The organism is Pseudomonas sp. AA-38, from assembly GCF_029457475.1.
Classification (GTDB): domain Bacteria; phylum Pseudomonadota; class Gammaproteobacteria; order Pseudomonadales; family Pseudomonadaceae; genus Aquipseudomonas.
In genome coordinates this window covers 973,437-1,201,951 of the sequence record NZ_CP120359.1, presented here as the reverse complement: position 1 = coordinate 1,201,951, position 228,515 = coordinate 973,437, and the positions used below count along the sequence as shown (strand labels likewise).

The 228,515-nt window shown below is 63.3% G+C and carries 206 protein-coding genes, 5 tRNA genes, 1 other RNA gene and 7 pseudogenes (2 of these 219 cut by a window edge); 115 read left to right on the top strand and 104 right to left on the bottom strand.

Annotated features, from left to right (window positions below; genetic code table 11):
- Positions 1-20 carry the 5' end (the start) of an ATP-binding protein gene (locus PVE35_RS05535; protein WP_268181889.1) on the bottom strand. It extends 2,455 nt beyond the left edge of the window, so only the first 20 of its 2,475 coding nucleotides appear in the window; the start codon lies at positions 18-20; its stop codon lies beyond the left edge, outside the window.
- Positions 21-204: 184 nt separating this feature from the next.
- Between PVE35_RS05535 and PVE35_RS05530 the strand changes: the two genes are divergently transcribed.
- Complete coding sequence (locus PVE35_RS05530; RefSeq protein ID WP_277374052.1) at positions 205-1,842, top strand: cation:proton antiporter family protein; 1,638 nt, start codon at positions 205-207, stop codon at positions 1,840-1,842.
- On the opposite strand, the gene PVE35_RS05525 is transcribed toward PVE35_RS05530, so the two are convergent.
- The gene (locus PVE35_RS05525; RefSeq protein ID WP_268181885.1) at positions 1,835-2,146 is read right to left on the bottom strand and encodes a TraR/DksA family transcriptional regulator; all 312 of its coding nucleotides are present in this window, start codon (positions 2,144-2,146) and stop codon (positions 1,835-1,837) included. The two genes, PVE35_RS05530 and PVE35_RS05525, sit on opposite strands and share 8 nt — an antisense overlap.
- A gap of 164 nt (positions 2,147-2,310) precedes the next feature.
- Between PVE35_RS05525 and PVE35_RS05520 the strand changes: the two genes are divergently transcribed.
- On the top strand, positions 2,311-4,143 hold the full coding sequence (locus tag PVE35_RS05520; RefSeq protein ID WP_277374051.1) for a DUF4105 domain-containing protein: 1,833 nt from the start codon (positions 2,311-2,313) through the stop codon (positions 4,141-4,143).
- Between the two features lie 9 nt (positions 4,144-4,152).
- Here PVE35_RS05520 and PVE35_RS05515 read toward each other — a convergent pair whose 3' ends face one another.
- The gene (locus tag PVE35_RS05515) at positions 4,153-7,065 is read right to left on the bottom strand and encodes an ATP-binding protein (protein WP_277374050.1); all 2,913 of its coding nucleotides are present in this window, start codon (positions 7,063-7,065) and stop codon (positions 4,153-4,155) included.
- Between the two features lie 127 nt (positions 7,066-7,192).
- Here PVE35_RS05515 and ssrA point away from each other — a divergent pair.
- Both ssrA and PVE35_RS05505 read left to right on the top strand, forming a co-directional pair.
- Positions 7,193-7,584: a transfer-messenger RNA gene (ssrA, locus tag PVE35_RS05510) on the top strand.
- A 150-nt stretch (positions 7,585-7,734) separates the two neighbouring features.
- On the top strand, positions 7,735-8,310 hold the full coding sequence (locus tag PVE35_RS05505) for a hypothetical protein (RefSeq protein ID WP_268181869.1): 576 nt from the start codon (positions 7,735-7,737) through the stop codon (positions 8,308-8,310).
- Here the strand turns inward: PVE35_RS05505 and PVE35_RS05500 are convergent.
- Positions 8,285-8,953 carry a tyrosine-type recombinase/integrase gene (locus tag PVE35_RS05500; protein WP_268181867.1) on the bottom strand — a complete coding sequence of 223 codons (669 nt, stop codon included), beginning with the start codon at positions 8,951-8,953 and terminating at the stop codon, positions 8,285-8,287. The two genes, PVE35_RS05505 and PVE35_RS05500, sit on opposite strands and share 26 nt — an antisense overlap.
- Positions 8,874-9,923, bottom strand: coding sequence for an AraC family transcriptional regulator (locus PVE35_RS05495; protein WP_277374049.1), 1,050 nt, complete (start codon positions 9,921-9,923; stop codon positions 8,874-8,876). Before PVE35_RS05495 ends, PVE35_RS05500 begins: the two co-directional genes overlap by 80 nt.
- 153 nt (positions 9,924-10,076) lie before the next feature.
- Here PVE35_RS05495 and PVE35_RS05490 point away from each other — a divergent pair, with 153 nt between their 5' ends.
- From PVE35_RS05490 to PVE35_RS05480, 3 genes are all read left to right on the top strand, one after another.
- Entirely contained in the window at positions 10,077-11,465 is a 1,389-nt protein-coding gene (locus PVE35_RS05490; RefSeq protein ID WP_277374048.1) for an NAD(P)-binding domain-containing protein, read from the top strand.
- A gap of 12 nt (positions 11,466-11,477) precedes the next feature.
- Positions 11,478-12,341 carry an SDR family oxidoreductase gene (locus PVE35_RS05485; RefSeq protein ID WP_277374047.1) on the top strand — a complete coding sequence of 288 codons (864 nt, stop codon included), beginning with the start codon at positions 11,478-11,480 and terminating at the stop codon, positions 12,339-12,341.
- Positions 12,342-12,487: 146 nt separating this feature from the next.
- On the top strand, positions 12,488-13,534 hold the full coding sequence (locus PVE35_RS05480) for an AraC family transcriptional regulator (RefSeq protein ID WP_268181861.1): 1,047 nt from the start codon (positions 12,488-12,490) through the stop codon (positions 13,532-13,534).
- A 1-nt stretch (position 13,535) separates the two neighbouring features.
- On the opposite strand, the gene PVE35_RS05475 is transcribed toward PVE35_RS05480, so the two are convergent.
- On the bottom strand, positions 13,536-14,846 hold the full coding sequence (locus tag PVE35_RS05475; protein WP_277374046.1) for an aminotransferase class III-fold pyridoxal phosphate-dependent enzyme: 1,311 nt from the start codon (positions 14,844-14,846) through the stop codon (positions 13,536-13,538).
- Positions 14,847-14,860: 14 nt separating this feature from the next.
- Positions 14,861-15,634 (bottom strand): 3-oxoacyl-ACP reductase FabG, encoded by a 774-nt coding sequence (gene fabG / locus PVE35_RS05470; protein ID WP_277374045.1) that lies wholly within the window; start codon positions 15,632-15,634, stop codon positions 14,861-14,863.
- Positions 15,635-15,847: 213 nt separating this feature from the next.
- On the opposite strand from fabG, the gene PVE35_RS05465 reads away from it, so the two are divergent.
- The gene (locus tag PVE35_RS05465; RefSeq protein ID WP_277374044.1) at positions 15,848-16,825 is read left to right on the top strand and encodes a phosphotransferase; all 978 of its coding nucleotides are present in this window, start codon (positions 15,848-15,850) and stop codon (positions 16,823-16,825) included.
- Here the strand turns inward: PVE35_RS05465 and PVE35_RS05460 are convergent.
- The gene (locus PVE35_RS05460; RefSeq protein ID WP_277374043.1) at positions 16,819-17,700 is read right to left on the bottom strand and encodes a LysR family transcriptional regulator; all 882 of its coding nucleotides are present in this window, start codon (positions 17,698-17,700) and stop codon (positions 16,819-16,821) included. The two genes, PVE35_RS05465 and PVE35_RS05460, sit on opposite strands and share 7 nt — an antisense overlap.
- Before the next feature lie 105 nt (positions 17,701-17,805).
- Here PVE35_RS05460 and PVE35_RS05455 point away from each other — a divergent pair, with 105 nt between their 5' ends.
- The 4 genes from PVE35_RS05455 to PVE35_RS05440 all read left to right on the top strand — a co-directional run bounded on the left by PVE35_RS05455 (position 17,806) and on the right by PVE35_RS05440 (position 22,063).
- Positions 17,806-18,504: a CoA transferase subunit A gene (locus PVE35_RS05455; RefSeq protein ID WP_277374042.1), complete on the top strand. Its 699-nt coding sequence runs from the start codon at positions 17,806-17,808 to the stop codon at positions 18,502-18,504.
- 11 nt (positions 18,505-18,515) lie between these two features.
- Positions 18,516-19,172 (top strand): CoA transferase subunit B, encoded by a 657-nt coding sequence (locus tag PVE35_RS05450; protein WP_277374041.1) that lies wholly within the window; start codon positions 18,516-18,518, stop codon positions 19,170-19,172.
- A 128-nt stretch (positions 19,173-19,300) separates the two neighbouring features.
- Positions 19,301-20,479, top strand: a complete 1,179-nt coding sequence (locus PVE35_RS05445) for an acetyl-CoA C-acetyltransferase (protein ID WP_277374040.1) — start codon at positions 19,301-19,303, stop codon at positions 20,477-20,479.
- A gap of 240 nt (positions 20,480-20,719) precedes the next feature.
- Entirely contained in the window at positions 20,720-22,063 is a 1,344-nt protein-coding gene (locus PVE35_RS05440) for a short-chain fatty acid transporter (RefSeq protein WP_277374039.1), read from the top strand.
- A 96-nt stretch (positions 22,064-22,159) separates the two neighbouring features.
- Here the strand turns inward: PVE35_RS05440 and PVE35_RS05435 are convergent, their stop codons facing one another.
- The 8 genes from PVE35_RS05435 to PVE35_RS05400 all read right to left on the bottom strand — a co-directional run bounded on the left by PVE35_RS05435 (position 22,160) and on the right by PVE35_RS05400 (position 33,002).
- Positions 22,160-24,766, bottom strand: coding sequence for a LuxR C-terminal-related transcriptional regulator (locus tag PVE35_RS05435; RefSeq protein WP_277374038.1), 2,607 nt, complete (start codon positions 24,764-24,766; stop codon positions 22,160-22,162).
- Between the two features lie 170 nt (positions 24,767-24,936).
- Positions 24,937-26,304, bottom strand: a complete 1,368-nt coding sequence (locus tag PVE35_RS05430) for a DUF1329 domain-containing protein (protein ID WP_277374852.1) — start codon at positions 26,302-26,304, stop codon at positions 24,937-24,939.
- A gap of 25 nt (positions 26,305-26,329) precedes the next feature.
- On the bottom strand, positions 26,330-28,123 hold the full coding sequence (locus PVE35_RS05425; protein ID WP_268181846.1) for a DUF1302 domain-containing protein: 1,794 nt from the start codon (positions 28,121-28,123) through the stop codon (positions 26,330-26,332).
- Positions 28,124-28,392: 269 nt separating this feature from the next.
- Entirely contained in the window at positions 28,393-29,541 is a 1,149-nt protein-coding gene (locus PVE35_RS05420) for a phosphatidylserine/phosphatidylglycerophosphate/cardiolipin synthase family protein (protein ID WP_268184204.1), read from the bottom strand.
- A gap of 208 nt (positions 29,542-29,749) precedes the next feature.
- Positions 29,750-30,070 carry an amidase gene (locus PVE35_RS05415; RefSeq protein ID WP_268181844.1) on the bottom strand — a complete coding sequence of 107 codons (321 nt, stop codon included), beginning with the start codon at positions 30,068-30,070 and terminating at the stop codon, positions 29,750-29,752.
- The gene (locus PVE35_RS05410) at positions 30,067-31,185 is read right to left on the bottom strand and encodes a serine hydrolase (protein WP_277374037.1); all 1,119 of its coding nucleotides are present in this window, start codon (positions 31,183-31,185) and stop codon (positions 30,067-30,069) included. Before PVE35_RS05410 ends, PVE35_RS05415 begins: the two co-directional genes overlap by 4 nt.
- Positions 31,186-31,259: 74 nt before the next feature.
- Positions 31,260-32,045: an MBL fold metallo-hydrolase gene (locus tag PVE35_RS05405; protein ID WP_268181842.1), complete on the bottom strand. Its 786-nt coding sequence runs from the start codon at positions 32,043-32,045 to the stop codon at positions 31,260-31,262.
- A 66-nt stretch (positions 32,046-32,111) separates the two neighbouring features.
- Positions 32,112-33,002, bottom strand: a complete 891-nt coding sequence (locus PVE35_RS05400) for an acyl-CoA dehydrogenase family protein (protein WP_277374036.1) — start codon at positions 33,000-33,002, stop codon at positions 32,112-32,114.
- Positions 33,003-33,164: 162 nt separating this feature from the next.
- Here PVE35_RS05400 and olsB point away from each other — a divergent pair, with 162 nt between their 5' ends.
- Together olsB and PVE35_RS05390 are read left to right on the top strand one after the other, a co-directional pair.
- Positions 33,165-33,896, top strand: coding sequence for an L-ornithine N(alpha)-acyltransferase (olsB, locus tag PVE35_RS05395; protein WP_268181839.1), 732 nt, complete (start codon positions 33,165-33,167; stop codon positions 33,894-33,896).
- 82 nt (positions 33,897-33,978) lie between these two features.
- Positions 33,979-34,761, top strand: coding sequence for a lysophospholipid acyltransferase family protein (locus PVE35_RS05390; protein ID WP_277374035.1), 783 nt, complete (start codon positions 33,979-33,981; stop codon positions 34,759-34,761).
- 64 nt (positions 34,762-34,825) lie between these two features.
- Here PVE35_RS05390 and PVE35_RS05385 read toward each other — a convergent pair whose 3' ends face one another.
- Positions 34,826-35,674 carry a universal stress protein gene (locus tag PVE35_RS05385; RefSeq protein WP_268181835.1) on the bottom strand — a complete coding sequence of 283 codons (849 nt, stop codon included), beginning with the start codon at positions 35,672-35,674 and terminating at the stop codon, positions 34,826-34,828.
- Between the two features lie 146 nt (positions 35,675-35,820).
- Between PVE35_RS05385 and PVE35_RS05380 the strand changes: the two genes are divergently transcribed.
- Complete coding sequence (locus PVE35_RS05380) at positions 35,821-38,538, top strand: cation-transporting P-type ATPase (RefSeq protein WP_277374034.1); 2,718 nt, start codon at positions 35,821-35,823, stop codon at positions 38,536-38,538.
- A 188-nt stretch (positions 38,539-38,726) separates the two neighbouring features.
- Here PVE35_RS05380 and PVE35_RS05375 read toward each other — a convergent pair whose 3' ends face one another.
- Complete coding sequence (locus tag PVE35_RS05375; RefSeq protein WP_277374033.1) at positions 38,727-39,314, bottom strand: ACP phosphodiesterase; 588 nt, start codon at positions 39,312-39,314, stop codon at positions 38,727-38,729.
- 126 nt (positions 39,315-39,440) lie between these two features.
- On the opposite strand from PVE35_RS05375, the gene PVE35_RS05370 reads away from it, so the two are divergent.
- Positions 39,441-39,743 (top strand): metalloregulator ArsR/SmtB family transcription factor, encoded by a 303-nt coding sequence (locus PVE35_RS05370; protein WP_268184202.1) that lies wholly within the window; start codon positions 39,441-39,443, stop codon positions 39,741-39,743.
- Between the two features lie 28 nt (positions 39,744-39,771).
- The gene (locus PVE35_RS05365) at positions 39,772-40,821 is read left to right on the top strand and encodes an alkene reductase (protein WP_277374032.1); all 1,050 of its coding nucleotides are present in this window, start codon (positions 39,772-39,774) and stop codon (positions 40,819-40,821) included.
- A 159-nt stretch (positions 40,822-40,980) separates the two neighbouring features.
- Here the strand turns inward: PVE35_RS05365 and PVE35_RS05360 are convergent, their stop codons facing one another.
- Positions 40,981-41,829: an ATPase gene (locus PVE35_RS05360; protein ID WP_277374031.1), complete on the bottom strand. Its 849-nt coding sequence runs from the start codon at positions 41,827-41,829 to the stop codon at positions 40,981-40,983.
- 348 nt (positions 41,830-42,177) lie between these two features.
- On the opposite strand from PVE35_RS05360, the gene PVE35_RS05355 reads away from it, so the two are divergent.
- On the top strand, positions 42,178-42,465 hold the full coding sequence (locus tag PVE35_RS05355; protein ID WP_268184200.1) for a hypothetical protein: 288 nt from the start codon (positions 42,178-42,180) through the stop codon (positions 42,463-42,465).
- Here PVE35_RS05355 and PVE35_RS05350 read toward each other — a convergent pair.
- Positions 42,456-43,454: an NAD-dependent epimerase/dehydratase family protein gene (locus PVE35_RS05350; RefSeq protein ID WP_277374030.1), complete on the bottom strand. Its 999-nt coding sequence runs from the start codon at positions 43,452-43,454 to the stop codon at positions 42,456-42,458. The two genes, PVE35_RS05355 and PVE35_RS05350, sit on opposite strands and share 10 nt — an antisense overlap.
- Before the next feature lie 35 nt (positions 43,455-43,489).
- On the bottom strand, positions 43,490-44,383 hold the full coding sequence (locus tag PVE35_RS05345) for a LysR family transcriptional regulator ArgP (RefSeq protein ID WP_277374029.1): 894 nt from the start codon (positions 44,381-44,383) through the stop codon (positions 43,490-43,492).
- 94 nt (positions 44,384-44,477) lie between these two features.
- On the opposite strand from PVE35_RS05345, the gene PVE35_RS05340 reads away from it, so the two are divergent.
- Positions 44,478-44,891 carry an ACT domain-containing protein gene (locus PVE35_RS05340; protein WP_268181826.1) on the top strand — a complete coding sequence of 138 codons (414 nt, stop codon included), beginning with the start codon at positions 44,478-44,480 and terminating at the stop codon, positions 44,889-44,891.
- Positions 44,891-45,493 (top strand): LysE/ArgO family amino acid transporter, encoded by a 603-nt coding sequence (locus PVE35_RS05335; protein WP_268181824.1) that lies wholly within the window; start codon positions 44,891-44,893, stop codon positions 45,491-45,493. Before PVE35_RS05340 ends, PVE35_RS05335 begins: the two co-directional genes overlap by 1 nt.
- A gap of 9 nt (positions 45,494-45,502) precedes the next feature.
- Here the strand turns inward: PVE35_RS05335 and PVE35_RS05330 are convergent, their stop codons facing one another.
- Positions 45,503-46,066, bottom strand: a complete 564-nt coding sequence (locus PVE35_RS05330; protein ID WP_277374028.1) for a lipocalin-like domain-containing protein — start codon at positions 46,064-46,066, stop codon at positions 45,503-45,505.
- Between the two features lie 96 nt (positions 46,067-46,162).
- Here PVE35_RS05330 and PVE35_RS05325 point away from each other — a divergent pair, with 96 nt between their 5' ends.
- The 10 genes from PVE35_RS05325 (at position 46,163) to PVE35_RS05280 (ending at position 60,613) form a co-directional block, all read left to right on the top strand.
- On the top strand, positions 46,163-47,053 hold the full coding sequence (locus tag PVE35_RS05325) for a LysR family transcriptional regulator (RefSeq protein WP_277374027.1): 891 nt from the start codon (positions 46,163-46,165) through the stop codon (positions 47,051-47,053).
- A gap of 496 nt (positions 47,054-47,549) precedes the next feature.
- On the top strand, positions 47,550-51,485 hold the full coding sequence (putA, locus tag PVE35_RS05320) for a trifunctional transcriptional regulator/proline dehydrogenase/L-glutamate gamma-semialdehyde dehydrogenase (RefSeq protein ID WP_277374026.1): 3,936 nt from the start codon (positions 47,550-47,552) through the stop codon (positions 51,483-51,485).
- Positions 51,486-52,793: 1,308 nt separating this feature from the next.
- Positions 52,794-54,221 (top strand): arginine-ornithine antiporter, encoded by a 1,428-nt coding sequence (gene arcD, locus PVE35_RS05315; RefSeq protein WP_277374025.1) that lies wholly within the window; start codon positions 52,794-52,796, stop codon positions 54,219-54,221.
- A 16-nt stretch (positions 54,222-54,237) separates the two neighbouring features.
- Positions 54,238-55,488, top strand: a complete 1,251-nt coding sequence (gene arcA, locus PVE35_RS05310) for an arginine deiminase (RefSeq protein WP_277374024.1) — start codon at positions 54,238-54,240, stop codon at positions 55,486-55,488.
- A gap of 63 nt (positions 55,489-55,551) precedes the next feature.
- On the top strand, positions 55,552-56,562 hold the full coding sequence (locus PVE35_RS05305) for an ornithine carbamoyltransferase (RefSeq protein WP_277374023.1): 1,011 nt from the start codon (positions 55,552-55,554) through the stop codon (positions 56,560-56,562).
- A 146-nt stretch (positions 56,563-56,708) separates the two neighbouring features.
- Complete coding sequence (arcC, locus tag PVE35_RS05300) at positions 56,709-57,635, top strand: carbamate kinase (RefSeq protein ID WP_268181814.1); 927 nt, start codon at positions 56,709-56,711, stop codon at positions 57,633-57,635.
- A gap of 13 nt (positions 57,636-57,648) precedes the next feature.
- Entirely contained in the window at positions 57,649-58,014 is a 366-nt protein-coding gene (locus PVE35_RS05295) for a DUF5064 family protein (protein WP_268181812.1), read from the top strand.
- A 314-nt stretch (positions 58,015-58,328) separates the two neighbouring features.
- The gene (locus PVE35_RS05290) at positions 58,329-59,135 is read left to right on the top strand and encodes an outer membrane protein OmpK (protein WP_277374022.1); all 807 of its coding nucleotides are present in this window, start codon (positions 58,329-58,331) and stop codon (positions 59,133-59,135) included.
- 106 nt (positions 59,136-59,241) lie between these two features.
- The gene (locus tag PVE35_RS05285; RefSeq protein ID WP_277374021.1) at positions 59,242-60,087 is read left to right on the top strand and encodes a DMT family transporter; all 846 of its coding nucleotides are present in this window, start codon (positions 59,242-59,244) and stop codon (positions 60,085-60,087) included.
- A gap of 52 nt (positions 60,088-60,139) precedes the next feature.
- The gene (locus PVE35_RS05280; protein ID WP_277374020.1) at positions 60,140-60,613 is read left to right on the top strand and encodes an LEA type 2 family protein; all 474 of its coding nucleotides are present in this window, start codon (positions 60,140-60,142) and stop codon (positions 60,611-60,613) included.
- Positions 60,614-60,639: 26 nt separating this feature from the next.
- On the opposite strand, the gene PVE35_RS05275 is transcribed toward PVE35_RS05280, so the two are convergent.
- On the bottom strand, positions 60,640-61,440 hold the full coding sequence (locus tag PVE35_RS05275; protein WP_268181805.1) for a type 1 glutamine amidotransferase: 801 nt from the start codon (positions 61,438-61,440) through the stop codon (positions 60,640-60,642).
- A gap of 445 nt (positions 61,441-61,885) precedes the next feature.
- On the opposite strand from PVE35_RS05275, the gene PVE35_RS05270 reads away from it, so the two are divergent.
- Both PVE35_RS05270 and PVE35_RS05265 read left to right on the top strand, forming a co-directional pair.
- Positions 61,886-62,227, top strand: coding sequence for a zinc ribbon domain-containing protein YjdM (locus PVE35_RS05270; RefSeq protein WP_268181804.1), 342 nt, complete (start codon positions 61,886-61,888; stop codon positions 62,225-62,227).
- A gap of 92 nt (positions 62,228-62,319) precedes the next feature.
- The gene (locus PVE35_RS05265) at positions 62,320-63,045 is read left to right on the top strand and encodes a transporter substrate-binding domain-containing protein (protein ID WP_268181802.1); all 726 of its coding nucleotides are present in this window, start codon (positions 62,320-62,322) and stop codon (positions 63,043-63,045) included.
- A 3-nt stretch (positions 63,046-63,048) separates the two neighbouring features.
- On the opposite strand, the gene PVE35_RS05260 is transcribed toward PVE35_RS05265, so the two are convergent.
- The gene (locus PVE35_RS05260) at positions 63,049-63,750 is read right to left on the bottom strand and encodes a hypothetical protein (RefSeq protein ID WP_277374851.1); all 702 of its coding nucleotides are present in this window, start codon (positions 63,748-63,750) and stop codon (positions 63,049-63,051) included.
- Positions 63,751-64,013: 263 nt separating this feature from the next.
- On the opposite strand from PVE35_RS05260, the gene PVE35_RS05255 reads away from it, so the two are divergent.
- Positions 64,014-64,364: a hypothetical protein gene (locus tag PVE35_RS05255; protein WP_277374019.1), complete on the top strand. Its 351-nt coding sequence runs from the start codon at positions 64,014-64,016 to the stop codon at positions 64,362-64,364.
- Positions 64,365-65,402: 1,038 nt separating this feature from the next.
- Here PVE35_RS05255 and hemH read toward each other — a convergent pair.
- Positions 65,403-66,425, bottom strand: a complete 1,023-nt coding sequence (gene hemH / locus PVE35_RS05250) for a ferrochelatase (RefSeq protein WP_277374018.1) — start codon at positions 66,423-66,425, stop codon at positions 65,403-65,405.
- 21 nt (positions 66,426-66,446) lie between these two features.
- On the bottom strand, positions 66,447-67,346 hold the full coding sequence (locus tag PVE35_RS05245) for a TIGR01777 family oxidoreductase (protein ID WP_277374017.1): 900 nt from the start codon (positions 67,344-67,346) through the stop codon (positions 66,447-66,449).
- Between the two features lie 343 nt (positions 67,347-67,689).
- Between PVE35_RS05245 and PVE35_RS05240 the strand changes: the two genes are divergently transcribed.
- The 11 genes from PVE35_RS05240 to PVE35_RS05190 all read left to right on the top strand — a co-directional run bounded on the left by PVE35_RS05240 (position 67,690) and on the right by PVE35_RS05190 (position 77,495).
- Positions 67,690-68,670 (top strand): NAD(P)/FAD-dependent oxidoreductase, encoded by a 981-nt coding sequence (locus tag PVE35_RS05240; RefSeq protein ID WP_268181794.1) that lies wholly within the window; start codon positions 67,690-67,692, stop codon positions 68,668-68,670.
- On the top strand, positions 68,667-68,897 hold the full coding sequence (locus PVE35_RS05235) for a TIGR02450 family Trp-rich protein (RefSeq protein ID WP_277374016.1): 231 nt from the start codon (positions 68,667-68,669) through the stop codon (positions 68,895-68,897). The genes PVE35_RS05240 and PVE35_RS05235 overlap by 4 nt, the downstream gene beginning before the upstream one ends.
- Positions 68,898-69,163: 266 nt before the next feature.
- Positions 69,164-70,114, top strand: coding sequence for a DUF523 and DUF1722 domain-containing protein (locus tag PVE35_RS05230; protein WP_268181790.1), 951 nt, complete (start codon positions 69,164-69,166; stop codon positions 70,112-70,114).
- 4 nt (positions 70,115-70,118) lie between these two features.
- Positions 70,119-71,075 (top strand): MerR family transcriptional regulator, encoded by a 957-nt coding sequence (locus PVE35_RS05225; protein WP_268181788.1) that lies wholly within the window; start codon positions 70,119-70,121, stop codon positions 71,073-71,075.
- Entirely contained in the window at positions 71,063-72,502 is a 1,440-nt protein-coding gene (gene phrB, locus PVE35_RS05220) for a deoxyribodipyrimidine photo-lyase (protein WP_277374015.1), read from the top strand. Before PVE35_RS05225 ends, phrB begins: the two co-directional genes overlap by 13 nt.
- Positions 72,499-72,921, top strand: coding sequence for a nuclear transport factor 2 family protein (locus tag PVE35_RS05215; RefSeq protein ID WP_268181784.1), 423 nt, complete (start codon positions 72,499-72,501; stop codon positions 72,919-72,921). Before phrB ends, PVE35_RS05215 begins: the two co-directional genes overlap by 4 nt.
- Positions 72,918-73,673 (top strand): SDR family NAD(P)-dependent oxidoreductase, encoded by a 756-nt coding sequence (locus PVE35_RS05210; RefSeq protein ID WP_268181782.1) that lies wholly within the window; start codon positions 72,918-72,920, stop codon positions 73,671-73,673. The genes PVE35_RS05215 and PVE35_RS05210 overlap by 4 nt, the downstream gene beginning before the upstream one ends.
- Entirely contained in the window at positions 73,670-74,917 is a 1,248-nt protein-coding gene (locus PVE35_RS05205) for an FAD-dependent oxidoreductase (RefSeq protein ID WP_277374014.1), read from the top strand. Before PVE35_RS05210 ends, PVE35_RS05205 begins: the two co-directional genes overlap by 4 nt.
- Positions 74,914-75,714, top strand: coding sequence for a DUF1365 domain-containing protein (locus tag PVE35_RS05200; protein WP_277374013.1), 801 nt, complete (start codon positions 74,914-74,916; stop codon positions 75,712-75,714). The genes PVE35_RS05205 and PVE35_RS05200 overlap by 4 nt, the downstream gene beginning before the upstream one ends.
- The gene (locus PVE35_RS05195) at positions 75,701-76,975 is read left to right on the top strand and encodes a cyclopropane-fatty-acyl-phospholipid synthase family protein (protein WP_277374012.1); all 1,275 of its coding nucleotides are present in this window, start codon (positions 75,701-75,703) and stop codon (positions 76,973-76,975) included. Before PVE35_RS05200 ends, PVE35_RS05195 begins: the two co-directional genes overlap by 14 nt.
- Positions 76,968-77,495: a DUF2878 domain-containing protein gene (locus tag PVE35_RS05190; protein ID WP_277374011.1), complete on the top strand. Its 528-nt coding sequence runs from the start codon at positions 76,968-76,970 to the stop codon at positions 77,493-77,495. The genes PVE35_RS05195 and PVE35_RS05190 overlap by 8 nt, the downstream gene beginning before the upstream one ends.
- Positions 77,496-77,499: 4 nt before the next feature.
- Here the strand turns inward: PVE35_RS05190 and PVE35_RS05185 are convergent, their stop codons facing one another.
- Positions 77,500-79,863: a DNA polymerase II gene (locus tag PVE35_RS05185; protein WP_277374010.1), complete on the bottom strand. Its 2,364-nt coding sequence runs from the start codon at positions 79,861-79,863 to the stop codon at positions 77,500-77,502.
- 148 nt (positions 79,864-80,011) lie between these two features.
- On the opposite strand from PVE35_RS05185, the gene PVE35_RS05180 reads away from it, so the two are divergent.
- Genes PVE35_RS05180 through PVE35_RS05170 form a run of 3 tightly spaced genes read left to right on the top strand, consistent with a single transcriptional unit; the run spans position 80,012 to position 81,693 of the window.
- A complete protein-coding gene (locus PVE35_RS05180; protein WP_277374009.1) occupies positions 80,012-80,443 on the top strand; it encodes a group II truncated hemoglobin in 432 nt (143 codons plus the stop codon).
- Positions 80,436-80,774 carry an FKBP-type peptidyl-prolyl cis-trans isomerase gene (locus PVE35_RS05175; RefSeq protein WP_277374008.1) on the top strand — a complete coding sequence of 113 codons (339 nt, stop codon included), beginning with the start codon at positions 80,436-80,438 and terminating at the stop codon, positions 80,772-80,774. Before PVE35_RS05180 ends, PVE35_RS05175 begins: the two co-directional genes overlap by 8 nt.
- Positions 80,767-81,693 carry a class I SAM-dependent methyltransferase gene (locus PVE35_RS05170; RefSeq protein WP_277374007.1) on the top strand — a complete coding sequence of 309 codons (927 nt, stop codon included), beginning with the start codon at positions 80,767-80,769 and terminating at the stop codon, positions 81,691-81,693. Before PVE35_RS05175 ends, PVE35_RS05170 begins: the two co-directional genes overlap by 8 nt.
- A gap of 125 nt (positions 81,694-81,818) precedes the next feature.
- Here the strand turns inward: PVE35_RS05170 and norR are convergent, their stop codons facing one another.
- Entirely contained in the window at positions 81,819-83,369 is a 1,551-nt protein-coding gene (gene norR, locus PVE35_RS05165; RefSeq protein ID WP_277374006.1) for a nitric oxide reductase transcriptional regulator NorR, read from the bottom strand.
- Positions 83,370-83,563: 194 nt separating this feature from the next.
- Between norR and hmpA the strand changes: the two genes are divergently transcribed.
- From hmpA to PVE35_RS05150, 3 genes are read left to right on the top strand one after another with little or no spacing between them, the layout of a single operon-like run.
- Entirely contained in the window at positions 83,564-84,745 is a 1,182-nt protein-coding gene (hmpA, locus tag PVE35_RS05160; RefSeq protein WP_277374005.1) for an NO-inducible flavohemoprotein, read from the top strand.
- 18 nt (positions 84,746-84,763) lie between these two features.
- Entirely contained in the window at positions 84,764-85,015 is a 252-nt protein-coding gene (locus PVE35_RS05155) for a transmembrane sensor/regulator PpyR (RefSeq protein ID WP_277374004.1), read from the top strand.
- On the top strand, positions 85,002-86,177 hold the full coding sequence (locus tag PVE35_RS05150; RefSeq protein ID WP_277374003.1) for an NnrS family protein: 1,176 nt from the start codon (positions 85,002-85,004) through the stop codon (positions 86,175-86,177). The genes PVE35_RS05155 and PVE35_RS05150 overlap by 14 nt, the downstream gene beginning before the upstream one ends.
- A gap of 4 nt (positions 86,178-86,181) precedes the next feature.
- Here the strand turns inward: PVE35_RS05150 and PVE35_RS05145 are convergent, their stop codons facing one another.
- The 9 genes and pseudogenes from PVE35_RS05145 to PVE35_RS05105 all read right to left on the bottom strand — a co-directional run bounded on the left by PVE35_RS05145 (position 86,182) and on the right by PVE35_RS05105 (position 96,822).
- The gene (locus PVE35_RS05145) at positions 86,182-87,426 is read right to left on the bottom strand and encodes an SLC13 family permease (protein WP_268181759.1); all 1,245 of its coding nucleotides are present in this window, start codon (positions 87,424-87,426) and stop codon (positions 86,182-86,184) included.
- A 122-nt stretch (positions 87,427-87,548) separates the two neighbouring features.
- On the bottom strand, positions 87,549-88,091 hold the full coding sequence (locus PVE35_RS05140) for an isochorismatase family protein (RefSeq protein ID WP_277374002.1): 543 nt from the start codon (positions 88,089-88,091) through the stop codon (positions 87,549-87,551).
- Between the two features lie 2 nt (positions 88,092-88,093).
- Positions 88,094-91,528, bottom strand: coding sequence for an AAA family ATPase (locus tag PVE35_RS05135; RefSeq protein WP_277374001.1), 3,435 nt, complete (start codon positions 91,526-91,528; stop codon positions 88,094-88,096).
- 48 nt (positions 91,529-91,576) lie between these two features.
- Positions 91,577-91,945 carry a hypothetical protein gene (locus PVE35_RS05130; protein ID WP_277374000.1) on the bottom strand — a complete coding sequence of 123 codons (369 nt, stop codon included), beginning with the start codon at positions 91,943-91,945 and terminating at the stop codon, positions 91,577-91,579.
- An 80-nt stretch (positions 91,946-92,025) separates the two neighbouring features.
- Positions 92,026-93,108: a GGDEF domain-containing protein gene (locus PVE35_RS05125; RefSeq protein ID WP_277374850.1), complete on the bottom strand. Its 1,083-nt coding sequence runs from the start codon at positions 93,106-93,108 to the stop codon at positions 92,026-92,028.
- A 128-nt stretch (positions 93,109-93,236) separates the two neighbouring features.
- On the bottom strand, positions 93,237-93,845 hold the full coding sequence (locus PVE35_RS05120) for an N-methyl-D-aspartate receptor NMDAR2C subunit (protein ID WP_277373999.1): 609 nt from the start codon (positions 93,843-93,845) through the stop codon (positions 93,237-93,239).
- A gap of 218 nt (positions 93,846-94,063) precedes the next feature.
- The gene (gene istB / locus PVE35_RS05115; RefSeq protein ID WP_230927319.1) at positions 94,064-94,819 is read right to left on the bottom strand and encodes an IS21-like element ISPpu7 family helper ATPase IstB; all 756 of its coding nucleotides are present in this window, start codon (positions 94,817-94,819) and stop codon (positions 94,064-94,066) included.
- A 17-nt stretch (positions 94,820-94,836) separates the two neighbouring features.
- Positions 94,837-96,349: pseudogene (gene istA / locus PVE35_RS05110) on the bottom strand (IS21-like element IS1491 family transposase).
- 167 nt (positions 96,350-96,516) lie between these two features.
- Positions 96,517-96,822 carry a GNAT family protein gene (locus PVE35_RS05105; RefSeq protein ID WP_277373998.1) on the bottom strand — a complete coding sequence of 102 codons (306 nt, stop codon included), beginning with the start codon at positions 96,820-96,822 and terminating at the stop codon, positions 96,517-96,519.
- 142 nt (positions 96,823-96,964) lie between these two features.
- Here PVE35_RS05105 and PVE35_RS05100 point away from each other — a divergent pair, with 142 nt between their 5' ends.
- Positions 96,965-98,158, top strand: a complete 1,194-nt coding sequence (locus tag PVE35_RS05100; protein ID WP_277372347.1) for an IS4 family transposase — start codon at positions 96,965-96,967, stop codon at positions 98,156-98,158.
- On the opposite strand, the gene PVE35_RS05095 is transcribed toward PVE35_RS05100, so the two are convergent.
- The 4 genes from PVE35_RS05095 to PVE35_RS05080 form a co-directional block, all read right to left on the bottom strand.
- Complete coding sequence (locus PVE35_RS05095; RefSeq protein ID WP_277373997.1) at positions 98,086-98,406, bottom strand: GNAT family N-acetyltransferase; 321 nt, start codon at positions 98,404-98,406, stop codon at positions 98,086-98,088. The two genes, PVE35_RS05100 and PVE35_RS05095, sit on opposite strands and share 73 nt — an antisense overlap.
- A 72-nt stretch (positions 98,407-98,478) precedes the next feature.
- On the bottom strand, positions 98,479-99,165 hold the full coding sequence (locus PVE35_RS05090; RefSeq protein ID WP_277373996.1) for a DUF4336 domain-containing protein: 687 nt from the start codon (positions 99,163-99,165) through the stop codon (positions 98,479-98,481).
- A gap of 129 nt (positions 99,166-99,294) precedes the next feature.
- Positions 99,295-99,795: a metal-dependent hydrolase gene (locus tag PVE35_RS05085; protein WP_277373995.1), complete on the bottom strand. Its 501-nt coding sequence runs from the start codon at positions 99,793-99,795 to the stop codon at positions 99,295-99,297.
- Positions 99,796-99,866: 71 nt separating this feature from the next.
- Positions 99,867-100,451 (bottom strand): hypothetical protein, encoded by a 585-nt coding sequence (locus PVE35_RS05080; RefSeq protein ID WP_277373994.1) that lies wholly within the window; start codon positions 100,449-100,451, stop codon positions 99,867-99,869.
- Positions 100,452-100,758: 307 nt separating this feature from the next.
- Here PVE35_RS05080 and istA (PVE35_RS05075) point away from each other — a divergent pair.
- Together istA (PVE35_RS05075) and istB (PVE35_RS05070) are read left to right on the top strand one after the other, a co-directional pair.
- Positions 100,759-102,272 (top strand): annotated as a pseudogene (gene istA, locus PVE35_RS05075) (IS21-like element IS1491 family transposase).
- Between the two features lie 17 nt (positions 102,273-102,289).
- Complete coding sequence (gene istB, locus PVE35_RS05070) at positions 102,290-103,045, top strand: IS21-like element ISPpu7 family helper ATPase IstB (protein WP_230927319.1); 756 nt, start codon at positions 102,290-102,292, stop codon at positions 103,043-103,045.
- 547 nt (positions 103,046-103,592) lie between these two features.
- Here istB (PVE35_RS05070) and PVE35_RS05065 read toward each other — a convergent pair.
- From PVE35_RS05065 to PVE35_RS05025, 9 genes and pseudogenes are all read right to left on the bottom strand, one after another.
- Positions 103,593-104,057 (bottom strand): SPOR domain-containing protein, encoded by a 465-nt coding sequence (locus tag PVE35_RS05065; RefSeq protein WP_277373993.1) that lies wholly within the window; start codon positions 104,055-104,057, stop codon positions 103,593-103,595.
- Positions 104,058-104,181: 124 nt separating this feature from the next.
- Positions 104,182-105,162 carry an IS5 family transposase gene (locus PVE35_RS05060; RefSeq protein WP_277373992.1) on the bottom strand — a complete coding sequence of 327 codons (981 nt, stop codon included), beginning with the start codon at positions 105,160-105,162 and terminating at the stop codon, positions 104,182-104,184.
- Between the two features lie 133 nt (positions 105,163-105,295).
- Positions 105,296-105,910 carry a LysE family translocator gene (locus PVE35_RS05055; protein WP_277373991.1) on the bottom strand — a complete coding sequence of 205 codons (615 nt, stop codon included), beginning with the start codon at positions 105,908-105,910 and terminating at the stop codon, positions 105,296-105,298.
- Between the two features lie 119 nt (positions 105,911-106,029).
- Positions 106,030-106,515 carry a hypothetical protein gene (locus PVE35_RS05050; protein WP_277373990.1) on the bottom strand — a complete coding sequence of 162 codons (486 nt, stop codon included), beginning with the start codon at positions 106,513-106,515 and terminating at the stop codon, positions 106,030-106,032.
- A 124-nt stretch (positions 106,516-106,639) separates the two neighbouring features.
- Positions 106,640-106,825 (bottom strand): annotated as a pseudogene (locus tag PVE35_RS05045) (transposase); the annotation flags it as partial.
- A gap of 148 nt (positions 106,826-106,973) precedes the next feature.
- Positions 106,974-107,953, bottom strand: a pseudogene (locus tag PVE35_RS05040) (IS5 family transposase).
- A gap of 52 nt (positions 107,954-108,005) precedes the next feature.
- Positions 108,006-108,814 (bottom strand): annotated as a pseudogene (locus PVE35_RS05035) (IS5 family transposase); the annotation flags it as partial.
- A gap of 247 nt (positions 108,815-109,061) precedes the next feature.
- Positions 109,062-110,576, bottom strand: a complete 1,515-nt coding sequence (locus PVE35_RS05030; protein ID WP_277373989.1) for an IS1182 family transposase — start codon at positions 110,574-110,576, stop codon at positions 109,062-109,064.
- A 146-nt stretch (positions 110,577-110,722) separates the two neighbouring features.
- Positions 110,723-111,097: a hypothetical protein gene (locus PVE35_RS05025; protein ID WP_277373988.1), complete on the bottom strand. Its 375-nt coding sequence runs from the start codon at positions 111,095-111,097 to the stop codon at positions 110,723-110,725.
- 71 nt (positions 111,098-111,168) lie between these two features.
- On the opposite strand from PVE35_RS05025, the gene PVE35_RS05020 reads away from it, so the two are divergent.
- Positions 111,169-112,149: an IS5 family transposase gene (locus PVE35_RS05020; RefSeq protein WP_277373914.1), complete on the top strand. Its 981-nt coding sequence runs from the start codon at positions 111,169-111,171 to the stop codon at positions 112,147-112,149.
- 984 nt (positions 112,150-113,133) lie between these two features.
- Here the strand turns inward: PVE35_RS05020 and sbcD are convergent.
- Entirely contained in the window at positions 113,134-114,354 is a 1,221-nt protein-coding gene (gene sbcD / locus PVE35_RS05015) for an exonuclease subunit SbcD (protein ID WP_277373987.1), read from the bottom strand.
- Positions 114,351-114,770: an Lrp/AsnC family transcriptional regulator gene (locus PVE35_RS05010; RefSeq protein WP_268181742.1), complete on the bottom strand. Its 420-nt coding sequence runs from the start codon at positions 114,768-114,770 to the stop codon at positions 114,351-114,353. The genes sbcD and PVE35_RS05010 overlap by 4 nt, the downstream gene beginning before the upstream one ends.
- A 125-nt stretch (positions 114,771-114,895) precedes the next feature.
- Here PVE35_RS05010 and yjeH point away from each other — a divergent pair, with 125 nt between their 5' ends.
- The gene (yjeH, locus tag PVE35_RS05005; RefSeq protein ID WP_277373986.1) at positions 114,896-116,149 is read left to right on the top strand and encodes an L-methionine/branched-chain amino acid transporter; all 1,254 of its coding nucleotides are present in this window, start codon (positions 114,896-114,898) and stop codon (positions 116,147-116,149) included.
- Between the two features lie 90 nt (positions 116,150-116,239).
- Positions 116,240-117,565, top strand: coding sequence for a TAXI family TRAP transporter solute-binding subunit (locus PVE35_RS05000; RefSeq protein WP_277373985.1), 1,326 nt, complete (start codon positions 116,240-116,242; stop codon positions 117,563-117,565).
- A gap of 170 nt (positions 117,566-117,735) precedes the next feature.
- Here the strand turns inward: PVE35_RS05000 and PVE35_RS04995 are convergent, their stop codons facing one another.
- The gene (locus PVE35_RS04995) at positions 117,736-119,346 is read right to left on the bottom strand and encodes a M28 family metallopeptidase (RefSeq protein WP_277373984.1); all 1,611 of its coding nucleotides are present in this window, start codon (positions 119,344-119,346) and stop codon (positions 117,736-117,738) included.
- A 337-nt stretch (positions 119,347-119,683) separates the two neighbouring features.
- Here PVE35_RS04995 and yejK point away from each other — a divergent pair, with 337 nt between their 5' ends.
- Genes yejK through PVE35_RS04980 form a run of 3 tightly spaced genes read left to right on the top strand, consistent with a single transcriptional unit; the run spans position 119,684 to position 121,855 of the window.
- Positions 119,684-120,691, top strand: a complete 1,008-nt coding sequence (gene yejK, locus PVE35_RS04990) for a nucleoid-associated protein YejK (RefSeq protein WP_268181735.1) — start codon at positions 119,684-119,686, stop codon at positions 120,689-120,691.
- A 1-nt stretch (position 120,692) separates the two neighbouring features.
- The gene (locus PVE35_RS04985; protein ID WP_268181733.1) at positions 120,693-121,538 is read left to right on the top strand and encodes a hypothetical protein; all 846 of its coding nucleotides are present in this window, start codon (positions 120,693-120,695) and stop codon (positions 121,536-121,538) included.
- The gene (locus tag PVE35_RS04980; protein WP_268181732.1) at positions 121,535-121,855 is read left to right on the top strand and encodes a glutaredoxin family protein; all 321 of its coding nucleotides are present in this window, start codon (positions 121,535-121,537) and stop codon (positions 121,853-121,855) included. Before PVE35_RS04985 ends, PVE35_RS04980 begins: the two co-directional genes overlap by 4 nt.
- Positions 121,856-121,857: 2 nt before the next feature.
- On the opposite strand, the gene PVE35_RS04975 is transcribed toward PVE35_RS04980, so the two are convergent.
- Positions 121,858-122,937: an AraC family transcriptional regulator gene (locus PVE35_RS04975; protein ID WP_277373983.1), complete on the bottom strand. Its 1,080-nt coding sequence runs from the start codon at positions 122,935-122,937 to the stop codon at positions 121,858-121,860.
- Positions 122,938-123,270: 333 nt separating this feature from the next.
- Here PVE35_RS04975 and PVE35_RS04970 point away from each other — a divergent pair, with 333 nt between their 5' ends.
- The 4 genes from PVE35_RS04970 (at position 123,271) to eutC (ending at position 128,740) form a co-directional block, all read left to right on the top strand.
- Positions 123,271-124,791 carry an aldehyde dehydrogenase family protein gene (locus PVE35_RS04970; RefSeq protein ID WP_277373982.1) on the top strand — a complete coding sequence of 507 codons (1,521 nt, stop codon included), beginning with the start codon at positions 123,271-123,273 and terminating at the stop codon, positions 124,789-124,791.
- 63 nt (positions 124,792-124,854) lie between these two features.
- On the top strand, positions 124,855-126,303 hold the full coding sequence (gene eat, locus PVE35_RS04965) for an ethanolamine permease (protein ID WP_268181727.1): 1,449 nt from the start codon (positions 124,855-124,857) through the stop codon (positions 126,301-126,303).
- Positions 126,304-126,520: 217 nt separating this feature from the next.
- Positions 126,521-127,915, top strand: coding sequence for an ethanolamine ammonia-lyase subunit EutB (locus tag PVE35_RS04960; protein ID WP_277373981.1), 1,395 nt, complete (start codon positions 126,521-126,523; stop codon positions 127,913-127,915).
- A 15-nt stretch (positions 127,916-127,930) separates the two neighbouring features.
- Entirely contained in the window at positions 127,931-128,740 is an 810-nt protein-coding gene (gene eutC, locus PVE35_RS04955; RefSeq protein WP_268181724.1) for an ethanolamine ammonia-lyase subunit EutC, read from the top strand.
- Positions 128,741-128,970: 230 nt separating this feature from the next.
- Here the strand turns inward: eutC and PVE35_RS04950 are convergent, their stop codons facing one another.
- The 4 genes from PVE35_RS04950 to PVE35_RS04935 all read right to left on the bottom strand — a co-directional run bounded on the left by PVE35_RS04950 (position 128,971) and on the right by PVE35_RS04935 (position 131,533).
- Positions 128,971-129,903, bottom strand: a complete 933-nt coding sequence (locus PVE35_RS04950) for a glutathione S-transferase family protein (protein WP_268181723.1) — start codon at positions 129,901-129,903, stop codon at positions 128,971-128,973.
- Between the two features lie 62 nt (positions 129,904-129,965).
- Positions 129,966-130,247: a GIY-YIG nuclease family protein gene (locus tag PVE35_RS04945; RefSeq protein WP_268181721.1), complete on the bottom strand. Its 282-nt coding sequence runs from the start codon at positions 130,245-130,247 to the stop codon at positions 129,966-129,968.
- A complete protein-coding gene (gene pcsA / locus PVE35_RS04940; protein ID WP_268181719.1) occupies positions 130,244-130,963 on the bottom strand; it encodes a phosphatidylcholine synthase in 720 nt (239 codons plus the stop codon). Before pcsA ends, PVE35_RS04945 begins: the two co-directional genes overlap by 4 nt.
- 99 nt (positions 130,964-131,062) lie before the next feature.
- Complete coding sequence (locus PVE35_RS04935; protein WP_277373980.1) at positions 131,063-131,533, bottom strand: nuclear transport factor 2 family protein; 471 nt, start codon at positions 131,531-131,533, stop codon at positions 131,063-131,065.
- Positions 131,534-131,663: 130 nt separating this feature from the next.
- Here PVE35_RS04935 and PVE35_RS04930 point away from each other — a divergent pair, with 130 nt between their 5' ends.
- On the top strand, positions 131,664-132,608 hold the full coding sequence (locus PVE35_RS04930; protein ID WP_268181715.1) for a helix-turn-helix domain-containing protein: 945 nt from the start codon (positions 131,664-131,666) through the stop codon (positions 132,606-132,608).
- Between the two features lie 903 nt (positions 132,609-133,511).
- On the opposite strand, the gene PVE35_RS04925 is transcribed toward PVE35_RS04930, so the two are convergent.
- The 4 genes from PVE35_RS04925 to PVE35_RS04910 form a co-directional block, all read right to left on the bottom strand.
- Positions 133,512-134,276 (bottom strand): amino acid ABC transporter ATP-binding protein, encoded by a 765-nt coding sequence (locus PVE35_RS04925; protein WP_268181713.1) that lies wholly within the window; start codon positions 134,274-134,276, stop codon positions 133,512-133,514.
- 9 nt (positions 134,277-134,285) lie between these two features.
- The gene (locus PVE35_RS04920) at positions 134,286-135,386 is read right to left on the bottom strand and encodes an amino acid ABC transporter permease (protein ID WP_277373979.1); all 1,101 of its coding nucleotides are present in this window, start codon (positions 135,384-135,386) and stop codon (positions 134,286-134,288) included.
- Between the two features lie 10 nt (positions 135,387-135,396).
- Positions 135,397-136,575, bottom strand: coding sequence for an amino acid ABC transporter permease (locus tag PVE35_RS04915; RefSeq protein ID WP_277373978.1), 1,179 nt, complete (start codon positions 136,573-136,575; stop codon positions 135,397-135,399).
- Positions 136,576-136,642: 67 nt separating this feature from the next.
- Complete coding sequence (locus tag PVE35_RS04910; RefSeq protein WP_268181709.1) at positions 136,643-137,671, bottom strand: amino acid ABC transporter substrate-binding protein; 1,029 nt, start codon at positions 137,669-137,671, stop codon at positions 136,643-136,645.
- A gap of 469 nt (positions 137,672-138,140) precedes the next feature.
- Between PVE35_RS04910 and PVE35_RS04905 the strand changes: the two genes are divergently transcribed.
- From PVE35_RS04905 to rhlB, 3 genes are all read left to right on the top strand, one after another.
- The gene (locus PVE35_RS04905; protein WP_268181707.1) at positions 138,141-138,800 is read left to right on the top strand and encodes an alpha/beta hydrolase; all 660 of its coding nucleotides are present in this window, start codon (positions 138,141-138,143) and stop codon (positions 138,798-138,800) included.
- A gap of 231 nt (positions 138,801-139,031) precedes the next feature.
- Entirely contained in the window at positions 139,032-139,970 is a 939-nt protein-coding gene (locus tag PVE35_RS04900; RefSeq protein ID WP_268181705.1) for a GGDEF domain-containing protein, read from the top strand.
- 126 nt (positions 139,971-140,096) lie between these two features.
- Positions 140,097-141,530: an ATP-dependent RNA helicase RhlB gene (gene rhlB, locus PVE35_RS04895; protein WP_277373977.1), complete on the top strand. Its 1,434-nt coding sequence runs from the start codon at positions 140,097-140,099 to the stop codon at positions 141,528-141,530.
- A 71-nt stretch (positions 141,531-141,601) separates the two neighbouring features.
- Here the strand turns inward: rhlB and PVE35_RS04890 are convergent, their stop codons facing one another.
- On the bottom strand, positions 141,602-142,297 hold the full coding sequence (locus PVE35_RS04890; RefSeq protein ID WP_277373976.1) for an MOSC domain-containing protein: 696 nt from the start codon (positions 142,295-142,297) through the stop codon (positions 141,602-141,604).
- Positions 142,294-142,860, bottom strand: coding sequence for a MarR family winged helix-turn-helix transcriptional regulator (locus PVE35_RS04885; protein ID WP_277373975.1), 567 nt, complete (start codon positions 142,858-142,860; stop codon positions 142,294-142,296). The genes PVE35_RS04890 and PVE35_RS04885 overlap by 4 nt, the downstream gene beginning before the upstream one ends.
- Positions 142,861-142,975: 115 nt before the next feature.
- Between PVE35_RS04885 and PVE35_RS04880 the strand changes: the two genes are divergently transcribed.
- The 5 genes from PVE35_RS04880 to PVE35_RS04860 all read left to right on the top strand — a co-directional run bounded on the left by PVE35_RS04880 (position 142,976) and on the right by PVE35_RS04860 (position 144,627).
- The gene (locus tag PVE35_RS04880; protein WP_277373974.1) at positions 142,976-143,206 is read left to right on the top strand and encodes a glutaredoxin domain-containing protein; all 231 of its coding nucleotides are present in this window, start codon (positions 142,976-142,978) and stop codon (positions 143,204-143,206) included.
- Positions 143,207-143,261: 55 nt separating this feature from the next.
- Positions 143,262-143,516 (top strand): DUF2024 family protein, encoded by a 255-nt coding sequence (locus tag PVE35_RS04875; protein ID WP_277373973.1) that lies wholly within the window; start codon positions 143,262-143,264, stop codon positions 143,514-143,516.
- A 10-nt stretch (positions 143,517-143,526) separates the two neighbouring features.
- Positions 143,527-143,805, top strand: a complete 279-nt coding sequence (locus PVE35_RS04870; RefSeq protein WP_277373972.1) for a Rho-binding antiterminator — start codon at positions 143,527-143,529, stop codon at positions 143,803-143,805.
- Between the two features lie 51 nt (positions 143,806-143,856).
- On the top strand, positions 143,857-144,111 hold the full coding sequence (locus tag PVE35_RS04865) for a cytoplasmic protein (RefSeq protein WP_277373971.1): 255 nt from the start codon (positions 143,857-143,859) through the stop codon (positions 144,109-144,111).
- Between the two features lie 78 nt (positions 144,112-144,189).
- The gene (locus PVE35_RS04860; RefSeq protein WP_277373970.1) at positions 144,190-144,627 is read left to right on the top strand and encodes a hypothetical protein; all 438 of its coding nucleotides are present in this window, start codon (positions 144,190-144,192) and stop codon (positions 144,625-144,627) included.
- A gap of 27 nt (positions 144,628-144,654) precedes the next feature.
- Here PVE35_RS04860 and PVE35_RS04855 read toward each other — a convergent pair whose 3' ends face one another.
- From PVE35_RS04855 to hemA, 8 genes are all read right to left on the bottom strand, one after another.
- Positions 144,655-144,954, bottom strand: a complete 300-nt coding sequence (locus PVE35_RS04855) for a hypothetical protein (protein ID WP_277373969.1) — start codon at positions 144,952-144,954, stop codon at positions 144,655-144,657.
- A 32-nt stretch (positions 144,955-144,986) separates the two neighbouring features.
- The gene (locus PVE35_RS04850) at positions 144,987-145,979 is read right to left on the bottom strand and encodes a TerC family protein (protein WP_268181701.1); all 993 of its coding nucleotides are present in this window, start codon (positions 145,977-145,979) and stop codon (positions 144,987-144,989) included.
- 236 nt (positions 145,980-146,215) lie between these two features.
- Positions 146,216-146,731 carry an acyloxyacyl hydrolase gene (locus PVE35_RS04845; RefSeq protein ID WP_268181699.1) on the bottom strand — a complete coding sequence of 172 codons (516 nt, stop codon included), beginning with the start codon at positions 146,729-146,731 and terminating at the stop codon, positions 146,216-146,218.
- 94 nt (positions 146,732-146,825) lie between these two features.
- A complete protein-coding gene (gene murI / locus PVE35_RS04840; protein WP_268181697.1) occupies positions 146,826-147,614 on the bottom strand; it encodes a glutamate racemase in 789 nt (262 codons plus the stop codon).
- Entirely contained in the window at positions 147,604-148,356 is a 753-nt protein-coding gene (locus PVE35_RS04835; RefSeq protein WP_268184196.1) for a molybdopterin-synthase adenylyltransferase MoeB, read from the bottom strand. Before PVE35_RS04835 ends, murI begins: the two co-directional genes overlap by 11 nt.
- Positions 148,357-148,360: 4 nt before the next feature.
- On the bottom strand, positions 148,361-149,194 hold the full coding sequence (gene prmC / locus PVE35_RS04830; protein ID WP_277373968.1) for a peptide chain release factor N(5)-glutamine methyltransferase: 834 nt from the start codon (positions 149,192-149,194) through the stop codon (positions 148,361-148,363).
- A gap of 244 nt (positions 149,195-149,438) precedes the next feature.
- Positions 149,439-150,521, bottom strand: a complete 1,083-nt coding sequence (gene prfA / locus PVE35_RS04825) for a peptide chain release factor 1 (RefSeq protein WP_277373967.1) — start codon at positions 150,519-150,521, stop codon at positions 149,439-149,441.
- The gene (gene hemA, locus PVE35_RS04820; protein ID WP_268181692.1) at positions 150,518-151,798 is read right to left on the bottom strand and encodes a glutamyl-tRNA reductase; all 1,281 of its coding nucleotides are present in this window, start codon (positions 151,796-151,798) and stop codon (positions 150,518-150,520) included. The genes prfA and hemA overlap by 4 nt, the downstream gene beginning before the upstream one ends.
- A 228-nt stretch (positions 151,799-152,026) precedes the next feature.
- Here hemA and PVE35_RS04815 point away from each other — a divergent pair, with 228 nt between their 5' ends.
- The 16 genes from PVE35_RS04815 to PVE35_RS04740 all read left to right on the top strand — a co-directional run bounded on the left by PVE35_RS04815 (position 152,027) and on the right by PVE35_RS04740 (position 166,392).
- Positions 152,027-153,754, top strand: a complete 1,728-nt coding sequence (locus PVE35_RS04815; RefSeq protein WP_277373966.1) for a tetratricopeptide repeat protein — start codon at positions 152,027-152,029, stop codon at positions 153,752-153,754.
- On the top strand, positions 153,751-154,368 hold the full coding sequence (gene lolB / locus PVE35_RS04810; protein ID WP_268184194.1) for a lipoprotein insertase outer membrane protein LolB: 618 nt from the start codon (positions 153,751-153,753) through the stop codon (positions 154,366-154,368). Before PVE35_RS04815 ends, lolB begins: the two co-directional genes overlap by 4 nt.
- Positions 154,369-155,305: 937 nt before the next feature.
- Positions 155,306-156,178, top strand: a complete 873-nt coding sequence (ispE, locus tag PVE35_RS04805) for a 4-(cytidine 5'-diphospho)-2-C-methyl-D-erythritol kinase (RefSeq protein WP_277373965.1) — start codon at positions 155,306-155,308, stop codon at positions 156,176-156,178.
- 26 nt (positions 156,179-156,204) lie between these two features.
- Positions 156,205-156,279 (top strand) — tRNA-Gln (locus PVE35_RS04800).
- A 56-nt stretch (positions 156,280-156,335) separates the two neighbouring features.
- Positions 156,336-156,410: transfer RNA gene (locus tag PVE35_RS04795), tRNA-Gln, on the top strand.
- A 46-nt stretch (positions 156,411-156,456) separates the two neighbouring features.
- Positions 156,457-157,398, top strand: coding sequence for a ribose-phosphate pyrophosphokinase (locus tag PVE35_RS04790; protein WP_268181687.1), 942 nt, complete (start codon positions 156,457-156,459; stop codon positions 157,396-157,398).
- Between the two features lie 105 nt (positions 157,399-157,503).
- A complete protein-coding gene (locus tag PVE35_RS04785; RefSeq protein ID WP_277373964.1) occupies positions 157,504-158,121 on the top strand; it encodes a 50S ribosomal protein L25/general stress protein Ctc in 618 nt (205 codons plus the stop codon).
- 60 nt (positions 158,122-158,181) lie between these two features.
- Positions 158,182-158,772, top strand: coding sequence for an aminoacyl-tRNA hydrolase (pth, locus tag PVE35_RS04780; protein ID WP_277373963.1), 591 nt, complete (start codon positions 158,182-158,184; stop codon positions 158,770-158,772).
- A 24-nt stretch (positions 158,773-158,796) separates the two neighbouring features.
- On the top strand, positions 158,797-159,897 hold the full coding sequence (gene ychF / locus PVE35_RS04775; protein ID WP_277373962.1) for a redox-regulated ATPase YchF: 1,101 nt from the start codon (positions 158,797-158,799) through the stop codon (positions 159,895-159,897).
- 477 nt (positions 159,898-160,374) lie between these two features.
- Positions 160,375-161,397, top strand: a complete 1,023-nt coding sequence (locus tag PVE35_RS04770) for a hypothetical protein (RefSeq protein WP_277373961.1) — start codon at positions 160,375-160,377, stop codon at positions 161,395-161,397.
- A 1-nt stretch (position 161,398) separates the two neighbouring features.
- Positions 161,399-162,010, top strand: a complete 612-nt coding sequence (locus PVE35_RS04765) for a hypothetical protein (RefSeq protein WP_277373960.1) — start codon at positions 161,399-161,401, stop codon at positions 162,008-162,010.
- A 385-nt stretch (positions 162,011-162,395) separates the two neighbouring features.
- A complete protein-coding gene (locus tag PVE35_RS04760; RefSeq protein ID WP_277373959.1) occupies positions 162,396-162,536 on the top strand; it encodes a hypothetical protein in 141 nt (46 codons plus the stop codon).
- A 686-nt stretch (positions 162,537-163,222) separates the two neighbouring features.
- The gene (locus PVE35_RS04755) at positions 163,223-165,385 is read left to right on the top strand and encodes a methyl-accepting chemotaxis protein (RefSeq protein ID WP_277373958.1); all 2,163 of its coding nucleotides are present in this window, start codon (positions 163,223-163,225) and stop codon (positions 165,383-165,385) included.
- Between the two features lie 166 nt (positions 165,386-165,551).
- A complete protein-coding gene (locus PVE35_RS04750) occupies positions 165,552-165,854 on the top strand; it encodes a type II toxin-antitoxin system HigB family toxin (protein WP_277373957.1) in 303 nt (100 codons plus the stop codon).
- Positions 165,854-166,213 carry a transcriptional regulator gene (locus PVE35_RS04745; protein WP_268181669.1) on the top strand — a complete coding sequence of 120 codons (360 nt, stop codon included), beginning with the start codon at positions 165,854-165,856 and terminating at the stop codon, positions 166,211-166,213. Before PVE35_RS04750 ends, PVE35_RS04745 begins: the two co-directional genes overlap by 1 nt.
- Positions 166,214-166,266: 53 nt before the next feature.
- Entirely contained in the window at positions 166,267-166,392 is a 126-nt protein-coding gene (locus PVE35_RS04740) for a YhfG family protein (RefSeq protein WP_346772061.1), read from the top strand.
- A 60-nt stretch (positions 166,393-166,452) separates the two neighbouring features.
- Here PVE35_RS04740 and PVE35_RS04735 read toward each other — a convergent pair.
- Positions 166,453-166,529: transfer RNA gene (locus PVE35_RS04735), tRNA-Met, on the bottom strand.
- 220 nt (positions 166,530-166,749) lie between these two features.
- Here PVE35_RS04735 and PVE35_RS04730 point away from each other — a divergent pair.
- From PVE35_RS04730 to PVE35_RS04720, 3 genes are all read left to right on the top strand, one after another.
- On the top strand, positions 166,750-166,959 hold the full coding sequence (locus tag PVE35_RS04730; protein ID WP_277374946.1) for a hypothetical protein: 210 nt from the start codon (positions 166,750-166,752) through the stop codon (positions 166,957-166,959).
- A gap of 126 nt (positions 166,960-167,085) precedes the next feature.
- Positions 167,086-167,262, top strand: coding sequence for a hypothetical protein (locus PVE35_RS04725; RefSeq protein WP_277373956.1), 177 nt, complete (start codon positions 167,086-167,088; stop codon positions 167,260-167,262).
- Between the two features lie 10 nt (positions 167,263-167,272).
- Positions 167,273-167,719, top strand: coding sequence for a hypothetical protein (locus tag PVE35_RS04720; protein ID WP_277373955.1), 447 nt, complete (start codon positions 167,273-167,275; stop codon positions 167,717-167,719).
- A 78-nt stretch (positions 167,720-167,797) separates the two neighbouring features.
- Here the strand turns inward: PVE35_RS04720 and PVE35_RS04715 are convergent, their stop codons facing one another.
- The 3 genes from PVE35_RS04715 to PVE35_RS04705 all read right to left on the bottom strand — a co-directional run bounded on the left by PVE35_RS04715 (position 167,798) and on the right by PVE35_RS04705 (position 170,705).
- Positions 167,798-168,712, bottom strand: a complete 915-nt coding sequence (locus PVE35_RS04715) for a DMT family transporter (RefSeq protein ID WP_277373954.1) — start codon at positions 168,710-168,712, stop codon at positions 167,798-167,800.
- A gap of 114 nt (positions 168,713-168,826) precedes the next feature.
- Positions 168,827-169,534 carry a DNA/RNA nuclease SfsA gene (sfsA, locus tag PVE35_RS04710; protein ID WP_277373953.1) on the bottom strand — a complete coding sequence of 236 codons (708 nt, stop codon included), beginning with the start codon at positions 169,532-169,534 and terminating at the stop codon, positions 168,827-168,829.
- Positions 169,524-170,705 carry a pyridoxal phosphate-dependent aminotransferase gene (locus PVE35_RS04705; RefSeq protein WP_277373952.1) on the bottom strand — a complete coding sequence of 394 codons (1,182 nt, stop codon included), beginning with the start codon at positions 170,703-170,705 and terminating at the stop codon, positions 169,524-169,526. The genes sfsA and PVE35_RS04705 overlap by 11 nt, the downstream gene beginning before the upstream one ends.
- A gap of 281 nt (positions 170,706-170,986) precedes the next feature.
- Between PVE35_RS04705 and dksA the strand changes: the two genes are divergently transcribed.
- The 20 genes and pseudogenes from dksA (at position 170,987) to istB (PVE35_RS04605) (ending at position 195,690) form a co-directional block, all read left to right on the top strand.
- Complete coding sequence (dksA, locus tag PVE35_RS04700) at positions 170,987-171,433, top strand: RNA polymerase-binding protein DksA (RefSeq protein ID WP_268181659.1); 447 nt, start codon at positions 170,987-170,989, stop codon at positions 171,431-171,433.
- 59 nt (positions 171,434-171,492) lie between these two features.
- Complete coding sequence (gene gluQRS / locus PVE35_RS04695) at positions 171,493-172,380, top strand: tRNA glutamyl-Q(34) synthetase GluQRS (RefSeq protein ID WP_277373951.1); 888 nt, start codon at positions 171,493-171,495, stop codon at positions 172,378-172,380.
- Between the two features lie 142 nt (positions 172,381-172,522).
- On the top strand, positions 172,523-172,699 hold the full coding sequence (locus PVE35_RS04690; RefSeq protein WP_003244646.1) for a hypothetical protein: 177 nt from the start codon (positions 172,523-172,525) through the stop codon (positions 172,697-172,699).
- Positions 172,683-175,637, top strand: coding sequence for a sensor histidine kinase (locus PVE35_RS04685; RefSeq protein WP_277373949.1), 2,955 nt, complete (start codon positions 172,683-172,685; stop codon positions 175,635-175,637). The genes PVE35_RS04690 and PVE35_RS04685 overlap by 17 nt, the downstream gene beginning before the upstream one ends.
- 59 nt (positions 175,638-175,696) lie before the next feature.
- Positions 175,697-177,130 carry a sigma-54 dependent transcriptional regulator gene (locus tag PVE35_RS04680; RefSeq protein ID WP_268181653.1) on the top strand — a complete coding sequence of 478 codons (1,434 nt, stop codon included), beginning with the start codon at positions 175,697-175,699 and terminating at the stop codon, positions 177,128-177,130.
- 682 nt (positions 177,131-177,812) lie between these two features.
- Positions 177,813-179,210, top strand: a complete 1,398-nt coding sequence (locus PVE35_RS04675; RefSeq protein ID WP_277373948.1) for a polynucleotide adenylyltransferase PcnB — start codon at positions 177,813-177,815, stop codon at positions 179,208-179,210.
- The gene (gene folK, locus PVE35_RS04670; RefSeq protein WP_268181649.1) at positions 179,210-179,695 is read left to right on the top strand and encodes a 2-amino-4-hydroxy-6-hydroxymethyldihydropteridine diphosphokinase; all 486 of its coding nucleotides are present in this window, start codon (positions 179,210-179,212) and stop codon (positions 179,693-179,695) included. The genes PVE35_RS04675 and folK overlap by 1 nt, the downstream gene beginning before the upstream one ends.
- A gap of 375 nt (positions 179,696-180,070) precedes the next feature.
- Complete coding sequence (gene panB, locus PVE35_RS04665) at positions 180,071-180,871, top strand: 3-methyl-2-oxobutanoate hydroxymethyltransferase (protein ID WP_277373947.1); 801 nt, start codon at positions 180,071-180,073, stop codon at positions 180,869-180,871.
- A complete protein-coding gene (gene panC / locus PVE35_RS04660) occupies positions 180,868-181,725 on the top strand; it encodes a pantoate--beta-alanine ligase (RefSeq protein ID WP_277373946.1) in 858 nt (285 codons plus the stop codon). Before panB ends, panC begins: the two co-directional genes overlap by 4 nt.
- A gap of 81 nt (positions 181,726-181,806) precedes the next feature.
- Positions 181,807-183,471 (top strand): glucose-6-phosphate isomerase, encoded by a 1,665-nt coding sequence (gene pgi, locus PVE35_RS04655; protein ID WP_277373945.1) that lies wholly within the window; start codon positions 181,807-181,809, stop codon positions 183,469-183,471.
- 114 nt (positions 183,472-183,585) lie between these two features.
- Positions 183,586-185,523, top strand: a complete 1,938-nt coding sequence (acs, locus tag PVE35_RS04650; protein WP_277373944.1) for an acetate--CoA ligase — start codon at positions 183,586-183,588, stop codon at positions 185,521-185,523.
- An 81-nt stretch (positions 185,524-185,604) separates the two neighbouring features.
- Positions 185,605-186,147, top strand: a complete 543-nt coding sequence (locus PVE35_RS04645) for a hypothetical protein (RefSeq protein WP_277373943.1) — start codon at positions 185,605-185,607, stop codon at positions 186,145-186,147.
- Between the two features lie 39 nt (positions 186,148-186,186).
- A complete protein-coding gene (locus PVE35_RS04640) occupies positions 186,187-187,053 on the top strand; it encodes an oxygenase MpaB family protein (RefSeq protein ID WP_277373942.1) in 867 nt (288 codons plus the stop codon).
- A gap of 85 nt (positions 187,054-187,138) precedes the next feature.
- Positions 187,139-188,317, top strand: coding sequence for an acetyl-CoA C-acetyltransferase (locus PVE35_RS04635; RefSeq protein ID WP_277373941.1), 1,179 nt, complete (start codon positions 187,139-187,141; stop codon positions 188,315-188,317).
- A 167-nt stretch (positions 188,318-188,484) separates the two neighbouring features.
- On the top strand, positions 188,485-189,501 hold the full coding sequence (locus PVE35_RS04630) for a class I SAM-dependent methyltransferase (RefSeq protein WP_277373940.1): 1,017 nt from the start codon (positions 188,485-188,487) through the stop codon (positions 189,499-189,501).
- Positions 189,502-189,585: 84 nt separating this feature from the next.
- Entirely contained in the window at positions 189,586-192,459 is a 2,874-nt protein-coding gene (locus tag PVE35_RS04625) for a DUF748 domain-containing protein (RefSeq protein WP_277373939.1), read from the top strand.
- Positions 192,456-192,758, top strand: coding sequence for a DUF2845 domain-containing protein (locus PVE35_RS04620; RefSeq protein ID WP_268181631.1), 303 nt, complete (start codon positions 192,456-192,458; stop codon positions 192,756-192,758). Before PVE35_RS04625 ends, PVE35_RS04620 begins: the two co-directional genes overlap by 4 nt.
- 12 nt (positions 192,759-192,770) lie before the next feature.
- The gene (locus tag PVE35_RS04615; protein WP_277373938.1) at positions 192,771-193,073 is read left to right on the top strand and encodes a DUF2845 domain-containing protein; all 303 of its coding nucleotides are present in this window, start codon (positions 192,771-192,773) and stop codon (positions 193,071-193,073) included.
- A 330-nt stretch (positions 193,074-193,403) separates the two neighbouring features.
- A pseudogene (istA, locus tag PVE35_RS04610) lies at positions 193,404-194,917 on the top strand (IS21-like element IS1491 family transposase).
- A gap of 17 nt (positions 194,918-194,934) precedes the next feature.
- Positions 194,935-195,690, top strand: a complete 756-nt coding sequence (gene istB / locus PVE35_RS04605) for an IS21-like element ISPpu7 family helper ATPase IstB (RefSeq protein ID WP_230927319.1) — start codon at positions 194,935-194,937, stop codon at positions 195,688-195,690.
- A 127-nt stretch (positions 195,691-195,817) separates the two neighbouring features.
- On the opposite strand, the pseudogene PVE35_RS04600 reads toward istB (PVE35_RS04605), so the two are convergent.
- The 18 genes and pseudogenes from PVE35_RS04600 to rlmE all read right to left on the bottom strand — a co-directional run.
- A pseudogene (locus tag PVE35_RS04600) lies at positions 195,818-195,967 on the bottom strand (CsbD family protein); the annotation flags it as partial.
- 49 nt (positions 195,968-196,016) lie between these two features.
- A complete protein-coding gene (locus PVE35_RS04595; protein ID WP_268181626.1) occupies positions 196,017-196,367 on the bottom strand; it encodes a BON domain-containing protein in 351 nt (116 codons plus the stop codon).
- Positions 196,368-196,473: 106 nt separating this feature from the next.
- Complete coding sequence (locus tag PVE35_RS04590) at positions 196,474-196,884, bottom strand: hypothetical protein (protein ID WP_277373937.1); 411 nt, start codon at positions 196,882-196,884, stop codon at positions 196,474-196,476.
- Positions 196,885-197,561: 677 nt separating this feature from the next.
- Entirely contained in the window at positions 197,562-199,670 is a 2,109-nt protein-coding gene (pnp, locus tag PVE35_RS04585; protein ID WP_277373936.1) for a polyribonucleotide nucleotidyltransferase, read from the bottom strand.
- Between the two features lie 171 nt (positions 199,671-199,841).
- Positions 199,842-200,111, bottom strand: a complete 270-nt coding sequence (rpsO, locus tag PVE35_RS04580; protein ID WP_187670332.1) for a 30S ribosomal protein S15 — start codon at positions 200,109-200,111, stop codon at positions 199,842-199,844.
- 168 nt (positions 200,112-200,279) lie between these two features.
- A complete protein-coding gene (gene truB, locus PVE35_RS04575; RefSeq protein WP_268181620.1) occupies positions 200,280-201,200 on the bottom strand; it encodes a tRNA pseudouridine(55) synthase TruB in 921 nt (306 codons plus the stop codon).
- A gap of 2 nt (positions 201,201-201,202) precedes the next feature.
- The gene (rbfA, locus tag PVE35_RS04570) at positions 201,203-201,592 is read right to left on the bottom strand and encodes a 30S ribosome-binding factor RbfA (protein WP_268181617.1); all 390 of its coding nucleotides are present in this window, start codon (positions 201,590-201,592) and stop codon (positions 201,203-201,205) included.
- 124 nt (positions 201,593-201,716) lie between these two features.
- Positions 201,717-204,215, bottom strand: coding sequence for a translation initiation factor IF-2 (gene infB, locus PVE35_RS04565; protein WP_268181615.1), 2,499 nt, complete (start codon positions 204,213-204,215; stop codon positions 201,717-201,719).
- Positions 204,216-204,242: 27 nt separating this feature from the next.
- Positions 204,243-205,724, bottom strand: a complete 1,482-nt coding sequence (nusA, locus tag PVE35_RS04560) for a transcription termination factor NusA (protein ID WP_268181613.1) — start codon at positions 205,722-205,724, stop codon at positions 204,243-204,245.
- Positions 205,725-205,908: 184 nt separating this feature from the next.
- The gene (gene rimP / locus PVE35_RS04555) at positions 205,909-206,367 is read right to left on the bottom strand and encodes a ribosome maturation factor RimP (protein WP_268181611.1); all 459 of its coding nucleotides are present in this window, start codon (positions 206,365-206,367) and stop codon (positions 205,909-205,911) included.
- 129 nt (positions 206,368-206,496) lie between these two features.
- A tRNA-Met gene (locus PVE35_RS04550) sits at positions 206,497-206,573 on the bottom strand.
- 97 nt (positions 206,574-206,670) lie between these two features.
- Positions 206,671-206,756, bottom strand: a tRNA-Leu gene (locus PVE35_RS04545).
- Between the two features lie 7 nt (positions 206,757-206,763).
- On the bottom strand, positions 206,764-207,144 hold the full coding sequence (gene secG / locus PVE35_RS04540) for a preprotein translocase subunit SecG (RefSeq protein WP_268181609.1): 381 nt from the start codon (positions 207,142-207,144) through the stop codon (positions 206,764-206,766).
- Between the two features lie 3 nt (positions 207,145-207,147).
- Positions 207,148-207,903 carry a triose-phosphate isomerase gene (tpiA, locus tag PVE35_RS04535; RefSeq protein ID WP_277373935.1) on the bottom strand — a complete coding sequence of 252 codons (756 nt, stop codon included), beginning with the start codon at positions 207,901-207,903 and terminating at the stop codon, positions 207,148-207,150.
- Positions 207,904-207,968: 65 nt separating this feature from the next.
- Positions 207,969-209,306 carry a phosphoglucosamine mutase gene (gene glmM, locus PVE35_RS04530; protein WP_277373934.1) on the bottom strand — a complete coding sequence of 446 codons (1,338 nt, stop codon included), beginning with the start codon at positions 209,304-209,306 and terminating at the stop codon, positions 207,969-207,971.
- A gap of 20 nt (positions 209,307-209,326) precedes the next feature.
- The gene (folP, locus tag PVE35_RS04525) at positions 209,327-210,178 is read right to left on the bottom strand and encodes a dihydropteroate synthase (protein WP_268181605.1); all 852 of its coding nucleotides are present in this window, start codon (positions 210,176-210,178) and stop codon (positions 209,327-209,329) included.
- Between the two features lie 9 nt (positions 210,179-210,187).
- Positions 210,188-212,098, bottom strand: a complete 1,911-nt coding sequence (gene ftsH / locus PVE35_RS04520) for an ATP-dependent zinc metalloprotease FtsH (protein ID WP_268181604.1) — start codon at positions 212,096-212,098, stop codon at positions 210,188-210,190.
- A gap of 172 nt (positions 212,099-212,270) precedes the next feature.
- Positions 212,271-212,894, bottom strand: coding sequence for a 23S rRNA (uridine(2552)-2'-O)-methyltransferase RlmE (rlmE, locus tag PVE35_RS04515; RefSeq protein WP_277373933.1), 624 nt, complete (start codon positions 212,892-212,894; stop codon positions 212,271-212,273).
- 91 nt (positions 212,895-212,985) lie between these two features.
- Here rlmE and yhbY point away from each other — a divergent pair, with 91 nt between their 5' ends.
- Positions 212,986-213,297, top strand: coding sequence for a ribosome assembly RNA-binding protein YhbY (gene yhbY / locus PVE35_RS04510; protein ID WP_268181602.1), 312 nt, complete (start codon positions 212,986-212,988; stop codon positions 213,295-213,297).
- Positions 213,298-213,447: 150 nt separating this feature from the next.
- Here yhbY and PVE35_RS04505 read toward each other — a convergent pair whose 3' ends face one another.
- Genes PVE35_RS04505 through carA form a run of 4 tightly spaced genes read right to left on the bottom strand, consistent with a single transcriptional unit; the run spans position 213,448 to position 218,733 of the window.
- A complete protein-coding gene (locus PVE35_RS04505) occupies positions 213,448-213,882 on the bottom strand; it encodes a DUF4149 domain-containing protein (RefSeq protein WP_277373932.1) in 435 nt (144 codons plus the stop codon).
- On the bottom strand, positions 213,860-214,336 hold the full coding sequence (gene greA, locus PVE35_RS04500; protein ID WP_024309422.1) for a transcription elongation factor GreA: 477 nt from the start codon (positions 214,334-214,336) through the stop codon (positions 213,860-213,862). The genes PVE35_RS04505 and greA overlap by 23 nt, the downstream gene beginning before the upstream one ends.
- Entirely contained in the window at positions 214,333-217,554 is a 3,222-nt protein-coding gene (gene carB, locus PVE35_RS04495; protein ID WP_277373931.1) for a carbamoyl-phosphate synthase large subunit, read from the bottom strand. Before carB ends, greA begins: the two co-directional genes overlap by 4 nt.
- A gap of 30 nt (positions 217,555-217,584) precedes the next feature.
- Positions 217,585-218,733 (bottom strand): glutamine-hydrolyzing carbamoyl-phosphate synthase small subunit, encoded by a 1,149-nt coding sequence (gene carA, locus PVE35_RS04490; protein WP_277373930.1) that lies wholly within the window; start codon positions 218,731-218,733, stop codon positions 217,585-217,587.
- A 278-nt stretch (positions 218,734-219,011) separates the two neighbouring features.
- Here carA and PVE35_RS04485 point away from each other — a divergent pair, with 278 nt between their 5' ends.
- Positions 219,012-220,424, top strand: coding sequence for a DNA cytosine methyltransferase (locus PVE35_RS04485; RefSeq protein WP_277373929.1), 1,413 nt, complete (start codon positions 219,012-219,014; stop codon positions 220,422-220,424).
- A gap of 4 nt (positions 220,425-220,428) precedes the next feature.
- Here the strand turns inward: PVE35_RS04485 and PVE35_RS04480 are convergent, their stop codons facing one another.
- The 5 genes from PVE35_RS04480 to grpE all read right to left on the bottom strand — a co-directional run bounded on the left by PVE35_RS04480 (position 220,429) and on the right by grpE (position 225,955).
- Complete coding sequence (locus PVE35_RS04480; protein ID WP_277373928.1) at positions 220,429-221,160, bottom strand: PmeII family type II restriction endonuclease; 732 nt, start codon at positions 221,158-221,160, stop codon at positions 220,429-220,431.
- A 63-nt stretch (positions 221,161-221,223) separates the two neighbouring features.
- Positions 221,224-222,027 carry a 4-hydroxy-tetrahydrodipicolinate reductase gene (gene dapB / locus PVE35_RS04475; RefSeq protein WP_277373927.1) on the bottom strand — a complete coding sequence of 268 codons (804 nt, stop codon included), beginning with the start codon at positions 222,025-222,027 and terminating at the stop codon, positions 221,224-221,226.
- Between the two features lie 84 nt (positions 222,028-222,111).
- Positions 222,112-223,239: a molecular chaperone DnaJ gene (dnaJ, locus tag PVE35_RS04470; RefSeq protein WP_277373926.1), complete on the bottom strand. Its 1,128-nt coding sequence runs from the start codon at positions 223,237-223,239 to the stop codon at positions 222,112-222,114.
- Positions 223,240-223,369: 130 nt separating this feature from the next.
- A complete protein-coding gene (gene dnaK, locus PVE35_RS04465) occupies positions 223,370-225,286 on the bottom strand; it encodes a molecular chaperone DnaK (protein ID WP_277373925.1) in 1,917 nt (638 codons plus the stop codon).
- Positions 225,287-225,385: 99 nt separating this feature from the next.
- Positions 225,386-225,955 (bottom strand): nucleotide exchange factor GrpE, encoded by a 570-nt coding sequence (gene grpE, locus PVE35_RS04460; RefSeq protein WP_277373924.1) that lies wholly within the window; start codon positions 225,953-225,955, stop codon positions 225,386-225,388.
- 158 nt (positions 225,956-226,113) lie between these two features.
- Between grpE and recN the strand changes: the two genes are divergently transcribed.
- Positions 226,114-227,790 carry a DNA repair protein RecN gene (gene recN, locus PVE35_RS04455; protein ID WP_277373923.1) on the top strand — a complete coding sequence of 559 codons (1,677 nt, stop codon included), beginning with the start codon at positions 226,114-226,116 and terminating at the stop codon, positions 227,788-227,790.
- Positions 227,791-227,873: 83 nt separating this feature from the next.
- Here the strand turns inward: recN and fur are convergent, their stop codons facing one another.
- Complete coding sequence (fur, locus tag PVE35_RS04450) at positions 227,874-228,278, bottom strand: ferric iron uptake transcriptional regulator (protein ID WP_268181587.1); 405 nt, start codon at positions 228,276-228,278, stop codon at positions 227,874-227,876.
- Between the two features lie 95 nt (positions 228,279-228,373).
- On the opposite strand from fur, the gene PVE35_RS04445 reads away from it, so the two are divergent.
- Positions 228,374-228,515: the start of an outer membrane protein assembly factor BamE gene (locus tag PVE35_RS04445; RefSeq protein WP_268181585.1), read on the top strand. 371 nt of this gene lie beyond the right edge of the window; only the first 142 of its 513 coding nucleotides appear in the window; its start codon is at positions 228,374-228,376; its stop codon lies beyond the right edge, outside the window.

Genomic DNA, 228,515 nt, shown 5'->3' with positions numbered 1-228,515 from the left:
TCGAGGCTACGCTTGGACATTGGCGATCCTTACTAGCGGGCGGAGTGTTCCGCAAAACATGGGCTGATTCTGGGCCTGGGTCGCCGACAGGATCAAGGCTTGATTCACGGCAATGCACAAAATCGGGGCTGGGATAATCTGCCAGGCGATCCGCCATCGAGCCTGCACCCATCACAGGCAGCCCCAGCGCCAGGAGACCTGCCCATGAGTGCCTTCCAGGAAATTGCCGCCCTGCTCAGCCTGTCCGCCGTGCTGGGCATGCTCGCCGTGAGGTTGCGCCAACCCCTGATCATCGCCTACATCCTGGTGGGCATCCTCGCCGGGCCGGCAGTGATGAATCTGTCGGGCGATCACAGCTCGATCAGCCTGCTGGCGGAAATCGGCATCACCGTGCTGCTGTTCGTCGTCGGCCTCAAGCTGGACATGCAGTTGGTGCGCACCCTGGGCAGCGTCGCCCTGGCCACTGGCTTGGGGCAACTGAGCTTCACCATACTGTTCGGCCTGCTGCTGTGCCGCCTGCTCGGCCTGGACTGGATGAGCGCCGGCTACGTGGCCGTCGCGCTGACCTTCTCCAGCACCATCATCGTCGTCAAGCTGCTCTCGGACAAAGGCGAGATCGACTCCCTGCACGGGCGCATCGCCATGGGTTTTCTCATCGTGCAGGACATCGCCGTGGTGCTGGCCATGCTGGTGATCAGCCTGTACCAGCCGGCCAATGGCAAGCCTGGGCTGTCACCACTGACGCTGATCGGCGCCTTGCTGGCCAGCTTGCTGCTGCTCTACCTGTTGGTGCGCTTCGCCCTGCCGCGTCTGCTGGCCTCCATGGCCCGCTCGCCGGAGTTGCTGATGCTGGTGGCGGTGGCCTGGGGCACGCTGCTGGCCGGTGGTGCCGAGGCGCTGGGCCTGTCCAAGGAGCTGGGGGCCTTCATCGCTGGTTTCTGCCTGGCCTCCACGCCCCTACGCGAGGCCATCGCCAGCCGTCTGAGCAGCCTGCGCGACTTTCTCCTGCTGTTCTTCTTCCTGCACCTGGGCATTCAACTGGACTTTTCCTACCTGCACCAACAGATCGGCAGCGCCGTGGTGCTGTCGCTTTTCGTGCTGATCGGCAACCCGCTGATCGTCATGGCCATCATGGGCGCAATGGGTTATCGCAAGCGCACCGGCTTCATGGCCGGGCTGACGGTGGCGCAGATCAGCGAGTTCTCCATCATCTTCGTCGCCATGGGCATCAGCCTGGGCCACGTCGGCGGTGCGGTACTGGGGCTGACGACCCTGGTAGGCATCATCACCATCACCCTGTCCACCTACCTGATTCTCTACTCGCAGCCGCTGTTCGAGCGCCTTTCGCCCTGGCTCGGCATCTTCGAGCGGCGCGTCGCCCACCGCGAGAATGCCGAAGACAACGCCCCCAGCCAGACGCAGCCGGAAGTCATCGTCTACGGCCTGGGGCGCTACGGCCGGCAATTGGCGCTGCGTCTGCAGGAGGGTGGCCTGCGCGTGCTGGGCGTGGACTTCGACCCACAGGCCCTGGCCAGCGCCCGCCAGGCCGGGCTGGGCGTGTGCTACGGCGACGCCGAGGACGCCGACTTCATCGCCCACCTGCCGCTGCAACAGGCCCGCGCGCTGGTCAGCACCATCCCCCAGCGCGAGGTCAACGCCCTGCTGCTGCGCGCCGCGCGCCACGCCGGCTTTCGTGGCAGCGTAACCCTCAGCGCCTTTCGCGAGGGGGATCTGGAAGCCTTCAACCGCGCGGGGGCTGCCAGCGTCCTGCAACCTTACATCGATGCCGCCGACTCGGCTGCCCGGCGCCTGCTGCAGGAGGTCACGCAGCCGCTCAGTTGAACTGCGCGCAGCTCAGGCAATATTGCGCGACCGGCATGGCCGCCAGACGCGCCGCCTCGATCGGCTCGCCGCAGCACAGGCACTGCCCGTAGCGCCCATCGGCCAGGCGCTGCTGCGCCTGCTGCACCAGCAGCAGGCCATGTTCGGCCTCGGCCAGCAGGGCTTCGAGCACCTCGTCGTTTTGCCGCTGCTGCGCCTGTTCGGCGAAATCCGCCGAATGGCTGCGCGCCAGGTCGCGGCGAATCGCCTCGGCGCGGGTGGCATAGTCACGGAACAGCGCATCCAACACATCACGGTGAGCCATGAGCGATCTCCTTGGATAAACGGGTACCCAGTGTGCTGCGCCGCGCAAGGTGCATGACTGACGCCGATCAGTACTTGCAGAAAATCCCCCGCTGCACTGCCTTGACACCCGGCACGCCACTGGCCAAAGCTCGCCCATCGCCACAAGACAGAAGAACAGCGACCTTGAAACGGATAGTCACCGTCCTCGCCCTGAGCCTCAGCCTTCCCCTGCACGCCGCCACGCTGGAACAACTCGCCGACGACCCCTACTGGATCGCCCTCGGCCACTATGAAACCGGCAAGCTCGGCGGCTGGCGCAGCTATGTCGACGACGATGATTTCTTTCTCGCCGAAGACGGTGCCCATGACCCGGCCGCCGAACTCCAGGCCACGCTGAAGGCGCTGTACCAACCCGCCGACCTGGGTGACCGCCACCCGCAGTGCATCTACCCGGCGCGTACCCGTTGGCTCAAGGCGCAACTGCAGCTCAATGACCTGCCGATCCCGGATTGCGCCGAATACCGCCGCTGGATCACCGACATCAACCCGCACAGCACGGTGCTGGTATTCCCGGCCGCCTACCTGAACAGCCCCTCGTCTATGTTCGGCCATACCCTGCTGCGCATCGACCAGCCCGATATCGACAGCCACAACACCGCGCTACTGAGCTACGCGCTGAACTTCGGCGCCTTTATCGAAGGCAACGACAACAGCCTCCTCTACGCCTGGCGTGGCCTGATGGGTGGCTACCCGGGCCTGTTCGCCCTGGTGCCCTACCATGACAAGCTCAGCGAATACAGCCGCCTGGAAAACCGCGACCTGTGGGAATACCGCCTGAACCTGACGCCGGAAGAGACGGCACGCATGGTCGAGCACGTATGGGAGCTCAAGCAGATCCGCTTCGACTACTTCTTCTTCGACGAGAACTGCTCCTACCGCCTACTGGAGCTGCTGGAGATCGCCCGCCCCGGCATCGAGCTGACCGAGCACTTCCCACTCACCGCCATCCCCACCGATACCGTGCGCGCGGTGAAGGATGCTGGGCTGATCGAGCGCATCGACTACCGCCCCTCGCGCGAGCGTGAACTAATGGCCCGCGCCGAGCCGCTGGATGCCGACGAGCAGGCCTGGGTATTGCGCCTGAGCGAAGACCCGGCGCAGTTGCACGATGCCGCGTTCACCGCCCTGCCCAGCGAGCGCCGCGCGCTGATCCAGGACGCCGCCTTCCGCCTGGTGCGCTACCACGCCAACGACAACGAACGCAGCGTCACCGCAAAGCGCAGCTTCCAGTTGCTCGGCGCGATCAGCCGCAACCCGCCGCCAGCACTGGACATCGAGCGCCCGCCACTGCCCGAGGAAGGCCACCAGTCGCGCACCTGGCAACTGGCCGGCGGCAGCCGCGACGACCGCGCCTTCGCCGAGTACGGCCTGCGCATGGCCTACCACGACCTCAACGACAACCTCGACGGCTTCCCCCTCGGCGCGCAGATCGAGATCCTCCAGCTCAAGCTGCGCCAGTACGAGAACAACCACTGGCAACTGCAACGCCTGGATCTGGCCAACATCCGCTCGCTGACGCCGCGCAACACCCTGCTGCAGCCGCTATCCTGGCAGGTGGGCGGAGGGCTGGAACGGGTGCTCGGCAAGGATGGCGAAACACCACTGGTGGCGCACATCAGCGGCGGTGCCGGGGCCAGTTGGCAACTCAGCGACCACCTGCTCGGTTTCACCCTCGGCACCGCACGGCTGGAATACAACGAGGATTTCGCCGCCGTCGTATCCCCCGCCCTGGGCTTCAACGGTGGCCTGCTGTGGCGCAACCCGCTGGGCAACATGACACTGGAAGCGGCTGGCGACTACTTCCACAACGGCGAAGTACGCCGGCGCCTGTCGCTCAACCAGCAATGGGAAGTGTCACGCAACCTCGGCCTGCGCCTGAGCGCCCAGCGCGAATTCAGCCAACTGGCCAGCCCGGTCAACGAAGTGAAGCTGGAGCTGCGCTGGTATCACTACTGACGCAGCGGCTCAATAGCCGCTGTAGATCAGCCCCAGGGCTGCCTGGCGCACGGCCTGCAGATCCACGGGTTTGCTCAGGCAGAGCGAAGCGCCACGTGCCATCGCGTCCTCGAACAGCCGAGTATCGGCCACCGCGCTGATCACCATGACCGGCACCTCGCGCAGGCGCGGTTCGGCGCGCATCGCGTCGAGCACCTCCAGCCCGCTGCCATCGGGCAGATCGATGTCCAGCAGCACCAGTGCCGGCACGCTGCCCTGCAGCTCAGCCAGAGCACTCTGCCGCGAGCTCACGCCACGCACTTCGGCGAACTCGCGCAATGCCTCCTGCAATATGCGCTGACAGGCCGGGTGATCTTCGACGCAGAGCACCTGCACCAAGCTGGGCGCAAAGCGTGCCGGCTGCAGTTTCTCTCCCAGCATGGGTTCATCGGGCCGCGCCGCGCTGGGTAGATCGAGCCAGAAGCGACTGCCTATCCCCACCTCACTCTGCACACCGACTTCACCCTGCATCAGGCTGGCCAGCTCACGGCAGAGCACCAGGCCGATGCCACTACCGGGGATGTTCGAGCTTTCCCGGCCAAGACGCTGAAAGGGCTGGAACAGTTGCTCCAGTTGCTCGTCGGACAAGCCCGGCCCGGTGTCCTCGACCCACAGACGCACGCATGCGGCACGCACCTCGTAGCCCATACGGATCATGCCTTGCGGGCTGTTGTACTTGATGGCGTTGGACAGCAGGTTAAGCAGGATCTGCCGCACTCGACGCGGATCACCCTGCACGTAGAGCGAAGGCTCGTCCGGCGCCATCACCTGGAGCTGTAACTGCCTCTGCTGCACCTCCGGCTGCACCAGCTCGGCACAGCCATTGAGCAAGGTGGTGATCTCGATGGGCTGCAACTGCAGTTGCTGACGCCGACTCTCGATGCTGGAGAGATCGAGGATGTCGTCCACCAGCGAGGTCAGGTGGCGGCTGGCATTGACGATCTCGTGGGCATAATCGGCCTCCTGCGCTGCATCGGGTTTGTCCTGTGTCTCGATCTCGATCAACTGGGCGAAACCATGAATGGCGTTGAGTGGCGTACGCAGCTCATGGCTCATGCTCGACAGGAATCGGCTCTTGGCCTGGCTGGCGGAATGAGCCTCGAGGCTGGCCCGGCGTAGTTCTTCCTGCACCTGCTTGAGGCGGGTGATATCCACATGGGTGCCGGCAATGCGCTGCGGCCAGCCACTTTCGTTGCGCGCCAGCAATCGCCCACGGCTGAGTAGCCAGGCGTACTCGCCGTGGCGGTCGAGGTAGCGGTACTCGGCATCGAAGTACTCCTCGCCCTGCTCGGCGAACAGCAAGCGTAAATGGCGCAGGCGCTCGAGATCGTCCGGGTGTACCCGGCGGTTGAACTCGCTCAGGGTCAGTTGACGAGCCCCGAGGCCAAAACGCTCGACGAAACGCTCGCTCAGCTCGATGGTCTGGCTGCACACGTCGATCTGCCAGAGGCTTTCGGTGGTGCTGTCGATCACCAGTTGCAGCAGCTCGTGGGTCTCCTGGCGCTTGCGCTCGCTGGCCTGCAGTTGCAGACCGGCACGCTGCATCGCCGCTGCCAGACGGCTGACCTCGCGTATCGGGGTTTGCGGTACCGTCGGCTGGTAGTCGCCCTGACCGAGGCTGCCGGCCATCTCGACGACTCCATCGATCGGACGCGCCAGTTGAGCACTGAGCTGGCGCGAACGCAGCCACATACCCGCGAAGAACAACAGGTAGAAGAACAAGAGCCCGGCAATCAGCAGATAACCGATCTGCAGATAATGCTCGGCCAGCAGATTGGTTTCCTCGAAGATCTGCGCTTCGTCAACCACCAGCATCAAACGCCAGCCGGTTTGCGGAATCTCGCTCCAGGCCACCAGTTGCTGACGCCCACCGAGCACGACCTCCTGCACATCGTTGGTGGACACCTGCATGGCTGCTATCAAAGGCGCCATGCCGTTGTGCTTGCTCAGGTTGAAGTCCTCGGGTTTGAGCACTTCGCGGCGCACCGCCTCGTCGTAGGAGTAGTGGGTCAGCTCACGCAGAGCGAAATCCTGCTCACCCGCCCTGGGCAGCGCCATGATGCGATTGTCCGGGCTGACCAGCATGGCATAGCCATGCCAAGGCACGTTCAGCTCCTCGATCTCGCCCAGCATCTGGTCGATGGTGATGTCGAAGCCGACCACGCCTTCGAGGAAATCGTCACGGTAGACCGGCGCGATGGCCGAAATCATCCAGCCCTGACCTGCCGGGTCGAGGTAGACCTCGGTCCAGACCACCTCGCGCAGCGGATTGTGCTGAGCATCGGCCAGGTAATAGAAGTTGTAATCCGGTATCACCATGTCATGGGGATACTGGGCGGGTGTGTCGAACCAGGGGTAGATGCGGTTGTAGCTGTCCCAACTGTTGAAGTAGAGCCCCGCCACCATGGGGTTGGCCTGGTGGATCGAACGCATCAGCGGATCGACCTGCGACAGGCGCAACGCCTTGTCATGATCCTGCTGGGCCAGGGGCGTGCTGTTGGCATAGAAGGAAGCGGCGCGGCCATCGTCGCTACGGGTATAGAACACACCACTGGACGTCACTGCATGACGCTGGCGCTCGGTGTCGTCGGGCTTGAACCCCTTGTCGAGCAAAGCCCGCAGCACAGCGTCGCGGAACACCGGTACCTGCACCTCCACCGAACGCAGGCGAGCATCGATGACCTGTGCCTCGCGCTGCGCCGCGGAGGTCAGGTCACGTACCGCTGCTTCTTGCAGATGGGCGATCTGCTCGTCACGAATCGCCTGGTTGCTCAGCAGATAGACCGCGATCAACACCGACTCCACCAGAATCAGCGGAATCAGCGCGCTCTGCACGAACGCCCGCCAGATCCATCGACGCAGAGGGTAACCGCTACTCGGCATGAGACAATTCCTCGATTGGCCCACTTGGGGCACAGAGGGCCATCATAGCCGGCCTGAACCGAATACGCAGTCGACGCGATGGAACCTTTGCCGTACACTCTCGTCACATCTGTAACCGCAAAGCTTTGGGGCCGATTAGGATTCGACGCCGGTAGCGAAGCTCGAGGTGCATGCCGACTTGGTAACAGAAGTCGTAAATCAACTGTTGCAACTTTCTATAGTTGCCAATGACGAAAACTACGAGGGCTACGCTCTCGCTGCGTAAGCGGCGCGACTAGTCCTTCTGGTAGCTTCGGCTCCAGCGATCACTAGGGGATGCCTGTAAACCCGAAGTGATTGTCATGCAGAACAGGATCGCCGCGTAGTACGTTGTGGACGAAGTGGCTAAAACTTACACAACTCGCCCAATGCACCCTGCCCGTCGGGCGGCTGAGGGTTAACTCAATAGACACGGCTAAGCATGTAGTACCAACAGTGGAGAACTGGCGGACGGGGGTTCAAATCCCCCCGGCTCCACCAATTAAAGAAAGCATAAGCCCCTGATTTTCCTAGAGAATTTCAGGGGTTTTGTTTTTTCAGGGGCAGCGAATGTCCCGAAAGTGTCACAAGAGCCACAATTCCTGCTCAATGCACAGGAACATCACACCCAGGACTCAAAAGGACTTGTTCATGACTCTCCAACTCAGCCAACTGGCGCCTCACGTGAAGACAGCTCTCGTTGTGATCAGCGGGATAGCGGCAGCGATCACATTCTACTGGCAGTTCCACCCATGGCTGACAGAGAAAACGAACAACCCCGCATTCTATGGGCGCTGGTTGAGCGAATACGAATACCCCAATGGTCCAGGCAGAGTGAACATTCGTGGGGTAATGGAGTACCTAGAAAACGGCACGTTTCGGTACAGCGGGCTAATGACTGTGAAGCTGCCTGACGTGAAAAGCCAGGTCATCTACAGAATCTCAAGCGCTGGAGAATGGGACGGGAACGATGAGCGAGTAATCATCAAGCTGAGCGATTCAAAAAGCGCTCTGGAGATGGTTGAGACTGACAAACTAAAGGTCAGCGGCGCCCAGTACACCAAGCTGATGGGAGAACCGCCGAAGTTCGCAGAAATCCCCCAGGGCACGCCTGAGCACTTCCAAGTGCACTTGATCGAACCCAATCGGATAACGTTGAGCGTGAGCGATCTGGATGGCAACCCAGTAACCTTCGATATGCTCAGGACTCCAAAGCGTATCCTCTGACAGAAGCCAACGGATTCAGCCTCACCGCCTCGGCCAAATGCTCCGGTGCAAGGTGAGCATAACGCATGGTTATAGCCAAGCTGGAGTGGCCCAGGATTTTCTGTAGCGTGAGGATGTTCCCACCCTTCTGCATGAAGTGGCTGGCGAAAGTGTGGCGGAGGGCGTGGGAGGCCTGGCCTTTTGGTAGGCGGATGGTCGTCCTGGCCAGAGCGCGGCGGATCGGGATGATGGCCGAGTTTGGCTGGCCGTGTTGCTTCCAGTGCTTGACGATCTTGGCTTCAAGCTCTGCAGTGATCGGCACCGAACGAACCTTACCGTTCTTGGTTCCGCTGAAGGTGATCACGCCATTGCGCAGGCCGGTCGGTTTCAGCTTCTCCGCCTCTGACCATCGAGCATCGGTGGCCAGACAGGTCAGGGCGATTATCTCGACGTATGGGTTGCCACAGCCGCGCCAGATTTCTTCCAGCAGCTCGACAATCTGTTCGGTGGTCAGCCAGGACAGCTCACGCTCCTGAACCTTGAGCGCACTGCCACCAACTGCTTTGCAGCTATATCCGAAAGCCCTACCCCATCTCCCCCAATTGCTGCAGCAAGCCCTTGCGCGCCTCGCGTGGGGCCAGGCCGGTCCAGCGTTTGAAGGCACGGCGGAAGTTGCGTACGTCGCTGAAGCCGGTCTGCACCGCCACTTCGGCGAGGGACAGATCATCACGCCCGAGCAGAACCAGAGCACGGGCGCGGCGGCTTTCGTCGATGATGCCCTGGTAGCTCAAACCCGCCGACTCGATGCGCCGACGCAAGGTGCGTTCGCTGATGTTGAGCTGGCGCGCCAGTTGCGCCAAGGAAGGCGGCGCGTCCAGTTGCTTGCGCACTTCGCGTTGCAGCCCTTCGATCAGTTCCGAGCGTTCCTGATCAAGCCAGCGCGCTTGCTTGAGCAGCTCGACCACCTCGGCCGCCACGGCGTCGTCCCGCGTCGCCAGCGGCATGTCCAGCCAGGCGGAATCGAACTCGATGGCGTTGATCTGCTCACCAAAGCGCACCGGGCACTCGAACAGCGCCTCGTATAGATCAGCATGAGCAGGACGCGGGTAGTCCAGGCATAGCAGGCGTGGCCTCAGCCGCGCAACGCTGAGGTGGCGCACGATGCTGAGCGAGCTGGAGAAGGCTTCCTCCATGTAGAAGGCCTGCACGTCCGGCTCGTAGAACAACGGGGTCAGCAGCAAGCGTGCGCTGTCGCCCTGGATCTCCAGATCATGGCCGAGCATCGCTCCGGCATGCCGTTGGAACTGCAGGCCCAGCTCCAGCGCCTCGCCAAGGGTCGCGCAGGCCTGCATGCCAAGGCCGACCAGACCGAGGGATACCGCGCTCTGCCGCCCACCGACGAGCAGGCCCAGGCCCTTATCGCCGACCTGCTCGATCACCCGCCGCACCAGCAGGTAGCTCTGCCGATGCGACAAACGAAAGCCAGGCCTGGCCAGGTCGGTCGGGGTGAAGCCCAGCCCCAGGCAGACGCGCTCGGCATTGCCCTGACGCTCGGCCACGACGCGCAGCAAGGCGCGCGAGACATGAGCGGGCGCCGAGGCGTTGGAAAAGCGCGGATCGGCGATATCTTTCATGGCGATGTGTTCCTCGTGACGTCGAGCGACTGGCCGATGATAAACGACAATCAGGCTGTCCGTTCTGGCCCCCTTTTCTGTCCGTCAGCGACCTGATCAAGGCGGCTGGCTGGGGATAACGTGAGCGCCACGATTCCAATAACGGAGGCGATCATGCCTAACGACGTGCCTTATGTGGATTGCGGCGACAGCGTCTGCATCATCGGCGGCGGCCCCGGTGGCCTGTGCATGGCCCGCGCCCTGAAGCGCCAGGGCCTGGATTACCAGCAGTTCGAGCGCCACAGCGATTTCGGCGGTGTATGGGACCTGGAAAACCCCGGCACGCCGATGTACGAGTCCGCGCATTTCATCTCCTCGCGCGACCTCTCCGGCTTTCTCGACTACCCCATGCCCAAGCACTTCCCGGACTACCCGAGTAACCGGCAGATCCTCGAATACCTGCGCTCCTTCGCCCTGGCCTTCGGTCTCTACGACAAGGTGCGTTTCAACACTGCAGTGGAGCGCGTGGACAAGGATGAGGACGGCCGCTGGATCGTCACCCTGAGCAATGGCGAACGCCGTCGCTACCGCGCGCTGGTGTGCGCCACCGGCTGCAACTGGGATCCGAACATGCCGGAAATCAAGGGCCATTTCAGCGGCGAGATTCGCCACTCGGTGACTTACCGCCGCCCCGAGGAATTCAAGGGCAAGCGGGTCATGATCATCGGCGCGGGCAACTCCGGGGCCGACATCGCCTGCGACGCCGCCGCCAACGCCGACAAGGCCTTGATCAGCCTGCGCCGGGGCTACCACTTCATTCCCAAACATATCTTCGGGCTGCCGGCAGACGAAGTCGGCGAGAAAGGCCCACAGTTGCCGATGTGGCTGACGCGCCTGCTGTTCGGCGGCATCCTGCGCCTGGTCAACGGCAACCTCACCCGCTTCGGCCTGCCCAAGCCGGATCACAAGCTGTTCGAGAGCCACCCGCTGCTCAACAGCCAGTTGCTGCATCATCTGCAGCATGGCGATATCCAGGTGCGCCCGGACGTCTCCCACTACGAAGGCGACCAGGTGGTGTTCAAGGATGGCAGCCGCGAAACCCTCGATCTGGTGCTCTACGCCACCGGCTACAAGTGGAGTTGCCGCTACGCCACCGACTACTTCGAGTGGAAAGGCGGGCGCCCGCAGATGTACCTCTCCATCTTCAGCCGCCAGCACCACAACCTGTTCGGCATCGGTTATCTGGAAACCAACTCCAGCGCCTACAAGCTGTTCGACAACGAGGCCCATCTGATCGCCTGCTACCTGGCCGATCAGCTCCAGCGCCCGCTCATGGCCAGGGAGTTCGAGGGGCTGATCCAGCATGACGAGCCCGATCTGTCCGGCGGCATCCAGTTCGTCAAATCGCAGCGCCACGAGGTGTACCTGGAGGTGCACGCGCTGAAGAAGCATATGCAGCGGCTGCGCCACCGCATGGGCTGGAGCGACCTGAGCGAAGGCTATTTCGCCCCCGTGCGCCAGCAACCTGGCTACGTCGCTGTCCCCCTGTCACGAGCCTCCTGAGCGAGAATCCCCATGAGCGAAGTCATTCTCATCACCGGCGCGGCAGGTGGCATCGGCCAGTGCCTGTGCCGGCAACTTATCCAGCGCGACGTGCAGTTGATCCTCGCTGATCGCGACGCTGTGCGCCTGCAAACGCTGTGCGCCAGCCTGGGCGAACGGGCCACGCCCTTCCCCCTCGACCTCACCGACGAGCAGCAGATCGAGGCGCTGATCAGCTTCATCGGCGAGCGTTTCGGCCGCCTCGATGCCCTGATCAACAACGCCGCCATCGTCCATGTCGAGCCCTTCGCCACGCGCAGTCATGCCAGCATCCGCCGCGAACTGGAGATCAACCTGCTGGCTCCGTTGCTGCTGACGCGCCAGGCGGTCGGCCTGCTGGAAGCCTCACGCAATGCGCGGGTGGTCAGCACCGTGTCGATCGCGGGTATCTTCCCCACCGCCGAAAGTCCCATCTACAGTGCCAGCAAGTTCGGCCTGCGTGGCGCCATGCTGTCGTTGGCCCTGGAGCTGGCGCCGCGTGGCATCAAGGTGTGCTGCGTGCTGCCCTCGGCCACCGACACGCCCATGCTGCGCCAGGAAGCCATCGATGGTGGCAATGCCCTGCAGTTCATGGATCCGCCGCAAGCGCCGCAAGCGGTGGCCAGCAACATCCTGCGCATGCTCGACAAGCCGAGCCTGGAGAGTGCGCCGAAACGCAGCGAACTGTGGCTGACCAAGCTGGTGATGCTCTTCCCCAACCTGCTGCCGCGCCTGCTGCCGTTGTTTCAGAGCCGTGGCGAGCGTGGTCTGCAGCGCTATCTGCAAGGCCTGGAGGCGCGCGGCCTGGCAGAGCGCAAGGACGGCAAGTGGCAGCTTATCGGCGAGGCCATCGACTGACGCCTGGGTTTTGCCAGGGATGGTGTTTACCTGCTTCGGCCTCTACAGCCCGCTGTCGGCCAGTCGAAGACGCCGCAACGCGCTGGCTGGTGCGTGGAACGCTTCTTGAATGCCGTGAAAGACCTGCGTTCCAACGGAGCATCAAGGTGCCCTACACAGCAACGGACAGGTCTTACCGAGTCGGCGTTCTGGCCTCGGCAGCCACGGGCCTGGTGGCGTTCATCCAGCAATCCGGGGGTGACCCGGATCGTATTCTCGGGCGCGCCGGCATCGACCCCGAATGCCTCAGCCAGCCGACCCTGAGCCTCGATCTGCACCAGTATTGCGCAGTGTTCGAGGAGGCCGCACGGCAGACGCACGACGCGCACTTCGGCCTGCGCTATGGGCGCCAGTTCAAGCCCGATGCCCTCGGCCTGCTCGGCTACATCGGCATGAGTTCGGCCACCCTCGGCGACGCCCTGCGCAACGTGGTACGGGCCTTTCCCTACCACCAGCAGGGCAGCCTGCTCAGGCTCGACGAGCAAGGCCCGCTGTGCCGGCTGGACTATCAGGTGCAGCACGGCAGCATCCTGCACAAACGCCAGGATGCCGAGCTGTCGCTGGGCATGTTCTTCAACCTGATGCGCCACGCCCTCGGCACGCGCTGGGCACCGGAGCAGGTGCACTTCGAGCACGCCCGCCCGGAGGCCTGGTACGAGCACTGCAAGGCCTTCGATGCACCGGCCTTCTTCGATCAACCGAGCAATGCCCTGGTGTTCCAGCGCAGCGTGCTGGAGCAGCCGATGCCGGGGCGCGACGCCCGCCTGCTGGCGCTGATGTTCGACAACCTGCGCCAACTTGCCAGCAGTACGGTCGAAGGCGCACCCCGTCACGGCCTGATGGACGAGGCCAGGCGGCAGATTCGTCTGTTGCTGGAAAGCGGCGAACCCAGCCTGGAGAAACTGGCCGACGGCCTGCGCCTGCCTAGCTGGACGCTGCAACGTCGCCTCAACGATGAAGGCCTGAACTTCTCGACCCTGCTCGACCAGACCCGCCGCGAGCTGGCCAGCCTGCACCTAGAACAGGGTGTCGCCCTGGCCGAGATCACCGCCCTGCTCGGCTATTCCGAGCTGAGCGCCTTTTCCCGCGCCTTTCGCCGCTGGCATGGGCTCAGCCCACGGCAGTGGCAGCAGGCGCGCCATTCAGGACACTGAGCTAACTTCGGGCTAGAACGGCGTCCAGTGCTTCCAGGAAACGTTCGCCCTGAGCGGCGCTCAGGCACAGTGGCGGGCGGATCTTGAGCACGTTGCTGGCGGGCCCGGAAGCGCCGATCAGCACGCCTTCGTCACGCAGGGCGTTGACCAGCCGCCGCGCGCCACGAGTATCGGCGCGCCCCTCGTCATCGAGCACATCGACACCGATGAACAGACCAGCGCCGCGCACCTCGCCGAGCTGCGGATAACGCGCGGCGAGGCTGCCAAGCCCGGCCTGGAGCAACGCCCCGACCCGCGCCGCATTGGCCTGCAAGCCTTCCGCCTCGATCACCTCCAGCACCGCCAGGCCCACCGCCGCCGCCACCGGGTTGCCACCGAAGGTATTGAAGTAGGCCGCACACTGGCCGAAGCGCTCGACCAGATGCGGCTGGCAGATCACCCCGGCCAGCGGGTGACCGTTGCCCATCGGCTTGCCCAGGGTCACCAGATCCGGCACCAGGCCATGCCGCTGAAAGCCCCAGAAGTGGCTGCCGGTGCGGCCGAAGCCGGGCTGCACTTCATCGGCGATAAACAGCCCGCCCGCCTCGCGCACAGCGGCCGCCGCCTCGGCGAGAAAGCCCGGCGGATCGGCAAACACGCCGTCGCTGGTGAACAGGGTATCGACCAGCAGAGCCGCCGGGCGAATGCCGTGCCGGCGCATGTCCGCCAGTGCCGCGCGCACCTGCGCGGCGAACTGCGCGCCCACCTGTTCTGGCCGCTGTGGCCGGTGCAGCGGCGCATCGACCAGGCGCGCATCGCCGGCCACCGGCACGTACTCGCCCATCGACGGCGACAGCTCGGCAATGGCCATGGTGATGCCGTGATAGGCGTAGCGGGTGACGATCACCCCCGTGCCGCCGCTATGGTCGCGAGCGATGCGCAGTGCCAGGTCGTTGGCCTCGCTGCCGGTGCAGGTGAACATCACGTGGGCGGGCATCTCCGGCAGGGTCGCCAGCAAGCGCTCGGCATAGTCGAGAATGCCCTCGTGCAGATAGCGGGTATGGATGTTCAGTTCGCCCGCCTGGCTGGCCATGGCTGCCACCACGTGCGGATGGCAATGCCCCACCGAGGGCACGTTGTTGTACAGATCCAGGTAGGCGCGCCCCACGCTGTCGAACACCTCGGCGCCCCGCCCGCGCACCAGATGCAGCGGCTGATCGTAGAACAACTGGTAAGCCGGCCCCAGCAGGCGTTGTCGCCGCTCCACCAGGCGCTGACGCGCAGCATCCAGAGTGGCGATCTGTTCACTCTCGAAGGCATTGACCTTGAGCATCCTGCGCCTCCGTCTCAGCCTAGCGCCTGCAACGACTCGGGCAGGATCTGCCCGCCGTCGATGATCAGGCTCTGCCCGGTGATGTAGCCCGCCTCGCGCGAGGCGAAGAACAGCGCACCGGCGGCGATGTCATCGACGCTGCCGAGGCGCCGCAGCGGCACCGAGGCGGCCATGCTCGCCACATAGTCCGCGCCCATCTCCTGCAACCCTTCGGTGAGCACGTTGCCGGGCAGCAGCGCGTTGATGGTGATGCCGTCACGCGCCAGTTCGATCGCCGCCGTGCGCATGAAGCCCAGTTGCGCCGCCTTGCTCGCGCCGTAATGGGCCCAGCCGGGGAAGCCGGTGACCGGCCCGGTGATCGACGAGGTGAGGATCACCCGCCCGTACTCGGCCTGGCGCAGATAAGGCAGCGCCGCCTGCACGCAGAGGAAGGAGCCCTTGGCATTGGTCGCCAGCACCTGATCCCAGTCCGCCTCGCTCAGCTCGTCGAGGCTGCCGGAGGGGAAGATCCCAGCATTGCAGCACAGCACATCGAGGCCGCCGAAGGCCTGCGCCACCTCATCGACCAGGTTGCGCACCGACGCCGCAACAGCCACGTCGGCGACGAAGCCCTGCACATCCAGCCCTTCTGCGCGCAAGGCCGCGACGCAGGCGGCGAGCCGTTCGCCATTGCGCGCGCTGAGCGCCACGCGCGCACCTTCACGGGCGAAGCCGCGGACGATACCCAGGCCAATGCCGGCGCTGCCGCCGGTAACCAGTACACGCTTGCCTTGCAGGGAAGTGAACATGGAGGGCTCCTCATCGAATGGATGACGCCATCCTCGCCCTGCCCCGCGCCGAACACTTGACCGCAGAGCACAAGTTGCGTGGCGAGCGATCAAATCCACCCCTGCCGGGGCGCTGTCTGTGCCGAGCGGTCAAGTTTTCGCCAGGCACGGTCAAGCCGCCAGAGCGAGCCATGGCGATGCTGGCCTCATCGTCAGTCATCAGGAGCGCCCGCCATGCTTCAGGCCGCCACCGTCGATCAGCTAGCCCAGGCCATGCTCGCGCGTTACCCCGCGTCATGCCGGGGCCGTCTGCAGTTGCTCTGCCTGTCGGAGAACGCCACCTACGCCGTGCACGGCGTAGGCGTGCGCCATGTGCTGCGCCTGCACCGCCCGGCCTACCACAGCGCTCAGGCGATCCGCAGCGAACTGCACTGGCTCGACGCCCTGCGCGCCTCAGGCGTGGAAGTGCCCAAGGCCCTGCCCGGCCTGGATGGCGACTGCCTGCAACAGCTCGAACTGGCCGGTGAGACCCGCCATGCCGTGCTCTTCGAGTGGATCGACGGTACGGAGCCTGATCCCCGGCAGAATCTGCTGGCCTCGTTCGAGCGCCTGGGTGCGATCAACGCCCGCCTGCATCGCCAGGCGCGCGACTGGCCTTTGCCAGCAGGCTTCGAGCGCCTGCACTGGGATCACGCCAGCATGCTCGGCGCCGATGGCCACTGGGGCGACTGGCGCCAGGCACCCAATCTGAGCGCGGCGCAGCAGCCACTGATCGAGGCCACGCTATTGCGCCTGGCTGAGGAGCTGGCCGCCTATGGCCAGGGCAGCGAACGCTTCGGCCTGATCCACGCCGACCTGCGCCTGGCCAACCTGCTGGTGCAGGGCGAGCGCACGCGGGTGATCGACTTCGACGACTGCGGCTTCGGTTGGTACTTGCACGACCTCGCCTCAGCGCTGAGCTTTCATGAGGATCATCCAGACGTGCCGCGCTGGGTCAGCCACTGGCTGCAGGGCTACACCCGCGAGCATGGCCTGAGCGACGCCGAGCTGGCGATGATTCCCGCCTTCGTCGTGCAACGCCGCCTGCAACTGCTGGCCTGGACCGGCACCCACGCCGAAACCCTCACCGTGCAGGAGCTAGGGCCGGACTGGGCCAGCCGCTGCCTGCCGCTGTGCGAGGCCTATCTGGAGGGGCGGCTGCGCCTCTACTGAGCCGGGCGCAACAGCACCTCGCTCAAGGCCTGCGCGGCGCTGGATAGCTGGCGCCCGGCCAGGTGCAGCAGGCCGACGCGGCGCGACACCTGCGGCTCGCTCAGCGGCAGGCAGCGCGCGCCGAGGTCTTCCATCTGCTGCCGGCACAGTTGCGGCACGGCGCTGACGCCCAGGCCTTCGGCGACCATGCGCCCGACCGTGACCAACTGATGGCTCTCGAAGGCCACCGGCAGCTTGCCGTGACGGGCGATCACGCTGTCTTCCAGCAGCAGGCGCACCGCCGATGGCCGCTGCAGGGTGATGAAGGGCTGCTCCAGCAACTGCGCCCAGGTCAGCGCTTCGTGGTCGGCCAGATGGCTGGCTGCCGGCACCACGGCGACGAAACGATCCTCGTACAGCGGCGTAAATTGCAGGCCATCGAGGGTCGCCGGCTCGAAGGCGATGCCCAGCTCGACGCGGCCGTCGCGCACCATCTCCATCACCTGTTCGTTGATCACGTCGTGCACCGCCACGTTGACCCGTGGATAGGCGTCGCGAAACGCGCGTAGCACCGCCGGCAGGCGGTTACCGGCGAACGACGGCATGGCCGCCACCGCCACCTTGCCCATCTGCAGGGTGAAGTGCTGGCGCAGCAGATCCTCGGCGTTGTCCCAGTCGGCCAGCAGGCGCACGGCAATCGGCAGCAGCGTCTCGCCTTCGGGGGTCAGCGCCACGCTGCGGGTAGTGCGCACCAGCAACTGGCCGCCGAGCGCTTGCTCCAGATTCTTGATCGCCAGGCTCAGCGCCGGCTGCGACAGATGCAGACGCTCGCAAGCCTGGGCAAAGCTCAGGCTCTGCGCCACGGCGAGAAAGGCGCGTAGCTGCTTGACGGTCATTGATTTATTTACCTGATCAATCAAGAGGAAAAACAAACTTAACAAATAAGCTCACAGCGCAGAAGCTTGGCCTCACACCCGATAACAACAAAGAGGCAGCCTCGAATGAGCGGACTCGACAAACGCGTCGGCAGCTACGCAGAAGCCCTGCACGGCCTGCAGGACGGCATGACCGTACTGGCCGGCGGTTTCGGCCTGTGCGGCATCCCCGAGAACCTGATCGCCGAGATCCGCCGCCGTGGCGTGCGCGATCTCACCGTGGTGTCCAACAATTGCGGTGTCGACGGTTTCGGCCTCGGCGTGCTGCTGGAAGACCGGCAGATCCGCAAGATGATCGCCTCCTACGTCGGCGAGAACGCCCTGTTCGAGCAGCAACTGCTCTCCGGCGAACTGGAAGTCGAACTCACCCCGCAAGGCACCCTGGCCGAGAAGCTGCGCGCGGGCGGTGCCGGCATCCCCGCCTTCTTCACCGCCACCGGCTACGGCACCCCGGTCGCCGAAGGCAAAGAGGCGCGCGAGATCAATGGCCGCCACTACATCCTCGAACCGGCCATCACCGGCGACTTCGCCATCGTCAAGGGCTGGAAGGCCGACCACTTCGGCAACGTGGTCTACCGCCACACCGCGCAGAACTTCAACCCGGTGGTCGCTACTGCCGGGCGCATCACCGTGGTCGAGGTCGAAGAGATCGTCGAGCCCGGTGAACTCGACCCGACGCAGATTCACACCCCCGGCATCTACGTCGACCGGCTGATCTGCGGCAGCTTCGAGAAACGCATCGAAAAACGCACCCTGCGCGCCTAGGAGAAACCGGAATGGCTCTTACCCGTGAACAAATGGCCCAGCGCGTGGCCCGCGAACTGCAGGACGGCTTCTACGTCAACCTCGGTATCGGCATCCCCACCCTGGTGGCCAACTACGTACCCGAGGGCATGCAGGTGATGCTGCAGTCGGAGAACGGCCTGCTCGGCATGGGCGCCTTCCCCACTGAAGAGGAAGTGGACGCCGACATGATCAACGCCGGCAAGCAGACCGTCACCGCTGTGAAAGGCGCGGCGATCTTCGACTCGGCGCAATCCTTCGCCATGATCCGTGGCGGCCACGTCGACCTGACCGTGCTCGGCGCCTTCGAGGTGGACGTACGCGGCAACATCGCCTCCTGGATGATTCCCGGCAAGCTGGTCAAGGGCATGGGCGGCGCCATGGACTTGGTGGCCGGTGCCGACAACATCATCGTCACCATGACCCACGCCTCGAAAGATGGCGAATCCAAGCTGCTGGAACACTGCAGCCTGCCGCTGACCGGCTGCGGCTGCATCCGCAAGGTGCTGACCGATCTGGCCTATCTGGAGATCGAGAACAACGCCTTCGTTCTGCGCGAACGCGCACCAGGCGTGAGCGTCGAGGAAATCGTGGCCAAGACCGCCGGCAAGCTGATCGTCCCCGAGCACGTACCGGAAATGAGCTTCTAAGTTGCCTACCACCCCGCAAACGCCACCACGCCTGGCGTCTTGCGGGGTGCTTTTATATCGGTCACTTGCCCTGTAGGAGCGAATTTATTCGCGATGCTTTTCCGCCTTTCGAGCCAAGAGGATTCCCCATGCAAGACGTCGTTATCGTCGCCGCCACCCGCACCGCCATCGGCAGCTTCCAGGGCAGCCTGGCGGAGATTCCTGCGCCCGAACTCGGCGCCATCGTCATCAAGCGCCTGCTGGAGCAGACCAACCTCGACGCCGCCCAGGTCGATGAAGTCATCCTCGGCCAGGTGCTCACCGCAGGCAGTGGCCAGAACCCCGCACGCCAGGCCGCCATCCGCGCCGGCCTGCCCCATGCCGTACCGGCCATGACCCTGAACAAGGTCTGCGGCTCGGGCCTCAAGGCCCTGCACCTGGCTACCCAGGCCATTCGCTGCGGCGATGCCGAGGTGATCATCGCCGGCGGCATGGAGAACATGAGCCTGGCGCCCTACGTGCTGCCGAAAGCGCGTACCGGCCTGCGCATGGGCCACGCACAGATGCTCGACAGCATGATCGTCGACGGCCTGTGGGACGCCTTCAACGACTACCACATGGGCATCACTGCCGAAAATCTGGTAGAGAAATACGGCATCAGCCGTGAAGCCCAGGATGCCTTCGCCGCCGAATCGCAGCGCAAAGCCGTGGCGGCCATCGAGGCCGGGCGTTTCGAGGCCGAGATCACGCCAGTGATGATCCCGCAGCGCAAGGGCGACCCCATCGCCTTCGCCCGTGACGAGCAGCCGCGCGCCGGCACCAGTGCCGAGTCCCTGGCCAAGCTCAAGCCGGCGTTCAAGAAGGACGGCAGCGTCACCGCCGGCAATGCCTCCAGCCTCAACGACGGCGCCGCTGCCGTGCTGCTGATGAGCGCAGCCAAGGCGCAAGCGCTAGGCCTGCCGGTGCTGGCCAGGATTGCCGGCTACGCCAATGCCGGCGTCGCCCCGGCGATCATGGGCATCGGCCCCGTCTCGGCCACCCGTCGCTGCCTGGACAAGGCTGGCTGGAGCCTAGATGAACTGGATCTGATCGAAGCCAACGAAGCCTTCGCCGCCCAGGCACTGGCAGTGGGTCAGGAACTGGGCTGGGATGCCGACAAGGTCAACGTCAACGGCGGCGCCATCGCCTTGGGCCATCCCATCGGCGCCTCGGGCTGCCGCGTGCTGGTGAGCCTGCTGCACGAGATGATCCGCCGCGACGCCAGGAAGGGTCTGGCCACCCTGTGCATCGGCGGTGGCCAAGGCGTGGCGCTGGCCATCGAGCGTTGACCGTAGGGTGGATCGCGCTTCATCGTTCCACCGCTTGGGTGGATGTAAACAGCGACATCCACCCTACTGCCGTAGCCTGGATGCAATCCGGGGAAACCTGGCAAGGAATTCCCGGATTGCATCCGGGCTACGTCGAACCGCTCGGCCTGGTGCCGGGCGTTGTCATTTCAACCAGCCAGGCGCAGCCAACCTAGAATGCCTGGTCAAAGCCACACAACCATAAGAAAGAGGCGTCCCCCCATGTTCAACACCCTCACCCGCATGAGCGTGAGCCTGGTACAGAAGTACCTGCCCTCGCCCTTCGTTTTCTCCGCCTTGCTCACCCTGGGCGTGCTGCTCGCCGGTATCTTCTCTACCGGCCAGTCGCTGCCGGCCATGGTGCAGCACTGGAGCGGCGGTTTCTGGACCCTGCTCGGCTTCGCCATGCAGATGGCGCTGATCTTCGTCACCGGCCACGCCCTGGCCAGCGCACCGATCATCAACCGTCAACTCGACCGTCTGGCCAGCCTGGCGCGCACACCGGGCCAGGCGATCATCATGGTCACCCTGGTAGCGCTGGTCGGTTGCTGGGTCAACTGGGGCTTCGGCCTGGTGATCGGCGCCGTATTCGCCCGCGCCCTGGCGCGCAAGGTCGATGGGGTCGACTACCCGCTGCTGGTAGCCTCGGCCTACTCCGGTTTTCTGGTCTGGCATGGCGGCCTGGCGGGTTCGATCCCATTGTCGATGGCCACTGGCGGCCCGGATCTGGCACGCATCACCGCAGGCGTGCTGACCGATCCGGTGAGCATCAGCGAAACCCTGTTCAGCCCGCTCAACCTGACCATCGTCGCCCTGCTGTTCATCGGCCTGCCGCTGCTCAACCGCGCCATGCACCCACGGCAGCACGCCAAGGTGGCCGATGCCGCCAAACTGGTGGAATCACGCGCCGAACTGCCGGCCCGTGAAACCCCGGCGCAACGCCTGGACGACAGCCGCATCCTCGGTCTGGCACTGGTGGCCATGGCCGGCATTTACCTGTTCAACCACTTCGCCAGCAAGGGCTTCGTCCTCGGACTGGATGTGGTCATCGCCATCTTCCTGTTCAGCGGCCTGCTGATGCACGGCACCCCGGAGCGCTACATGCGCGCGGTGAACGAGAGCGTGCGCGGCATCGGCGGCATCGTCCTGCTGTTCCCCTTCTATGCCGGGATCATGGGCATGATGATGGGCGCCAACGCCGACGGCATTTCCCTCGGTCGGCAGATCACCGAGGCGTTCATTTCCTGGTCGTCGGCCGACACCTTCCCGCTGCTGGCCTTCCTCAGCGCCGGCGTGGTCAACGTGTTCGTGCCGTCCGGTGGCGGCCAGTGGGCCGTGCAAGGCCCGATCATGCTGCCGGCTGCTCAGGCACTGGGCGTCTCGCCCACCGTCACCGCCATGGCGATTGCCTGGGGCGACGCCTGGACCAACATGATCCAGCCATTCTGGGCGCTGCCACTGCTCGGCATCGTCGGCCTCGGCGCCCGCGACATCATGGGCTACTGCCTGATCATGCTGCTGTACTCGGGCGTGGTGATCTGCGGCGCGTTCTACTTGCTCGGCTGAATCCCCGCTCGTGATCAACGCACCGGGAGGGCTCGCGAGCGAGAGCGATACGAGCCTGCTTCTAACGCAGCAGCGCCGACGCGCAGCAGGCCGAACTCAGCCCCCCATCAGCCCCTGCGCCTTGGCCATGGCCACCGCCTGGGTGCGCCGCTGCACACCGAGCTTGACGTTGATCCGCCGTGCATGGGTCTTCACCGTGTGCAGCGAAATGAACAGGCGATCGGCAATCTCCTGATTGGAGCAGCCCTGGGCGATCAACTGCAGCACCACCAGCTCCCGCGAGCTGAGCAGCGCCGTCCCGGCACTGGCCGGCTCATCCAGCGCCGGCGCCGGCTGCAACAGGCGTCGATGCAAATCATGCGCAGCCTCGCCCGGCAGCAGGCGCTCGAGCCAGTGCTCCTGGCGTTGCCGCAGCTCTTCCACGGGGCGCAGCAAGCGCAGTTGCCGCGCCTCGCCCAGGGCCTGCTGCAGCAAGGCATCGGCCTGCTCCTGTCGCCCCTGCAGCAACAACCCCTCGGCCAGCGCGAAGCGGCACTCGCACGCCATGCTGCGATGCCCGGCGAGCTGGCACTCCTCCAGCAACAATTGCAGCGCATGCTCGCCCGCCGCGTGGTGACCGAGCAGCAGATCGCTGCTCGCCAGATAACGGCGCAGCCGCGGCAGCAGGTCGTAGAACTCCGAAGGCGCCAGTTGCTGGCGCTGTTGCAGTTGCTGCAGGGTCTGGGCGAACAGCTCGCGCGCCCGTTCGTTCTGCCCCTGGCGCAGCAGCAGACGCCCGGCATGCAGTTGCAGCACGCCGCGGTAACGCACCTCCGGCACGTGCGACCACTGCATGACCCGCTCGGCCTTCTGCAGCCACTGGTGGGCCTCGTCGAGATCGCCGCGTACCTCGGCCAGTTCCAGCAGGCCCAGGTAGCCGGAAATGATGTAGGCGTCCTCGCAACGTTCGGCTTCCTGCAGGCCTTGGCGATAGGCCTGCTGCGCCGCCTCGTCCAGCCCCTGGCGGGCGAGCAGGCTGGCTCGCAGCAGGAGCAGACGGCCGAGCACCGGGCTGTGGTTGCAGTGCTCGCGGAGAAAGGCCAGGGACTGCTCGGCCAGCTCGGCGGCTCGCTCGGTCTCGCCAAGCATCTGCAGCAGCAGGCAATGATCGGTGTTGAGCAATGCCTCGAAAATCAGGCTGCCATGACGGCGCGCCAGATGCAGCCCCTGATCCAGCGCCTGCTTGGCCTGGCTCAAAGCCTGCTCGGCCATGTGCTGCTGCGCCAGGGCCTGGTAGCAGAGCACACGCTGCGACCAACTGCTCTCGTCCAGCATTGGCAACGCCTCCTGGCAATGCAGCCGTGCATCGCGACGTCCGCACTGGCGCGCCAGCACCCCCATCAAGGCCTGCCAGTGGGCGATCAGCTTGCGCTGGCGGCGGGCATCGGGTTGCGGCATGAAGTGCGCCAGCCCCTGCATGCAGGTGCGAGCCTCGTCGAAACGGGCACAGATGATCAGCGCCCAGGCCTGCAACACGATCAGCCGTGGCGAACTGCCGAACAGCCAGGCCGGCAGTTCTTCGCGCCATTGCAGCAGTTGCGCGACCGAATGCCCCTGCAGCAGTTGCTCCTGATCGAAACGCTGCAGGTAGTTGACCGCGACTTCCACCTGCCCGGCCTGCAGGGCATGTTCGACGGCCTCACGAATATCGCCCCGCTGGGCGAACCACTGGCAGGCGCGCACATGGATCGCAGCGGGCAGCGGCGCCCCCGGCAAGCGCCGCAGCACCTCGGCCAGCGGCCGCCACAGACGGAACCAGGTACCGCTGCTGTCGAGGCTGCGCACGAACAACTGGCGTCGTTGCAACTTGGCCAGCAAGTCATTGCCGCTTCCTTCCAACAGATGTTCGCAGAGCGCCGCGGAGAAACGTGGTAGCAAGGCCAGGGCGTGCAGGTGGCTACGCAGTTCGTCGTCCAGCTCGGCCAGCACTTCGTGCTGCACGTAGTCACGCAGCAACGGACAACCGTCCTGCAGACGCTGGCGCAGTGCTGCCTCGTCGGCATCGAGCAACAGCAGGCGAATAGCTGCCAGCCAGCCCTCGCTGCGCTGCAGCAGCAGTTGTCGACAGTCATCGGCCAGCTCGATGTGCAACTCGGCCAGCAGTTCGCTCAATGTGTCTGCGTCCAACGCCAGTTCCCCGCCCTCGATCTCCAGCAGATCGCCCTGCAACAACAGGCGCGGCAGATTCCAGGCGGGTGTGCGGCGGCTGGCGACCCACCAGGTGACACTTGCCGGCGCAGCGGCGAACAGCCGGTCGAAGCAGGCATCGAGTGCGTCATCGGCCTGGCGCGGGTAGTCGTCGATGAAAATCCACAGGCGCCCCGTGCGCTCATGCAGCCGCTCCAGCAGCGTCGTTTCGTCGGTGTCGTCCAACGACACCTGCAGCGCCTTGGCCAGTCGCTTGCAGAATTGCACCGGCGTCAGGCTACGCCCGCCGAGGTCGAGCCAGACCCGCTCGATGGCCGTGGGCGTCTGCCGGGCGCACTGACCGAGCAACACACTCTTGCCGGTACCGGCCGGCGCACAGAGCAAACGCAGGCGCGACTCGCTGCAGAGCAGGCGCTGTAGCAAGCCGGAACGGGAAACGACGCACGGCGGCAACCGTGGCAGGTCGGCAGGTTGCACCTGCTGCGCACTCGGGCGAGCGATGGCAAGGGTCGGCATGGCAGCGGTTCTCTCTGCTTGTCATTGTTGAACCACCTGGCGATGGTACCCCGCTCACCTCGCACCACCACCCCTTGGTGCTTATGGTGTGAGATTCACGTGGCCGAGGCGCGCACAAAAAAGCCGGCGACGCACAGGGCGGTACCGGCTTGCTTTAAGCTGTTGAGTGGTCAGCGCACGCCCGCGTTCCGCAGGGCCGCTGGCGTGAAGTCCTTGGCCGAGGCCTCTGTGCCGTACTGAATCGCGCTGCGCTCCTCGTTGGCCATGCCGATGGCCAGATAACGCCCGGCAATGATGTCGTAGAGCGCCTCCAGGGCGTATACCGGCACCTCTTTGTCGTACTGCTGGAACAACATGGCCTCACCGACTCGCCATAGCTGACCACGCCCGTCGTAGTGCTCGGACAGGGCGATCTGCCAGGAGTCCTCGTCGACGAAGAAGCGACGCTTGGCGTAGATGTTGCGCTCGCCCTCCTTGAGCGTGGCCTCCACCTCCCAGACCCGGTGCAGTTCGTAGCGTGCCAGATCCTGGTTGATGTGGCCGGCCTTGAGGATGTCGCTGTACTTCACCTGCGGCGAGGCCAGGCGGAAGTTGTTGTAGGGAATGAAGGCCTCGCGCTTGCCCACCAGCTTCCAGTCATAACGATCCGGGGCGCCGTTGAACATGTCGAAGTTGTCCGAAGTGCGCAGGCCGTCGGCGGCGGTGCCTGGGCCATCGTAGGCCACCTGCGGAGCACGACGCACACGACGCTGGCCGGCGTTGTAGAGCCAGGCCATGCGCGGCTCCTTGACCTGGTCGAGCGAGTCGTGCACCAGCAGCACGTTGCCGGCCAGACGCGACGGCGCGGTGACCCGCTGCTTGAACAGCAGCAGGGTGTTCTCGGCCTTGGCCGGGTCGAGATCCGGCACGTTGTCAGGGAAGGCCACTTCGTCCTCGAAATGCACCAGGGTATAGGCACCGTTGGTCTGCGGCGAGGCCTGCACGATGCTGCGCTTGAGGTTGCCGCCGCGATAGCGGGTGATGTGGTTCCATACCACTTCCAGGCCGTTGTGCGGGATCGGGAAGGCGTAGTAGCGGCTTTCGGTGAAATCGGTCAGGCCGTTGCCACCGTCGCGCAAGCCGGTCTTCAGGGCGCTGGTCTTGGCCGCTGCGTAGATCGCGTCCGGCACCGCTGTGCTGCGGTGAGTCGGGTAGATCGCCATGCGGTAGCTGTCCGGGTAGCGCTTGAACATGGCCAGTTGCCCGGCGGTGAGGTGCTCGCGGTATTGCTCCAGGTTCTGCGCGGTAATGGTGAACAGCGGCTGTTCGTTGGCGTAGGGGTCGGCCAGGAAGCCGCGCTCGTCCACGGCGCCGGCGTCGACCGGCAGGCCGCCGGTCCAGGCCGGGATGCTGCCATCGGCATTACCGGCCATCTGCGCGCCCAGCGGGGTCAGGCTGGTGCCGAGCTTGGCCGCCTCCTCGGGGCTCACCGCGGCCTGCACGCTCAGGGCCAGCAGGCCGAGGGAAAGCGCGCCGATCATTTTCAGGGTGGTGTTCATCTGCATGCCTCTGATCCTGTACGTCTTAGAAGCTCACGCCGAAGCTGAGCGCGAGGAAGTCGCGGTCGACCGCGGTGTTGTAGTCGCCACCGAAGAAATCGGTGTAAGACAGACTGGCTGTGTAGGTATTGCGGTAGTCGGCATCGATGCCGAAGCTCACGGCCTTGGTGCCTTCGTTGAACAGGCCGTTGGGGCCGTAGCCGTCGACGTCGTGCGACCAGGAGAGGTTCGGCTTGAGGTTCACCCCGGCGAACACGTTGCTGTACTCCCAGATGCCGCGCACGCGGTAACCCCAGGAGGTGCTGGTAACGAAGCCGTGGGTGTCGCCACGGAAACCGTAGGCACCGAACAACGAGTCACGGCCGTAACGCAGATCCTCGCGGCTCTCCAGCCCGCCGACATGGGCCATGCCGATCTCGCCCACCAGGGTGAAGCGCCCGGCCCCCATCACCTGGTCGAAGAAGTGGGTGAAGGTGGTCTGCACCTGGGTGACTTCCTTGCGCCGGTAACCGACGTTGTCCTGCCCTGGCCCTGCCGAGACCGGCGCGGTGCCGGGAGCGATGGGGTTGAGCAGGCTCAGGGTCATGTCGGTGGTGTTGATCTGCAACGGCAGGTTCGGTCGATAGCTGATCTCCCCCGCCCAGGCAGTGCCGGTGGGCAGCGTGGTGGAAAAGCTCAGGCCGTAGAGGCGGATGTCTTCGGGGTAATCCAGGTAGTAGCGGCCGTTGCCGAGCATCACACTCTGCGCCAGGCCGGCGCCGCTACCCGGGGCGATGCCATTGGCCGTGCCGATGATTCCCGGCAGCGCGGCCAGGGTCGCCAGGCCGGCGTTGCGCGTACTGACGATGGGCGTGCGGCTGTGATAGTTCATGAAGTACGCACCGTACTCGGTTTCGTCCCCCAGCCAGCGCAGGGCCAGGCCCCACTGGCCGCTGTCACGGGCATCGCGATCACCGCCACGCGGCAGGATCACCCCTTCGCGGTCGACCCGGAAGCCCTGGCCGAATGCGGCAGCGACCGGCTGCAGCGGCGCGATGGCCGGCGAGCCGATGTGATAGCCGTCGTCACAGCCGTCAGCGGCCACATCGGCAGTGGAGAAGAAGGTGCCGCAGTTGTCGAGGATGGTCTGATCCCACTCCAGTTGGTAGAAGGCCTCCATGCTCAGACGGTCGCTGAGGCTCTGCGACAGGTAGAGCATGTTCACCGGAATCAGGCCCTCCTTGATCTCCGCACCGGGGCGACGGAAGGCAGCCACGTCGATGGGATTGATGGAGTTGATGCTGTTGCCGATGAAGGTGCTCTCGCCCCAGCTCACCACCTGCTTGCCGACCCGCACCGTACCGGGCAGATCGCCGATGGCGTAATTGTGGTAGACGAAGGCATCGAGGATCTCCCCTCCCGATGACTTGGCGCCCTCCTTGCGATTGTGGTCATCGATATCCTTGAAGCGGCGGCCTTCGTCCTTGAGCTCGAAGTCGTACCAGTACTTGCCGCGCACGAAGACGCCGGTATCGCGGTAGCGCAGCTCCAAGTCGTGGATGCCTTTGAAGATCTTCGAGAAGGTCTCGCCCTTCTTGAAGTTCAGGCGGCCGTCGTCACCAGTCTGCGCCTGGCCCTGACCACCGTTGTTGGGGCCGATCAGGTCGCGATCCGGGCTGCGCGTCGACCAACTGGCGCCGACCGACAGCGAGCTGTCGAACTGCCCTTCGAGCTCGCCGATGTTGAAGGTGACGGCCTGCGCCGGCGCGGCGCAACCGACGGTGACGGCCAAAGCCAAGGTGCGTGGCTGGAATAGTCCGGGCCCTGTTGTTCTTGTCATGCGGGTCTCCTAGGTGTTGGGTACGGCAACGCCAACCCTAGGCGGGCAGAAGACGACGGATAAGCGCACCAAGGAGGGATTTCGCCTGTCGCCCGAAAGGATGAATGGCGCCCTGACACGGGCGCAAACGGGCCGACCTCAGCTTGCTGAATGATGGGTCATCAAGGCCGCGGGGAGCTATCGGAGCACAGGCAGTAGGGGGCGCGGATCACCGTGCGGATCACCGCCCGGCCATGCCGCAATCCGGCGTAGCGAAACGGCGACGGTTCCTAGCGCCAGCGATCCAGCAGATTCACCGCCAAACGATCCAGCCAGCCCCAGAGTCTTTGCTGCACGCGGCGCCACCAGGGGCGCTGGCGCCAGTCGTCGAGGGTGATCTCGCGGCTGGCGGTGAAGTCGGCGATGAAGCTGCTCGCCACCGCCTGGGTGAACGCGGGGTCGAGTGCCTCGACGTTGGCGTCGAGGTTGAAGCGCAGGTTCCAGTGGTCGAAGTTGCACGAGCCGACGCTGACCCAGTCGTCCACCAGCACCATCTTCAGGTGCAGAAAGCGCGGTTGATACTCGAAGATGCGCACCCCGGCCTTGAGCAGGCGGGGGTAATAGCGCTGGCCGGCGAAGCGTACCGGCGGATGATCGGTATGGCGCCCGGCCAGCAGCAGGCGCACTTCCACGCCACGGGCGGCGGCACGGCGCAGGGCGCGGCGGACCTTCCAGGTGGGCAAGAAATAAGGCGTGGCCAGCCAGACACGCTGCTTGGCGCCACGCAGGGCGCGCAACAGCGACAGCAGGATGTCACGGTGCTGCGCCGCATCGGCATAGGCCACCCGCCCCAGACCAAGCCCGGCCGCCGGGCGCTCCGGCAAACGCAGAGGCTCGGGCGTGTGGTTCGGTCGCCAGGAGAAGCGCGTGCGCCACTGGTGCTCGAACAGTTGCTGCCAGTCGTCCACCAGCGGCCCTTCGATTTCCACCATGGCCTCGTGCCAGGCGCTCTGCGGCGCATCCGGCAGCCAGAATTCGTCGGTGGAACCGGTGCCGCCGACATAGGCCAGGCGCCGGTCCACCAGCAGCAGCTTGCGGTGATCGCGATGGAAGTTGCGCATACCCCGACGCCAGCGCACCGGGTTGTACCAACGCAGTTGCACGCCCGCCACCAGTAGCCGCTGGCGCAAGGCAGCGCCCAGACCGGCTGCGCCATAGGCATCGAACAACCCACGCACGCTCACCCCGCGTGCAGCGGCACGGCACAGGGCCTGCACCAGACGTTCGCTGCAGCGGCCGTCCTCGATCAGGTACAACTCCAGCTCCACCTGGTGCTGCGCCGCCTCGATGGCCGCCAGCATGCGCGGAAAGAATACCGGCCCATCGAGCAGCAGCTCGAAGCGGTTGCCACCGCGCCAGGGGAAGATGCTGCCGCGCACGGCCATGCTCAACACGCCATCACGATGGGCAAGGCGGCAGTCAGCAGCGGTGCGAAAGGCGAAGGATGCATAAGGGCTCGGCGAACGACCTGTCCAGCCGGCAACGATAGCCGCCAAGCCCGGCCTTGCAAAGCCTGGCAGGCGCTCCCGGAAAGAAGTAACCCGGATGCAATCCGGGAGCGTTTTACCAAGCAGCCACGGATTCGCGCTATTCGTTGGGCAACAACTGACAGCCCTGGCGCTCGCCCAACCAGGCCGCGCTGTGGGTGCGGCCCAGGCCACTGGCAGTCACGCGCTTGCTGCTCTCGTCGTCGATCAGGCTGCTGATCGGCACGTACTGCTTCACGTAGCCGGCGCAATAGGGCGCAGGATTACCGCTGACGTAACGGCAGGAGCAATACTCCTTGGCCGTGTAGGCGCCGATGATGTCGGGGAAGGCCTGCAGGTAGACACGATTCGGCCACGCCCAGGCCAGCAGCACAACGAGCAGCACCACCAGCACGCTGAGAATCGGATGACGGCGGATCATGGCTGCACCTCCTGGGCGAAGGCCGCCTGCACGCGCTTGAGCAGTTCGTTGTGCTGGAAGCTGCCGTCGCGGTCATCGGCGTAACGCACCACCACCAGTTTCTCCTTCGGCATCACATACAGGCCCTGGCCCCAGTGGCCCAACGCGGCGATGGTGTCGGCCGGGGCATCCGGCCAGGGCCGCGAACTGCCGGGCAGTTCGGCATTGAGCCACCACTGCCCGCCTGGAACCGCATCGCCCGGCTTGGCGGTCTGCGGCTGATAGGCGGCGAAGGGTGTGGAGACGAAGTCGACCCAGGCGGTCGGCAGCAACTGCCGCTCGCCCCAGCGCCCGCCGCGCTGCATCAGCAGGCCGACACGGGCCAGATCGCGCGCGCTGAGGTAGGCGTAGGACGAGGCGATGAAGGTGCCGCTGGCGTCACGCTCCCACACCGCGCTGTGGATGCCCAGCGGCTCGAACAGCGCCGTCCAGGGGTAGTCGGCGTAGGCCTGCTCGCCGACCATGCCACGCAGCGCGGCCGCCAGCAGGTTGCTGTCGCCGCTGGAATAGCGAAAGCGCGTGCCCGGCGCGGCATCGGCCGGGTGTGCGGCGGTAAAGGCGGCCATGTCGCCCCGGCCACGGGTGTAGAGCATGGCGATCACCGAGGATTTCAGCGGGGCGTATTCGTAGTCCTCCTGCCAGTCCAGGCCCGATGCCCAGTTGAGCAGGTGGCCCATCTTGATCTGCGGGTGCTCGGCCATCGCCGGGTAGTACTGCGCCACCGGTGCATCGAGCTTGAAGCGCCCTTCGCCATAGGCCACGCCAAGCACGCTGGCGAATAGGCTCTTGGCCATCGACCAGGTCAGGTGCGGCGTCTGCGCCGTGGTCGGCGCGGCATAGCGCTCGTAGACGATCTGCCCATCGCGCACCACCAGCAGCGCGTCGGTGCGCACGCCCTTGCGCTCGGCATCGTCGCGCGGGGCGAAGGCATAAGCCTCCAGCTCGGCGATGGCGGCGGACGGTGGCGCAGCCTGGCTCTGCCAGTCAGGTTGCGGCCAATTTTCTGCCTGAACGGCCCCGGCCAGCAGGCAGAGGCCGAGCGTCAGGCTCAGACGACGAAGGGAGAAGGTGGGCATGGGCGGCCTCGATGGGGAATCGAGGCGCACCCTAGCATGCCGAGGATGACGACTTGAAGCGCCGGCCGCGACACTCATTTGGGCAGGCAGTAATCCTCGGGGCCCATCAGGTCGAGACCGCACTCGAGGTTCTCGATCCAGTGCAGGAAGGCGCTGATCATCTCGCCGCCGACGAAAGGCCGGCCATGCTGCGGCACGATCATCGCCACGTCCATCTGCCGCACCATCGCCGCCCACAGGCGACAGGCCTTGTTGCCGGCCATGTAACGGCGATGGAAGCCCTCCATGTTCGGCACATGGTTGACGAAGTCGCGCACCGGCGTGGCGTCATCGACCATGGACGCGCCCATGTCGCCGGAGAAGAGGATCTTGCTCACCGGGTCATAGAGCTGGAAGTTGCCCACCGAATGCAGGAAATGCGCCGGCACCGCCTTGAGGTTGCACTTGCCCAGCGGCACGCTCTGGCCGCGATCCGGCAGGGCGATGATGCGGTCGAAGGTGTTGATGCCCCGGCTCAGGGCCAGGTAATTGGCGGTCAGGTGCGGCAGAAAGCGCGCCCATAATTTGGAACAGATCACCCGCGCGCGGGTGTGCAGCAGCCATTTGTCCAGCGAGGCGATGATGTCCGGATCCTGGTGCGAGGCGAAGATGTAGGTCAGATCCTGCACCGGGATGTGCTTGGACAGCTCCAGCGACAGCGGCGTATAGGTCAGGTCACCACCTGGATCGAGCAGCAGGTACTGCTCGTTGTCGGTGATCAGGAACTGGTTGGATTGCACGCCCTCGCCGCTGACCAGGTCATCGAACATCAGGCATTGGTGGCTGCCGTTATCGAACAGCACGATGGGCTCGCGGCGCATGGAAACCTCACAGGTGAATCGCCAGGTCACCTTATGTGCACGAGGGCCAGCCAGTACTGATATGGGTCAACGCGCGGCGACAATCTGCCGCGCTTTCTCCAGGCGTTTGCCGCGCGCCGCCTCGGCAATGCGTAGCAGGCCCTGATCGCGCTGCCACAATTCGGCCCAATGCGCCGGCCCCGCAGCCATGGCGGCCTCCAGCTCGTCGGCCAGGGCCTGCTGCTGGGCGAACAGCCCAGCCAGCAACAGGTGGGTGGTGGGCGCATTGGGCGCCTGCCGCGCCACCTCGGCGCAACCGGCGAGTAGCCCCTGCAGGCGCAGCAGCAGGGACTCCGGCCAGCCGCTTTCGCGGCCGATACCGAACAACCAGGCACAGACCGCTGTGAGCACGTGCACGTCTTCCAGGGTGCGGAAGGGTTTGACGTAGTCGTCCCAGCCGTCACCGGCCAGACGCTCGCTCTGCGCCTGTTCCAGATGCAGGCGGGCATGGCCAATATCCGGCATCAAGGGCAGTGCCGGCAGCGGCTCGATGCAAACGCCTGGCGCCCCCTGGCGCACCACCCCCAGGGCCAGCCGCAGCGCTTCGTCGGCCTGCTCCTCGCGCGCCGCCACCAGCAGCCAGTCGGCGCATTCGGCGGCGGTGACGAAATCCTTGCGACCGCTGATGTACAAGCCGTAGATGCGCGTGCTCATGTCCGCCGGACGGGTGCTGCGGTTTTCCGTCACGCACAGGGCACCGGCCGTCCAAGGCGCCGCCGGCCACAACATGCGCAAAGCGGCCTGGTAACCAGCGAGGAAGGCCAGCCCCGGCGTCGCGGCCTGTAAACCGCCCGCCAGCGCCAGCTCGAAAGGCGGCGGTGTGCCGCCCAGATGCGCCAGCAGGCGGGCGTACCAGTCTTCCAGGCCGTGCTCGGCCGACAGGCGTTCGCTGGGCTGATACAGGCTCGACCAGGGCATCGCAGACCTCCTCACCTAGATTTTTCAGAGGTGCCCATCCGGGCCACCGTCATATAAGCATCAAATAATCGTCACAGTGATGACATTGCCTCGACCTAGCCTGAGCTTGCCCAACAAGATCGACCGGCTGCAAGTATCCAGCCGGCACACGGAGGATCCGGCATGACTCAAACCGCTCGTAGACTGCAGGCCGAACGCTTGCACGGCCCCGCTGCCCTGCAGGAAGCCCAGGCATTGCGCTATCGCGTATTCAGCGCGGAGTTCGACGCCAAGCTCAACGGCGCCGAACTGGGTCTGGACATGGACGATTACGACATTCACTGCAGCCATATCGGTGTGCGCGACATGAACAGCGGCGTGCTGGTCGCCACCACTCGCCTGCTCGACCACCAGGCCGCTGCCGGCCTCGGCCGCTATTACAGCGAAGAGGAATTCGCTCTGCATGGCCTGGCCAAGCTGGAAGGGCCGGTACTGGAAATCGGCCGCACCTGCGTCGACCCCGCCTACCGCAATGGCGCCACCATCGCCGTGCTCTGGGGCGAACTGGCCGAGGTGCTCAACGAAGGCGGTTACCGCTACCTGATGGGCTGCGCCAGCATCTCCATGCAGGACGGCGGCATCCAGGCCCAGGCCATCATGCAGCGCCTGCGCGAACGCTACCTGTGCACCGAACACCTGCGCGCCGAGCCCAAGCACCCGCTGCCCAAGCTCGATGTGCCGGGCAACGTCATCGCCGAGATGCCGCCGCTGCTCAAGGCCTACATGCGCCTGGGCGCGAAGATCTGCGGCGAGCCCTGCTGGGACAAGGATTTCCAGGTAGCCGACGTGTTCATCCTGCTCAAGCGCGACGAACTCTGCCCGCGCTATGCCCGCCACTTCAAGGCCGCAGTCTGAGACCAGACGGCATATTCCCGATAATGGCCAAACGACGCTATCCATGGATAATGCCGTCACTCATCCTCAAGCGGAGACCTCGATGGCCAAACTGCGCCTTTCCCTGCGCCTCGCCCACCTGGCCCTGGTGATCCTCTTCGGCACGCTGCTGGCTGGCATCGTCAGCCTCTGCGAACGTGTCGTCCGGCACGATCTGATGCCCTTGCGTCAGCGTCTCACGCGCTGGTTCCTGGCCCGCCTGGGTGGCGCCCTGCCGTTTCGCGTGCGAGTCGAAGGCGAACTGCCCGAGCGGCCGATGCTGTGGGTCGCCAATCACGTGTCCTGGACGGACATCCCACTGCTCGGAGCCCTGCAGCCGATTTCCTTCCTGTCCAAGGCCGAGGTGCGTACCTGGCCGGTGGCCGGCTGGCTGGCGCACAAGGCCGGCACCCTGTTCATCCGCCGTGGTTCGGGCGACAGCAACCTGGTCGGTCAGCAGCTCACCCGTCATCTGCAGCAAGGCCGCCACCTGCTGATCTTCCCCGAAGGCACCACCACCGACGGCCGCGCCCTGCGCACCTTCCATGGCCGCCTGCTGAGCAGCGCCATCGACAGCAACGTGCCCCTGCAGCCGGTGGCCATTCGTTATCTGCGCGACGGCCAGCTCTGCCCGATATCACCCTTCATCGGCGACGACGACATGCTCTCGCACCTGCTGCGCCTGCTTTCCAGCCCGGCCTGCGAGGTGGAGATCCGCCTGCTGCAACCGGTTCCCTGTGAGGCACGCAGCCGTAACGAACTGGCCCGTCACAGCCAGGCCATGATCGCCCGCGCCCTGCAGCTCGAAACGCCAGTAGTGGTTGTGCCCGAAGCCGAAGCCGCCTGATCCACAGCGTACGGGGGCTTGCCAGGGCTCCCTGGATAGCCTCCAGTCTATAGCTCGTAGCCGTTCAGTCAGCTGGCGGCACGATCAGCGCATCGACCTCCACCGACGCCAGCAGGCGGATGGCCACGCTGCCCAGCACGAAGCGCGACAACCCCTCGCGGGCATGGGTGCCGAGCACCAGCAAGTCGGCATTGAAGCGTTGCAGGGCATCACCGACCACTGCCTCCGGCGACCCCACCCGCACCCACAGGCGCTCAGGCGTCAACTGCACGCCCACCTCGGCGAAGCGCTCGGTCAACTGCTTGCTCAGCAGCTCGCACTGGTTCTCCAGCACCTCGGCGCTGATCCCCGCATCCATCACCATGCCACTGGCCAGCGGCTCGACGGCGCTGGCCAAGGCGCAACGCTGCTCGTCCAGCAAGCCCAGGTCACGGGCCTGGGCCCAGGCCTGTTGCGACGTGCGCGACAGGTCGGCAGCCAGCAGCGCTTCACGGTACTCATGAGTGACCGGCCCATTGACCCGCAGCACCGGCAGATGGCTGCTGCGCACCACCCGCTCGAGCGTGGTACCGACGAAGAAATCACGCAGCGCGGATTTGCGGTGCGCGCCCACCACCAGCAGATCGGCGCCCATGCCCTGGGCGGCCTCGACCACCATGGACGGTACCTCGCCAGTATTGACCAGCACGCGCGGACGGCTACCAGCCTGCTCGGCCAGGCGCTCGGCCTGGGCCTGCAACAGCGTCTCGGCCTGCTGCACCTGGCGCTGCACATGTTCGGTAGGGGCGTCATCATCGATCACGTGCAGCAAGCACCACTCGCCACCACCCTGGCGCCGGATCAATTGCACGGCGCGCTGCACGGCGTGCGCTGAGCGCTCGGACAGATCGGTCGCCACCAGAATCTTGATCATCTCGTTTCCTCCATAGGATTCACACCGAGTTACATTCAAGCCCCTCCTGCCGGTTCACTCCTTGATGCAGGTCAGGCACAGCGTCGCAAAGCGCTCTAGGGTTGTCGGGAAATCCCGTGCCCCGGCTCGCCGAAGGAGATGCGTCCATGCCCGGTTCACCCTCTGTACATAGTGACCACACCTGGCACGGATTGACTGCACGACAGGCACTCGATGCCCAGCACAGTGACGCGAGCGGCCTCGGTGACGACGAGGCCGAGAACCGCCTGCACCGGCACGGTCGCAACCGCCTGCCAGCGCCACCCCGTCGCGGCCCGCTGCTGCGCCTGCTCTACCAGTTCCACAACGTGCTGCTGTACCTGATGCTGGCGGCTGCCATGATCACTGCGCTGCTCGGCCATTGGGTCGACACCTCGGTGATCCTCGCCGCCGTACTGATCAACGTGATCATCGGCTTCGTCCAGGAAGGCAAGGCGGAAAACGCGCTCGACGCCATCCGTGATCTGCTCTCGCCCCACGCCATGGTGCTGCGCGGCGGCGAGCGTCGCGAAATCGATGCCGAACGGCTGGTGCCCGGCGACGTGGTGCTGCTGGTGTCCGGCGACAAGGTGCCGGCCGACCTGCGTCTGCTCAGCGTGAAGAACCTGCTGATCGAAGAAGCGGCGCTGACCGGCGAATCGCTGCCGGTGGAAAAATCCGTAGCCCACTGTCAGCCCGACGCGGCGCTCGGCGACCGCCGCTGCATGGCCTACTCCGGCACCCTGGTCAGCAGCGGCCAGGCCACCGGCCTGGTGGTGGCCACCGGCGCGAACACCGAACTGGGTCGCATCGGCGCCATGCTGCAGCAGGTGCAGGCGCTGTCCACGCCGCTACTGCGGCAGATCGAACAGTTCAGCCGCTGGTTGGCGGTGATCATCCTGATCCTGGCGCTGGCCACCTTCGTCCTCGGCATCCTCTGGCACGGCCAGGATCCGGCCGAGATGTTCATGATGGTGGTGGCGCTGACCGCCTCGGCCATTCCCGAAGGGTTGCCGGCGATCATGACGGTGATTCTCGCCCTCGGCGTGCGCCGCATGGCTGGCCAGAACGCCATCGTGCGGCGCCTGCCCGCAGTGGAAACCCTAGGCTCGGTGACGGTGATCTGCTCGGACAAGACCGGCACCCTGACCCGTAACGAAATGACCGTGCAGCGCGTGGTTAGCGCCAGCCGCATCCTCGATGTCTCGGGCGTTGGCTACGCCCCCGAAGGCGCCTTCCACGAGAATGGCCAGTTGCGCGAACCTGATGCCGAACTGCTGGAGATCGCCCGCGCCGCGCAACTGTGCAACGACGCTCGCCTGCAACAGGACGACGCCGGCCACTGGCTGCTGCATGGCGACCCGACCGAAGGCGCACTGCTGACCCTGGCGCTGAAAAGTGGTGTCGATATCCAATCCCTGCAGGCCCAGTTGCCGCGCAGCGACGCGATTCCGTTCGAGTCCGAACATCGTTTCATGGCCACCCTGCACCACGACCACGCCGGGCACGGCCTGATTCTGCTCAAGGGCGCGCCCGAGCGGGTGCTGGAGATGTGCACCAGCCAGCGCAGCGCCGATGGCGGCAGCACGGCGCTGGATGCCGATTACTGGCGGCGCCAGAGCACCGACCTGGCTGCCCGAGGCCTGCGTCTGCTGGCCCTGGCAAGCAAACCGGCAGCAGCCGAGCAACGCAACCTCAACTTCGCTGACGTGGAAAGCGGCCTGACCCTGCTGGCACTGGTCGGCATCATCGATCCGCCACGTGCAGAGGCCATCGCCGCCGTGGCCGAATGCCAGCGTGCCGGCATCCGGGTGAAGATGATCACCGGCGACCATGCCGAAACCGCCCGCGCCATCGGTGCGCAACTGGGCATCGGCATCGACCTGCCGGCGCTGACCGGCGCCGAACTGGAGCTGCTAGACGACCGCCGTCTGCGCGAAGTACTGCCCGGCGTCGAGGTATTCGCCCGCGCCAGCCCCGAACACAAGTTGCGCCTGGTACAGGCCATGCAGTGCAGCGGCGAGGTAGTGGCGATGACTGGCGACGGGGTCAACGACGCGCCAGCGTTGAAGCGCGCCGACGTCGGCGTGGCCATGGGCCTGAAGGGCACCGAGGCGGCCAAGGAAGCCGCCGAAGTGGTGCTGGCCGACGACAACTTCGCCACCATCACCGGCGCCGTGCGCGAAGGTCGGGCGATCTACGACAACCTGAAGAAATTCATCCTTTTCGCCCTGCCTACCAACGGCGGCCAGGCGTTGATCGTGATCTTCGCCATCCTGTTTCAAGTGGTGCTGCCGCTGACCCCAGCGCAGGTGCTGTGGATCAATATGGTCACCTCCAGCACCCTGGGCCTGGCGCTGGCCTTCGAGCCCAGCGAACGCGGGTTGATGAAGCGCGCCCCGCGGGCGCCGAGCGAGCCCTTGCTGTCGGCCTTCTTCGTCTGGCGCATCGCGATGGTTTCGGTGCTGATCGCCGGCGCCGGTATCGGCCTGTTTCTCTGGGAACTGCAGCACGGCAACAGCCTGGAAAGCGCCCGTACCATCGCGGTCAACGCCGTGGTGATGTGCGAAATCTTCTTCCTGTTCAACAGCCGCAGCCTGTTCGCTTCGGTAATCAGCCGCGACGGCCTGCTGGGCAATCGCGCCGTGCTGCTGACCATCGTCATCTGCATGCTGCTGCAACTGTTGTTCACCTATGCGGCGCCGTTGCAGCGCGTGTTCGGCTCGGTTGGCATGACGCTGGAAGAATGGCTACGGGTGTTGCTGGCAGGCCTGGTGATGTTCTGCACGATAGAACTGGAGAAATGGCTGGTACGGCGTTATCGATTACATCCGCAGGCGGCCTGAAACAGGGGTGGGAAGGCTGCAGCGGTGGTCGTCGCAGCTAAAGCCCCTCCCACGGTGCCCGCCCCCCTGTGGGAGGCACTTCAGCGGCGATATTCCTGGTGCGCACAGCGCACCCTACGGATGCAGGGAAACACCCGTAGGGTGCGCCACGCGCACCACCACTCAGGCATTCCCGGATTGCATCCGGGCTACGGCTTCATACCAGCTAGCTGGGCCTCGGCGAAGGCCATCAGTTCAGGATAGAAGGCGCGGAAATCCTCGCTGAGCGGCGCGTACAAGCGCTCCAGCTCGGCCAGGCTGCCGTCGAGCAGGTGCGGCCGCGACAGGCGCCGCTGCATGCCGGCTATCACCTGTTCCAGCACCGCGAATTCGCGATAACTGCCCAGCCAATCCTGCGCTGCCATGCGTGGCGCCATCAGCGCCAGGCGCCCCGGCAAGGCCGGCTCGGCGGCCAGCACCCGGTACACCCGATCGGTGAAATGCTCCAGCGGCTGCGCGGCATAGGCGGCCCAGTCGCGGGCCAGGCAATGGTCGAAGAACAGATCCAGCAACATGCCGGCCATGCGCCGCCGTTCCAGAGGGAAGCGTGCCCGCGCACGGGCCTGCAAGGGATGACTGTCGGTAAAGGCATCGATACGCCGATGCAGGCGGATGGCCGCTTCGATGTCCGTCGGCCAGCGCCCGTCCAGCGGCCCCTTGACGAAATCGCCATACAGGCTGCCAAGCAGTTGTGCCGGGGCGTCACCGCCCAGGTGCAGATGAGCCAGATAGTTCATGCCATGAGCTTACCCGCAGCAGGGCTGGAATCGAAATCGTTGATGGCGAGTATCGGAACAAACGATCTGCATATCGCTCAGAGACGATATATGGTTCGCCCCATGACGAAACACGACCAACGCACCATGGATATCGATCTCGACGCCATCATCAAGGCACTCGCCCACCCGGTACGCCGCGACATCCTCGACTGGTTGAAGGAGCCCGAGCGCAACTTCCCCGAGCAGGATCATCCGCTGGAGATCGGCGTGTGCGCCGGCAAGATCTACCAGCGCACCGGGCTGTCGCAGTCCACCGTTTCCGCCCATTTGACGACTCTGCAACGCGCCGGCCTGGTGACCAGCCGCAAGGTCGGTCAGTGGCACTTCTTCAAACGCAACGACGACTTGATCCAGGCCTTCGTCGAGCGTCTCGGCCAGCAACTCTGAACCTGAAGCTACAACCGGAGGATTCACCATGCCTACCCTGTTCGACCCTATTCAGATCGGCGATCTGCAACTGAACAACCGCATCATCATGGCGCCGCTGACCCGCTGCCGCGCCGACGAAGGCCGCGTGCCCAACGCGCTGATGGCCGAGTACTACGTGCAGCGCGCCTCGGCCGGCCTGATCATCAGCGAGGCCACCGCCGTCACGCCGATGGGCGTCGGCTACCCGAACACCCCCGGCATCTGGTCGGACGAGCAGATCCGTGGCTGGAGCAACGTCACCCAGGCCGTGCATGCCAATGGCGGCAAGATCGTCCTGCAGCTCTGGCACGTGGGTCGCATTTCCGACCCCATCTACCTCAACGGTGAACTGCCGGTGGCGCCGAGCGCCATCCAGCCAGCCGGCCACGTCAGCCTGGTGCGCCCGATGAAGGAATTCGTCACCCCGCGCGCGCTGGAAACCGAAGAGATCGCCGAGATCGTCGAGGCCTACCGCCAGGGCGCCGAGAACGCCAAGGCTGCCGGTTTCGACGGCGTGGAAATCCACGGCGCCAACGGCTACCTGCTCGACCAGTTCCTGCAGAGCAGCACCAACCAGCGCACCGACCAATATGGTGGCAGCGTCGAGAACCGCGCTCGTCTGCTGCTGGAGGTCACCGATGCGGCCATCTCGGTCTGGGGTGCCGGCCGCGTCGGCGTGCACCTGGCGCCACGCGCCGATGCCCATGACATGGGCGATGCCAACCGCGCCGAGACCTTCGGCTACGTGGCTCGCGAACTGGGCAAGCGTGGCATCGCCTTCATCTGCGCCCGCGAGAAGGCCGGCGACGACAGCCTGGCACCGCAACTGAAGAAGGAGTTCGGTGGCGTGTTCATCGCCAACGAGCGCTTCACCAAGGATCAGGCCAATGCCTGGCTGGCCGAGGGCAAGGCCGATGCCGTGGCCTTCGGCATCCCCTTCATCGCCAACCCGGATCTGCCGACACGCCTGGAGCAGGACGCTGCGCTGAACGAGCCGCACCCGGAAACCTTCTATGGTTCCGGCCCGGTCGGCTATATCGACTACCCGCGCCTGTGATGGAACTGACGTAGGGTGCGCTGCGCGCACCAACCGGGCGAGACGAGCAATGTCGGTGCGCACAGCGCCCCCTACGCCTCAGCCTGTGGAAGGGACTTTAGCCGCGCCCCATAAAAGAACGCCCCGCAATGCGGGGCGTTCGTTCATCCGACGTCTGGCTCAGCGCGCGTCGATCTGTTGCTGCAGATTCCGCACCTGGCTCTGCAGGGTGTTGATGTTGCGCGTGACCTGCGCGCGGAAGGCATCGAACTCGGCGGTGTCCGGGCCTGCGCTGGCAGCCGGGCGGTTGTCCAGTTCGCTGCGCAGCACCAGCAGATCCTGCTCCAGGCTGCGAATGGCCTGGCTCTGATCGCCCTGCTTCTTCAGCTTCTCGATATCACCACTGAGGCTCTTGATGCGCGTATCGAGCTTGGCCAGCTCGGCCTGGGTCGCCTTGGCGTCGCTCTGCGCGGCCTTGAGCGCCGCCTGCTCGCTACTCAGGGCCTGCAAGCGCTTGTCCAGTTCGGCGCTGGCACCGACACCGCTCTTGAGTTCCGCGCCCAGTTGCTCGACGCGCTTGTCCAGCGCAGCCTGGGCCGTGGCGCCCTGTTGCTGCTGCTTGTTCAGCTCGGCCAGTTGCCCCTGCAGTTGCTTGACCTGCAGCTTGAGCGCCTCGCTGTCACTGGTGACGTTCGACTCGGTGGCCACCACCTTGCCGGAGATGTCCTGAATACGCCCAGCAGCCTCTTCGCTGATGCGCGCGAAGCTCTCCTGAGTGGCCACCAGACGCTGCTCCATCAGGGTGATCTGTTGCAGGCTCCACCAGCCCAGACCGGCCAGGGCGATGCTCAGCGCGCCAACCAGAGCCCACAGCGGGCCAGTGCTGGCCCCTTTGGCCACCGGAGCCTTGCCGCTGGCGGCACGCAGCGGGCGCGGTGCAGGTTCGTCCACGGGTTCGGCGAATTCCTCACGGCGCTCAGGTGTCAGGCTGGGCAGGTTGTCGAGCTCATCGTTGGCATCGTTGCGCATGGTTGAACCTATGGTTGGAACGGGTAAGGAAATGCCGCGCAGTATACCGATTCGCCATCATGCCTTCAGCGTCGCGCCAAGCAGGTGCGCAACGCACCGACGAAGGGCGCGACACGGCCATCGACCCTGGCTGCAGGCCAGCAGTTCCGCAAAATTTGAACTGGTACGCACTTTGCTTTTTGAGTTGTCGTGAACGCGCCATGGGCGCGTCGCAAACAGCCAGCAGACGGCACGAGAGTTCTGCATTGCACACAGATGCATTCCCAGCCGCTGGACGCCAGGCTGGTTCGGTTACGGAAGGCGACGGACGCCTGCCCCGTGACCCTTCAAGCAAAGGGGGTAGTGGTAATGGAACTGAACAAGGAAATTCTCGACTGCATGAAAACCCTGCGTCGCCGCTTGCGCGAGGAGCAGGCCATCGATATCCGCCTGAGCCAGGTCGATGCGATCAACGCCCTGCTCGACGGCAGCTTGAAATCCACCGACGAAGAAATCCGCAGCCTGGGCCAACGCCTGGCGCAACTCTCCGATCAGCCACAGTACCTGGCGCCCAAGCCCGAACAGGTAGTGCAACTCGTAGCCGACAGCCCCAGCGGTTCGGTACGCATCTATCGCGGCCAGCGTATCTACGCCTGAGCCCGCGTTTGCGCTTGCCACCAGGCGCAGAACTCATCCAGGGCCTGCCACAGGCTCACCTGCGGCTGGTAGTCGAGGTACTCGCGAGCGCGGCCGATGTCGAGGGAAAAATCCCTCGCCATCACCGCCACGCCCAGGCGAAACAGGCTCGGTTCCGGCCTACCGGGTAGCACGCGACAGATACTTTCGTTGATTGCCGCCACGCCGTAAGCCAGGCCGAATGGCAGGTGCCGGGTGACCGGCGACAGCTCGAGCCGACGCAGCACGTAATTGACCACGTCCCACAGCGGCACCGGCTCGCCGTTGCTGATGTTGTAGGGTTTGCCCAGCGCGGCGCCCTCGACCCTGAGCGCGCTGAGCAGCGCGGCGTTGAGGTTGTGCACGCTGGTGAAGTCGACCTTGTTCAGGCCATTGCCGATGATTGCCAGGCGCCCCTTGCGCTGCATGGCGATCAGCCGTGGAAAGATGCTGGTGTCCCCTGCCCCGGTGACGAAGCGCGGACGCAGGGCGATCACCTCCAGCCCCTCGCGCTGGGCGGCGAACACCCGTTGCTCGGCCAGGTACTTGGTGCGCCCGTAATGATCGGAGAATTGCCGTGGCAGTTGCTCCTCCCGCACACCGACATGGGCACGCCCGTCGAAATAGATCGACGGCGACGACAGATGCACCAGGCGCCGCACCTTCTGTTTCAGGCAGGCATCGACCACATGCTCGGTGAGCGTGACGTTGCCCCGGTGAAAATACGCGTAGTCGCCCCACACCCCGACTGCGCCGGCGCAATGCACCACGGCCTCGACACCCTCGCACAGGTGCTGCACCAGCTCGGCATCGGCCAGATCGCCCTGGATGAACTCGGCACCCCGGCTGAGCAGATGCTGCACACCCTCGGCACGGCGCCCGTTGACGCGCACCGCGAAGCCCTGCTCCAGAGCGAAGCGAGCGAAACGCCCGCCGATGAAGCCGCTCGCGCCGGTGACCAGAATCTTCATCCGTCCCCCTGTATCTCGTTGTGCCCCTGCCATGCTCAGGCTACCGGCACCAGTGCGCCAGCGCTCGCTCGGCGCAGATGCTCGGTCAAGCCGGCCAGCAACTCACCGCCGTTACGCCAGTGATGCCAGTACAGCGGCACGTCGATGATGTGTCCAGGCAGCAGCTCCACCAGCGCACCGCCGGTCAGCTCCGCCGCCACCTGCAACTGCGGCACCAGCCCCCAGCCCAGGCCGCTTTCGGTCAGGCGCACGAAGCCTTCCGAAGACGGGCACAGGTGGTGGACGAAGCTGCCCGTCACCCCCAGGCTGGCCAGGTAGCGGTGCTGCAACTGATCGTCCGGGCCATAGACGATGGCCGGCGCGCGCGCCAGAGCCTCAGCCGTGACACCGCCTGCAAAGTGCCGAGCGATGAAGGCCGGGCTGGCCACGGCCAGGTAGCGCATCGCCCCCAGTGGCAGGCTGCGCGCCCCCGCCACCGGACGCTCAGCGGCGCACACGCAACCGGCCACCTCGCCAGCACGCATGCGCTTGAGGCCGACTTCCTGATCCTCCACCACCAGCTCCAGCAGCAAACGTTGCTCGGCGCAGAATCCGGCGACCGCCGCTGCCCACCAGGTGGCCAGGCTGTCGGCGTTGAGGGCGATGCGCAAGCGCTCGGGTGCAGCCTGCTCGTCCAGCCCCGGCACCTGCCCCTGCAGGTCGCGTTCGAGCAAGCGCACCTGCTGCACATGGTTGAGCAGGCGCCGGCCTATGTCGGTAGGTGCAGGCGGCGTGGCGCGCACCAGCACCGGCTGGCCGACCCGCGCCTCGAGCAGCTTGATGCGCTGCGACACCGCCGACTGTGACAGCCCCAGCACCTGTGCCGCCCGCTCGAAGCCAGCCTGCTCCACCACCGCCGCCAGCGCGGCCAGAAGCTTGTAGTCGAACAATCGTTTTTCCTAATGAGTCATCAGCAATATTGTTTTTTCTTATACATCCACAGGCAGCAGACTCGCCAGCATTCCGCCTCATCAGGAGCCCGCCATGTCCGGCGAAACCCATCTCGCACGACTGCTGCAAAACATGACGCCGCAGCTCAACCCCGGCCAGTACGTATTCTGCTGCGTCACCGCCGAGCAGGACTGCAGTGCCCTGCAACCCATCGCCAGCCTGCGTGAAGGCGAAGGTCTGAGCCTGGTGCTGGCGCGTGAAGTCGCCGATGCCCATGGCCTGAGTTACGACTACATCGCCGCCTGGATCACCCTGCAGGTGCATTCGTCGCTGGCCGCCGTGGGCCTGACGGCCTCCTTCTCCGCCGCCCTGGCGCAGGCCGGCGTCAGTTGCAATGTGGTTGCCGGCTTCCATCACGACCATATTTTCGTGCCCATCGAGCGCGCCGAACGGGCACTGTCCACCCTGCGCGCCCTATCGGCAGCGTCCATGCCGGAGCCTGTGTGATGTGGCAGAGCTACAGCAACGGCCTGCTGGTGGCCATCGGCCTGATCATGGCCATTGGCGCGCAGAACGCCTTCGTTCTGGCGCAGAGCCTGCGCCGCGAACATCATCTGCCGGTGGCGGCGCTGTGCATTCTCTGCGATGCACTACTGGTGGGCGCGGGCGTGTTCGGCCTGGCCAACCTGCTGGCGCAGAGCCCTACCCTGCTGGCCATCGCCCGATGGGGCGGCGCCGCTTTTCTGCTCTGGTACGGCAGCCAGGCGCTGCTGCGCGCCACACGCCCGCAAGCCTTGCAGGCAACCGAAAGCCAGCCACGCTCGCGGCGCGCGGTGCTGCTCGCGGCCCTAGCGGTGACCCTGCTCAACCCGCATGTGTATCTGGATACGGTGCTGCTGATCGGCTCGCTCGGCGCCCAGCAACCAGAGCCCGGCGCCTATGCCGCAGGTGCCGCCAGCGCCTCGTTGCTCTGGTTCAGCGCCCTGGCGCTCGGTGCCGCGTGGCTTGCGCCCTGGCTGGCCCGGCCGCTGACCTGGCGGCTGATCGATCTGGGGGTAGCGGTGATGATGTTCGCCGTGGCAGCGCAGTTGATCTTCGCTGCAGACTAGCCCCTAGCCTTACCTGACCCGCACGAACTCGGCACTGAAGCGCCCACCATCCGGACGGGTAAAGGTCTCGTACATCCGCTCGCCTTCGACTCTGAGCTGCAGCTCCTTCGTCGTGCGTATGCCGCCGATCCAATTGGGGAAGGTGGCGCCCTCAACACGGTTACCGGCAAACCGCCCCTGCTCGTCGACGCTGTAAGTGCCGAAGAAGCCGATGCTCGAAGCCATGGCGCGACGGTTCTCCTCGTCACTACCACCGCCGCGTACATCAGATCGAAAGCGCGGCGTATCACCATCGGTCAACACTTCGACGAAATGCATATCGGGGGTGAATACCAGCATGCCCTGGGGGTTTTCGCCGTATGGGCGCTCGACCCTGCCATTTTCCTTCAGGGTCGCGGAAACCATACGCCACGTGCCCAGCACCTGATTGCCTGCATCGGCCGCACGTTCGCTGGCCGTGGCCGTCAGAGAAAGGATCAGCAAGCCGGCCACCCATGCCGTCCGTGACAGCATGCTGGATCTGTGAATCAGGCCGGGCCTGGATGAGGTTCGTGCGTTCGGCTCAATCTTCATCGGCAATCTCCTGTGTAGGTCATGCCGAGGGTAAGAGACGGTTGGAGCTATGATAAGACGCACCAATACGAATGACCTCGTGAAGAATATTCACCAATGAGCCACGCCAACCTCTCCGATCTCAAGGCTTTCACCCTGGTCGCCCAGCAGCGCAGCTTCCAGAAGGCCGCCGACTCCCTGGGCATCTCGCGCTCCTCCGTCAGCCATGCGCTCAAGGGGCTAGAGCGACGCCTGGGGGTACGCCTGTTGCACCGCACCACCCGCAGCGTGGCCTTGACGCAAGCCGGGGAGCAGTTGCTACAACACCTGACGCCCCTGCTTCGCGATCTGGACGCAGCACTGGACGCAGTCAGCCATGGCCCCGAGGAACTCGCCGGTACGCTGCGCATCAACGCCAACAAGGGCGGCGCACGCTGGTTGCTCGAACATGTGGTGCCGACCTTCCTGCAGCGCCATCGACATGTGGAGCTCGACCTGGTCAGCGAGGGCAGGCTGGTGGATATCGTCGCCGAGGGCTTCGATGCCGGCGTGCGCCTGGCCGAGTCGGTGCCCAAGGACATGGTGGCCGTGCCCTTCGGCGGTGACGTGCGCTTCGTCACCGTGGCCTCGCCGGCTTACATCGCCACCTTCGGCCGGCCCGCTACGCCTGACGATCTGCGCGCCCACCGTTGCATACGCCAGCGCCTGCCCAGCGGCAAGCGCTATCGCTGGGAGTTCCAGCGAGGCACGCAACAGCTCGCGCTCGACGTACCGGGTGCACTGAGCCTGGACGATAACGACCTGTTGGTCGAAGCGGCCTGCTCCGCTCTGGGGATCGCCTACGTTCCGCAGGCATTTGCCAGCAAGGCACTGAAAGCCGGCAAGCTGACCCTGCTGCTGGAAGACTGGACGCCACCCTCGGCAGGTCTGTGCCTCTACTACTCCTGCTATCGCCATGTTCCCGCGCCTCTGCAGGCCTTCATTGCCGTCATCCGTGAAAACACCTAATCCCGGCGGATGAAGACCCAGGCCTGCTCACTGGCCCGGTCTATTCTGCAAAAGTACGCCGCAATCGCACCAACGCTCGGCACGGGGCACGCCGCTTAGGGTCTGTTGTCGTTTCGCGCATGGTCGCGTCGAAACGACAGGCCTAGTGCAGCCCAACGCGCCTGGGTTGCACCATGCTGTCGCAGCCTGGCGCTGCAGCGGATGGCGCGAAAGTGCCTACTTCACCCAAGGGCAAACGACCGGACATGACTAATGCCTTGCCACTCCTCTGCAACCGGCGCTATCAGGCCAACAGAGCGGATCAGCCGGACATCCGTCGGGGCGCAGAAAATATTGGTTGCACCTGGTTGCACCTTGCGTATTCTCGGGTTTACTCTCCCGCAGCTTTTGCTGCCGGCCATCCAAGCCGGCAGCCCTTCGGGCCGTCGCAAGCGACATAAAAATTGCCCAGGCAATTTTTACCGTGCATAACCTGACAATAAGTAGGACTCACCCCATGGCTACCACCACTCTTGGCGTAAAGCTCGACGATGCCACCCGCGAGCGTTTGAAGAAGGCCGCTGCACAGATCGACCGCACGCCGCACTGGATGATCAAGCAGGCGATCTTCAATTATCTGGAGCAAGTCGAGAGTGGCCTGACGCCCGCCGAGCATGCCGGCCTGGCCGCAGCCGCCGGTGAGGAAGCCCTGGAATCGCTGACCGAACAGGGTCTGCAGGTGTTCCTCGACTTCGCCGAGAGCATCCTCCCGCAGTCGGTGCTGCGCGCCGCCATCACCAGCGCCTACCGCCGCCCGGAAACCGAAGTGGTGCCGATGCTGCTGGAGCAGGCGCGCCTGAGCCCGGAGCAGGCCGAAGCCTCGCAAAAGCTGGCCCTGGGCATTGCCGAGAAGCTGCGCAAGCAGAAGAACGCCAGCGGCCGTCAGGGCCTGGTGCAGGGCCTGCTGCAGGAATTCTCGCTGTCATCGCAGGAAGGCGTGGCGCTGATGTGCCTGGCAGAAGCCCTGCTGCGCATCCCTGACAAGGCCACCCGCGACGCGCTGATCCGTGACAAGATCGCCAACGGCAACTGGAGCCAGCACCTCGGCCAGAGCCCGTCGATGTTCGTCAACGCGGCGAGCTGGGGCCTGCTGATCACCGGCAAGCTGGTGTCCACCCACACCGAGGCCGGCATGACCTCTGCGCTCAACCGCATCATCGGCAAGAGCGGCGAGCCGGTGATCCGCAAGGGCGTGGACATGGCCATGCGCTTGATGGGTGAGCAGTTCGTCACCGGCGAAACCATCGCCGAAGCCCTGGCCAACGCCGCCACCCTGGAAAGCAAAGGCTTCCGCTATTCCTACGACATGCTCGGCGAGGCCGCACTGACCGAGGAAGACGCCAAGCGCTACCTGGCTTCCTACCAGCAGGCCATCCATGCCATCGGCAAGGCCTCCCATGGCCGCGGCATCTACGAAGGCCCGGGCATCTCCATCAAGCTCTCCGCCCTGCACCCGCGCTACAGCCGCGCCCAGTACGAGCGGGTGATGGACGAGCTGTACCCGACTCTGCTGAGCCTGACCCAACTGGCCAAGCAGTACGACATCGGCATCAACATCGACGCCGAGGAAGCCGACCGCCTGGAGCTGTCGCTGGATCTGCTCGAGCGGCTGTGCTTCGAGCCATCGCTGGCCGGCTGGAACGGCATCGGCTTCGTCATCCAGGCCTACCAGAAGCGTTGCCCCTACGTGATCGACTACGTCATCGACCTGGCCAAGCGCAGCCGCCACCGCCTGATGATCCGTCTGGTCAAGGGCGCCTACTGGGACAGCGAGATCAAGCTGGCCCAGGTGAACGGCTTGGAAGGCTACCCGGTGTACACCCGCAAGCCGTACACCGACGTGGCCTACATCGCCTGCGCGCGCAAGCTGCTGGCCGCGCCGGAAGCCATCTACCCACAGTTCGCCACCCACAACGCCCATTCGCTGTCGGCCATTTACCACCTGGCCGGGCAGAACTACTACCCGGGTCAGTACGAGTTCCAGTGCCTGCACGGCATGGGCGAACCGCTGTACGAGCAGGTGGTGGGCTCGCTCAAGGATGGCAAGCTGAACCGTCCGTGCCGCATCTACGCGCCGGTGGGCAGCCACGAAACCCTGCTGGCCTACCTGGTACGCCGCCTGCTGGAGAATGGCGCCAACACCAGCTTCGTCAACCGCATCGCCGACCACAGCATCTCTCTCAAGGATCTGGTGCTCGACCCGGTCGTGCAGGTCGAGCAGATGGCTGCGCTGGAGGGCGCCATCGGCCTGCCGCATCCGCGCATCCCGCTGCCGCGCGACCTTTATGGTCAGGAGCGGGTCAACTCTTCCGGTCTGGATCTGGCCAACGAACATCGCCTCGGCTCGCTGTCCTCGGCGTTGCTGTCGAGCGTCAACCAGAGCTACCTGGCCGAGCCGATGCTCGGTTGCGAGGGTGCCAATCCGGGCGAGCCGGAGCCGGTGCGCAACCCGGCCGATCACCGCGACCTGGTCGGCCATGTGCGCGAAGCCAGCATTGCCGACGTCGACAGCGCCATCCTCTGCGCCCTGGCCAGCGGGCAGATCTGGCAATCCACCCTGCCGGCCGAGCGCGCCGCCGTGCTGGAACGCGCTGCCGACCTGATGGAAGCCGAGCTGCAACAACTGATGGGCCTCTTGGTACGCGAATCCGGCAAGACCTTCGCCAATGCCATCGCCGAAGTGCGCGAGGCGGTGGACTTCCTCCGCTATTACGCGATCCAGGCGCGCAGCTTCGGCAACGACAGCCACCGCCCGCTGGGCCCGGTGGTGTGCATCAGCCCGTGGAACTTCCCCCTGGCGATCTTCACCGGCCAGGTCGCCGCCGCACTGGCCGCTGGCAACACCGTGCTGGCCAAGCCGGCCGAGCAGACCCCGCTGATCGCCGCGCAAGGCGTGCGCATCCTCCTCGAAGCCGGCGTTCCCGCTGGCGCCGTGCAACTGCTGCCGGGCCGTGGCGAAACCGTCGGCGCACGCCTGGTGGGTGACGAGCGCGTGCGTGGCGTGATGTTCACCGGTTCCACCGAAGTGGCCGGCATCCTCCAACGCAACATCGCCGGCCGCCTCGACGCCCAGGGCCGCACCATTCCGCTGATCGCCGAAACCGGCGGCCTCAACGCCATGATCGTCGACTCCTCGGCGCTGACCGAGCAAGTGGTGATGGACGTGGTCGCCTCCGCCTTCGACAGCGCCGGCCAGCGTTGCTCGGCGTTGCGCGTGCTGTGCGTGCAGGACGACGTGGCTGACCGCGTGCTGACCATGCTCAAGGGCGCCATGGCCGAATACACCCTCGGCAACCCGGAGCGCCTGAATACCGACATCGGCCCGGTGATCGACGCCGAAGCCAAGGCCGGTATCGAAACCCATATCGCCAAGCTGCGCGAAAAAGGCCGCAAGGTCACCCAACTGGCGCGCGTCAACGCTGACGACATCAAGCGCGGCACCTTCGTCGTACCGACTTTGATCGAGCTGGACAGCTTCGACGAGATGAAGCGCGAGATCTTCGGCCCAGTGCTGCACGTGGTGCGCTACCAGCGCGCGAATCTGGGCAAGTTGCTGCAACAGATCAACGACAGCGGCTACGGCCTGACCCTCGGCGTGCACACCCGTATCGACGAGACCATCGCCCAGGTGGTTGGCACCGCCAAGGTCGGCAACCTGTATGTGAACCGCAACATGGTCGGCGCCGTGGTCGGCGTGCAGCCCTTCGGTGGTGAAGGCCTGTCCGGCACCGGCCCGAAAGCCGGTGGCCCGCTGTACCTCTATCGCCTGCTGTCGACCCGCCCGCAGGAAGCCGTTGCTCAACACCTGCAACAGGCCGAGGTGCAGGCCCTGCCGGTACCGAGCGAGCTGGACAAGGTGCGCAGCGCCTTCGCCGAGTGGGCGAGCAAGCAGGAGCCGGCCATCGCCGCGCTGTTCGAGCAGTACCGCGCGCTGTCGCAGAGCTACAGCAGCCACAGCCTCACCGGCCCCACTGGCGAGCGCAACAGCTACACCCTGCTGCCGCGCGAGCACGTACTGAACCTGGCCGACGAACGCAGCGACCTGCTGGCGCAACTGGCCGCCACCCTGGCCGTCGGCAGCCAGGCGATCTGGCTGGAAAGCCAGCGCGCGCTGTACAGCGAGCTGCCGAAAGAGGTGCAGAAGCACGTCAAGCTGGTGGCCGACTGGAAGGGCGTCGACGTGGAGCTGGACGCCATCCTGCACCACGGCGATTCCGACCAGTTGCGCGCGGTCAGCGAGCAGGCGGCGCAACGCAAGGGCGCCATCGTCGGCGTGCACGGGCTGAACAAGGGCGAGACCGATATCCCGCTGGAGCGCCTGCTGGTCGAGCATGCCCTGAGCGTCAATACCGCAGCCGCTGGTGGTAACGCCAGTTTGATGACCATTGGTTAAGCGCCAGAGCCATCAACAAGGACAGTCCGTTTAAAAAGGGGGAATGTTTGGTTGATACCGGACTGGCAAGTTTGTGTGATCTTGTCGTCTTGCGTTGGTGTTCTGGGCGCCGCTTTGGGTGTTTCAGATATTCCGGGTTTCGCCCCCTCGGGCGACTCACTTTTCTTTGAATTGCGCAAAGAAAAGTAAGCAAAAGAAACGCACCCCCGCCATCCGGGTCTCGCTTCGCGAGACTCCCCTCACTCCGGCACCGCTCCGGGGTCGGCGTACATGGGCCATCCCTGGCCCATTACGCCTCTCGCGGCATCCATGCCGCTCGCCCCCTGCGCAATGCCTACGTTCGGCCTCCTGAAGGGGGCATTCGCGCGCCTGAACGAACAGGCATGCCATGGCTTGCTCGGCGTGTTCTAGTGGCCGTGAAATCTCGAGTGAAACCAAAACTTTCATCCGCTCAGTTCATGCGTTGAACAGCTTGCCGGCTTTTAGCCGGCATTCTGGTCAGCCCTAAGGCTGACCTCATGTGCAACCACTCCGTGCTACTTCTGGATTACCGCAGGTTCAGGCGCGTGCAGAGCCCGCCCAGGAGGGCGAACGGAATCGTCGTGGAAGAGGTTGAGCGACATGGATGTCGCGAAAGCCGCGATGGGCCAGGGATGGCCCACCGTGGCGGGCCTCTGGAGCGGCGATGGAGTGAGCGAACCCTGGCGAAGCCAGGGCCGGATGACCGGGCGGAGGGTTTTGGTTACTTTTGCCCGTCAAAAGTGACTCGCCCGGGAGGGCGAAACCAGAGACATCAACAAAAACGCGGCAATTCGGAACAGGCACAAGAACAACTCACACCGTATTGCCAGTCCGGTATCAAGACTGACTTTCCCGAGATTCCGCGCAGAACCTTTTTAAAGGGACTGTCATGCCGCGGAAAGCTGGCTGAAAGCTTCCCACGGCATGCTGTACCCACATGACGCAACTGCCTGCAGGGGTTACCCGCCCGGCGTCGTGCTCCTTCCTTTGACCTTCGGGTCTGCGCCAGCCTACCCGGCCAGCGCGTCGAGCGGGGCCAACCGCCCCGCCCGCTCCCGCCCCATCGCAAAAAGCCACCATTGCATCCCGGAAATTCAGGGCTATGGTATTGGCACTGACGTACCATATGCCAGCCAGAGCAGCAGTCCTGATGCTTCTCAGGTGCTCGACAACGCCTGCAACCTGGATGTGCGTTGACGAAACCTGACCATTGATTCAAGTCAGGATGCAGTGCTCGCCAAACGCGCTCAATACCCATGTCCCCCTGGTGACACAGAGGTAATTGAGATGTCTGACTCGACGCAAAAACTCCACCTCGGCGCGCTCGTCGCGCTGGTCGTCGGCTCCATGGTCGGCGGCGGTATCTTCTCCCTTCCGCAGAACATCGCGGCCAGCGCCAGCGCCGGAGCCACCTTGATCGGCTGGCTGATCACCGGCGTCGGCATGCTGACCCTGGCCTTCGTGTTCCAGACCCTGGCCAACCGCAAACCCGAACTCGACGGCGGGGTGTACGCCTATGCCAAGGCCGGTTTCGGCGATTACATGGGCTTTTCCTCGGCCTGGGGTTACTGGATCAGCGCCTGGATCGGCAACGTCAGTTATATGGTGCTGCTGTTCTCCACCCTGGGTTATTTCTTCCCGGTATTCGGCGAAGGCAATACCCTGCCAGCGGTGATCGGCGCCTCGATCCTGCTGTGGCTGCTGCACTTTCTGGTACTGCGCGGGATCAAGGAGGCGGCCTTTATCAACACGGTGACCACGGTGGCTAAGATGCTGCCGCTGGCGCTGTTCATCGTCATCGCCGCCATCGCCTTCAAGCTCGACGTGTTCACCCGCGACTTCTGGGGCGCTGGCAACCCCGAACTGGGCAGCGTGCTGGATCAGGTGCGCAACATGATGCTGGTCACCGTCTGGGTGTTCATCGGCATCGAGGGGGCGAGCATCTTCTCCGCTCGCGCCGAGAAACGCAGCGACGTCGGCAAGGCCACGGTGATCGGTTTCGTCGGCGTGCTCCTGCTGCTGGTACTGGTCAACGTGCTCAGCCAGGGCATCCTCGCCCAGGCCGAACTGGCCGGGTTGAAGAACCCTTCCATGGCCGGTGTGCTGGAGCAGGTGGTCGGCCCCTGGGGCGCGCAGCTCATCTCCATCGGCCTGATCGTCTCGCTGGCCGGCGCCTTGCTGTCGTGGACGCTGCTGTGCGCCGAGATTCTCTTCGCCAGCGCCCGCGACCACACCATGCCGGAGTTCCTGCGCAAGGAGAACGCCAATCACGTTCCAGCCAACGCGCTGTGGCTGTCCAATGGGCTGATCCAGCTATTTCTGATCATCACCCTGTTCAACGCCTCCACTTACCTGAGCCTGCTGTACCTGGCCACCTCGATGATCCTGGTGCCGTACTTCTGGTCCAGCGCCTATGCGGTGCTGCTGGCCGCGCGCGGCGAGACCTACGAGAACGCCGCCGGCGAGCGCAACAAGGATCTGCTGATCGCCCTGGTTTCCACCCTCTACGCGGTCTGGCTGGTCTATGCCGCCGGCATCCAGTACCTGCTGCTCTCCGCGCTGCTCTATGCCCCTGGCGCGATCCTCTTCGCCAAGGCCAAGCACGAGCTGGGGCAACCCATTTTCACCGGCATCGAAAAACTGATTTTCGCGGCCGTGCTGATAGGCGCCGCCATCGCGGCCTACGGGCTGTATGACGGTTTCCTGAGTCTCTAGGAGAAGGAGTTCTTTCATGAGCAAGAAAGCCCTCGGCGTTCATTCCGAAGCCGGCAAACTGCACAAGGTAATGGTCTGCTCGCCGGGCCTGGCGCACCTGCGCCTGACCCCCGCCAACTGCGACGAACTGCTGTTCGACGACGTGATCTGGGTGTCGCAGGCCAAACGCGACCACTTCGACTTCATGACCAAGATGCGCGAGCGCGGCATCGAGGTGGTGGAGATGCATAACCTGCTCGAAGAAACGGTGCGCGATCCGCAAGCCCTCAAGTGGATCCTCGACCGCAAGATCACCGCCAACAGCGTCGGCCTCGGCCTGCTGACGGAGGTGCGCGATTTCGTCGAGGGACTGGAGCCCCGGCGCATCGCCGAGTTTCTCATCGGTGGTGTGTCCGGCGCCGACCTGGCGCGGCACAAGGACTCCGAGGCGGCAAAGATGTTCAACGCCTACCTGGGCGAAGCCAGCTTCATCTTCCCGCCGCTGCCCAACACCCAGTTCACCCGCGACACCACCTGCTGGATCTACGGCGGCGTCACCTTGAACCCTATGTATTGGCCGGCACGCCGCCAGGAAACCCTGCTGGCCAGCGCCATTTACAAGTTCCACCCGGACTTCGCCAATGAGCCCTTCGAGATCTGGTACGGCGACCCGGACAAGGATCACGGCGCGGCCACCCTGGAGGGTGGCGACGTCATGCCCATCGGCAACGGCACCGTGCTGATCGGTATGGGCGAACGCACCTCGCACCAGGCCATCGGCCAGGTGGCGCGCGCGCTGTTCGCCAAGGGCGCGGCGGAGAAGATCATAGTCGCCGGTCTCGGTCGTTCTCGCGCGGCCATGCACCTGGACACGGTGTTCAGCTTCTGCGACCGCGACCTGGTGACCATCTTCCCGGAAGTGGCCAACTCCATCGTGCCCTTCACCCTGCGCCCGGACGAGAGCCGCCCCGGCGGCATCGACGTGCGCCAGGAAAACAAACCCTTCGTCGACGTGGTCGCCGAAGCGCTCGGCCTGCCGAAGCTGCGCGTGGTGGAAACCGGCGGCGACGCCTACGAGGCCGAGCGCGAGCAGTGGGACGACGGCAACAACGTGGTCTGCCTGGAGCCGGGCGTGGTGATCGGTTACGACCGCAATACCTATACCAATACCCTGCTGCGCAAGGCCGGCGTCGAGGTCGTCACCATCAGCGCCAGCGAACTGGGGCGCGGCCGTGGCGGCGGTCACTGCATGACCTGCCCGATCATCCGCGACCCCATCGACTACTGATTCAGCCAGCCCCGTCGGCCACCCGCCGTCGGGGTGTTTCACTGCCCACGAGGAGAGAGAACCATGGCCTTCAACATGCACAACCGCAACCTGCTCAGCCTGATGCACCACAGCACCCGCGAGCTGCGTTACCTGCTCGACCTGTCGCGCGACCTCAAACGCGCCAAGTACACCGGCACCGAGCAACAGCACCTCAAGCGCAAGAACATCGCGCTGATCTTCGAGAAGACCTCCACCCGCACCCGCTGCGCCTTCGAGGTGGCGGCCTACGACCAGGGCGCCAACGTCACCTACATCGACCCCAACTCGTCGCAGATCGGCCACAAGGAATCGATGAAGGACACCGCCCGCGTGCTCGGGCGCATGTACGACGCCATCGAATACCGTGGCTTCAAGCAGGAAATCGTCGAGGAACTGGCCACCTACGCCGGCGTGCCGGTGTTCAACGGCCTGACCGACGAATACCACCCGACGCAGATGCTCGCCGACGTGCTGACCATGCGCGAGCACAGCGACAAGCCGTTGCATGACATCGCCTATGCCTACCTGGGTGACGCGCGCAACAACATGGGCAATTCGCTGCTGCTGATCGGCGCCAAGCTAGGCATGGACGTGCGCATCGCCGCGCCCAAGGCGCTGTGGCCCAGCGAGGAACACATCACCGCCTGCAAACAATTCGCCGAGGAAAGTGGCGCGCGCATCACCCTCACCGAAGACGCCAAGGAAGCGGTCAAAGGAGTCGACTTTGTCCATACCGACGTCTGGGTGTCCATGGGCGAGCCGGTGGAAGCCTGGAGCGAACGCATCCAGGAACTGCTGCCCTACCAGGTCAACGCCGAGATCATGCGGGCCGCCGGCAACCCAAGGGTGAAGTTCATGCATTGCCTGCCAGCCTTCCACAACAGCGAAACCAAGGTGGGCAAGCAGATCGCCGAGCAGTATCCACAGTTGGCCAACGGCATCGAAGTCACCGAAGAGGTATTCGAGTCGCCGTGGAACATCGCCTTCGAGCAGGCGGAAAACCGCATGCACACGATCAAGGCGATTTTGGTTTCGACCCTGGCGGATATCTAGGTTCACGTAGCCCGGATGTCATCCGGGGATGGGCTTGTCTCCCCTCTCCCATTCATGGGAGAGGGGCCGGGGGAGAGGGTCTGGCCGGCGACGCCGAGCCCCAAACCACAGCCCCCGGATTCAATCCGAACGCCAAGGAGAACACCATGCGACTCGTCATCGCCCTGGGCGGCAACGCCCTGCTTCGTCGCGGCGAAGCCATGACCGCGGAAAACCAGCGTGACAACGTGCGTATCGCCTGCCAGCAGATCGCCAAGGTGGCGCCCGGCAACGAGCTGGTGATCGCTCATGGCAATGGCCCGCAGGTCGGCCTGCTGGCCCTGCAGGGCAACGCCTATGATGCCGCCAACCCCTACCCGCTGGACGTGCTCGGCGCCGAGACCGAAGGCATGATCGGCTACATGATCGAGCAGGAGCTGGGCAACCTGCTGCCCTTCGAGGTGCCCTTCGCCACCATCCTCACTCAGGTGGAAGTGGATGGCGCCGACCCGGCCTTCAAGCACCCCAGCAAGCCCATCGGCCCGGTCTATACAAAGGAAGAGGCCGAACGCCTGGCCACCGAAAAAGGCTGGAGCATCGCTGCCGACGGCGACAAGTTCCGCCGCGTGGTGGCCAGTCCGCGCCCACAGCGCATCTTCGAGATCCGCCCGATCAAGTGGCTACTGGAAAAGGGCAGCGTGGTGATCTGCGCCGGTGGCGGTGGCATCCCGACCATGTACGACGGCAAGCAGTTGAAAGGCGTCGAGGCAGTGATCGACAAGGATCTGTGCTCGGCGCTGCTGGCCGAGCAGCTCAACGCCGACCTGCTGGTGATCGCCACCGATGTCGAGGCCGCCTATGTGGATTGGGGCCAGCCGACCCAGAAGAGCATCGCCGAAGCCCACCCCGACGCGATCGAAGCGCTCGGCTTCGCCGCTGGCTCCATGGGGCCCAAGGTGCAGGCTGCCTGCGAGTTCGCGCGCAATACCGGCAATACCGCGGTGATCGGTTCGCTGGAGAACATCGAGGCCATCGTCCAGGGCCGTTCCGGCACACGCATCAGCCTGGGAAGCAACGGCATCGTCTATCGCTGAGAGGGCAACATTCATGTTCACCCCCGGTCATCTGCACCGTGACAACCTCGGCCGTCCCGAGGGCATGCGCCGCGCACCGCCCTACTCGGTCGACTTCTACTACGAGGTGCGCCAGGATCCCGCGCACGGCGCCATGCTGCACATGCGCCTGGCCGGTGAGGTGAACGGCAGGCCCTTCGCGGAAGAGTTCGAGCTGCACCGCGATGTCGCCTACAACTTCGCCAGCGTGGCCACCCGCGTGGCCGCACGCCATGGTCTGCCCGTCAGCGCCAGCCCGGTGATGCGCGGGCACGACGAGTACGACAGGGTCTTCGCCGATATCCGCGCCAAGCTGCATGCCAAACCGGGGGAGCCGGTCAATCTCGATCACGTGCTCTGACTTGGCTCGAATGCAATCCGGGGGCGCTTTCCCCGGATTGCATCCGGGCTACATGGCTTACGAAGAGTCCTGATCCGTAGGGTGCGCCGCGCGCCCCAGGCGGCAGCGCACCAACTTACGGCCAACCTTGTCCTTTTGGTCAGAAAACAGTGCAAAACATTCCTCCTGAAAAACCCTAAACGGCAGCTATCCAATTGATTTGCCACGGATAAGCACAATCACGAGAATTGGCGCCGTTTTTGCTATGGCAGCAGCAGCCTGACCACTCGGACAGGTTCATAACCATAACGACACGACACCATTCAGGAGCCTCCATGAATCGCACCCTTTCTTCGCTGGTGCTCGCCAGCGGCCTGCTGGCAGGCGGCCAGGCCGTTGCCGGCGATCTGCTGCAGTGGCAGAACAACAGCCTCACCTACCTCTATGGCCACGACTTCAAGGTCGACCCGGAAATCCAGCAGACCATCACCTTCGAGCACGCCAGCGGCTGGAGCTTCGGTGACCTGTTCTTCTTCACCGACCTGATCAAGTACAACGGCGAGGCGCAGAACGGCAACGGTGACGGCCACACCTACTACGGCGAGTTCAGCCCACGCCTGTCGTTCGGCAAGATCAGCGGTACCGACCTGTCCTTCGGCCCGATCAAGGACGTGCTGCTGGCCTTCACCTACGAGTTCGGCGAGAAGGACGTCGACGCCTTCCTGCTCGGCCCGGCGGTCGACCTGGACATCCCAGGCTTCGACTACTTCCAGCTCAACACCTATCTGCGCAAACCCAACAGCAGCCGCCCCGGCAAGAACGTCTGGCAGATCACCCCGGTATGGAGCTACACCCTTCCCGTGGGTGATTCGGACATCCTCATTGACGGTTTCATGGACTGGGTGGTGGACAACGACGAGAACCACCGTGGCGACTACCACGCCAACCTGCACTTCAACCCGCAGATCAAGTACGACCTGGGCAAGGCCATGAAGTGGGGCGAGAAGCAGCTCTACGTGGGCATCGAGTACGACTACTGGAAGCACAAGTACGGCATCAGGGATGGTGGTTTCGTCAGCGACAACTTCGTCGGCCCCACCAACCAGAACACCGCCAGCCTGCTGGTCAAGGTGCACTTCTGAGGTCAACGAACCAGGGTCGCAGGGATTTGCGACCTTCTGCCAATGCCCTCGCCCAGCCTGACGTGCTTAGCTGCCGGACATCACCAGATTTCATCAAGGATGGACGATGTCAGCGCGCACCCTGCTGCTCACCGCTCTCGCCATGCTGGCCTTTGCCGGCAACTCGCTGCTGTGCCGCCTGGCGCTGCGGGAAACCGAAATCGACGCGGCCAGCTTCACCTTCATACGCCTGCTCAGCGGCGCCCTCAGCCTGTGGGTACTGTTGCAACTGCGGCACACCCGGCAGCCCATGGCCGGCAACTGGCCGGGGGCATTGGCGCTGTTCCTCTACGCCGCCGCCTTCTCCTTCGCCTATCTGCAACTGGACGCCGGTGTCGGTGCCCTGCTGCTGTTCGGCGCCGTGCAACTGAGCATGCTGCTCTGGGGCCTGCTGCGCGGTGAGCGCCTTAGCCCCCTCGCCACGCTCGGCACCCTGCTGGCCAGCGCCGGCCTGCTGGCCTTGCTGTTGCCGGGCGCCAGCGCGCCACCATTCTCCGCCGCGCTGCTGATGCTGATCGCCGGCATCGCCTGGGGCGCCTATTCGTTACTGGGGCGCGGCCAAGGGGATCCGCTCGCGGTAACGGCCGGCAACTTTCTGCGTGCCACGCCGCTGGCGGTGCTGCTCGCCGTGGCGCTATCGAACCAGTTGCAATGGGATGGGCCTGGCCTGCTCTATGCGTTGCTTTCCGGCGCACTGACCTCGGGCATCGGCTATGCCATCTGGTACAGCGCTTTGCCCGGTCTGCGCGCCAGCCAGGCCGCCACCGTGCAACTCAGCGTGCCAATCCTCGCGGCACTGGGCGGCAGTCTGCTGCTTGGCGAAGCCCTGAGCCTGCGCTTGCTGCTCAGCGCCGCGGCGGTCCTCGGCGGAATCGCTCTGGTATTGGGCAGTCGACAACGCGCCGGGAGCTAATGGCCCTGGCAGCGGTCTTCTACATGAGCCCACAACGCCTGGGGAAATCGCCATGCCTCGCCTGCTTCGCCTCTGCCTGCTCACGCTGCTTGCGGCCAGCCTCGCCGCCTGTGCCAGCCTGAGCAATCGCGATCCGCTACGGGTCGACCTGGTTGGCCTGGAGCCATTGCCCAGCCAGGGCCTGGAAGTGCGCTTCGCCGCCAAGCTGCGGGTGCAGAACCCCAATGACAGTGCGGTGAGCTTCAATGGCATGGCGCTGGATCTGGATGTCAACGGGCAGCCGCTGGCCAGTGGCGTGAGCGACCAGCATGGCGACGTGCCACGCTTCGGCGAGACGCTGGTCAGCGTGCCGCTGAGCATTTCTGCATTTTCGATGGTGCGCCAGGCCTGGGGCGCCGCCGGTTATCACCCCGGCCAGGAACTGTCTTATGAGCTGCGCGGCAAGCTGGCCGACGGCCTGTTCGGCACGCGCCGCTTCAGCGACAGCGGCACCCTAAGCTGGCCGCAGCCGCCAAACCCCTACTGAAGCAGGAACTGGCGGCCGGTTCTGCCTCAGGCTGCGCAGGCCGGCTGGCCACGACGCCTCGCCACCTGCTGGCGGCAGGCCTCACCAAAGGCCTGGAAGATCTTCACCGAGTCCGGATTCTGCGCTGCCTGCCATTCCGGATGCCATTGCACGGCGAACAGGAAGGGCGACAGGCTCGGCCCATGGATCGCCTCTATCAGGCCATCCTCGGCGGTGGCCAGCACTTCCAGCCCCTTGCCCAGGGTACGGATGGCCTGGCCGTGCAGGGAGTTGACGCGAATCTCTTCCTGCCCCATCAACTTGGCGAACCAGCTACCGGCCACCGGCTTCACGCCGTGGCTCGGCGCGTACTGCACATCGACCGGATCCTCGGGGTTCTCGCGGTGATCGTTGAAGCCGGGCTCGGCATAGACCTTCTGGTAGATGTCGCCACCCAACGCCACGTTGATTTCCTGCATGCCACGACAGATGCCGAAGATCGGCAGGCCACGGGCGATGGCTGCCTTGATCAGCGGCAGGTCGAACAGGTCGCGATCGCGATCCTGGGTCTTTTCCGGGGTCTGGTTTTCCTGGCCGTAGAGCGCCGGGTCGATGTTGCTGCCGGCCCCGGTCAGGTACACACCATCGGCCATGTCCAGATACTGTTCGATATCGTCGCTGCCACAGCAGGTGGGCACCAACAGCGGCACGCAGCCAGAGAACTCGACCAGGGGCTGAATGTACTTGTGGGTCATGACCTGATAGGCGTGGCCCTTGCGCTCCTGAGCGCCCATGGACATCAACACGACGGGTTTGCGCGGGGTATTGCGGATCTTGTTGTCGGACATACGTCACCTTGGGACAGGCCGGGCCTGTCGTTGCTGTACAGGCCCGGCGAAATGCTCGCGACCTGGTTGGCTAACTCCGCACGCAACCGAGCGTCCTGCACGCTGGCCACCTTCCGACGGCGACATGACCCAGGCCTTTTCGCTCCATGAAAAGGATTGCCCAATGCGGCAACCGATACCCGAACCAGTAGCGGAATCTGCCGCCAGTGTGCCCGAGCCGTAAAATATGTCAAACATCTAACCGATCTATTTTCTTGCCGCCACATCAGGCGATTGACCTATAGCGGAGAAAAACAGGCTGCTCAGGACATCAGGGAAGCCTTCAGGCGTCATGTTGGAAGTCCAATATTTTTGACATACTGTGTCATCGCGGCCTTACCAGGCGGGCATCGGGCGCTAATTCCCTATACACTATGCGGTTTATAACCACCTCCGAGGACACCCCTTGAGCACCCTGCCGCCCTGCCCCAAATGCAACTCCGAATACACCTACGAAGACGGTGAGCAACTGGTCTGCCCCGAGTGCGCCCATGAGTGGAAAGCTGGCGAAACCAGCGCCAGCGAGGACGACGCGCGGGTGATCAAGGACTCGGTGGGCAACCTGCTGCAGGACGGCGACACCATCACCGTGATCAAGGATCTCAAGGTCAAGGGCTCGTCGCTGGTGGTCAAGGTCGGCACCAAGGTGAAGAACATCCGTCTGGTCGACGGCGATCACGACATCGACTGCAAGATCGACGGCATCGGCGCGATGAAACTCAAGTCCGAGTTCGTGCGCAAGGTCTGACGCCGCGTCTTCGACGCTGTGACCTTCTGCCCAGCAGGCGGCACCAGCAGGTGCTAGCCTCAAGGGCAGAACAGTCTCGGAATTACCGCTCCATGCGCCACCTGCTGCCACTTCTGCTGGCTCTGCTCAGCCCCGTGCTGCATGCGCAAACCTGGCGCGTGGTGGGCGACGAGCAATTCGCCCCCTACAGCTTCATCACTGGCGAAAGCGATACGCCACTTGGCCTGGACGTGGAACTGGTCGACGCCGTGTTGCAGGAAGCCAAGGTGAGCTACGCCATCCGTCTGTATCCCTGGGAACGGGTCAAGCGCATGCTCGACCGCGGCGAAGCACACATGGCCTTCCAGTTCGCCGGAACCGCGCAGCGTCAGGCGCAATACCAACTGGTCGGGCCACTGCGCAGTGGCACCACCGTCTTCATGACCCGAACCACGACGGCCATCGACGACTGGCAGACGCTGGAGGATCTGAGCCCCTACGTGATCGGCCAGGTGCGTGGTTATGCCTACGAGGAAGACTTCGATCAGGCCGCTCTGATGCGCGACCTCTCTGCGCAGAATCCGCGTCAACTGGTGTCGATGCTGCTGGCCGGGCGCATCGACCTCATCGTTGGCGACCGCACTCAGCTACTGTATTTCGTGCGTGAACAGCATGCTCTGGAGCGTGTGCGCATTCTGCCCAGGCCGCTGGTGCGGATGCCACGCTTCGTCGCCTTCGCCAAAGGCGATATCGAGCACGCCCGGCAGTTCTCTCAGGCGCTGGTGAAATTGCGAGAAAATGGCACGCTGCAGCGCATCGAGCAGCGCTGGACACAGTGACACTTACTGCACGGGCAGGAAGTTCAACAGGAACAGGCTCTGTGCATAGTTGGCGCCCATGCGTCGGTAGCGTTCTTCCAGCACGTGCGTCAACAGATCGAGGCGCGCCACCATCTTGCCGAACTCCACGGCGAAGCTGAGGTTGCTGCCCTGCGCGGACACCTCGTTGGACAACAGCAAGGGGCGACCACTGGCATCACGGCGCTGGCCCAGCATCCAGGCGGCCTTCTCCAGGTTGCGCGCGGCGTTGTAGATGAACTGCGCATTGAAGCTGTCGGTCAGGTAGAACTCGGTGCGCCCACCGTGCGCGGTGACCAGCATGCTGCCGATGGCATAGGTGAAAGCAGCCACCCGGTCGCCCTGGAACGCCGGACTCAAGGCGTAATCCAGGGCCGCCACATCACGCAGACCACCCAGGCTTGGCCAGTCCTGATTGTACTCGATGGCGTACTGGATCTGCCGCTCCATGCTCGCACTGTCAGGCATGGCATTCTTGCGCCATTCTCGCGGGTTGCGCTGGTAGAGCTTGTGCATCAGCCGGTACAGGCTGTTGAGGTTGTTGCGCATGGCCAGGGTCGCCATGCGGTCGACGTCGGTTTGCAACAGCTCGGCGGGCTTGACCGGGCTACGCTTGTGAATGATCGAGTCGTTGTCCAGACGCCCGCTGCAACCACCGAGCAATGCCAGGCACAGCAGTGTCGGCAGCACTCGCCGCCAGCTTGCAGGTACCCGTCTCTGGTCTCGTTCCGAACGCATCGCGCCGCCCCCAGCAGCCTCGATCCCGCCAACAGGCGGCACCGTTCAGATATCCAGTAAAGCGTAAAATTCCCTCGTCCGGGTCTTGCCGCTGCGATTCGCCGAACGCGTCACCTTTACCCAAGCCTTACACAAGCCCGAACAACGAAGCCGAACGGCGACAGTCTGATTCATTGCGCGAAGACACTGCGCATTCTCAGGAGGTCGCCACCATGCAAGCTCGTGTCCCACTCATCGCCGCCATCGCTGCCAGCCTGACGCTGGCCGGCCTGGGCAATGCCCAGGCGTCGAACCGCAGTGACGCTGCCATCGCCGGTGTGGTGGCGGGTGCGGTCATCGGCGGCGTGATCGCGTCCAGCCGCCCCGCCCCGATTCATCGCCCGCCACCGCCACGGGTCTATTACTACCCGGCGCAGCCGGTGCATTACGCACCACGGGCCTACTATGCACCGCCTCCGGGTTACTACTACCCGCCGACGCGGGTGGTCGTCGTGCCAGCTTACCGGCCGTACCCACCGCCCCCTTATCGTGAACCCTACTGGCGGCGCGACAGGCGCTGGTAGTACGCATGCGAAAGGCCCGTATCGTGGATACGGGTCTTTCTTGGGTTTTTCGTGGAATCTCGGGAAATCTGTCTTGATGCCGGACTGGCAAGCTTGTGTGGATTGTTCTTATGCCTGTTCCGAATTGCCGCGTTTTTGCTGATGTTTTTGGTTTCGCCCTCCCGGGCGAGTCACTTTTGCCCCGGATGGCCGGCCCGACAAAAGTAACCAAAACCCTCCGCCCGATCATCCGGCCCTGGCTTCGCCAGGGTTCGCTCACTCCATCGCCGCTCCAGAGGCCCGCCACGGTGGGCCATCCCTGGCCCATCGTGGCTCTCGGCTTTGGCATCCTGCGTCGCTCTACCTCCTGCATCCATGCAGTCGTCGCGACATCCATGTCGCTCAACCTCTTCCACGACGATTCCGTTCGCCCTCCTGGGCGGGCTCTGCACGCGCCTGAACCCGAGGTAACCCAGAGCAGCGCGGAGTGCTTGATGGGGGCAGCCGTAGGGCGGACTCAGGAGCCTAAGCGAACAGTCCGCCGGGCCATGCCCAGTTCGGCACCACAACCTACGTTCAATACTCCCACCAACGGCGTACTGCTTCTCGAGTACGCCCTACGCGAATGAAAGTATTGGTTTAATCCGACGGCCACATTGCGACTTCACAGCCCTCAGAGCACGCAGGACTAACCTGGCATACCTGTTCGTTCAGGCGCGCGAATGGCCCCTTCAGGAGGGTGAGTGGAATCGTTGCGCAGAGGGGCGAGCGGCATGGATGCCGCGAGAGGCTTAAAGGGCCAGGGACGGCCCTTGTAAGCCGACCCTCGGAGCAGCGATGGAGCGAACGAACCCCGGCGAAGCCGGGGCCGGATGGCGGGGCCAAGCCTTTTTGCCTTCTTTTGTGGCGTTTGACAAAAGAAGGTCGCCGGGGGCGAAATAGGAGATATCAGCTAAACGCCGATAAGCAGCTTGAACACCGAAAACAACCGAAACCAACACACAAACTTGCCAGTCCGGTCTCACCCAAGCATTCCCGCCCCCCCTGCAGCCAAAACCCTCACACAGCCAGCGGAGCCCGCTCGCACAGGATCTGCAGCGCCGCGGCCCACTGCGGATGATCGTTCAGACAAGGCACCAGTTGCAGGCTTTCACCGCCGGCCTCGACGAACTGCTCGCGGCCACGATCGCCGATTTCCTCCAGCGTCTCGATGCAGTCGGCGACGAAGGCCGGGCACATCACCAAGAGTTTCTTCACCCCCTGCGCGGCCAGTTCGTCGAGGCGGTTCTCGGTGTAGGGCTCGATCCACTTGTCACGCCCCAGACGCGACTGGAAGCTCACCGACCACTGCCCCGGCGCCAACCCCATGCGCTCGGCGAACAACTCGGCGCTGCGCATGCATTGCGCGCGATAACACTTGGCTAACACTTCGGGCGAAGCCGTGCGGCAGCAGTCCGCTCCCTTCAAGCAGTGGCCGCTGGGGTCGAGCTTGCGCAGGTGGCGCTCCGGCAGACCATGGAAGCTCAGCAGCAGATGGTCGAAGCCCTGATCCAGATAGGGTTTGGCGCTGGCCACCAGGGCGTCGAGGTACTCGGGTTGCTCGAAGAATGGCGGCAGGATGGAGAAACGCATCTTCAGGCCATGCTCACGCACCACCCGCTTGGCTTCCTCGATCACCGTGGTGGTGGTGCTGTCGGCGAACTGCGGGTAGAGCGGCGCCAGGGTGACCTCAGTAATTCCCTGCTCGGCCAGGCGCAGCAGGGTCGACTCGATGGACGGCTGGCCATAACGCATGGCCAGCTCCACCGGGCCGCGCGTCCAGTGTGCCTTCATCGATTCCTGCAAACGGCGGCTGAGCACGATCAGCGGCGAGCCCTCCTCCCACCAGATCGACGCATAGGCGTGCGCCGAGGCGGCCGGGCGCTTGATCAGAATCAGCGACACCAGCAACCGGCGCAGCGGCCAGGGCAGGTCGACCACATAAGGATCCATGAGGAACTGGTTGAGATAACGGCGCACATCGGCCACCTCGGTGGACGCCGGCGAACCCAGATTAACCAGCAGCAATGCGTGATCGGTCATGCGAAATCCTAGTGATAAAGGTCAATGGCCCAGCACATCCGTCAGGGCGACATCCAGATGGGTGAAACGAAAACTGAAACCGTCATCGAGCAAGCGACTCGGCAAGGCACGCTGACCGCCGAGCAACAGCTCGGCCATCTCACCCAGGCCGGCACGCAGGGCGAAGGCCGGTACCGGCACCCAGGTCGGCCGGCTCAGTGCCTGCCCCAGCGCCTGGGTGAATTCGGCATTGCGCACCGGCAGCGGCGCGCAGGCATTATAAGGACCCTGCGCCTCGGGCCGCTGCAAGAGAAAATCGATCAGCTCGATTTGATCGGCAATATGAATCCACGGCATCCACTGCCGCCCATCGCCGAGACGACCGCCCAGGCCCAGACGAAACGGCAGGCGCAGCCGCGCCAGCAGGCCGCCATCGCGCGCCAGCACCAGCCCCGTGCGCAGCAGCACCACCCGCATGCCCAGGCTCTGTGCACGCAGCGCGGCCTGCTCCCAGGCGCCACAGAGCTGCGCGGCGAAGTCATCGCCCAGCGGCTGCATGTCCTCGCGCAGTTCCTGATCCCCGCCGTCGCCGTACCAGCCCACGGCGGAGCCGGAGAGCAGCACCGCCGGACGTTGTTCACGGCGCTCCAGCCAGGTCACCAACTGCTCGGTGAGGTCGATGCGGCTGGCCCACAGCAACGCCTTGCGCTTGCGGCTCCAGGGCCGGTCGGCAATGGGCGCGCCAGCCAGATTGACCACCGCATCGAGCGGTTCGCCGTCGAGTTCTTCGAGCGCAGCGATACCCCGTACCGCCTCGCCACACAGGCGCGCAACCTTGGCTGGATCACGGCTCCAGACAGTGAGACGATGGCCCTGCTCGTGCCAATACGCACAGAGACTGCGGCCAATCAGGCCGGTGCCGCCGGTCAATAGGATATGCATGGTCTGCTCCTCGCTGGGCAAAACTCGAGTGTGCCGCTAGCACCTGCCCAGACAAAGCGACAGGTGCCTTTATTCATTGCCAGGTTTGTCCTAAACCTAGAATAGGAGCAAAGTACGAGGCCATGTACATGAAAACATCCCTGTATAGCTTTTGTCCAAGTCTTAGCCTGTAAAGGGCACCTCTAAAAACGTAGGCGAGGCAGCCAGCGCAAGGCAAAAACAGGCGAAAAAGCGCAGTTTACGTGCTGTAAATGAGCATTTTGAGACTGTTTTTAACGACGCGATGGCAACGCAGGTAGTTTTTAGAGGTGCCCTAAAGCATTCAGCGCTGAAGAGGTAAATTATGACCATCGCCATCATTGGCACCGGCCTCGCCGGATTGTCCGCCGCCCAGACACTGCATGCAGCCGGCCACGACGTGGAGCTGTTCGACAAGAGCCGTGGCAGCGGTGGGCGCATGGCCAGCAAGCGCAGCGACGTCGGCAGCCTGGATCTGGGTGCCCAGTACTTCACCGCACGAGATCGCCGCTTCGTCGAGGTGGTACAGCAGTGGCAAGCCCGTGGCTGGGTCGCGCAGTGGCTGCCAAGCCTCTACAACAGCCAGTCCGGGCAACTCAGCCCATCGCCGGACGAACAGGTGCGCTGGGTCGGCACGCCACGCATGAGCGCCATCACCCGCGCCTTGCTCGGCGCCCTGCCGGTGCATTTCTCCTGCCGCGTCACCGAGGTCTTCCGTGGTGATCAGAACTGGACGCTGCTCGATGCCGAAGGCACCAGCCATGGCCCCTTCAGCCAGGTCATCGTCGCCACGCCCGCGCCCCAGGCCAGTGCCCTGCTGGCCGCCGCCCCGAAGCTGGCCGGCACTGCGGCCAGCGTGGTGATGGAGCCGACCTGGGCCGTCGCCCTGGCTTTCGACACCCCGCTCGACACGCGCCTCGAAGGTTGCTTCGTGCAGGACAGCCCCCTCGACTGGCTGGCCCGTAACCGCAGCAAGCCGGGTCGCGAGCAGCAGCCCGACACCTGGGTGCTGCATGCCAGCAGTGCCTGGAGTCGGCAGCATGTGGATCTGCCCAAGGACGCGGTGATCGAGCACCTGCATGGTGCCTTCGCCGAGCTGATCGGCTGCGCCGTGCCGGCGCCCAGCTTCACCCTCGCCCACCGCTGGCTCTACGCACGCCCGGCCCAGGCCCACCAGTGGGGCGCCCTGGCCGATGCCGACCTGGGCCTGTATGCCTGTGGCGACTGGTGCCTGTCCGGCCGCGTCGAAGGGGCCTGGCTCAGCGGTCAGGACGCCGCGCGCCGCCTGCTCGAACACCTGGCATGAACGCACCGCCCAAGCGTCGGCTGAATCCCGCCAAGCTGCTGCTCTCGAAGTGGACGGCCAGCCGTCCACAGAATCGCGAGCGGCATTTCCTGGTCACCGAACTGCTGCGTGACGAGCAGGAGCGGGTCGTCGCCGTGGAGCTGCAGGCCGTGCTCACGGGGCGCAGCGAACACATCGACTGGCAGCAATTGCTGGATACGGAGCGCTGGCAACAAGGCTGGCGCTAACAGGCCGTTGAAAAACTACCTGCGTTGGCAATACTGCGTTAAAAACAGCCTCAAAATGCTCATTTACAACACGTAAACTGCGCTTTTTCGGCTGTTTTTGCCTTGCCTTGCCTGCCTCGCCTACGTTTTTCAACGGCCTGCTAAGACCCTCACAAAAAGCAATACAGAAGCTGTACAAAAACATTGTGCACGTACAATTCTGTGCCTATGATTCCCCCTAAGTTGTACATGGCAATAGCCATGTACAAGATCAGAGGGGAATATCGATGCAAGCGAGCAGACCCAAGCTGGGTATCAGCGCCTGCCTCATGGGCGACGAAGTGCGCTACAACGGTGGGCACAAGCTTTCGCAACTGTGCAGCCGCGAACTGAATCGGCATTTCGACTTCATCAAGACCTGCCCGGAAGTGGGCATCGGCATGAGCGTGCCGCGCGAACCCATTCGCCTGGTGGGTGATCCGCAAGCGCCACGCGCGGTCGGCACGGTAGACCCTTCGCGGGACGTCACCGACGCACTGGCCGCCTACGGCGAGCGCATGGCCGACGAGCTGAACGACATCGATGGCTTCATCTTCATGCAGCAGTCCCCGTCTTGCGGGCTGCATCGGGTCAAGGTGTATCAACAAGGCGGTCGCCCCAGCGAACCGGGACGCGGCATCTTCGCCGCCCACTTCTGCGCCCGTCACCCCGATCTGCCGGTGGAAGAAGCCGGCCGGCTGATGGATCCGGTGCTGCGCGAAAACTTCATCACCCGCGTCTATGCCCATGCCGAATGGCGACGACTGCTGCGTGAGGGGCTCAGCCGTGGCGCGCTGATCGCCTTCCACTCGCGCTACAAGTACCTGCTGATGGCCACCGACCCGCTGCGCTACAAATCCCTTGGCCGCCTGCTCGGTAACCTCGCCCAGCACGAGCTCGACAGCCTGGCGCCGCAATACTTCAGCGAACTGATGAAGGCGTTGCAAAAGTGCGCCACCCGCGGCACCCACAGCAACGTACTGCAACATCTGAGCGGCTACCTCAAACGCGCCCTGAGCGCCGACGAGAAACAGGAAATGCAGCAACTGATCGGCCAGTACCGCGACGGTATCGTGCCGCTGGTGGTGCCGCTGACCCTGCTCAAGCACCACTTCCGCCGCCATCCGGATCGCTACATCGCGGAGCAGGCCTACCTGCAACCGCACCCGGAACCCCTCAGCCTGCGCAATGCGTTGTGACCCGATGAATACCGATACCCTGGTCGATCACGAAACCGGCAACGACTATCGTCAGGCCCTCGACGAGGGCTACCTGCCGATTCGCGAAGTGGCACGCAGCACCGGCGTCAATGCCGTGACCCTGCGTGCCTGGGAACGCCGCTATGGCCTGATCGTGCCCTACCGCACCCCCAAGGGCCACCGCCTCTACTCACCCGCCAACGTCACGCGCATCCAGGCCATCCTCGCCTGGCTGGCCAGAGGCGTGGCCGTGGGCCAGGTCAAGTCGCTGCTCGACCACGAGCAGGTGCCGCAACCGACGAACACCGACAACTGGTCGCGCCTGCGCAACGAACTGCTGACCTGCATCGTCCAGTTCAACGAACGCCGCCTGGACGAGCGCTTCAATGCCAGCCTGGCGTTATACCCGGCGGCCACCCTGGCCGCGCAGTTGCTCTGGCCCCTGTTGGGGGATTTGCGCCTGCGTTGGCAGGGCCAGTTCGGCAACCGCGCCGAACAGGTGTTCTTCTTCTCCTGGCTGCGCAGCAAGCTGGCTACCCGCGTCTACCACAGCAACCGGCAGGCCAACGGAGCGCCGCTGCTGCTGGTCAACATCGGCGACGCACCGATGGAGCCCGGGCTCTGGCTCAGCGCCTGGCTGATCAGCGCCAGCGATTGCCCGGTGGAAGTCTTCGACTGGCCGGTGCCGCCCAACGAGCTGCTCGGCGTGCTGGAGCAGATGGTTCCACGCGCCCTGCTGCTGTATGCCGAACAGGCGCTCGACGGCAGCCTGGTGCACCGTCAGTTGCCACGTCTGGCCGAGCAATCTCCAGTACCGCTGCTGATTGCCGGCCCCGCTACCCATATCCATCGCGATGCCCTGGTCGCGCTGAATTCGGCCAGCGACCCGCTGGCGGCCCACGCCTGGCTTTGCAGCAGTGGCCTGCTAGGCCCTCAGGAGGTTCCGTCATGCGCCGACTGATCTGGTTTCGCAGCGACCTGCGCGTGCAGGACAACAGCGCCCTGAACCAGGCCATGGGCGCCGGGCCGAGCATCGCCTTATACCTGATCACCCCTGGGCAATGGCAGCGCCATGACGACGCCCCGTGCAAGGTGGATTTCTGGCTGCGCAACCTGGCCCAGCTAAGCCAGGCACTGGCGGCCCTCGGCGTGCCACTGCTGATACGCCGCTGCGACGACTGGCAGGCAGCCCCGGCGGTAATCGCCGAGCTGTGCCATGCGCACGAGGTCTGCGCCGTGCACGTCAACGAGGAATATGGCGTCAACGAAAGCCAGCGTGATCGAACCGTCGCGGCCTATCTCGCCCAGCAGGCCATCGACTGGTACAGCCACCTCGACCAGATCTTCTTCCGCCCCGGTAGCGTGCTGACCCGCTCGGGTGGCTACTTCCAGGTCTATAGCCAGTTCCGCCGGGTCTGCTACGAGCACCTGCATGCGAGCCTCCCAGCCGTGCAGCCCACGCCCAGGCCGCAGGCGCCCCTGCCGCTGCCGGCCGACCCGGTGCCCACTGCCGTGGAAGGTTTCGCCACGCCCAGTGATCTGCTACGCAGCCTCTGGCCAGCCGGCGAACAGGTCGCCCAGCAACGCCTGGCGCGCTTCGCCGACGAGCAGGTCGCCTACTACCAGGACGAGCGCGATTTTCCCGCCAAGCCCGGCACCAGCCAGCTATCTCCCTACCTGGCCGCTGGCGTGCTATCGCCACGCCAGTGTCTGCATGCGGCGCTGGCGGCCAATAAAGGCGAATTCGACAGCGGCAACCCCGGCGTCGTCACCTGGATCAACGAGCTGCTCTGGCGCGAGTTCTACAAGCACATCCTGGTGGGCTACCCGCGCGTGTCGATGCATCGTGCCTTCCGCCTGGAGACCGAAGCCGTGCCCTGGCGTCAGGCGCCCGAGGAACTGGCGGCCTGGCAGGAAGGGCGCACCGGCCTGCCGATCATCGACGCGGCCATGCGCCAGTTGCGCGAAACCGGCTGGATGCACAACCGCCTGCGCATGATCGTCGCCATGTTCCTGACCAAGAACCTGCTGATCGACTGGCGCGAAGGCGAACGCTTCTTCATGCGCCAGCTGATCGACGGCGACCTGGCGGCGAACAATGGCGGCTGGCAGTGGAGCGCCTCCACCGGCACCGACGCCGCGCCCTACTTCCGCATCTTCAACCCCATCAGCCAGTCGCAGAAATTCGACCCGGACGGTCACTTCATCCGCCAATGGGTGCCGGAACTGGCAGGCCTGAACAAGCGCGACATCCATGACCCGTCCGCACTCGGCGGCCTGTTCGCTCCGGCCGGCTACCCGCGTCCGATAGTCGACCTGGCCCGCTCACGGCAACGCGCCCTGGCGGCCTTCAAGAACCTGGCCGGCAGCGAAGAGGCCCTGGCATGAGCGACTTTCTCCGCCAGTTCGGCCAGCGCTTCGCTACGCTGAACAAGGACAACCTCGACCTGCTCGGCGAGCTGTACAGCGATGACGTGTCGTTTCGCGACCCACTGCATGAGGTGCATGGGCTGAGCGCCGTGCGCCGCTACTTCGCCGAGCTGTACGCCAATGTCGAGGCCCTGCAGTTCGAGTTCCACGGCTTCGATCAGGTCGCCGAAGGCGAGGGCTACCTGCGCTGGACCATGCGCTACCGCCATCCGCGCCTGCGCGGCGGTGCCGAGATCGCCGTGGAGGGCTGCTCGCACCTGCGCTGGCGCGACAAGGTCTACCAGCACCGCGACTACTTCGACGCCGGTGCCCTGCTCTACGAACACCTGCCCCTGATGGGCAGGGTCATCGCCTGGCTGAAGCGGAGGTTGGCATGAAACGCATCTGGCTCACCGGCGCCAGCAGTGGCATCGGCGCGGCGCTGGCGGAAGAACTGCTGCGCGCCGGCCACCGAGTCGCACTCAGCGCGCGCAGCGTCGGCCCGCTGCAGGCCCTGGCCGCACGCTATGGCGAGCAGGTTCTGGTGGCACCGGGGGATCTCACCGACGCCGAGCAGGTGCGCGCCATCGGCCAGCGCATCGCCCAGGCCTGGGGTGCGCTGGACTGCGCCATCCTCAACGCCGGCACCTGCGAATACGTCGAGGTGCGCCAGTTCGAGGCAGCGATGATCGAGCGTGTGGTCAGCGCCAACCTGTTCTCCGCCAGCCATTGCATCGAGGCGGCACTGCCCCTGTTGCGTGAGGGGCAACGTCCGCATCTGGTCGGTGTTGGCAGCTCGGTGACCTACCTGCCGTTGCCGCGCTCCGAAGCCTATGGCGCCTCCAAGGCGGCCATGCGCTACCTGCTGCAGAGCCTGCGCATAGACCTGGCCGCCGAAGGCATCGACGTTACCCTGGTCAGCCCTGGTTTCGTCGACACGCCGCTGACGCAGAAGAACGACTTCCCCATGCCCATGCGCTGGCCGGTGGAGCGCGCCGCGCGCTACATCGCCGAACGCCTGGACAAGCGCCCGCACGAAATCGCCTTCCCCACCCCCTTCATCGCCGTGCTGAAACTGCTCGGCAGCCTGCCCAGCCGCCTGCAACTGGCCATCGGCCGGCGCCTGGCGCGTAACGAGGACGCTCAATGAAAATCGCCATCGTCGGCAGCGGCATCGCCGGCCTGACCTGCGCCTACCTGCTCCAGCGCAACCATGACATTCAGGTGTTCGAGACCAGTGACTGGATCGGAGGCCACACCCATACCGTGGATGTGGAGGTGAATGGCCGCGCCTACGCCATCGACACCGGCTTCATCGTCTTCAATGACTGGACCTACCCCAACTTCATCCGCCTGCTGAACGAGCTGGGCGTGGCCTTCAAGCCCACCGAGATGAGTTTCTCGGTCAGCGACCCAGTGACCGGCACGGAATACAACGGCCACGACCTCAATACCCTCTTCGCCCAACGCAGCAACCTGCTATCGCCGGCCTTCTGGGGCATGGTGCGTGACATCCTGCGCTTCAACCGCAAGGCCCTGGACGACCTCGACCAGGGCCGCATCGCCGCCGACATGACCCTGGGTGACTACCTAACCCGCAACGGTTACGGCCGGCGCTTCATCGAGCACTACATCGTGCCCATGGGTGCGGCGATCTGGTCGATGTCGCTGGTGGACATGCTGGCCTTCCCGCTGCAGTTCTTCGTGCGCTTCTTCAAGAACCACGGCCTGCTGTCGGTGAGCGATCGCCCGCAATGGCACGTGATAGAAGGGGGCTCGCGCAGCTACGTGGCACCGCTGACCGCCAGCTTCGCCGAGCGTATCCGCCTCAACTGCCCGGTGCTGCGCGTCGAGCGCGACGCCGACGGTGTGACCCTGCACAGCGCCGCCGGTAGCGAACGCTTCGACAAGGTGGTGTTCGCCTGCCACAGCGACCAGGCCCTGGCCCTGCTGGCCCAGCCCAGCCAGGCCGAACGGGACATCCTCGGCGCCCTGCCCTATGCCAACAACGACGTGGTGCTGCACACCGACACCCGCCTGTTACCCAAACGCCCCCTGGCCTGGGCCAGCTGGAACTATCGCCTCGGCGGCCCCAGCGAACATCCAGCCGCCGTCACCTACGACATGAACATCCTGCAGGGCATCGACAGCGAAACCACCTTCTGCGTCAGCCTCAACCAGACCGCCACCATCGACCCGCGCCAGATCCTCGGCCGCTTCCAGTACGCCCACCCGCAGTACAGCCTGGCCGGCATCGCCGCGCAGGCACGCTGGCAGGAACTGGCCGGTGCGCAGCACAGCTACTTCTGCGGCGCCTACTGGGCCAATGGCTTCCACGAGGATGGCGTGGTCAGCGCCCTGCGCGTGGCCCGCGAGCTGGGGGAAAGCTGGTGATCAGCGCCCTGTACAACGGCTGGGTGCAGCACCGTCGCTTCGCCCCGCGCAAGCATGCCTTCCGCTATCGCATGGGCCTGCTGTATCTGGATCTGAGCGAACAGGCGCAACTGTTCGCCCTGTCGCGTCTGGCCGGCGCCGGTCGCTGGGCGCCCTTCGCCTTCCGCGAAAGCGACTATCTGCCCGAGGCCACACGCCAGGGCACGCCTTTGCACGAGGCGGTGCGCGACCGCGTGCAAGCGGCCCTCGGCATCCGCCCGCAGGGGCGCATCTGCGTGCTGACGCAGCCGCGTAGCTGGGGCCTGGCCTTCAACCCGGTGAGCCTCTTCTATTGCCACGACGCCGAACAACGGCTGATGGCGGTGCTCTGCGAAGTCAGCAACACGCCCTGGCGCGAGCGTTATCACTACGTGCTGCCGGCCAGTGGCGAAGGGCGCCAGCGCTTCAGCGTGGACAAGGCCTTTCACGTCTCGCCCTTCCTGCCGCGCGAGCTGCAGTACCGCATGAGCCTCAGCCCAGTGGGCGAGCGCCTGGGCGTGCACATGGCCGACTGGCAGGGCGACACCAAGGTGTTCGACGCCAGCCTGGCCTTGCAGCGTCAACCCCTGACCCGCGCCAGCCTGCATCGCTATCTGCTGAGTTTTCCCTGGATGGCCGGCAAGACCCTGCTGGCCATCTATTGGCAGGCCCTGCGCCTGCTGCTCAAGCGCATCCCGATTTTTGACCACCGGCCCGCAGAAGGCAGCTTCCGCGTCGCCCGCCCACAAGCGAAGGACATGCCCCATGAAAAGCTCTAGCCTGAACTCCGCGAAGAACCTGGTGCGCAGCGGCAACGGCATCGGTGCCAGCCTGCTGCGCCGCGCCGTACTGCGCCAGTTGCAGAATCTGCGCCACGGCCTGCTGATCATCCACGAAGCCGGCGACAGCCTGCACTTCGGTGACCCGCAGGCGCGTCTGCGCGCCGAGATCGAAGTGCACGACCCGGCCGTCTGGGGTCTGGTGGCCGGCAACGGCTCGATCGGCTCGGGCGAGGCCTATATTCACGGCTACTGGAGCACCCCGGATCTGACCGCGGTGATCCGCATCTTCGTCGCCAACCTCGACGTGCTCGATGCCATGGAGGGCGGTCTGGCGCGCCTGGGGCGCCCGCTGATCCAGGGCCTGCACTGGCTCAACCGCAATACCCGCAGCGGCTCGCGGCGCAACATCGCCGCGCACTACGACCTGGGCAACGAGCTGTTCGAGCAGTTCCTCGACCCCACCATGATGTACTCGGCAGCGATGTTCCGCAGCGACGACGAGAGTCTGCTACAGGCCCAGCTGAACAAGCTCGAACGCATCTGCCAGAAGCTCGATCTCAAGCGCAGCGACCACCTGCTGGAGATCGGCACCGGCTGGGGCAGCATGGCCATCCACGCCGCGACCCGCTACGGCTGCCGGGTGACCACCACCACCCTGTCACGCGAACAGTACGCCCATACCCAGCAGCGCATTCGCGAGCTAGGCCTGGAAGATCGCATCACCCTGCTGCTGGAGGACTACCGCGACCTGAGCGGCCAGTACGACAAACTGGTGTCCATCGAAATGATCGAAGCCGTCGGCCATCACTTCCTGCCCACCTACTTCGCCCAGTGCGCGCGCTTGCTCAAGCCCGATGGGCTGATGCTGCTGCAGGCCATCACCATCCGCGACCAGCGCTACGAACAGGCGCGGCGCAGCGTCGACTTCATCCAGCGCTACATCTTCCCCGGCGGCGCGCTGCCGTCGATGCACAAGATGCTCGACGTGGTCAGCCGGCATACCGACCTCAACCTGCACCACATGGAAGACTTCGGCCTGCACTACGCGCGCACCCTGCGTATCTGGCACGACAACCTGCGCCAGGCGCGGCATCGCCTCGAGCAACTGGGTTACGACGATTATTTCTACCGGCTGTGGGAGTTCTACCTGTGCTATTGCGAAGGGGGCTTCCTCGAACGCACCATTGGCACCGCCCAACTGCTGCTGGCCAAACCCTCGGCGCGGCCTGCTCCCCTTCTAGGAAACCTCGATGCCTAAACTGATCGCCAACGCCCTTCTCTTCCAGCTTGGCTGGCTCGCCTGCGTGCTGGGCGGTGACGGCCTCTGGCTGCTGGTGGTGGCCGGGGTGTTGGCGGTGCACCTGCTGTGGGTAAGTAGCTGGGCGGCGGAAGGCAAGCTGCTGCTCAGCGTGTTCCTCGCCGGCAGCGCGCTGGACAGCTTTCTGCTCAACCTCGGGGTATTCGACTTCGGTGAGCCACGCCAGTTGATTCCGCTGTGGCTGGCCCTGCTCTGGCTGCTGCTGGCGACCACCCTCAACCACTGCCTGGCCTGGACGGCGCAACCCTGGTGGCGCGGCAGCCTGCTCGGCGCCCTCGGTGCGCCGCTGTCCTACTACGGCGGCGCGCAGCTCGCCGACGTCAGCCTGCCCCTGGGCACCTGGCCGACCCTGGCCCTGCTGGCGGTGATCTGGGCGGCGGTGATGCCGGTGCTACATGGTTTTGCCAGGTTGTATCGGGCGCAGTACGAAGACCAGTTGCGCCGCCAGCGCCTGAGCTGAAGGTTCAGAACAACCCCAACTGCCCATCCAGCAAACGCTCGAAATCCCCCCCGACGAAGGGCAGGATGGCATCGGCCACCGGCTTGAGCTGCCGGCCGATGTAGTGCTCGTAGTCCACGCGCGACAGCAGGCGCTCCAGCGGTTGCGGCCCGGCCGTGGTGATCAGGTAGCTGATCCAGCCGCCGCGCTGGTATTGCAGCGGCCGGCCCAGACGCTGGTTGTGCTCGTCGGCCAGGCGCGCGGCGCGCACATGCGGCGGCACATTGCGTTGGTAGTCGTCGAGGCGCCGGCGCAAACGCTTGCGGTACACCAGCAGTTCGTCCAGCTCGCCGGCCAGGGTGCGCTTCACGTAGTCGCGCACATAGTCCTCGTAGGGCTGGCCGGCAAATACCAGGCGGTACAGCTCCTGCTGGAAGCGCTGCGCCAGTGGCGACCAGTCGGTGCGTACCGTCTCCAGGCCCTTGAACACCATGCGCTCGCTGCCATCGACGGTGCGTACCAGGCCGGCATAGCGCTTCTTGCTGCCCTCCTCGGTGCCGCGAATGGTGGGCATGAGAAAGCGCCGGTAGTGAGTCTCGAACTGCAGTTCCAGGGCGCTGTTCAGGCCGTACTCACTTTGCAGATGCTCGCGCCACCAGGCGTTCACACGGGCTACCAGCGCACGACCGATGCGCGTCGCCTCCTCCTCGTCATGGGCGCGGCCAAGCCAGACGAAGGTGGAATCGGTATCGCCATAGATCACCGCATGGCCTTCGGCCTCGATCAGCTCGCGGGTGCGCTTCATGATCTGGTGCCCGCGCAGGGTGATGGACGAGGCCAGGCGCGGGTCGAAGAAGCGGCAGCCGCTGGAGCCGAGCACGCCGTAGAAGGCGTTCATGATGATTTTCAACGCCTGCGAAAGCGGCTGGTTGCCTTCACGCTTGGCCGCCTCGCGCCCCTGCCAGACGCGCTCGACGATGGCCGGCAGGCAATGCCGGGTGCGGGAGAAGCGTGCGCCGCGAAAACCTTCCACCGAGTGTTCATCATCTGGCTGGTGCAAGCCTTCCACCAGCCCTACTGGGTCGATCAGAAAGCTGCGGATGATCGAGGGGTACAGGCTCTTGTAGTCCAGCACCAGCACCGAGTCGTAGAGGCCAGGGCGCGAATCCATGACGAAGCCGCCGGGGCTGTTCTCGCCACGAATGTCGCCAAGATTGGGCGCGACGAAGCCCAGGCGGTGCATGGGCGGCAGGTACAGGTGGGTGAAAGCCGCCACCGAGCCGCCGCTGCGGTCGGCGGCCAGGCCGGTGACGCTGGAGCGCTCCAGGAGGAAGGCGAGTAGATCGGTGTGGGCGAAGATGCGCGTGACCAGCTCGCAGTCCTTGAGGTTGTAGCGGGCCAGCGCCGGCTTGTCCTCATCGAACATGCGCTGGATCTCGTCCATCCGTGCATAGGGCGTGTCGATGGCCTTGCCCTCGCCGAGCAGGGTCTGCGCTACCGATTCGAGGCTGAACGAGGAGAAACTCCAGGTGGCCGAACGCAGCGCCTCGATGCCGTCGATGATCAGCCGCCCGGCTGCCTCGGCGAAGTAGTGCTGGCTGCTGTTGTGCTGGCGCCAGCCCATCACGTCGCCGCCCCGCCCCAGCAGCAGCGGCACCTTGAACTGCTCGGCATGATCGCGCAGCACGCGCAGGTCGAACTGCACCAGGTTCCAGCCGATGACGGCATCGGGATCATACTGAGCCAGCCAGGCATTCAGGCGCTCCAGCAGCGCCTTGCGGCTGTCGCAGTACTCCAGGTCGAAGTCGACGCCGCTGGCGTCACCATTGGCCGGGCCGAGCATGTACACCTGGCGCTGGCCGCAGCCTTCCAGGGCGATGGAATACAGCTCGCCACGGGCGCTGGTCTCGATATCCAGCGACACCAGGCGCAGCACCGGGCGGTAATCGGCGGCAGGTTTGAGCGACTTGCATGACAGGCTGCCGTCCTGCTGTTCGACGCCCTCGAAGGCCACCGTTGCGGTGATGAAACGCTCCATCAGGTAGCGATCCGGCGGGCGGATATCGGCCTCAAAGACGTCGACGCCGACCTGGCGCAGCTTCTTCTCCAACTGCAGCAACTGACGGTACTGGCGGCAGTAAAGGCCCAGCACCGGGCGGCGCTTGAAGTCGCGCAACCCAAGCTCGCGCAGCTCGACACCCTTCTCATTACGCAGCAACGGTTCGGCCCAGGCGCGCTGCTCGGCGGGGATAAAGGCCACCGACTCCTGAGGCGGCAGGCGCACCTGGCGCGGGCCGGCATCGGTGGCCAGCCAGAAGGCCACCTCGGTGCCCTCCGGCGTATCCCGCCAATGGCGGCTGAGCACGAAGCCTTGTTGGGGTTGCGTCATCATCGTTTCAGACACGCACGGCCTACCCCCTCTCCCATTCATGGGAGAGGGAAGAAACGGCCTCTGCAGTTGCCCATTACCTCGAACCAAACTAGTCGGCCATTCTACGCCAGCGGTTACAATGGCGCCTTTTCCGGACGATGGTTCGATGAGCAACACACCTCCCTACGGCACCCTCGATGCCTCCTACCAGGCCGCTGGCGGCATCGATGGCCTGCGCCGCCTGGTCGATGACTTCTACCGGCTGATGGACGAGCGCCCCGAGGCCGCCGCTCTGCGCGCGCTGCACCCGGCCGACCTGAGCGCCGCCCGCGACAAGCTGGCGTGCTTCTTGAGCGGCTGGTTGGGCGGGCCGCGCCTGTTCGCCGAGAAGTACGGCAGCATCAGCATCCCCGCCTTCCATGCCCAGTGGCCGGTGGACGCCGCCCTCGCCCAAGCCTGGCTGGACTGCATGGCCGGCGCCATCGCCCTGCAAGACTATGACCCGGCCTTCGCCGACTACCTGCTGACCCAGTTGCGCGTGCCTGCGCAGCGCATCCTCCAGGCTGCCCATAACCGACACGGAACCCGACATGACTGACCAACTGATCATCGAAGACCTGCAACCGGGCGACGGCAAGGCCGTAGTCAAGGGTGCCCTGATCACCACCCAGTACCGTGGCTGGCTGGCCGACGGCACGGAGTTCGACTCGTCCTTCTCGCGTGGTAAACCCTTCCAGTGCGTGATCGGCACCGGCCGGGTGATCAAGGGTTGGGATCAGGGCCTGATGGGCATGCAAGTGGGCGGCAAGCGCAAGCTGCAGGTGCCGGCGCACCTCGGTTATGGCGAACGCAGCGTGGGCTCGATTCCACCCAATTCCGACCTGACCTTCGAGATCGAGCTTTTGGAAGTACTGACCCGCGATGACTGACGCCGCCCTCATCACCCTGCGCGAGCACCTGCTACAAGCGCTGGAAAACCACCCTGGCAGCGAGACGCGCCGCCTGTTTCATGGCCGTGGTCGCTGCTGGCCGGCTCTGGAGCAGATCACCGTCGACTGGCTGTCCGGCATCGTTCTGGTGATGCTGTTTCGCGAGCCGTCGCCAGCGCTGCGACCGCTGCTGATGGAACTACTGCAGACGCCGCAATGGCAGGCCAGCGGCGCCCGTGGCCTGCTGCTGCAGCACCGTTATGTGCAGGGTAGCGAAAGCGAATGGCTGGCCGGCGAGGCGCAGACGCAATGGCCGATCATCGAGGACGGCCTGCACTACCTGCTCGACCTGGGCAGCAAGCAGAACAGCGGTCTGTTCCTCGACATGCGCCTGGGCCGCCAGTGGGTGCGCCAGCAGGCCGCCGGCAAAAGCGTACTCAACCTGTTCGCCTACACCTGCGGTTTCTCCGTGGCGGCCATCGCTGGCGGTGCCGAGCGGGTGGTCAATCTGGATATGGCCCGCGCCGCACTGTCGCGCGGGCGTGAGAACCATCGCCTGAACGGCCATGACCTCTCCCGTGTGGAGTTTCTCGGCCACGAGCTGTTCAAGTCCTGGGGTAAGGTGCGCAAGAGTGGGCCTTATGACCTGGTGATCATCGACCCGCCAAGCTTCCAGAAAGGCAGCTTCGCCCTCACCCAGGACTACGCCAAGATTCTCCGGCGCCTGCCCGAGCTGCTCAGCGAGCACGGCACGGTGCTGGCCTGCGTCAATGACCCGGATATCGGCCCGGGCTTTCTTGTCGACGGCATGGCCGCCGAGGCGCCGCAGTTGCGCTTCGTCGAGCGCCTGGACAACCCGCCGGAGTTCCCCGACATCTCGCCCGAGAGCGGCCTCAAGGCGCTGGTGTTCCAGTTGTAGCCCGGATGAAATCCGGGAATTGCGGGCCCCGGATTGCATCCGGGCTACGCACCTGGTGTTCCCGCGTAGGGTGCGCTGCGCGCACCACCTGCCAACGCCGATAGATCCGGTGCGCACGGCGCACCCTACCGAACGCCCAGGCGCTTGGCCAAGCGGCTGAGGTTGGCGCGATCGACCCCCAGCTCGCGCGCGGCGTCGGCCCATTTGCCCTGGTGGCGCGCCAGGCACTGCTCGATCAAGCGGCGCTGGAAGGCATCCACCGCCGGGCGTAGCTCCATGCCAGCCGGCACGGGCTCGTCGGAATCCAAAACCGCCTCGACAGCAGTGCTCGCCTCGCCAGCCGGCAAGTCCAGATCCTGCACATCGAGGCTGAGAATGCGCGGACGCTCGTCATGGCGCGCCAATGCCTTGATCGCCGCGCGGCCGATCAGGTGCTCCAACTCGCGCACGTTGCCCGGCCAGTCGTGGCCCAGCAGCGCCTTCTGCGCCTCCGCACTCAGGCGCAGGCTGCGCAGCCCGAGCCTTGCGCGATTCTCTTCGAGGAAATACCCCGCCAGCAGCAGCACATCGCGCCCCCGTTCGCGCAATGGCGGCACCGGCAACGGGTAGACGCTGAGGCGGTGATAGAGGTCGGCACGGAAGCGCCCGGCGCGCACCTCGGCTGCCAGGTCGCGGTTGGTGGCGGCGATCACCCGTACATCGACGCGGTGCTCGCGATCCGAGCCGACCCGCTGCAACTGGCCGCTCTGCAGCACGCGCAACAGCTTGGCCTGCACCGCCAGCGGCAGCTCGCCCACCTCGTCGAGGAACAGGCTGCCGCCGTCGGCCAGCTCGAACTTGCCGCTGCGCTCGCTCATGGCCCCAGAAAAGGCGCCACGCACATGGCCGAACAGCTCGCTCTCCACCAGGGCATCCGGCAGCGCCGCGCAGTTGAGGCTGACCAGCGGCCGCTGCGCACGCGGCGAGGCAGCGTGAATCGCCTCGGCCACCAGTTCCTTGCCCACGCCGGTCTCGCCAGTGATCAGCACGGTCAGCGGGCTGTCGCCAACCAGACGGATTTCGCCCTGCAGCTTGCGCAGCGCCGCGCTCTGTCCCACCAGCTCGCGCGGTTGCTGGCGGGTCTGCTGGTACAGCGCATTGAGCTGGCGCTCGGCCTCCACCCGCCGCGCCAGACCACTGATACGCTCGCTCACCTTGACCGTGGCAGCGGCCAGGCTGGCGAAGGCCTCCAGCCCATCCAGATCGACCTGGCCGAAGCGCGCCGGGTCGAGCGAATCCAGGGTCAGCAGGCCCCAGAGCTGCTCGTCCAGATACAGCGGGCAACCCAGGCAATCGTGCACCTCCAGATGGCCATGCAGCCCCTCGACCAGGCCGTCGTAGGGGTCGGGCAGCCCGCAGTCGGCGGCGAAGCGAGTCGGCCCGGCATGCTCCAGCAGCGCCGCCAGACGTGGATGCTCGCTGACCCTGAAGCGGCGTCCCAGGGTGTCGGCGCTCAGCCCCTCGACCGCCAAGGGCACCAGCATCTCGCCATCGAGGCGCAGCAGGGCCACGGCATCGCAAGGGAACAACTGGCGCAAAGCGGCAAGCAGGCGCCGATAGCGCTCACCATCGTCCAGCTCACGGGACAGATCAGCCACCAGAGGGATCAGGGTCTGCAACAACGGATTAGCGGTCATTTCGACTACTCATTGTCTTTATGACCCAGAATCAAGACGAGTCATTAATACAACAAAACAAGCAAGCCATTGATATTTAAGGACTAATTAAATGGCACGCTTACTGATAGGTATCTCGCGCTAACGCTAGCACGCCACAACTGGCCAGACGAGCCACCCCGGCGCCTTTTATTTTGCCTTGCGGAGAAACCCAAATGCTGACCGACGCTCAACGCGACCTGATCAAAGCCACCGTCCCCCTGCTGGAAAGCGGCGGCGAAGCGCTGACCACCCATTTCTATCGCATCATGCTCAGCGAGTACCCCGAGGTACGCCCGCTGTTCAACCAGGCGCACCAGGCCAGTGGTGACCAGCCGCGCGCGCTGGCTAACGGCGTGCTGATGTATGCCAGGCATATCGACCGCCTCGAGGCCCTCGGCCCGCTGGTGGCGCAGATCGTCAACAAGCACGTATCGCTGCAGATTCTTCCCGAACATTACCCCATTGTCGGCGCCTGCCTGCTGCGGGCGATTCGCGAAGTGCTGGGTGCCGAGATCGCCACCGACGCGGTGATCGATGCCTGGGCCGTGGCCTATCAGCAACTGGCCGATATCCTCATCGGCGCCGAAGAGCGCCAGTATGCCGAGAATGCTGCCGCGCCCGGTGGTTGGCGCGGCGCCCGGGCCTTCCGGGTGGCGCGCAAGGTGAGCGAAAGCGCCGAGATTCTGTCCCTGTACCTGCAGCCGGTGGACGGTGGCGCACTGCTCGCCCATCAGCCCGGCCAGTACATCGGCCTGCGCCTGCTGCTGGATGGCGAGGAGGTGCGCCGCAACTATTCGCTGTCGGCCCTGGCCAACGGCCGCGAATACCGTATCAGCGTCAAGCGCGAGCCCGGTGGCCGGGTGTCCAATCACTTGCATGACGAGGTGCAGGTCGGTGACGAGCTGGAGCTGTTCCCGCCGGCTGGCGAATTCACCCTGAGCGAATCGAACAAGCCACTGGCGTTGATCAGCGCTGGCGTCGGCATCACCCCGGCACTGGCCATGCTCGACGCGGCGCGACACAGCGGCCGACCGATCCACTTCATCCACTGCGCACGCAATGCCCAGGTGCATGCTTTCCGCGATTGGGTCGCGGCCCAGGCCGCCGCGCACCCGCAGATTCGTCATTACGTCTGCTACAGCGAACCGCACGAGGCCGATCAGGCCGATGCCACGGGCCTGCTCAGCCGCGATCTGCTGGAACGCTGGCTGCCGGCCGAGCGCGACCTGGACGCCTACTTCCTCGGCCCGAAACCCTTCATGGCCCAGGTCAAGCGTCACCTGCAGGCGCTGGGCGTGCCCGCCGAACAAAGCCGCTACGAGTTCTTCGGCCCGGCCTCGGCTCTGGATAGCTGAACGATCAGGAGGTGAACCATGTACCCACTGAATCTTCCACCGCTGCAGATTCTGCACTTGTCCAGCCAGTTGCTGTGGGGCGGCCTGATCCTGCTGCTGGCGGGACTGGTCGCGGCCTATGGCCTGGAGAAGCAGTTGAACGTGCCGACGCTGGTACTGGCGCACAGTCTGACGCTGCTCGGCCCCAGCATCTTGAAGATCGGCTATGTGCTGCGCCTGGTCGCGCAGCAATGCCTGAAAGACGAGGCATGCGCGCATGCAATTGCTTGATCGCAAACGGGTACTGGCCATCCCCCCGCTCTGGCGCCTGGGCTTTCGCCCGTTCTTCCTCGCCGGCGCCCTGTTCGCCGGGCTCGCCGTCGCCCTCTGGGCGGCGGTGCTGCAGGGGCTGGCGAGCCCAGCGGTGCCCGGTGGCATGCTGGCCTGGCACCGCCACGAGATGCCCTTCGGCTTCGGTCTGGCGATCATCGCTGGCTTCCTGCTCACCGCCGTGCAGAACTGGACGGGCCGTCCGGGCCTGAGCGGGCGCCCCTTGATGCTGCTCTGCGGGCTGTGGCTGGCGGCGCGCCTGGCCTGGTTCGTCCCCGTACCGCTGGCCCTGCTGATCGTCCTGCAACTGGCCTTTGTCGGCCTGTTCATCGTGCAGATGGCGCGCCAGTTGATCGCTGCGCGACAATGCAACAACTACCCCATCCTGCTGGTGCTGAGCCTGCTCGCCCTGTGCCAGACGCTCACTCTCACCGGTCTGGCGCAGGGCGACGACAGCCTGCAACGCAGGGGCGCCCTGGCCGCGTTGTGGCTGATCGGCGTGCTGCTGAGCCTGATCGGCGGGCGGGTGATCCCCTTCTTCACCCAGCGCGGCCTGGGCAGGGTCGAAGCCTTCGCCACCCATCCCTGGCTGGATCGTCTGCTGCTGGTCTGTGGTGTGCTGGTCGCAGCGGCGTTCGCCAGCGGGCACAACCTGCAACCCCGACCCTGGCTGGCCATCCCCTTCATGCTGCTGGCGGTGCTGCACGGCCTGCGCCTGTGGCGCTGGCACCTGCCCGGCATCTGGCGCGTGCCGCTGCTGTGGTCGCTGCATCTGGCCTATGCCTGGCTGCTGCTCGCTGCACTGGGCATGGCCGCCTGGCACCTGGGCTGGCTGGCGCAATCCAGCCTGGCCAGCCATGCCTTGGCGGTGGGCGCGATGGGCGGGCTGATCCTGGCGATGATGGCGCGGGTCAGCCTCGGCCATACCGGGCGCGCCCTGCAGCCGCCCAGGGCCATGGCCTGGGGCTTCGCCCTGGTCAACCTGGGCGCGCTGATTCGGGTCGTAGCAGGTGGCGGCTGGTTATGGCTGGCGGCGCTCTGCTGGGGCCTGGCCTTCGCCCTGTTCGCCATGCGCTATGCGCCGATGCTGTGCCAGGCGCGGGTGGACGGGCATCCCGGGTGAACGCCTACCAGGCTAGCCAGCCACCCAGCCCGAGCCACAGCCCGGCCAGCGCCATGCTCAGCAAAGTCACTGGCACGCCACTGCGCGCATAGTCGACGAAGCCCAGGCTGACACCGTGGCGCTTGGCCCCCTCGGCGACGATCAGGTTGACCACGCTGCCGATCAGCAGCAGGTTGCCCGCCAGGGTGGACATCACGGCCAGGCCGATCAGCACCGAATGCGACAGCTCCGGCATCAACCCCAGCAGCAACACCACGAACGGCACGTTGCCGATCAGGTTGCTCGCCACCAACGAAGCACTGGCCAGCGACCACACGCCCTGCGGCAACAGGCCATGTTCGGCCAGCCACGCCGCCCCCTGGGCAAGCTGCGGCAGTTGCAGCGCCGCGCCACTGACCAGGAACAGGCCGACGAACAACAGCAGCAGGTTCCAGTCCACCTTGTGCACGTAGTCACGGCTGTCCACTCGGCGTGACACCATCACCAGCACCGCCACCAGCAATGCCGACAACTCGCGCGGCATGCTGGTGGCGAACAGGGCCAGCAGGGCCAGGCTGGCCAGCAGCGGCTTGAGGTAACTGTGCGCGCCATAGACCTGCTCCACCGGCATGTCGCTCGCCGTCAGGGGCTTGGCTTGCCCCCAGCGCCGCCGCCACTGCAGCCAGATCACCCCATGGACGATGACCATGGCGGCCAGCGCGGGCGGGCCGGCCACGGCCACGTAGCCCCAGAAATCCAGGCCGCCGGCCTGACCGATAAGGATGTTCTGCGGGTTGCCGATCAGGCTGGCGGCGGAGCCGGCATTGCACGACAAGGCCAGCGCCAGCAGGAAGGGCCGCGGCTCCAACCCACGTTGCTGCAGGCTGCGGCAGAGCAGCGGGGTCAGGGCGAAGGCGACGATATCGTTGACCAGAATCGCCGAGAGCAGACCGCCTAGCAGCACCACGCCGGCCAGCAACAGGGTCGGGCGCGTGGCGTGCCGGGTGAGGTAGCGATTGAGCCAGGCATAGACGCCGGAGAAATCGAACTGCGCGGACACCAGCATCAGCGCCAGCAGCAGCAACAGCGCGCCGGGGTCGAGGTGCTGCGCAGCCTCCGGCATGCTCAGCGCGCCGCTGACCAGCAGCAGCACGGCGGCACTGCAGGCGATCCAGCTACGGTCGACACGCAAGCCACGGATGCCTCCGGCAGCCATGCCGAGATAGGTGAGCACGAACAGGCCGAGGGTCAGCCAGGCAGCGAAGGTCATGGGGGAAATATCCACAAGCATGGGAGGGCAGCACTCTAGCGCTAGTTCCAGCACTGAGGAATCAGGTGTTCGTCATCGCGTTTGCTGGGGTATACCCGGATTTCATCCGGGCTACGTCCGGCTCAGCGGATAAAGGCCCGACTGACCTCGCGAAACGTCTCGGTGCCGGCCTGCTCCAGCCACTCGAAGGCGACCATCTCACGCGACACGATCACTGCCCCGGCGCGCTCCATGCGCGCCAGGCCCAGAGCCTTGTCGCGCGGGCGGCGCGAGCCCACGGCCTCGTCCACCACGAACACCTCGCGCCCCGCCGCCAGCAGACCAAGCACTGTCTGCAGCACGCAGACGTGGGTTTCCGTGCCGCAAACGATGAACTGCTGGCGCTCGCCGCCAGGCAGGTCGAACACCCCAGCGCCTGCGGTGGCGGCAAAATGAATCTTCTCGCGCAGCCCCACGTCCGGCAGCAGCGCGCGCAGTTCCGCTGCGGTGGTGCCCAGTCCCTTGGGGTACTGCTCGGTGGCGATCACCGACACGTCGAGCCGCTGCGCCACCTGCACCAGCCAGGCGGCCTGCTCGACCACCGCCGCGCCGCCGTCGATGGCCGGCAGCAGACGCTCCTGCAGATCGATCAGCAGCAGGGTGGAATCCTTCGCTCGCATCAGCATGATCATGCTCCTTCCTTCACCGCAAAACGCGCATCGAGCCGGCTGTAGCCGAGGCCGACGCCCTTGTGCACCCGCAACTGTACGGGAATACGTTCCTTCATCGCCTCGACGTGGCTGATCACGCCGATGGTCTTGCCACTGGCATTGAGGTTGTCCAGGGCATCCAGCGCCACCTCCAGCGTTTCGCCATCGAGGGTGCCGAAACCTTCGTCGAGAAACAGCGAATCGATGCTGGTCTTGTGGCTGACCAGATCCGACAGCGCCAGGGCCAGCGCCAGGCTGACCAGAAAGCTCTCGCCACCGGACAGCGTGCGGCAGTCGCGCGCCACGTCGGCCTGCCAGGTGTCGCGTACCTCCAGCTCCAGCTCGCCGCTGCCCTTGCGCGCCAACTGGTAGCGCCCATGCAGGCGCGTCAGTTGGCGGTTGGCCAGGTGGATCAGGTGGTCGAGGGTCAGGCCCTGGGCGAACTTGCGGAACTTGGCGCCATCGGCCGAACCGATCAATCCGTTGAGCTGCTGCCACAGGGCATGTTCGTCGGCCTGCGCATCGATCTCGGCGAACAGCGCCTGCTGGCTGCTGCGCCGCGCATCGTCGGCCTGCAACTGCGCGCGCAGCTCGCCCTGGCGTTCGCTCAGGCTGCGCAAACGCGCCTGCAAGGCCTCAATCTGCTCGGTCAGCTCGGCCAGGCTCAAGGGGGTCTGCGGTTCGGCCTGCAAGCGCTGCACCTCGGCCTGAGCTGCGGCCAGCAAGGTCGTGGCCTGGGTGTGGGCGCGCTCCAGTTCGGCCTTGAACGCCGTCAGCCGCTGGCGTTCGTCTTCGCTCAGCACGGCAGCCTCGAACGCCGCCTGATCGGCGAAGGGACTGCTCGTCAACGCCTGCTGCCAGGCCTGCCGGCACTCGTCCTGGCGTAGCTGCAGACGTTCCAGTAGCGCCACCTGGGCCTGCTCACTGCCAGCCAGGCCGTCGCGTTCACGCTGGCTGGCTGCCAGCCGATCGGCTGCCTCGCCCAGGGCCTGCTGTGGGTTGGCCGTCGCTGCGGGTTCCTCCTGGCTCGGTGCGCCTGCGTCCTGCCAGCGGTGCTGCCATTGCTCGGCCTGAGTCAGGGCTTCGTCCAGTTGCCGCTGCGCCTCACGCTCGAGTTCGTGCAACTGCTGCTGGCGCGCCTGCGCCTCCTGCCAGGCCAGCCAGTTGGCTTTCTGCTGCGCCAACCAGCCTTCGCCATCGGCGGGCAGCTCGCTGGCGAAGCCCTCCAGGCTGGCCAGCAGCGCTTGGGCCTGCTGCGCCTGCTCGGCCTGGAGCTGGCCGAGGTGCGCCTGCTGCTCGGTCAGGCGCGCCTGGGTGTTGTCGATATCGCGATCGAGCAACGCCTGCTGCTGTTGCGCCTCGGCCTGCTGGCGCTCGGCCCTCTGGCGCTGCTCGCCCAGGCGCTGCAGCTCAGCCTGCTGCGCCTGCACGGCCTCCAGGCGTGTTTGCAGGGCGGCCAGTTGCTGCTCGTGCTGCTGTTGCAGCGGGCTCAGCTCGGCGGCATTTTGCAGCGGGATGTGATGCTCGCGCAGTTGCTGCTGCCACTGCTGATCCAGCGGCTGCAACTGCGCCTGGGCCTGAGCCTGTTGCTGCTGCACCTGTTCGATCTGCGCGGCCAGGCGGGTCAGCTCATCACGCAGGTTGGCGCCCTGGTTCTCCAGCTCGCTCAGTTCGCTGCGGCATTGCGCCAGGGCCTGTTCGGTGGCGGAGACGTTCAGCGCCTGGTATTGACTGATCGCCGGATGCTCGTGCGAGCCACACAGCGGGCAGGCGTCGCCCGGTTGCAGGCGGGCGCGATAGGCCTCCAGATCCTGGATGCGCTGTTCCTGTTCCAGCAGCTTTTCCTTGTCAGCGATCTGCTGTTTGAGTGCCTTGTAGCGCTCACGCAGGGCGTTGATCTCGATGTTCTTATCCGCCTGCTGGCGCTGCAACTCGGCCAGGCGCGGCGGCAGCTCGGCCAATTGGGCGTTCAGGGCCTCACGGCTCTGCGCCAGTTGCTGCAGGCGGTCGAATACCCGGCTACGCGCTTGCAGGCGCTGCCAGTCCTGGCGCAGGCCAGCCTCTCCCGCTTCGCCCAGCAGGCCCTGCACGCTGGCCTGCTGCTGCGCCTCGGCATCGCGCGCCTGCTGCACCTGCTGCTGGGCCTGCGCCAGGCGCGCGCCCTGCTCCTCACGCTGGCGTTGCAAGGTGGCGAGCTGCGCGCCGGATTCGTTCAGTCGCGCTTGCGCAGTCTGCAGTGCCTGCTCAGCCTTGGCCCGTTGCGTGAAGCGCTCGTCCCAACCACTGAGCAGCTCCCCCAGCCGCGCATGCTGGCTGCGTTCGCTCAGCCATGCCTGCACCTCGGCGTGTTGACGCTGCACCTGAGTCAGCGCCACCTGGCGCTGCTCACGCCAGTGCGCCGCATGATGGCTGGCCTGCCACAGCGCGCGGCATTCACGCTCGGTGCACGCCTGCATCTGCTGGCGCAGGTCAAGCAAAGCTCGCTCGGCCTGCTGGCACTCATGCTGCGCCTGCTGCCAGGCCTGGTGCAGCGGCAGCAGGCGCGCAGCGGGTTCGCTGGCAGCCAGGCGCTGCAGGTCATCGGCGGCGGCGGCCTGGCGCTGCTGGGCCTGCTCCAGCCCTTGTGCGGCCTCAGCGGCCTGCTGCTCGGCACGCTGCAGCGCCTCACGCCAGCGCTGCTGCCCCTGCAACGCCTGTTGCTCGGCCAGCAGCGGCGCCTGCTCCTGCGTCAGGCGTTCGGCCTCGGCCTGTAGTTCGGCGCGCTGCGCCTCGTCCAGCAGCTCCATGCCCTGGGCGCGGCTTTTCAACAGGCATAGCGCCTGTTCGGCGGCCTTGGTGCGCTCATAAACCTGCTGAGAAATCTGCCCATAGACCTCGGTGCCGGTCAGTTCTTCCAGCAGCTCGGCGCGCTGGTTGGCGTTGGCTTCGAGAAAGGCGGCGAAACCACCCTGGGCCAGCAGCATGGATTTGGTGAAACGCTCGAAGTCCAGGCCGGTCAGCTCGGCAGTCAGGCTTTCCTTCTCGCGGATCTTGTCGGTAAGGATTTCGCCATCGGCGATACGCGCCAGCTCCACCTTGGGCGCCTGCAGCGCGCCATCGATCTTGTCCCGCGCGCGGCGCTGGCTCCAGAAGGCGCGGTAGCCCTGCCCCTTGACCTCGAACTCCACCTCCGCCAGGCAGTCGGCGGTGTGTCGGGTCATCAGCTCGTTGCCACTGGCCGACAGCGTGCTCATGCGCGGCGTGCGGTGATACAGGGCCAGGCAGATGGCGTCGAGCAAGGTGGTCTTGCCCGCGCCGGTCGGCCCGGTGATGGCGAACAAACCGCTACCGGCGAAAGGCTCGGCGGCGAAGTCGATCTTCCATTCGCCCTTGAGGGAATTGAGGTTCTTGAGGCGCAGGCTGAGGATTTTCATGCACAGGTCGTAAGCCGTTGAAGGCGGTCATTCTGGCATATCGAGGATTCAGTCGCGGCAATAGCCCTCGCCGCTGCGCACGGTCAGGCAGTTGTGCTTGTCCAGCAGCCATTTCATGCCGGTGGCTTCGCCATCGCTGGCAGTGAGGCTCTCCACCACGCCGTCACGCACGAAAACGATCTTCGCCCCCTGCGCACGCCCGACGAAACGCCGTGGGCCGTCGAGGTTGGCAATGGTCAAGCGGTAGTCATCGGGGGTACCGGTGATCTCCAGGTAAGTGCCTTCAGGCCCATTCCAACGGCCCAGCCATCCGTCCGTGACAGCACCTGCCGTCGTTCGCTCAGGCGTGCTGCTGCATGCGGCGCAGGCCATCAGCACAGCCAGGGAAATGGTGATCTTGAGTGAAGGTATGTGCATGGCAGCCTCTTTCCAACAATGCTCCGTATGCCTGTTCGAGGGCAGCCAGGCCCCCGGGTTCTATCGCTCTGCGCAGGATTTCACAGCACCTCGATGCAGTCACGGCCTGCCGCCTTGGCGCGGTACAAGGCCTGATCGGCGCGCAGCATGAGGCTATCGGCGCTTTCACCCGCTCGATACTCGGCGATGCCGAAGCTGGCCGTCTTGCTCTGCACGGTATCGAACTCGAAACCATTGATACGCCGCTGCAACGCCTTGACCGCCAATTGTGCCTGACGCGCACCGATCTCCGGCAAGAGGATGAGGAACTCCTCGCCACCCAGCCGCCCGACCCTGTCCACCACCCGCACGCTGTCACGCAGCAAGGCGGCGAACTGGCACAGCACCTTGTCGCCCACGGCATGCCCATGGGTATCGTTGACCTGCTTGAAGTGATCGATATCGATCAACACCACGGAAAACCGGGTGCCATAGCGATTGGCGCGCTCCACTTCATCGGCCAGAAATCGCTGCGTACAGGAACGGTTCCACAAGCCGGTCAGGCTGTCGAGGTTGGCACTCCGCTCCAAGCTGCCCTGATGCAGGAACATCAGCTTGTGTGCCCGCTCCAGCATGATAGCGCTGAGCAGGCCGAAGGAGAACGACGCCAGTATCCAGATCAGGTGCAACCGCTGTGGGCCAGGCGCGAGCGAGTCCTCGAGGGTGACCAGCAGAATCGCTGCCAGCGACACCAGCGAGGTGCCCATGGCCCGCTTCAGCGCCAAACCCGAGATGGCGAAGGTCCACATCAGGTTCAGATAGATTTCCGGCGCATAGAGGGCAAAGCGCGGCGTACCGAAGTTGAAGTAGAGATTGGCCACCACCGACACGATCGGAGCCACCGTCAGCAGGCCCAGCATCCAGGACTGCCGCCTGGGGTAAAAGCTCAGCAAGCCGATGGCCAGCAGCGCACCGGGCACCAGCAGTGCATGGATGAGCAATCGCGCAAACGGCTGATCGCTCTCCACGTTCTGCTCGATGCCGGCGTAGATCAGGTACAGCACCATGGTCAGGAAAGCGACGTAACGAATCTGCGCAATCTTGGCCTGCCGATACCACTCCTCGAACGCCTGTCGTGTCGCCTCAGGTACACCCAGCAACGGATCCAGCGAGCGCGCCAACATATTGATCACGGCACTTTCGCTCCCCAATCAGAAAGCCCTCGATCACAGCATAGAACGCCTGGAGCGAGAGCTGTCAGCCTTTATAAGCCATGCTGCACATGGAGTAGCCTGCTCAGTGTCGGTAGCGCTTAGCCGATAGCACCTGCCAGGTTGATTCGCGCCTGTGCCTCATAGCGCTGCCTGAAATGCTGCGTGTTGTATAGCCGAGGGCGCGCCAGAAAGCCCTTGAGCACGCTGCGCCGCTTCATGCGGTACACCCAGCCCGGCACCCAGGCGTACTCGGCGCGCACCTGGGCGTCGTATTCGGCAAACCGCTCCGGCGCGGCCCCGAGAATGGCCAGGTCGATATCCACCAGCAACTGCTCATCCGCGGCGCTTGGTGTTGCGTCATGCCGGGTGGCCATGATCAGTTGCTCGACCCGCGCGAGCGTCGCCTGATCGGCCTGGGCAGCCGCCAGCGTCTCGATGGCCCAGTCCGCGCTACGCCGCTCATTGTCCTTGCCACGCACATCGTAGATGGCATCGTGAAACCAGAGCGCGATAGCCACCTCGCCCGGCTGCTGCGCCAGATGCCGTGCCTGCTCGAAGTGCCCAAGGCACTCGGATAGGTGCTGCAGGGAGTGGTAATGACGCTGGGGTTCCTCGTAGGCACGGACGAGCTGCTCGAACAGACCTGGCGGTGGCTGCAGGCCGAGATCTGACCAGGCGTGGGCCCAGGATGAGGTTAGAAGATTCATTGGGGTTACCCGAGGCTGCAATCACGCGCCTGTAACGCGCTTTGCCTAACCATGCCGCGATGGATGATCACTTAGCAGTCGCCCATAGATTGCGGATTCCACGCCATCCGGCCACCCAGTCCGCTCTCATCTGGCCAGGCATTCCAGGGCCATCTGGCCACCTGTTCCACGGCCATCCGGCCGGGCAGTCGGAGCGCAGCGACGCAGGGGTGGCATTGTTAGTCTGGGTTGGCTGGCGTCGTCAATTTCTGCGTCCGTTTGCGCATTGATTCACCCTTCAGATTGATCCGATAAGCGTTGTGCACCAGGCGGTCGAGGATGGCATCGGCCAGGGTTGGATCGCCGATCAGTTCGTGCCAGTTGTCCACGGGCATTTGGCTGGTCACGAGGGTCGAGCGCTGGCCGTAGCGGTCGTCCAGTAGCTCCAGCATGTCGCGGCGCTGTTCGGCGGTGAACGGCGCCAGGCCCCAGTCGTCGAGGATCAGCAGGTCGGTCTTGGCGTAGCTGCTCATCAGCTTGGCGAAGCGCCCGTCGCCATGGGCCAAGCCCAACTCTTCCAGTAGGCGCGGCAGACGCAGGTAGCGCACGCTGTAGCCGTCCCGGCAGGCCTGGTGGGCCAGGGCGCAGGCCAGCCAGGTTTTGCCCACGCCGGTGGGGCCGCCGATGATCAGGTTGAGGCCGTCGCGTAGCCACTGGCCGCCGCTCAGTTGCAGGATCAGCGCCTTATCCAGCCCGCGCGGGCTGCGGTAGTCGATGTCTTCGAGGCAGGCGTTGTGCTTGAGCCGGGCCTGGCGCAGGCGGCTGCTCAGGCGCTTATCGTCGCGTTCAGTCAGCTCGCGGTCGACCAGCAGGCCGAGGCGTTCCTCGAAGCTCAGGCTGTCGATGTCCGGGGTTTTCAGTTGTTCGTTCAGCGCCTTGAGCATGCCGTGCAGGCGCAGGGTTTGCAGCTTGTCCAGGGTCGGATGGGGCAGCATGGTGAGTTTCCTTGGGTTCAGTGGTAGTAGCCGGGGCCGCGCAGGTTGGCGTGGTCGTCCGGCAGCAGCGGCAGGTTGGCTTGAGCCAGCGGCAGGCTTTCCAGGCCCTGGCACAGGATCGATTCGAGGCTCTTGTAGCTGCACGCGCCGAGGCTGAGGGCGCGTCGGCAGGCCAGCTCCAAGCGCACTTCGCCATGAGTCTTGCCCAGGCGCAGGATGCCCAGGCAGGCCCGGTAGCCCTGCTGCGGATGGATGCGCCGTTCGAGGATGTGCCGGATCACGCCGGCGGTGTTCGGCCCGGTCTGCTCGGCCCAGCGGATCAGCCGCTGCGGCGTCCACTCGGCATGCTCGCGATGGCTCTTGGGCATGTGCTCGGCCTGCGTGCTGTGCCTGCCCTTGTGCATTGAGCGCAGGTGGCTGGCCACTCGCTGGTTGGCGTGGAAACACTCGACGGTGCGCGCCGTCAGGCGCACCTCCAGTCTTCTTCACCAGTTGATACGGCACCGAGTAGTAATGCCCATCGACCTCGACGTGGTAGTCGATGTGCACCCGCGCCTTCTTCCACTCGGCGTAGACGTAGGGTTGCACCGGCAGGGGGCGCAGCGCCGGACGATCCAGGCTGTCGAAGGCCGTCTGGCGCGAGCCCGGCAGCTTCTTGAACGGGCGTTGGTTGAGCCGCTCCAGCAACACGGAGATGGCGCTGTTGAGTTCGTCCAAGGAGAAGAACTGACGGTTGCGCAGGGCCGCGAGGATCCAACGCTCGACCACCTGCACGCCGACTTCGGCCTTGGCCTTGTCGCGCGGTTTGCGTGCCCGCGCCGGCACCACCGCCACTCCGTAGTGCTCGGCCAGGTCGCGGTAGCTGGGGTTGATGTCCGGCTCGTAACGATGGGCCTTGCTTACCGCGCTGCGCAGGTTGTCCGGCACCACGATCTCCGGCACGCCGCCGAGGAAGGCAAAGCAGCGGGCATGGGAGCCTAGCCAGTCCGGCAGCTGCTGCGACCAGGTGGCTTCGGCGAAGGTGTAGCTGGACGCGCCGAGCACTGCGATGAACACCTGCGCCTGGCGGATCTCGCCGCTGTGGCGATCGATAACCGGCACCGTCTGGCCGGCATAGTCGACGAACAGCTTCTCGCCGACGCGGTGCTCCTGACGCATCACCACGTCCAACTTGCCCTGCCAGGCTCGGTAATGCTCACAGAACCAGCTGTACTGAAAGCCCTGCGGCTGGCTCAGGCGGTACTCCTGCCAGAGCAGCGCCAGGGTCACCCCGGGGCGGCGCAGTTCGGCATGCACCCATGCCCAATCGGGTAAAGGCCGCTTCTCGCTGGCAACCGCCGGGGCCGGCGGGAACAGTTGCTGCTCCAACTCGGCATCGGACAACGAACAGGGCCAACTGAGACCACTGGCGGCAAAACGATTGAGGTAGTCGCCGACGGTGACACGACCGACCTGCACGCTGACCGCAATCTGGCGAGCTGATAGTCCGACCTCGAACTTGAGACGTAGTACTTCGCGAATCTTACGCATGGATAAACGCTCCACGACGACCTCTCTGCTTCGAAAAAGAGGTCGATGGTAGTGAAGAAATCCTGCGTAGCTGCCTGCCCGGTTGAGTGGCCGGATGGCCGTGGAATCAGTGGCCGGATGCGCGTGGAATGGGTGGCCGGATCAGCGTGGAATCGGTGGTCAGATGTTCATGGAATGGGTGGCCAGATGACCGTGGAATCCGCATAGATTGCAGAGTCAGAGACGACGCCATTGACCTCCCAACGCAGCCTCAACAGGCCCTCGTGGGAAAAGCCGAGTTTCTCCAGCGCTTTTGCCGAAGCCTGGTTCGCCGGGTCGATCTCTGCCTCGATACGGCGAAGCCCCAGTGAATCGAAGCCATACTGAATCAACGCCTCTCCGGCCTCGCTGATATAGCCTTGCCCCCAACAAGAACGTGCCAACCCGAAACCTATCTCAGCACGTCTGGAGGCCTTATCGTAGCTGAACAACATGCATTTCCCTGCCAGTTCATCGGTAGACCTCAGCCCTGAGGAATCCCCACAAAAATCCCATTTTTATCAATGGGATAGCTTGAAGAAGCCTGCATGAGTCGGGCAGTTTGGTAGTCGCCAAACAAACCAACCCCCGAGACTCATGCAGGCAGTACGATTCTTACACAAGGCATTTTCCCAAGCACTCCCCACGATCCACAGCAAGCGGCTGAACGCCTTGATGAGCAGCGTCAGTGCCTTGCTGCATGGGCATCGCCTGACCCTGACCGACCTTGGCAGGGCCATGCCCAGCGAGGCTTACACCAAGCATTCGATCAAGCGCGTGGATCGCCTGCTTGGCAACGCTCACCTGCAATACGAACGCACGCTGTTCTACTGGAAAATGCTGACTGCGCTGATTGGCTCCCTGCGTCATCCATTGATCCTGGTGGATTGGTCGCCGATCAATGCGGCCTCTGACCTTTACTTGCTGCGAGCTTCAATCCCGCTGGCTGGTCGAGCGTTTCCTGTGTACGAGAGCGTGCATGACCGTGAAGGCTGCCCTCAGCGTCAGAGACAACTGCTCGATGCACTGGAAGCCATGCTTCCCAACCAATGCGTGCCGATCTTGGTAACGGATGCCGGATTTCGCCGCCCCTGGTTCCAGGCTGTCGAAGCCAAGGGGTGGTATTACGTGGGACGCGTCCGCAATCGTGATCTTTATCGCGACGAGCAAGGTCAATGGCAGCCGATCAAGCAGCTCTACCAGCAGACGACATCTCGTGCGCGGTCACTCGGCCAAGTCGAGATGACGCGCAGTGCACCGCACAAAGTTGCGTTGTACGGCATTCACCAACCGCCCAAGGGCAGAAAACATCGACGCGTGACGGGCAGCATCGCACGCAGCAAGCTCAGCCGGCAGAATGCGCGTCGTGAACAGGAGCCCTGGCTGCTCGCCAGCAACCTGCCACAAGCCAACTGGACGGCACGTCAAGTCGTGGGTATCTACCGAAAACGGATGCAGATTGAGGAAGGTTTTCGGGATGTGAAAAGCCTACGTTTCGGCTTTGCTTTCGACCTACACCGGACGCGCTGCCCACGGCGTATCGAGATCCTACTGCTGATCGCAGCACTGGCGTGTTACGTGCTGTACTTGGCTGGCCTCCAGGCTCACATGACAGGCAAGTCGCGCCGCTTTCAGAGCAACAGCGTCAGGCATAAAACCGTACTGTCGCTCTGGCGTATCGGTCTTGAATACCTCAGGCGCTCGGCCAGCGATTTATCCTACTCGGCACTCACAAAGATGGAGCTATTGCTGCGTGACGAGGTGCACCGGCAAGCTCGGGCGCTGGAGTAGATTTGTGGGGATTCCTCAGACCTCAGCCATATTCCAAGCACAAGTGACTGTTGACCTCGCATTGACTCATTACTCTTCTCGATGAATGCGATGGCCTCCTGAACATCGGCCCAGGGGGCCGTATTCCAATAACGCATGACCTGCGCATCGGAGAAAATCGCCAACAGCGCTGGGGCGTCAGATGGCAGCAAGGGTTTGAGTATCAAACGCTCGGTTTCCAGTCGTGGGAAAAACACGTCCTGTGACATCGACGACTCCTTTGCAGTTGTAAAGATTGCTCGAACGCGGAAAACCGCCAACCGGGTGTGATGCCGGGCTGCTCACGCCAGCCATTTGAATGACCGAGCCAAGAAGTCGCTGGCTCCATCCCTGATGATTTCACCATGCGCCATGATCAGTGCTCGTGGTTTCCATGCCACTATCCGCTCGAAATGCTGACGCGCCTCAGCCTTGGCAAAGATGAAGCTCAAGCGCCAATCCAGAGGCATTTTGCCGTTGGGCGCCAGGATACCCGCGCACCTGGCAGCGAACCGCTGACAACAGTTGAAGTCCTTGCCGGAAAAGTTCTCGACCAGATCCGCAACGATCAAGGTGGCCGAAGCGCAATGGAAAAATACGCACTCCTGCATGAATGGAGAGCCAGAAAAGATGCGCTGTTCGATCTCATCCTGCCACGCCCAGGTACCCGGATCATTCAGTGAGCCATGAAACGCTATATCAGCCCGCTTCTTGATCACCTCGTCCGTGCCGTAAACCTTGGCTTGAGGATAAGCCTCGACCCACTGCGCCAGAAACAGATGGTGCAAATGGCTCGGCGCGACCAGATACCTCACCGGCCCGAGCCTCTCGAGCTGCATTTTGATTGCTGCCGATAATCTGATGGGGCTGTGAACCCAGAGATCGCCGTCGGCAAGGCGTACAACGGTCATGCGCGTTGAATATGGCAGGCTCATAAAGCGAACCGGCTCGCCCTCGAATATCCATAGGCCAGTCGCCAGCTCTTCCATACACACCTCAACCGTATAAATCTTGACATAGCAGGGATACTGACTCGCTTCTCAGGCGAACCACTAAGCCCCCTAAAAACCAGAAACTCAAATCTATAACGTAAGCGCAGCGAAAGCCCTGAATCACCCTTACAGCTTCGTCGGCTTGGAGCGCCACAAGTAAACAGCCCAAGCCAACACCAGAATCTCAAGCAAAAACGACCAGTGCAAAATAAAATTCAGCCACCAAGGCTTATAGACCGCTTCCACAGTGAACATGGCGTAGGGCTTATCTATGAATGGCGCAAACCACCATATATCGCCCACTATCGAGTCCAGCAGCATATGAATGAATCCACCAATCGAAAAGATCAGCATGAGCGCAGCACCTGATTTATTAGCTGCGAATTTGAACCACGCATACGACACGGCAAGAAGCCCCAGCCAAAGCAACGGATAATGCGGCCAGTAGGTATGGTGGTGACTTTGCCTATTGTCGACGAAATAAAAATAGAACATATCGAAATCCGGCGCGATTCCGCCGAGCACTCCCGCCAATATAAAAAGCCTTGCGGAAACTCCGGTATTTGCGAATCGCTTGAGCAGCAACTTTGCGGAAATATACCCAGCTGGCAGATGGCCAATGAACATACAAGCACTAACCTGAGGTTAAGGGACGGAATTCAGCCCGTCCCAGTGAGAGGAGCGAACAATTTGAACCGCTACTGATACAACTCGCGCCCGCTATTAGCTGGACGCCCGTCGCTCGGTATTCTTGTCCTGATAAATCCAGATATTAGCCTCTTGAATTCGGACAGGCTATAACCTGTATCAACGAAAGAAATTTCATATATCCTACATTTGACCGCACCAATAAAAATGTAGCTTTTTTGTTCCTGGGAAGTGCTTTCGTACAGACGCGACGGACTAATCAGCCAGTCTGTATCCCTTAATACAAACTCACTTCCCGCAACTTTCTCTACGTAATTTATATAATTCCTTTTCCCACCCCAAAAATAACCAGAAACAAAGCTTTCGTGAAGGCACTCAGTAGTATTTGAAATTATTAACGGACTGCTTGCCCTTGCAGTTTCATATATATAGCGCGTATCACCCGAGCTATAGGATATTTCTTCCGCGTAAAACAATAGCGCACCCCTATCAACACTTACCCCGACATCCTCCAGATTCTCATGCGTGTAGAGATACTTATACTTATCAACAGGCAGCGGTCTTGTTTCAACTATTTTAGAGCCACTGCAGGCTGTTAGCAGCAAAACAAATATAAGCACTCCAACTTCTTTCATACATACCTCGATGTATGTAACGTTTGGTTAAGGGGTGGGCTTTAGCCCGTCCAGTGAGCGAAGCGCACAGTTTGAAGCACTAGTTAGATTTCACGCTGTGGCCTGCGGATTCCACGGTCATCTGGCCACCCATTCCATGAACATCTGACCACCGATTCCACGCTGATCCGGCCACCCATTCCACGCGCATCCGGCCACTGATTCCACGGCCATCCGGCCACTCAACCGGGCAGGCAGCTACGCAGGATTTCTTCACTACCATCGACCTCTTTTTCGAAGCAGAGAGGTCGTCGTGGAGCGTTTATCCATGCGTAAGATTCGCGAAGTACTACGTCTCAAGTTCGAGGTCGGACTATCAGCTCGCCAGATTGCGGTCAGCGTGCAGGTCGGTCGTGTCACCGTCGGCGACTACCTCAATCGTTTTGCCGCCAGTGGTCTCAGTTGGCCCTGTTCGTTGTCCGATGCCGAGTTGGAGCAGCAACTGTTCCCGCCGGCCCCGGCGGTTGCCAGCGAGAAGCGGCCTTTACCCGATTGGGCATGGGTGCATGCCGAACTGCGCCGCCCCGGGGTGACCCTGGCGCTGCTCTGGCAGGAGTACCGCCTGAGCCAGCCGCAGGGCTTTCAGTACAGCTGGTTCTGTGAGCATTACCGAGCCTGGCAGGGCAAGTTGGACGTGGTGATGCGTCAGGAGCACCGCGTCGGCGAGAAGCTGTTCGTCGACTATGCCGGCCAGACGGTGCCGGTTATCGATCGCCACAGCGGCGAGATCCGCCAGGCGCAGGTGTTCATCGCAGTGCTCGGCGCGTCCAGCTACACCTTCGCCGAAGCCACCTGGTCGCAGCAGCTGCCGGACTGGCTAGGCTCCCATGCCCGCTGCTTTGCCTTCCTCGGCGGCGTGCCGGAGATCGTGGTGCCGGACAACCTGCGCAGCGCGGTAAGCAAGGCCCATCGTTACGAGCCGGACATCAACCCCAGCTACCGCGACCTGGCCGAGCACTACGGAGTGGCGGTGGTGCCGGCGCGGGCACGCAAACCGCGCGACAAGGCCAAGGCCGAAGTCGGCGTGCAGGTGGTCGAGCGTTGGATCCTCGCGGCCCTGCGCAACCGTCAGTTCTTCTCCTTGGACGAACTCAACAGCGCCATCTCCGTGTTGCTGGAGCGGCTCAACCAACGCCCGTTCAAGAAGCTGCCGGGCTCGCGCCAGACGGCCTTCGACAGCCTGGATCGTCCGGCGCTGCGCCCCCTGCCGGTGCAACCCTACGTCTACGCCGAGTGGAAGAAGGCGCGGGTGCACATCGACTACCACGTCGAGGTCGATGGGCATTACTACTCGGTGCCGTATCAACTGGTGAAGAAGCAGTGGAGGTGCGCCTGACGGCGCGCACCGTCGAGTGTTTCCACGCCAACCAGCGAGTGGCCAGCCACCTGCGCTCAATGCACAAGGGCAGGCACAGCACGCAGGCCGAGCACATGCCCAAGAGCCATCGCGAGCATGCCGAGTGGACGCCGCAGCGGCTGATCCGCTGGGCCGAGCAGACCGGGCCGAACACCGCCGGCGTGATCCGGCACATCCTCGAACGGCGCATCCATCCGCAGCAGGGCTACCGGGCCTGCCTGGGCATCCTGCGCCTGGGCAAGACTCATGGCGAAGTGCGCTTGGAGCTGGCCTGCCGACGCGCCCTCAGCCTCGGCGCGTGCAGCTACAAGAGCCTCGAATCGATCCTGTGCCAGGGCCTGGAAAGCCTGCCGCTGGCTCAAGCCAACCTGCCGCTGCTGCCGGACGACCACGCCAACCTGCGCGGCCCCGGCTACTACCACTGAACCCAAGGAAACTCACCATGCTGCCCCATCCGACCCTGGACAAGCTGCAAACCCTGCGCCTGCACGGCATGCTCAAGGCGCTGAACGAACAACTGAAAACCCCGGACATCGACAGCCTGAGCTTCGAGGAACGCCTCGGCCTGCTGGTCGACCGCGAGCTGACTGAACGCGACGATAAGCGCCTGAGCAGCCGCCTGCGCCAGGCCCGGCTCAAGCACAACGCCTGCCTCGAAGACATCGACTACCGCAGCCCGCGCGGGCTGGATAAGGCGCTGATCCTGCAACTGAGCGGCGGCCAGTGGCTACGCGACGGCCTCAACCTGATCATCGGCGGCCCCACCGGCGTGGGCAAAACCTGGCTGGCCTGCGCCCTGGCCCACCAGGCCTGCCGGGACGGCTACAGCGTGCGCTACCTGCGTCTGCCGCGCCTACTGGAAGAGTTGGGCTTGGCCCATGGCGACGGGCGCTTCGCCAAGCTGATGAGCAGCTACGCCAAGACCGACCTGCTGATCCTCGACGACTGGGGCCTGGCGCCGTTCACCGCCGAACAGCGCCGCGACATGCTGGAGCTACTGGACGACCGCTACGGCCAGCGCTCGACCCTCGTGACCAGCCAAATGCCCGTGGACAACTGGCACGAACTGATCGGCGATCCAACCCTGGCCGATGCCATCCTCGACCGCCTGGTGCACAACGCTTATCGGATCAATCTGAAGGGTGAATCAATGCGCAAACGGACGCAGAAATTGACGACGCCAGCCAACCCAGACTAACAATGCCACCCCTGCGTCGCTGCGCTCCGACTGCCCGGCCGGATGGCCGTGGAACAGGTGGCCAGATGGCCCTGGAATGCCTGGCCAGATGAGAGCGGACTGGGTGGCCGGATGGCGTGGAATCCGCACTGTGGCCTGGTGGATAGTAGTCCACGTAACTGACAGCTTCAACTTCACACTCGGGATAAATCCAAGCTTGCCAATTTTTCTTTAGCCAAGCTACTGACACTGCACCAGTTTCATGTTTCGCTTCGACTGGAAATACCAACTCAGTTTGTCCGGCATGATGACCAGATGAACATATCAACTTATAAAAGATTGGTGAATCATGTTCTTCGACAATCATGAAGTCGACGATTTTCTCAAATGGAGCTTTTGCCGGAAAACGGAATACCACGCCTCTTCCAAAAGATTTTTTCTTGCAGTTTGCAAGTGGGCGCCAATTCATCGTGTGACCTAACGTTTGACGAGAGGGGCGGCCGGAGCCGCGAAGAGGAGGAGGGTATTTGCAAGCGCAGCTTGCAAACCGTTCCTCTCGACGGGATTGTTAGGCATAGGTAACGGTTGGTTCACCTAAAACCTCTATGACTCTAAAGATTGCTTTTCCTACAACAAAGACTCTATACCTCGGATCGTCTCGGTGCTTGTATGCGGGAATGTCATTGCGTATTGCCTCAATACCGATAGACTTTAGCTTTTCTTCCAGCTGTTTTGCATCATTCTCATTCTTGAAGAAACCAACGATGTGCCAGTGCTGTTGATTCATTACGAGCGTGTAAAAGAATTCGCAAGCATCATCCTCTGAAACGGATGTGTATTCAGGCGGATAGTCTTCACCTCGCTCTGAGTAGTAGACAACCCACTCATTGCCGCGCTTCACGAGGCAAAAAGCATCATGCTCACTGCGGTGAATTGAGAAGTGCGATTTGTTGCAACCTTCAGCGAGCAATTTTTCGAAAACTTCCGAAGCAGTCATGATAATGCCTAAGGATGGTCTGAAATAGACCGACATTTCAGACCTGCTTCGGTCGCTACCGATTTTGAAAGAGGGCCATCTGATCAAAAAACGCTCAGATTGCCCGCTTATTTCTCCATTTCTGACCTCCGCAAGCTGCCTGCGGAGGCTATTTCCCACATTACAGACGCACCTCTCCTGCGCCCCCCAACAAATATCGGCGTGCCATCCACAGATTCGACAGAGCAAATAACGTCACCATCTGTACCGTGTTCTTCACCAAGCCACGAAACCGCACCTTGGTGTAACCAAACTGGCGCTTGATCACCCGGAACGGGTGCTCGACCTTCGAGCGTGTCTGCGCCTTAGCTTTCTCGAGGCGGCGGTATGCCTTGTACAGTGCGCTTTTCTTGCCGTGCTTTTCGTACGTGATGCGCCGAGCCGCGATCTGCCAGATTACCTGGCGCCCCTTATGCTCCTCGCGCTTCTCGACGCCCGTATAACCAGCGTCAGCCGCCACCATGTTCTCTTCGCCATGCAGCAGCTTGTCCACCTGGGTAACGTCCGCAACATTGGCGGCTGTGACATGGACGTGGTGCACCAACCCCGACTCCACATCGACCCCAATATGCGCCTTGGCACCGAAGTAGTACTGGTTGCCTTTCTTGGTCTGGTGCATTTCGGGGTCGCGTTTGCCTTCCCTGTTCTTGGTCGAACTGGGCGCATGGATCAGCGTGGCATCAACGATGGTGCCCTGGCGCAAGGACAGGCCTCGGTCGCCCAGGTAGCCATTGATGACACTGAGAATGCCGGCAGCCAGGTCATGCTTCTCCAGCAGTCGACGGAAATTGAGGATGGTCGTTTCGTCCGGTATACGCTCTAGGCTCAAGCTTGCGAATTGGCGCAGGATGGTCGTTTCATACAGCGCCTCCTCCATGGCTGGATCGCTGTAGCCGAACCAGTTTTGCATCAGGTGTACCCGCAGCATGGCCATCAACGGGTAGGCTGGCCGACCGCCTTCACCTTTGGGATAGTGTGGCTCGATCAGCGCTACCAGCCCCTTCCAGGGCACAACCTGATCCATCTCGATCAGGAACAGCTCCTTGCGGGTCTGCTTACGTTTACCGGCGTATTCGGCGTCAGCGAAGGTCATTTGCTTCATTGAGAAACTCGGGCAACGGGATTGGCCTATTTCACCAGAAACGGGAAGTCTTCTTCAGACTTTCCCTAACGTTTGACATGAGAGGCATGACCCGGCTTGCCGGGGCATGTCCTCTCGATGGAAGGGTTGGGCGTCACTTCTCGCTGGCAGCCAGCTTGGCCCCTAGCCCAGCAAACGCAGCCGTGAAGCCATAGCGCAGCCAGCGCTGCACCGAGGAAGACTCGACGACATGGCGACGAAACGCATGCGCCACGAAGCCGTAAAGCACGAAGACAGCGAATGTCATGGCCATAAACACCGCGCTGAGCGTGAGAAGCTGAAGCAGTGGCTGTGAAGCCCCAGGCTCAACAAACTGAGGCAAGAAAGCCAGGAAGAAGATGGTCAGTTTCGGGTTGAGGATATTCAGAAGGAATGCCTTGATCACGATGCTTGATTTGTCAGCCGGCTTGGCAGTGCCATCGACAGAGAAAGCCGACTTGTCTCGCCAAGTGGCATAGGCGACATAGAAGAGGTAGGCCACGCCCGCGTACTTGAGCACCTGGAAGGCCAAAGCGCTCGTATGCATGACGGCGGCCAAGCCAAGGATCGTGGCCGCCAGGTGCGGGACGATTCCGGCAGTGCAACCAAGGCTTGCATAGATGCTGGCCGCCCGGCCTTGAACGATGCCCGTGGAGACGGTGTAGATGACCCCGGTGCCGGGAATCAGTACAACGATCAGCAACGTGATGAGGAACTCAAGATTGATCATGCGGGCTCCTATGGTGTGGTGACCTGAAACTCTACAGTGACGCCCAACGTTTGGTTAAAGGGCGGGCTTTAGCCCGTCCCAGTGAGCGAAGCGAACGGTTTGAACCAGTTGTTAGAGGCCTACCCAAAGAATTCATGTTCAATTTTAAGTGATGAGCCAGATACTTTTAAAATAAAAGCTTTAACTATGCTTGCACTGCTGTTTGGTCTTTTGTAGTTCGCTTTGAAGATAAATAGTGAATTCTCATCATCACCATTCTGCAGTACTTCAATGTCGCAAAGGTATGCCCAAACATGCCTGGGCTCACTGCTAGATGAGCAGGGTCGATAATATGCGGACGGATTAGACCAATACTTGTCATGTATAGATCGTTTTTGGTCAAGGAATGGACTTAGATCATCGGAGCCGTAATCTTCGCGCTCCATGATTGCAGATTCTTTTTTCTCAACATTGAGCATCTCCTCAAAGTAGCTGTGTATGACTGAGCATACCGCCATTTCAATTTTATTATACATTTCTGGGAGGTTTTCGATTCGATGAATGAGGTTTAAAGCGTCACGAATTTCCATAAAAGCCTCTAAGGATGGTCTGAAATAGACCGACATTTCAGACCTGCTTCGGTCGCTACCGATTTTGAAAGAGGGCCATCTGATCAAAAAACGCTCAGATTGCCCGCTTATTTCTCCATTTCTGACCTCCGCAAGCTGCCTGCGGAGGCTATTTCCCACATTACAGACGCACCTCTCCTGCGCCCCCCAACAAATATCGGCGTGCCATCCACAGATTCGACAGAGCAAATAACGTCACCATCTGTACCGTGTTCTTCACCAAGCCACGAAACCGCACCTTGGTGTAACCAAACTGGCGCTTGATCACCCGGAACGGGTGCTCGACCTTCGAGCGTGTCTGCGCCTTAGGGAAGGTCTGAAATAGGCCGCTATTTCTGGCCGACTTCAGCCACTGCCGATTTTGAAAGAGTCCATCTGATCAGAAAATGCTCAGTTTGCCCGCTTGTTTCTCCGTTTCTGACCTCCGCACGCCGCCTGCGAGGCCATTTTCCACATTACAGACGCACCTCTCCTGCACCCACCAACAAATATCGGCGTGCCATCCACAGATTCGACAGAGCAAATAACGTCACCATCTGTACCGTGTTCTTCACCAAGCCACGAAACCGCACCTTGGTGTAACCAAACTGGCGCTTGATCACCCGGAACGGGTGCTCGACCTTCGAGCGTGTCTGCGCCTTAGCTTTCTCGAGGCGGCGGTATGCCTTGTACAGTGCGCTTTTCTTGCCGTGCTTTTCGTACGTGCTACGCCGAGCCGCGATCTGCCAGATTACCTGGCGCCCCTTATGCTCCTCGCGCTTCTCGACGCCCGTATAGCCAGCGTCAGCCGCCACCATGTTCTCTTCGCCATGCAGCAGCTTGTCCACCTGGGTGACGTCCGCAACATTGGCGGCTGTGACATGGACGTGGTGCACCAACCCCGACTCCACATCGACCCCAATATGCGCCTTGGCACCGAAGTAGTACTGGTTGCCTTTCTTGGTCTGGTGCATTTCGGGGTCGCGTTTGCCTTCCTGTTCTTGGTCGAACTGGGCGCATGGATCAGCGTGGCATCGACGATGGTGCCTTGACGCAAGGACAGGCCACGGTCGCCCAGGTAGCCATTGATGACACCGAGAATGCCGGCAGCCAGGTCATGCTTCTCCAGCAGTCGACGGAAATTGAGGATGGTCGTTTCGTCCGGGATACGCTCCAGGCTCAAGCTTGCGAATTGGCGCAGGATGGTCGTTTCATACAGGGCCTCTTCCATTGCAGGATCGCTGTAGCCAAACCAGTTCTGCATCAGGTGTACCCGCAGCATGGCCATCAAAGGGTAGGCCGGCCGACCGCCTTCACCTTTGGGATAATGCGGCTCGATCAGTGCCACCAACCCCTTCCAGGGCACAACCTGATCCATCTCGATCAGGAACAGCTCCTTGCGGGTCTGCTTACGTTTACCGGCGTATTCGGCGTCAGCGAAGGTCATCTGCTTCATTGAGAAACTCGGGCAACGGGATTGGCCTATTTCACCAGAAACGGGAAGTCTTCTTCAGACTTTCCTTAGCTTTCTCGAGGCGGCGGTATGCCTTGTACAGTGCGCTTTTCTTGCCGTGCTTTTCGTACGTGATGCGCCGAGCCGCGATCTGCCAGATTACCTGGCGCCCCTTATGCTCCTCGCGCTTCTCGACGCCCGTATAACCAGCGTCAGCCGCCACCATGTTCTCTTCGCCATGCAGCAGCTTGTCCACCTGGGTAACGTCCGCAACATTGGCGGCTGTGACATGGACGTGGTGCACCAACCCCGACTCCACATCGACCCCAATATGCGCCTTGGCACCGAAGTAGTACTGGTTGCCTTTCTTGGTCTGGTGCATTTCGGGGTCGCGTTTGCCTTCCTGTTCTTGGTCGAACTGGGCGCATGGATCAGCGTGGCATCAACGATGGTGCCCTGGCGCAAGGACAGGCCTCGGTCGCCCAGGTAGCCATTGATGACACTGAGAATGCCGGCAGCCAGGTCATGCTTCTCCAGCAGTCGACGGAAATTGAGGATGGTCGTTTCGTCCGGTATACGCTCTAGGCTCAAGCTTGCGAATTGGCGCAGGATGGTCGTTTCATACAGCGCCTCCTCCATGGCTGGATCGCTGTAGCCGAACCAGTTTTGCATCAGGTGTACCCGCAGCATGGCCATCAACGGGTAGGCTGGCCGACCGCCTTCACCTTTGGGATAGTGTGGCTCGATCAGCGCTACCAGCCCCTTCCAGGGCACAACCTGATCCATCTCGATCAGGAACAGCTCCTTGCGGGTCTGCTTACGTTTACCGGCGTATTCGGCGTCAGCGAAGGTCATTTGCTTCATTGAGAAACTCGGGCAACGGGATTGGCCTATTTCACCAGAAACGGGAAGTCTTCTTCAGACTTTCCCTAACGAAGCTGTAGAAAAACCCAGGAAACACCAACCGCGTCAAGCCCCGTGCAGCCTTTTTGAAAGGGCCAGTCGAGTATCGAAAGAGGTGTGCTCCGGAGCTGTTTAGGTTGTTTGTTCCGGCTCATGGCCGCTATCGAGCGACTGTATCGCCCTACGGCTGGTCTATGAGTGCGCGGGTTCATGCCCAGACTCCGCGATTGGCCAGCTTTTCGATGTTATGGGTCATGCAGTAGAGCTTCCACTGACCATCGACCCGCTCGCGTCCGCGCAGACTAAAACGATTCAGGCGTTTGTTGTGGCGCAAGTTGCCGAATACCGGCTCCACGGTGGCAAAGCGGCGGGTGATCATCTCGCGTCCGATGTCGCTGTCGATGCGTTGGCGCATTCGCGTCAGACCGTTCTCCTGCTCCTTTTTCGGCAGAAAGAACGCGACCTGGCGTGCCGCAGTTTTCTCCGGCGTGCGCAGACACTGCTTGCGTTGCTGGCAACTCAGGCAATCGCGCAGGGCACCCTTGAACTTGATCATCGCCTGGCCCTTGATCAGACAATGACTGCCGTTGCCATATAGCTGCTTGCCCGCCGGGCAGATACAGATCCTCTGTTGCGGATCGAAGTGGAAGTCGGCCGGTGTGTAGCAGTGGCTGCTGATGCGTTTCGGCCCCTTGTCCCAGAGCGGGTCGGGCTTGGCAGTATGGTGCTGCTGCCCGGCATAGCGCTCATCCCGTTTGCGATAACCGTTATCGGGGATATAAGCAGATATGCCTGCCATTTCCAGGCTCTCGAGTGCCTGGCGACTGTGATAGCCGGCGTCGGCGGTGTAGTGAGTATCGGCACCGCGCAGCGAGCATGTGGCTTCGATGACAGGTTCGAGTAGCGCCTGTTCCGAACCGGTGCCGTGGGCCTGGGCATCGACGATGATCTGCGCCTTTTCGTCCACTGCAGCGACTCCGGTATAGCCCTGGATCACCCCCTTGCTGGTGGCCATCTTGGCCGACTCGTTGTCGGTGCGGTTGGAGAGGTTTACTCGCCCTTTGGCTCCCTTGCGATCTTCGGGGTTTTCATTGAGCCATGCACGCAACTGACGGGCATCAGCCTGCAGACGCTCGAGCCTGCGGGCAGCGCGCTGCGCCTCGTCTTCGGGCTGCTTGTCGCACTGACGCTGGCGCTCAATCATCGTCTGCGCCGCCTTCTCCATCTTCTCGGCCTGGCGGATAAAATCGGCGCGGGTGCCGCTGCGGGACTTGCTGGCATTGCTCGGCAGCTTGACCCCATCGATGGCAAACATCTCTCGCCCGATCAGCCCCTGCTTGTCACAGACAGCGAGCACCTGGGCAAACAGCTTGGCGGCCAGATCACCCATGCTGGAAACGAAATGGGCCAGGGTGGTGAAGTGCGGCTGGCTGTCGCCGGAGATGGCCATGAACAGAACATGATCACGGCACGCCGCTTCCATCTGACGGCTGCTGATAATGCCGCGGCTGTAGGCCAACAGAACGATCTTGAGCAGCACCGCCGGATCATAGGCGGGGGCACCTTCGACACTGTTGCGGTAGCGGGCGTGGAAGTCGGAGAGGTCGAGTTCGTGATCGACCAGATAGCAAAGCGCATGCTCGAAAGTACCGGGCAGCAGTTGCTTGTCGAAATCGATGGGTAGGAGCTTGAGCCCCTTGTGTACGTCCTTGAACCGCGGCATCGCCCGCGTCTCCCTGCAATTGAATGAGTTGGAGATTATCAGCCTGTGGACTGGGCGGCAGCAGGTTTTTCTACAGCCTCAACGTTTGGTTAAGGGGCGGGCTTTAGCCCGTCCCAGTGAGCGAAGCGAGCGATTTTAACCACTTGTTAGGGTTTCCCACCATTTTCGTGAGGAAAGGCTGATGCTGGTTTGGTACTCAGCGCCATAAGCCGCTTGAATAGCTTTTCTTCGGCATCAAGCCCTGCTTGCATTTGCTGCTTTTCAAAGAAGGCAGCTAAGTAACCACATCCGGCGTAAAGAACTGCAATGAGGATTTCCTCTAACTGCCGAACCGTCCCAACGATGAAGGCCTCTGTGGTGTGTTCTCCTTTGAGGTGGGCTGAATAAAAGAAGCTCGCGCCAAAGGGTGAGCCATGAATGACCTCTGACGAGAGTGAATAGATCAGCCCATATGCCGCGAGTAGCCGCGATCCAGCCTTGCGCCCTGCAAGTTCACCTACCCGCCTGATACGACTTGGCATATCTAGGGAAAGTCTGAAGAAGACCTCCCGTTTCTGGTGAAATAGGCCAATCCCGTTGCCCGAGTTTCTCAATGAAGCAAATGACTTTCGCCGACGCCGAATACGCCGGTAAACGTAAGCAGACCCGCAAGGAGCTGTTCCTGATCGAGATGGATCAGGTTGTGCCCTGGAAGGGGTTGGTGGCACTGATCGAGCCGCATTATCCCAAAGGTGAAGGCGGTCGGCCGGCCTACCCGTTGATGGCTATGCTGCGGGTACACCTGATGCAGAACTGGTTCGGCTACAGCGATCCTGCAATGGAAGAGGCCCTGTATGAAACGACCATTCTGCGCCAATTCGCAGGCTTGAGCCTGGAGCGTATCCCGGACGAAACGACCATCCTCAATTTCCGTCGACTGCTGGAGAAGCATGACCTGGCTGTCGGCATTCTCGGTGTCATCAATGGCTACCTGGGCGACCGTGGCCTGTCCTTGCGTCAAGGCACCATCGTCGATGCCACGCTGATTCATGCACCCAGTTCGACCAAGAACAAGGAAGGCAAACGCGATCCCGACATGCACCAGACCAAGAAAGGCAACCAGTACTACTTCGGTGCCAAGGCACATATCGGGGTCGATGTGGAGTCGGGGTTGGTGCACCACATCCATGTCACAGCCGCCAATGTTGCGGACGTCACCCAGGTGGACAAGCTGCTGCATGGCGAAGAGAACATGGTGGCGGCTGACGCCGGTTATACGGGCGTCGAGAAGCGCGAGGAGCATGAGGGGCGCCAGGTCATCTGGCAGATCGCGGCTCGGCGCAGCACGTACGAAAAGCACGGCAAGAAAAGTGCACTGTACAAGGCATACCGCAGCCTCGAGAAAGCCAAAGCGCAGACCCGCTCGAAGGTTGAGCACCCGTTCCGGGTGATCAAACGCCAGTTTGGTTACACCAAGGTGCGGTTTCGTGGCTTGGCGAAGAACACCGTCCAGATGGTGACGTTATTCGCTCTGTCGAACCTGTGGATGGCACGCCGATATTTGTTGGTGGGTGCAGGAGAGGTGCGTCTGTAATGTGGAAAATGGCCTCCGCAGGTTGATTGCGGAGGTCAGAAACGGAGAAACAAGCGGGTTATCTGAGCATTTTCGATCAGATGGACTCTTTCAAAATCGGCAGTGGCCGAAGTCGGCCAGAAATAGCGGCCTATTTCAGACCTTCCCTAGGTTAGTCCAGCTTCCGTTTCCTTTGCCTGTAAACTCGGGAAATTTAGATGCAAGTGTTGATACTGGGTCAGGGTCTGTGCGGACTTCAATCGAGTATTCGCCACTTCCGAATTTCCGATTGTGTTGCCGCCATGCGGCGAATTCGATGTACCTAACAGCTCGGTCTGCAACCGCATTTGACTCCGCTAGGAGGTAGCTTGCATTTACGAAAGACTCGACTGCTGATCGTGCGATTGGATAGGCGTCGCGAACAGGAATTCCGCGTTGTTTGGCAATGTGTAAAAGGGACTCGACAGACTGTCCTGCCCCCATTGCTAGTAATGTGCTTGTGCGTCGTTGTGCGTCCGGGAGGCTACAAGTCAGGGTTTCGCCTTCATATGTGGTGGAGCCTTGGGATGCGACGAAGAGTGCAAGGCGCAAGAACTCTTGCTGATGCATTGCCAAGCCTCGCAAAGCATCCAGCAGTGGTAACTCCTCGTCTGCGGACATAAGTTGTTTTCCCTAACAGTGATTAGATGGAAGGCGGTATTAACGCGATAGTAGAGCCTTCCATCTAACTCCGCACCATCGTCATGTCTGCCCTAGAAAAAATACTTTCAAATCATGGGATTACCAGCCAGCCTCTGAAGCCTGGACGTATTCGCTTGACTTCCTCTTTTTGCTCCACCATTACAACTGTACAAAAACACAGCCATGGAACACTCCAACAAACCTCGCTTGCAAGAGCAGCACCGTAGGATGGGTAGAGCAACGCGAAACCCATCGAATCTCCCCTGGGTTTCGCTGCGCTCTACCCAGGCTACGGGCTTTGGCCATAAGCGCTCGTCCTCGTCGTTATTGCCCCTGCACAGCCTCCAACACCTGCCGATACAACCCCTGCAAACGCTGAGCATCCTCTGCCTCCAGTGCCTCCTGCTGCAGGCGACGGGCGAAGACGTCTTCCACGCTCAGCTCATCCAGCGTTTCCCGTGCTTCGCTGGCCAGGCTGGCTGCCGCGTTGCCGCGCTCGCGGCGGATGCGTAGCACTTCGACGGGGTGCCCTTCGCACAGGGCGTTGATGTGGCTTTGCAGGTCGCTCAGGTAATCGTCGCTGCTCACTTGCACTTCCAGCCACACAGGCCGTTCGGGCGTGCCCTGTTTGGCGACCTCGACGATGGCATCGGTCAGTTCCTTGAGCGAGCCGCGCAGGCTGGCCATGGGTTGGAACACCGGTACGGGCAGTGGCGTGATCGATTGCAAGGCAGCAGTGCCGAACTCCAGCAGCAGCACTTCCTTCTGCTGGCGTGCTTCATCGAAGGACAGGGCAATGGGTGAGCCGCTGTAGCGGATATACTCCAGGCCGCCGACCTTCTGCGGGCGGTGGATATGCCCGAGGGCAATGTAGTCGGCTGGGGGGAAGGCGCTGGTGGGGAAGGCCTCCAGGCTGCCGACGTAGATTTCCCGTACCGATTCGCTGGCGCTGGCGCCGACGGTGGTGAGGTGGCCGGTGGCGATGATCGGCAGCGCCTGGCCCAGTTCCTCGCGCTTGCGCAGCGCCAGCTCGTGCAGCGCCCGGTAGTGCTCGGCAATGGCCTGCTGCAGCGATTGCTGTTTGTCCTGCGCGCTCTGCCCGGCCTGGCTTGCCAGCACGTCACGTGGGCGGATAAAGGGAATGGCGCAGAGGATGGCACCCGGCTGGCCGGCGCGGTCACTCAGCACCAGCACCTGTTCGCCCAGATTGATGCCCACGCCCGGCACCACTCGGGTGCCCAGTTGTGCCAGCAGGCTGCGGCTCTCGCCGAGCATAGCCGGTGAATCGTGGTTGCCGCCGAGCACCACCAGAGCACAGCCGGCGTCGCGCAGCTCGACGACCAGACGGTAATACTGCTCTCGGGCGTAGCTGGGCGGCGCGCCGGTGTCGAATACGTCGCCAGCGATCAGCAGCACGTCCACTTCATGTACCCGTACCTGTTCCAGCAACCAGGCGCAAAAGGCCTGGTGCTCGGCCTGGCGGGTCTTGCCCATGAAGTGCTGGCCCAGGTGCCAGTCGGAGCTGTGCAGGACGCGCAGGGTCATAGCGGCCACTCCTGCACGACGATATGGGTCTTGACCCGCTGCATCTGCGGGAAGGCTTCGATGGCCGCGCGTACTTCGCTCAGGCGCGCCATACTTGGCGCCTCCACCAGCACCAGCATGTCGGTCTCGCCGCTGATGCCGCTGCAGTGGCGGATTTCCGGGTATTCGCGCATGCGCTCAACGTAATCCTGGCAACGGGCGTTCTGGTAGAAAAGCTCGAGGAAGGCCTTGACCCCGCCCTCGCCCGGCACTGCGACCTGGGCGTGATAACCACGAATCACTCCGCTCTGCTCCAGGTGGCGAATGCGCTCGCTGACCGCCGAGCGGGAAAGGTTGACCTCACGGGCGATCTGGCTGACGGAGGTGCGCGCGTCGCTGCGCAGCAGGGCGAGGATCTGGCGATCGAACTTGTCCACGGAGGTGTTTCTCGGGCGGCAATCAGGTTGACGGGAAGAACCGCCATTTCGTCGGTGAAAGGCGACGGCCTGCACTCGGGCGGCGCCTTACCATAGCGGCTTCTGCAAAGGCGAGAGCATACCCCATGAGTCGACTGAACAAGGAATTGGGCCTGCTGCAGGGCGTCGCCCTGCTCAGCACCTCGCTGCTCGGCACTGGCATCTTCGTGGTGCCGGCCCTGGCGGCCACGGCGGCAGGCGAGGCGTCGCTATGGGCCTGGATGATCCTCATTGCTCTGGTGCTGCCGGTGGCCTTCACCTTCGCCCAGTTGGGCAGGCGCTTCCCCCATGCCGGTGGCGCACCGCACCTGATCGGCCGCGCCTTTGGTCTGCGCATGGAGGGCGTCAGCGCCCTGCTGTTCCTTGCCGTGCTGCCCGTCGGTCTGCCCGCTGCGCTGCATATCGCCAGTGGCTTCTGGCTGGCGCTGTTCGACCTCGACCGTGTCGGGCTGCTGGCCATCGAACTGGCCACCTTGGCCGCGATCCTCCTGCTCGGCCAGCGCCCGCCGAAGGCCTCTGGCCTGCTGCAGGGGCTGATCGCCGTGGCCATCGTCGCCAGCGTGGCGCTGATCTGGTGGATGGGTGATCTGCCCCATGCCGACCAACCGCTATTGCCCGCCATGGACGGCCAGTGGCATGTGCTGCCAGCGGCGCTGGGGGTGATGTTCTGGTGCTTCGTCGGCATCGAGGCCTTCACTCACCTGGGCGAGGAATTCAAACACCCGGAACGGGACTTCCCTCTGGCACTGTTGCTCGGCGTGCTGCTGGCCGGCCTGGTGTACTGGGCCTGTTCGGTGGCGGTGCTGAGTTTTGCCACCTACGGTGACGTGCACAGCGACACCACCGCCCTGCCGCGTCTGTTCGAGCAACTGCTGGGCGAGCAGGCGCGCGTGCTGGTGACGGTGCTGGGCTACCTGGCCTGTTTCGCTTCGATGAACGTGTATATCCAGGGCTTCGCCCGGCTGATCTGGAGCCTGGCCGATGAAGGTCGCCTGCCCGCCACGCTGGCCGTGCGCAACCGCCAGGGCGTGCCCGGCAAGGCGCTGCGGCTGGTGGTGGTCAGTTGCGCGCTGTGCGCCGTGCTCTCGGCCACCTTGCAGTTGTCGGTGGATGACCTGATCCGCTACGCCAACGGCAACTTCGTGCTGATCTATTTGCTCAGCATGGCCGCCGGCTGGGTGTTGTTGCGCGGCATCTGGCGCCTGCTGGCCGGGCTCAGTGCGCTGCTCTGTGCAGCGGTGCTGGCGATGCTTGGCAGCGATGCGCTGTACGCCGTGGGCCTGCTAGGCGCCTTGCTGCTGATCGACCATCTGCGCGCCAGGCACAAGGCGCTGGCGTAGGGTGGATCACGCTTCACCGATCCACCGTGCGGATGACCTCGGGGCGCATGGGGTTCTATCCTTAGGCTGAATTCGCCGAAAGGAAGCCTCATGCGCCGCGTACTCAATGACCTGAAAATCATGATCCTGGCCAACCTGTGGATAGTCCCGGTGGTGGCCGGCCTGGTCTGGGCGCTGTTCCAGTTCGTCGCGCCGCCACCGCCGATGAGCGCCAGCATGGCCACCGGCGCCCAGGGCGGCGCCTATCAGCAGTTCGCCGAGCGCCTCAAGGAAGAACTGGCCAAGGAAGGCTTCGAGCTGAAGCTGGTGCCCACCTCCGGCTCGCGTGACAACCTGCAACGCCTGCTGGCCAAGGATCCCGAGGTGCAGATCGCCCTGGTACAGAGCGGCCTGGAGCGTCAGTTGGCGCCCGACGCGCAGCACCAGTTGCAGAGCCTGGGAGCGATCTATCAGGAGCCCTTGTGGTTGTTCTACCGCCGCGCTGTCAGCCTGGATCGTATCGCCGATCTGCTGCCGCTGCGCCTCGGCCTGGGTGGCGCAGGCAGCGGCACCCGTGCGGCTAGCGACGCCATTCTCGGCGCCAACGCCATCCTTCCCGAGCAATATCCCGACACCTGGCAGAGCCTCGGCGGCGGCAAGGCCGCTCGTGCGCTGATGGCCGGCGAGCTGGACGCCGCCTTCTTCGTCGGCCCGGCGGAAAACGCCCTGGTGCAGCAACTGGCAGCCAACCCGGATATTGCCCTGGCGCACTTTCGCCGCGCCGCCGCCTACGAGGCGCGCCTGCCCTTCTTCAATCAGGTGAAGGTCGGCGAAGGCCTGCTCGACCTGGCCAGCAATGCGCCGGATCGCGATATCGTCACCCTGGCCCCGGTGGCCACCCTGGTGGTCAACGACGACTTCAACCCCGGCCTGGTGCCGCTGTTTCTCGATGCCAGCCGCGAGGTGATGAAGAACGGCACCCTGCTCGACGCCGCCGGCACCTTCCCCAGCGCCGAGCCACGTACCTTCGAGCTGCACAAGGATGCCGAGCATTACTACACCAAGGGCCTGCCGATCCTGCAGCGCTACCTGCCGTTTCGCATCGCCTCGCTGGCCGACCGCTACATCATCCTGTTGATCCCGCTGATCGTGGTGATGATCCCGCTGTTCAAGGCCGTCGGGCCGATCTACCAGTGGCGCATCCGCGCACGCATCTACCGCTGGTACAAGTACCTGCGCGAGATCGACCGCAAGCTGCACGCCGGCTCCCTGCCGGACGAACTGGACAGCGAGATCGAACGCCTGGAGCAGATGGAGGACGAGCTGGCCACGGTGGATGTACCGCTGTCGTACTCCAACCAGCTCTACGAGCTGCACTTGCACGTGCGCTACGTGATCGAGCGGCTGCGGGTGTTGCAGAAACGTCGGCAGCCGTAGGGTGGACATCGCTTTTCATGTCCACCGATGGGCAGGTTCTGATGCCGAAGCGGTGGATGAAAAAAGCGTCATCCACCCTACGGCACTGACCGCAGCTAGTTTCGGGCAAGCGACCATGAAAAAGCCCGCGAATCGATCGCGGGCTTTCTTTCCCAGCACGGCAAACGACGCTATTTGACCCAGTGCTTGCCCCAATGGGTGATGTCGTAGGCCTGGACGCTACGCTTGAGCATGCGCGAGTCCTGGGCAGCGGCGATCTCGTCATCGACGATCTTGGTGGACAGCGCCAGCCAACTGGCGACGAATGCCATGGCATCGCCGTTGACCTCCAGCGCACGCAGATCGAGGTTGTTCAGGTTATCGCAGGCTTCGTGATAGCACGGATCGAAGGCCTCGCCCGCAGTGCCGCCATAACGGCTGGCCTGCGCTTCGGACTTGACCACCTCGGCCCCGGTGAACAGCCCGCCGAAGGCGATGCCATCGGTAAAGAACTGCGCATAGTCGGAACGGAAGCTGATCTCGTCGCCCTCGAACGGCAGACCGCGCAGGCGGTAATACTCGCCGAACAGACGCTCGATCGCCGCCGAGCCGGGCGGGCCCTGCAGACCGAAGTCCGAACCGTCGCCGTCATAGACGAAATAGGCGAAGTTCGGTGAGGCGATCATGTCGAAGTTCAGATACGCCTTGATCTTCGCCTTTTCCTCATCGGGCAACTGGTTGACATAGTAGGTCGAACCCACCAACCCCGACTCCTCGGCGCCCCACCAGGCGAAACGCAGCTTGTTCTTCGGCTTGGCCTTGGCCATCTGCACGGCCAGCTCCAGCAGCGCAGCGCTGCCCGAGCCGTTGTCGTTGATGCCGGCCCCCTCGGCCACCGAATCCAGATGCGCGCCCAGCATCACCACGTTGCCCGCGTTGCCGCGCTTGCTCTCGGCCACCAGGTTGTAGGTCTGGGTTCGCTCGCGCAACACGTTGGTGACCATGCGCACCTGCTGCTCGGCCGTCTGCGCCAGGCTCACGCCCACGTCATAGGTGCTGAACAGCACCGGAATGCCGCCGGAATAGGCGTCACCCAGGGTGGCGCTGAGCAGACCCTTGCGCTCCTCGTTGTCGCCCTGGTTGAAAATCACCACGCCAACGGCACCGGCGGCGGCGGCGTTCTCGGCCTTGATCTGGAAGTTGCAGGTACCGCGCTGCAGCAGGGCGATGGAGCCAGCCGGGAAGCCGGCGAAATCCTCTGCCTCGCAGCCACTGCTGGACTGGTTGCCCTCGCCCAGGGCGATGTCCACCGCCACCACGGGTGCGCTGACGTCGCCGGCATCGGTCTGCGACAGGTAGGTGAAGTCCACCTCCCACTCGAACTGCGCCGGGGTCGGCGCCAGGCTCTGCAGCACGCCGGGGCCCTGGGGGTAGAACGCGCTGAATGGGAAGGCCTGGCGGCTGACCTGGTAGCCGGCGCTTTCCAGCGTCGCCTGCACATAGTCGAGCGAGCGCTGGTAACCGGGCAGGCCAGCAGCACGGTTGCCGCCGTTGGCCAGGGCGATGTCATTGAACATCTGCAGGTGGGTCATGCTGTTGGCCGCCTGCATGCAGCGCGGCAACAACAGCGGCGTTGCACTGAGCACACCCGAGCGACACTCCGCCGCCCCGGGCCGGGTCGGGCTCCAGAACTGATCGAACAGCTCGGTGACATCGGGCCCCTTGGCCGCAGTGGCCTGCCCGGAAATTGCCGCCAGCAAGGCGGCACCCAGTAGACGGCGATTATGGGTCTTGTTGCGCATGTAATCCTCCAATCCATATCTGGAGATCGAGAAAGGCGGCAACGCTTGTGGCGCCACCGCGGTGCGTCCCTTTACTGCGTCGCGTGGACGTGAAAGACGCTAGCCCGAGTTACGCCATCACGCGAATCCAAAACCGTATTTTTTGCAGAAAATAGAGATCTATCACTGCAGATGACGGCAATTAGCCAGCAAAGATTCACCCAGCCCTAGCGCCCCCCGGCATCTCGTGCCGATGTCAGGTAGACTTCGCCCATACCGCTGCAGCCGCGGCGCGAGCACTCACTCGCCCGGCCATGCCGCCAACCCCATCGCGAACCCGCCAAAGACCGAAGACCCCATGCCGATCCGTCACTGCATCGTCCACCTGATCGACAAGAAGCCCGACGGCAGCCCTGCCGTGCTGCACGCCCGCGACAGCGAGCTGGCCACCTCGCAAGCCATGGAAAACCTGCTGGCCGATCTCAACGAGAGCTACAACGCCAAGCAGGGCAAGGCCTGGGGTCTGTTCCACGAGGAGTCCGGCGCCTACCCCTTCAGCGGCTGGCTCAAGGCCTACCTCGATAACGAGCAGGACTTCACCGCCTTCAGCCGCCAGGCCGTGGAACACCTGCAAAAGCTGATGGAAGAATCCAACCTGTCCACCGGCGGCCATGTGCTCTTCGCCCACTACCAGCAGGGCATGACCGACTACCTGGCCATCGCCCTGCTGCACCACAGCGAGGGCGTGGCGGTGACCGACGCGCTGGACGTGACTCCGGCCAAGCATCTCGACCTCGGCCAACTGCACCTGGCCGCACGCATCAACATCAGCGAGTGGCAGAACAACAAGCAGTCCAAGCAGTACATCTCCTTCATCAAGGGCAAGAACGGCAAGAAGGTCTCGGACTACTTCCGCGACTTCATCGGCTGCCAGGAAGGGGTCGACGGCCCGGGCGAGACCCGTACTCTGCTCAAGGCCTTCAGCGATTTCGTGGAGAGCGAGGATCTACCCGAGGAGCAGGCCCGCGAGAAGACCAAGACCCTGGTCGGCTACGCCAGTAGCCAGGCCAAGATGGGCGAACCCATCACCCTGGAAGAACTCTCCGGGCTGATCGACGAGGAACGCCCCAAGGCCTTCTACGAACACATCCGCAACAAGGATTACGGCATGGCCCCGGAATTTCCGGCGGACAAACGTACCCTGAGCCAGTTCCAGCGCTTCACCGGTCGCGCCGAAGGTCTGTCGATCAGTTTCGAGGCGCACCTGCTGGGCTCGAAGATCGAGTACGACGAGGGCCGCGACATGCTGATCATTCGCCAGTTGCCGACCCAGTTGAAGGATCAGCTCAAGCGTCGTCAGGACTGACATGGATACGCGCCTGGCGGACGAGTGGCTCGATGCTTGCCTCTGCCAGCCAGATGCCCCGCTGGCCGGCGACCCCGCGCGTACCTTCGGCCTCGACAAGCATGCAGCCAAGGCGCGCCTGGCGCGGCTCAAACCCTGGCTGCAGGAGCAACAGCGGCGCCTCTGGGCCAACCGGCGCCAGGCCCTGTTGCTGGTGCTACAGGGGCCGGATTGCAGTGGCAAGGACAGTGTCATCAGCCATGTGGTCAGCGCCTTCGATCCACAGGGCGTCGCGGTGCACGGTTTTCAGGCCCCCACGGCCCAGGAACGCCAGCAGCATTTCCTGCAGCGCTATCGCCAGCGCCTGCCGGCAGCAGGCATGCTCGGCGTGTTCAACCGCAGCCACTACGAGGCGCTGATCTGCGATCCGCTCGATGGTCTGTGCAGTGAGGAAGAACTGCCGGCGCGCCTGGCCGAATTGAGAGCATTCGAGGATCAGTTGCCTGCCCGTTCCATCGTCATGCTCAAGTGCTATCTGCAGATCGACCGGGCCGAACAATACCGGCGCCTGGTCGAGCGTCTGGAGCAGCCGGAAAAGCGCTGGAAGCTCAAGATCAGCGACCTGCGCACCCATCGCCAGTTCGACGAACGCAAGCTACGCTGGAGCAGGCTATTGAGTGCCAGCCATAAGGCCGACGCCCCCTGGTATGTAATCCCCGCGCACAAGCGCTGGCTACGCGATCTGCTGGTCGCCAGCCTGCTGGCACGTGAACTGGAAAGACTCCACCTGAACTGGCCGGATCGCCCGGCCCCCTTCAGCCTGGCCGAACTGCAAGCCGCTTCGGCGCACAAGGATCCCATACGATGAAGAAGATTCTGCTGATCCTCGCCGCCCTGGCCCTGTGGCAGAACTGGGGCAAGCTCGACCGCTGGCTGAACCCGCCGCAGGCCGGCAATGCCAGTGGCGAGATCGTGCTCTATGCCACCAGTTGGTGCGGCTACTGCGCCAAGACTCGCGAGCTGCTGCAGGGTGACGGCATCGCCTACCGCGAGGTGGACATCGAGAAGGACGCCATCGGCCGGCGGCAGTACGATGCCATCGGCGGCCGCGGCATTCCGGTGCTCGACATGCGCGGCCAGATCATTCAGGGCTACGACCCGACGGCCATTCGCGCCGCCTACTGATCTCAGTTCAGCGAGCCACCCTCGCGCCGCCACTGCCGTGGGCTGACGCCGAACCAGCGGCGGAAGGCGCGCGAGAAGGCACTGGTTTCCGAATAGCCGAGCAGCGGCGCCAGGTGCGAGATGGGCAATTGCGGTTGACGCAAGTAACGGTTGGCCAGTTCGCGGCGCACGTTGTCCACCAGTTGCGAGAAGCTCAGACCCTGCTCGCGCAGGCGCCGCTGCAGCGACCAACTGGCCATGCCCAGCATTTCCGCAACGTCCTCCAGCGCTGGCTCGCCATACAGCAGGCGCTGGCGGATCTGCTCGCGCACGTCGTTGACCATGTCGCGTTCACCGCGCCCGCACAGAGCGCTGATCTGGTTCAGCGAGTCCTGCATCACCATCAACAGCACCGGGTCGCTGTCCGGCATGGCGCGGTCGAGGCCGCGCTTGGGAATCAGCAGGGAATTGCACGGCTGCTCGAAGTACACCGGCGCATCGAACACCTTACAGTGCTCGTGCCAGTGTTCCGGACGTGGGTGCTCGAAGTGCACCGCACGCGGCGCCCACTGCGAACCGAGTACATGGCGCACCAGATTGAGGGCCATGCCCAGGGTCAACTCGGCGTCCTGGCGACGGCTGAGGATGGCACCGTGGCGCACCTGATAGTCGAAGCGGTAGCACTCGCCCTCGTCGACCAGGCGGATCAGGCTGTTGCGCTGGTGCAACGGGAAGGCGCGGGAGAAGTTGATCAGCGCCTGCTCCAGGGTCGCCGAGCACAAGCCGATATAGCCCAGCAGGCCGAGCGCCTGGGGCTTGAACTGCTGGCCATAGTACAAACCGAAATTGTCGCAGCCGGACTGGTGCGCGGCCTCTTCCAGCACCTGACAGTAATTGGGCAGCGCCAGGCTCAGGGTCGGGTGGCGCAGGCACTCGGGGTCAATGCCGGATATGCCGAGGATACGATCCGGATCACCACCATGCTTCTCGATGAAACCGCACAGGCCGCTCGCCGCCGCGGCCAGCACCCCCGCATTGGCCGGAGCGCCGGACAGAAGCGAGGCACCGAGCGCACCCCCGGCCTGAGAGAGAAAGGAACTCATCAGGTCCTCCTTCGTGACAGTGCGTTTGCGAAAGCAAGAAACACGCCCGCACAGTCATGCAGCGCGCAGTCCACTCTCCGGGGCCTCTGCGCTCCAGCAGCGAGCACCGCCGTCAACGAGTGAGTCATTTTGAAACATGCGCACCAGAACGATGCGAGCGACTTGACCCATTACGACACAACCGACGCACGGCTCCAGCAAGTTGACTTTGCACGACAGCGTGTCGCTCCCTCGGTCAAGTTGCGCTGATGAAATCGGCTCATGATCGACCCAGGCTGAACGTCAGCTCACCTGCTACGTACAACTACAACAACATCGTTTCGGAGAACGCTCATGATTTACGCCAAACCCGGTACCCCAGGTGCCGTCGTCACCCTCAAGCCGCGCTACGGCAACTACATCGGCGGCGAGTTCGTGGCCCCGCTCAGCGGCCAGTACTTCACCAATACCAGCCCGGTCGACGCTTCGGTGATCGGTGAATTCCCCCGTTCCAATGCCGCCGACGTCGACAAGGCACTGGACGCCGCCCATGCCGCCGCCGATGCCTGGGGCCGTACCAGCGTGCAGGAGCGTTCGCACATCCTGCTGAAGATCGCCGACCGCATCGAAGCCAACCTCGAACTGCTGGCCGTGGCCGAAACCTGGGACAACGGCAAGGCCGTGCGCGAAACCCTCAATGCCGACGTGCCACTGGCTGCCGATCACTTCCGTTACTTCGCCGGCTGCATCCGCGCTCAGGAAGGCAGCACCGCCGAGATCAACGACGGCACCGTGGCCTATCATTTCCACGAGCCGCTGGGCGTGGTCGGGCAGATCATCCCGTGGAACTTCCCGCTGCTGATGGCCGCCTGGAAACTCGCGCCGGCCCTGGCCGCCGGCAACGCCATCGTGCTCAAGCCGGCCGAGCAGACGCCGCTGTCCATCACCCTGCTGGTGGAAATCATCGGCGACCTGCTGCCGCCGGGCGTGCTCAATATCGTCCAGGGCTTCGGCCGCGAGGCCGGTGAAGCGCTGGCCACCAGCAAGCGCATCGCCAAGATCGCCTTCACCGGCTCCACCCCGGTGGGCTCGCACATCATGAAATGCGCGGCCGAGAACATCATCCCGTCCACTGTCGAGCTGGGCGGCAAATCGCCAAACATCTTCTTCGCCGACATCATGAACGCCGAGCCGGCCTTCATCGAGAAAGCCGCCGAAGGTCTGGTGCTGGGCTTCTTCAACCAGGGCGAGGTGTGCACCTGCCCGTCGCGCGCCCTGGTGCAGGAGTCGATCTATGACGCCTTCATGGTCGAGGTGATGAAGAAGGTCAAGCAGATCAAGCGTGGCAACCCGCTGGACACCGAGACCATGGTCGGCGCCCAGGCTTCGCAGCAGCAGTTCGACAAGATCCTCAGCTACCTGGAGATCGCCCAGCAGGAAGGCGCGCAGGTGCTGACCGGCGGCGCGGCGGAAAAACTCGAAGGCGACCTGGCCAGCGGTTATTACATCCAGCCCACACTGCTCAAGGGCACCAACCAGATGCGCGTGTTCCAGGAAGAGATCTTCGGCCCGGTGATCGGCGTGACCACCTTCAAGGACGAAGCCGAAGCCCTGGCGATTGCCAACGACACCGAGTTCGGCCTGGGTGCCGGCGTATGGAGCCGCGACATGAACGTCACCTACCGCATGGGCCGTGCGATCAAGGCTGGCCGTGTGTGGACCAACTGCTACCACCTGTACCCGGCGCATGCTGCCTTCGGCGGCTACAAGAAGTCCGGGGTCGGGCGTGAAACCCACAAGATGATGCTCGACCACTACCAGCAGACCAAGAACCTGCTGGTCAGCTACGACATCAACCCGCTGGGGTTCTTCTGATCTGCCATTCCCCTGACAACAGCACCTCGCGGCCTGGCCGCGAGGTGTGAAGGAGTTTTCCCCATGAGCAAAGACACCCTCGCCACGCACGCTTCGGCAGGCGGCGTGGAAACGGAAACGGTGAGCGCCGAGTACTTCGCCAACCGCCAGTTGAAGCAGGGCGCCGCCGGCTGGATCCTGCTGATCGGCCTCGGCGTGGCCTACGTGATTTCCGGCGACTACGCCGGCTGGAACTTCGGCCTGGCCCAGGGCGGCTGGGGCGGCATGTTCATCGCCACCCTGCTAATGGCCACCATGTACCTGTGCATGTGCTTTTCACTGGCCGAGTTGTCCTCGATGATCCCCACCGCTGGCGGTGGCTACGGTTTCACTCGCACCGCCTTCGGCCCCTGGGGTGGTTTTCTCACCGGCACGGCGATCCTCATCGAATACGCCATCGCCCCGGCCGCCATCGCCTGCTTCATCGGTGCCTACTGCGAGTCGCTGTTCGGCATCGGTGGCTGGGTCATCTACCTGATCTTCTACGTGGTGTTCATCAGCATCCACATCCTCGGTGCTGGCGAGGCGCTGAAGCTGATGTTCGTCATCACCGCCGTGGCGGCCATCGCCCTGGGCGTGTTCATCGTCGCCATGGTGCCGCACTTCAATGTGGCCAACCTGTTCGACATTCCCGCCACCGACGCAACCGGCGCCAGCGCCTTCCTGCCATTCGGCTACCTGGGTATCTGGGCCGCCCTGCCCTACGCCATCTGGTTCTTCCTCGCGGTCGAGGGTGTGCCGCTGGCCGCTGAAGAAACCAAGAATCCCAAGCGTGACCTGCCGCGCGGCCTGATCGGTGCCATGCTGGTGCTGCTGGCCTTCGCCGGCCTGATCCTGCTGGTCGGCCCAGGTGGCGCCGGTGCGCAGGCGCTGATGGCCTCGGGCAACCCGCTGGTCGAGGCGCTGGACAAGGTCTACGGCGGCTCCACCTGGATGAGCCAGTTCGTCAACCTGGTCGGCCTGGCCGGGCTGATCGCCAGCTTCTTCTCGATCATCTACGCCTACTCGCGGCAGATTTTCGCCCTGTCGCGCGCCGGCTACCTGCCACGCAGCCTGTCGCTGACCAACCGTAACAAAGCCCCGGTGTTGGCACTGATCGTGCCTGGGATTATCGGCTTTGGCTTGTCCTTGAGCGGCCAGGGCGACCTGCTGATCCTGGTGGCGGTGTTCGGTGCGACCATTTCCTATGTGCTGATGATGGCTGCCCACGTGACCCTGCGCATCCGCCGCCCGGACATGCCGCGTCCGTACCGGACTCCGGGTGGTGTGCTGACCTCCTCGGTGGCCCTGGTGCTGGCAGCGGTGGCGCTGGTCGCCGGCTTCCTGGTCGACCCACGGGTCGTGATCGGTGCGGCGGTCATCTACGCTCTGTTCATCGCCTATTTCGCCTTGTACAGCCGTCACCACCTGGTGTCCGGCACACCGGAGGAAGAGTTCGCCGCCATCCAGGCCGCCGAACGCTCCCTGCGCTGAAAGGCCCACGACAATGAGGGCGCCTTTAAAAACGTAGGCGAGGCAGTCAGCGCAAGGCGAAAACAGCCGAAGATGCGCAGTTTACGAGCTGTAAATGAGCATTCTGAGGTTGTTTTCAACGCGGCGATGACAACGCACGACTGCATGGATGCAGGAGGTAGAGCGACGCAGGAAGCCAAAGCCGAGGTAGTTTTTAGAGGTGCCCGGGAGGATTGATATGGCTAGCTTCACCCATACTATCGGCAACCTGAACTGGCGCTTCGACAGCCTGCGCGAGTTGATGGCCAAGGCTACGCCGGCGCGCTCCGGCGACTACTTGGCCGAGGTCGCCGCCAGCAGCGACGCCGAGCGCGCCGCCGCGCAGATGGCGTTGGCCGAGGTGCCGCTCAAGCACTTCCTGCAGGAGGCACTGATCCCCTATGAGAGCGACGAAGTCACCCGCCTGATCATCGACACTCATAACGCCCAGGCCTTCGCCCCGGTCAGCCACCTCACGGTAGGCGGGTTTCGCGACTGGCTGCTCAGCGATGCCGCCGATGAGGCCAGCCTCAAAGCGCTGGCCCCCGGCCTGACGCCGGAGATGGTCGCGGCGGTGTCGAAGATCATGCGCATTCAGGATCTGGTGCTGGTGGCGCAAAAGACCCGCGTGGTCACCCGTTTTCGCAATACCCAGGGCCTGCGCGGACGCATGTCCACCCGCCTGCAGCCCAATCACCCCACCGACGACCCGGCTGGCATCGCCGCCAGCGTAGTCGACGGCCTGCTCTACGGCAACGGCGATGCCATGATCGGCATCAACCCGGCCACCGACAGCATGAGCGCGGTATGCACCCTGCTGGAGATGCTCGATGCAGTGATCCAGCGCTACGAGATTCCCACCCAGTCCTGCGTGCTCACTCACGTCACCAGCTCCATCGCCGCCATCGAGCGTGGCGCGCCGCTGGATCTGGTGTTCCAGTCCATCGCCGGCACCGAGGCGGCCAACGCCAGCTTCGGCGTCAGCCTCAAGGTGCTGCAGGAAGGCTACGAAGCCGGCCTTAGCCTCAAGCGCGGCCCCCTGGGCAACAACCTGATGTACTTCGAGACCGGCCAGGGCAGCGCGCTGTCGGCCAACGCCAACCATGGCGTCGACCAGCAGACCTGCGAAACCCGCGCCTATGCAGTGGCCCGCCACTTCAACCCATTCCTGGTCAACACCGTGGTCGGCTTCATCGGCCCGGAATACCTGTACAACGGCAAGCAGATCATCCGCGCCGGGCTGGAGGATCACTTCTGCGGCAAGCTGCTCGGCGTGCCCATGGGCTGCGACATCTGCTACACCAACCACGCCGAGGCCGATCAGGACGACATGGATACCCTGCTGACCCTGCTCGGCACCGCCGGCATCAACTTCATCATGGGCATCCCAGGCTCGGATGACGTGATGCTCAACTACCAGACCACCTCCTTCCATGACGCCTTGTATGCACGCAAGGTGCTCGGCCTGCACGCTGCGCCGGAATTCGAGGCCTGGCTGGCGCGCATGGGGATCTTCCAGCAACAGGGCGGGCAACTGCGCATGGGCGAGGAACTGCCGCCGGCATTTCGCCAGGCCCTGGCCCAGTTGTCCTGATCAGTCGAGGCCGTCATGAGCGAAAAGTCCCCCGCTACCGCAAATCCCTGGCAGCACCTGCGCCAACTGACGCCGGCACGCATTGCCCTGGGCCGCGCCGGCACCAGCCTGCCGACCGCTGCGCAACTGGACTTCCAGTTCGCCCACGCCCAGGCGCGTGACGCCGTGCATTTGCCGTTCGACCACACCGCGCTGCGCGAAGCGCTGCATGACCGCCAGATACCGACACTGCTACTGCACAGCGCCGCCGCCGACCGCCACACCTACCTGCAACGTCCGGATCTGGGGCGGCGCCTGCACGAAGATGCCGCACAACTGCTTGATGACTACGCCGCAGAGCACGGCCGCGGCTACGATCTGGCCATCGTCATCGCCGACGGTTTGTCATCCCTGGCCGTACAAAAGCACAGCCTGCCCTTTCTCGAACGCTTGCTGGAGCAGGTGCAGGCAGAGGGTTGGTCGCTGGCGCCCATCACCCTGGTGGAACAGGGCCGAGTGGCGGTGGCGGACGAAGTGGGGCAGCGCCTGGGCGCGAAGATGACGGTGATCCTGATTGGCGAACGCCCTGGCCTCAGCTCGCCGGACAGCCTGGGCCTGTACTTCACCTATGGGCCGAAGGTTGGCCTCAACGACGCCTACCGCAACTGCATCTCCAACGTGCGCCTGGAAGGCCTGAGCTATGGCATGGCCACCTTCCGCCTGATGTACCTGATGCGCGAAGCCTGCCGTCGCCAGCTCTCGGGGGTCGAGCTCAAGGACGAAGCCGAAGTGCCGACGCTGGACAACGCCGGGCCGGGTAATTTCCTGTTGCCGGACAAGCGTTGAGACGGTTGGTCAGCGCATAGGGTGAACACCGTGTGTGGATGAAAAGAGCGTCATCCACGCACTGACCACCCACGTAGCCCGGATGTAATCCGGGAGGCCCTGGCACGCCGCCCCGGATTGCATCCGGGCTACGGACAACGCGCCTCGATACGGAAGGTAGGGTGAACGACGCTTCATCCGTCCACCAAGCGACGAGGACAGCGGTGGATGGAAAAAGCGTCCTCCAGGCATCAACGCGCCTCGATACGGAAGCCCAAACGCGGGAAATGCACATGCAGGGTGCCGGCGCGCTCATCTTCGCGACGCAGGATCAGTTCCTCGCGCCCGGCGAACAGCAGCTCGCCCTCCACCGGGTCGACGCCGTAATCCACGGCGGCAATGCTCACCGCCTGGCCAGGCTGGAAGCCATTGGGGTCGATAAACGCCTCGTCCGGCAAGGCTGCCGGCGTCGCTTCGCGCGCCACGGCGATGGCCTGCTCGCCGCTCATCTCGCTCAACGAGCCGTGACCGAAGTCCAGTACCCGTGCCAGCCAGGCCGCCACTTCCGGGTAATCGTCCACCAGCGGCGCGGTCACCGGGGTGCCACGCAGGAACCACAATGGATGCGCCAGGGCGATGTCGGCGATGCTCGCCTCGCCGAACAGGAAGTCACCACCGCTGCGCAACTGCTGCTGCAGACGCCCCATGATCACCGGCCACTGATGCCGCGCCTGCTCCAACGGCAGGCGGCTGGCACTACCACCGGCGAATAGCGCGCCACGGTCGGCCAGGAAGGCCTTGACGAACTCCGGCGGCAACTTGGCGAAGCGCACGGCGAGGGATTCGGGGGCAAAGACCAGCGCCACCGCATGCTGGAACACCACCGAATCGGCCCATTGGGCGAAGGTGGCCACATTGAACGCCTGCGCCTCGGGATACAGCGCCGGGGTGGCCTTCTCGGCCTCCAGGCGGCGGGCGATCAGCGCGGTGTCGCAGTAGATGTCGGCCCCCACCTGCAGCACCGGCGTCTTGCGGTAACCGCCGGTGAGGGCGGTGAGGTCGGGCTTGGGCATCACCGGCGGGATCATCACCGAGCGCCAGGACAATTGCTTGAAGCCCAGCAGCAGGCGGGCCTTCTCGGCGAATGGCGAGGTCGGGTAGTGGTGCAGGATCAGCTCGTGCATGGCGCGCTCCAGGGCAGATTGAGCGTTCAGCTTAACCGCAGCGGCGGCAGGCGCACACCGCCTCAGGCTGATGCTCCTCCATCAACGGCCAGAATGAGCGCTTCCTTGGCCATCTTGCTCAGACGCTTGATCGCCCGCTCGCGGCGCAGGGCATCGCCCTTTCCGGCACAGGCTTCGACGTAGGCCAGCGCCAGCGCCGGGCTGGTATGGAAGAAACGCGCGCCCTTGCCTGCCTGGTGCTGGGCGAAGCGCCGCTGCGGATCGTCGCTGATGCCGCAGTAAAGGGCGCCATTGGCGGCGCGAACCAGGTAGACGAACCAGGGTTTGTCCGTTGCCGCCGTCATCCGCGTGCTGGGAACCACTCACGCGCCGAGCGCCACAGGCACATGCCGACGAAATAGGCCGAAGCGGCGAACCACAGCCCCAGTTGCCACACGGAATTGTGCGGGTACTTGAGGATCAGCAGCGCACTGGAAAGCATCCAGACGAAGGTCACGACGATGTTCAGCGGCATGAACTGACGTACGCGGAAGGGGTGCAGGAACTTCATCTTGGTCAGAGTCAGGCCGGCCAGCAGCACGATCATGCCCAGGGTGATCCAGGGGTGGATATCGAGGATGTAGAAGTACAGCACCACCACGTTCCAGGCTGCCGGGAAGCCGACGAAGTAGTTGTCCTGGCTCTTCATGTTCAGGTTGCAGAAGCAGAACAGCGAAGACAGCAGGATCAACCCCACGGCGAACAAGGGGGTGTAATCCGGCAGCGGAATGAAGCGGTAGAGGAAGATCGCCGGGATGAACACGTAGGTGAGGTAATCGATGACCAAATCCAGAGTCGAGCCGTCGAAATGCGGCAACACGCCCTTGACGTCGTAGCGTCGCGCCAGCGAACCGTCCAGGCCATCGACCAGCAGGGCCAGGCCGAGCCAGAGCAGGCATTGCTTGGGTTGGCCGTCTAGGACGGCAAGCAAAGCCAGCAGCGCGAGGATCACACCACTGGCGGTAACGGCATGAACGCCCCAGGCCTTGGCCTGTTTTACGGCTACGATGAGTTGGGTCACGGCAGGTCTCGATTGGCAGTGGAGTTACGGCACCCCATGTGCGCACTCTTCATTGAAAGCTGAGACCGGCTAGCCTACCACTGCGTTCATTCGTCCGCCTCAGCGCGACGCACGAAACTGCGCCAAACCCCGTGCCGCCTGTCGACGAATGGCGTTCTGCACGGGGGGCAGCCAGCCCAGCAGCACACCCTTGGCCCCCAGCGCCTGCCGCGTCCAGCTCCACAGGTCGAAGTGATCGCGGTGTTCGACGATCAGGCCGTCGCGAAAGACGAAGCGCGCCTGGATATGGTTGACCACCTGACGGCCAGTCGCGTTGAACCGGTAGGTCGCCACCCAGCGGGCGCTACCGGCGTGATCGTCGGCATGCACTGCATCGAAGGTCAGGGAAAAATCCTGCGCACGGCTGCACAGCATGCGCCACATGTCCCCGGCCTCGGCGCCATGCAGATCGGTGAAGACGGGGTCGGAGAAGCGCACGTTCTCGGCGTAGCAAGCCGCCATGGCCTCGGCATCACGATTCTGGAAAGCCGTGTAGAAACGGGTGATCAAGTCGGCATTGGGGTGGCTCATGCATGGCTCCTGGTGATGGCAGGCGGTGATGATCGATGTCGACCAGTCTGCCCCCGAGCGCAGAGGCTGGCGACTGGCGACATGGACAACTTTATGTCAATAATCGCCAATCTATATCACAGGTGCCGTCATGCTACGCATCGCCCTCTACGTCTGCCCACAAACCGTCTGCTCCAGCCTGAGCATGGCCCAGGACACCTTCGGCCTGGCCAACCACCTGGCCGGCGCGCCGCGCTTTCAGCTCCAGCGCTTCAGCCTCGATGGCCAGCCGGTACGCCTGGATTTCGCGCAGATCATGGTCGATGGTGGCATGGAACTGGCCGAGCAGGCCGACCTGCTGATCCTGCCGGCCACCGGCAGCGCCGTGGCCCGCACGCTAGAGGCCAACGCCGCGCTGCTGCCCTGGTTGGCGCAGCGGCGCCAGCAGCAGGTCGCCAGCCTGTGCAGCAGCGCCTTCCTGCTCGCTGCCGCCGGCCTGCTCGAAGGGCGCCGTGCTACCACCCACTGGGCCCTGGCCGATGCCTTCGCCCGACGTTTCCCAGGCGTGCACCTGCACAGCGAACGCCTGCTCACCGAGGATGGCCCGCTGTTCTGTTCCGGTGGCGCCCAGGCCGGGCTCGACCTGTGCCTGCATCTGGTGGCCCGGCATGCCGGCGAGGAGCTGGCGCAGCAGGTGGCCGCCGCCCTGGTGGTGGAACGTCAGCGCGGCCTGCAGACGCGCTTCGCCCCGCTGCTGCCGACGCTCGGTGACAGTGCGCTGGCGCCCTTGCTGCAGTGGCTGGAAGAGCATCATGGCGAGGCCATCGACCTCGAGCGCCTAGCGCAACAGGCCCATTGCTCGCCCCGAACCCTGCTGCGCCGCTTCAAGGCGGCCACCGGCCTGACGCCCAACGACTACCTGCAGCGTCTGCGCATCAGCCGCGCCCAGCAGGCCCTGGCAGACTCGCGGCAGTCAGTGGAACGCATCGCCAGCGCAGTGGGCTTCGCCGATCGCGCCACCTTCGCCAAGCGTTTCAAGCAGCTCTGTGGGGAGACACCGGGGGCCTTTCGCAAGCGTATGCAGCGTAGCGGTTGAAAATGGTTCATTACGGATTGGAGGGGAAGTCGGTCGTGAGACCGGACTGGCAAGTTTGTTTGATCTTGTCGTCTTGCGTTGGTGTTCTGGACGCCGCTTTGGGTGTTTTCAGATATTCCGGGTTTCGCCCCCTCGGGCGACTCACTTTTCTTTGAGCTGCGCAAAGAAAAGTAAGCAAAAGAAACGCACCCCCGCCATCCGGGTCTCGCTGCGCTCGACTTCCCTCACTCCGGCATCGCTCCGGGGTCGGCGTACATGGGCCGTCCCTGGCCCATTACGCCTCTCGCGGCATCCATGCCGCTCGCCCCCTGCGCAATGCCTACGTTCGGCCTCCTGAAGGGGGAGTTAGCGCGCCTGAACGTACATCGGTTCCGGGCATGCCCGGCGTGCTCTGGTAGCTGTGGAGCCATGACGTGGCCGCCGGGTTAAACCAAAACTTTCATTCGCATAGTTTCATGCGTTTAACAGCTTGCCGGCTTTCAGGTCAGCCCTAAGGCTGACCCATGTACAAGCACTCACTACTTCTGGGTTACCTAGGGTTCAGGCGCGTGCAGAGCCCGCCCAGGAGGGCGAACGCAATCGTCGTGGAAGAGGTTGAGCGACATGGATGTCGCGAGAGCCGCGATGGGCCAGGGATGGCCCACCGCGGCGGGCCTCTGGAACGGCGATGGAGTGAGCGAACCCTGGCGCAGCCAGGGCCGGATGACCGGGCGGAGGGTTTTGGTTACTTTTGCCCTGCAAAAGTGACTCGCCCGGGAGGGCGAAACCAAAAACATCAGCAAGACCGCGGCAATTCGGAACAAGCCTCCGAAACACCGTATTGCCAATCCAGTCTCAATCAAAAAGTTCCCAACACAATGAAAAAAGGGAGCCCGCAGGCTCCCCTTTTCACAACAGACAGAATCAATGAAGGATCTGGCTGAGGAACAGCTTGGTGCGCTCGTTCTGCGGATTGGTGAAGAAGCTCTCGGGGTCGGCCTGCTCGACGATCTCGCCCTTGTCCATGAAGATCACCCGGTTGGCCACGGTACGGGCGAAGCCCATCTCGTGGGTCACGCAGAGCATGGTCATGCCGTCTTCGGCCAGGCCGATCATGGTGTCGAGCACTTCCTTGACCATCTCCGGGTCGAGCGCCGAGGTCGGCTCGTCGAACAGCATGATCTTGGGTTTCATGCACAGCGCCCGGGCAATCGCCACGCGCTGTTGCTGACCGCCGGAGAGCTGACCCGGATACTTGTGCGCCTGCTCGGGGATGCGCACGCGTTCGAGGAAATGCATGGCGATTTCCTCGGCCTGGCGCTTGGGCATCTTGCGTACCCACATCGGCGCCAGGGTGCAGTTCTGCAGCACGGTCAGGTGCGGGAACAGGTTGAAGTGCTGGAACACCATGCCCACTTCGCGGCGCACGGTTTCGATGTTCTTCAGGTCACGGGTCAACTCGGTACCATCGACCACGATGCGCCCTTCCTGATGCTCCTCCAGGCGGTTGATGCAACGGATGGTGGTGGACTTGCCCGAGCCCGACGGCCCACAGAGCACGATACGCTCGCCCTGGGTGACGTTCAGGTTGATGTCCTTGAGCACGTGGAACTGACCGTACCATTTGTTCACACCGGTAAGCTGGATGATGCCTTCAGCCGCGCCGGGGGCTTTGCTTGCTTCTTTCATGTTGGGTCCTCAACGCTTGTGGCCGGTATCCAGCTTGCGCTCCAGGTGCATGGAGTAGCGGGACATGCCGAAACAGAAAATCCAGAAGATCAGGGCCGCGAAGGCGTACCCCTCGGTCGCCATGCCCAGCCATGCCGGGTCGGCGGCGGCCTGCTTGACGCTGTTGAGCAGGTCGAACAGGCCGATGATGATCACCAGGCTGGTGTCCTTGAACAGGGCGATGAAGGTGTTGACGATGCCCGGAATCACCAGCTTGAGCGCCTGCGGCAGGATCACCAGGCCCATCATCCGCCAGTAGCCCAGGCCCATGGCGGCAGCGGCCTCGTACTGGCCCTTGGGAATGGCCTGCAGGCCACCGCGCACCACCTCGGCGATATAGGCCGACTGGAACAGGATCACCCCGATCAACGCGCGCATCAGCTTGTCGAAGCTCATGCCTTCGGGCAGGAACAACGGCAGCATCACCGAGGACATGAACAGCACGGTGATCAAGGGCACGCCACGCCAGAACTCGATGAAGGTCACGCAGACCACCTTCACCGCCGGCATGTTGGAGCGCCGCCCCAGTGCCAGCAGGATGCCCAACGGCAGTGCGCCGGCGATGCCGACGGCGGCGATCACCAGGGTCAGCATCAGGCCACCCCAGCGGCTGGTCGGCACGTTCTGCAGGCCGAAGAAACCACCGTGCAGCAGCCAGTAGGCCACCAGCGGGTAGATCAGCAGGAAGGCGATGCCATAGTGCGCCTTGCGCGGAAAGCGGCTGATGAACAGCGGCGCGGCACCGATGATGGCCAGGAAGGCGGTCAGATCGACCCGCCAGCGCAGCTCGCTGGGGTAGAAGCCGTACATGAACTGGCTGAAGCGCGACTGGATGAACACCCAGCAGGCGCCCTCTTTGGTGCAGTCGGCGCGGGTCGTACCGACCCAGTTGGCATCGATGAACGCCCATTGCAGAACTGGCGGAATAGTCAGCCAGATCAGGTACAGGGCGAAGAAGGTCAGCAGGGTGTTCAGCCAGTTGGAGAACAGATTTGCCCGCATCCACGCCACAGGGCCGACACTGGTGCTCGGCGGTGGCAGATCCGGTTTGAACGTATGCGTAGTGCTCATGCGCAGGCCCTCACCGCTCGATCAGCGCAATGCGCTTGTTGTACCAGTTCATCAGCAGGGAAATGCTGATGCTGATGGCCAGGTAGACGCTCATGGTAATGGCGATGACTTCGATGGCCTGGCCGGTCTGGTTGAGCACCGTACCGGCGAACAGCGACACCATGTCCGGGTAACCGATACCGGCAGCCAGCGACGAGTTCTTCGTCAGGTTCAGGTACTGGCTGGTCAGCGGCGGAATGATCACACGCATCGACTGCGGAATGATCACCTTGCGCAGGGTGACGCTGGTGTTCAACCCCAGCGAGCGCGCCGCCTCGGTCTGGCCATGGCTGACGGCCTTGATCCCGGAGCGCACGTTCTCGGCGATGAAGGCCGCGGTATAGACCGTCAGGGCAATGGTCAGCGCCAGCAACTCGGGGATCAGTACCCAGCCACCGACATAGTTGAAGCCCTTGAGCTCGGGCAGCGCCCAGTGCAGCGGGCTGCCGAACACCAGGGCAACCAGGGTGGGAATGCCCAGGATCATGGCCAGGCCAACCCAGAACTTGTGGAAAGGCACGCCGGTGGCCTCGAAGCGCCGATTGGCCCAGCGCACCATCAGCACGATGGCCACCAGGGTCAACGCCAGGCCGATCACGAACGGCCAGAAGCCTTCGGCGGCGACGGCCGCGGGCATGTTCAGGCCACGGTTGCTGAGAAAGAACGCGTCGTTGACGCTGATGCTGTTGCGCGGCCCCGGCAACGGCAGAAGCACGGCGAAGTACCAGAAGAGGATCTGCAGCAGCGGCGGAATGTTGCGGAAGATCTCGATGTAGACGGTAGCCAGCTTGCTCAGCATCCAGTTCGGCGAAAGCCGCGCGATACCGATGAGAAAGCCCAGCACGGTGGCCAGGACGATGCCGATGAAGGACACCAGCAGCGTGTTGAGCAGGCCGATGACGAAGACCCGCGCGTAGCTGTCTGCCTCGGTGTAGCTGATCAGGTGCTGGGCGATGCCGAAGCCGGCACTGCGTTCGAGAAAGTCGAAACCGGAGGTGATGCCACGGTTCTGCAAGTTGGTCTGGGTGTTGTGGAACAGGAACCAGCCCAGCGCGACCACGGCCGCGACGGTGATGATCTGGAATAGCCAGGCACGCACACGTGGATCGCTAAGGGAGAACCCTTGCGGTGCGCCAATGTTTTTCTGCATGGGAATGCCCCAGGTATATCGGAACGAAAATCGCCCGGCAGAGGCTGCCGGGCGACAAGTCGGTCAATCAGCGCACGGGCGGTGCGTAATGCAGACCACCTTTGTTCCACAGAGCGTTGAGGCCACGCTCGATCTTCAGCTCGCTGCCGGCCCCGACGTTGCGGTCGAAGACCTCACCGTAGTTACCGACCTGCTTGACCACCTTGACCAGCCAGTCGTTGGGCAGCTTGAGATCCTTGCCGTATTCACCGTCGGCACCCAGCATACGGGCGATGTCCGGGTTCTTGGTTTCCTTGGCCATGGCCTCGACGTTCTTCGAGGTCACGCCCAGCTCTTCGGCATTGAGCATACCGAACAGGGTCCACTTGACGATGGTGAACCACTCCTCGTCACCACGGCGAACCACCGGGCCCAGGGGCTCCTTGGAGATCACTTCCGGCAGCACCACCCACTCATCCGGCGCGGCCAGCTTGATGCGCTGGGCATAGAGCTGCGACTGGTCGGAGGTCAGCACGTCGCAACGACCGGCTTCCAACGACTTGGCGCTCTCGTCGGAGGTATCGAAGGTGATGGGGGTGTACTTCAGGCCGTTGGCACGGAAGTAGTCGGAAACGTTCAGCTCGGTGGTGGTACCGGCCTGGATGCAGATGGTGGCGCCATCGAGCTCCTTGGCACTGGCGACGCCCAGCTTCTTGTTGACCAGAAAGCCGATGCCGTCGTAGTAGGTCACGCCGGTGAACATCAGGCCCATGCCGCCATCGCGGGAGCTGGTCCAGGTGGTGTTGCGCGAGAGCATGTCGACTTCGCCGGACTGAATGGCCGTGAAGCGCTCCTTGGCGGTCAGTGGGCTGTACTTGACCTTGCTCGCATCACCGAACACGGCAGCCGCTACGGCGCGGCAGACATCCACATCGATCCCCTGATAGTTACCCTTGGCATCCGGTACCGAGAACCCCGGCAAACCGTCGCTGACACCACATTGCACGAAGCCTTTCTTCTTGACTGCGTCCAGCGTGGCGCCTGCATGGGCAAAACCGCTGACACCGAGTACGACTGCGGTGGTCACGGCAGCCAGGGTGGATTTCACCATCTTCATCAAAACCTCCAGTGCTCTTGTTGTGTTGGCGTCTCCATCCTGCCTCTGAACCCTTATGGGGCATGCGATTCGCTGCAAGCAGCGAGATCGACGAGAGGCGCGAACGTCGGGCGAATCCAGTCGGCAATCCCTCTATTGGCCAACCCACTCCACCCTGCCCATTGGTTGAACGGGCCAAAGACGCATTCTTATACCGCTGGGGCGACCGCCCTTCACGGTTGGAAAGGAACCCCACACCGCGGATTCCTGCCTGTTGCGCGACACTAATGGCACAGTGTTACCGTTACCGCACCCTGCGCTCAGTCCGAGTCAGCTTTAGCAAGCCTCGTACCAGCACTGGACATTGGCCCGGACAAATCAGGGTCAAGAGCAAAATTTGCACCCGTGCGACAACTTGTTCACAGATTAGACGTCCTTTGAAAAAGGCGACGCCCCAATTTCGAGCGTGCGCACCACACTGGAGCTACCAATGACCCCACCCATGATTCTGCAGCCACCGCAAACCCCAGATGCCACCGTCATCTGGCTGCATGGCCTGGGCGCCGACCGCTACGATTTCCTGCCGGTGGCGGAAATGCTGCAGGAGCGTCTGCCCAGCACCCGCTTCATCCTGCCGCAGGCTCCCACCCGCCCGGTCACCATCAATGGCGGCTGGAGCATGCCGAGCTGGTACGACATCCTCGCCATGAGCCCGGCGCGGGCCATCGACCAGGCGCAGATGGAGGAGTCCGCCGCCCAGGTGATCGCCCTGATCGAAGCCGAGCTCGACAGCGGTATCGCCGCCGAACGCATCGTGCTGGCGGGTTTCTCCCAGGGCGGAGCGGTGGTGCTGCACAGCGCCTTCCTGCGCTACGACGGCCCACTTGGCGGTGTCCTGGCGCTTTCCACCTATGCCCCGACCTTCAGCGCTGACATGCGCCTGACAGCGACCCAGCAGCGCCTGCCGGTGCTGTGCCTGCACGGTCGCTTCGATGACGTAGTGACACCCGACATGGGCCGCGCCGCCTTCGAGCGCCTGCAGGCCTGCCAGGTGCCGGTCGAGTGGCGCGATTACCCGATGAGCCACGAGGTGGTGCCGGAAGAGATCGGCGACATCGCCCAGTGGCTGATGCAGCGTCTCGCTGCCTGAAATGCACCGCAGAAGGCAACTGGCCGCAGGCCTTACAACATGAAAAATTGCAATGACGCGCACTGCTTAACAGTCTTGAAATAATCTTCAACCGCTGGTCGGGCCAGGTTTCGCCCAGCATTGTCAGGGGTGCGCCCCGAGCATACTGTCGAGTCATCAAGAAACCAGAAGAACAGGGAGCGTTCGCCCGGCTCTACAGCCGTGCGCTCCCGCCAGCCCCAAGAAGCCTCGATGAAACTGGCACACTGGCAGGTCGACCTGCAGCAGATCAAACATCTGCAACTCTTCAACAAGGTTGCGTTGGACAGCCTCGATCTGTTGCTGCAGGAATTCTGTGCCTACGATCTGGATGCCGGTGAAGTGCTGCTATCGCCCTTCAACCGCAATCAGCACCTGTACCTGGTGGTCAAGGGACGTCTGCGCGTCTACCTCGGCTCGCTGGACAACCAGGCGGTGAGCAGCCTGGAAGTAGGCGATTGCGCCGGCGAGATCAGCTTCATCGACAACGACCACCCGAGCGCCTACGTGGTGGCGGAACAGCCCACCACGGTGCTGCGCCTGCACCGCGAGTCGCTGATCACCCTGTTCCAGCAGTCACCGCAGATGATGCAGAACCTGCTGGAGCTGCTGTGCAAACGGGTACGCCAGGGCAACCGGCTGATTCTCGACAGCGAACAGAATGCCAACGTCGACACCCTCACCGGCTGCTTCAACCGGCGTTGGCTGGAGCATGTATTCGAGCGCGAAAGCACCCGATGCGCCTTCAATGAAGCGCCCCTGGCGCTGATGATGCTCGACGTCGATCACTTCAAGGCCTACAACGACCAGCACGGCCATCTGGCCGGCGACTATGCCTTGTGCCTGGTAGCCCAGACTCTGCGCAAGCAACTGCGCCCAAAGGACAGCATGGTGCGTTTCGGTGGCGAAGAGTTCGTCATCCTCCTGCCGGAACTCACCGCCGAGGACGCCCGCAGCATCGGCGAACGTCTGCGCGTGAGCCTGGAACAGGTCGACGATTTCTATTCTCCCCTTGGCGCGTTGCCAGGCGTGACGGTATCCATTGGCCTGGCTCTGATGAACCCGAAAGACAGCTTGCAGAGCCTGATCGCCCGTGCCGACGACGCCTTGTATCAGGCCAAGCAGCAGGGGCGTAACTGCCTGGTCGGCTGACGGCCATCCCCCGCTCGAGCGCCGCACCGAGCGCCCCTTGACAGGCACACGCGAAGCACTTCGCCACGCTCGCGTCTTGCATTACACTGGCGGGCGTTCACTCCTTAACCAGTCGATGAGAAGCCCGTGCTCAAAGCACTCAAGAAAATGTTCGGCAAAGCCGAAGACGAGCGGCCACAACCGGCGCCGTCCACCACCGCAGCACCCGCCCCGCTACCCAACGCCGGTGACGACGCGCCCCGCAAGAACAAACCCGCACGCGATGCCAGCGAAACTGCCGGCGACAAACCGCGCCCGACCAAGGCGGACAAGCCGCGCCGCGAACGCCCGGCCAAGCCGGTGGACACCTGGAAGCTGGAAGACTTCGTGGTCGAGCCGGCCGAAGGCAAGATGCGTTTCCACGATTTCAAGCTTGCCCCCGAGCTGATGCATGCCATCCACGACCTCGGCTTCCCCTACTGCACGCCGATCCAGGCCGGCGTGCTGGGCTACACCCTCAAGGGCCAGGACGCCATCGGCCGGGCCCAGACCGGCACCGGCAAGACCGCCGCCTTCCTCATCTCGATCATCACTCAGTTGCTGCAGACCCCGCCGCCGAAAGAGCGCTACATGGGCGAGCCGCGTGCGCTGATCATCGCGCCGACCCGCGAGCTGGTGGTGCAGATCGCCAAGGATGCCGCCGAGCTGACCAAATACACCAAGCTCAACGTCATGAGCTTTGTCGGCGGCATGGACTTCGACAAGCAGCTCAAGCAACTGGAATCGCGCTTCTGCGACATCCTCGTGGCCACCCCAGGGCGCCTGCTGGACTTCAACCAGCGCGGTGAAGTGCACCTGGACATGGTCGAGGTGATGGTGCTCGACGAAGCCGACCGCATGCTCGATATGGGCTTCATCCCCCAGGTGCGCCAGATCATCCGTCAGACGCCGATGAAGGGTGACCGCCAGACCCTGCTGTTCTCTGCCACCTTCACCGAAGACGTGATGAACCTGGCCAAGCAATGGACGGTCAACCCGGCCATCGTCGAGATCGAACCGGAGAACGTGGCCAGCGACACCGTCGAACAGCACGTCTACGCCGTGGCCTCCAGCGACAAGTACAAGCTGCTGTACAACCTGATCACGCAGAACGCCTGGGATCGGGTGATGGTCTTTGCCAACCGCAAGGACGAAGTACGGCGCATCGAGGAACGCCTGACCCGCGACGGCGTCAGCGCCGCGCAGATGTCCGGTGACGTGCCGCAGCACAAGCGCATCAAGGTGCTCGAAGGCTTCCGCGCCGGGCATATCCGCGTGCTGGTGGCCACCGACGTGGCCGGCCGCGGCATCCATGTCGACGGCATCAGCCACGTGATCAACTTCACCCTGCCGGAAGACCCGGACGACTACGTGCATCGCATCGGCCGTACCGGCCGCGCCGGCACCAGCGGCACCTCGATCAGCTTCGCCGGCGAGGACGACGCCTTCGCCCTGCCGCCGATCGAAGCGCTGATCGGCCGCAAGATCCAGTGCGAGATGCCACCGGACGAACTGCTCAAGCCGGTGCCGCGCAGGCACTGAGCCGGCAGGAAGCAAAAAGGCGAAGCCCGTGGCTTCGCCTTTTTCATTTGTAGCAATGCGTCAGGGATTCGCTACGCTCGGCTCGCCTGCCCCTCCAGCCGCGGCGCCCAGTCCTCGACCTCGGCTTTCTCCAAACGCCGCTCCAGGGTTCTGCGCCAGGACGGTACCAGTGGTAGAGCCAGACATTCACGCAACAGCTCCGGCTCCACCCGCCTGTCGAACAGCACAGCCGAAAGGCGGCTCAGTGGCCAGTCAGCATGCGCGCGCTCCACCAGTTGCAGAGGCTCACCAGCCCGAACCATGCCCTCCTCGATAACCCGGTAGTACCAGCCCGTGCGCCCGGACTCCTGCACCCGCAGCGCCAGATCGGCAATGCCGAAGCGGTCGCTCAGTTTCCAGCATGGCATGCGCCCCTGGGAAACCTGCAACAAGACGCTGCCGGCCCTTATGACATCCCCCAGACAAACGTCGCCCTCGGTCCAGCCCGTGGTGCTGAAGTTCTCGCCGAAGGCACCAGGCTGTTCCAGAAGGGGATGTTCGCCAAGCTCGCGACGCCAGGCGGCGTAGTGTTCGCGTGGGTAGTGATGGATGGCCTTTTCCACGCCGCCGTGCACCCGCAGGTCGCCCTGCTCGTCGCCAGCCAGCCCCAGTACGGTCACCGCCAGGGGCTCCTGGCGTGGCGCCTTGGCGATGCCGCTGCGTGAGCCGGGCCGGGTGAAGGGTTGGGCGTACCCCGTCAGCAGGGCATCGAGTAACAGTTCGTTCATGCGGCCTCCGGGGGCTGGTGCTCGCGGCATATCAGGCTGGCATCGCTCGGTTGCAGCGGCTCCCGGGTCAGAGCGCAAAACGGCTGGCCATCGACCTGCTGATGAAAACGGCAACTGCCGCACAGGCCGAAACCAGGCACATCGGTGCCGCGCTGTATTTCCCGCAGAAGGTCGGTCAGCAGGGCTTTGAGCTGCTCGCCTCGTGCCCCCAGGCGAGCTTCGCCAGCGGCAAGAAAATCCGGTGGCAGCAGGACCTCGAGCAGCTTCCGGGCCGGCTCGGTCAGCGCCAGGTGCACGCTGCGCTTGTCGCGCGGATCCTGCGCCTTGACGATCAGCCCCTTGCCTTCCAGCGCCTTGAGCGACTGCGACACCGTGCCCTTGGTCAGGCCAAGGTATTCGGTCACCCCCAGCGGCGTATTTGAATAACGGTTGCAGCGCGCCAGGTACATCAGCGCACTTAGCTGGATGGGCTGCAGCTCGGCCAGCAGCGGGTGCTGGCGAAACCAGATGCGGGTCAGGCTGGACAGCCGTTCGAGCAGATCGAAGAGAGTCGTGTCGGTCATGTATCACTCCTGTCGAAATATAGTATCGACTAAATACTATATTGACAAAGGCCAATTTGAGCGTAGCCTGCAAATCAGTATCGAATCGATACTAAACCCCAACAGGAGATTGACCATGACTCAAGCACGCTTCTATCACGCCGGTTGCCCCGTCTGCGTATCAGCCGAACAGACCCTGCTGAACCTGCTGGCTCCGGAGGTCAAGGTGGAGATCGTTCACCTTGGCGACCAAGCCACGCGCGTAGCGGAAGCCGAACAGGCCGGGGTCAAGTCGGTTCCCGCACTGGTGGTTGAAGGCCAGGTGCTGCACCTGAACTTCGGCGCGTCCATCGACGACCTGAAGTAATCCCAGAACATGCGAGACGCCCAACGGCGTCTCGCTAACCGCCTAGGAGAAAAACATGAAAGTGAATGTTTTCGACACCCACGTGCGCACACATGACGGCCGCTATCTGCACTTCGATGTACTGATCGAAGGCAACGACCAGGAGCGCGCCAGCCGGTTCGCCAGAGACTGGATGGCCGAGCGCGGGCTGCACGGCGACTCCATCGAGCAGAGCCGCTGCCAGTTCTGCCACAGCCAGCCCGCGCACCCGGAAGTCGCGGCAGCCATCGGCAGCAAGGGCTACTTCATCATTCCTCTGGAAGGCTGCTAGGAGACAGGACATGAGCGCGTACCAGCCTCTGAACTGCGATTTGCATGACTATCTGGAAATCGCCTGTATGCACGGCTACCGCCTGCACATCGAACGGCTCGACGGCTCGAACTTCGAGGCCAGGGCACTGACCACGCGCACGGCCGCCAGCAAGGAGGAGTTTCTGCTGGTGCAAGGCGACGCGAGCCAGCAGGAGCTGCGCCTGGATCAGCTAAAAGCCATCACCCCGCTCAATGCCGATGCCAGCTTTGGCCGGGTCGAGCTGGCGGGCAATTACTGCACCTTCTGAGCTGATCGCCTGCGTGAACCCCGTTTGTGACGCCATCAAGGAGAACCACTCATGCCCACCTTCCGACTCACCATTAGCCAGGGCGATCAGTTGCTGGGCCACTTCGAGTCCGATGTTCCTGGTGCACAGGAGGTCATCAGGAAAATCTCGGCCATCCTCAGCCAGTCAGGGTACAGTCTCGCCCTGCTGGTGGCGCACAGCGAACGGCGCCTGCTGGACAGTGGCCCGGATGGCGTAAGGCTGATCAGCCGTGAGCCACTGTTCCAACCGGAGCCACTCACGCAGTACCTGAGCCGCAAAACCTGAAGATCGATGGATGAAACGCAGCATGCAACAGTGCGATCACCTGGCCCTCGACTCCGGCATTGCCGCCCGGCTATCGACATGCTGAACGCGCGGCTCAGGCTGCTGCAGGCCTCGCTCCTGCTCCCCACTACCGCGCTGTTCATCGGTCTGCTGACCTACCGCTTACAGGAGAGAGGCCTGGGGCTGGCCTGGCCGCTGCCGGTAGAGCCGGACGGGCACGTCGCCATGGAGCTGGCACTGGCCTGCCTGCCGGCATTCGTGCTGTTTCTGCTGGCCGGCGCTGGCGGCCTGCTGCGCCGTCATGGCTCGCTCGTCATGCTGCTGTTCGGCCTGTGCGCAACCTTCGCCGCCTACTGCGCGGTCAATCTGCTCGCCAGTGCCTATGGCAACACCTGGACAACAGGCGAAATCGTTCGCGGGCTGTTTCTCACTCAGCTACCGCTGCTTTGCCTGGCTTCGTTACCGGGACTGGCGGTAGCGGCATTGCTGGAGCGATTCGACCGCCTGCGCCGTTGAAAGATGAGCGCCCATCCCGGCGTGGCATCAAGTCTCGGCGCCCTGCTCCAGCGATCTCTCGACTTTGTCCTGCGCAGCTTCGGCCTCCTCGTTCTGCTCGGTCTTGCCCAGCGCTCGGTTGGTGGACTCCTGCAAGGAGTCCACCTGGCGGTTGACCTCGTCCACCACCTCACCCACCGACTCCTCGATCAGCGCCTGCGCCTCCTTCTTCGCCTCTTCGGCCAGCTTCTGCGCGGACTGCTCGGCGGCGTCGCAGCCGACCAGGGTGATCAGCGCCATGCCCAGCGCGGCAAGCGCCAGGCGGTTTTTCCCGTGTGCGTGCATCATGCGTCTCCGCTTTCGATGATGGAAAAGGTCGTTCAAGATCCGATCTGGCTGGGCTGCTGGCCGCGGGTCTTGTACAGCGACAGCAGCACGCCGCCGACCAGCAGCCCCAGGGTCACGCTTAGCGACACCACGGCCGGAATCTTGCCGATGATGCCGACCAGGAAGATCTTCGCGCCGATGAACACCAGCACCAGTGCCAGCGCGTACTTGAGGTAGGCGAAGCGGTGGATCAACGCGGCCAGGGCGAAGTACAGGGCACGCAGGCCGAGGATGGCGAAGATGTTCGAGGTGTAGACGATGAACGGATCCTGGGTGATGGCGAAGATCGCCGGCACGCTGTCGATGGCGAACATCAGATCGGCGCACTCGATCAGGATCAGCGCCAGGAACAGCGGCGTCACCCACAGCACGCTGCGCCCCTGGTCGTCGTTCTGGCGGACGAAGAAACGCTCGCCATGCAGCTCATCGGTGACGCGCAAGTGCTTGCGCAGAAACTTCACCAGCATGTTGTTCTGCAGATCCGGCGCATCGTCCAGCTTGGAGAACAGCATCTTCACGCCGGTGAAGAACAGGAAGGCGCCGAATACGTAGAGGATCCAGGCGAATTCGTGGATCAACGCCGCGCCCAGGCCGATCATGATCGCCCGCAGCACCAGCACGCCCATGATCCCCCAGAACAGCACCTTGTGCTGGTACTGCCGTGGGATGGCGAGGAAGCTGAAAATCATGGCCATGAGAAACACGTTGTCCATCGACAGCGATTTCTCGATCAGAAAGCCGGTGACGTAATCCATGCTGGCGTCGCCGCCTTTCTGGAAGAACACCCAGACACCGAACAGCAGACCCGCACTGATGTAGCCGGCCGACAGCAACAGACTCTCGCGCACGCCGATTTCGCGATTGTCGCGATGCAGCACGCCAAGGTCGAAGGCCAGCAGGGAGATGACGACAGCGATGAAGACCAGCCACAACCAGGTGGCCGTGCCGAGGAAGTCGGCGAAGAGAAACGGTTCTAGGGCAGTCATGGAGCCCCTCCTACAGTCAGATTGAACAGACTGTGATTCCGACATCGCGGTGTTAACCGCCAGAGGGGCCCGGCATCACGGGCGCAACGATAGGCAGGCTACCGGCGCCGTTCAACAGGGCGAGTTTTGCAAATCATTTCCGCGGCAGCGAAAGGCGCTATACGGCTGGTTCGGGGAAGAAAAACGCCGCGACTCCCTGTTGGGGAGCGCGGCGCTATGGCTTGCCGATCGGCTGCTTAGAAGCTCGTGCGGTAATGCACGGTATAGGCCTCGGTGCCATCGTTGGGCTGCTTGAGGCCGGCGTTGGAGTAGTGGATGGCACGCAGGCCGATCTCCTGCCCGGCGAAACGCAGACCGAAGCCCAGACGATCCTCGAACTGGAAGGACGAGCCCAGGTCATTGCTCTCCAGCTCGGTGCTGGAGAACGCTGCCACGCCGATACCGGCCTCGATGTACGGCCGCACGTTCTGCCCGGCGAACTCGTAGACGAACACCGGCGCGAAGGAAAGGCTGTGATTGCTCGCCGTTTCGTCGCCATCCCAGTAGGTGTAACCCAGATCCCAATAGCCGGTCAGACGGCCATAGCTGCTCTCGAGCCAGCTATGGTTCCAGTCCCACTGCGCCCCCAGGCGGTAGACCATGGTGGAGTCGCCACTCTGGCCGATGGCAGCGGTCACATCCGCCGCCTGCGCAGCCCCCATGGTTCCGAACGCAAGGGCTGTAGCTGCAGCAAAGGCATACAACGTCTTCATGAGTAATTCCTTTTCTGTGAGAGGGTTTCATCAAGCTCTTAAAAACATATAGAAGTATCCGATATCAAAGAAAACCTTATCGGAAAAAAATTCACTATATCGCAAGTACTTCTGCCTGTTCATGCAGCAAAACCGGCAAAACTCGGCAAAGTTGCGCGATCTCACCACTGCTCCAGTAACGCGTCGGCAGCGCTGGGCCAGCGGCCAGCAGCTCGCGCTGTTCGAGCACGGTTCGCAAATGCCGTGCCACGGCAGCACCGGTATCGATCAGGGTCACCGACGGCGGCACCAGTTCCTGCAACAGCGGACGCAGGAACGGATAGTGGGTGCACCCCAGAATCAGGGTATCGCAGCCCTCGGCCAGCAACGGCGCCACGTAGCCCTGCAACAATTCGCGCGTGGCCGGCGCCTGCAGCGCTCCTGCCTCGATACATTCCACCAGCCCCGGACAAGGCTGGGTGAGCACCCGCACATCGCTGGCGAAGCGGTCGAGCAAGGCAGCGAACCTGGCGCTCTTCAGCGTGCCGGTGGTAGCCAGTACCCCGACCACGCCGCTGCGTGTGGCTGCCGCCGCCGGTTTCACCGCCGGCTCCATGCCGACGATAGGCACCTGTGGATAACGCTCGCGCAACTCGGCAGCGGCGGCGGCGGTGGCCGTATTGCAGGCCAGCACCAGCGCCTTGGCGCCCTGCGCCAGCAGGTGTTCGGTGATCAGCACGCAGCGTTCGAGGATGTATTGCGGGCTCTTCTCGCCATAAGGCACATGACCACTGTCGGCGACGTAGAGCAGCGACTCGCTCGGCAGCAGTTGGCGAATCTCGCGCAATACCGACAGCCCCCCGACCCCCGAGTCGAACACGCCAACCGGCGCCTCACTGGCCATTGCCGCACACCTCGCAGGCCGGGTCGCGCTTGACCCGTAGCTCACGGAAACGACTGCCCAGCGCGTCGATCAGCAGCAGGCGCCCCACCAGCGGCTCGCCGAAACCGGCCAGCAGCTTGAGCGCTTCCAGTGCTTGCAGGCTGCCCACCAGCCCCACCAGCGGGCCGACCACACCAGCCTCGCTGCAGGTCAGCTCGGCCTCGCTGCCGTGGCCATAGAGGCAGTGGTAGCAGGGACTGGCAACATCACGTGGGTCGAACACCGATAGCTGGCCTTCCAGGCGGATCGCCGCGCCGGACACCAGCGGCTTGCCTGCCTTGAAACAAGCAGCGTTGACCGCTTCGCGGGTGGTGAAATTGTCCGAGCAGTCCAGCACCAGGTCGACGCCACTGACAGCGGCAGCCAGCGAATCGGCATCCAGGGCCTGACGCTGCGGCACCAGCGTTATGTGCGGGTTGAGTGCCGCCAGCCGCGCCATGGCCGAATCCACCTTGGTCTGGCCGACGCTGCTGCTGTCGTGGGCGATCTGCCGCTGCAGGTTGGTCAGATCCACCGTATCGAAGTCGGCCAGGTGCAGTTCGCCGACACCGGCAGCCGCCAGGTACAGCGCCACGGGCGAGCCCAGCCCTCCCAGGCCGACGATCAGCACACGGGCCTGTTTCAGACGCAGTTGCCCCTCGATATCGATCTGCTTCAGCAGGATCTGTCGGCTATAGCGCAGCAGTTCGTCATCGTTCAGCATTGCTTCACTCATGGTCGAAACGCCCCAGACTGATACGTTCATGGCCTCCCAGGTCACGCCGACTGTGCACCTCGACGAAACCAGCGGCGGCCAGCAATTCGCGCACGGCCTCGGCCTGGTCGAAGCCGTGCTCCAGCAGCAGCCAGCCGCCCGACAGCAAGTGCGCCGGCGCAGCCTGGATGATCGCGCGGATATCGTCCAGCCCATCACGGCCGGCCACCAGCGCGCTGCTCGGCTCGAAGCGCACGTCGCCCTGCTCGAGGTGCTGGTCATCGGCGCGGATATAGGGCGGATTGCTCAGGATCAGGCCGTAGCGTTGCCCAGCCAGAGCCGAGAACCAATGGCTGTGCACGAACGCTGCGTTATCCAGTTGCAGCCGCTGGCGATTGCGCTCGGCCAAGGCCACGGCGTCCGCCACTCGATCCACGCCCGTCACCTGCCAGGCCGGGCGTTCGCTGGCCAGGGCCAGGGCAATGGCGCCCGTGCCGGTACCCAGATCCAGCGCCGCCAGGGGCGTGGCCGGCAGCAGCGCGAGGGCGGTTTCCACCAGCAGTTCGGTGTCCGGACGCGGGATCAGGGTGTGCGGCGCCACTTCCAGTTCCAGGCTCCAGAAGCCTTGCTGGCCGAGGATATAGGCCACCGGCTCGCCCTGGCGGCGGCGCTGCAGATGCGCCTGGAACTGCGCCAGTTGATCCGCCTCCAGCTCGCGCTCTGGCCAGGTGCGCAGGTAGCTGCGCGGCTTGCCCAGAGCGGCGGCCAGCAGCAGCTCGGCGTCCAGGCGTGGCGTGGGCGAGTCGGGCAGGTCGGCGGTGGCGAGCAGGGTTGCGATGGTGGACATGCGTTAAAGCCTCAAGCGGCAAGCTTCAAGCGACAAGTTGGCCCGTATTCGGTTGCGGCTTGTAGCTTATGGTTCTCTCACGGGGAGGGTCGGGGCTACGGTAATGGTGCGCACAGCGCACCCTACGAGGCTGCTGCCCCCTCTCCCTAACCCTCTCCCCGAGGGGAGAGGGGACTGTTCGGCGTTCCAGGATTGGCCCGGCACACTCAGCTTGCGGCTTGAAGCTTGTAGCTTGCCGCTGCCCCTAATCTCCCAACGCCGCCAACTGGTCGGCCTGGTATTCGGCCAGCAGCGGTTCGATCACCGCGTCCACGCCGCCGGCGATCACTTCGTTCAGCGAATACAGGGTCAGGTTGATGCGGTGGTCAGTCACTCGGCCCTGCGGGAAGTTGTAGGTGCGGATGCGCTCGGAGCGATCGCCGGAGCCCACCAGCAGCTTGCGCGTCTCGGAGATTTCCTTGTGCGCTGCCGCTTCCTGCTGATCCTGCAGCTTGGCCGCCAGCCAGGCCATGGCCTTGGCGCGGTTCTTGTGCTGCGAGCGCTCTTCCTGGCATTCCACCACGGTGCCGGTGGGAATGTGGGTAATGCGGATGGCCGAGTCGGTGGTGTTGACGTGCTGACCACCGGCGCCGGAGCTGCGGTAGGTATCGACACGCAGGTCGGCCGGGTTGATCTCGATGGCTGCCTGTTCGTCCGGCTCCGGCAACACCGCCACGGTGCAGGCGGAGGTGTGGATACGGCCCTGGGATTCGGTCTCCGGCACGCGCTGCACACGGTGGGCGCCAGACTCGAACTTGAGCTTGGCGTAAACGTTGTCGCCCTCGACGCGGGCAATCACTTCCTTGAAGCCGCCATGCTCGCCTTCGTTGGCCGACAGCACCTCGACGCGCCAGCCCTGCTTCTCGGCATAGCGCGAATACATGCGGAACAGGTCGCCGGAGAAGATCGCCGCCTCGTCGCCGCCGGTGCCGGCGCGAATCTCCAGGTAGACGTTGCGCCCGTCGTTGGGATCCTTGGGCAGCAGCATGCGTTGCAGCTTGTCTTCCAGAATGACCAAGGCATCGCGGGCCTCGGCCACTTCCTGCTCGGCCATCTCGCGCATGTCGGCATCGCTGTCCTTGAGCAGCGCCTGCGCGCCTTCGAGGTCGCTCTGTACCTTGCGCAGCTCGCGGAAGGTGGCGATCACCGGCTCGATCTCGGCGTATTCCTTGGAATAGGCGCGGAACTGGCTCTGCTTGGCGATCACCTCGGCGTCGCCGAGCAGCGCCGTCAGTTCCTCGAAGCGGTCGCTGAGGTTGTCCAGCTTGTTCAACAGTGAAGCTTTCATTGCAGACCTTTGTCCTGCGGCGCGCCCTCGTCGAGGGCGAACAATTCCTGAGCCAGGCTGAGCGCATCGACGCGCCCCTCGGCGGTGAGTTTCTTCATGCGCACGCTGGGTGCGTGCAGCAGCTTGTTGGTCAGGCCACGGGCCAGTTGCGCCAGCACGTCTTCGGGGTTGGCGCCGTTGACCAGCATGCGCTGGGCCTTGGCCAGCTCCTCGTCGCGCAGGCGCTCGGCTTGCTGACGGTAGGCCTTGAGCACATCCACCGCAGCCAGCTCGCGCAGGCGCTGCATGAAATCGTCGGTGCCGGCGGCCACCAGCTCCTCGGCGGCCTGCGCCGCGCCCTGGCGGCTCTTGAGGTTTTCCTCGATGACCTCGTGCAGGTCATCGACGGTATAGAGGTAGACGTCGTCCAGCTCGCCCACCTGCGGTTCGATATCGCGCGGCACGGCGATGTCGACCATGAAGATCGGCTTGTGCTTGCGCTTCTTCAGCGCACTTTCCACCGCACCCTTGCCGAGAATCGGCAACTGGCTGGCGGTGGAGCTGATGACGATGTCACTGTGCGCCAGCTCGTCGGGAATGTCCGACAGCAGCACCGCATGGGCACCGAACTGCTCGGCCAACTGGCTGGCGCGCTCCAGCGTGCGGTTGGCGACGACGATGCGCTTGATGCCCTGATCATGCAGGTGGCGCGCCACCAGGCTGATGGTCTCGCCAGCGCCGATCAGCAGCGCCTGGCTGCGGTGCAGGTCGGCGAAGATCTGCTTGGCCAGGCTCACTGCGGCGAAGGCCACCGACACCGGGTTCTCGCCGATGGCAGTGTCGGTGCGCACGGTCTTGGCAGTGCTGAAGGTGGCCTGGAACAGGCGCCCCAGCAGCGGCCCGATGGTGCCGGCCTCACGCGCCACGGCATAGGCGGACTTGAGCTGGCCGAGGATCTGCGGCTCACCCAGCACCATCGAATCCAGCCCGCAGGCCACGCGCATCATGTGCCGCACCGCGTCATTGTCGCTGTGCACGTAGGCGCAGGCGCGCAGCTCGTCCAGGCTCAGGCGATGGTAGTCGGCCAACCACCTGAGCACCTCATCGGCCTGGAAATGCTCCTGCTCCAGATACAGCTCGCTGCGATTGCAGGTGGAGAGGATCGCCGCCTCGCGGCTGGACGTCAGCTGGCACAACTGGCGCAGCGCCTCGACCAGTTGCTCCGGGGTGAAGGCCACGCGCTCGCGCACCTCTACCGAGGCGGTCTTGTGGTTGATACCGAGGGCGATGAAGGCCATGCAGAGTCGCTGAGGGGCAATACGGAAGCCGGCAATTGTCCTACTTCGCCTCGGCGAGAACAACTCCCACAACCTATTGTCCCAATAGACGGCCCGCGACATCACGGATCGATCACGCGCCCCATGGGCTTGCCCCGAGGCTTGTGTCATGATGCCGCGACAGTCGCCAGGGCAGGGCCGCATCGACGAAGCAGCGCCCGCGCCCGCCATCAAGCACGACAAGGCACTATGAACAGACCCCTCGCGTTACTTACCGCATTCGCCCTACTCAGCGGCTGCCAGGCCTTCGCGCCGCAGGAGCCGGACGGCACCCCGCCGGTGCAGGAAGCCGATCAGGCAGCCAAACCTGCTCCGGACGAGTACGGCTCGTTCAGCGAAGAGACCCTCTTCTCACTGCTCGCCGCCGAGCTGGCCGGGCAGCGCAACCGCTTCGACATTGCTCTCGGCAACTACGTGCAGCAGGCCGAGACCACCCGCGACCCCGGTGTGGCCGAACGCGCCTTCCGCATCGCCGAATACCTCGGCGCTGACGAGGCCGCGCTGGAAACCGCGCTGATCTGGGCCGATGCCGCACCGAACGACATCGACGCGCAGCGCGCCGCCGCCGTACAACTGGCGCGCGCCGGTCGTTACGACGAATCCATGACCTTCATGGAGCAGGTGCTGCAACGCCAGGGCAACACCCACTTCGACTTCCTCGCCCTGTCCGCCGCAGAAACCGACCCGGATACCCGCGCCGGCCTGCTGCAGGGCTTCGACCGCCTGCTGGCCAAGCACCCGGACAACAGCCAGTTACTGTTCGGTAAGGCCATTCTGCTGCAAGAGGACGGCCGTTCCGAAGAGGCCCTAAGCCTGCTCGAAGAGCAGCCCGCCAGCTCCCGTGAGGTGTCTCCGCTGCTGCTGCGCGCACGCCTGCTGCAGAGCCTCGGCCGTGGCGAGGAAGCCCTGCCGCTGCTGGAAAAGGGCATCCGTCAGAACCCCGAGGACAAGCGCCTGCGCCTGACCTACGCGCGCCTGCTGGTGGAACACGACCGCCTGGACGACGCCAAGGGCGAGTTCTCCAAGCTAGTGCAGGAAAACCCCAACGACGATGACCTGCGCTTTTCTCTGGCCCTGGTCTGCCTGGAAGCCGAGGCCTGGGAAGAAGCCATCGTCTATCTGGACGAGCTGGTCGAGCGCAGCAGCCATGTCGATGCCGCCCACTACAACCTGGGCCGCGCCTACGAGGAACTGAAGGACAACGACAGCGCCCTGCTCGAATACGCCCAGGTCGGCGCTGGCAACGAGTTCCTCCCGGCGCAGCAACGCCAGGCCGAGATTCTGGTCAGCGCTGGCCGCTACGACGAAGCCTCCCGACGCCTGGCCAAAGCCCGCGATGCCCAGCCCGACTACGCCATCCAGCTCTACCTGCTGGAGGCCGAGACCTTGAGTAACGCCAACCAGGTCGAAGCCGCCTGGACGGTGATCAACCAGGGCCTGGACCAGTTCCCCGACGAACTCAACCTGCTTTACACCCGCGCCATGCTGGCGGAGAAACGCGATGACCTGGCGCGACTGGAAACCGACCTGCGCTTCATCATCGAGCGTGAGCCGGAACACGCCATGGCCCTCAACGCCCTGGGTTACACCCTGGCCGACCGTACCACGCGCTACGACGAAGCCCGCGCGCTGATCGAAAGGGCCCACCAACTCAACCCGGACGACCCGGCCATCCTCGACAGCCTCGGCTGGGTCAACTACCGCCTGGGCAATCTGGCCGAAGCCGAGCGTCTGTTGCGCCAGGCCCTGAAGAAATTCCCCGACCACGAAGTCGCCGCCCACCTGGGTGAGGTGCTCTGGGCTCAAGGCAAGCAAGACGAAGCCCGGCGCGTCTGGCGCGAAGCCCTCAAGAGCACCCCCGACAGCTCAATCCTGCGCAGCACCCTGCTGCGCCTGACAGGTTCCGAGACTCCCTGATGTTGCGCCACCTTCTTACCTTCAGCCTTATCGCCCTGCTCGCCGGCTGCGCCGGCCTGACCTCCCAAGAGACCGTGGAGGGCCAGGGCAATCGCGAGCAATGGCAAGCCCACAAGCAGCAGATCACCCAGCTCGATGGCTGGCAGATCAGCGGCAAGATCGGCATTCGTGCCCCGCGCGACTCTGGCAGCGCCACGCTGTTCTGGCTGCAACGCCAGGACTACTACGACATCCGCCTGTCCGGCCCGCTCGGTGGCGGCGCGGCGCGCCTGACCGGCCGCCCGGGCGACATCGTGCTGGAAGTGGCCAACCGTGGCCGCTACCAGGCCGAGTCACCGGAAGCCCTGCTGCGTGAGCAGTTGCGCCTGGATCTGCCGGTATCCAACCTGCTCTGGTGGATCCGCGGCCTGCCGGCGCCCGGCAGCAAGAGCCACATCACCCTCGACGGCGCCAGCCACCTGGCCCGCCTGGAGCAGGACGGCTGGCAGGTCGAATACCTCAGCTACACCGAACAGAACGGCTACGCCCTGCCCGAGCGCCTGAAACTCCACGGGCAGGATCTGGACATCACCCTGGTAATCAAGGACTGGCAACCGCGTCAGCTTGGTCAGTAGTAGAGCCTTGGCGGCAGGATACAACACGCCCTCTCCCCCAGCCCCCGCCCTGCGCCCCGGCCCTTCGCAAAGCTCAGGGCGCTTCAGCGGGCGAAGCAGTGCTTCGCTATTTCCGCTTACGCCCCGCAAGCGGGAGAGGGGAGCCAAAGCCAACCGGCGTATACCCAAACCTCCGCCACTCCGAACCAATCCCCTCGCCCCTCGGGGAGAGGGTTAGGGAGAGGGGGCCAGACGCCGAAGCAGGCTCAGCCTCGTAGGGTGCGCTGCGCGCACCATTGCCGTAGCCCGGATGAAATCCGGGAAATCCGGCGCCCCCAATCCCCGGATTGCATCCGGGCTACAACACAACACGCCCTCTCCCCCAGCCCCTCTCCCGCATGCGGGAGAGGGGAGCCAAGGGCAACCGGCGTACACCCAAAGCCCCCAGCCACACCGAACCATCCCCTCTCCCCTCGGGGAGAGGGCTAGGGAGAGGGGGCCAAACGCGGCAGCAGGCTAAGCCTCGTAGGGTGCGCTGCGCGCACCATTGCCGTAGCCCGGATGAAATCCGGGAAATCCGGCGCTCCCAATCCCCGGATTGCATCCGGGCTACAACACGCCCTCTCCCCCAGCCCCCGCCCTGCGCCCCGGCCCTTCGCAAAGCTCAGGGCGCTTCAGCGGGCGAAGCAGTGCTTCGCTATTTCCGCTTACGCCCCGCAAGCGGGAGAGGGGAGCCAAGGGCAACCGGCGTACACCCAAAGCCCCCAGCCACACCGAACCAATCCCCTCTCCCCTCGGGGAGAGGGCTAGGGAGAGGGGGCCAAACCCGCACGCGACTACCAAATCACACTCCCACAAACCACCCAAAGGTGCTAAAAGCCGTAGCCCGGATGCAATCCGGGGACGCTCTCCACCATGCCCAAAATTCCGGGCTATATCTGCCGCCGCCGAAATACTCATGACCACCGCCATCCCCGCCCACGCCGAACTGATCCTGCCCGCCCCCGCCAAGCTCAACCTGATGCTGCATATCCTCGGCCGCCGCGCCGACGGCTATCACGAGCTGCAGACCCTGTTCCAGTTCCTCGACCACGGCGATGAACTCGGCTTCAGCCTGCGCCAGGACGGCGAGATCCGCCTGCACACGCCCATCGAAGGCGTACCGCACGACAGCAACCTGATCGTGCGTGCGGCCAAAAGACTGCAGGAAGCCTCCGGCACCACCCTCGGCGCCGATATCTGGCTGGACAAGCGCCTGCCCATGGGCGGCGGTATCGGCGGCGGCAGCTCGGATGCCGCCACCACCCTGCTCGGCCTCGACCACCTGTGGCACACCCAACTGGGCGAGGATCGCCTGGCCGAACTGGGCCTGGCCCTGGGCGCCGACGTGCCGGTATTCGTGCGCGGCCACGCGGCCTTCGCCGAGGGCGTTGGCGAGCGCCTGACCCCGGTGGAACTGAGCGAACCCTGGTTCCTCGTCGCCGTGCCGCAAGTCTTTGTAAGCACAGCAGAAGTTTTCAGCGCACCCGAGTTGACACGGGATACGCCGCCCATTAAAGTTCGCAGCCTTCTTGCGGGGGGTGGTCGTAACGACTGCCAGCCGGTCGTCGAGAAGCGTTACCCAGCAGTTCGTAACGCTTTGATCTTGCTGAACAAATTCGTTCCAGCTAGATTGACCGGCACTGGAGCTTGCGTATTTGGGAGCTTCCCAAATCGGGACGATGCTGATAAAGTCGCCCGCCAACTTCCAGGCACTCTGCCGAGCTTTGTCGCTCAAGGTCGCAACATCTCGATGCTGCACCGCAAGCTCCAAGCATTGGCCAAGAAGTGAATGTTCGACATTCGGTTATACGATACAGGGGCGTCGCCAAGCGGTAAGGCAGCAGGTTTTGATCCTGCCATGCGTTGGTTCGAATCCAGCCGCCCCTGCCATAACCTCCCTCGGGAGGCATCGACAACCGGATCGCACGACATTCGACACAGAATATAGGGGCGTCGCCAAGCGGTAAGGCAGCAGGTTTTGATCCTGCCATGCGTTGGTTCGAATCCAGCCGCCCCTGCCATTTTCCATACCCATCCAGGTATACCCTCAGCCGGCAGGTACTGCGCGTGTCCAAGATGATGGTCTTCACGGGGAACGCCAACCCCGATCTGGCGCGACGGATCGTTCGTCAGCTGCACATTCCCCTCGGCGACGCTTCGGTCGGTCGGTTCTCCGACGGCGAAGTCATGATCGAAATCAACGAGAACGTCCGCGGCAAGGACGTCTTCCTGATCCAGCCGACCTGTGCACCCACCAACGACAACCTGATGGAACTGGTAGTGATGGCCGACGCCTTCCGCCGTTCCTCGGCCACTCGTATCACTGCAGTCATCCCCTACTTCGGTTACGCCCGCCAGGATCGCCGTCCGCGTTCCGCGCGTGTGGCGATCAGCGCCAAAGTGGTTGCCGACATGCTCACCGTGGTCGGCATCGACCGCGTGCTCACCGTCGACCTGCACGCTGACCAGATCCAGGGCTTCTTCGACATTCCGGTGGACAACATCTACGGCTCCCCGGTACTGGTCGACGACATCGAAGACCAGCGTTTCGAGAACCTGATGATCGTCTCCCCCGACATCGGCGGCGTGGTACGCGCCCGTGCCGTGGCCAAGAGCCTCGGCGTCGACCTGGCGATCATCGACAAGCGTCGCGAGAAGGCCAACCAGTCCGAAGTCATGCACATCATCGGTGACGTCGAAGGCCGTACCTGCATCCTGGTCGACGACATGGTCGACACCGCCGGCACCCTGTGCCACGCGGCCAAGGCCCTGAAGGATCGCGGCGCCGCCAAGGTGTACGCCTACTGCACCCACCCGGTGCTGTCCGGCCGCGCCATCGAGAACATCGAGAATTCCTCGCTGGACGAGCTGGTGGTGACCAACACCATCCCGCTGTCCGCTGCGGCACAGTCCTGCTCGCGCATTCGCCAGCTCGACATCGCCCCGGTCGTCGCCGAAGCGGTTCGCCGCATCAGCAACGAAGAATCGATCAGCGCGATGTTCCGTTAAGGAACCCGCTGACGTTAAGCGCCCCGCCTCGTGCGGGGCTTTTTGCCCTACCGCCCAAGGCTGGTCGCAAGCCTGTAGGCGGTTTGGTTATTTTGGAGAAGTGAAATGACTGTTGAATTTGCCCTGAATGCCGAAGTGCGTTCCGACCTGGGGAAAGGTGCGAGCCGCCGCCTGCGTCGTAACGTGTCCATGGTGCCTGCCGTGATCTACGGCGGCGAAAAAGCCCCGCAATCGATCAGCCTGCTGGCCAAAGACCTGGCCAAGCTGCTGGAAAACGAAGCGGCCTTCAGCCACGTTCTGACCCTGGACGTTGCCGGCACCAAGGAAAGCGTCCTGATCAAGGCCCTGCAACGCCACCCGGCCAAAGGCTTCGTGCTGCACGCTGACTTCCAGCGCGTCATCGCCGGCCAGAAGCTGACCGCCCACGTACCGCTGCACTTCCTCAACGAAGCCAGCGCCGTTGGCGTCAAGAAAGGCGGCGGCGAAATCCTCCACGCCCTGAACGAAGTCGAAGTGTCCTGCCTGCCGAAAGACCTGCCGGAATTCATCGAAGTCGACATGGCCGACGTTGCTGTTGACCAGACCGTTCACCTGTCCGACATCAAACTGCCGAAAGGCGTCGAGCTGGTTGCTCTGGCCCACGGCAGCGACCTGCCGGTAGCCAGCATCCACCTGCCGCGCGTTCGTGAAGAAGCGGCCGGTGAAGAAGGCGCTGCCGAGTAATCGTCAGTAGCAGGCCCGGCATGCGATCACGCCGGGCCATGTTCTCGAAAGGGCTCCTGTATGACTGCCGTAAAACTGATCGTTGGCCTGGGTAACCCCGGCCCCGAATACGACCAGACCCGGCACAATGCAGGGGCCCTTTTCGTTGAGCGCGTGGCAGCCAGCCAGCGCGTCAACCTTGCTGTGGATCGCAAATATTTCGGCCTGGTGGGCAAATTCGACCACCAGGGGCGCGAAGTTCGTCTGCTCATCCCCACCACCTACATGAACCGCAGCGGCCAGGCCGTGGCGGCCTTGGCCAATTTCTTCAAGCTCAAGCCTGAAGAGATCCTGGTGGCCCACGACGAACTCGACATGCCACCCGGCGTCGCCAAGCTCAAACAGGGCGGCGGCCACGGCGGGCACAACGGCCTGCGCGACATCATCGCCCAGCTCGGCAACCAGAATAACTTCCATCGCCTGCGGCTCGGCATCGGCCACCCAGGGCACGCCAGCCTGGTTTCCGGCTATGTGCTCGGGCGTGCCCCACGCGGCGAACAGGAACTGCTCGACAAGAGCATCGACTTCGCCTTGGACGTCCTGCCGGAAATACTCGCCGGCGACTGGACCGTGGCCATGCGCAAACTGCATAGCCAGAAGGCAACCCTGTAACCACCTTTCACCGAGGGTCACCCCATGGGATTCAACTGCGGCATCGTCGGCCTGCCCAACGTCGGCAAGTCCACCCTGTTCAACGCCCTCACCAAATCCGGCATCGCGGCGGAGAACTTCCCCTTCTGCACCATCGAGCCGAACAGCGGCATCGTGCCCATGCCCGACGCCCGCCTGGACGCCCTGGCCGAGATCGTCAAACCCGAGCGCGTCATCCCCACCACCATGGAATTCGTCGACATCGCCGGCCTGGTAGCGGGCGCGTCCAAGGGTGAAGGCCTGGGCAACAAGTTCCTCGCCAACATCCGCGAAACCGACGCCATCGCCCACGTCGTGCGCTGCTTCGAGGACGAGAACGTCATCCACGTCGCCAACAGCGTCGACCCCAAGCGCGACATCGAGATCATCGACCTCGAACTGATCATGGCCGACCTCGATAGCTGCGAGAAGCAACTGCAGCGCGTCGCTCGCACCGCCAAGGGTGGCGACAAGGAAGCCGTGGCGCAAAAGGCCCTGCTGGAAAGGTTCATCCCTCACCTCACCGAAGGCAAGCCGGCGCGCAGCCTGCTGAAGAACCTGGGTGACGAAGAGAAGCGCCTGGCCAGGAGCTTCCACCTGCTTACCACCAAGCCGGTGATGTACATCGCCAACGTGGCCGAAGACGGCTTCGAGAACAACCCGCACCTCGATGTGGTGAAAGCCATCGCCGAAGAAGAAGGCGCCATCGTCGTGCCGGTGTGCAACAAGATCGAGGCCGAGATCGCCGAACTGGACGATCTGGAAGAGATGCAGATGTTCCTCGAAACCATGGGCATGGAAGAGCCGGGCCTGAACCGCGTGATCCGCGCCGGTTACTCGCTGCTCAACCTGCAGACCTACTTCACCGCAGGCGTGAAGGAAGTGCGTGCCTGGACCGTCCGCGTCGGCGCCACCGCCCCGCAGGCTGCTGCCGTGATCCACACCGACTTCGAGAAAGGCTTTATCCGCGCCGAAGTGGTCGCCTACGACGACTTTATCGCCTACAAGGGCGAAGCCGGTGCCAAGGAAGCCGGCAAATGGCGCCTGGAAGGCAAGGACTATATCGTCAAGGACGGCGACGTGATGCACTTCCGCTTTAACGTTTGATCGTTGTAGGCAGTGCATAAACGGAACCCCGCCTTGGCGGGGTTTTGTTGTTTTTGGGGTGGGGAATTGCTGGGTTGAGGTTGGTTATGAATCCGCTACAAACCGCACCACTGCCTCAGAAAGCCCCATAAAACGGGGCTTCTAGCCCTCCCCCATGCCGGCTAGAACAGTCCTTTCCAGAAAATTCGACCAATGTAGTCCCCCTCCCCTCTTTACCTTCCATCTCTACCGAGATAACTTTCTCTAATAGCAATGTGCCGCTCAAGGACTATTTAGAGGTAAGGATGGCCCACCGCAGTGATGCCTCATTTTTTGAAAATCTCATCTTTATCACTAGCCACCCTCCATGGTGGGTGAGCCTGCTGATCTCTTTAGTGGCAGGTTTTCTTTTCACCCTCCATCTACAAGTCCGGCACCTATAGTCGCCAATACCGGCAACTGGATGAATATTACAAAACCATTCTTATGGAGTAACCCATGCCTGAATTCTCCAAACGCTTTGAGTTTGGCAACTACACACTAAACTTTGGCGACCAAAAAGTTCTTTTAGACTTACTTGAGGAAATTGTCGCACCTTCGTTTCACGAAATGAAGCACATCAGGACAATAAAGAATCGGGGGCAATATTTTTTTATTGACACAAAAGTAGTCAGGCTTGGAGAAGAGAAAGAAGGCCCAATACTAGGCATTGCGGGCCGCATCGTAAAAAACACAAAACTAAAGCGCGATCAAATTTTTCGCAACGGAATAGTGGAGGACAAGAGCGAACTTGAGACAGCACCAAGCTCTACATTCCTCCTCATACTAAATAACCATAGATTAATTTTCTGCAGAGAAGTTCCTGGCGCACCAACGCTGCAGAACTTCCAGAGCACTAGTCATTTCTGCTTGAGACAGGAACACAAAGCATATATTGAGCGGCAATTTAATGAAAATGAAGCAGCCAGAGATGAAAATCCCGAGTTAAAAAAAATTTCCAAACGAGCTTTGCTAGAGAAAACTCCATATCCTACATTGAGAATAACCCCCCTCTCGGACAGCCAGGGACTTAGGGACTTTGTCAATAGATTTTCACAAATCGATAAACTATCTATAAAACTACTTCCAACAAACAAAGAAGAAATTGACAACGACGAATTTTGGGCTGACTTTGGACGTCGACGTGAGTCAATGAACAGTAATGCCGCTAGAGTCGAATTCAGTAACCCGCAAGAAGGTTTGGACAGAAGGTCTGTTTACACCCAGGCCCAAGCCGCATCGAATCTCGGGAATTCAGAGGTTGACTTTAAAGGCCACGATGTCCATGGCGATACGATCAAAGGTAACAACGAAGACTTTAGCTTATCCATCGAAGTAGAGGATATCCCAAAAAATCCAGAAAAGGCGGCTATTATAAAATACAAAGAATTCCAGCGACTAGTAAAAGAAGGCATAATAGCGCTACCCAAGCTTCACAAAGAGACATGGGCAAAAATCAAAGCACTAACTAAGAGGCTATAAAATGCCTTACTCTTTCAAAGAGTCCGATTTAACCAGCGAGAAGTCCTTATGGGATGTCTATCGACTCTCCAGCAGAATTCGATCATCCAAGCTTCAAAAATTGATCATTTTTGCAACAGCCGCACTCCTATCGATCAATTCATTTTACCTTGAACAGAACACATCAACCCTTCTGAAAGATGCTAGAGAGTGGGCATCTTTCGGCTTCACATTTTCCATTACAACTTTAGGCTTCCTGATAGCAGGCTTCACCATCTTTGCAACTTTATCAAAACCCAAGATGATGCTTGCAATGATGGACCATATAAATAAAGAAACCAAACTCCCAACACTAAAGTACAACTTTTTTGCATTCATGAAGGTATTTATTGCCTACATTGCACTAGCATTTATTTATACATGCGTTGTATTATTCGGACAAAAAGACGGCTTCATATCCAACATCATCGATTTAACACCCCACTCATTGTGCACAAAAATAATCACAATAAAAATCTCATACATCTTTCTAGGCTCTAGCCTAATTTACCTACTGCTACTTCTAAAAACATTTATTTTTAACATATATGCAATCGTCATGAACTCACTTCGCTGGGAGTATCATCAGCCATAGAGAAACAATAGGGTGACAGACCACAATTAATTGTATGCGCCACCAAGCAACCACCATTCAAGCTACTAATCCCTGACCCAAAAAGGGGACAGATTCTGAGGAATCCCCACAAAAATCCCATTTTTATCAATGGGATAGCTTGAAGAAGCCTGCATGAGTCGGGCAGTTTGGTAGTCGCCAAACAAACCAACCCCCGAGACTCATGCAGGCAGCAAAACAATAGGGGACAGACCACGATTAATTGTATGCGCCACCAAGCAACCACCACTCAAGCTACTAATCCCTCACCCGTTTTCTACGCGCTGATACCGCTCCGGCGGTCGCAAAGATAGCTGTGCACGCGCCGATCAGTAGCTTGTGGCCTAGCTGAGGCACGTTGATGGTCATGAACCAAGCCACCGCAGCCACAGCGCTCGACCAGCCCCAAGACCAACACGCACTCACCACTCAGCGCGTCAGCCTGCCGGATTGGCAAGGCGGCCCGTGGATCGCCCTGCGCGATATCCCCGCTTCCGCAGCGCCCTAACCCGGCAAGCGCTCGCTGCGCGCCCTGTTCCACCGCTGGCGGCCAACCCATGATGCATCCCCAACCCGGTGGCAGGTGAAAAAGTTGAGCATGAGGTTCATGCCTTTGCGTGCTGTCGGTTAAGTAAAAAGGCAAACCTTTCCAGCACAAAAGACTGCGCAAACGGTTTGAACCCTGCAGTTCAAACCCTGCCATCCTGCTAAAACGAAATACTTCTCACAGCCCTTACCCTTCAGTTTTTCTCATCAACGCCCTGCTGCGACCAAAGTTGTTCTTCTTTAGATCGAAAGTCTTATCTTTCAGCACTACCCCCTCCCTTAACCTAATGGCACTTTGACCTACGTCAATCTCAGATAGCCCTTGCATGCTATGAATTAATACAAGACCTCCATGATTGAATCTGAGGTCACCTGTACTCGCTATTGATTCTGTTTTTGGGAGCAACAATAAAGAACGCGTCCACGGGCAGTGCTTTGTCTGTACCCATCGCTGACCTTGTTATGGCAGGCGCTCAGGCGCTGTCAAAATAAGCAGCGTTGATCTTCGGATAACTTATTGCAGCCATCGTGAGGATTATCCGTCCTTGACGCAGGGTAACCGTGGACATCTTTTGGGATGTGGAAGTTTTATGCAAAGGAGCCGAATGCCGCCATCTTTTATGCAGGCTTAGAAAGTCCGAGGCTATTATGAAATTCAAATCGCTACAGGTACGTATATGTGCCACCGCCGGTGTGTGCCTGTTCCTCTCATCCGCCAGTCTGGTTGGGTATGGTCTCGTGAGTGGGCGAGCCAATGAGGCTTATGTCTCGGAAGAAGTTTCCAAGCTGATCGAGAAATCGACGTTCAGAGAACTCCAGAACCTCGCCGAATCCCGCGCCAACGCCATTCAAGCCAAGTTGCAGAACGCGCTGGATGCGGCGCGCACCATGGCCAATACCTTTGCTGCCAGCAAGTCAGCGCAAAGCCCGCTGGCGATGGGTCGCGAGCAGATCAATACGGTACTGCTCAGCGTTTTGAAAGATAACCCGGAATTCAACGGCACTTATTCCTGCTGGGAGCCGGATGCGCTGGATGGTATGGATCAGGCATTCCGCAATGATCGGGACGGTAACAACCCGGTAACCGGGCGCTTTACGCCGTACTGGACGCGTAGCGCCGATGGCAAGATCGCGGTGCAGCCGCTGGTGGAATATGACTCGGCGGACAAGCACCCCAACGGCGTGCTGAAAGGTGGCTGGTACAGCGGCCCGCGTGACACCGGCAAGGAAAGCGTGCTGGATCCGCTGCCCTACGTGGTGCAAGGCAAGAATGTGTGGCTGACCACCCTGTCGGTGCCCATTGTCGCCGATGGCAAGTTCCATGGCGTGGTAGGGGCGGACTTCGACATTGCCTTTATCCAGAAGCTCAGCGAGCAGATGTCCGCCGAGCTTTACGGTGGCAAAGGCAGTGTGTCGATTCTCAGCCATCAAGGCCTGATCGTGGCCGACAGCCAACGCAGCGATCTGATCGGGCAAGCCCTCAAGACCTTGCTGCCCGAGTCCTGGGACAAGGTATTGAAGAACATCCAGGCGGGTAATGCAGAAAGCCTGCTCAACCCGGCCAGCGAAAACTTCGAGGTGCAGGTGCCGATTCAGCTAGGCCGCACCGGCAAGCCCTGGGCCTTGTTGATTCGCTTGCCCAAAGCAGTGGTCATGAGCCAGGCCATTGCCCTGGAGCAGGAACTGCAGGCACGCAGTATCGACAACAGCATCTGGCAGATCGTCGTGGGCCTGGGCATTTCCCTGCTGGCTCTGGTCGCGCTGTGGCTGACAGCCGCCAGAATCGTCGGGCCGATCCGCGAGGCGGCGGTACTGGCAGGCAATATCAGCCTGGGTGACTTCTCTCAGCGCCTGGTGCAGAAGACCGAGGATGAAGTGGGGCAACTCGCCTATGCCCTCAACGATATGTCGGACAGCCTGCAACGGCAGGTGCGGGTCGCCGAGCGCATCTCCGAAGGGGATCTGGATCTGCAGGTGCAACTGTCCTCGCCCAAGGACACCCTGGGTATGTCCCTGGAGAAGATGGTCGCCAACTTGAATGGCCTGATTTCCGAGGTGCAGCGCAGTGCGACGCAGATTGCCGGTAGCTCCGCTCAGGTCAGCGAGCTGAGCCAGTCGTTGTCCGACGGTGCCTCCAACTCGGCTTCATCGATTACCGAGATCAGCGCGGTGATGACGCAAATGGCCGCGCAGACCACCGAAAATGCCGGCAATGCCAAGAAAGCCGATGATCAATCACAGCTCTCATGTGCCGATGCCGGTGAAAGCGACAAGCTGATGAGCGAGCTGATCGACGCCATGACGGAAATCGACAAGTCGGGCAAGGACATCACGGCGATCATCACCACCATCGACAACATTGCGGCCCAGACCAACCTGCTGGCACTCAATGCCGCCATCGAGGCAGCCCGCGCCGGTGAACTGGGCCGTGGTTTTGCCGTGGTCGCCGACGAGGTTCGCAGCCTGGCTGCACGCAGCGCCGAAGCCGCGCAGCAGACCTCGGCCTTGATTGCCGATTCCTCGGTCAAGACCCAGCGCGGCATGGTCATCGCCGGCCGCACCGCCGAGTCGCTCAGGGGCATCGTCACCGGCACCACGGCGGTCTCCAGCCTGGTTTCGCAGATCTACCAGGCCTCCAGCGAACAGGCCTCGGGGCTGCAGCAGGCGAGTGTCGGGCTCGAGCAAATCGACGAAGTGACGCAGAAGAATCAGTCCAACTCTCAGGCCTGCGCGGTCGCCGCGAAGGAACTGTCCGAGCGCGCCTCGGTGCTGCAACGTGAGTTGAGCCGGTTCAAGATCAAGAGGGCGTAACAGGAGCGACGAACACAAGGGGTCGATGGTAGAGGCAGTGCGGCAAATGTTGCGTGAAGCGCTCATGAATCAGTCGCCCCCCTGCCCCGCCCCTTATCACTGGCGTCACCGAGCCTTGCCCTTACGGTTCGGACAACCTAGAATCTCCCAAAACGGGAGAAATCCAGTGCATGTTATTTCGAGAGGGACGCTCAGAACATTCTGGGAGAGCAGCCCTGCTTATGCCGATGCTCAGTTACCCATGGTGGAGTGGTACAGGCATATGGAGAAGGCGACATACCTTACACCACAGGAGCTGAAGGCCGAGTTGCGCACAGCCAGCATTCTCAAGGGAGGTCGAGTGGTGTTCAACATCGCGGGAAACAAGTACCGGATAATTCTTGCCATCGACTATCAACGACAATTGGCCAAGGTGCGCTTCGTTGGCACTCATGCCCAATACGACCAAATTGACGCGGAGACTGTGTGATGAACATCAAGCCCATTCGCACCGAGCAGGACTACGTGGCCGCGATGGCGCGCATTGACGAGCTGTGGGGCGCAGAAATTGGTACGCCTGAAGGTGATGAACTCGAAGTGCTGGCTCTGCTTGTGGGTAAATACGAAGACGAGCACGCTCCCATGCCACCATCCGACCCTATCGAAGCCATCAAATTTCGCATGGATCAGCAAGGCCTGACGCCGCGCGACCTTGAGCCATTCATTGGCTCCAGTGGCCGGGTCTCCGAAGTGCTGAACCGCAAGCGAAAATTGAGCCTGGCGATGATCAGACGCCTGCATGACGGCCTACGTATCCCCTATGAAAGTTTGCTGGCGGACGTGGCCTGACGGCTAGGGGAGAAGGGCTTTTATCAGATCGTTCACAAGCCTACTTCGCCAGGGTGCGTCGTTCCAACTACATCGCCAGTCTGCACTTGGCGGGTTTTCAGGTCACGCCTACCGATGCGGAACGCCTATTACCTTCACACGAAGCGATATTCAGCCAGCTTCGCTCTAAGTGCGGCTGAAAGAGACAAAAAGCGGAGCAAATAAAAAGGGGCTAGCTTGCGCTAACCCCTTGAAATTTATGGTGGCTACACCGGGACTTGAACCTGGGACATCAGCATTATGAATGCTGCGCTCTAACCGACTGAGCTATGTAGCCAACGGCGCGCATTGTCCGCGTCTCGCCTACCGCTGTCAACCCCAGATCATCGATAAATTTACGTTTTATCAAGCGGTTAGGTCGTGGCATCTGGATGAGGGGCATCGGCCCCGTGCCGAACGATTTTCGGCCTGTCGCGACGCTTGTGTGGCGCTCGGGCCATGCCAGAAAATAGCGCCCCGCCCTACCCCATTCAGGCCGTTCGGCCCTGGAGTCTATCGTGAGAGACAGAGATGATTTCGACGACCTGCGCGCCGAGCGCGATATGCCGATGCGCCATCGGCATGAGGCGAACCGCTTCACCGGGCTGTGGAAGCAAATCGCGCTCGGCATCGTCGTCGGTTATGGCGTGCTTGGCCTGATCAGCGCCATTATCTGGGCCGTCATGGCACACCTTGCACTGGGCACGCTGGCAATCACATTGCCCTGATGAAATACACCGAGGCGGCGCGATAACCGCTCGGAGCAAACCGAGCACCAGAGTTGCGCACTGGTGCACTTGTCATCCCTTGCTGGTCTCTTCATCCTCGTCCATCGTTTATTCGAGTGCCCAGTCATGACGCCCATCCAGCATATCGGCCTGGCCCTGTTCGTGTTGTTGTCCGTCGGACTCGCTATCGGCCACCGAACCGAGTGCGCCGATGGTCGCGTGGTGGAAACCTATCTGGCCAAGGGGCTGGCCTCGCAATTGCTTGGCCATGACCTGTGCAGCCCTGAACCTCCCCCTCATTAAGGAAGATGCAATGAAGAAGCTCGCTCTGTTCGCCAGCGCCACCCTGCTCTCGGCCTGTGCGGGCCTGGGTACGCAGCCGCCCATGCCGATCAGTTCGCCAGCGGTGCAGGCCTTTCGCGATATCTGCCTGAAAACCGCACCAAGCTTCGCCGAGGCGCACAGCGTGGCGCGCCAGCATGGGATCGAGGATCTGACCGACATGGGCTTCGCCACCGTCGGCTTCAATGCCGACAAGAGCCTGGGTTTGCAGGTGAAAGCCAGCCACGAGTGCGTGATCACCACCGACAGCCAGCAGGACGACAGCCTGACCCGGCAACTGCTCAGCGCCGCTGCCGAAAGCGCCGGCACCGAGGTGCCGCGCCGTGTGCCGGCGAAGCTGATGATCGCCGGCCAGCCGTTCATCATCATGCATGACCGCAAGGGCGGCGAAGCCTTCGTGATACTCAGGCCGGAGTGATAGCCGTAGGGTGGATGACGCTTTTTTCATCCACCGCACGGGCCAGGTGGATCGGTGAAGCGTCATCCAGCCTACGAGCTAGAGGCTCCTGCGCGGCCTGGTGGCCAATAGCAGACCACCGAAGATCATCGCCGCGCCGATCCAGTGATAGGCCTGCAGGCTCTCGCCCAGCAGCACCCAGCCCAAGAGCGCGGTGAATACTGGCATCAGGTAGTTGGTCAGCGCTGCCCTGGCCGCGCCCACTACCCGGATGCCATGGTTCCAGCCCAGGTAGGCCACCAGCGAGGCGAACACGGCGGTGTAGGCGATGGCCGAAAGGTTGGCGACGTTCAGCGCCAGGTGTGCGCCCTGGCTCAGTTCATAAAGGTACAGCGGCAAGATCAGCGGCACGCCGAGCAGGATGAACACGCCCAGCAGCGCCAGCGGTGGAATGGGTTGCAGATAGGCCGACCAGCGCCGCAACAACAGCGAGTAGAGCGACCAGTCCACCACCGCCAGCAGCATGATCATGTCGCCCTGGTTGAAGGCCAGGCCTGCCAGGCGGCTCCACTGGCCCTGGCCGATCAGTACCGCCAGGCCCAGCACGGCCACGGCCATGCCCCACCAGGCACGGCGCGCCGGCCACTCGCCGAGCAGCAGCCCGGCGCCAATGAAGGTCACCAGTGGCAGGCAGGTGTTGACCAGGGAGATGTTGATGGCCGCCGTGGTCTGCGCCGCGCTGTAGAGCAAGGTGTTGTAGCCGGTGATGCCCAGGGCACCGAGCACCAGCAGGCGCCAGCCGGCATGGCGCAACGCGGCGCGGTGGCGCCACAGCGGCAAGGCAACGAAGGGCAGCAGCAGCGCCAAAGCCAAGCACCAGCGCCAGAACGACAGGGTGAAGGGCGTGATCTCACCGGCGAAGGCGCGCGCCACCAGGGCATTGCCGGACCAGCACAGGTTGGCCAGTATCAGGCCGCCGAAGGCCAGTGGGCGGGAATGATTGAGGGCAGTCATAGGTCGGCAACAAGGCGCGCGTCTGGGCAGAGCGGCGCATTCATTAGGTGGCTTCCGAATCAGGCGATTTTGCACCATACGGAGGCATGCCGGGCTTGGCAAGGCAGCGGATGGTCAGAGCTGTACGTCCAGCCGCCGCACCAGGGCGATGCCCTCAGGGCTGAGTTCGGCGCCGTAGGCCAGCACCTGCACTCCGGCGGCCTTGGCCTCGCGCAGACCGGCGGCGTAGGCCGGGTCGATCTCCTCGGCGGCGCGCACGGCGCGGATGCCGGAGAGGTTCACGCAATACAGTTGCACGGCGCGCACCCCGACCCGCGCCAGCGCCGCCAGTTCGCGCAGGTGCTTGGCACCGCGCAGGGTCACGGCATCGGGGAAGGCGGCAATGTCGCTGCCGTCGAAGCCCAGGGTGACGCTCTTCACCTCCACGAAGACGGGCCCCTCGGCGTAGTCCAGGCGAAAGTCGGCACGACTGTTCTCCACGCCATAGGGCACTTCACGCTTGAGCGCGGTGAAACCGGCCAGCTCGCTGATCAGCCCGGCGCGCAACGCTTCTTCCACCAGGGCGTTGGCCCGCGCGGTGTTGATGCAGGCCAGGCGCCCTTGCGGGGTTTCGCTGATCTCCCAACTGCCCGGCAGCTTGCGCTTGGGGTCGTTGCTGCGGCTGAACCACACCCGACAACCTTCGCTCATGCAGTTGAGCATCGAGCCGGTGTTGGCGCAGTGAATGGTCATCTGCTCGCCGCTGGCCGTCTCGATATCGGCGAGAAAGCGCTTGTAGCGGCGCAGCAGGCGCCCTTCTTCCAGCGGCGGATCAAAGCGCATCGGGCTGCCAGCTTTTCAGGCCACGGGCGATACGTTCGACGGCCTGCTGTAGGCGCTCGATGTTCTGCGTGTAAGCGAAGCGTACGTGGTGCCCGGCCTGGTAACGGCCGAAATCCAGGCCCGGGGTGAAGGCCACATGCTCGGTTTCGATGAAGTGGCGGCAGAAGGCGAAGGCGTCGCCGCCGAAGGCGCTGATGTCGGCATATAAATAGAAGGCGCCTTCCGGTTCCACGGCGATGCCGAAGCCCAGCTCGCGCAATGCCGGCAGCAGGTAGTCGCGGCGACGCTGGAATTCGTGGCGGCGCTCTTCGAGTATCGCCAGGGTGGCCGGCTCGAAACAGGCCAGCGCAGCATGCTGGGCCATGCTCGGCGCGCTGATGTAGAGGTTCTGCGCCAGCTTTTCCAACTCAGGCACCGCCGCCTCGGGCGCCACCAGCCAGCCCAGGCGCCAGCCGGTCATGCCGAAATATTTGGAGAAACTATTGAGCACGAAGGCATCGTCGTCGACTTCCAGCACGCTGGGCGCATCGCAGCCATAGGTCAGGCCGTGGTAGATCTCGTCCACCACCAGATGGCCACCGCGCTGCTTGAGGCAGGTCGACAACGCCGCCAACTCGTCCTTGTGCAGCAAGGTGCCGGTGGGGTTGGCCGGCGAGGCGACCAGGGCGCCAACGCTGCTGCTATCCCAGTGGCGCTCCACTAGCTGGGGAGTGAGCTGGTAACGCACTTCCGGGCCGACCGGCACCAGTTGCGCAGCACCTTCGACCAGGCGCAGGAAGTGGCGATTGCAGGGGTAGCCGGGATCGGCCAGCAGCCAGTGCTTGCCGGGATCCACCAGCAGGCTGGCAGCCAGCAACAGCGCTCCGGAGCCGCCTGGCGTCACCAGAATGCGTTGTGGGTCTATGCTCAACCGATAACGCTCGGCGTAGAAGCCGGCGATGGCCTCGCGCAGTTGCGGCAAGCCACGCGCAGCGGTGTAGCGCGTGTGCCCGGCGGCCAGGGCGGCCTGGCCGGCGCGGATGATGGGCTCGGCGGTGGTGAAATCCGGCTCGCCGATCTCCAGGTGAATGACGTCATGCCCGGCAGCCTGCAACTCGTTGGCGCGCGCCAGCAAGGCCATCACGTGGAAGGGTTCGATGGCGCGACTGCGCGCGCTGTAGAGCTGGGCCATGGGTCTGTCTTCAAGATTGCGAGCGGCGGATTCTAGCAGGGCGTGCAGGCCGGGCGGCAAGCGCAACGACTGCACCTTTCAACCCCGCCGAAGCCTGCCGTTACGCCTGCAGCGCGTGCCCATGCAGCTTTCGTTCACAACCCGCCACCGCATGGACAACCGGGAGTAGCGCGCCCTGATTCGATCTGGTAAGTTCGCCCGCTTGCAGACGCAGGGCTGATATTCGCTTGGCCATGGAACAAACCTGCGTAATGGATTCGAGAGAGTGAGAGGCGTCATCCATGCCGACAAAAGATAAAGCACAAAGCGCCAGCCAGCTGATTCGTGGTTTCGAGCCCTATCAAGAGAAGAAGGGCGAGGAATACATGAGCGACTCGATGCGCGCTCACTTCACCAGCATCCTCAACAAGTGGAAGCTGGAACTGATGCAGGAAGTCGACCGCACCGTGCACCACATGCAGGACGAAGCCGCCAACTTCCCCGATCCGGCCGACCGTGCCAGCCAGGAAGAGGAATTCAGCCTGGAACTGCGCGCCCGTGACCGCGAGCGCAAGCTGATCAAGAAGATCGACGAGACCCTGCAGTTGATCGAAGACAACGACTACGGCTGGTGCGAGTCGTGCGGTGTCGAGATCGGCATTCGCCGTTTGGAAGCCCGCCCCACCGCCACGCTGTGCATCGATTGCAAGACGTTGGCGGAAATCAAGGAAAAACAGATCGGTTCCTGATCTGTCGACGGGGCGCTCAGGCGCCCCGTTGTGTTTCTGGCTTCCGTTACTGACGCGCCATGACGAACACTGCCTATATCGGGCGTTTCGCCCCCACGCCCAGCGGTTATCTGCACTTCGGCTCGCTGGTCGCCGCCCTCGCCTCCTACCTCGATGCCCGCGCCGTCGGTGGCCGCTGGCTGCTGCGCATGGAAGACCTCGACCCGCCAAGGGAAATGCCCGGTGCCCAGGATGCCATCCTGCGTACCCTGGAGACCTATGGCTTCGAGTGGGATGGCACGCTGGTACGCCAGAGCGAGCGCCACGCCGAATACGCTGCGGTGATCGCCCGCCTGTTCGCCCAGGGCCTGGCCTACGCCTGCGTCTGCTCGCGCAAGCAACTGGAAGGTTATGCCGGCATCTACCCCGGTTTCTGCCGCAACGCCTGCCATGCCGATGAGGATGCGGCCATCCGCCTGCGTGTGCCGGAGCTGGAGTACCGCTTCAACGACCGCGTGCAGGGTGAGTTCGGCCAGCATCTGGGGCGCGAGGTGGGGGATTTCGTGATTCGCCGCCGTGATGGCCTGTTCGCCTATCAGCTCGCCGTGGTGCTGGACGATGCCTGGCAGGGGGTGACCGATGTGGTGCGCGGCGCCGACCTGCTCGACTCCACTCCACGCCAACTCTACCTGCAGGAGCTGCTCGGCCTGCCGCAACCACGTTACCTGCACGTGCCGCTGATCATCCAGCCGGACGGGCACAAGCTGGGCAAGAGCTACCGCTCCCCGCCCCTGGCCGCCGACGAAGCCGGGCCGCTGCTGCTGCGCGCCCTGCGTGCGCTGGGGCAGCAACCACCGGCCGAACTGCAAGGCGCCGCCCCTGCCGAGCTGCTGGCCTGGGGCAGCGCTCATTGGGACGCCAGCCGCATCCCGCGCAGCCGCACCCTGGCCGAGGCGCAATTGAGGTAGGGTGCGCTGCGCGCACCGATGACCGCCAAGCGAACCGTGTACGGTCTCGGTGCGCACAGCGCACCCTAGGGTAAGCCTCAAGTTTGTGGCTTGAAGCGCGCCGCTTCCTTTACCATCGGGGCATCTTCCGACGAGTTGCCACATGTATATCTACCGACTGGTTCTGATCCTGGTGGTGGGGATCTATCTGTTCTCCCCGGCCATCATGGACTGGTGGATCGACCCCAACGGTGCCTGGTACCGGCCCTATCTGCTGTGGCTGATCCTCATCGTCGTCACCTTCATCCTGCAGAGCCAACGTGATGCCGATGAGCTTTAGTCTGAGCGAACTGGTGCTGATCAGCGCCGGCTACCTGCTGGCGCTGTTCGGCGTGGCCTGGGTCAGCGAGCACGGCCTGATCCCCCGCGCGATCATCCGCCACCCCCTGACCTACACCCTGTCGCTGGGCGTCTACGCCAGTGCCTGGGCCTTCTATGGCACGGTGGGCCTGGCCTATCAGTATGGCTATGGCTTTCTCGCCAGTTACCTGGGGGTGTCCGGGGCCTTCCTGCTGGCGCCGGTGTTGCTCTACCCCATCCTGCGCATCACCCGCACCTACCAGTTGTCCTCGCTGGCCGACCTGTTCGCCTTCCGCTTTCGCAGCACCTGGGCCGGGGCGCTGACTACCCTGTTCATGCTGATTGGCGTACTGCCGCTGCTGGCCCTGCAGATCCAGGCGGTGGCCGATTCGGTGGGCATCCTCAGCCGCGAGCCGCTGCAGGAGAAGGTGGCGCTGAGCTACTGCGCGCTGATCATCCTGTTCACCATCCTCTTCGGCGCCCGCCATATCGCCACCCGCGAGAAGCACGAGGGGCTGGTGTTCGCCATCGCCTTCGAGTCGCTGGTCAAGCTGGGGGCGCTGGGGATCATCGGTTTCTACGCCCTGTACCATGTGTTCGGTGGCCCGCGCGAGCTGGAGATCTGGCTGGTGCAGAACCAGGCGGCACTCTCCACCCTGCACACGCCGCTGCAGGAAGGCCCCTGGCGCACGCTGCTGCTGGTGTTCTTCGCCTCGGCCATCGTCATGCCGCACATGTACCACATGACCTTTACCGAGAACCTCAACCCACGCGCCATGGTCAGCGCCAGTTGGGGCCTGCCGCTGTTCCTGCTGCTGATGAGCCTGGCGGTGCCGCTGATCCTCTGGGCCGGCCTCAAGCTCGGCGCCACCACCAACCCGGAATACTTCACCCTCGGCCTGGGCATCGCGGTGGACAGCCCAACCCTGGCACTGCTCGCCTACGTTGGCGGGCTGTCGGCCTCCAGCGGCCTGATCATCGTCAGCACGCTGGCGCTGTCGGGCATGGCGCTCAACCATCTGGTGCTGCCGCTGTACCAGCCGCCGGCCGAAGGCAATATCTACCGCTGGCTGAAATGGACGCGCCGCGCCCTGATCATCGCCATCATCATGGCCGGCTACGGTTTCTACCTACTACTCGGCGCACAACAGGATCTGGCCAATCTGGGCATCGTCGCCTTCGTCGCCACCCTGCAGTTCCTCCCGGGCGTGCTCTCGGTGCTGTATTGGCAGACGGCCAACCGCCGCGGCTTCCTCGCCGGCCTGCTGGCGGGCATCAGCGTCTGGGCGGTGACCATGCTGCTGCCGTTGCTGGGCAATCTGGAAGGCTTCTATCTGCCGCTGTTCGATGTCATCTACGTGCTCGACGACGCCAGTTGGCACCTGGCGGCCATCGCCTCGCTGGCCGCCAACGTGCTGGCCTTCACCCTGGTGTCGCTGTTCACCGAAGCCAGCCCCGAGGAAAAGAGCGCCGCCGAAGCCTGTGCGGTGGACAACGTGCGCCGCCCGCAACGCCGCGAGCTGCTCGCCGTTACCCCGCAGGAGTTCGCCGCGCAACTGGCCAAACCGCTCGGCGCCAAGACCGCCCAGCGCGAAGTGCAACAGGCACTGCGCGACCTGCACCTGCCGTTCGACGAAAGCCGTCCCTATGCCCTGCGCCGTCTGCGTGATCGCATCGAGGCCAACCTCTCCGGCCTGATGGGGCCGAGCGTGGCGCAGGACATCGTCGAGACCTTCCTGCCCTACAAGTCCGGCTCCGAGGGTTACGTCACCGAGGACATTCACTTCATCGAAAGCCGCCTGGAGGATTATCAGTCGCGCCTCACTGGCCTGGCCGCCGAACTCGACGCCCTGCGCCGCTACCACCGCCAGACCCTGCAGGAGTTGCCCATGGGCGTCTGCTCGCTGGCCAAGGATCAGGAGATCCTGATGTGGAATCGGGCCATGGAAGAGCTCACCGAGATTCCCGCCCAGCGTATCGTCGGTTCGCGCTTGAGCGCCCTGGCAGAGCCCTGGCAGAGCCTGCTGCAGAACTTCATCGAACGCCCCGACCAGCACCTGCACAAGCAGCACCTGGCGCTGGACGGCCAGACCCGCTGGCTGAACCTGCACAAGGCGGCGATCAACGAGCCCCTGGCCCCCGGCAACAGTGGCCTGGTGCTGCTGGTGGAGGATCAGACCGAAACCCAGATGCTCGGTGACAAACTGGTGCACTCCGAGCGCCTGGCCAGCATCGGCCGCCTGGCCGCCGGTGTGGCCCACGAGATCGGCAACCCCATCACCGGCATCGCCTGCCTGGCGCAGAACCTGCGCGAAGAACGCGAGGCCGATGCCGAGCTGACCGAGATCAGCGGGCAGATCCTCGAGCAGACCAAGCGCGTGTCGCGTATCGTCCAGTCGCTGATGAGCTTCGCCCACTCCGGCAGCCACCAGCGCAACGACGAGCCGGTGTGCCTGGCCGACGTAGCGCAGGATGCCATCGGCCTGCTGTCGCTGAACAAACGCAACTTCGACATCCAGTTCTACAACCTGTGCGACCCGCAGCACTGGGCCTATGGCGACCCGCAGCGCCTGGCCCAGGTGCTGATCAACCTGCTTTCCAACGCCCGCGACGCCTCGCCGCCCGGTGGTGCCATCCGCGTGCGCAGCGAGGCCAGCGAGCATACCGTCGACCTGATAGTCGAGGACGAGGGCAGCGGCATTCCCAAGGCCATCCTCGACCGTCTGTTCGAGCCGTTCTTCACCACCAAGGATCCGGGTGAAGGCACCGGACTGGGCCTTGCGCTGGTCTATTCGATCGTGGAAGAGCATTATGGACAGATAACAATCGACAGCCCGGCCGATCCCGAGCGCCAACTGGGCACTCGTTTCCGGATCACCCTGCCAAGGCATGTCGAGGCGACGTCCGTAGCGATGTAAACAGCGACAGAAGGGCTGCCACCGGCAGTCCCTCAAGTGACCGTCGAGAGACCGAATTGATGCCACATATCCTTATCGTCGAAGACGAAACCATTATCCGCTCTGCCCTGCGCCGCCTGCTCGAACGCAATCAGTACCAAGTCAGCGAAGCTGGCTCGGTACAGGAAGCCCAGGAGCGTTACAGCATCCCCAGCTTCGACCTGATCGTCAGTGACCTGCGCCTGCCCGGCGCCCCCGGCACCGAGCTGATCAAGCTGGGCGAAGGCACACCCGTGCTGATCATGACCAGCTACGCCAGCCTGCGTTCGGCGGTGGACTCGATGAAGATGGGCGCCGTCGACTATATCGCCAAGCCCTTCGACCACGACGAGATGCTGCAAGCCGTCGCGCGTATCCTGCGCGACCGCCAGGAAGCCAAGAGCGCACCGGCGCCAGCCGTGGTCAGCGCATCGCGTAGCGGCGCTGCCGAAAAGGCCACGGACAACGCCAACGGCGACATCGGCATCATCGGCTCCTGCGCCGCCATGCAGGATCTGTACGGCAAGATCCGCAAGGTCGCCCCCACCGACTCCAACGTGCTGATCCAGGGCGAGTCCGGTACCGGCAAGGAACTGGTCGCCCGCGCCCTGCACAACCTCTCCCGCCGCGCCAAGGCGCCGCTGATCTCGGTGAACTGCGCGGCGATCCCGGAAACCCTGATCGAGTCCGAACTGTTCGGCCACGAGAAGGGTGCCTTTACCGGCGCCAGCGCCAGCCGCACCGGCCTGGTGGAAGCTGCCGACGGCGGCACCCTGTTCCTCGACGAGATCGGCGAGCTGCCACTCGAGGCCCAGGCGCGCCTGCTGCGCGTGCTGCAGGAAGGGGAAATTCGTCGGGTTGGCTCGGTACAGTCGCAGAAGGTGGATGTACGCCTGATCGCCGCCACCCACCGCGACCTCAAGACGCTGGCCAAGACCGGCCAGTTCCGCGAAGACCTTTATTACCGCCTGCACGTCATCGCCCTCAAGCTGCCGGCGCTGCGTGAGCGCGGGCACGATGTGATCGAGATTGCCCAGGCCTTCCTGGTGCGCCAGTACACGCGCATGGGGCGCGAACCGCTGCACTTCGCCCACGATGCCGAACAGGCCATTCGTCATTACCCCTGGCCGGGTAACGTGCGCGAACTGGAAAACGCCATCGAGCGCGCGGTGATCCTGTGCGAGGGCTCGGAGATTTCCGCCGAGCTGCTGGGCATCGATGTCGAGCTGGACGATCTCGACGACGACGACTTCGACCTGGCCGCCATGGCCTCGGGCCAGGGTAACGCCAGCCACGAGCCCACCGAAGACCTGTCGCTGGAAGACTACTTCCAGCACTTCGTGCTCGAACATCAGGATCACATGACCGAAACCGAGCTGGCGCGCAAACTGGGCATCAGCCGCAAGTGCCTGTGGGAGCGCCGTCAGCGCCTGGGCATCCCGCGGCGCAAATCGGGCGCCACCAACGCCCCTTGACAAAGCTGCACGGTGACAGCCTGGTCAAGCGGAGGTTCCGCAGGCTGTTACCGCTTCAATATTTCGTAACAGAAGCCGGGTTCAAAGGTAACGAAAAACCGGCTTTTTTTTCGCCCTCCCTGCCAACAGAATCCTCAAGCCATTGATTTAAAAGGCTTTTAAAAAACTGGCACGGCATCTGCTTTATCTCTGGCACAACAACAATAACAAGCAGTGACCCATAACAAGAACAAGACGTAACGACTCCAGAACAACAAGAACAACAAGGTACGGAGGCGCAGCTAACTGATTCTTTTGGAGAGGAGTTGCCGCGAGGGGTTCGCCCCTGCAGCCAGGCTGAGAACAACAAAACTGCCTTCAGGCAGCGCCGGAACTGGTTGGTAATGGCAACATCAGCGTCCAAAGAAATCCGTTTGCTATTGGCTCCCCGCTCTGGGGAGCACCCGGTAAGCCACGGCAAGCCGGGAAGGGCCACACAACAAGAACAACAGGCCCTCAATAACAATAAAAAAGAAGCACGCACCAACTTGGGGGGGAGCTTAGGCTCCCCCAGTAGCTTCCGGTTCCCGGATCCCCGCCTGCCGCCCCTCTACACATCTTCTCCCGACACGATGCTAGAATCCGCTGCAATCATGCGGTCATCGTTTCGTCTGGCCGGTCACGCCTCCACACAGTGCATCCCATGCTGAAAAAGCTGTTTACGTCCTTCCGCTCGCCCCTGCGCCGCGTACCCCGCCCTCGCAGCACGCCCGAAGTGCTGAGCAATAACCAACACCCGCTCAAGCGTAACGAGATCAGCCGTCACGCCATCAGCGTCGTCGAGCGCCTGCAGCGCGCCGGTTATCAGGCCTATCTGGTCGGTGGCTGCGTGCGCGACCTGCTGCTGGACCTCGATCCCAAGGATTTCGATGTGGCCACCAGCGCCACCCCCGAACAGGTGCGCGCCGAGTTCCGCAATGCGCGGGTGATCGGCCGCCGCTTCAAGCTGGTGCATGTGCATTTCGGTCGCGAGATCATCGAGGTCGCCACCTTCCGCGCCAATCACCCACAGGGCGAGGACGAGGAAAACAGCAACCAGGCCGCACGCCACGAGAGCGGGCGCATCCTGCGTGACAACGTCTACGGCACCCTGGAAGACGATGCCCAGCGTCGCGACTTCACCATCAACGCGCTGTATTACGACCCGACCCAGGAACACATCCTCGACTACGCCCGTGGCATGCACGACGTGCGCAATCACCTGGTACGCCTGATCGGCGACCCGGAGCAGCGTTACCTGGAAGACCCGGTGCGCATGCTGCGCGCGGTACGCTTCGCCGCCAAGCTGGATTTCGACATCGAGAAGCACAGCGCCGCGCCGATCCGTCGCCTGGCGCCGATGCTGCGTGACATCCCCGCTGCGCGCCTGTTCGACGAAGTGCTCAAGCTGTTCCTCTCCGGTTACGCCGAATACACCTTCGACCTGCTGCTCGAGCATGACCTCTTCGCCCAGTTGTTCCCGGCCAGCGGCGAGGCGCTCGCACGCAACCCCGAATACACCGAGAAGCTGATCCGCGAAGCGCTGATCAACACCGACGACCGCATCCACGAGGGCAAGTCGGTCACCCCCGCCTTCCTCTTCGCCGCCCTGCTCTGGCCCGCCCTGCCGGCGCGCGTGCTGCAATTGCAGAGCAAGGGCATGCCGCCGATTCCCGCCATGCAGGAAGCCGCCCACACGCTGATCGTCGAGCAATGCCAGCGCATCGCCGTCCCCAAGCGCTTCACCATCCCGATTCGCGAGATCTGGGACATGCAGGAGCGCCTGCCACGACGCAGCGGCAAGCGCGCCGACCTGTTGCTGGAGAATCCACGCTTCCGCGCCGGTTACGACTTCCTCCTGCTGCGCGAACGTGCCGGCGAGGACACCGAAGGCCTGGGTGAGTGGTGGACGGAATATCAGCATGCCGCCGACAGCCAGCGCCGGCAGATGATCCGTGACCTGGCCGGCAAGCCGGAAGCGGCAGGCAGCGCGCCGCGCAAGCGCCGGCGTAGCGGTGGCCGACGCAAGCGTGGTGCCGAGAACACTGGCAGCGCCGAGTGATGGAACGGGTCTACATCGGCCTGGGCAGCAATCTCGACACGCCCCGCCTGCAACTGCACAGCGCGCTCGCCGCCCTGGCTCAACTACCACAGAGCCATCTGGTCGCTCACTCTTCGCTGTATGCCAGCGACCCGCTGGGCCCGCCCGACCAGCCACGCTACGTCAATGCCGTGGCCGCGCTGGATACCGAGCTGCAGCCCTGGACACTGCTCGATGCCTTGCAGCGCATAGAGCAGGAACAGGGGCGCGTGCGCAAGGCCGAGCGCTGGGGCCCACGCACCCTGGACCTGGATATCCTGCTGTTCGGCCAACGGCTGATCGACGACGAACGCCTCACCGTGCCGCACTACCACATGCAGGCCCGCCCGTTCGTGCTCTACCCACTGGCCGAGCTGGCGCCCGAGCTGCTGCTGCCCGATGGCCGAAGCTTGCCCGAACTACTCGCCGCCTGCCCCTTCACCGGGCTGGAACGCCTGACCGATTAGCAGGCCGTTGAAAAACGTAGACGAGGCAGGCTGGCCTAGGCAAAAACAGCCGAAAAAGCGCAGTTTACGTGCTGTAAATGAGCATTTTGAGGCTGTTTTTAACGACGGCCAGGCAACGCAGATAGTTTTTCAACAGCCTGTTAGAGCCCTGGCTGCGCGCCCCATGTATCCAGGCGACTGCCCCCATTGAGTGCATCCCTCCGGCATTGGCGGTAACGCCAGTAACAGGGCGGTAACACCTGCAATTGACTTCATGCCCCCCCATCGGGACTATAGGCGTCCCGTCGCCCACTGCCGGGTGCACCTTTATGCCAATCCAGGCCGGATTGCTGCCGGTTAGAAGCCGTATACCAGGCCTGAGCGAGGACCCTTGAAATGCCTGACGTCACCCTGACCACCCTGCAGAGCTGCAAGCAAAACGGCGAGAAGATCGCCATGCTGACCTGCTATGACGCCACCTTCGCCCAGGTTGCCAGCCAGGCCGGTGTCGACGTGCTGCTGGTCGGCGACTCCCTGGGCATGGTACTGCAAGGCCACGACAGCACCCTGCCGGTCAGCGTCGCGGACATGGCTTACCACACCGCCTGTGTCAAACGCGGCAATCAGGGCGCGTTGATCATCACCGACCTGCCGTTCATGGCCTACGCCACCACCGAACAGGCACTGCTCAACAGCGCTGCGCTGATGCAGGCCGGCGCGCATATGGTCAAGCTCGAGGGCGCCGGCTGGCTGGCCGAACCCATCCGCCTGCTGGCCGAACGCGGCGTGCCGGTATGCGCGCACCTGGGCCTGACCCCGCAGGCGGTGAACCTGCTCGGCGGTTACAAGGTGCAGGGCCGCCAGGAAGCCCAGGCGCGGCAGATGCGTGCCGATGCCATGGCCCTGGAACAGGCCGGCGCGGCCATGCTGCTGCTCGAATGCGTGCCCAGCGAGCTGGCCGCCGAGATCACCCAGGCAGTGCAGATTCCGGTCATCGGCATCGGTGCCGGTAACGCCACCGATGGTCAGGTGCTGGTGCAGCACGACATGCTCGGCCTGTCGCTGTCGGGGCGCACGCCCAAGTTCGTGCGCAATTTCATGGACGGCCAGGGCAGCATTGCCGACGCCATCGGCGCCTACGTCAAGGCCGTCAAGGACGGCAGCTTCCCCGCTGCCGAACATGGTTTCTCCGCATGAACACCGTTACCACCCTGCGCGAGCTGCGCACCGCCATCGCCCAGGCTCGCGCCGAGGGCAAACGCATCGGTTTCGTGCCGACCATGGGCAACCTGCATGCCGGGCATGTCTCGCTGGTGCAGATCGCTGCCCAGCGCGCCGACTTCGTGGTTGCCAGCATCTTCGTCAACCCGTTGCAGTTCGGCCCCAGCGAAGACCTCGACAAGTACCCGCGCACCCTGGCCGCCGACCAGGAGAAGCTGCTCGGTGCAGGCTGCCACCTGCTGTTCCACCCGGATGTCAGCGAAATGTATCCACAGGGCATGGCCAGCCAGACGCGGGTGATGGTGCAGGGCGTGTCCGAAGGCCTGTGCGGTGCCAGCCGCCCGGGGCATTTCGAGGGTGTGGCCACGGTGGTGACCAAGCTGTTCAACATGGTGCAGCCGGATATCGCCGTATTCGGCGAGAAGGACTACCAGCAACTGGCGGTGATCCGCACCCTGGTACGCGACCTCGACATGCCCATCCAGATCGTCGGCGCGCCAACCCAGCGCGCCGAAGACGGCCTGGCGCTGTCGTCGCGCAACGGCTACCTCAGTGCCGAGCAGCGCGCCGCCGCCCCGGCGCTGTACCGCAGCCTGCAAGCCATCGCCGAGGAGCTGCGCCGCGGTGCGCGCGATTACCAGCGCCTGATCGAGGCAGCTCAGGCGCAACAGCGCCAGGCCGGCTTCGTGCCGGACTACCTGGAAATCCGCAACGCCATCAGCCTGCGTCCGGCCGTCATCGACGACCGTCACCTGGTGATACTGACCGCCGCACACCTGGGCAAGACGCGCCTGATCGACAACCTTCTGGTTGAACTGCCGGGCCAGTAGCTGCATCCAAAGCCAGGCGGTTACACTTTCATGGCCCGGGACGAATCCGGGCCTTTTTGCTTTTGCGGATCAGGAGTTCCGATGGCCTACTATCAACAGCCTCACGACGTTACCACCCTGCCCGCCTGGCAGGCCCTGCGCCAGCACCGCGAGGAGATGGCCGGTTTCAGCATGCGTGAGGCCTTCGCCAGCGATCCCCGCCGTTTCCAGCGCTTCTCGCTGGACAGTTGCGGCCTGCTGCTCGATTACTCGAAGAATCTGATCAACGAACACAGCCTGGATCTGCTCATCCAGCTCGCCGAGCAGGCGCGCCTGGGCGATGCCATCGAGGCGCTGTACAACGGCGAGCAGGTCAACGCCTCCGAGCAGCGCGCCGCCCTGCATACCGCCCTGCGCAGCCCGGTAGGTCGGCGCCTGGTGGTGGACGGCGAGGACATCATCCCCGAGGTGCATCGCGTGCTGTACCAGATGACCGAACTGGTCACCCGTGTGCATAGCGGGCTGTGGCGCGGCTACAGCGAAAAACCGATCAAGGAAGTGGTGAACATCGGCATCGGTGGCTCCTTCCTCGGCCCGCAACTGGTTTCCGAAGCCTTGCGCCCCTTCACCCAGCGCGGTGTGCGCTGTCACTACCTGGCCAATATCGACGGCAGCGAGTTCCGTGAGCTGACCGCCCGCCTCGATCCGGAAACCACCCTGTTCATCGTCTCCAGCAAATCCTTCGGCACCCTGGAAACGCTCAAGAACACCCTGGCCGCACGGGACTGGTACCTGGCCATGGGTGGCCCTGAAGAGGAATTGCACCGCCATTTCATCGCGGTGACCAGCAACCGCAAGGCCGCTGTCGAGTTCGGCATCCGCGAGGAGAACATCTTCCCCATGTGGGACTGGGTCGGCGGGCGCTACTCGCTGTGGTCAGCCATCGGCCTGCCCATCGCCCTGGCCATCGGCGTGTCCAACTTCAAGGAGCTGCTGGCCGGTGCCTACGCCATGGACGAGCACTTCACCCAGGCGCCACTGGCCGAGAACATGCCGGTGCTGATGGCCCTGCTGGGCATCTGGTACAGCAACTTCTGGGGCGCGCAGAGCCAGGCGATCCTGCCCTACGACCACTACCTGCGCAACTTCACCAAGCACCTGCAGCAGCTCGACATGGAGTCCAACGGCAAGAGCGTGCGCCAGGACGGCAGCGCGCTGGACATCAGCACAGGGCCGATCATCTGGGGTGGCGTCGGTTGCAATGGCCAGCACGCCTACCACCAGTTGCTGCACCAGGGCCGCCTGCTGGTGCCGGCGGACTTCATCGTCCCGGTCAACAGCTACAACCCGCTGTCCGACCACCACCAGTGGCTGTTCGCCAACTGCCTGTCGCAGGCCCAGGCGCTGATGCAGGGCAAGACCCGCGAAGAGGCAGAGGCCGAACTGCGTGCAAAGGGCATGGCCGAAGATGAAGTGCAACGTCTGGCGCCGCACAAGGTGATCCCCGGCAACCGCCCGAGCAACATTCTGGTGATGAACCGCATCGCCCCGTTCAACCTCGGTGCGCTGGTGGCGCTGTATGAGCACAAGGTATTCGTGCAGAGCGCCATCTGGGGCATCAACGCCTTCGACCAGTGGGGCGTGGAGCTGGGCAAGGAAATGGGCAAGGAGGTCTATCAACGACTCACCGGCGCCACTGCCGAGCCGGCCAACGATGCCTCCACCCAGGGGCTGATCGAGCACTTCCGCTCCCAGCATCGCGGTTGATGTCGTCCGTACCGCCATGTCTGGCGACATGGCGGTACGTTTCGGGCTTGAACCCTGCCCTCCCCGAGTGCACCCTTGTGATAGTTGCGGCCACACAATTACAAGGACTCCGCCATGTTCGAGATCACCCGCCATCCCGTACCCGATGCGGTGCGTCAGCGTGCGCACCTGGACAATGACGCCTATCTGCGTCTGTACCAACAATCCGTCGAACAACCCGAAATCTTCTGGGCCGAGCAGGCCAAGGCCTTCCTCGACTGGTTCAAACCCTGGGATCAGGTACACAGCAGCGACCTCAAGCAAGGCCATGCCGAGTGGTTCAAGGGCGGCCAGCTCAATGTCGCCTACAACTGCATCGACCGCCACCTGGAAAAGCGCGGCGAGCAGGTCGCCATCATCTGGGAAGGCGACAACCCGGCCGAATCGGCGCACATCACCTACAACAAGCTGCACCACAACGTCAGCCGCCTGGCCAACGTGCTCAAGGATCGTGGCGTGAAGAAGGGCGACCGGGTGTGCATCTATATGCCGATGGTGCCCGAGGCGGCTTATGCCATGCTCGCCTGCGCTCGCATCGGCGCCGTGCATTCGGTGGTGTTCGGCGGTTTCTCCCCCGATGCCCTGCGCGACCGCATCCTCGATGCCGACTGCCGCACCGTGATCACCGCCGACGAAGGCGTGCGTGGTGGCAAGTACATCCCGCTGAAGAACAACGTCGACAAGGCCCTGCAAAGCTGCCCGGACGTCTCCACCGTGGTGGTGGTCGAACGCACCCAGGGCGATGTGGCCTGGGTGGAAGGGCGCGATATCTGGTACCACGAAGCCCTGCACGGGGCGAGCAGCGACTGCCCGGCCGAGCCGATGGACGCCGAGGATCCGCTGTTCATCCTCTACACCTCGGGCTCCACCGGCAAACCCAAGGGCGTGCTGCACACAACCGGCGGCTACCTGCTCGGTGCGGCGATGACCCACAAGTACGTGTTCGACTACCACGAAGGCGACATCTACTGGTGTACCGCCGATGTCGGCTGGGTGACCGGGCACAGCTACATCGTCTACGGCCCGCTGGCCAACGCCGCCACCACTCTGATGTTCGAGGGCGTGCCCAACTACCCGGACGCCTCGCGCTTCTGGCAGGTGATCGACAAGCACCAGGTCAATACCTTCTACACCGCGCCGACTGCCCTGCGCGCGCTGATGCGTGAGGGCGAAGGGCCGGTCAAGAGCACCTCGCGTTCGAGCCTGCGCCTGCTCGGCACGGTGGGTGAGCCGATCAACCCCGAGGCCTGGGAATGGTACTTCCACGTCGTCGGCGAAACACGCTGCCCGATCGTCGACACCTGGTGGCAGACCGAAACCGGCTCCATCCTCATCACCCCACTGCCCGGCGCCACCGACCTCAAGCCGGGCTCGGCCACCCGCCCCTTCTTCGGCGTGCAGCCGGTATTGCTGGACGAACAGGGCAAGGAGATCGACGGCCCCGGCAGCGGCGTGCTGGCCATCAAGGCGAGCTGGCCAAGCCAGATCCGCAGTGTCTACGGCGACCATCAGCGCATGATCGACACCTACTTCAAGCCCTACCCCGGTTACTACTTCACCGGTGACGGCGCACGCCGCGACGAAGACGGCTACTACTGGATCACCGGACGGGTGGACGACGTGATCAACGTCTCCGGCCACCGCATCGGCACCGCCGAGGTGGAAAGCGCCCTGGTGCTGCACGATGCCGTGGCCGAAGCGGCGGTGGTCGGCTACCCGCACGATGTGAAGGGTCAGGGCATCTACGCCTACGTCACCCTGATGAACGGCCAGGAGCCCTCAGAGGAACTGAAGAAAGACCTGCTGACCCTGGTCGGCAAGGAGATAGGCAGCTTCGCCAAGCCGGAGCTGATCCAGTGGGCACCCGGCCTGCCCAAGACCCGTTCGGGCAAGATCATGCGGCGCATCCTGCGCAAGATCGCCTGCAACGAGCTGGAGAACATGGGCGACACCTCCACCCTGGCCGACCCCAGCGTGGTGGACAGCCTGATCGAGCAGCGGCTCAATCGGTAGCATTGTTGTCGGGGTGGTTACCTCCGGTACCCTCCCCGGCGAAGGACAAAATCTGAAATGACAGGGAGTAAGTCTCGGAACATGCAGACCCATTGCGAAAACTGCGGTACTGAAAACACCTTCATTTCCCATATCAAATCCATACGCTGTAGCGCCTGCATGCAACCTCTCGACTGGCGCCTGAAAGTCAGATGCCCTAATTGCGGAGTGACCAATCATCTCAATCGCATAGAAACTGCTGATGCCCGGTGCTCACGCTGCTACACCCCCATCCGGGCCAATGAGAAGGGCTATATCCCCAATCAAATTCCGATCAAGGAGCGCGTACTAGCGATCGTTCTGGCTTGTGCCTGTATCATTGCGTCACTCTATGCATTGACCTACCAGCATCTTGTGTTGCCGTATGGAAGCAAGTATCGAGGGCATCTGTGGGAATTCGACGGCTATGCAGTCATCCTGCCATCGGCCGCGCTCATTCTGGCCATGATTGGGCTGCTGAGCAGCGTCGTCGACCACTATGACAAACGCGATAACGAACAGGTCTACAAGGTAGTTCGCCGCAGTAGCCTGGGGCTGGCTCTGTTCATCTACCTTGCAAGTATCTTCTTCGGACATCCGCTCTGATCTCCCGGATGCGCCACCCTTTGTTCGAGCAGTAGCACCATGGAAAGCATACGCCGCCATATCGAACAACAGGTGCACAGCCTCACCGGCGCCTCGCTGGGTGTGCTCGACCTCGACCAGCCGCGCGGCGACGTCGGCCTGTTCGGCCCGCAGTCGATGGTCTGGGAGGTGCACGCCGACTTCACCGCGATGATGGTCGGCGGCGTCTCTGCGCTGCTCCTGCAGATGCTGCACCCGCTGGCGCTGGCTGGGGTGTGGGATCACTCCAACTTTCGCCAGGACATGCTCGGCCGCCTGCGCCGCACCAGCCTGTTCATCGCCGGCACCAGCTATGGTGGCCTGCAGGATGCCGAGCAGTTGATCGACAAGGTACGCCGCATTCACCTGCAGGTGGTCGGCCATGCACCGGATGGACGAGCCTATGCCGCCAGCGATCCCGAGCTGTTGACCTGGGTGCATGTCTCGGAGGTCAGCCAGTTTCTCGCCGGCTACTTGCGCTACGTCGACCCGCAACTGCCCGCACAGGAGCAGGATCGCTACTACCGCGAAGTGGCGCTGATCGCCGAGCGCCTCGGCGCGCAGGAGGTGCCCAGGTCACGCCAGGCGATCGCCGACTACCTGCAACGCATGCGCCCGCAGTTGCTCTGCGACGCCCGCACCCGCGAAGTGGTCAGGCTGCTGTATGCCGCACCAGCGCCAAACGTCCTGACCAAACCCTTCGGCAAGCTGATGATGCAGGCCGGCATCGACCTGCTGCCGGACTGGGCCAGTGATCTGCTGGGTGAACACCAGGCAGCCTGGCAGCGCCCGCTGATACGCGCCAGTGTGCAGCGCACCGCCAGCGTGCTGCGCTGGGCCATGCGCAGCAGTGCCGCGCAGCGCGCCCGCAAGCGCCTGGAGCCATAGGCAAGCGTGGCTGGCCGGTCACGCTGGGCTATGCGACCATCGGCGTCTTTCCGGTCATTGTCTGAACCGAATCGAGGATCTGCACATGCAAGACGTCGTCATCGTTGCCGCCACCCGCACCGCCATCGGCAGCTTCCAGGGCAGCCTGGCGGAGATTCCTGCGCCCGAGCTAGGCGCCATCGTCATCAAGCGCCTGCTGGAGCAGACCAACCTCGACGCCGCCCAGGTCGATGAAGTCATCCTCGGCCAGGTGCTCACCGCAGGCAGTGGCCAGAACCCCGCACGCCAGGCCGCCATCCGCGCCGGCCTGCCCCATGCCGTGCCCGCCATGACCCTGAACAAGGTCTGCGGCTCGGGCCTCAAGGCCCTGCACCTGGCCACCCAGGCCATTCGCTGCGGCGATGCCGAGGTGATCATCGCCGGCGGCATGGAGAATATGAGCCTGTCACCCTATGTGCTGCCGAAAGCCCGCACCGGCCTGCGCATGGGCCACGCGCAGATGCTCGACAGCATGATCGTCGACGGCCTGTGGGACGCCTTCAACGACTACCACATGGGCATCACTGCCGAAAATCTGGTAGAGAAATACGGCATCAGCCGTGAAGCCCAGGATGCCTTCGCCGCCGAATCGCAGCGCAAAGCCGTGGCGGCCATCGAGGCCGGGCGTTTCAAGGCCGAGATCACGCCAGTGATGATCCCGCAGCGCAAGGGCGACCCCATCGCCTTCGCCCGTGACGAGCAGCCGCGCGCCGGCACCAGTGCCGAGTCCCTGGCCAAGCTCAAGCCGGCGTTCAAGAAGGACGGCAGCGTCACCGCCGGCAATGCCTCCAGCCTCAACGACGGCGCCGCTGCCGTGCTGCTGATGAGCGCAGCCAAGGCGCAAGCGCTGGGCCTGCCGGTGCTGGCCAGGATTGCCGGCTACGCCAATGCCGGCGTCGACCCGGCGATCATGGGCATCGGCCCCGTCTCGGCCACCCGTCGCTGCCTGGACAAGGCTGGCTGGAGCCTGGCCGATCTGGATCTGATCGAAGCCAACGAAGCCTTCGCCGCCCAGGCTCTGGCCGTGGGCCAGGAACTGGGCTGGGATGCCGACAAGGTCAACGTCAACGGCGGCGCCATCGCCTTGGGCCATCCCATCGGCGCCTCGGGCTGCCGCGTGCTGGTGAGCCTGCTGCACGAGATGATCCGCCGCGACGCGAAGAAGGGTCTGGCCACCCTGTGCATCGGCGGTGGCCAAGGCGTGGCGCTGGCCATCGAGCGTTGACCCGTAGGGTGGATCACGCTTCATCGATCCACCGCTTGGGTGGATGTAAACAGCGACATCCACCCTACTGCCTGGCTTCTGTGGGAAGGGCTACCTTATGGTGCAGCCTCGGAGGCGACTGCTTTTATTGATAAACTGCTGCCCCTCCTTTCTCCGAGACGCCGCGCATGCCCGCTCTTGACCAGGCGCTGCGCGCCGCTCTCGACGCCCGCCAGGATCTTCTGGCCGAGCTGCACGCCCAGGGTACCGACTGCTACCGCCTGTTCCACGGCAGCCAGGAAGGCGCGCCAGGCCTGACCGTCGATCGCTACGGCCCGCAGTTGCTGGTGCAAAGCTTTCATCAGCCACTGCCAGCCGACGACTTGCAGACCATCGCCAGCGCTGTCGAGGCCCACCTCGGCCAGACGCTGCTGCTGATCTACAACGACCGCTGCAAAGGCAACTCGCGCATCGACCGCGATCACACGCTGTTCCAGGCCAGCGATGCTGCCCTCGAGGACTGTATCGGCCACGAGTGGGGCCTGAATTACCGCGTGCGCGGCCGCCACGCCGGGCAGGATCCCTTGCTGTTTCTCGACCTGCGCAACGCCCGTGGCTGGGTCAAGGCCAACAGTGCCGGCAAGTCCGTGCTCAACCTGTTCGCCTACACCTGTGGCGTCGGTCTGTGCGCGGCAGCCGGCGGGGCACGCGAGGTGGTCAATCTGGACTTCGCTCAGGGCAACCTGGCCGTGGGCCGTGAGAATGGCGCGCTGAACCCCGAGTTGCCAGCCATGCAGTTCATCCAGTCCGACTACTTCCCGGCCATCCGCCAGCTCGCCGACCTGCCGATCAGCAGCCGTCGTGGACAGAAACTACCGAGCTACCCGCGCCTGCAACCACGCCAGTTCGACCTGGTCTTCCTCGACCCGCCAGCCTGGGCCAAGAGCGCCTTCGGCACGGTGGATCTGCTGCGCGACTATCAGAGTCTGCTCAAGCCAGCCCTGCTGAGCACCGCCGAGGGCGGCACCCTGGTGTGCTGCAACAACCTGGCGAAGGTGCAGATGGAGGACTTTCGCGCCCAGGTGCTGCGCTGCGCCGAGAAGCTTGGCCGCCCCGTGCGGGATTGCCAGGCGCTCGCCCCGGCGGCAGACTTTCCCTCGCACGACGCCAGGCCGCCGCTGAAAACCCTGATCCTGCACCTCTAGCTCAGCCGGGCCTGTCACAGCCGGAACCGAACCGCCGTGCCATAATCAAATTCGTCTCCTCGTCCGGATAGATGACGCCTTGCCATGCCCAAAGGACTGAAGCGCGCACTGAGCGCCCTGTTGATCGCCGTTTTTCTCTACAGCCTGATCGGCTTTCTGATTCTGCCAGGCATCGCCCTGCGAATCGCCAACCAGCAGCTCGCCCAGTACGCCAACGTACCGGCCAGCCTGCAGCGCGTACAGTTCAACCCCTTCAGCCTCGAACTCAGCCTGTGGGGGCTGCGCCTCGGTGCAAGCGAACAGGAGGATCTGCGTGTGCAACGCCTGTATGCCAACCTGCAGGCCGACAGCCTCTGGAGTGGCGCCCTGCACCTGGCCGAGGTGGAGCTGCAAGGCGCGCACACGGCGGTGCTGTTCGACAAGGAAGGCAAGCTCAACCTCGCTCAGTTGTTCCGCCTGCCGCCACGCGATGCACAGGAGCCACCCAGTGACAGCCAGCCCTTCCCGCTGCGCATCGACGATCTGCGCGTGCAGGAAAATGCCCTGCGCTTCCAGGATCTGCGCCCCAGCGAACCCGTGGAGTTCGCCTACGACGCCTTGAACCTGCACCTGCGCAACCTCAGCACCCTGGCCGGCGACGATGCCGAAATGACCCTGACCGCCAGCGGCCCCTACGGTGCACGTATCGACTGGCAGGGCCAGCTCAGCCTGACGCCTGCCATTACCTCCAGCGGTAGCCTGAAGATCAGCGACGGCCACCTGAACACCTTCTGGCCCTATGTCCGCGATGCCGTGCCGCTGGTACTGAAAGAAGGCCAGATCGACCTGGCCGGTGACTACCAACTGGATCTGAGCAGCGGCACCGAACTGCAACTGAGCGCTGTCAGCGCCCACTTGGCCCCCTTCGCCATCGACGACCCACAAGGCAAGCCGCTGGTGCGCCTGCAACGCCTGGATATCGCCGACAGCCGCCTGGATCTGGCCAAGCAGCAGGTGCTGATCGGCCAGGTGCGCAGCCAGGGCCTGGAGGCCTGGGCTGCGCGCGAAGCCGATGGCGAGCTGGACTGGCAGAAGCTGTTCGCCAGGCCACAGGGCAGCGAGGCCAAAGCGGGCGAGACGCCACAGGAGCCAGGCAAGCCCTGGCAAGTGCGCCTGGCCGATGTGCAACTGCGTGACTACAAGGCCCACCTCGCCGACCGCGCCCCGGAACAGGACGTGGCGGTGGATGTCGGCCCACTGAACCTCGACCTCGCGGATTTCGACAGCCTCGGCGACAAGCCCTTCACCTTGCGCCTGGATACCGGGGTGGGCAAACAGGGCAAGCTGCAGGCCAAGGGTGAAGTCCAGCTCCAGCCCACCACGGCCAGGCTCGAGGTGGCGACGCAAGACCTCGACCTACGCCTGGCCCAGGCCTACCTGAGCCCCTTCATCCGCCTGGAACTGCGCAGCGGCCTGCTCGGCAGCAACCTCGACGTCCAGCTCGACGGCACCAACCCCCTGGCCCTGAACGTGACGGGTGATGCCCGCATCGACCAGTTGCATACCCTCGACACCCTGCGCGAACGCGATCTGGTGCGCTGGAAGCAGGTGCGGGTCAACGGCATCGCCTATCAGCATGGCGAGAGCCTGGCCATAGACCGGATCGAGCTGGATCAGCCCTATGCGCGCTTCATGATCAATGAAGACCGCAGCACCAACCTCAGCGAACTGATCGTGCCGCAACCGGCCTCCTCGCAGGAGGATTCAGGCAAGGCGCTGGCCGTGCACATCGGCGGCATCGCCATCAATGGCGGCTCGGCCAACTTCGCCGACTTCAGCCTGACGCCGAACTTCGCCACTGCCATCCAGCAGCTCGATGGCCAGATCGGCACCCTCGACAACCAGCGTCCGCTGGCCGCCAGCGTCGATATCAGCGGCAAGGTCGACCGTTATGCGCCGGTCAGCATCAAAGGCAAACTCACCCCCTTCGACCCACTCAACAGCCTGGATATCGCCACGCGTTTCAGGAACGTCGAGCTGACCACCATCACCCCCTACTCCGGCAAGTTCGCCGGTTACCGCATCCGCAAGGGGCGCCTAAATCTCGACCTGCACTACCGCATCGAGAAAGGCCAACTGAATGCCGATAACAAGGTGCTGGTGGAGAACCTGCAATTGGGCGAGCGGGTCGACAGCCCCGATGCCGTCGACCTACCGGTGCGCCTGGCGGTCGCCCTACTCAAGGACACCCAGGGCCGTATTGCCATCGAGCTGCCGGTCAAGGGTAACCTCAATGACCCGCAGTTCAGCGTCATGCCGGTGGTCTGGCAGACCCTGCGCAACCTGGTGCTGCGCGCCGCTCAGGCCCCCTTCAAGTTCGTTGCCGGGCTGGTGGGCGGCAGTGGTGACATGGATCTGAGCACCGTCCCCTTCGCCGCCGGCTCCGCTGAATTGTCCGGCGACGCCCGTCAGGCACTCGATACCCTGGCCAAGGCCCTGCAGGAACGCCCGGCCCTGCGCCTGGAGGTGGAGGGCCAGAGCGCACAGCGCGCCGATGGCCCCTTGCTGGCCGAACAGCGCCTGCAGCGAGAATTCCGTACAACCTGGTACAAGGTGCTGCAGCGCCGTGGCGACAAAGTGCCGGCCAGCCCCGACGAGCTGACGGTAGACGAAGACGAACAGGCCGCCCTGCTCGAAGGCATCTATCGTTCGCGCCTCAAACAGCAGCCGCCGGCGGAATGGGCTGAGCTGGACGAAGAGCAGCGTCTGCAGAAGATGCGCCAGGCGGTGCTGGACTCCTGGGCGCAGAGCCAGTTGCTGCTACGCCAACTGGCCCAGCAACGTGCCGCCGTGATCAAGGACTACCTGGTGGAACAGGGCCATCTGAGCGATGAACGGGTCTACCTGATCGATGTCAACCTGGCAGAACCCCAAGCCGATGGTCGGGTGCTCACCGCCCTGCATCTAGACAGCCAATGATCATGCGCAGACCTTCCTTCCTGCCGTTCGCCACCCTGCTCCTGCTCGGCAGTGCCGCGCAGGCCGACACCCTGCGCTGCGGCAGCCAACTGGTCAGCCTGGGCGATCGGGCCTTCGAGGTGGAACGCAAGTGCGGCGCCCCGGCATACCGTGACCCCATCGGCTATACCCTGGGCCCCTACGACCGCCGAGAGTATCGGATCGAAGAGTGGGTCTATGGCCCGAGCAATGGCATGCTCAGCATCCTGCGCTTCGAGGGTAACCGTCTGGTCGAGATCGAACGCCGCCGCGAACGCTGACCCGGAGCCCTCATGCACGCCCTGAAATACCTGCCACTGTTGCTGTGCTTGCCCCTGCTGGCGCAGGCCTCTTCCACCTACCGTTGCGGCAGCGCCCTGGTCAGCAAGGAGGCGCCAGCCAGCGAGGTGCTGAATAAATGCGGCGAGCCGAGCAGCCGCGCCTTTCTCGGCTACAAGGAAGTGGTCGATGCCTATGGCTTTCGCAACGAGGTCAGCGTCGAGGAATGGATCTACGGGCCGAACAATGGCATGTACCACTTCCTGCGCTTCGAGGGCGGCCGCCTGAACGAGATACGCAGCAAGCGCGGCCAATGAGCCGGCCAACGAAAAGCCCCGCCGGGTGTGTCCCGACGGGGCTTTTCTGCAATCCGTGCGTGGCTGCGTGTCAGAGCTTGTCGCTGAAGTCACGCAGCTCCTGCTGGGCCTTTTCCTTGCTCCAGCTGCGGATTCCACGGTCATCTGGCCACCCATTCCATGAACATCTGACCACCGATTCCACGCTGATCCGGCCACCCATTCCACGCGCATCCGGCCACTGATTCCACGGCCATCCGGCCACTCAACCGGGCAGGCAGCTACGCAGGATTTCTTCACTACCATCGACCTCTTTTTCGAAGCAGAGAGGTCGTCGTGGAGCGTTTATCCATGCGTAAGATTCGCGAAGTACTACGTCTCAAGTTCGAGGTCGGACTATCAGCTCGCCAGATTGCGGTCAGCGTGCAGGTCGGTCGTGTCACCGTCGGCGACTACCTCAATCGTTTTGCCGCCAGTGGTCTCAGTTGGCCCTGTTCGTTGTCCGATGCCGAGTTGGAGCAGCAACTGTTCCCGCCGGCCCCGGCGGTTGCCAGCGAGAAGCGGCCTTTACCCGATTGGGCATGGGTGCATGCCGAACTGCGCCGCCCCGGGGTGACCCTGGCGCTGCTCTGGCAGGAGTACCGCCTGAGCCAGCCGCAGGGCTTTCAGTACAGCTGGTTCTGTGAGCATTACCGAGCCTGGCAGGGCAAGTTGGACGTGGTGATGCGTCAGGAGCACCGCGTCGGCGAGAAGCTGTTCGTCGACTATGCCGGCCAGACGGTGCCGGTTATCGATCGCCACAGCGGCGAGATCCGCCAGGCGCAGGTGTTCATCGCAGTGCTCGGCGCGTCCAGCTACACCTTCGCCGAAGCCACCTGGTCGCAGCAGCTGCCGGACTGGCTAGGCTCCCATGCCCGCTGCTTTGCCTTCCTCGGCGGCGTGCCGGAGATCGTGGTGCCGGACAACCTGCGCAGCGCGGTAAGCAAGGCCCATCGTTACGAGCCGGACATCAACCCCAGCTACCGCGACCTGGCCGAGCACTACGGAGTGGCGGTGGTGCCGGCGCGGGCACGCAAACCGCGCGACAAGGCCAAGGCCGAAGTCGGCGTGCAGGTGGTCGAGCGTTGGATCCTCGCGGCCCTGCGCAACCGTCAGTTCTTCTCCTTGGACGAACTCAACAGCGCCATCTCCGTGTTGCTGGAGCGGCTCAACCAACGCCCGTTCAAGAAGCTGCCGGGCTCGCGCCAGACGGCCTTCGACAGCCTGGATCGTCCGGCGCTGCGCCCCCTGCCGGTGCAACCCTACGTCTACGCCGAGTGGAAGAAGGCGCGGGTGCACATCGACTACCACGTCGAGGTCGATGGGCATTACTACTCGGTGCCGTATCAACTGGTGAAGAAGCAGTGGAGGTGCGCCTGACGGCGCGCACCGTCGAGTGTTTCCACGCCAACCAGCGAGTGGCCAGCCACCTGCGCTCAATGCACAAGGGCAGGCACAGCACGCAGGCCGAGCACATGCCCAAGAGCCATCGCGAGCATGCCGAGTGGACGCCGCAGCGGCTGATCCGCTGGGCCGAGCAGACCGGGCCGAACACCGCCGGCGTGATCCGGCACATCCTCGAACGGCGCATCCATCCGCAGCAGGGCTACCGGGCCTGCCTGGGCATCCTGCGCCTGGGCAAGACTCATGGCGAAGTGCGCTTGGAGCTGGCCTGCCGACGCGCCCTCAGCCTCGGCGCGTGCAGCTACAAGAGCCTCGAATCGATCCTGTGCCAGGGCCTGGAAAGCCTGCCGCTGGCTCAAGCCAACCTGCCGCTGCTGCCGGACGACCACGCCAACCTGCGCGGCCCCGGCTACTACCACTGAACCCAAGGAAACTCACCATGCTGCCCCATCCGACCCTGGACAAGCTGCAAACCCTGCGCCTGCACGGCATGCTCAAGGCGCTGAACGAACAACTGAAAACCCCGGACATCGACAGCCTGAGCTTCGAGGAACGCCTCGGCCTGCTGGTCGACCGCGAGCTGACTGAACGCGACGATAAGCGCCTGAGCAGCCGCCTGCGCCAGGCCCGGCTCAAGCACAACGCCTGCCTCGAAGACATCGACTACCGCAGCCCGCGCGGGCTGGATAAGGCGCTGATCCTGCAACTGAGCGGCGGCCAGTGGCTACGCGACGGCCTCAACCTGATCATCGGCGGCCCCACCGGCGTGGGCAAAACCTGGCTGGCCTGCGCCCTGGCCCACCAGGCCTGCCGGGACGGCTACAGCGTGCGCTACCTGCGTCTGCCGCGCCTACTGGAAGAGTTGGGCTTGGCCCATGGCGACGGGCGCTTCGCCAAGCTGATGAGCAGCTACGCCAAGACCGACCTGCTGATCCTCGACGACTGGGGCCTGGCGCCGTTCACCGCCGAACAGCGCCGCGACATGCTGGAGCTACTGGACGACCGCTACGGCCAGCGCTCGACCCTCGTGACCAGCCAAATGCCCGTGGACAACTGGCACGAACTGATCGGCGATCCAACCCTGGCCGATGCCATCCTCGACCGCCTGGTGCACAACGCTTATCGGATCAATCTGAAGGGTGAATCAATGCGCAAACGGACGCAGAAATTGACGACGCCAGCCAACCCAGACTAACAATGCCACCCCTGCGTCGCTGCGCTCCGACTGCCCGGCCGGATGGCCGTGGAACAGGTGGCCAGATGGCCCTGGAATGCCTGGCCAGATGAGAGCGGACTGGGTGGCCGGATGGCGTGGAATCCGCACTCCAGCCATAACGCTCCTGCAGCTTGCCGACCAGGTAGTCGCTGTGGCCCTCGGCCACGTTGACGTCGTCATCGGTCAGGTTGCCCCAACGCTCCTTGAGGCGACCGCTGAGTTGCTTCCACTTGCCTTTGATGATGTCACTGTTCATGTTCGGCCTCCGTCAGGGCCGGGCCATCGGGCCCGGCCGCCGTGCTGATTCAGTTGGCGGTTTTCAGGGCTTCTGCGGCAACGTCCTTGACCCCATCAACTTCCTTGGCCTTGGCAACCGCCAGATCGCGCTCGGCATCGGTGGCCACCACACCGGACAGGGAAACCACGCCCTGGTTGGTCTCCACCTTGATATCCAGGCCGCTGAGATCCTTGTCGGCGATGAAGATGGATTTGACCTTGCTGGTGATCCAGGTATCGGAGACAGCCTGCTCAGCCTTGTCCACGGTGTCGTTGGCCGCGAGCATGGTCGGCTGGGCGAAGGCCGCCGAGGCGAGCGTCAGGCTCAGCGCTGTCGCGGTCAGGGTAGCTACGGCAAAACGATTGATGGACTGTTTCATGGTTTGACTCCTGTACATTCCAGATGATCTGCAAACCATCTCCGGGTTGCAGGTTCACTCTGGATATCGCAATGCCTGTGCCAGGTTTTTGAAATTATTAAAATGCTTATAAATCAATAATTTGAAGTTTATCTTGAGATGGGTCGATCTTGCATTTCGCCGATATGCGTCCTTTCGCTCGGGCAGCCTGCACGATACCGAAATGCCATCTCCGCTCTCTTGGAGACGAAAAAGGTTCTTCGCGGTTTAGGGAATGCTTGGTTGATACCGGACTGGCAAGTTTGTGTGTGGGTTGTTGGCTTGTTGGTTGTTCGGGTGCTTGTTCCGGCTTGCCGCGTTTTTGCTGATGTTCTTGGTTTCGCCTTCCCGGGCGAGTCACTTTTGCAGGCAAAAGTAACCAAAACCTCCGCCCTTTCATCCGGCCCTCGCTGCGCGAGGGTTCGCTCACTCCATCGCCGCTCCAGAGGCCCGCCACGGTGGGCCATCCATGGCCCATCGTGGCTTTCGCGACATCCATGTCGCTCAACCTCTTCCACGACGATTCCGTTCGCCCTCCTGGGCGGGCTCTGCACGCGCCTGAACCCGCGGTAACCCAGAAGTAGCGTGGAGTGCTTGAACATGGGTCAGCCTTAGGGCTGACCAGGATGCCGGCTGGAAGCCGGCAAGCTATCCAGGCGAATGAAACTGCGCGAATGAAAGTTTTGGGTTAATTCGATGGCCACGTCATGGTTCCACTGTTACCAGAACACGCCGGGCATGCCCGGAATCGATGTACGTTCAGGCGCGCTAACTCCCCCTTCAGGAGGCCGAACGCAGGCACTGCGCAGGGGGCGAGCGGCATGGATGCCGCGAGAGGCTTGAAGGGCCATGGATGGCCCTTGCAAGCCGACCCCGGAGCGGTGCCGGAGTGAGGGGAGTCGAGCGCAGCATGACGGGGACGCCTAGTTCCGGATGGCGGGGGTGCGTTTCTTTTGCTTACTTTTCTTTGCGCAGTTCAAAGAAAAGTGAGTCGCCCGAGGGGGCGAAACAAGGAGTTTCCGAAGATACCCAAAGCGGCGTCCAGAATACCAACGCAAACCAACAAGATCACACAAACTTGCCAGTCCGGTATCAAAACTGACCTCCCCAGATCCCACGAACAACAACGAAAAAGCCCCGCTTTCGCGGGGCTCCTCGTATTGCAACGCAGGTCTATCAGACGCCAGAGGCTTCTGCCGCCGCCACGTCCTTGATCGACAGCTTGATACGGCCGCGGTTGTCCACGTCCAGTACCAGTACCTTCACTTCCTGACCTTCCTTCAGCACGTCGGTGACCTTCTCCACGCGCTGATCGCTCAGCATGGAGATGTGCACCAGGCCGTCCTTGCCCGGCAGGATGTTGACGAAGGCGCCGAAGTCGACGATGCGCTCGACCTTGCCGACGTAGATCTTGCCGATCTCGGCTTCCGCGGTGATCGCCAGCACGCGCTGCTTGGCAGCCTCGGCGGCGTCCTTGGTTTCGCCGAAGATCTTGATCGAACCGTCGTCTTCGATGTCGATGGAGGCCTTGGTCTCTTCGCAGATGGCGCGGATGGTGGCGCCACCCTTGCCGATGACGTCGCGGATCTTGTCCTGGTCGATCTTCATCGCCAGCATGGTCGGGGCATTGGCCGACAGCTCGGTGCGCGACTGGCTGATCACCTGGTTCATCTGGCCGAGGATGTTCAGGCGCGCTTCCAGCGCCTGTTCCAGCGCCTGCTCCATGATCTCTTCGGTGATGCCCTGGATCTTGATGTCCATCTGCAGCGCGGTAACACCCTTGGCGGTACCGGCTACTTTGAAGTCCATGTCACCCAGATGGTCCTCGTCACCGAGGATATCGGTCAGCACGGCGAACTTCTCGCCTTCCAGCACCAGGCCCATGGCGATACCGGCAACCGGCGCCTTCATCGGCACACCGGCATCCATCAGCGCCAGGGAAGCGCCGCAGACCGAAGCCATGGAGGACGAACCGTTGGATTCGGTGATTTCCGATACCACGCGGATGGTGTACGGGAAGTCGTCGCCCTTCGGCAGCATGGCGGCAACGCCACGACGGGCCAGACGGCCGTGACCGATTTCGCGGCGGCCGGCACCGCCCATGCGGCCACACTCACCGACCGAGAACGGCGGGAAGTTGTAGTGCAGCATGAAGGCATCGCGCTTCTCGCCTTCCAGGGTGTCGAGTAGCTGGGCATCGCGGGCGGTGCCGAGGGTGGCAACGACCAGCGCCTGGGTTTCGCCACGGGTGAACAGGGCCGAGCCGTGGGTCTTGTCCAGTACGCCGACTTCGATCTGCAGCGGACGCACGGTGCGGGTGTCGCGACCGTCGATACGCGGCTTGCCGTCGACGATGTTCTGGCGAACGGTGCGGTACTCGATCTCGCCGAAAGCGGCTTTGACCTCGTCGGCAGAGAACTTGCCTTCGCCTTCGCCGGCCAGGGCCGCGACGACCTCATCACGCAGCTCGCCCAGACGGTTGTAGCGATCCTGCTTGATGGTGATGGTGTAGGCCTGGCTGATGGCCGCGCCGAACTGGTTGCGGATGGCGTCCAGCAGCGGGGTGTTAGCGGCAGGGGCCTGCCAGTTCCAGGTCGGCTTGCCGGCTTCGGCAGCGAATTCCTTGACGGCCTGGATCACGGCCTGGAATTCCTGGTGGGCGAACAGCACGGCGCCCAGCATTTGGTCTTCGGTCAGCTCGTCAGCTTCCGATTCCACCATCAATACGGCGGTTTCGGTACCAGCCACCACCATGTCCAGGCTGGAGGCCTGCAGTTGCTCGTAGTTGGGGTTCAGCAGGTAGCCGGTATCCGGGTGGAAGGCTACGCGCGCGGCACCGATCGGGCCGTTGAACGGGATGCCGGAAACGGCCAGGGCAGCGGAGGTGCCGATCATCGCAGCGATGTCCGGATCGGTCTTCTTGCTGGTGGAAACGACGGTGCAGACGACCTGCACTTCGTTCATGAAGCCTTCGGGGAACAGCGGGCGGATCGGACGGTCGATCAGGCGCGAGGTCAGGGTTTCCTTCTCGCTGGGGCGGCCTTCACGTTTGAAGAAGCCACCCGGGATCTTGCCGGCAGCGTAGGTCTTTTCCTGGTAGTGCACGGACAGCGGGAAGAAGCCCTTGCTCGGATCGGCGCTCTTGGCACCGACCACGGTGACCAGCACGGTGACGTCGTTGTCGACGGTCACCAGCACGGCGCCGCTGGCTTGACGGGCGATGCGGCCAGTCTCGAGGGTCACGGTCGACTGACCGAACTTGAATTGCTTGATTACCGGGTTCACGGTGTTTTCCTTCTCTTTGTTGCCTTGGGGGAAATTGGAAAGAAGCGCGGGAGTCGGACCCGATGCATCCCTCGAAAAGCCAAAAGCTGGAAGCCCAGCGCCCCGAGCTGAGGATCACTCCCCACTCGCGACGCCGAACTCCCAGCTTCCAACTTGTGCAGCTCGCGTCTGTTAACGACGCAGGCCCAGGCGACCGATCAGGGCGCTGTAACGAGAGGTGTCCTTACCCTTGAGGTAGTCCAGCAGCTTACGGCGCTGGTTTACCATGCGGATCAGACCGCGACGGCTGTGGTGATCCTTGCCGTTGGCCTTGAAGTGATCCTGCAGCTTGTTGATGTTGGCGGTCAGCAGGGCAACCTGCACTTCCGGGCTACCGGTATCGCCTTCAGCTTGCTTGTACTCGTTTACGATCTGGGCTTTTTCTTCAACGCTGAGTGCCATGTTGGCTTCCTCTCATCTGGAGACTGCCGAAGCAGTCTCAATAGGCCGGGAATCGCTTCCCGTGTTTTAAAAAGAGGCATGACCGTGCCTACTGACAGCCACCCTCGTTACACCTGACGAACTTTTCGTCATCAGGCGTTCAGCCATTTCGGCTGAACTCTTCGGCGCTCACGCGCCAGTATTGATCAAGCGACGCGGCGCGATACGCCCATCGTCACTCACTTCACCGATACCGATGAAGCGACCATTGTGATCCTGCACCCGCAGCATGCCGAACTTCGGCGCCTCCGGCGCACGCACCGGCTGCCCTTGCAGCCAGTAGAACGCGCTGTGCTCGGAGAGCTGCAGCAGCGGCCAATCCTGCAAACCGGCGTCGACCGGCTGCAGGAAGCGATCCAGTGCCGCACTGCCGCCTTCGGCATGTACCGCTTCCAGTTCTTCCAGGGTCACGGTACGTGCCAGGTCGAACGGGCCGGCCTTGGTGCGGCGCAACTGCGCCACGTGGGCGCCACAACCGAGCAACTGGCCGAGATCTTCGACCAGGGTGCGAATGTAGGTGCCTTTGCTGCAGTCCACCGACAGACGCGCCTGCTCGCCGTCGAGAGCCAGCAATTCCAGGCGCGCAATAGTAACAGAACGCGCTTCGCGCTCCACTACTTCCCCTGCACGGGCCAGTTTGTAGAGAGGCTGGCCATCCTTCTTCAAGGCCGAGTACATCGGTGGTATCTGCTTGATTTCCCCACGAAAACGCGGCAACAGCGCTTCGATTTCGCTGCGACCAACGGTCACCGGGCGACGCTCGAGCACATCACCCTCGGCATCGCCGGTGGTGGTGGTCACGCCAAGCTGGGCGACGGTCTCGTAGCCCTTGTCGGCATCGAGCAGGTACTGGGAGAACTTGGTCGCCTCACCGAAGCACAGCGGCAGCACGCCGGTGGCCAACGGGTCGAGGCTGCCGGTGTGCCCGGCCTTCTCGGCGTTGAGCAGCCAGCGCACCTTCTGCAGCGCCGCGTTGGAGGTAAAGCCGAGGGGTTTGTCGAGCAGGATGATGCCATCGACCTTGCGACGAATACGTTTGACCTGCGCCACGCTCAGTCCTCACCGCCATCCTGGTGCTTGCGATCTTCCGCTACCGCGCGCTCGATCAGCGCCGACAGCTCGGCGCCACGGCGAATGCTGGCGTCGTACTGGAAGTGCAATTGCGGGATGGTACGCACCTTCATCGATTTGCCCAGCAGCATGCGCAGGTAGCCGGCCGCCTCGGAAAGAATCTCCAGGTTGAGCTTGATCTGCTCGGCATCGTCGTCCTTGCCCATGACGGTGATGAACACCTTGGCATGGGACAGGTCGCGGCTGACGTCCACTGCGGTGATGGTCACCAGACCCAGGCGCGGATCCTTGATCTCGCGCTGGATCAGCGTCGCCAGTTCGCGTTGCATCTGATCGCCGATACGCTGGGTACGGCTGTAATCTTTGGCCATAAAAGCTGCCTCAAGCTTCAAGCTCTAAGCTTCAAGCTAAAAAATACCAAAAAGCCAAACGGCAAGCTCAACAGGTGGGCCAGGCCACCTCTTGAAGCTTGCCGCTTGAGGCTTGCAGTTGTGTTTACAGGCTGCGCGCCACCTGGACCTTCTCGAACACTTCGATCTTGTCGCCGACCTTGACGTCGTTGTAGCTCTTCACGGCGATACCGCACTCCATGCCGTTACGCACTTCGGCGACGTCGTCCTTGAAGCGACGCAGCGATTCCAGCTCGCCCTCGAAGATCACCACGTCCTCGCGCAGTACGCGGATCGGACGGTTGCGGTAAACGGTACCCTCGATGACCATGCAGCCAGCGACGGCGCCGAACTTCGGCGAACGGAACACGTCACGCACTTCGGCGGTGCCCAGGATGTTCTCGCGAACGTCGCTGCCGAGCATGCCGGTGAGCGCCTTCTTGACGTCTTCGATGATGTCGTAGATGACATTGTAGTAGCGCATGTCGAGGCCTTCGGACTCGACGATCTTGCGCGCACCGGCGTCAGCACGGACGTTGAAGCCGAACAGCACGGCATTGGAAGCCAGCGCCAGGTTGGCATCGGACTCGGTGATACCACCGACGCCGCCACCGACCACGCGCACCTGCACTTCGTCGTTGCCGAGGGTGCTGAGCGAGCCCTGCAGGGCTTCCAAAGAACCACGCACGTCGGCCTTGAGCACGATGTTGAGGGTTTTCTTCTCTTCCTGGCCCATGTTCTCGAAGATGTTTTCCAGCTTGCCGGCGTGGGCGCGGGCCAACTTGACTTCGCGGAACTTGCCCTGACGGAACAGTGCGACCTCGCGGGCCTTCTTCTCGTCGGCCACCACCATCATCTCGTCACCGGCATCCGGCGTGCCATCGAGGCCGAGGATCTCGACCGGAATGGACGGGCCGGCTTCCTTGATCGACTTGCCGTTCTCGTCGAGCATGGCGCGCACGCGGCCATAGTTGACGCCGACCAGCACCATGTCACCCTGACGCAGCGTACCGTCCTGCACCAGCACGGTGGCCACCGGGCCACGGCCCTTGTCCAGACGCGATTCGACCACCACGCCACGGCCAGGCGCCGACGGCATGGCCGTGAGTTCCAGCACCTCGGCCTGCAGCAGCACAGCCTCGAGCAGTTCGTCGATACCGGTACCAGCCTTGGCGGAAACCGGTACGAAGGGTGCGTCGCCGCCCCACTCTTCCGGAATCACGTCCAGCGCGGCCAGGCCGTTCTTGATGTTGTCCGGGTTGGCTTCCGGCTTGTCCATCTTGTTCACCGCGACCACGATGGGTACGCCAGCCGCTTTCGCGTGCTGCACGGCTTCCTGGGTCTGCGGCATCACGCCGTCGTCAGCAGCGACGACGAGGATGACGATGTCGGTGGCCTTGGCACCACGGGCACGCATCTGGGTGAACGCCGCGTGACCGGGGGTATCGAGGAAGGTGATCATGCCGCGATCGGTTTCCACGTGGTAGGCACCGATGTGCTGGGTGATACCACCGGCCTCGCCGGATGCCACCTTGGCACGACGGATGTAGTCAAGCAGGGAAGTCTTGCCGTGGTCGACGTGACCCATCACGGTCACCACCGGCGCACGGTGAATGGCTTCACCCTCGTACTTCAGGGATTCGGCCAGTTGCTCTTCCAAGGCGTTGTCGCTGACCAGCTTGACCTTGTGGCCGAACTCTTCGGCGACCAGTTGCGCGGTTTCCTGATCCAGCACCTGGTTGATGGTCACCGGAGTGCCCATCTTGAACATGAACTTGACGATTTCCGCACCCTTGATGGCCATTTGCTGGGCTAGATCGGAAACGGTGATGGTCTCGCCAATGGACACGTCGCGCACGATCGGGCCAGTCGGGCTCTGGAAACCGTGCTGGTTGCGCTTCTTCATCTTGGCCTTGCCACGACCGCCACGACGGAAGCCATCGCTCTCTTCGTCGACGCTACGCGGCGCAACGCGAGGTGCCGGCGCCTTTTCCTTGAGGGTCGGGCGATGCTGGGCGTGCTTGCGCTCGCGACGCTCGTCCTCGTCGCTGCGCGCCTTCTCGGGGCGACGCACTTCTTCTTTCTTGCGCTCGACCTCGATCACCGGAGCGGCGACGGTCGCCACCGGTTCGCTGGCCACTGCCGGGGTGGCAGCCGGCGCCGCCGGGGTAGCGACCGCAGCTTCGGCCGCCTGACGCTTGGCCTCTTCTTCGGCCTTGCGCTTGGCTTCTTCCTCGGCCTTCAGGCGCGCGGCCTCGGCCTCGGCACGCTGGGCCTCCAGCTCGCGCTGCTTCTCGGCTTCCAGCTCTTCCGGGCTGCGCTTGACGAAGGTCTTCTTCTTGCGCACTTCCACGCTGATGGTCTTGCTGCCAGCCACGCGCAGGGTGCTGGTGGTCTTGCGCTGCAAGGTGATCTTGCGCGGCTCTTCGACCTTCTTGTCGCCGTGACTGCTCTTGAGATGGGCAAGCAAGGCTTGCTTCTCACTATCGGTTACCACTTGTTCGGCACTGCTGTGGGACAGGCCAGCCTCACGCATCTGCTGCAGCAGGCGTTCGACCGGGGTGTCGACCACTTTGGCCAGTTCTTTCACCGTGACTTGCGTCATGCATCTTTCTCCTCAGGCCGCAACCGCTTACTCGAACCAATGGGCTCGGGCGGCCATGATCAGCTTGCCGGCACGCTCTTCGTCGATGCCGTCGATGTCGAGCAAGTCGTCAATCGACTGCTCGGCCAGGTCTTCACGGGTAATCACGCCGCGCAGCGCCAGCTCCAGAGCCAGCGCCTTGTCCATACCCTCGACTTCCAGCAGGTCATCCGCTGGATGGGCATCGGCCAACTTCTCCTCGTTGGCGATCGCCTTGGTCAGCAGACGATCCTTGGCTCGCGCGCGCAGCTCGTTGACGATCTCCTCGTCGAAGCCATCGATGCTGAGCATTTCTTCCATGGGTACGTAGGCAATCTCTTCGAGACTGGTGAAACCCTCTTCGACCAGGACTTGGGCCAGTTCTTCGTCGACCTCCAGCTCGTCGATGAAGGACTGCATGATGTCGCCGGTTTCAGCCTGTTGCTTGGCCTGGATGTCGGCTTCGGTCATGACGTTCAGCGTCCAGCCAGTCAACTGACTGGCCAGGCGCACGTTCTGGCCACCACGGCCGATGGCCTGAGCCAGGTTGTCCGCCGCCACGGCGATATCCATGGCGTGGGCGTCTTCGTCGACGATGATCGCTGCCACTTCGGCCGGCGACATGGCGTTGATGACGAACTGCGCAGGGTTGTCGTCCCACAGCACGATGTCTACGCGTTCACCGCCCAGCTCGCCGGACACGGCCTGTACGCGCGAACCGCGCATGCCGATGCAGGCACCCTGCGGGTCGATACGCTTGTCCTTGGAGCGCACGGCGATCTTGGCGCGCGAGCCCGGATCGCGGGAGGCGCCCTTGACCTCGATCAGGCCTTCGGCGATTTCCGGCACTTCGATGCGGAACAGCTCGATCAGCATTTCCGGTGCGGTACGCGACAGGATCAGTTGCGGGCCACGGTTCTCGGTGCGGATTTCCTTGAGCAGGGCACGCAGACGCACACCGACGCGGAAAGTCTCGCGCGGAATGATGTCCTCACGGGCCAGCAGCGCTTCGGCGTTGTTGCCCAGATCGACGATGACGCTGTCGCGGGTGACCTTCTTCACGGTACCGGAGATGATCTCGCCCAGGCGCTCGCGATAGGCGTCGACCACCTGTGCACGCTCGGCTTCACGCACCTTCTGCACGATGACCTGCTTGGCGGTTTGCGCGGCGATACGGCCGAACTCGATGGACTCGATCTTCTCTTCGAGCACGTCACCGATCTTGGCGTTGGCCTCGACGGCCTGCGGCATGTCGTCGGTCAGTTGGTAGGCCGGATCCTCGAACTCCGATTCGTCGACCACGGTCCAGCGACGGAAGGTTTCGTAGCTACCATTCTGACGATTGATCGACACGCGCAGGTCGACCTCGTCCTCGAAACGCTTCTTGGTAGCGGTCGCCAGAGCCAGCTCCAGCGCCTCGAAAATCACGCCGGCCGGTACACCTTTTTCGTTGGATACCGACTCAACAACTAGCAGTACTTCTTTGCTCATCGTACGCCTCGCCTTTCGCAATCCATTGGATCCACGCAACCCGCACCACTTTCACGCCATTGGCGCTACGTTCGTGCGATGTCGCGCTGTGTTCGCGCAATCTGCATTACCCCCTGCTCGCCCCGCGTTCCTGTGCAGAATACCTGCAGGCCAAGGGCTGGTAGGGCAACGCGGGATGCGCGTCTCAATCAAATCGGGGGATGATATTGGCCTTGTCGATCAGATCGATCGGCAACAGGTACTCGTGGTCATCCACCTGTACCACCACGTCCTGCTCCTCCACACCACGGAGAAGGCCCTGAAAGTTGCGGCGCCCCTCGAAGGGCGAACGCAGCTTGATCTTTGCCTGCTCACCGACGTGCGCCGCGAACTGTTCCAGGGTGAACAGTGGACGATCCATGCCGGGAGAGGAAACTTCCAGGGTGTACTCCGAGGTAATCGGATCCTCGACATCCAGTACACCACTGAGCTGACGGCTGACGATCTCGCAATCGTCGATGAGAATGCCATCGGCCTTGTCGATATAGACACGCAGCAGCGAATGACGCCCCTGCGACAGGAACTCGATGCCCCAGCATTGATAGCCAAGCGCTTCGACTACCGGGGCCAACAAGGCCTGCAACTGTTCTAGCTTGCTCGACACTTAACGGCCCTCGTGCATGCTGTGCAAATAAAAAATGGGCGAAACGCCCATCCCTTCAACCCACCGGAAATACCTGCGGGCATTGTCTTTCAGCTAACAAAAAGCCCCTGAAAAGGGGCCTGCTGAAACTGGTTGCGGGGGCAGGATTTGAACCTACGACCTTCGGGTTATGAGCCCGACGAGCTACCAGACTGCTCCACCCCGCGTCAAAGCCGGGCCGGAATTATACGGCCACCCCCTGGCGAGGGTCAACCAAACACTCCAGCAACAAGAAAGCCCGCGAACTGCGGGCTTTCTTGAGTATGGTACCGAGGAGGGGACTCGAACCCCTACAGCCTATGGCCACTACCACCTCAAGGTAGCGTGTCTACCAATTCCACCACCTCGGCAAAACGGTTACTGCTTTGGAGCCTCCGGCACGTCCGACGCATCGGATGCAGGTGCCTTCTGCTCTTCGAGCACCGGCACATCTTCTGCTGCCGGTTTTTGCTGGACTTCCAGAACCGCTGGATCTGGCAGACCAACCTGTGTCAGTGCTTCAGCTTTTTCTTTAGCAAAGAACGCTAAACCCAAGCTGGTAATGAAAAAAGCTGCGGCGAGTATACCAGTAAACTTACTCAGAAAGGTAGAGGAACCTTGGCTTCCGAATACAGTTGCCGAAGCACCAGCACCGAAAGAAGCACCCGCATCAGCACCCTTGCCCTGCTGCAACAGCACCAGCGCCACAATACCGATCGCACCCATCAGGTGCAGAACCACTACGACTGTTTCCAGCATTCTTCAGTTTCCTGCAGCGCGACAGATCGCGCCGAATTCATCCGCATTCAGAGAGGCTCCACCCACAAGCCCCCCATCGATATCCTGCATGCCAAACAACTCGGCTGCACTGGCGGCCTTGACGCTGCCGCCATAAAGAATTCTCAGCCCGCTCGCCACACCGGCATCCAATTGCGCAACCTGCGCGCGGATGGCAGCGTGCACTTCCTGAGCCTGCTCGGGCGTAGCGGTCAAGCCGGTGCCAATGGCCCAGACAGGCTCATAGGCCACGACGGCATTTCCAAGCGAGCCGACACCCAGGGCGTCGATCACCGCCGCCAACTGGCCACCCACCACGCTCAGCGTCGTATTCGACTCACGCTGCTCGCGGGTTTCACCGAGACAGAGCACAGGGATCAATCCCGCTGCCTGCACCGCGGCGAACTTGCGCACGACCACATCGTCACTTTCACCCAGGATCAGGCGACGCTCGGAATGACCCACCAGCACAAACTCACAACCGGCGTCAGCCAGTTGCGAGGTCGCCAGCTCACCAGTCAGCGCACCCTGCTCGACTTGCGCCGCGCAGTCCTGCACCCCGACCTTCACCCCCTTGCCTGCCAGCGCCTCGATGACCTGGGCAACATGCAGACTGGAGGGAAATACCGCGACGTCGACATCAACAGGCAATACCTGCTGACGTAGCCCTTCGATCAGCTCTGCGACGCTGGCGCGGGTACCGTGCATTTTCCAGTTACCAGCAACCAGGGGGCGACGCATGCTTTACCTCGTCGATCAAAGAGGGCGCAGATGTTACCCAAGAGCCCAGCGCGTAGCAAGCTCAATCATGCGCATACTTCGGCAACAATCTTAGCCAATTCATCGGCATAGCCTTGTACCTGCGCCTCATCGTCACCTTCCACCATGACCCGCAGCAACGGCTCGGTGCCGGACTTGCGCAGCAACACACGGCCACGCCCGGCCATGCGCTCGGTCACCCGCGCACAGGCTTCCTTCACCGACGGGTGCTCCAGCGGGTCGAGGTCACCGGAAAAGCGCACGTTGATCAGCACCTGCGGGCACTTCTTGACCCCCATGCGCGCTTCGGCCAGCGACTGCTCACGACGCTTGAGCGCCACCAGCACCTGCAGCGCGGCGATGATGGCATCGCCGGTGGTGGTGTGCTGGAAGCACACCAGGTGGCCGGAGTTCTCGCCGCCAAGCAACCAATTGCGCGCCTGCAGCTCGGCGATCACGTAGCGGTCGCCCACCTTGGCGCGCACGAAAGGCACGCTCAGCTCCGCCAACGCCAGTTCGAGCCCCAGATTGCTCATCAGTGTGCCGACCACACCGCCATGCAGGCGCCCGCGCTCCTGCAGGTCGCGGGCGATGATGAACAACAGCTCGTCGCCATCAACCACGGTGCCGGTGTGATCCACCATCAGCACGCGGTCGGCATCGCCATCGAAGGCAATGCCGAGATCGGCGCCCTGGGCCAGCACCTCGGCCTGCAGGCCGGCGATATGGGTGGAACCGCACTCGTGGTTGATGTTGAGGCCATCCGGCTGGGCCGCCATCACCTTGACCTCGGCTCCCAGCTCACGAAACACGGCCGGGGCGACCTTGTAGGCCGCGCCATGGGCGCAATCGACCACGATCTTCAGATGGCGGAAGCTGGTGCCAGTGGGCACACTGCCCTTGCAGAACTCGATGTAGCGCCCAGAGGCATCGTTGATGCGCGACGCCTTGCCGATGGCAGCCGACTCCACCACGGTCATCGGCTGATCGAGCAGTTCCTCGATCATCAGCTCGACGGCGTCGGGCAGCTTGGTGCCTTCGCTGGAGAAGAACTTGATGCCATTGTCGTCGTGAGGGTTATGCGAGGCACTGATGACGATGCCGGCATCGGCCTGGAAGGTGCGCGTCAGATAGGCGATGGCTGGCGTCGGCATGGGGCCGAGCAACTGCACGTCGGCACCGGCAGAGGCCAGGCCCGCTTCCAGCGCGGACTCGAACATATAGCCGGAAATGCGCGTGTCCTTGCCGATCAAAATGCGGCACTTGCCCTGCTTGCGAAACGCCATGCCGGCGGCCCAGCCCAGCCTGAGCACGAATTCAGGGGTGATGGGAAACTCACCGACACGGCCACGAATACCATCGGTGCCGAAATACTTTCTAGCCATAACGCGTTCCTTCTTGTTGCTTATTGCGCTGCCTGCACCGCAGCGATCATGCGCACCACGTCCACCGTCTCGGCGACATCATGCACACGCAAAATATGCGCACCCTGAGTCAAGGCCAGGGCCGCCAATGCCAGACTGCCATACAACCGCCCGCCGACTTCGTGGCCGAGCACCTTGCCGATCATGCTCTTGCGCGACACACCCACCAGCAGCGGCCGCCCCAGCGCATGCAGACGCTCCATACGACGAAACAGCGAGAGATTGTGCTCCAGGGTCTTGGCAAAACCGAAGCCAGGATCGAGCACGATACGCTCGGCCGGGATGCCCGCTGCGGCGCATGCTGCCATGCGCTCGACGAGAAAATCCTGCACCTCGATGAGGATGTCGGGATAGCGTGGATCGTCCTGCATGTTGCCGGGCTCGCCACGCATGTGCATCAGGCACACGGGTAAGCCGGTATCGGCAGCGGCGTCCAGCGCACCGTCACGCTGCAGCGAGCGCACGTCGTTGATCAGCCCGGCGCCAAGTCGTGCACTCTCGCGCATCACCGCCGGCGTCGAAGTATCCACGGAAACGATCACGTCCAGCTCACGGGCAATGGCCTCGACCACCGGCGCGACACGCTCCAGCTCTTCGGTCGGCGAAACCGGACGGGCACCGGGACGGGTCGACTCGCCACCGACATCGATCAGCGAGGCCCCAGCCTTGGCCATGGCCTCGGCATGCCGGAGCGCCGCATCGCGCTGAGCGAAGCGGCCACCATCGGAAAAGGAGTCGGGGGTAACGTTGAGAATCCCCATCACTTGTGGACGGGTCAAATCAAGAAGCCGGCTACCACAGGGTAGCCGGCTCAACAGTTGCGCATCGGACATCGATGAACCTTAGTGTTCGGCAGCAGGGCCGCCAATCGGCGCCTCGGGACGGGTACCTTCATCCGGTTTGGCTTGCGGCTTGCCGGAATCACCGCCGCCCCAGCCACGCGGCTCACGGGGCACGCGACCGTTCATGATGTCGTCGATCTGCTCGGAGTCGATGGTCTCGTACTTCATCAGCGCTTCGGCCATGGCGTCGAGCTTGTCACGGTTCTCCACCAGCAGTTTCTTGGCCGTGGCGTAGCACTCGTCGATGATGCGGCGCACCTCTTCATCGATCAGCTTGGCGGTTTCGCCGGAGACGTTGCTGTTCTGGCTACCCATGCTGCGACCGAGGAACACTTCGCCCTCTTCCTCGGCATACATCAGCGGACCGAGCTTCTCGGACAGGCCCCACTTGGTGACCATGTTCTTGGCTAGCTGGGTGGCGCGCATGATGTCGTTCGATGCACCGGTGGTGACGCCGTCGAAGCCCAGGGTCATCTCCTCGGCGATACGGCCGCCGAACAACGAGCAGATCTGGCTGATCAGCGCGCGCTTGCTCAGGCTGTAGCGATCCTCTTCCGGCAGGAACATGGTCACGCCCAGAGCACGACCGCGCGGAATGATGGACACCTTGTAAACCGGGTCATGCTCGGGCACCAAGCGACCGACGATGGCGTGCCCGGCCTCGTGATAGGCGGTGTTGAGCTTTTCCTTGTCGGACATGACCATGGTCTTGCGCTCGGCGCCCATCATGATCTTGTCCTTGGCCAGCTCGAATTCGGCCATTTCCACCAGGCGCTTGCCGGCACGAGCGGCGAACAGCGAAGCCTCGTTCACCAGGTTGGCCAGGTCGGCACCGGAGAAACCTGGCGTACCACGGGCGATCACCGCCGGGTTGACGTCGTCGCCCATCGGCACCTTGCGCATGTGCACTTTCAGAATCTGTTCACGACCGCGGATGTCCGGCAGGCCGACCACCACCTGGCGGTCGAAACGGCCGGGACGCAGCAGCGCCGGGTCGAGCACGTCCGGGCGGTTGGTGGCGGCGATGACGATGATGCCATCGTTCATCTCGAAGCCATCCATCTCCACCAGCAACTGGTTGAGGGTCTGCTCGCGCTCGTCGTGACCGCCGCCCATGCCGGCGCCACGGTGGCGACCGACAGCATCGATCTCGTCGATGAAGATGATGCAGGGCGCGTGCTTCTTGGCCTGATCGAACATGTCACGCACGCGGGAGGCCCCCACGCCGACGAACATCTCGACGAAGTCGGAACCGGAAATGGTGAAGAACGGCACCTTGGCCTCACCGGCCACGGCCTTGGCCAGCAGCGTCTTGCCGGTACCGGGCGAGCCGACCATCAGCACACCTCGTGGGATACGCCCGCCCAAGCGCTGGAACTTGCCCGGATCGCGGAGGAATTCCACCAGCTCGCTGACCTCTTCCTTGGCCTCGTCGCAACCGGCGACGTCGGCGAAGGTGGTCTTGACCTGATCTTCGGAGAGCAGGCGCGCCTTGGACTTGCCGAAGCTCATCGGCCCGCCCTTGCCGCCAGCACCGCCCTGCATCTGGCGCATGAAGAACATGAACACCGCGATGATCACCAGGATCGGGAAACTGGCCACCAGCAACTGCGTCCAGATGCTCTGTTGCTCCGGCTGCTTGCCCTCGATGACCACGTTGTTGTCGATCAGGTCACCGATCAGGCCGCCATCCTGGATGGCCGGACGAATGGTCTTGAAACCTTCGCCATCGGTGCGCTTGCCGGTGATCACGTAACCGTCGACGGTGACGCGCTCGACGCGACCTTCCTTGACCTGCTCGATAAACTGCGAGTAGCTCAGGGTCTGCGGCTCGTTGGGGCTGGAGAAGTTGTTCATCACGGTGACCAGCACGGCCGCGATGATCAGCCACAGGATGAGATTCTTTGCCATGTCGTTCAATTAGCTACCCTCTGAAGCAGGCCTCGTGGCGAAGCAGGCTTCCCATGACGACCAATGATATACCGCCTAACTTACACCAAACGCCCGCGTCCCGCAGGCACCGTCTGTAACCCTTTATGAGACTTGCCAGCATCAGACCGGCGCAAGGCCGCCCCGTTTCAACTCAGACCCCACGAAAGCCACGGGCCAGCAGGTACTGCTCGCGGGAACGGTCACGGGAAGACAGTGGCTTGCGCATCTGCACCTTCTCGAAACTTTCCCGCACCTGCTTGTGGTAAAGGTCGAAGCCTTCACCCTGGAAAATCTTGATGAGAAAATCGCCACCTGGGCGCAGCACGCGGCTGGCCAGATCCAGCGCCAGTTCGCACAGGTACATGGCGCGCGGCTGATCGGCCGCCCTTACCCCACTCATATTGGGGGCCATGTCGGAAATAACAAGGTCGACCGGATTTTCTCCGATGGCTTCGAGAATGCCCGCGAATACAGCATCATCGGTGAAGTCGCCCTGGATGAAGGCCACATCGGGAATACTGTCCATTTCCAGGATGTCGGAGGCGATCAGCCGCCCCTTGTCACCGATCACCCGGCTGGTGACCTGCGACCAGCCACCCGGAGCAGCGCCCAGATCGACCACGGTCATGCCGGGGCGCAGGATGCGATCCTTCTCCTGGATCTCCAGCAGCTTGTAGCTGGCGCGCGAACGATAGCCGTCCTTCTGCGCCATCTTCACGTAGGGATCGTCGAAATGCTCTTTCAGCCAACGCGGGCTGGTCTTGGAACGTGCCACTGCAACCTCGGATTCAACGGGTCATGAATAACAGCGCGGGCTCGGGTAAGATAGGCGCCGTTTTTCCAGACCGAATTAGGTACTAACGATTATGCCGCTCACTCAAGAGCAGAAGAAACAATTCAAATCTATCGGCCACCACCTGAAACCTGTATTGATCGTGGCCGACAATGGTTTGACCGAAGGCGTGCTGGGCGAGCTCGAGCGCGCCCTGAGCGATCACGAGCTGATCAAGGTGCAACTGCGCCTCGCCGAGCGTGAAGACCGCCAGGCTGCCATCACCGCCCTGTGCGAGGCCGGCAAGGCCGAGCTGGTGCAGTCGATCGGCAAGGTCGCCCTGCTCTACCGCAAGAACCCCAAGCCGAACCGCAACCTGTCCAACGTCATTCGTTATCAGGGCTGAAGCGGCTGCAAGCTGCAAGCTGCAAGCTGCAAGCTGCAAGCTGCAAGCTGCAAGCTGCAAGCAAATCAGGATTTGCGCCCTGCCGCTCGATTTGGCGAGCGCTACGCGCTTTTACTTGAAGCTAGTGGCTTGCAGCTTATAGCTGCTCTTTTAGCGGCTCTTCCCCGGTATGGGTTGCACCACCAGTAGCAACCCGCAGAACGCCATCACCAGATAGCTGAAGCGTAGCCAGTACTCGGCCTCGGGCCAGTACTGGCGCACCAGCAGATGGCTCAGGGCCATGGCAGCAACGGCCAGCAGCAACTGGCCACGCACATCGCGCCAGAAACTGGCAAGCCCCTCCACGCGTAACAGCGCAAAAGCCTGCACTGCCACACAGACAGCGGCCAGGCCGATCAGCAGCGGCGTCAATTGCGCGGAAATATCCTGCACCAGCAGCGGCGCCAGCCCGGTCTGGCCAATGGCCGGCAAAATGACGAACTGCAACAACCACAAGCCGCCGACCCAGAGAGTCTGGGCCAACTGCCAACTGACGGCAGTGGCCCGTGACGGCTGTTGCAGTTTAGATGTGGCGGACTTCGACAATCTCGTACTCGACCAGGCCACTTGGAGTCTGCACGCCGACTACGTCACCCTCGCTCTTGCCCACCAGGGCACGGGCGATGGGCGAACCGACGGAGATCTTGCCCTGCTTGATGTCAGCTTCGTCTTCGCCAACGATCTGGTAGGTCACGCTTTCGTCAGTCTCGACGTTGGCGATTTCCACCGTGGTGCCGAAGATCACCTTGCCGGTGTGCTCGATGGTGGTGACGTCGATGATCACCGCATTCTGCAGGCGACCTTCGATATCACGCACACGAGCCTCGACCATACCCTGCTCTTCACGCGCGGCATGGTACTCGGCGTTTTCCTTGAGGTCGCCCAGTTCGCGAGCCTCGGCGATCGCCTGGCTCAGTGCGGGACGACGCACCTTGGTCAGGTGCGCCAGCTCTTCTTCCAGGGCGCGAGCGCCCTGGACGGTCATGGGGTACTTGTTCATGCCTTGATTCCTGCATGCAGATCCTGCAGCCGGCGCACGGTCTTCTCGGGACCGAACTTGAGCGCCTCACAGACCGCCTGACCAGCCGCGATGGTGGTGGTGCAGTAGATCTTGTGCTGCAGGGCGTTACGACGGATCGAGTAGGAGTCAGCAATCGACTGACGCCCCTCGGTGGTGTTGATGATCAGTGTTACCTCATCGTTCTTGATCATGTCGACCACGTGCGGACGACCTTCGGTCACCTTGTTCACGCGACGTACCGGCAGACCGGCAGCCTCGATCACCTTGGCGGTGCCGGCGGTGGCAACCACCTCGAAGCCCAGGGCGACCAGATCGCGCGCGACCTGCACGGCCTCGGCCTTGTCATCCTCACGCACGCTGATAAAGGCGACGCCGGCGTTCGGCAGGATCTCGCTGGCACCGACCTGGGCCTTGGCAAAGGCTTCGCCGAAGCTGTCGCCAACACCCATCACCTCGCCGGTGGACTTCATCTCCGGGCCGAGGATGGGGTCGACGCCGGGGAACTTGGCGAAGGGGAACACCGCTTCCTTGACGCTGAAGAACGGCGGAATGATTTCCTTGGTGTAGCCCACTTCAGCCAGGGTCTTACCAGCCATGACGCGCGCTGCCACTTTGGCCAGGGATTCGCCGACGCATTTGGAGACGAAGGGCACGGTACGCGATGCACGCGGGTTGACCTCAATGACGTAGATGTCCTCGCCCTGCACGGCCATCTGTACGTTCATCAGGCCAACCACGCCGAGCTCCAGGGCCATTTTCTTGACCTGCTCGCGAATCTCGTCCTGGATGTGCGCCGGCAGCGAGTACGGCGGCAACGAGCAAGCGGAGTCACCGGAGTGCACACCAGCCTGTTCGATGTGCTGCATGATGGCGCCGATCACCACGGTTTCGCCGTCGCTGACCGCATCCACGTCCACCTCGATGGCGCAGTTGAGGAAGCGATCCAGCAGTACCGGGCTGTCGTTGGACACCTTCACCGCTTCGCGCATATAGCGCTTGAGCTCTTCTTCTTGGTAGACGATTTCCATCGCACGACCGCCCAGTACGTAGGACGGACGCACCACCATCGGGTAGCCGATGCCCTTGGACAGGGCCAGGGCCTCGTCTTCGCTGCGCGCAGTGGCGTTGGCCGGCTGACGCAGGTTCAGGCGCTGCACCATCTGCTGGAAGCGCTCGCGGTCTTCGGCGCGGTCGATGGCCTCGGGGCTGGTGCCGATGATCGGCACGCCGGCTTCTTCCAGGGCGCGGCAGATCTTCAGCGGGGTCTGGCCACCGTACTGCACGATGACGCCCTTGGGCTGCTCGACGCGGACGATCTCCAGCACGTCTTCCAGGGTCACCGGCTCGAAGTACAGGCGGTCGGAGGTGTCGTAGTCGGTGGAGACGGTTTCCGGGTTGCAGTTGACCATGATGGTCTCGTAACCATCTTCACGCATGGCCAGCGCCGCGTGTACGCAGCAGTAGTCGAACTCGATGCCCTGGCCGATACGGTTCGGACCTCCACCGAGGATCATGATCTTGTCGCGGCTCGACGGGTTGGCCTCGCACTCTTCCTCGTAGGTCGAGTACATGTAGGCGGTGTCGGTGGCGAATTCGGCGGCACAGGTGTCCACGCGCTTGTACACCGGCAGCACTTTCAGCTTGTGGCGGTGCGCGCGCAGGCTCTTCTCGGAAACACCCAGCAGCTTGGCCAGACGCGCATCGGAGAAGCCCTTGCGCTTGAGCTTGAACATCAGGTCGTAATCGATGGCGGACAGACCCAGGGTCTGCACGGTCGCCTCGTCCTTGATCAGATCTTCGATCTGCACCAGGAACCACTCGTCGATACGGGTCAGTTCGAACACTTCGGCGACGGTCTTGCCGGCCCGGAAGGCATCGGCCACGTACCAGATACGGTCGGCGCTGGGCACGGTCAGCTCGCGGCGCAGGGTGCTTTCGGCTTCCGGATCGTTCAGGTCGAGTTTCGGGTCGAAACCGGCAACGCCGACTTCCAGACCGCGCAGGGCTTTCTGCACCGACTCCTGGAAGGTACGGCCGATGGCCATGACCTCACCGACGGACTTCATCTGGGTGGTCAGGCGGGCGTCGGCCTTGGGGAACTTCTCGAAGGCGAAGCGCGGAACCTTGGTCACCACGTAGTCGATGGCCGGCTCGAACGACGCCGGGGTACGACCGCCGGTGATGTCGTTGGACAGCTCGTCGAGGGTGTAACCGACAGCCAGCTTGGCGGCGATCTTGGCGATCGGGAAACCGGTAGCCTTGGAGGCCAGCGCCGAGGACCGCGACACGCGCGGGTTCATCTCGATCACCACCATGCGCCCGGTGTTCGGGCAGATGCCGAACTGCACGTTGGAGCCACCGGTTTCCACGCCGATCTCACGCAGCACCGCCAGGGAGGCGTTGCGCATGATCTGGTATTCCTTGTCGGTCAGGGTTTGCGCCGGCGCGACGGTGATGGAGTCGCCGGTGTGCACGCCCATCGGGTCGAAGTTCTCGATGGAGCAGACGATGATGCAGTTGTCCTTCTTGTCACGGACCACCTCCATCTCGTATTCCTTCCAGCCGATCAGCGACTCGTCGATCAGCAGCTCGTTGGTCGGCGACAGGTCCAGACCACGGGCGCAGATTTCCTCGAATTCTTCACGGTTGTAGGCGATGCCGCCACCGGTGCCACCCATGGTGAAGCTGGGGCGGATGATGCAGGGGAAACCCACCTGCTCCAGCACGCCGTAGGCTTCTTCCATGCTGTGGGCGATACCCGAACGCGGGCAGGCCAGGCCGATGTCCTTCATCGCCTTGTCGAAGCGCGAGCGGTCTTCGGCCTTGTCGATGGTGTCGGCGTTGGCACCGATCATCTCGACGCCGAACTTTTCCAGCACGCCGTGGCGCTCCAGATCCAGGGCGCAGTTCAGCGCGGTCTGCCCGCCCATGGTCGGCAGCAGCGCGTCCGGCCGCTCCTTCTCGATGATCTTGGCCACGGTGGCCCACTTGATCGGCTCGATGTAGGTGGCGTCGGCCATGGCCGGGTCGGTCATGATGGTGGCCGGGTTGGAGTTCACCAAGATGACGCGGAACCCTTCTTCCTTCAGCGCCTTGCACGCCTGGGCGCCGGAGTAGTCGAACTCGCAGGCCTGGCCGATGACGATGGGGCCGGCGCCGAGGATCAGGATACTTTTGATGTCTGTACGTTTTGGCATGGTCTTCTCGAATTCTCTGCTCGGCGGGGCTTAGCGGCGTTTGGCCATTTCATTGATGAAACGGTCGAACAGCGGCGCAACGTCGTGCGGGCCTGGGCTGGCTTCGGGGTGACCCTGGAAGCTGAAGGCGGCCTTGTCGGTACGTTCGATGCCCTGCAGGGTGCCATCGAACAGCGACTTGTGGATCGGACGCACATTGCTCGGCAGGCTGCTCTCGTCCACGGCGAAACCGTGGTTCTGACTGGTGATCATCACCACGCCAGTGTCGAGATCCTGTACCGGGTGGTTGGCACCATGGTGGCCGTGGCCCATCTTCAGTGTCTTGGCACCGGAGGCCAGGGCCAGCAGTTGGTGGCCGAGGCAGATGCCGAATACCGGGATGTCGGTTTCCAGAATTTCCTTGATCGCCTTGATCGCATAATCGCACGGCTCGGGGTCGCCAGGACCGTTGGAGAGGAACACACCGTCAGGATTCAGGGCCAGCACTTCGCTGGCCGGCGTCTGCGCCGGCACCACGGTCAGGCGGCAGCCGCGGGCGACCAGCATGCGCAGGATGTTCAGCTTCACGCCGTAGTCGTAGGCCACCACATGGTATGGCAGCTCCTCGGCCGCGATCAGCGGGTGGCTGTCGCTTTCCAGGTTCCACACACTGGAGCGCCATTCGTAGGGTTTGGCGCAGGTGACTTCCTTGGCCAGATCCATGCCTTTGAGGCCCGGGAAACTGCGCGCCAACTCCAGCGCCTTCTCTTCGGTGGCATCGTCACCAACCAGAATGCAGCCGTTCTGCGAGCCCTTCTCACGCAGGATGCGAGTCAGGCGGCGGGTATCGATACCGGCGATGGCGACGGTGCCGTTCGCTTTCAGGTATTCGTCCAGCGGCTGCTTGTCGCGCCAGCTACTGGAAATCAGCGGCAGGTCGCGAATGATCAGGCCGGCCGCCCACACGCTGCAGGACTCGCCGTCTTCCGGGGTGGTGCCGGTATTGCCGATGTGCGGGTAGGTCAGGGTGACGATCTGCTGGGCATAGGACGGATCGGTGAGAATTTCCTGATAGCCGGTCATGGCGGTGTTGAACACCACCTCTCCGATCGTCTGGCCATCGGCCCCGATGGAATCGCCGCGAAAAATGCTGCCGTCAGCAAGGGCCAAAATGGCAGGTTTGGGGGCTGGCTTAGTCAAGAAGACCTCCGTCTCGAACAAGGCTTGAAGCAAACGCAGGTTGTAAAAAAGCGGGATGACGTGTGAAGGTCATCCCGCTTTTTTATTTGAGCCATTCTGCGTAACTTTTAGTGGACACACTAAAACAGGAAGCTTACAGGAAAAGCCTAAAAATCGAAAGGCGCAAAGACCAAAAAGGCGTTCGCCCACCTCTACAGCCTTCCAAGGCCAGGGTTGACAGCAGTCAGACTCCAGGAAACCATTGGTACCTTCTACAGGTTTCGCACGAGAAACCCCGAATGAGTACCAAAATCAGCATCGAAGATGCAGCGCGCCAGCTTCGGATAAGCCCACAGCGCACTCGAACGCTCTGCAGAGCACAAGTGCTCGACGCAGAACGAGTAGGCAAGACCTGGATAATCGACCAGGAAAGCGTGACCCAATACGGATTAAGAACAGCCCACATGATTGCAGAGGATCATCCTGCCTACCATGCGCCCGAGCGCAACAAGAATGCCCCCATCGCGCTGAGCTTCTTTTCCGGCGCCATGGGCCTGGATCTGGGCATGGAAAAAGCCGGTTTCGATATCCGCCTAGCCTGCGAGTTCGACAAGTACTGCCGACAAACTATCGCCCTAAATCGCCCCAATACAGCGCTGTTAGGCGACATCAATGCCTGCACGGCCGGGCAGGTACTCAAAGCAGCCGGCGTACTCCGTGACGAAATCGACGTCATCATCGGCGGCCCTCCCTGCCAGGCATTCAGCACTGCAGGCAAGCGCAAAGCCTTCAATGACGAGCGCGGCAATGCCTTCCTGAAATTCATCGACCTGGCCCTGGAAATCAGGCCACCCTATATCGTGATCGAGAACGTGCGCGGTCTGCTGTCTTGCCCGATGGATCACCGCCCGCATGATCAGCGGGGCCCGGACTTTCCAGACCTGTCCCTAGACGAGATGAAAGGCGGAGCACTGAACTTCGTTCTGAGCAAGCTGAGCAACGCCGGCTACGCATGTTCCTTCAACCTGTACAACTCGGCCAACTTCGGCACTCCGCAAATTCGTGAGCGGGTCATTATCATCTGCTCACGAGACGGCAAACCCGCCCCATTCCTCACTCCGACACATAGCGAAGACGGCAGCCTGGGACTGCCCACCTGGCGCACCGTACGCCAGGCACTGGAAGGGCTTGAAGACCATCATCATCTGAATTTCCCGGAGAAGCGTCTGCGCTTCTACCGCCTGCTCAAGGCTGGGCAGAACTGGCGTGATCTCCCTCCTGACCTACAACGTGAGGCACTGGGCAAGTCCTACTTCTCAGGAGGCGGCAAGACGGGCTTTTTGCGTCGCCTGGCCTGGGACAAACCATCCCCGACCCTGGTAACGCACCCCGCCATGCCGGCAACGGATCTGGCGCACCCTGAAGCGGATCGCCCACTGTCGATCGAGGAATACAAACGCATCCAGGAGTTTCCAGATGGCTGGCAACTGGCCGGCCCGCTGATCCAGCAATACAAGCAGGTCGGCAATGCCGTGCCGATCAGTCTGGGCCATGCCGTCGGCAAACTGCTACGAGACCTGCTCGCCGGCAAGGCGCAGGAAGCACCACGCAGTTTCCGCTTCTCACGTTACCAGGCCACCTGCCATGACGAATGGCGCAGGGCGTTCGAGCAACAACGGCGCAAGGCTCAGCTAGAGCTGGCGATTGGCTGAAGCCTCAGGCTTGTGAATTGAAACGCAGCAGGCGCGCCCAGTCGATGGCACCCTGCTCGTCGCAAAATTCAAGGGTGAATTCACGGGTAAACTTGTTGATCATCTGCCCGTAGTTTTCGGCGAACTCATCATTGCGCTCACGCGCCTTGAAGCCCAACGGCTCGATCAGCTCCACATAGAGCTGATCGTCTCCGGAGATGAATGACCAGAAGCGCTGGCCGCAGTACTTGTAGTAGCTGCCTTTGTCCGGCTTTTTGTCTCGTCCATAGCAGCAACCGTTGACAGCAACGACCTGCAAGCCGGAATTGCTTGTACGCAAGGTACGCTGTGCCGTCAGGAAATTGGTTTTCATCTGATCAATCTGCCCTTTGTTAGCCCATTTAGGGCCGGACTTGATCGCCACGATGTAACGCACACCTTCTTTATTAAACTCAAGGTCGATACCGGCAATCCCGGATTTCCAACCGTCGTATACCTGGCCATTGATAAAAATGGCCAACTCCTCAAGCCAACTCCCGAACAAAGTTTCCTCGTTGGAGGAAATATGCGCATCCACGATAGCGCGAATGATCTGCTCTGCCGTCAGTACATGCTTGGCCCTGAACATGTAGGGATTCTTGCGCTTCAGGACATCCTTGAGCTTCAGGCGCCCCAGACTGGCAATACGCTTCTCGTGAAATGAACCGATATTCAACTCGACGTAGCGGGCGACATCATCCAGCTTCAAAGGCGTCATCAGTAACCTACCCCACACCATCCATGCACGAGCGGGAGATCAATCTCCCGCACCTATATAGCCCTACCTCAGCCCCAACACGTCCTGCATGTCATACAGCGCGGCATCACGTCCGGCCAGCCACAGCGCCGAGCGCACGGCGCCCTTGGCGAAGGTCATGCGACTGGAGGCCTTGTGGGTGATCTCCACGCGCTCGCCGTCGGCGGCGAATAGTACGGTGTGATCGCCCACCACGTCGCCGGCACGCACGGTGGCGAAGCCGATGGTTTCACGCTCACGCGCGCCGGTCTGGCCTTCGCGACCGTAGACGGCGACCTTCTGCAGATCACGCCCCAGCGCGTCGGCGACCACCTCCCCCATACGCAGCGCGGTGCCGGACGGTGCGTCGACCTTGTGCCGGTGGTGAGCTTCGATGATCTCGATATCCACGTCATCGCCCAGCACACGGGCAGCGGTATCCAGCAGCTTCAGGCATAGGTTGACGCCCACGCTGAAGTTGGCAGCGAAGACGATGGGAATCTGCTTGGCCGCGTCGCTCAGTTGCTGCTTCTCTTCCACAGTAAAACCTGTGGTGCCAATGACCATGGCCTTGCCGGCCTGACGGCAGACTTCCAGATTCTTCAGGGTCACCGATGGATGGGTGAAGTCGATCAGCACGTCGAAGTCATCGACCACCGTCGCCAGGTCACCCACCAGGGTCACGCCGATCTTGCCAAGGCCGACCAGCTCACCGGCGTCGGCGCCAATCAGGCTGCTGTCGGCGCGGTCGATGGCCGCGCTGAGCCTGGCGCCCTCGGCCTGGCTCACGGCCTCGATCAGGGTCTTGCCCATACGCCCGGCGGCGCCCATCACTGCGATACGTTGCATAACATCAGCTCCAAGCTGCAGGCCTCAAGCGGCAAGCCAAGCGCAATACCTCTTGCCGCTTGTGGCTTGCCGCTTGATGCTCAATTAAACGTCACCGAAGAAGCGCTTCACGCCCTCGAACCAGCCACTGGCCTTGGGCGAGTGGGAGTCGTCGCCCTGCAGCGACTTGCGGAACTCCTCGAGCAGTTCGCGCTGACGCTTGTTCAAGTTGACCGGCGTTTCCACCGCCACCCGGCACATCAGGTCGCCTGCCGCACCACCCCGTACCGGGGCCACGCCCTTGCCACGCAGGCGGAACAGCTTGCCGGTCTGGGTACCTTCGGGGATCTTCAGCTTGACCCGACCATCAAGGGTCGGCACTTCCAGCTCGCCTCCCAGGGCGGCGTCGGCGAAGCTGATCGGCACCTCACAGTACAGATGCTTGCCGTCACGCTGGAAGATCGCGTGCTCGCGCACGTTGACCACCACATAGAGGTCGCCGGCCGGGCCGCCATGGGCACCCGCCTCGCCCTCGCCGGATAGGCGAATGCGGTCGCCGGTGTCGACGCCTGGCGGTACCTTGACCGACAACGTCTTGCTCTCTTCCACACGGCCCTGACCATGGCAACTGCCACAGGGGTCGGTGATCATCTTGCCGGTGCCATGGCAGCGCGGGCAGGTCTGCTGTACGGAGAAGAAGCCCTGTTGCATGCGTACCTGACCGATACCGCCACAGGTGGTACAGGTCACCGGGCTGGTGCCTTTCTTGGCACCCGTGCCATCGCAGGTCTTGCAACCGACCAGGGTCGGCACGCGAATGGTCACGTTGGTACCACGCACCGCCTCTTCCAGATCCAGTTCCAGGGTGTAGCGCAGATCCGAGCCGCGCTGAGCGCCACCACGAGAACCGCCACGGCCACCGCCGAAGAAATCGCTGAACACGTCACCGAAGATGTCGGAGAAGTTGGCGCCGCCGAAACCGGCACCGCCAGCGCCACCCATCTGCGGGTCGACACCGGCATGACCGTACTGGTCATAGGCCGAACGCTTGGCCGCATCGGAGAGCACTTCGTAGGCCTCGTTGGCCTCCTTGAAGCGCTCTTCGGCCTCTTTGTCATCCGGGTTGCGATCCGGATGGTACTTCATCGCCAGGCGGCGGTAGGCCTTCTTCAGATCCGCCTCGCTGGCGCCGCGTTCCACGCCCAGGATGTCGTAATAGTCTCGTTTTGCCATAGTTGTGCTGCACTCTCAGATTCGTGAGCTCCAGATACGCCGACGCGGGAGAGAGCTCCCGCGCGGCGAATCCTGCCCGCCGCGGACGACGGGTCGGAGCGAAAGAAGGCGCGGCGCGAGGCCGCTGACCTTACTTGTTCTCCTTGACCTCTTCGAATTCGGCGTCGACTACGTCGTCGCCGGCATCCTTGGCATCGGCAGCATCCGCCTGGGCAGCACCACCTTGCGGCTGCTCGGCATACATCTTCTGCGCCAGCGGCGTGGTGGCCTCGGACAGGGCGTTCATCTTGGCTTCGATGGCGGCCTTGTCGTCACCCTTGATGGCCACTTCCAGCTCGCCGATGGCCTTCTCGATAGCGGCCTTCTCGTCGGCAGTGGCCTTGTCGCCCGCTTCGGTGATCATCTTGCGGGTGGCATGCACCAGTTGGTCGCCCTGGTTACGCGCAGTGGCCAGCTCCTCGAACTTGCGGTCTTCCTCGGCATTGGCCTCGGCGTCACGCACCATGCGCTCGATCTCCTCGTCGGACAGACCAGAGTTGGCCTTGATGACGATGGACTGCTGCTTGCCGGTGGCCTTGTCCTTGGCGGACACGTGCAGGATGCCGTTGGCGTCGATGTCGAAGGTCACCTCGATCTGCGGCACGCCACGCGGAGCCGGCGGAATCTCGGCCAGGTCGAACTTGCCCAGGGACTTGTTCTGCACGGCCTGCTTGCGCTCACCCTGCAGCACGTGAATGGTCACAGCGCTCTGGTTGTCGTCGGCGGTGGAGAACACTTGCGACTTCTTGGTCGGGATGGTGGTGTTCTTCTCGATCAACGGGGTCATCACGCCGCCCATGGTTTCGATACCCAGGGTCAGCGGGGAGACGTCCAGCAGCAGCACGTCCTTGACGTCACCGGCCAGCACGGCGCCCTGAATGGCAGCACCCATGGCCACTGCTTCGTCCGGGTTGACGTCCTTGCGCGGCTCCTTGCCGAAGAACTCGGCAACGGTCTTCTGCACCAGCGGCATGCGGGTCTGACCACCGACCAGGATCACGTCGTCGATCTTGCCGACGTCGATGCCGGCGTCCTTCAGCGCGGTGCGGCACGGCTCGATGGTGCGCTGCACCAGATCCTCGACCAGCGACTCCAGCTTGGAGCGGGAAATCTTCACGTTCAGGTGTTTCGGGCCAGTCGAGTCTGCCGTGATGTACGGCAGGTTGACGTCGGTCTGCTGGCTCGAGGACAGCTCGATCTTGGCCTTCTCGGCGGCTTCCTTGAGGCGCTGCATGGCCAGCGGGTCGCCCTTGAGGTTCATGCCGGTTTCTTTCTTGAACTCGTCGACGAGGTAGTCGATCAGGCGGATGTCGAAGTCCTCACCACCGAGGAAGGTGTCACCGTTGGTAGCCAGTACCTCGAACTGGTGCTCGCCGTCGACTTCGGCAATCTCGATCACCGACACGTCGAAGGTACCACCGCCCAGGTCATAGACGATCACGGTGTGGTCGCCCTTGGCCTTGTCCATGCCATAGGCCAGCGCAGCCGCGGTCGGCTCGTTGATGATGCGCTTGACGTCGAGGCCGGCGATGCGACCGGCGTCTTTGGTGGCCTGACGCTGACTGTCGTTGAAGTAGGCCGGAACGGTGATCACCGCTTCGGTCACCGGCTCGCCCAGGTAGTCCTCGGCGGTTTTCTTCATCTTCTTCAGCACTTCGGCGCTGATCTGCGGCGGTGCCATCTTCTGGCCGTTGACTTCGACCCAGGCGTCACCGTTATCGGCCTTGGCGATCTTGTACGGCACCAGGCCGATGTCTTTCTGCACCACGTCCTCGTCGAAACGACGGCCGATCAGACGCTTCACCGCGTACAGGGTGTTGTGCGGGTTGGTCACTGCCTGACGCTTGGCGGACTGGCCAACCAAGATTTCGCCATCGTTGGCGTAAGCAATGATGGACGGCGTGGTGCGAGCGCCTTCGGCGTTCTCCAGCACCTTGACGTTGCCGTTTTCCAGAATGGAGACGCAGGAGTTGGTAGTCCCCAGGTCGATACCGATGATTTTGCCCATGAATGTTCTCCCGAAACTTTGATTTTCCCGTCGCCTCGTTTCGCAGGCGCCGGTAGCACTAAAACGCTTGACTCAGAGATGGGGTCGCCCCCGGATATTTCAAGCCTGCTCGTCAATGGACGGCGGCGGCGTGGTCGGTGCCTTGCTGACCACGACCATGGCCGGGCGCAACAGACGACCATTGAGCAGATAGCCCTTCTGGAACACCTTGAGCACGGAATTCGGCTCGACCTTGGTGCTCTCTTCCATCGCCATCGCCTGGTGATGCTCCGGGTTGAACGGCTCACCGTGCGGGTCGAGCGCCTCCAGCGAATGCCGGGCCAGGGTGTCGATGAACAGCTTGAGGGTCAGTTGCATGCCCTCGCGCACGGCCTTGAGCGCTTCGTCGTTCGGGCTGGACAACTCCAGACCACGCTCCAGGCTGTCGACCACCGGCAGCAGGTCGTTGGCGAACTTTTCCAGGGCGAACTTGTGCGCCTTCTCCACGTCCTGCTCGGCGCGACGACGCACGTTCTGCAGCTCGGCCGCCATGCGCAACGACTGATCCTGCGCCGCTGCTAGCTGCTCTTCCAGGGCCTGCACGCGAGCCGCCAGATCATCGCTCGACGCGGCATTCTCGGCCGCCTGCGCCTCGGGGTTCTGCGTATCCAGGTTCTGTTCGTCAGCCATGCCTCTCTCCTCTCGAATGAATCGGCGCGGATCCGAACCGCGCACCTGCCGCCTATATGGAGCCAATTCCACAGCTTTCAAGGGGCGATAAAGGAGGATTGTCAGCACGAGAAAAAACACTGTATAAATAACCAGACATCAATTCGGGAGCGTTCGCCATGCTGGTGCACCTGTCCATCCACAACTACGCCATCGTCGACCATCTGGACCTCGAGCTGGACGCCGGCATGAGCGCCATCAGCGGCGAAACCGGTGCTGGTAAATCGATCATGCTCGACGCCCTCGGCCTGTGCCTGGGTGACCGCGCCGACAGCGCCGTGGTGCGCCCCGGCGCGGACAAGGCGGACATCCTCGCCAGCTTCGACCTGGCCGACATCCCCGAAGCCCGCGCCTGGCTTGCCGAGCGCGACCTGGACAACGACGGCCCGTGCATCCTGCGCCGGGTGATCACCGCCGAGGGCCGCTCACGCGGCTACATCAACGGCAGCCCCTGCCCGCAAGCCGACCTCAAGGCCCTTGGCGAACTGATCATCGACATCCACAGCCAGCACGAACACCAATCGCTGCTCAAGAGTGACACTCACCGCCGCCTGCTCGACGATTACGCCGGCAGTCAGGAACTGGCGCGCCAGGTGCAGCTCGCCGCGCAACGCTGGAAGCAGACGCGCAACGAGCTGGAACGCATCTCTAGCCAGAGTGACGAACAACGCGCCCGCCACCAGTTGCTCAGCTACCAGCTCGAAGAACTGGAGAACCTTGCCCTTGGTGAGAACGAGCTGGAACAGCTCGAGCAGCAGCACAAGGCCCTGAGCAATGCCGAAGCCCTGCTCGGCGCCTGCCGTCAGGTACTCGACCTGTGCAGCGAGAGCGACGCCGGCAACGTGCTCTCGGCGCTCACCGCCAGCCTCAACCGCCTCGGCACCTTCGCCGGACAGGGCGGTGCCTTGGGCGAAGCGAGCAACCTGCTGGCCAACGCACAGATTCAGGTCGAGGAAGCCGTGGGTGAGCTGAACCGCTTCGTCGACCACTTCGATGCCGACCCGCAGCGCCAGCAGTTTCTCGAAGAACGCCTGGACACCATCTATACCCTGGCGCGCAAGCACCGCATCCAACCCACTGAACTGGCCGCCCTGCAGCAGCAACTGTTCGAGGAGCTGGAAAGCCTCAATGCCGACGACGAAGCCGGCGAGCGCCTGGCCGAAGAACTGGCCGCCTATGAACGTCACTATCAGGAAAAGGCCACCGAACTCAGCGCCCTGCGCAGCAACGCGGCCGAACGCCTGGCTACGGCCGTGCAAGAGGAGATGCAGACGCTGGGCATGCCTGGCGGGCGTTTCAGCATCCAGCTACAACCCCTGGACGGTGCCGAACCCAACGGCAATGGCCTGGAGGCCGTAGAGTTCCTGGTCAGCGCCAACCCGGGGCAGCCGCTGCGCGGTCTGGCCAAGGTGGCCTCGGGCGGCGAACTGTCGCGCATCAGCCTGGCGATCCAGGTGATTACCGCACAGACCTCACGCGTGCCGACCCTGGTATTCGACGAAGTGGACGTGGGCATCGGCGGCCCCACCGCCGAAGTGGTCGGGCAACTGCTGCGCCGCCTGGGCGAGCGCGGCCAGGTGCTGTGCGTCACCCACCTGCCGCAAGTGGCCGCCCAGGGGCATCAGCACCTGTTCGTGCACAAGCAGCGCGGCGTCGATGCCACCTCAACCGCCGTGAGCAAGCTGGACGAGAACGGCCGCGTCGAGGAAATCGCCCGCATGCTCGGCGGCGTCGACCTGACCGAGGAATCCCTGGCCCATGCGCGCAAGATGGTCACCAGCGCCCAGGCCGCCTGAAACGACATGGCACGAATGCAATCCGGATCATGACAAAGCAAAAAGGCGACCCGCAGGTCGCCTTTTTCGTTGCAGCAAGAGCATCAGCTCTTCTTGCGCACGTAAAGCACCAGATTGTGATCGACCAGCTCGAAGCCGTGTTCCTTGACGATCTCCTTCTGGCGCTTCTCGATCTCGGAATCGAAGAACTCGATCACCTCGCCGGAATCGACGCAGACCATGTGGTCGTGATGACCGCTGTCGGCCAGCTCGAATACCGCATGACCGCCATCGAAGTTGTGGCGCACGACCAGACCGGCGGCCTCGAACTGGGTCAGCACGCGGTAGACGGTGGCCAGACCGACATCCTCACCCGCCTCCATTAGCGCCTTGTAAACATCTTCTGCGCTCATGTGGCGATACTCGGCATTATCGAGCATCTGCAGGATTTTGACTCGTGGCAGAGTCACTTTCAGTCCAGCTTTGCGCAGTTCGTTATTTTCAACCATGGTCTGCTTTCTCGTAGGGGCTGCTTTCGCAGCCTCCCTTAATACGGGTATGATCCGGGGTTCAAGATGCCCAAGATAGTGGAAGTCACCCTCCGATGCAAAAAACCAAGCTCTTGCTGACCAGCCTGTCACTGACCGGGCTCTTCGCACTCGCCGGTTGTTCATTCCCCGGGGTTTACAAGATCGACATTCAACAGGGCAATGTCGTGACGCAGGACATGATAGACCAGCTACGCC

Bases quoted from the DNA above. Each gene is read 5' to 3' on its own strand.
- PVE35_RS04745 (WP_268181669.1), top strand. From the start codon at position 165,854: ATGAACATCAAGCCCATTCGCACCGAGCAGGACTACGTGGCCGCGATG.
- yjeH (WP_277373986.1), top strand. From the start codon at position 114,896: ATGAGTCGACTGAACAAGGAATTGGGCCTGCTGCAGGGCGTCGCCCTG.
- PVE35_RS05390 (WP_277374035.1), top strand. From the start codon at position 33,979: ATGGCCAAACTGCGCCTTTCCCTGCGCCTCGCCCACCTGGCCCTGGTG.
- PVE35_RS04630 (WP_277373940.1), top strand. From the start codon at position 188,485: ATGCCCGCTCTTGACCAGGCGCTGCGCGCCGCTCTCGACGCCCGCCAG.
- PVE35_RS05445 (WP_277374040.1), top strand. From the start codon at position 19,301: ATGCAAGACGTCGTTATCGTCGCCGCCACCCGCACCGCCATCGGCAGC.
- PVE35_RS04760 (WP_277373959.1), top strand. From the start codon at position 162,396: ATGAACCAAGCCACCGCAGCCACAGCGCTCGACCAGCCCCAAGACCAA.
- PVE35_RS05440 (WP_277374039.1), top strand. From the start codon at position 20,720: ATGTTCAACACCCTCACCCGCATGAGCGTGAGCCTGGTACAGAAGTAC.
- PVE35_RS05130 (WP_277374000.1), bottom strand. From the start codon at position 91,945: ATGCACATACCTTCACTCAAGATCACCATTTCCCTGGCTGTGCTGATG.
- hmpA (WP_277374005.1), top strand. From the start codon at position 83,564: ATGCTGACCGACGCTCAACGCGACCTGATCAAAGCCACCGTCCCCCTG.
- PVE35_RS05465 (WP_277374044.1), top strand. From the start codon at position 15,848: ATGCTTCAGGCCGCCACCGTCGATCAGCTAGCCCAGGCCATGCTCGCG.
- PVE35_RS05525 (WP_268181885.1), bottom strand. From the start codon at position 2,146: ATGGCTCACCGTGATGTGTTGGATGCGCTGTTCCGTGACTATGCCACC.
- PVE35_RS04620 (WP_268181631.1), top strand. From the start codon at position 192,456: ATGATCATGCGCAGACCTTCCTTCCTGCCGTTCGCCACCCTGCTCCTG.
- yhbY (WP_268181602.1), top strand. From the start codon at position 212,986: ATGCCGCTCACTCAAGAGCAGAAGAAACAATTCAAATCTATCGGCCAC.
- PVE35_RS04815 (WP_277373966.1), top strand. From the start codon at position 152,027: ATGAACAGACCCCTCGCGTTACTTACCGCATTCGCCCTACTCAGCGGC.
- PVE35_RS04625 (WP_277373939.1), top strand. From the start codon at position 189,586: ATGCCCAAAGGACTGAAGCGCGCACTGAGCGCCCTGTTGATCGCCGTT.
- PVE35_RS05305 (WP_277374023.1), top strand. From the start codon at position 55,552: ATGGCCTTCAACATGCACAACCGCAACCTGCTCAGCCTGATGCACCAC.
- PVE35_RS05435 (WP_277374038.1), bottom strand. From the start codon at position 24,766: ATGCCGACCCTTGCCATCGCTCGCCCGAGTGCGCAGCAGGTGCAACCT.
- gluQRS (WP_277373951.1), top strand. From the start codon at position 171,493: ATGACGAACACTGCCTATATCGGGCGTTTCGCCCCCACGCCCAGCGGT.
- PVE35_RS05400 (WP_277374036.1), bottom strand. From the start codon at position 33,002: ATGCCCTGGTCGAGCCTGTATCAGCCCAGCGAACGCCTGTCGGCCGAG.
- PVE35_RS05020 (WP_277373914.1), top strand. From the start codon at position 111,169: ATGAAGCAAATGACTTTCGCCGACGCCGAATACGCCGGTAAACGTAAG.
- PVE35_RS05410 (WP_277374037.1), bottom strand. From the start codon at position 31,185: ATGCCCACCTTCTCCCTTCGTCGTCTGAGCCTGACGCTCGGCCTCTGC.
- recN (WP_277373923.1), top strand. From the start codon at position 226,114: ATGCTGGTGCACCTGTCCATCCACAACTACGCCATCGTCGACCATCTG.
- nusA (WP_268181613.1), bottom strand. From the start codon at position 205,724: ATGAGCAAAGAAGTACTGCTAGTTGTTGAGTCGGTATCCAACGAAAAA.
- murI (WP_268181697.1), bottom strand. From the start codon at position 147,614: ATGGCCAGTGAGGCGCCGGTTGGCGTGTTCGACTCGGGGGTCGGGGGG.
- PVE35_RS05530 (WP_277374052.1), top strand. From the start codon at position 205: ATGAGTGCCTTCCAGGAAATTGCCGCCCTGCTCAGCCTGTCCGCCGTG.
- PVE35_RS04885 (WP_277373975.1), bottom strand. From the start codon at position 142,860: ATGACCGACACGACTCTCTTCGATCTGCTCGAACGGCTGTCCAGCCTG.
- PVE35_RS04850 (WP_268181701.1), bottom strand. From the start codon at position 145,979: ATGACTGCCCTAGAACCGTTTCTCTTCGCCGACTTCCTCGGCACGGCC.
- glmM (WP_277373934.1), bottom strand. From the start codon at position 209,306: ATGGCTAGAAAGTATTTCGGCACCGATGGTATTCGTGGCCGTGTCGGT.
- PVE35_RS04970 (WP_277373982.1), top strand. From the start codon at position 123,271: ATGATTTACGCCAAACCCGGTACCCCAGGTGCCGTCGTCACCCTCAAG.
- arcC (WP_268181814.1), top strand. From the start codon at position 56,709: ATGCGACTCGTCATCGCCCTGGGCGGCAACGCCCTGCTTCGTCGCGGC.
- PVE35_RS05330 (WP_277374028.1), bottom strand. From the start codon at position 46,066: ATGAAGATTGAGCCGAACGCACGAACCTCATCCAGGCCCGGCCTGATT.
- PVE35_RS05180 (WP_277374009.1), top strand. From the start codon at position 80,012: ATGAGCAACACACCTCCCTACGGCACCCTCGATGCCTCCTACCAGGCC.
- PVE35_RS05050 (WP_277373990.1), bottom strand. From the start codon at position 106,515: ATGTCGGTCTATTTCAGACCATCCTTAGAGGCTTTTATGGAAATTCGT.
- PVE35_RS04870 (WP_277373972.1), top strand. From the start codon at position 143,527: ATGAGCGCGTACCAGCCTCTGAACTGCGATTTGCATGACTATCTGGAA.
- panC (WP_277373946.1), top strand. From the start codon at position 180,868: ATGAACACCGTTACCACCCTGCGCGAGCTGCGCACCGCCATCGCCCAG.
- PVE35_RS04845 (WP_268181699.1), bottom strand. From the start codon at position 146,731: ATGAAGACGTTGTATGCCTTTGCTGCAGCTACAGCCCTTGCGTTCGGA.
- PVE35_RS04980 (WP_268181732.1), top strand. From the start codon at position 121,535: ATGAAGAAGATTCTGCTGATCCTCGCCGCCCTGGCCCTGTGGCAGAAC.
- folK (WP_268181649.1), top strand. From the start codon at position 179,210: ATGGAACGGGTCTACATCGGCCTGGGCAGCAATCTCGACACGCCCCGC.
- PVE35_RS04890 (WP_277373976.1), bottom strand. From the start codon at position 142,297: ATGAACGAACTGTTACTCGATGCCCTGCTGACGGGGTACGCCCAACCC.
- panB (WP_277373947.1), top strand. From the start codon at position 180,071: ATGCCTGACGTCACCCTGACCACCCTGCAGAGCTGCAAGCAAAACGGC.
- PVE35_RS04910 (WP_268181709.1), bottom strand. From the start codon at position 137,671: ATGAAGATGGTGAAATCCACCCTGGCTGCCGTGACCACCGCAGTCGTA.
- prfA (WP_277373967.1), bottom strand. From the start codon at position 150,521: ATGAAAGCTTCACTGTTGAACAAGCTGGACAACCTCAGCGACCGCTTC.
- PVE35_RS04690 (WP_003244646.1), top strand. From the start codon at position 172,523: ATGTATATCTACCGACTGGTTCTGATCCTGGTGGTGGGGATCTATCTG.
- PVE35_RS05505 (WP_268181869.1), top strand. From the start codon at position 7,735: ATGACTCTCCAACTCAGCCAACTGGCGCCTCACGTGAAGACAGCTCTC.
- PVE35_RS05090 (WP_277373996.1), bottom strand. From the start codon at position 99,165: ATGGAAGAGCTGGCGACTGGCCTATGGATATTCGAGGGCGAGCCGGTT.
- PVE35_RS05380 (WP_277374034.1), top strand. From the start codon at position 35,821: ATGCCCGGTTCACCCTCTGTACATAGTGACCACACCTGGCACGGATTG.
- pgi (WP_277373945.1), top strand. From the start codon at position 181,807: ATGGCCTACTATCAACAGCCTCACGACGTTACCACCCTGCCCGCCTGG.
- PVE35_RS04675 (WP_277373948.1), top strand. From the start codon at position 177,813: ATGCTGAAAAAGCTGTTTACGTCCTTCCGCTCGCCCCTGCGCCGCGTA.
- PVE35_RS04715 (WP_277373954.1), bottom strand. From the start codon at position 168,712: ATGACTGCCCTCAATCATTCCCGCCCACTGGCCTTCGGCGGCCTGATA.
- istB (WP_230927319.1), top strand. From the start codon at position 194,935: ATGCTGCCCCATCCGACCCTGGACAAGCTGCAAACCCTGCGCCTGCAC.
- tpiA (WP_277373935.1), bottom strand. From the start codon at position 207,903: ATGCGTCGCCCCCTGGTTGCTGGTAACTGGAAAATGCACGGTACCCGC.
- PVE35_RS05245 (WP_277374017.1), bottom strand. From the start codon at position 67,346: ATGCATATCCTATTGACCGGCGGCACCGGCCTGATTGGCCGCAGTCTC.
- PVE35_RS05285 (WP_277374021.1), top strand. From the start codon at position 59,242: ATGTCAGCGCGCACCCTGCTGCTCACCGCTCTCGCCATGCTGGCCTTT.
- PVE35_RS05370 (WP_268184202.1), top strand. From the start codon at position 39,441: ATGGATATCGATCTCGACGCCATCATCAAGGCACTCGCCCACCCGGTA.
- PVE35_RS04635 (WP_277373941.1), top strand. From the start codon at position 187,139: ATGCAAGACGTCGTCATCGTTGCCGCCACCCGCACCGCCATCGGCAGC.
- PVE35_RS05265 (WP_268181802.1), top strand. From the start codon at position 62,320: ATGCGCCACCTGCTGCCACTTCTGCTGGCTCTGCTCAGCCCCGTGCTG.
- PVE35_RS05135 (WP_277374001.1), bottom strand. From the start codon at position 91,528: ATGAAAATCCTCAGCCTGCGCCTCAAGAACCTCAATTCCCTCAAGGGC.
- prmC (WP_277373968.1), bottom strand. From the start codon at position 149,194: ATGTCCACCATCGCAACCCTGCTCGCCACCGCCGACCTGCCCGACTCG.
- PVE35_RS05100 (WP_277372347.1), top strand. From the start codon at position 96,965: ATGCAGGCAGTACGATTCTTACACAAGGCATTTTCCCAAGCACTCCCC.
- PVE35_RS04935 (WP_277373980.1), bottom strand. From the start codon at position 131,533: ATGAGCCACCCCAATGCCGACTTGATCACCCGTTTCTACACGGCTTTC.
- PVE35_RS04615 (WP_277373938.1), top strand. From the start codon at position 192,771: ATGCACGCCCTGAAATACCTGCCACTGTTGCTGTGCTTGCCCCTGCTG.
- PVE35_RS05495 (WP_277374049.1), bottom strand. From the start codon at position 9,923: ATGAAAGATATCGCCGATCCGCGCTTTTCCAACGCCTCGGCGCCCGCT.
- PVE35_RS05120 (WP_277373999.1), bottom strand. From the start codon at position 93,845: ATGAATCTTCTAACCTCATCCTGGGCCCACGCCTGGTCAGATCTCGGC.
- yejK (WP_268181735.1), top strand. From the start codon at position 119,684: ATGCCGATCCGTCACTGCATCGTCCACCTGATCGACAAGAAGCCCGAC.
- olsB (WP_268181839.1), top strand. From the start codon at position 33,165: ATGACTCAAACCGCTCGTAGACTGCAGGCCGAACGCTTGCACGGCCCC.
- PVE35_RS05145 (WP_268181759.1), bottom strand. From the start codon at position 87,426: ATGACCTTCGCTGCCTGGCTGACCCTCGGCCTGTTCGTGCTCACCTAT.
- PVE35_RS04985 (WP_268181733.1), top strand. From the start codon at position 120,693: ATGGATACGCGCCTGGCGGACGAGTGGCTCGATGCTTGCCTCTGCCAG.
- PVE35_RS04900 (WP_268181705.1), top strand. From the start codon at position 139,032: ATGAAACTGGCACACTGGCAGGTCGACCTGCAGCAGATCAAACATCTG.
- PVE35_RS04930 (WP_268181715.1), top strand. From the start codon at position 131,664: ATGCTACGCATCGCCCTCTACGTCTGCCCACAAACCGTCTGCTCCAGC.
- PVE35_RS04875 (WP_277373973.1), top strand. From the start codon at position 143,262: ATGAAAGTGAATGTTTTCGACACCCACGTGCGCACACATGACGGCCGC.
- PVE35_RS05280 (WP_277374020.1), top strand. From the start codon at position 60,140: ATGCCTCGCCTGCTTCGCCTCTGCCTGCTCACGCTGCTTGCGGCCAGC.
- PVE35_RS04680 (WP_268181653.1), top strand. From the start codon at position 175,697: ATGCCACATATCCTTATCGTCGAAGACGAAACCATTATCCGCTCTGCC.
- PVE35_RS05060 (WP_277373992.1), bottom strand. From the start codon at position 105,162: ATGAAGCAAATGACCTTCGCTGACGCCGAATACGCCGGTAAACGTAAG.
- folP (WP_268181605.1), bottom strand. From the start codon at position 210,178: ATGTCCGATGCGCAACTGTTGAGCCGGCTACCCTGTGGTAGCCGGCTT.
- PVE35_RS05105 (WP_277373998.1), bottom strand. From the start codon at position 96,822: ATGTTGTTCAGCTACGATAAGGCCTCCAGACGTGCTGAGATAGGTTTC.
- PVE35_RS05230 (WP_268181790.1), top strand. From the start codon at position 69,164: ATGCAAGCGAGCAGACCCAAGCTGGGTATCAGCGCCTGCCTCATGGGC.
- dapB (WP_277373927.1), bottom strand. From the start codon at position 222,027: ATGCAACGTATCGCAGTGATGGGCGCCGCCGGGCGTATGGGCAAGACC.
- PVE35_RS04485 (WP_277373929.1), top strand. From the start codon at position 219,012: ATGAGTACCAAAATCAGCATCGAAGATGCAGCGCGCCAGCTTCGGATA.
- PVE35_RS05170 (WP_277374007.1), top strand. From the start codon at position 80,767: ATGACTGACGCCGCCCTCATCACCCTGCGCGAGCACCTGCTACAAGCG.
- ispE (WP_277373965.1), top strand. From the start codon at position 155,306: ATGACCACCGCCATCCCCGCCCACGCCGAACTGATCCTGCCCGCCCCC.
- arcD (WP_277374025.1), top strand. From the start codon at position 52,794: ATGTCTGACTCGACGCAAAAACTCCACCTCGGCGCGCTCGTCGCGCTG.
- sbcD (WP_277373987.1), bottom strand. From the start codon at position 114,354: ATGACCCTGCGCGTCCTGCACAGCTCCGACTGGCACCTGGGCCAGCAC.
- PVE35_RS05190 (WP_277374011.1), top strand. From the start codon at position 76,968: ATGCCTAAACTGATCGCCAACGCCCTTCTCTTCCAGCTTGGCTGGCTC.
- rbfA (WP_268181617.1), bottom strand. From the start codon at position 201,592: ATGGCCAAAGATTACAGCCGTACCCAGCGTATCGGCGATCAGATGCAA.
- PVE35_RS04595 (WP_268181626.1), bottom strand. From the start codon at position 196,367: ATGAAACAGTCCATCAATCGTTTTGCCGTAGCTACCCTGACCGCGACA.
- acs (WP_277373944.1), top strand. From the start codon at position 183,586: ATGTTCGAGATCACCCGCCATCCCGTACCCGATGCGGTGCGTCAGCGT.
- PVE35_RS05365 (WP_277374032.1), top strand. From the start codon at position 39,772: ATGCCTACCCTGTTCGACCCTATTCAGATCGGCGATCTGCAACTGAAC.
- PVE35_RS04720 (WP_277373955.1), top strand. From the start codon at position 167,273: ATGAAGAAGCTCGCTCTGTTCGCCAGCGCCACCCTGCTCTCGGCCTGT.
- PVE35_RS05385 (WP_268181835.1), bottom strand. From the start codon at position 35,674: ATGATCAAGATTCTGGTGGCGACCGATCTGTCCGAGCGCTCAGCGCAC.
- PVE35_RS04945 (WP_268181721.1), bottom strand. From the start codon at position 130,247: ATGACGGCGGCAACGGACAAACCCTGGTTCGTCTACCTGGTTCGCGCC.
- PVE35_RS05295 (WP_268181812.1), top strand. From the start codon at position 57,649: ATGTTCACCCCCGGTCATCTGCACCGTGACAACCTCGGCCGTCCCGAG.
- PVE35_RS05450 (WP_277374041.1), top strand. From the start codon at position 18,516: ATGGCTCTTACCCGTGAACAAATGGCCCAGCGCGTGGCCCGCGAACTG.
- PVE35_RS04590 (WP_277373937.1), bottom strand. From the start codon at position 196,884: ATGGATGTCGCGAAAGCCACGATGGGCCATGGATGGCCCACCGTGGCG.
- PVE35_RS04640 (WP_277373942.1), top strand. From the start codon at position 186,187: ATGGAAAGCATACGCCGCCATATCGAACAACAGGTGCACAGCCTCACC.
- PVE35_RS05375 (WP_277374033.1), bottom strand. From the start codon at position 39,314: ATGAACTATCTGGCTCATCTGCACCTGGGCGGTGACGCCCCGGCACAA.
- eutC (WP_268181724.1), top strand. From the start codon at position 127,931: ATGAGCGAAAAGTCCCCCGCTACCGCAAATCCCTGGCAGCACCTGCGC.
- PVE35_RS04925 (WP_268181713.1), bottom strand. From the start codon at position 134,276: ATGAAAGAAGCAAGCAAAGCCCCCGGCGCGGCTGAAGGCATCATCCAG.
- PVE35_RS04785 (WP_277373964.1), top strand. From the start codon at position 157,504: ATGACTGTTGAATTTGCCCTGAATGCCGAAGTGCGTTCCGACCTGGGG.
- PVE35_RS05255 (WP_277374019.1), top strand. From the start codon at position 64,014: ATGCAAGCTCGTGTCCCACTCATCGCCGCCATCGCTGCCAGCCTGACG.
- PVE35_RS05195 (WP_277374012.1), top strand. From the start codon at position 75,701: ATGAAAAGCTCTAGCCTGAACTCCGCGAAGAACCTGGTGCGCAGCGGC.
- PVE35_RS04835 (WP_268184196.1), bottom strand. From the start codon at position 148,356: ATGCTGAACGATGACGAACTGCTGCGCTATAGCCGACAGATCCTGCTG.
- PVE35_RS05055 (WP_277373991.1), bottom strand. From the start codon at position 105,910: ATGATCAATCTTGAGTTCCTCATCACGTTGCTGATCGTTGTACTGATT.
- PVE35_RS05185 (WP_277374010.1), bottom strand. From the start codon at position 79,863: ATGACGCAACCCCAACAAGGCTTCGTGCTCAGCCGCCATTGGCGGGAT.
- PVE35_RS04770 (WP_277373961.1), top strand. From the start codon at position 160,375: ATGCCTGAATTCTCCAAACGCTTTGAGTTTGGCAACTACACACTAAAC.
- secG (WP_268181609.1), bottom strand. From the start codon at position 207,144: ATGCTGGAAACAGTCGTAGTGGTTCTGCACCTGATGGGTGCGATCGGT.
- PVE35_RS05215 (WP_268181784.1), top strand. From the start codon at position 72,499: ATGAGCGACTTTCTCCGCCAGTTCGGCCAGCGCTTCGCTACGCTGAAC.
- PVE35_RS04995 (WP_277373984.1), bottom strand. From the start codon at position 119,346: ATGCGCAACAAGACCCATAATCGCCGTCTACTGGGTGCCGCCTTGCTG.
- PVE35_RS05225 (WP_268181788.1), top strand. From the start codon at position 70,119: ATGAATACCGATACCCTGGTCGATCACGAAACCGGCAACGACTATCGT.
- PVE35_RS05415 (WP_268181844.1), bottom strand. From the start codon at position 30,070: ATGATCCGCCGTCATCCGATTCTCAGCGTGCTGGTGGTGCTGCTCGTT.
- PVE35_RS05025 (WP_277373988.1), bottom strand. From the start codon at position 111,097: ATGCCAAGTCGTATCAGGCGGGTAGGTGAACTTGCAGGGCGCAAGGCT.
- istB (WP_230927319.1), bottom strand. From the start codon at position 94,819: ATGCTGCCCCATCCGACCCTGGACAAGCTGCAAACCCTGCGCCTGCAC.
- eat (WP_268181727.1), top strand. From the start codon at position 124,855: ATGAGCAAAGACACCCTCGCCACGCACGCTTCGGCAGGCGGCGTGGAA.
- phrB (WP_277374015.1), top strand. From the start codon at position 71,063: ATGCGCCGACTGATCTGGTTTCGCAGCGACCTGCGCGTGCAGGACAAC.
- PVE35_RS04905 (WP_268181707.1), top strand. From the start codon at position 138,141: ATGACCCCACCCATGATTCTGCAGCCACCGCAAACCCCAGATGCCACC.
- PVE35_RS04855 (WP_277373969.1), bottom strand. From the start codon at position 144,954: ATGATGCACGCACACGGGAAAAACCGCCTGGCGCTTGCCGCGCTGGGC.
- PVE35_RS04765 (WP_277373960.1), top strand. From the start codon at position 161,399: ATGCCTTACTCTTTCAAAGAGTCCGATTTAACCAGCGAGAAGTCCTTA.
- arcA (WP_277374024.1), top strand. From the start codon at position 54,238: ATGAGCAAGAAAGCCCTCGGCGTTCATTCCGAAGCCGGCAAACTGCAC.
- PVE35_RS04880 (WP_277373974.1), top strand. From the start codon at position 142,976: ATGACTCAAGCACGCTTCTATCACGCCGGTTGCCCCGTCTGCGTATCA.
- ychF (WP_277373962.1), top strand. From the start codon at position 158,797: ATGGGATTCAACTGCGGCATCGTCGGCCTGCCCAACGTCGGCAAGTCC.
- PVE35_RS05485 (WP_277374047.1), top strand. From the start codon at position 11,478: ATGAGCGAAGTCATTCTCATCACCGGCGCGGCAGGTGGCATCGGCCAG.
- PVE35_RS05430 (WP_277374852.1), bottom strand. From the start codon at position 26,304: ATGAACACCACCCTGAAAATGATCGGCGCGCTTTCCCTCGGCCTGCTG.
- PVE35_RS05405 (WP_268181842.1), bottom strand. From the start codon at position 32,045: ATGCGCCGCGAGCCCATCGTGCTGTTCGATAACGGCAGCCACCAATGC.
- ftsH (WP_268181604.1), bottom strand. From the start codon at position 212,098: ATGGCAAAGAATCTCATCCTGTGGCTGATCATCGCGGCCGTGCTGGTC.
- PVE35_RS04920 (WP_277373979.1), bottom strand. From the start codon at position 135,386: ATGAGCACTACGCATACGTTCAAACCGGATCTGCCACCGCCGAGCACC.
- PVE35_RS05355 (WP_268184200.1), top strand. From the start codon at position 42,178: ATGGAACTGAACAAGGAAATTCTCGACTGCATGAAAACCCTGCGTCGC.
- PVE35_RS05155 (WP_277374004.1), top strand. From the start codon at position 84,764: ATGTACCCACTGAATCTTCCACCGCTGCAGATTCTGCACTTGTCCAGC.
- PVE35_RS04705 (WP_277373952.1), bottom strand. From the start codon at position 170,705: ATGGCCCAGCTCTACAGCGCGCGCAGTCGCGCCATCGAACCCTTCCAC.
- PVE35_RS05490 (WP_277374048.1), top strand. From the start codon at position 10,077: ATGCCTAACGACGTGCCTTATGTGGATTGCGGCGACAGCGTCTGCATC.
- dnaJ (WP_277373926.1), bottom strand. From the start codon at position 223,239: ATGGCAAAACGAGACTATTACGACATCCTGGGCGTGGAACGCGGCGCC.
- PVE35_RS04480 (WP_277373928.1), bottom strand. From the start codon at position 221,160: ATGACGCCTTTGAAGCTGGATGATGTCGCCCGCTACGTCGAGTTGAAT.
- PVE35_RS05175 (WP_277374008.1), top strand. From the start codon at position 80,436: ATGACTGACCAACTGATCATCGAAGACCTGCAACCGGGCGACGGCAAG.
- greA (WP_024309422.1), bottom strand. From the start codon at position 214,336: ATGAACAAGTACCCCATGACCGTCCAGGGCGCTCGCGCCCTGGAAGAA.
- rpsO (WP_187670332.1), bottom strand. From the start codon at position 200,111: ATGGCACTCAGCGTTGAAGAAAAAGCCCAGATCGTAAACGAGTACAAG.
- PVE35_RS04975 (WP_277373983.1), bottom strand. From the start codon at position 122,937: ATGAGTTCCTTTCTCTCTCAGGCCGGGGGTGCGCTCGGTGCCTCGCTT.
- fur (WP_268181587.1), bottom strand. From the start codon at position 228,278: ATGGTTGAAAATAACGAACTGCGCAAAGCTGGACTGAAAGTGACTCTG.
- PVE35_RS05140 (WP_277374002.1), bottom strand. From the start codon at position 88,091: ATGCTGATGCGAGCGAAGGATTCCACCCTGCTGCTGATCGATCTGCAG.
- PVE35_RS04915 (WP_277373978.1), bottom strand. From the start codon at position 136,575: ATGCAGAAAAACATTGGCGCACCGCAAGGGTTCTCCCTTAGCGATCCA.
- PVE35_RS05030 (WP_277373989.1), bottom strand. From the start codon at position 110,576: ATGCCGCGGTTCAAGGACGTACACAAGGGGCTCAAGCTCCTACCCATC.
- hemA (WP_268181692.1), bottom strand. From the start codon at position 151,798: ATGGCCTTCATCGCCCTCGGTATCAACCACAAGACCGCCTCGGTAGAG.
- PVE35_RS04950 (WP_268181723.1), bottom strand. From the start codon at position 129,903: ATGCACGAGCTGATCCTGCACCACTACCCGACCTCGCCATTCGCCGAG.
- PVE35_RS05275 (WP_268181805.1), bottom strand. From the start codon at position 61,440: ATGTCCGACAACAAGATCCGCAATACCCCGCGCAAACCCGTCGTGTTG.
- PVE35_RS05235 (WP_277374016.1), top strand. From the start codon at position 68,667: ATGAACGCACCGCCCAAGCGTCGGCTGAATCCCGCCAAGCTGCTGCTC.
- pth (WP_277373963.1), top strand. From the start codon at position 158,182: ATGACTGCCGTAAAACTGATCGTTGGCCTGGGTAACCCCGGCCCCGAA.
- PVE35_RS04860 (WP_277373970.1), top strand. From the start codon at position 144,190: ATGCTGAACGCGCGGCTCAGGCTGCTGCAGGCCTCGCTCCTGCTCCCC.
- hemH (WP_277374018.1), bottom strand. From the start codon at position 66,425: ATGACCGATCACGCATTGCTGCTGGTTAATCTGGGTTCGCCGGCGTCC.
- PVE35_RS04685 (WP_277373949.1), top strand. From the start codon at position 172,683: ATGCCGATGAGCTTTAGTCTGAGCGAACTGGTGCTGATCAGCGCCGGC.
- PVE35_RS05340 (WP_268181826.1), top strand. From the start codon at position 44,478: ATGTCCGGCGAAACCCATCTCGCACGACTGCTGCAAAACATGACGCCG.
- istB (WP_230927319.1), top strand. From the start codon at position 102,290: ATGCTGCCCCATCCGACCCTGGACAAGCTGCAAACCCTGCGCCTGCAC.
- PVE35_RS05080 (WP_277373994.1), bottom strand. From the start codon at position 100,451: ATGAAAGAAGTTGGAGTGCTTATATTTGTTTTGCTGCTAACAGCCTGC.
- PVE35_RS05085 (WP_277373995.1), bottom strand. From the start codon at position 99,795: ATGTTCATTGGCCATCTGCCAGCTGGGTATATTTCCGCAAAGTTGCTG.
- PVE35_RS05210 (WP_268181782.1), top strand. From the start codon at position 72,918: ATGAAACGCATCTGGCTCACCGGCGCCAGCAGTGGCATCGGCGCGGCG.
- PVE35_RS05360 (WP_277374031.1), bottom strand. From the start codon at position 41,829: ATGCGCAACGATGCCAACGATGAGCTCGACAACCTGCCCAGCCTGACA.
- PVE35_RS04960 (WP_277373981.1), top strand. From the start codon at position 126,521: ATGGCTAGCTTCACCCATACTATCGGCAACCTGAACTGGCGCTTCGAC.
- PVE35_RS05150 (WP_277374003.1), top strand. From the start codon at position 85,002: ATGCAATTGCTTGATCGCAAACGGGTACTGGCCATCCCCCCGCTCTGG.
- PVE35_RS05515 (WP_277374050.1), bottom strand. From the start codon at position 7,065: ATGCCGAGTAGCGGTTACCCTCTGCGTCGATGGATCTGGCGGGCGTTC.
- PVE35_RS05240 (WP_268181794.1), top strand. From the start codon at position 67,690: ATGACCATCGCCATCATTGGCACCGGCCTCGCCGGATTGTCCGCCGCC.
- PVE35_RS05325 (WP_277374027.1), top strand. From the start codon at position 46,163: ATGAGCCACGCCAACCTCTCCGATCTCAAGGCTTTCACCCTGGTCGCC.
- PVE35_RS05205 (WP_277374014.1), top strand. From the start codon at position 73,670: ATGAAAATCGCCATCGTCGGCAGCGGCATCGCCGGCCTGACCTGCGCC.
- PVE35_RS04725 (WP_277373956.1), top strand. From the start codon at position 167,086: ATGACGCCCATCCAGCATATCGGCCTGGCCCTGTTCGTGTTGTTGTCC.
- PVE35_RS05290 (WP_277374022.1), top strand. From the start codon at position 58,329: ATGAATCGCACCCTTTCTTCGCTGGTGCTCGCCAGCGGCCTGCTGGCA.
- norR (WP_277374006.1), bottom strand. From the start codon at position 83,369: ATGACCGCTAATCCGTTGTTGCAGACCCTGATCCCTCTGGTGGCTGAT.
- PVE35_RS04755 (WP_277373958.1), top strand. From the start codon at position 163,223: ATGAAATTCAAATCGCTACAGGTACGTATATGTGCCACCGCCGGTGTG.
- PVE35_RS05000 (WP_277373985.1), top strand. From the start codon at position 116,240: ATGCGCCGCGTACTCAATGACCTGAAAATCATGATCCTGGCCAACCTG.
- dnaK (WP_277373925.1), bottom strand. From the start codon at position 225,286: ATGGGCAAAATCATCGGTATCGACCTGGGGACTACCAACTCCTGCGTC.
- PVE35_RS05335 (WP_268181824.1), top strand. From the start codon at position 44,891: ATGTGGCAGAGCTACAGCAACGGCCTGCTGGTGGCCATCGGCCTGATC.
- PVE35_RS05125 (WP_277374850.1), bottom strand. From the start codon at position 93,108: ATGTTGGCGCGCTCGCTGGATCCGTTGCTGGGTGTACCTGAGGCGACA.
- carB (WP_277373931.1), bottom strand. From the start codon at position 217,554: ATGCCAAAACGTACAGACATCAAAAGTATCCTGATCCTCGGCGCCGGC.
- fabG (WP_277374045.1), bottom strand. From the start codon at position 15,634: ATGTTCACTTCCCTGCAAGGCAAGCGTGTACTGGTTACCGGCGGCAGC.
- PVE35_RS04645 (WP_277373943.1), top strand. From the start codon at position 185,605: ATGCAGACCCATTGCGAAAACTGCGGTACTGAAAACACCTTCATTTCC.
- PVE35_RS05460 (WP_277374043.1), bottom strand. From the start codon at position 17,700: ATGACCGTCAAGCAGCTACGCGCCTTTCTCGCCGTGGCGCAGAGCCTG.
- PVE35_RS05095 (WP_277373997.1), bottom strand. From the start codon at position 98,406: ATGTCACAGGACGTGTTTTTCCCACGACTGGAAACCGAGCGTTTGATA.
- PVE35_RS05475 (WP_277374046.1), bottom strand. From the start codon at position 14,846: ATGCTCAAGGTCAATGCCTTCGAGAGTGAACAGATCGCCACTCTGGAT.
- sfsA (WP_277373953.1), bottom strand. From the start codon at position 169,534: ATGCGCTTTGATCCGCCGCTGGAAGAAGGGCGCCTGCTGCGCCGCTAC.
- PVE35_RS05350 (WP_277374030.1), bottom strand. From the start codon at position 43,454: ATGAAGATTCTGGTCACCGGCGCGAGCGGCTTCATCGGCGGGCGTTTC.
- PVE35_RS05425 (WP_268181846.1), bottom strand. From the start codon at position 28,123: ATGACAAGAACAACAGGGCCCGGACTATTCCAGCCACGCACCTTGGCT.
- grpE (WP_277373924.1), bottom strand. From the start codon at position 225,955: ATGGCTGACGAACAGAACCTGGATACGCAGAACCCCGAGGCGCAGGCG.
- dksA (WP_268181659.1), top strand. From the start codon at position 170,987: ATGCCGACAAAAGATAAAGCACAAAGCGCCAGCCAGCTGATTCGTGGT.
- putA (WP_277374026.1), top strand. From the start codon at position 47,550: ATGGCTACCACCACTCTTGGCGTAAAGCTCGACGATGCCACCCGCGAG.
- PVE35_RS04865 (WP_277373971.1), top strand. From the start codon at position 143,857: ATGCCCACCTTCCGACTCACCATTAGCCAGGGCGATCAGTTGCTGGGC.
- PVE35_RS05455 (WP_277374042.1), top strand. From the start codon at position 17,806: ATGAGCGGACTCGACAAACGCGTCGGCAGCTACGCAGAAGCCCTGCAC.
- infB (WP_268181615.1), bottom strand. From the start codon at position 204,215: ATGACGCAAGTCACGGTGAAAGAACTGGCCAAAGTGGTCGACACCCCG.
- PVE35_RS05065 (WP_277373993.1), bottom strand. From the start codon at position 104,057: ATGTCGGTCTATTTCAGACCATCCTTAGGCATTATCATGACTGCTTCG.